Origin of the sequence: Amycolatopsis orientalis (assembly GCF_000943515.2) — a bacterium.
Lineage (GTDB): Bacteria > Actinomycetota > Actinomycetes > Mycobacteriales > Pseudonocardiaceae > Amycolatopsis > Amycolatopsis orientalis.
In genome coordinates this window covers 4623330-4854015 of record NZ_CP016174.1, presented here as the reverse complement: position 1 = coordinate 4854015, position 230686 = coordinate 4623330, and the positions used below count along the sequence as shown (strand labels likewise).

At 69.0% G+C, this 230686-nt stretch carries 198 protein-coding genes and 5 pseudogenes (2 of these 203 only partly in view); 97 read left to right on the top strand and 106 right to left on the bottom strand.

Features of this window, described 5'->3' with window-relative positions; genetic code table 11:
• A protein-coding gene (locus SD37_RS21240) for a class I SAM-dependent methyltransferase (RefSeq protein WP_044851897.1) crosses the window boundary here: on the bottom strand, positions 1-129 show its start. It extends 612 nt beyond the left edge of the window; 129 of the gene's 741 nt are visible here — the first part of the coding sequence; its start codon is at positions 127-129; the stop codon falls past the left edge of the window.
• A gap of 113 nt (positions 130-242) precedes the next feature.
• Here SD37_RS21240 and SD37_RS21235 point away from each other — a divergent pair, with 113 nt between their 5' ends.
• Positions 243-815, top strand: coding sequence for a TetR/AcrR family transcriptional regulator (locus tag SD37_RS21235; protein ID WP_044851898.1), 573 nt, complete (start codon positions 243-245; stop codon positions 813-815).
• A gap of 43 nt (positions 816-858) precedes the next feature.
• Here the strand turns inward: SD37_RS21235 and SD37_RS21230 are convergent, their stop codons facing one another.
• The 4 genes from SD37_RS21230 to SD37_RS21215 all read right to left on the bottom strand — a co-directional run bounded on the left by SD37_RS21230 (position 859) and on the right by SD37_RS21215 (position 4379).
• Positions 859-1692, bottom strand: coding sequence for a bifunctional 5,10-methylenetetrahydrofolate dehydrogenase/5,10-methenyltetrahydrofolate cyclohydrolase (locus SD37_RS21230; protein WP_044851899.1), 834 nt, complete (start codon positions 1690-1692; stop codon positions 859-861).
• Complete coding sequence (locus SD37_RS21225; RefSeq protein WP_044851900.1) at positions 1689-2312, bottom strand: cyclodeaminase/cyclohydrolase family protein; 624 nt, start codon at positions 2310-2312, stop codon at positions 1689-1691. The genes SD37_RS21230 and SD37_RS21225 overlap by 4 nt, the downstream gene beginning before the upstream one ends.
• A gap of 181 nt (positions 2313-2493) precedes the next feature.
• On the bottom strand, positions 2494-3324 hold the full coding sequence (locus SD37_RS21220; protein ID WP_044851901.1) for a peptidoglycan-binding domain-containing protein: 831 nt from the start codon (positions 3322-3324) through the stop codon (positions 2494-2496).
• Between the two features lie 80 nt (positions 3325-3404).
• Positions 3405-4379 (bottom strand): tetratricopeptide repeat protein, encoded by a 975-nt coding sequence (locus SD37_RS21215; RefSeq protein WP_145926686.1) that lies wholly within the window; start codon positions 4377-4379, stop codon positions 3405-3407.
• Between the two features lie 261 nt (positions 4380-4640).
• Between SD37_RS21215 and SD37_RS21210 the strand changes: the two genes are divergently transcribed.
• The 4 genes from SD37_RS21210 (at position 4641) to SD37_RS21195 (ending at position 10733) form a co-directional block, all read left to right on the top strand.
• Positions 4641-5045 (top strand): hypothetical protein, encoded by a 405-nt coding sequence (locus SD37_RS21210; protein WP_236725067.1) that lies wholly within the window; start codon positions 4641-4643, stop codon positions 5043-5045.
• Between the two features lie 93 nt (positions 5046-5138).
• The gene (locus SD37_RS21205) at positions 5139-7502 is read left to right on the top strand and encodes an ATP-binding protein (RefSeq protein ID WP_145926685.1); all 2364 of its coding nucleotides are present in this window, start codon (positions 5139-5141) and stop codon (positions 7500-7502) included.
• A gap of 124 nt (positions 7503-7626) precedes the next feature.
• Entirely contained in the window at positions 7627-9963 is a 2337-nt protein-coding gene (locus SD37_RS21200) for a chitobiase/beta-hexosaminidase C-terminal domain-containing protein (protein WP_044851904.1), read from the top strand.
• 329 nt (positions 9964-10292) lie between these two features.
• Complete coding sequence (locus SD37_RS21195; RefSeq protein WP_044851905.1) at positions 10293-10733, top strand: DUF4383 domain-containing protein; 441 nt, start codon at positions 10293-10295, stop codon at positions 10731-10733.
• Positions 10734-10740: 7 nt separating this feature from the next.
• Here the strand turns inward: SD37_RS21195 and SD37_RS21190 are convergent, their stop codons facing one another.
• The 13 genes from SD37_RS21190 to SD37_RS21135 form a co-directional block, all read right to left on the bottom strand.
• Positions 10741-11754 carry a YihY/virulence factor BrkB family protein gene (locus tag SD37_RS21190; protein WP_044851906.1) on the bottom strand — a complete coding sequence of 338 codons (1014 nt, stop codon included), beginning with the start codon at positions 11752-11754 and terminating at the stop codon, positions 10741-10743.
• A 28-nt stretch (positions 11755-11782) separates the two neighbouring features.
• Entirely contained in the window at positions 11783-11992 is a 210-nt protein-coding gene (locus tag SD37_RS21185) for a putative acetyltransferase (protein ID WP_044851907.1), read from the bottom strand.
• Positions 11989-12228: a glutaredoxin family protein gene (locus tag SD37_RS21180; RefSeq protein WP_044851908.1), complete on the bottom strand. Its 240-nt coding sequence runs from the start codon at positions 12226-12228 to the stop codon at positions 11989-11991. Before SD37_RS21180 ends, SD37_RS21185 begins: the two co-directional genes overlap by 4 nt.
• A gap of 3 nt (positions 12229-12231) precedes the next feature.
• Positions 12232-15120 carry a helix-turn-helix transcriptional regulator gene (locus SD37_RS21175; RefSeq protein WP_044851909.1) on the bottom strand — a complete coding sequence of 963 codons (2889 nt, stop codon included), beginning with the start codon at positions 15118-15120 and terminating at the stop codon, positions 12232-12234.
• Between the two features lie 89 nt (positions 15121-15209).
• Complete coding sequence (locus tag SD37_RS21170; RefSeq protein WP_044851910.1) at positions 15210-15404, bottom strand: hypothetical protein; 195 nt, start codon at positions 15402-15404, stop codon at positions 15210-15212.
• Between the two features lie 13 nt (positions 15405-15417).
• Positions 15418-18297 (bottom strand): type 2 lanthipeptide synthetase LanM family protein, encoded by a 2880-nt coding sequence (locus tag SD37_RS21165; protein WP_236725066.1) that lies wholly within the window; start codon positions 18295-18297, stop codon positions 15418-15420.
• Positions 18298-18683: 386 nt separating this feature from the next.
• Positions 18684-18830, bottom strand: coding sequence for a hypothetical protein (locus SD37_RS43205; protein WP_167369599.1), 147 nt, complete (start codon positions 18828-18830; stop codon positions 18684-18686).
• Positions 18827-22978: a caspase family protein gene (locus tag SD37_RS21160; protein ID WP_044851911.1), complete on the bottom strand. Its 4152-nt coding sequence runs from the start codon at positions 22976-22978 to the stop codon at positions 18827-18829. Before SD37_RS21160 ends, SD37_RS43205 begins: the two co-directional genes overlap by 4 nt.
• Positions 22975-23853 carry a hypothetical protein gene (locus SD37_RS21155; protein ID WP_044851912.1) on the bottom strand — a complete coding sequence of 293 codons (879 nt, stop codon included), beginning with the start codon at positions 23851-23853 and terminating at the stop codon, positions 22975-22977. The genes SD37_RS21160 and SD37_RS21155 overlap by 4 nt, the downstream gene beginning before the upstream one ends.
• A 118-nt stretch (positions 23854-23971) precedes the next feature.
• Positions 23972-25222: a barstar family protein gene (locus SD37_RS21150; RefSeq protein ID WP_236725065.1), complete on the bottom strand. Its 1251-nt coding sequence runs from the start codon at positions 25220-25222 to the stop codon at positions 23972-23974.
• A 100-nt stretch (positions 25223-25322) separates the two neighbouring features.
• The gene (locus SD37_RS21145; protein ID WP_065912912.1) at positions 25323-26612 is read right to left on the bottom strand and encodes an NAD(P)/FAD-dependent oxidoreductase; all 1290 of its coding nucleotides are present in this window, start codon (positions 26610-26612) and stop codon (positions 25323-25325) included.
• A complete protein-coding gene (locus SD37_RS21140; protein ID WP_044856616.1) occupies positions 26602-27456 on the bottom strand; it encodes an alpha/beta hydrolase in 855 nt (284 codons plus the stop codon). The genes SD37_RS21145 and SD37_RS21140 overlap by 11 nt, the downstream gene beginning before the upstream one ends.
• Entirely contained in the window at positions 27453-28679 is a 1227-nt protein-coding gene (locus tag SD37_RS21135) for a metal-dependent hydrolase family protein (RefSeq protein ID WP_044856615.1), read from the bottom strand. Before SD37_RS21135 ends, SD37_RS21140 begins: the two co-directional genes overlap by 4 nt.
• Before the next feature lie 94 nt (positions 28680-28773).
• Between SD37_RS21135 and SD37_RS21130 the strand changes: the two genes are divergently transcribed.
• Positions 28774-29370, top strand: a complete 597-nt coding sequence (locus SD37_RS21130; RefSeq protein WP_044856614.1) for a TetR/AcrR family transcriptional regulator — start codon at positions 28774-28776, stop codon at positions 29368-29370.
• Between the two features lie 216 nt (positions 29371-29586).
• Positions 29587-29997: a hypothetical protein gene (locus SD37_RS21125; RefSeq protein WP_065912911.1), complete on the top strand. Its 411-nt coding sequence runs from the start codon at positions 29587-29589 to the stop codon at positions 29995-29997.
• 764 nt (positions 29998-30761) lie between these two features.
• On the opposite strand, the gene SD37_RS21120 is transcribed toward SD37_RS21125, so the two are convergent.
• The 3 genes from SD37_RS21120 to SD37_RS43200 form a co-directional block, all read right to left on the bottom strand.
• Positions 30762-31313 carry a dihydrofolate reductase family protein gene (locus SD37_RS21120; RefSeq protein ID WP_044856612.1) on the bottom strand — a complete coding sequence of 184 codons (552 nt, stop codon included), beginning with the start codon at positions 31311-31313 and terminating at the stop codon, positions 30762-30764.
• Positions 31314-31550: 237 nt separating this feature from the next.
• Positions 31551-31757 carry a hypothetical protein gene (locus SD37_RS21115; RefSeq protein WP_044856611.1) on the bottom strand — a complete coding sequence of 69 codons (207 nt, stop codon included), beginning with the start codon at positions 31755-31757 and terminating at the stop codon, positions 31551-31553.
• A gap of 15 nt (positions 31758-31772) precedes the next feature.
• On the bottom strand, positions 31773-31928 hold the full coding sequence (locus SD37_RS43200; protein ID WP_167369654.1) for a hypothetical protein: 156 nt from the start codon (positions 31926-31928) through the stop codon (positions 31773-31775).
• Between the two features lie 378 nt (positions 31929-32306).
• On the opposite strand from SD37_RS43200, the gene SD37_RS21110 reads away from it, so the two are divergent.
• Genes SD37_RS21110 through SD37_RS21100 form a run of 3 tightly spaced genes read left to right on the top strand, consistent with a single transcriptional unit; the run spans position 32307 to position 34664 of the window.
• Positions 32307-32702 (top strand): hypothetical protein, encoded by a 396-nt coding sequence (locus tag SD37_RS21110; RefSeq protein ID WP_145926684.1) that lies wholly within the window; start codon positions 32307-32309, stop codon positions 32700-32702.
• Positions 32703-32721: 19 nt separating this feature from the next.
• The gene (locus SD37_RS21105) at positions 32722-34002 is read left to right on the top strand and encodes a sensor histidine kinase (protein WP_083255028.1); all 1281 of its coding nucleotides are present in this window, start codon (positions 32722-32724) and stop codon (positions 34000-34002) included.
• Complete coding sequence (locus SD37_RS21100) at positions 33999-34664, top strand: response regulator (RefSeq protein ID WP_174567845.1); 666 nt, start codon at positions 33999-34001, stop codon at positions 34662-34664. Before SD37_RS21105 ends, SD37_RS21100 begins: the two co-directional genes overlap by 4 nt.
• 37 nt (positions 34665-34701) lie before the next feature.
• On the opposite strand, the gene SD37_RS21095 is transcribed toward SD37_RS21100, so the two are convergent.
• Positions 34702-35835: a peptidoglycan-binding protein gene (locus tag SD37_RS21095; protein ID WP_044856608.1), complete on the bottom strand. Its 1134-nt coding sequence runs from the start codon at positions 35833-35835 to the stop codon at positions 34702-34704.
• 31 nt (positions 35836-35866) lie between these two features.
• Positions 35867-36865, bottom strand: coding sequence for a peptidoglycan-binding domain-containing protein (locus SD37_RS21090; RefSeq protein WP_052675172.1), 999 nt, complete (start codon positions 36863-36865; stop codon positions 35867-35869).
• 336 nt (positions 36866-37201) lie between these two features.
• Between SD37_RS21090 and SD37_RS21085 the strand changes: the two genes are divergently transcribed.
• Positions 37202-38164, top strand: a complete 963-nt coding sequence (locus SD37_RS21085; protein WP_044856607.1) for an ArsR/SmtB family transcription factor — start codon at positions 37202-37204, stop codon at positions 38162-38164.
• Between the two features lie 50 nt (positions 38165-38214).
• Here SD37_RS21085 and SD37_RS21080 read toward each other — a convergent pair whose 3' ends face one another.
• The 3 genes from SD37_RS21080 to SD37_RS21070 form a co-directional block, all read right to left on the bottom strand.
• Complete coding sequence (locus tag SD37_RS21080) at positions 38215-39747, bottom strand: alkaline phosphatase D family protein (RefSeq protein WP_044856606.1); 1533 nt, start codon at positions 39745-39747, stop codon at positions 38215-38217.
• Positions 39748-39757: 10 nt separating this feature from the next.
• Entirely contained in the window at positions 39758-41359 is a 1602-nt protein-coding gene (locus SD37_RS21075) for an FG-GAP repeat protein (protein WP_044856605.1), read from the bottom strand.
• 74 nt (positions 41360-41433) lie between these two features.
• Positions 41434-43131: a glycoside hydrolase domain-containing protein gene (locus SD37_RS21070; RefSeq protein WP_065912910.1), complete on the bottom strand. Its 1698-nt coding sequence runs from the start codon at positions 43129-43131 to the stop codon at positions 41434-41436.
• 144 nt (positions 43132-43275) lie between these two features.
• On the opposite strand from SD37_RS21070, the gene SD37_RS21065 reads away from it, so the two are divergent.
• Positions 43276-44193, top strand: coding sequence for a peptidoglycan-binding protein (locus SD37_RS21065; protein WP_052675171.1), 918 nt, complete (start codon positions 43276-43278; stop codon positions 44191-44193).
• 26 nt (positions 44194-44219) lie between these two features.
• Complete coding sequence (locus SD37_RS21060; RefSeq protein WP_052675170.1) at positions 44220-45191, top strand: penicillin-insensitive murein endopeptidase; 972 nt, start codon at positions 44220-44222, stop codon at positions 45189-45191.
• A gap of 147 nt (positions 45192-45338) precedes the next feature.
• Here the strand turns inward: SD37_RS21060 and SD37_RS21055 are convergent, their stop codons facing one another.
• Positions 45339-45956: an SMI1/KNR4 family protein gene (locus SD37_RS21055; RefSeq protein ID WP_044856602.1), complete on the bottom strand. Its 618-nt coding sequence runs from the start codon at positions 45954-45956 to the stop codon at positions 45339-45341.
• A gap of 250 nt (positions 45957-46206) precedes the next feature.
• The gene (locus SD37_RS21050; protein ID WP_044856601.1) at positions 46207-46581 is read right to left on the bottom strand and encodes a YybH family protein; all 375 of its coding nucleotides are present in this window, start codon (positions 46579-46581) and stop codon (positions 46207-46209) included.
• A gap of 85 nt (positions 46582-46666) precedes the next feature.
• On the opposite strand from SD37_RS21050, the gene SD37_RS21045 reads away from it, so the two are divergent.
• The 5 genes from SD37_RS21045 (at position 46667) to SD37_RS21025 (ending at position 50972) form a co-directional block, all read left to right on the top strand.
• Positions 46667-47293, top strand: a complete 627-nt coding sequence (locus SD37_RS21045) for a TetR/AcrR family transcriptional regulator (protein ID WP_201788840.1) — start codon at positions 46667-46669, stop codon at positions 47291-47293.
• Between the two features lie 97 nt (positions 47294-47390).
• Complete coding sequence (locus SD37_RS21040; protein WP_044856599.1) at positions 47391-48713, top strand: M20/M25/M40 family metallo-hydrolase; 1323 nt, start codon at positions 47391-47393, stop codon at positions 48711-48713.
• The gene (locus SD37_RS21035) at positions 48713-49591 is read left to right on the top strand and encodes an alpha/beta fold hydrolase (RefSeq protein WP_044856598.1); all 879 of its coding nucleotides are present in this window, start codon (positions 48713-48715) and stop codon (positions 49589-49591) included. The genes SD37_RS21040 and SD37_RS21035 overlap by 1 nt, the downstream gene beginning before the upstream one ends.
• Positions 49592-49631: 40 nt before the next feature.
• Positions 49632-50228: a winged helix-turn-helix domain-containing protein gene (locus SD37_RS21030; RefSeq protein ID WP_044856597.1), complete on the top strand. Its 597-nt coding sequence runs from the start codon at positions 49632-49634 to the stop codon at positions 50226-50228.
• Entirely contained in the window at positions 50229-50972 is a 744-nt protein-coding gene (locus SD37_RS21025; RefSeq protein WP_044856596.1) for an SRPBCC family protein, read from the top strand.
• Here SD37_RS21025 and SD37_RS21020 read toward each other — a convergent pair.
• The 3 genes from SD37_RS21020 to SD37_RS21010 form a co-directional block, all read right to left on the bottom strand.
• Positions 50965-51186, bottom strand: coding sequence for a DUF5703 family protein (locus tag SD37_RS21020; protein ID WP_037311913.1), 222 nt, complete (start codon positions 51184-51186; stop codon positions 50965-50967). The two genes, SD37_RS21025 and SD37_RS21020, sit on opposite strands and share 8 nt — an antisense overlap.
• Positions 51183-52196 carry a YncE family protein gene (locus SD37_RS21015; RefSeq protein WP_044856595.1) on the bottom strand — a complete coding sequence of 338 codons (1014 nt, stop codon included), beginning with the start codon at positions 52194-52196 and terminating at the stop codon, positions 51183-51185. Before SD37_RS21015 ends, SD37_RS21020 begins: the two co-directional genes overlap by 4 nt.
• Positions 52197-52309: 113 nt before the next feature.
• Positions 52310-53275: an aldo/keto reductase gene (locus SD37_RS21010; protein WP_037311917.1), complete on the bottom strand. Its 966-nt coding sequence runs from the start codon at positions 53273-53275 to the stop codon at positions 52310-52312.
• Positions 53276-53412: 137 nt separating this feature from the next.
• Here SD37_RS21010 and SD37_RS21005 point away from each other — a divergent pair, with 137 nt between their 5' ends.
• The 4 genes from SD37_RS21005 to SD37_RS20990 all read left to right on the top strand — a co-directional run bounded on the left by SD37_RS21005 (position 53413) and on the right by SD37_RS20990 (position 58261).
• Positions 53413-54459: an LLM class F420-dependent oxidoreductase gene (locus tag SD37_RS21005; RefSeq protein WP_065912909.1), complete on the top strand. Its 1047-nt coding sequence runs from the start codon at positions 53413-53415 to the stop codon at positions 54457-54459.
• Positions 54459-55298 carry an undecaprenyl-diphosphate phosphatase gene (locus SD37_RS21000; RefSeq protein ID WP_037311927.1) on the top strand — a complete coding sequence of 280 codons (840 nt, stop codon included), beginning with the start codon at positions 54459-54461 and terminating at the stop codon, positions 55296-55298. Before SD37_RS21005 ends, SD37_RS21000 begins: the two co-directional genes overlap by 1 nt.
• Positions 55299-55404: 106 nt before the next feature.
• Positions 55405-56115 carry a histidine phosphatase family protein gene (locus tag SD37_RS20995; protein WP_044856625.1) on the top strand — a complete coding sequence of 237 codons (711 nt, stop codon included), beginning with the start codon at positions 55405-55407 and terminating at the stop codon, positions 56113-56115.
• A 103-nt stretch (positions 56116-56218) separates the two neighbouring features.
• Positions 56219-58261, top strand: coding sequence for a M3 family metallopeptidase (locus tag SD37_RS20990; protein WP_044856592.1), 2043 nt, complete (start codon positions 56219-56221; stop codon positions 58259-58261).
• Between the two features lie 305 nt (positions 58262-58566).
• On the opposite strand, the gene SD37_RS20985 is transcribed toward SD37_RS20990, so the two are convergent.
• Entirely contained in the window at positions 58567-59739 is a 1173-nt protein-coding gene (locus SD37_RS20985) for an aminotransferase class V-fold PLP-dependent enzyme (RefSeq protein WP_236725064.1), read from the bottom strand.
• A gap of 58 nt (positions 59740-59797) precedes the next feature.
• Here SD37_RS20985 and SD37_RS20980 point away from each other — a divergent pair, with 58 nt between their 5' ends.
• Complete coding sequence (locus tag SD37_RS20980) at positions 59798-61180, top strand: aminotransferase-like domain-containing protein (RefSeq protein WP_044856590.1); 1383 nt, start codon at positions 59798-59800, stop codon at positions 61178-61180.
• A gap of 18 nt (positions 61181-61198) precedes the next feature.
• On the opposite strand, the gene SD37_RS20975 is transcribed toward SD37_RS20980, so the two are convergent.
• Both SD37_RS20975 and SD37_RS20970 read right to left on the bottom strand, forming a co-directional pair.
• A complete protein-coding gene (locus SD37_RS20975; protein ID WP_044856589.1) occupies positions 61199-61825 on the bottom strand; it encodes a hypothetical protein in 627 nt (208 codons plus the stop codon).
• 70 nt (positions 61826-61895) lie between these two features.
• Entirely contained in the window at positions 61896-63695 is a 1800-nt protein-coding gene (locus tag SD37_RS20970; protein ID WP_044856588.1) for a right-handed parallel beta-helix repeat-containing protein, read from the bottom strand.
• Positions 63696-63784: 89 nt separating this feature from the next.
• Here SD37_RS20970 and SD37_RS20965 point away from each other — a divergent pair, with 89 nt between their 5' ends.
• Positions 63785-64654, top strand: coding sequence for a TetR/AcrR family transcriptional regulator (locus SD37_RS20965; protein WP_044856587.1), 870 nt, complete (start codon positions 63785-63787; stop codon positions 64652-64654).
• Positions 64655-64767: 113 nt separating this feature from the next.
• On the top strand, positions 64768-65901 hold the full coding sequence (locus tag SD37_RS20960) for an SWIM zinc finger family protein (protein ID WP_044856586.1): 1134 nt from the start codon (positions 64768-64770) through the stop codon (positions 65899-65901).
• On the opposite strand, the gene SD37_RS20955 is transcribed toward SD37_RS20960, so the two are convergent.
• Together SD37_RS20955 and SD37_RS20950 are read right to left on the bottom strand one after the other, a co-directional pair.
• Positions 65884-68331, bottom strand: a complete 2448-nt coding sequence (locus SD37_RS20955; protein WP_065912907.1) for a DUF6493 family protein — start codon at positions 68329-68331, stop codon at positions 65884-65886. The two genes, SD37_RS20960 and SD37_RS20955, sit on opposite strands and share 18 nt — an antisense overlap.
• 65 nt (positions 68332-68396) lie before the next feature.
• Positions 68397-69233, bottom strand: a complete 837-nt coding sequence (locus tag SD37_RS20950; protein ID WP_052675169.1) for an NAD(P)-dependent oxidoreductase — start codon at positions 69231-69233, stop codon at positions 68397-68399.
• Positions 69234-69288: 55 nt separating this feature from the next.
• On the opposite strand from SD37_RS20950, the gene SD37_RS20945 reads away from it, so the two are divergent.
• Together SD37_RS20945 and SD37_RS20940 are read left to right on the top strand one after the other, a co-directional pair.
• Entirely contained in the window at positions 69289-69648 is a 360-nt protein-coding gene (locus SD37_RS20945; RefSeq protein ID WP_065912906.1) for a MerR family transcriptional regulator, read from the top strand.
• Between the two features lies 1 nt (position 69649).
• Positions 69650-70093, top strand: a complete 444-nt coding sequence (locus SD37_RS20940; protein WP_044856582.1) for a hypothetical protein — start codon at positions 69650-69652, stop codon at positions 70091-70093.
• Positions 70094-70153: 60 nt separating this feature from the next.
• Here SD37_RS20940 and SD37_RS20935 read toward each other — a convergent pair whose 3' ends face one another.
• Entirely contained in the window at positions 70154-71143 is a 990-nt protein-coding gene (locus SD37_RS20935) for a malate dehydrogenase (protein WP_044856581.1), read from the bottom strand.
• 44 nt (positions 71144-71187) lie between these two features.
• Positions 71188-71676, bottom strand: a complete 489-nt coding sequence (locus SD37_RS20930) for a MarR family winged helix-turn-helix transcriptional regulator (RefSeq protein ID WP_044856624.1) — start codon at positions 71674-71676, stop codon at positions 71188-71190.
• 90 nt (positions 71677-71766) lie between these two features.
• Here SD37_RS20930 and SD37_RS20925 point away from each other — a divergent pair, with 90 nt between their 5' ends.
• The 4 genes from SD37_RS20925 to SD37_RS20910 all read left to right on the top strand — a co-directional run bounded on the left by SD37_RS20925 (position 71767) and on the right by SD37_RS20910 (position 74774).
• Complete coding sequence (locus tag SD37_RS20925) at positions 71767-72177, top strand: nuclear transport factor 2 family protein (protein WP_044856580.1); 411 nt, start codon at positions 71767-71769, stop codon at positions 72175-72177.
• Positions 72178-72188: 11 nt separating this feature from the next.
• Positions 72189-73052, top strand: coding sequence for an LLM class F420-dependent oxidoreductase (locus SD37_RS20920; RefSeq protein WP_044856579.1), 864 nt, complete (start codon positions 72189-72191; stop codon positions 73050-73052).
• 254 nt (positions 73053-73306) lie between these two features.
• Entirely contained in the window at positions 73307-73948 is a 642-nt protein-coding gene (locus SD37_RS20915; RefSeq protein WP_044856578.1) for a DUF4360 domain-containing protein, read from the top strand.
• Between the two features lie 181 nt (positions 73949-74129).
• Positions 74130-74774: a DUF4360 domain-containing protein gene (locus SD37_RS20910; RefSeq protein ID WP_044856577.1), complete on the top strand. Its 645-nt coding sequence runs from the start codon at positions 74130-74132 to the stop codon at positions 74772-74774.
• 44 nt (positions 74775-74818) lie between these two features.
• Here the strand turns inward: SD37_RS20910 and SD37_RS20905 are convergent, their stop codons facing one another.
• The 4 genes from SD37_RS20905 to SD37_RS20890 are packed head-to-tail and all read right to left on the bottom strand — an operon-like array spanning position 74819 to position 81731.
• Positions 74819-76906, bottom strand: a complete 2088-nt coding sequence (locus SD37_RS20905; protein ID WP_145926682.1) for an FUSC family protein — start codon at positions 76904-76906, stop codon at positions 74819-74821.
• Positions 76903-79989, bottom strand: a complete 3087-nt coding sequence (locus SD37_RS20900) for a GH92 family glycosyl hydrolase (protein ID WP_145926681.1) — start codon at positions 79987-79989, stop codon at positions 76903-76905. The genes SD37_RS20905 and SD37_RS20900 overlap by 4 nt, the downstream gene beginning before the upstream one ends.
• 55 nt (positions 79990-80044) lie before the next feature.
• Positions 80045-80803: an SDR family oxidoreductase gene (locus tag SD37_RS20895; RefSeq protein ID WP_044856575.1), complete on the bottom strand. Its 759-nt coding sequence runs from the start codon at positions 80801-80803 to the stop codon at positions 80045-80047.
• A 31-nt stretch (positions 80804-80834) separates the two neighbouring features.
• Positions 80835-81731 (bottom strand): RNA polymerase sigma-70 factor, encoded by an 897-nt coding sequence (locus tag SD37_RS20890; protein WP_044856574.1) that lies wholly within the window; start codon positions 81729-81731, stop codon positions 80835-80837.
• A 243-nt stretch (positions 81732-81974) separates the two neighbouring features.
• Between SD37_RS20890 and SD37_RS20885 the strand changes: the two genes are divergently transcribed.
• Together SD37_RS20885 and SD37_RS20880 are read left to right on the top strand one after the other, a co-directional pair.
• Positions 81975-84767, top strand: a complete 2793-nt coding sequence (locus tag SD37_RS20885) for a M36 family metallopeptidase (protein WP_044856573.1) — start codon at positions 81975-81977, stop codon at positions 84765-84767.
• Positions 84768-84933: 166 nt separating this feature from the next.
• Positions 84934-86340, top strand: a complete 1407-nt coding sequence (locus tag SD37_RS20880) for an MFS transporter (protein WP_044856622.1) — start codon at positions 84934-84936, stop codon at positions 86338-86340.
• 100 nt (positions 86341-86440) lie between these two features.
• On the opposite strand, the gene SD37_RS20875 is transcribed toward SD37_RS20880, so the two are convergent.
• Positions 86441-90733 carry a GH92 family glycosyl hydrolase gene (locus SD37_RS20875; RefSeq protein WP_044856572.1) on the bottom strand — a complete coding sequence of 1431 codons (4293 nt, stop codon included), beginning with the start codon at positions 90731-90733 and terminating at the stop codon, positions 86441-86443.
• 227 nt (positions 90734-90960) lie between these two features.
• Here SD37_RS20875 and SD37_RS20870 point away from each other — a divergent pair, with 227 nt between their 5' ends.
• On the top strand, positions 90961-92604 hold the full coding sequence (locus SD37_RS20870; protein ID WP_044856571.1) for a tannase/feruloyl esterase family alpha/beta hydrolase: 1644 nt from the start codon (positions 90961-90963) through the stop codon (positions 92602-92604).
• Between the two features lie 93 nt (positions 92605-92697).
• Here SD37_RS20870 and SD37_RS20865 read toward each other — a convergent pair whose 3' ends face one another.
• The 4 genes from SD37_RS20865 to SD37_RS20850 all read right to left on the bottom strand — a co-directional run bounded on the left by SD37_RS20865 (position 92698) and on the right by SD37_RS20850 (position 99953).
• Complete coding sequence (locus SD37_RS20865; protein WP_065912905.1) at positions 92698-93363, bottom strand: ABC transporter ATP-binding protein; 666 nt, start codon at positions 93361-93363, stop codon at positions 92698-92700.
• A complete protein-coding gene (locus SD37_RS20860; protein ID WP_044856569.1) occupies positions 93360-94052 on the bottom strand; it encodes an ABC transporter ATP-binding protein in 693 nt (230 codons plus the stop codon). The genes SD37_RS20865 and SD37_RS20860 overlap by 4 nt, the downstream gene beginning before the upstream one ends.
• Positions 94045-96618 (bottom strand): FtsX-like permease family protein, encoded by a 2574-nt coding sequence (locus tag SD37_RS20855; RefSeq protein ID WP_083255026.1) that lies wholly within the window; start codon positions 96616-96618, stop codon positions 94045-94047. Before SD37_RS20855 ends, SD37_RS20860 begins: the two co-directional genes overlap by 8 nt.
• A 146-nt stretch (positions 96619-96764) precedes the next feature.
• Complete coding sequence (locus SD37_RS20850; RefSeq protein WP_044856567.1) at positions 96765-99953, bottom strand: AfsR/SARP family transcriptional regulator; 3189 nt, start codon at positions 99951-99953, stop codon at positions 96765-96767.
• A 95-nt stretch (positions 99954-100048) separates the two neighbouring features.
• On the opposite strand from SD37_RS20850, the gene SD37_RS20845 reads away from it, so the two are divergent.
• Entirely contained in the window at positions 100049-100924 is an 876-nt protein-coding gene (locus tag SD37_RS20845; protein ID WP_044856566.1) for an NAD(P)-dependent oxidoreductase, read from the top strand.
• Between the two features lie 10 nt (positions 100925-100934).
• A complete protein-coding gene (locus SD37_RS20840; protein WP_044856565.1) occupies positions 100935-101789 on the top strand; it encodes an NAD(P)-dependent oxidoreductase in 855 nt (284 codons plus the stop codon).
• Positions 101790-102304: 515 nt separating this feature from the next.
• On the opposite strand, the gene SD37_RS20835 is transcribed toward SD37_RS20840, so the two are convergent.
• A complete protein-coding gene (locus tag SD37_RS20835) occupies positions 102305-103189 on the bottom strand; it encodes a LysR family transcriptional regulator (protein ID WP_044856564.1) in 885 nt (294 codons plus the stop codon).
• Positions 103190-103268: 79 nt separating this feature from the next.
• Here SD37_RS20835 and SD37_RS20830 point away from each other — a divergent pair, with 79 nt between their 5' ends.
• From SD37_RS20830 to SD37_RS20820, 3 genes are read left to right on the top strand one after another with little or no spacing between them, the layout of a single operon-like run.
• Positions 103269-104171, top strand: coding sequence for an EamA family transporter (locus SD37_RS20830; protein WP_236725063.1), 903 nt, complete (start codon positions 103269-103271; stop codon positions 104169-104171).
• Entirely contained in the window at positions 104168-104788 is a 621-nt protein-coding gene (locus SD37_RS20825) for an NAD(P)-dependent oxidoreductase (RefSeq protein WP_044856563.1), read from the top strand. The genes SD37_RS20830 and SD37_RS20825 overlap by 4 nt, the downstream gene beginning before the upstream one ends.
• Before the next feature lie 33 nt (positions 104789-104821).
• On the top strand, positions 104822-105379 hold the full coding sequence (locus tag SD37_RS20820; RefSeq protein ID WP_236725062.1) for a hypothetical protein: 558 nt from the start codon (positions 104822-104824) through the stop codon (positions 105377-105379).
• A 1-nt stretch (position 105380) separates the two neighbouring features.
• Here SD37_RS20820 and SD37_RS20815 read toward each other — a convergent pair whose 3' ends face one another.
• Complete coding sequence (locus SD37_RS20815) at positions 105381-105629, bottom strand: hypothetical protein (protein ID WP_236725061.1); 249 nt, start codon at positions 105627-105629, stop codon at positions 105381-105383.
• A 61-nt stretch (positions 105630-105690) separates the two neighbouring features.
• Here SD37_RS20815 and SD37_RS20810 point away from each other — a divergent pair, with 61 nt between their 5' ends.
• Both SD37_RS20810 and rraA read left to right on the top strand, forming a co-directional pair.
• Entirely contained in the window at positions 105691-106290 is a 600-nt protein-coding gene (locus tag SD37_RS20810; protein ID WP_065912904.1) for a TetR/AcrR family transcriptional regulator, read from the top strand.
• Positions 106291-106337: 47 nt separating this feature from the next.
• Positions 106338-106823 (top strand): ribonuclease E activity regulator RraA, encoded by a 486-nt coding sequence (gene rraA / locus SD37_RS20805; protein ID WP_044856619.1) that lies wholly within the window; start codon positions 106338-106340, stop codon positions 106821-106823.
• On the opposite strand, the gene SD37_RS20800 is transcribed toward rraA, so the two are convergent.
• Genes SD37_RS20800 through SD37_RS20790 form a run of 3 tightly spaced genes read right to left on the bottom strand, consistent with a single transcriptional unit; the run spans position 106813 to position 111382 of the window.
• Complete coding sequence (locus SD37_RS20800; RefSeq protein WP_044856560.1) at positions 106813-108060, bottom strand: SGNH/GDSL hydrolase family protein; 1248 nt, start codon at positions 108058-108060, stop codon at positions 106813-106815. The two genes, rraA and SD37_RS20800, sit on opposite strands and share 11 nt — an antisense overlap.
• Positions 108057-110351, bottom strand: coding sequence for a beta-xylosidase/alpha-l-arabinosidase (locus SD37_RS20795; protein WP_044856559.1), 2295 nt, complete (start codon positions 110349-110351; stop codon positions 108057-108059). Before SD37_RS20795 ends, SD37_RS20800 begins: the two co-directional genes overlap by 4 nt.
• Positions 110348-111382, bottom strand: coding sequence for a LacI family DNA-binding transcriptional regulator (locus SD37_RS20790; protein WP_044856558.1), 1035 nt, complete (start codon positions 111380-111382; stop codon positions 110348-110350). Before SD37_RS20790 ends, SD37_RS20795 begins: the two co-directional genes overlap by 4 nt.
• A gap of 133 nt (positions 111383-111515) precedes the next feature.
• On the opposite strand from SD37_RS20790, the gene SD37_RS20785 reads away from it, so the two are divergent.
• The 4 genes from SD37_RS20785 to SD37_RS20770 are packed head-to-tail and all read left to right on the top strand — an operon-like array spanning position 111516 to position 117623.
• A complete protein-coding gene (locus SD37_RS20785) occupies positions 111516-112808 on the top strand; it encodes an ABC transporter substrate-binding protein (protein WP_065912903.1) in 1293 nt (430 codons plus the stop codon).
• Positions 112805-113770, top strand: coding sequence for a carbohydrate ABC transporter permease (locus SD37_RS20780; protein ID WP_037312046.1), 966 nt, complete (start codon positions 112805-112807; stop codon positions 113768-113770). The genes SD37_RS20785 and SD37_RS20780 overlap by 4 nt, the downstream gene beginning before the upstream one ends.
• A complete protein-coding gene (locus tag SD37_RS20775; protein WP_044856556.1) occupies positions 113770-114588 on the top strand; it encodes a carbohydrate ABC transporter permease in 819 nt (272 codons plus the stop codon). Before SD37_RS20780 ends, SD37_RS20775 begins: the two co-directional genes overlap by 1 nt.
• Positions 114589-114605: 17 nt before the next feature.
• Positions 114606-117623, top strand: coding sequence for a glycosyl hydrolase 115 family protein (locus tag SD37_RS20770; RefSeq protein WP_044856555.1), 3018 nt, complete (start codon positions 114606-114608; stop codon positions 117621-117623).
• Here SD37_RS20770 and SD37_RS20765 read toward each other — a convergent pair.
• Positions 117584-118633 carry a LacI family DNA-binding transcriptional regulator gene (locus tag SD37_RS20765; protein WP_044856554.1) on the bottom strand — a complete coding sequence of 350 codons (1050 nt, stop codon included), beginning with the start codon at positions 118631-118633 and terminating at the stop codon, positions 117584-117586. The genes SD37_RS20770 and SD37_RS20765 overlap by 40 nt on opposite strands.
• Before the next feature lie 38 nt (positions 118634-118671).
• Here SD37_RS20765 and SD37_RS20760 point away from each other — a divergent pair, with 38 nt between their 5' ends.
• Entirely contained in the window at positions 118672-119688 is a 1017-nt protein-coding gene (locus tag SD37_RS20760; protein WP_044856553.1) for an endo-1,4-beta-xylanase, read from the top strand.
• 153 nt (positions 119689-119841) lie between these two features.
• Here the strand turns inward: SD37_RS20760 and SD37_RS20755 are convergent, their stop codons facing one another.
• The 3 genes from SD37_RS20755 to cmtR are packed head-to-tail and all read right to left on the bottom strand — an operon-like array spanning position 119842 to position 121470.
• Positions 119842-120453: a class I SAM-dependent methyltransferase gene (locus SD37_RS20755; protein ID WP_044856552.1), complete on the bottom strand. Its 612-nt coding sequence runs from the start codon at positions 120451-120453 to the stop codon at positions 119842-119844.
• 10 nt (positions 120454-120463) lie between these two features.
• On the bottom strand, positions 120464-121132 hold the full coding sequence (locus tag SD37_RS20750) for a cation efflux transmembrane domain-containing protein (protein ID WP_044856551.1): 669 nt from the start codon (positions 121130-121132) through the stop codon (positions 120464-120466).
• Positions 121129-121470 carry a Cd(II)/Pb(II)-sensing metalloregulatory transcriptional regulator CmtR gene (gene cmtR / locus SD37_RS20745; RefSeq protein ID WP_037312067.1) on the bottom strand — a complete coding sequence of 114 codons (342 nt, stop codon included), beginning with the start codon at positions 121468-121470 and terminating at the stop codon, positions 121129-121131. Before cmtR ends, SD37_RS20750 begins: the two co-directional genes overlap by 4 nt.
• A gap of 496 nt (positions 121471-121966) precedes the next feature.
• On the opposite strand from cmtR, the gene SD37_RS20740 reads away from it, so the two are divergent.
• From SD37_RS20740 to SD37_RS20725, 4 genes are read left to right on the top strand one after another with little or no spacing between them, the layout of a single operon-like run.
• Positions 121967-123388: a family 2B encapsulin nanocompartment shell protein gene (locus SD37_RS20740; protein WP_044856550.1), complete on the top strand. Its 1422-nt coding sequence runs from the start codon at positions 121967-121969 to the stop codon at positions 123386-123388.
• Positions 123385-124773 carry a family 2B encapsulin nanocompartment shell protein gene (locus SD37_RS20735; protein WP_044856549.1) on the top strand — a complete coding sequence of 463 codons (1389 nt, stop codon included), beginning with the start codon at positions 123385-123387 and terminating at the stop codon, positions 124771-124773. Before SD37_RS20740 ends, SD37_RS20735 begins: the two co-directional genes overlap by 4 nt.
• Positions 124774-124826: 53 nt before the next feature.
• Complete coding sequence (locus SD37_RS20730) at positions 124827-125690, top strand: geranyl diphosphate 2-C-methyltransferase (protein ID WP_044856548.1); 864 nt, start codon at positions 124827-124829, stop codon at positions 125688-125690.
• A 29-nt stretch (positions 125691-125719) separates the two neighbouring features.
• Positions 125720-126859, top strand: coding sequence for a family 2 encapsulin nanocompartment cargo protein terpene cyclase (locus SD37_RS20725; RefSeq protein WP_044856547.1), 1140 nt, complete (start codon positions 125720-125722; stop codon positions 126857-126859).
• On the opposite strand, the gene ligA is transcribed toward SD37_RS20725, so the two are convergent.
• The 3 genes from ligA to SD37_RS20710 all read right to left on the bottom strand — a co-directional run bounded on the left by ligA (position 126856) and on the right by SD37_RS20710 (position 130938).
• On the bottom strand, positions 126856-128847 hold the full coding sequence (ligA, locus tag SD37_RS20720) for an NAD-dependent DNA ligase LigA (protein ID WP_044856546.1): 1992 nt from the start codon (positions 128845-128847) through the stop codon (positions 126856-126858). The genes SD37_RS20725 and ligA overlap by 4 nt on opposite strands.
• Positions 128848-128901: 54 nt before the next feature.
• On the bottom strand, positions 128902-129999 hold the full coding sequence (locus SD37_RS20715) for a calcium:cation antiporter (protein WP_044856545.1): 1098 nt from the start codon (positions 129997-129999) through the stop codon (positions 128902-128904).
• A gap of 402 nt (positions 130000-130401) precedes the next feature.
• Positions 130402-130938 carry a TetR/AcrR family transcriptional regulator gene (locus SD37_RS20710; protein WP_044856544.1) on the bottom strand — a complete coding sequence of 179 codons (537 nt, stop codon included), beginning with the start codon at positions 130936-130938 and terminating at the stop codon, positions 130402-130404.
• Positions 130939-131016: 78 nt separating this feature from the next.
• Between SD37_RS20710 and SD37_RS20705 the strand changes: the two genes are divergently transcribed.
• The gene (locus tag SD37_RS20705) at positions 131017-132468 is read left to right on the top strand and encodes an aldehyde dehydrogenase (protein WP_044856543.1); all 1452 of its coding nucleotides are present in this window, start codon (positions 131017-131019) and stop codon (positions 132466-132468) included.
• Position 132469: 1 nt separating this feature from the next.
• Here SD37_RS20705 and SD37_RS20700 read toward each other — a convergent pair whose 3' ends face one another.
• Complete coding sequence (locus SD37_RS20700; protein ID WP_044856542.1) at positions 132470-132721, bottom strand: hypothetical protein; 252 nt, start codon at positions 132719-132721, stop codon at positions 132470-132472.
• Positions 132722-133073: 352 nt separating this feature from the next.
• Here SD37_RS20700 and SD37_RS20695 point away from each other — a divergent pair, with 352 nt between their 5' ends.
• Entirely contained in the window at positions 133074-133571 is a 498-nt protein-coding gene (locus SD37_RS20695) for a hypothetical protein (RefSeq protein ID WP_236725438.1), read from the top strand.
• A 39-nt stretch (positions 133572-133610) separates the two neighbouring features.
• Here SD37_RS20695 and SD37_RS20690 read toward each other — a convergent pair.
• A pseudogene (locus SD37_RS20690) lies at positions 133611-134753 on the bottom strand (transcription termination factor Rho, short form); the annotation flags it as partial.
• Between the two features lie 345 nt (positions 134754-135098).
• Here SD37_RS20690 and SD37_RS20685 point away from each other — a divergent pair.
• Entirely contained in the window at positions 135099-135536 is a 438-nt protein-coding gene (locus tag SD37_RS20685; RefSeq protein ID WP_044856539.1) for a PPOX class F420-dependent oxidoreductase, read from the top strand.
• Positions 135537-135554: 18 nt separating this feature from the next.
• Here SD37_RS20685 and SD37_RS20680 read toward each other — a convergent pair whose 3' ends face one another.
• Positions 135555-136520, bottom strand: coding sequence for a GlxA family transcriptional regulator (locus SD37_RS20680; RefSeq protein ID WP_044856538.1), 966 nt, complete (start codon positions 136518-136520; stop codon positions 135555-135557).
• Positions 136521-136593: 73 nt separating this feature from the next.
• On the opposite strand from SD37_RS20680, the gene SD37_RS20675 reads away from it, so the two are divergent.
• Entirely contained in the window at positions 136594-137418 is an 825-nt protein-coding gene (locus SD37_RS20675) for a dienelactone hydrolase family protein (RefSeq protein ID WP_044856537.1), read from the top strand.
• 218 nt (positions 137419-137636) lie between these two features.
• On the opposite strand, the gene SD37_RS20670 is transcribed toward SD37_RS20675, so the two are convergent.
• Positions 137637-138410, bottom strand: a complete 774-nt coding sequence (locus SD37_RS20670) for a FadR/GntR family transcriptional regulator (protein WP_167369653.1) — start codon at positions 138408-138410, stop codon at positions 137637-137639.
• 325 nt (positions 138411-138735) lie between these two features.
• Here SD37_RS20670 and SD37_RS20665 point away from each other — a divergent pair, with 325 nt between their 5' ends.
• Genes SD37_RS20665 through SD37_RS20645 form a run of 5 tightly spaced genes read left to right on the top strand, consistent with a single transcriptional unit; the run spans position 138736 to position 146276 of the window.
• Positions 138736-140100, top strand: coding sequence for an ABC transporter substrate-binding protein (locus SD37_RS20665; RefSeq protein ID WP_044856617.1), 1365 nt, complete (start codon positions 138736-138738; stop codon positions 140098-140100).
• Positions 140097-140978, top strand: a complete 882-nt coding sequence (locus tag SD37_RS20660) for a carbohydrate ABC transporter permease (protein WP_065912902.1) — start codon at positions 140097-140099, stop codon at positions 140976-140978. The genes SD37_RS20665 and SD37_RS20660 overlap by 4 nt, the downstream gene beginning before the upstream one ends.
• A complete protein-coding gene (locus tag SD37_RS20655) occupies positions 140968-141909 on the top strand; it encodes a carbohydrate ABC transporter permease (protein ID WP_044856535.1) in 942 nt (313 codons plus the stop codon). The genes SD37_RS20660 and SD37_RS20655 overlap by 11 nt, the downstream gene beginning before the upstream one ends.
• A 32-nt stretch (positions 141910-141941) precedes the next feature.
• Positions 141942-143882, top strand: coding sequence for a DUF8034 domain-containing protein (locus tag SD37_RS20650; RefSeq protein WP_044856534.1), 1941 nt, complete (start codon positions 141942-141944; stop codon positions 143880-143882).
• A gap of 6 nt (positions 143883-143888) precedes the next feature.
• Entirely contained in the window at positions 143889-146276 is a 2388-nt protein-coding gene (locus SD37_RS20645) for a ricin-type beta-trefoil lectin domain protein (protein ID WP_145926680.1), read from the top strand.
• Between the two features lie 49 nt (positions 146277-146325).
• On the opposite strand, the gene SD37_RS20640 is transcribed toward SD37_RS20645, so the two are convergent.
• From SD37_RS20640 to SD37_RS20605, 8 genes are all read right to left on the bottom strand, one after another.
• Positions 146326-147516: an IS30 family transposase gene (locus tag SD37_RS20640; protein ID WP_044852078.1), complete on the bottom strand. Its 1191-nt coding sequence runs from the start codon at positions 147514-147516 to the stop codon at positions 146326-146328.
• A 75-nt stretch (positions 147517-147591) separates the two neighbouring features.
• Positions 147592-149556: a vanadium-dependent haloperoxidase gene (locus SD37_RS20635; RefSeq protein WP_052675052.1), complete on the bottom strand. Its 1965-nt coding sequence runs from the start codon at positions 149554-149556 to the stop codon at positions 147592-147594.
• Positions 149557-149781: 225 nt separating this feature from the next.
• A complete protein-coding gene (locus SD37_RS20630) occupies positions 149782-151080 on the bottom strand; it encodes a ricin-type beta-trefoil lectin domain protein (RefSeq protein ID WP_083255024.1) in 1299 nt (432 codons plus the stop codon).
• 270 nt (positions 151081-151350) lie between these two features.
• Positions 151351-152649 (bottom strand): ricin-type beta-trefoil lectin domain protein, encoded by a 1299-nt coding sequence (locus SD37_RS20625; RefSeq protein ID WP_044853422.1) that lies wholly within the window; start codon positions 152647-152649, stop codon positions 151351-151353.
• A 38-nt stretch (positions 152650-152687) separates the two neighbouring features.
• Positions 152688-154667 carry an alpha-L-fucosidase gene (locus tag SD37_RS20620; protein ID WP_044853421.1) on the bottom strand — a complete coding sequence of 660 codons (1980 nt, stop codon included), beginning with the start codon at positions 154665-154667 and terminating at the stop codon, positions 152688-152690.
• An 18-nt stretch (positions 154668-154685) separates the two neighbouring features.
• On the bottom strand, positions 154686-156332 hold the full coding sequence (locus tag SD37_RS20615) for a glycoside hydrolase family 27 protein (protein ID WP_044853420.1): 1647 nt from the start codon (positions 156330-156332) through the stop codon (positions 154686-154688).
• Between the two features lie 50 nt (positions 156333-156382).
• Complete coding sequence (locus tag SD37_RS20610; RefSeq protein ID WP_044853419.1) at positions 156383-157849, bottom strand: glycoside hydrolase family 10 protein; 1467 nt, start codon at positions 157847-157849, stop codon at positions 156383-156385.
• 456 nt (positions 157850-158305) lie between these two features.
• Positions 158306-161182 carry a glycoside hydrolase family 9 protein gene (locus SD37_RS20605; protein ID WP_044853418.1) on the bottom strand — a complete coding sequence of 959 codons (2877 nt, stop codon included), beginning with the start codon at positions 161180-161182 and terminating at the stop codon, positions 158306-158308.
• A gap of 441 nt (positions 161183-161623) precedes the next feature.
• Between SD37_RS20605 and SD37_RS20600 the strand changes: the two genes are divergently transcribed.
• The 5 genes from SD37_RS20600 to SD37_RS20580 all read left to right on the top strand — a co-directional run bounded on the left by SD37_RS20600 (position 161624) and on the right by SD37_RS20580 (position 166106).
• The gene (locus SD37_RS20600; protein ID WP_236725437.1) at positions 161624-162655 is read left to right on the top strand and encodes a glycoside hydrolase family 43 protein; all 1032 of its coding nucleotides are present in this window, start codon (positions 161624-161626) and stop codon (positions 162653-162655) included.
• A gap of 35 nt (positions 162656-162690) precedes the next feature.
• Positions 162691-163899 (top strand): MFS transporter, encoded by a 1209-nt coding sequence (locus SD37_RS20595; protein ID WP_472239676.1) that lies wholly within the window; start codon positions 162691-162693, stop codon positions 163897-163899.
• Positions 163900-164032: 133 nt separating this feature from the next.
• Positions 164033-164737 (top strand): ABC transporter ATP-binding protein, encoded by a 705-nt coding sequence (locus tag SD37_RS20590; RefSeq protein ID WP_044853416.1) that lies wholly within the window; start codon positions 164033-164035, stop codon positions 164735-164737.
• On the top strand, positions 164734-165471 hold the full coding sequence (locus tag SD37_RS20585; protein ID WP_044853415.1) for an ABC transporter permease: 738 nt from the start codon (positions 164734-164736) through the stop codon (positions 165469-165471). Before SD37_RS20590 ends, SD37_RS20585 begins: the two co-directional genes overlap by 4 nt.
• Positions 165468-166106 (top strand): membrane protein, encoded by a 639-nt coding sequence (locus SD37_RS20580; RefSeq protein WP_044853414.1) that lies wholly within the window; start codon positions 165468-165470, stop codon positions 166104-166106. The genes SD37_RS20585 and SD37_RS20580 overlap by 4 nt, the downstream gene beginning before the upstream one ends.
• A gap of 9 nt (positions 166107-166115) precedes the next feature.
• On the opposite strand, the gene SD37_RS20575 is transcribed toward SD37_RS20580, so the two are convergent.
• A complete protein-coding gene (locus tag SD37_RS20575; protein WP_044853413.1) occupies positions 166116-166796 on the bottom strand; it encodes a response regulator in 681 nt (226 codons plus the stop codon).
• Positions 166790-167647 carry a sensor histidine kinase gene (locus SD37_RS20570; RefSeq protein WP_044853412.1) on the bottom strand — a complete coding sequence of 286 codons (858 nt, stop codon included), beginning with the start codon at positions 167645-167647 and terminating at the stop codon, positions 166790-166792. Before SD37_RS20570 ends, SD37_RS20575 begins: the two co-directional genes overlap by 7 nt.
• Before the next feature lie 114 nt (positions 167648-167761).
• Here SD37_RS20570 and SD37_RS20565 point away from each other — a divergent pair, with 114 nt between their 5' ends.
• Entirely contained in the window at positions 167762-168316 is a 555-nt protein-coding gene (locus tag SD37_RS20565; RefSeq protein WP_044853411.1) for a hemerythrin domain-containing protein, read from the top strand.
• A gap of 36 nt (positions 168317-168352) precedes the next feature.
• Here SD37_RS20565 and SD37_RS20560 read toward each other — a convergent pair whose 3' ends face one another.
• A complete protein-coding gene (locus SD37_RS20560; RefSeq protein ID WP_044853410.1) occupies positions 168353-168604 on the bottom strand; it encodes a hypothetical protein in 252 nt (83 codons plus the stop codon).
• Positions 168605-168817: 213 nt separating this feature from the next.
• On the opposite strand from SD37_RS20560, the gene SD37_RS20555 reads away from it, so the two are divergent.
• Complete coding sequence (locus SD37_RS20555) at positions 168818-169030, top strand: DUF3072 domain-containing protein (protein ID WP_044853409.1); 213 nt, start codon at positions 168818-168820, stop codon at positions 169028-169030.
• Between the two features lie 171 nt (positions 169031-169201).
• Here the strand turns inward: SD37_RS20555 and SD37_RS42090 are convergent.
• Together SD37_RS42090 and SD37_RS42735 are read right to left on the bottom strand one after the other, a co-directional pair.
• A pseudogene (locus SD37_RS42090) lies at positions 169202-169534 on the bottom strand (response regulator); the annotation flags it as partial.
• On the bottom strand, positions 169479-169658 hold the full coding sequence (locus SD37_RS42735; RefSeq protein WP_174567844.1) for a sensor histidine kinase: 180 nt from the start codon (positions 169656-169658) through the stop codon (positions 169479-169481). The pseudogene SD37_RS42090 and the gene SD37_RS42735, both read right to left, overlap by 56 nt.
• 18 nt (positions 169659-169676) lie before the next feature.
• Between SD37_RS42735 and SD37_RS42085 the strand changes: the two are divergent.
• Positions 169677-170127: pseudogene (locus SD37_RS42085) on the top strand (error-prone DNA polymerase); the annotation flags it as partial.
• 266 nt (positions 170128-170393) lie between these two features.
• Here the strand turns inward: SD37_RS42085 and SD37_RS20545 are convergent.
• Positions 170394-172481, bottom strand: a complete 2088-nt coding sequence (locus SD37_RS20545; protein ID WP_236725436.1) for a hypothetical protein — start codon at positions 172479-172481, stop codon at positions 170394-170396.
• A 389-nt stretch (positions 172482-172870) separates the two neighbouring features.
• Here SD37_RS20545 and SD37_RS20540 point away from each other — a divergent pair.
• Positions 172871-173338, top strand: a pseudogene (locus SD37_RS20540) (RICIN domain-containing protein); the annotation flags it as partial.
• Positions 173339-174301: 963 nt separating this feature from the next.
• A complete protein-coding gene (locus SD37_RS20535) occupies positions 174302-176524 on the top strand; it encodes an Orn/Lys/Arg family decarboxylase (RefSeq protein WP_236725435.1) in 2223 nt (740 codons plus the stop codon).
• Positions 176525-176664: 140 nt separating this feature from the next.
• On the opposite strand, the gene SD37_RS20530 is transcribed toward SD37_RS20535, so the two are convergent.
• The 4 genes from SD37_RS20530 to SD37_RS20515 all read right to left on the bottom strand — a co-directional run bounded on the left by SD37_RS20530 (position 176665) and on the right by SD37_RS20515 (position 181012).
• Positions 176665-176988 carry a hypothetical protein gene (locus SD37_RS20530; RefSeq protein ID WP_065912899.1) on the bottom strand — a complete coding sequence of 108 codons (324 nt, stop codon included), beginning with the start codon at positions 176986-176988 and terminating at the stop codon, positions 176665-176667.
• A gap of 558 nt (positions 176989-177546) precedes the next feature.
• On the bottom strand, positions 177547-178752 hold the full coding sequence (locus SD37_RS20525) for an FAD-dependent monooxygenase (protein ID WP_044853405.1): 1206 nt from the start codon (positions 178750-178752) through the stop codon (positions 177547-177549).
• 71 nt (positions 178753-178823) lie between these two features.
• Positions 178824-180347, bottom strand: coding sequence for an MFS transporter (locus SD37_RS20520; RefSeq protein WP_236725434.1), 1524 nt, complete (start codon positions 180345-180347; stop codon positions 178824-178826).
• A 128-nt stretch (positions 180348-180475) separates the two neighbouring features.
• Complete coding sequence (locus SD37_RS20515) at positions 180476-181012, bottom strand: MarR family winged helix-turn-helix transcriptional regulator (protein ID WP_236725433.1); 537 nt, start codon at positions 181010-181012, stop codon at positions 180476-180478.
• A 1315-nt stretch (positions 181013-182327) separates the two neighbouring features.
• On the opposite strand from SD37_RS20515, the gene SD37_RS44195 reads away from it, so the two are divergent.
• A complete protein-coding gene (locus tag SD37_RS44195) occupies positions 182328-183275 on the top strand; it encodes a cold-shock protein (protein ID WP_044853404.1) in 948 nt (315 codons plus the stop codon).
• A gap of 223 nt (positions 183276-183498) precedes the next feature.
• Here SD37_RS44195 and SD37_RS42080 read toward each other — a convergent pair.
• Positions 183499-184310, bottom strand: a pseudogene (locus tag SD37_RS42080) (IS5 family transposase); the annotation flags it as partial.
• A gap of 312 nt (positions 184311-184622) precedes the next feature.
• Here SD37_RS42080 and SD37_RS20495 point away from each other — a divergent pair.
• The 4 genes from SD37_RS20495 to SD37_RS20480 all read left to right on the top strand — a co-directional run bounded on the left by SD37_RS20495 (position 184623) and on the right by SD37_RS20480 (position 187595).
• The gene (locus tag SD37_RS20495; protein ID WP_145926676.1) at positions 184623-185057 is read left to right on the top strand and encodes a hypothetical protein; all 435 of its coding nucleotides are present in this window, start codon (positions 184623-184625) and stop codon (positions 185055-185057) included.
• 149 nt (positions 185058-185206) lie between these two features.
• Positions 185207-185476, top strand: a complete 270-nt coding sequence (locus tag SD37_RS20490; protein WP_044853401.1) for a hypothetical protein — start codon at positions 185207-185209, stop codon at positions 185474-185476.
• Entirely contained in the window at positions 185469-186443 is a 975-nt protein-coding gene (locus SD37_RS20485; RefSeq protein WP_044853400.1) for an MvdC/MvdD family ATP grasp protein, read from the top strand. Before SD37_RS20490 ends, SD37_RS20485 begins: the two co-directional genes overlap by 8 nt.
• A 3-nt stretch (positions 186444-186446) precedes the next feature.
• Positions 186447-187595 carry a methyltransferase domain-containing protein gene (locus SD37_RS20480; protein WP_044853399.1) on the top strand — a complete coding sequence of 383 codons (1149 nt, stop codon included), beginning with the start codon at positions 186447-186449 and terminating at the stop codon, positions 187593-187595.
• A gap of 1297 nt (positions 187596-188892) precedes the next feature.
• Here SD37_RS20480 and SD37_RS20475 read toward each other — a convergent pair.
• Entirely contained in the window at positions 188893-189198 is a 306-nt protein-coding gene (locus tag SD37_RS20475; RefSeq protein WP_145926675.1) for a hypothetical protein, read from the bottom strand.
• A gap of 255 nt (positions 189199-189453) precedes the next feature.
• Between SD37_RS20475 and SD37_RS20470 the strand changes: the two genes are divergently transcribed.
• Positions 189454-189714, top strand: coding sequence for a DUF1883 domain-containing protein (locus tag SD37_RS20470; protein ID WP_044853397.1), 261 nt, complete (start codon positions 189454-189456; stop codon positions 189712-189714).
• Positions 189715-190081: 367 nt separating this feature from the next.
• Here the strand turns inward: SD37_RS20470 and SD37_RS20465 are convergent, their stop codons facing one another.
• Entirely contained in the window at positions 190082-191470 is a 1389-nt protein-coding gene (locus tag SD37_RS20465; protein WP_044853396.1) for a KamA family radical SAM protein, read from the bottom strand.
• Between the two features lie 142 nt (positions 191471-191612).
• Here SD37_RS20465 and SD37_RS20460 point away from each other — a divergent pair, with 142 nt between their 5' ends.
• The 3 genes from SD37_RS20460 to SD37_RS20450 are packed head-to-tail and all read left to right on the top strand — an operon-like array spanning position 191613 to position 195619.
• Complete coding sequence (locus SD37_RS20460) at positions 191613-193223, top strand: amidohydrolase (protein WP_044853395.1); 1611 nt, start codon at positions 191613-191615, stop codon at positions 193221-193223.
• A gap of 9 nt (positions 193224-193232) precedes the next feature.
• Positions 193233-194825, top strand: coding sequence for an apolipoprotein N-acyltransferase (gene lnt, locus SD37_RS20455; protein WP_044853394.1), 1593 nt, complete (start codon positions 193233-193235; stop codon positions 194823-194825).
• Positions 194826-194851: 26 nt separating this feature from the next.
• Positions 194852-195619 carry a polyprenol monophosphomannose synthase gene (locus SD37_RS20450; protein ID WP_044853393.1) on the top strand — a complete coding sequence of 256 codons (768 nt, stop codon included), beginning with the start codon at positions 194852-194854 and terminating at the stop codon, positions 195617-195619.
• On the opposite strand, the gene SD37_RS20445 is transcribed toward SD37_RS20450, so the two are convergent.
• Positions 195606-196370, bottom strand: a complete 765-nt coding sequence (locus tag SD37_RS20445; RefSeq protein ID WP_044853392.1) for a DeoR/GlpR family DNA-binding transcription regulator — start codon at positions 196368-196370, stop codon at positions 195606-195608. The genes SD37_RS20450 and SD37_RS20445 overlap by 14 nt on opposite strands.
• Positions 196371-196421: 51 nt before the next feature.
• Between SD37_RS20445 and SD37_RS20440 the strand changes: the two genes are divergently transcribed.
• A complete protein-coding gene (locus SD37_RS20440) occupies positions 196422-196796 on the top strand; it encodes a DUF4406 domain-containing protein (RefSeq protein WP_236725432.1) in 375 nt (124 codons plus the stop codon).
• On the opposite strand, the gene SD37_RS20435 is transcribed toward SD37_RS20440, so the two are convergent.
• A complete protein-coding gene (locus SD37_RS20435) occupies positions 196793-197677 on the bottom strand; it encodes a LysR family transcriptional regulator (protein ID WP_044853390.1) in 885 nt (294 codons plus the stop codon). The genes SD37_RS20440 and SD37_RS20435 overlap by 4 nt on opposite strands.
• Before the next feature lie 73 nt (positions 197678-197750).
• On the opposite strand from SD37_RS20435, the gene dapA reads away from it, so the two are divergent.
• Complete coding sequence (dapA, locus tag SD37_RS20430; RefSeq protein WP_044853389.1) at positions 197751-198662, top strand: 4-hydroxy-tetrahydrodipicolinate synthase; 912 nt, start codon at positions 197751-197753, stop codon at positions 198660-198662.
• 176 nt (positions 198663-198838) lie between these two features.
• Here dapA and SD37_RS20425 read toward each other — a convergent pair whose 3' ends face one another.
• The 3 genes from SD37_RS20425 to SD37_RS20415 form a co-directional block, all read right to left on the bottom strand.
• On the bottom strand, positions 198839-199186 hold the full coding sequence (locus tag SD37_RS20425) for an RNA polymerase-binding protein RbpA (protein ID WP_005151365.1): 348 nt from the start codon (positions 199184-199186) through the stop codon (positions 198839-198841).
• 226 nt (positions 199187-199412) lie between these two features.
• Entirely contained in the window at positions 199413-200171 is a 759-nt protein-coding gene (locus SD37_RS20420) for a thymidine kinase (RefSeq protein ID WP_044853388.1), read from the bottom strand.
• Between the two features lie 30 nt (positions 200172-200201).
• A complete protein-coding gene (locus SD37_RS20415; protein ID WP_044853387.1) occupies positions 200202-201602 on the bottom strand; it encodes an MFS transporter in 1401 nt (466 codons plus the stop codon).
• Positions 201603-201872: 270 nt separating this feature from the next.
• On the opposite strand from SD37_RS20415, the gene SD37_RS20410 reads away from it, so the two are divergent.
• A complete protein-coding gene (locus SD37_RS20410) occupies positions 201873-202547 on the top strand; it encodes a transglycosylase family protein (RefSeq protein WP_044853386.1) in 675 nt (224 codons plus the stop codon).
• Between the two features lie 60 nt (positions 202548-202607).
• On the opposite strand, the gene SD37_RS20405 is transcribed toward SD37_RS20410, so the two are convergent.
• Positions 202608-203387, bottom strand: a complete 780-nt coding sequence (locus tag SD37_RS20405; RefSeq protein ID WP_065912897.1) for a glycerophosphodiester phosphodiesterase family protein — start codon at positions 203385-203387, stop codon at positions 202608-202610.
• Between the two features lie 66 nt (positions 203388-203453).
• Between SD37_RS20405 and SD37_RS20400 the strand changes: the two genes are divergently transcribed.
• Positions 203454-203837, top strand: a complete 384-nt coding sequence (locus SD37_RS20400; protein WP_044853384.1) for a hypothetical protein — start codon at positions 203454-203456, stop codon at positions 203835-203837.
• Between the two features lies 1 nt (position 203838).
• On the opposite strand, the gene SD37_RS20395 is transcribed toward SD37_RS20400, so the two are convergent.
• Entirely contained in the window at positions 203839-204819 is a 981-nt protein-coding gene (locus tag SD37_RS20395) for a tyrosine-type recombinase/integrase (RefSeq protein ID WP_044853383.1), read from the bottom strand.
• 635 nt (positions 204820-205454) lie between these two features.
• Between SD37_RS20395 and SD37_RS20390 the strand changes: the two genes are divergently transcribed.
• Both SD37_RS20390 and SD37_RS20385 read left to right on the top strand, forming a co-directional pair.
• Positions 205455-205787 (top strand): VOC family protein, encoded by a 333-nt coding sequence (locus SD37_RS20390; RefSeq protein ID WP_256376588.1) that lies wholly within the window; start codon positions 205455-205457, stop codon positions 205785-205787.
• Between the two features lie 51 nt (positions 205788-205838).
• Positions 205839-206678 carry a class I SAM-dependent methyltransferase gene (locus tag SD37_RS20385; RefSeq protein WP_044853382.1) on the top strand — a complete coding sequence of 280 codons (840 nt, stop codon included), beginning with the start codon at positions 205839-205841 and terminating at the stop codon, positions 206676-206678.
• Here SD37_RS20385 and SD37_RS20380 read toward each other — a convergent pair whose 3' ends face one another.
• From SD37_RS20380 to SD37_RS20365, 4 genes are read right to left on the bottom strand one after another with little or no spacing between them, the layout of a single operon-like run.
• Positions 206679-207320: a class I SAM-dependent DNA methyltransferase gene (locus SD37_RS20380; protein WP_044853381.1), complete on the bottom strand. Its 642-nt coding sequence runs from the start codon at positions 207318-207320 to the stop codon at positions 206679-206681.
• Between the two features lie 10 nt (positions 207321-207330).
• On the bottom strand, positions 207331-208089 hold the full coding sequence (locus tag SD37_RS20375) for a putative protein N(5)-glutamine methyltransferase (protein ID WP_044853380.1): 759 nt from the start codon (positions 208087-208089) through the stop codon (positions 207331-207333).
• Complete coding sequence (locus SD37_RS20370) at positions 208086-208853, bottom strand: NAD(P)-binding domain-containing protein (RefSeq protein ID WP_044853379.1); 768 nt, start codon at positions 208851-208853, stop codon at positions 208086-208088. Before SD37_RS20370 ends, SD37_RS20375 begins: the two co-directional genes overlap by 4 nt.
• A gap of 12 nt (positions 208854-208865) precedes the next feature.
• Positions 208866-209381, bottom strand: a complete 516-nt coding sequence (locus tag SD37_RS20365) for a DinB family protein (protein ID WP_044853378.1) — start codon at positions 209379-209381, stop codon at positions 208866-208868.
• Positions 209382-209525: 144 nt separating this feature from the next.
• On the opposite strand from SD37_RS20365, the gene SD37_RS20360 reads away from it, so the two are divergent.
• From SD37_RS20360 to SD37_RS20335, 6 genes are all read left to right on the top strand, one after another.
• Entirely contained in the window at positions 209526-210059 is a 534-nt protein-coding gene (locus tag SD37_RS20360; RefSeq protein WP_044853377.1) for an RNA polymerase sigma factor, read from the top strand.
• A 36-nt stretch (positions 210060-210095) separates the two neighbouring features.
• On the top strand, positions 210096-210554 hold the full coding sequence (locus SD37_RS20355; RefSeq protein ID WP_044853376.1) for a peroxiredoxin family protein: 459 nt from the start codon (positions 210096-210098) through the stop codon (positions 210552-210554).
• A gap of 32 nt (positions 210555-210586) precedes the next feature.
• Entirely contained in the window at positions 210587-211192 is a 606-nt protein-coding gene (locus tag SD37_RS20350) for a TetR/AcrR family transcriptional regulator (RefSeq protein ID WP_044853375.1), read from the top strand.
• On the top strand, positions 211176-212795 hold the full coding sequence (locus SD37_RS20345) for an acyl-CoA dehydrogenase family protein (RefSeq protein ID WP_044853374.1): 1620 nt from the start codon (positions 211176-211178) through the stop codon (positions 212793-212795). Before SD37_RS20350 ends, SD37_RS20345 begins: the two co-directional genes overlap by 17 nt.
• A 447-nt stretch (positions 212796-213242) precedes the next feature.
• A complete protein-coding gene (locus tag SD37_RS20340) occupies positions 213243-213674 on the top strand; it encodes a hypothetical protein (RefSeq protein ID WP_052675049.1) in 432 nt (143 codons plus the stop codon).
• Positions 213675-213711: 37 nt separating this feature from the next.
• Positions 213712-214359, top strand: a complete 648-nt coding sequence (locus tag SD37_RS20335) for a DUF4865 family protein (RefSeq protein WP_044853494.1) — start codon at positions 213712-213714, stop codon at positions 214357-214359.
• Here SD37_RS20335 and SD37_RS20330 read toward each other — a convergent pair.
• Together SD37_RS20330 and SD37_RS20325 are read right to left on the bottom strand one after the other, a co-directional pair.
• Positions 214296-215456 carry an SWIM zinc finger family protein gene (locus SD37_RS20330; protein WP_044853373.1) on the bottom strand — a complete coding sequence of 387 codons (1161 nt, stop codon included), beginning with the start codon at positions 215454-215456 and terminating at the stop codon, positions 214296-214298. The two genes, SD37_RS20335 and SD37_RS20330, sit on opposite strands and share 64 nt — an antisense overlap.
• Positions 215453-218170, bottom strand: coding sequence for a DEAD/DEAH box helicase (locus tag SD37_RS20325; RefSeq protein ID WP_044853372.1), 2718 nt, complete (start codon positions 218168-218170; stop codon positions 215453-215455). Before SD37_RS20325 ends, SD37_RS20330 begins: the two co-directional genes overlap by 4 nt.
• A gap of 70 nt (positions 218171-218240) precedes the next feature.
• Between SD37_RS20325 and SD37_RS20320 the strand changes: the two genes are divergently transcribed.
• A complete protein-coding gene (locus tag SD37_RS20320; protein WP_044853371.1) occupies positions 218241-219035 on the top strand; it encodes a TetR/AcrR family transcriptional regulator in 795 nt (264 codons plus the stop codon).
• Between the two features lie 6 nt (positions 219036-219041).
• Here SD37_RS20320 and SD37_RS20315 read toward each other — a convergent pair whose 3' ends face one another.
• The 5 genes from SD37_RS20315 to SD37_RS20295 are packed head-to-tail and all read right to left on the bottom strand — an operon-like array spanning position 219042 to position 222609.
• Positions 219042-219296, bottom strand: coding sequence for a hypothetical protein (locus tag SD37_RS20315; protein WP_044853370.1), 255 nt, complete (start codon positions 219294-219296; stop codon positions 219042-219044).
• 23 nt (positions 219297-219319) lie between these two features.
• The gene (locus SD37_RS20310; protein WP_044853369.1) at positions 219320-219865 is read right to left on the bottom strand and encodes a hypothetical protein; all 546 of its coding nucleotides are present in this window, start codon (positions 219863-219865) and stop codon (positions 219320-219322) included.
• On the bottom strand, positions 219852-221249 hold the full coding sequence (locus SD37_RS20305; protein WP_044853368.1) for a WXG100 family type VII secretion target: 1398 nt from the start codon (positions 221247-221249) through the stop codon (positions 219852-219854). Before SD37_RS20305 ends, SD37_RS20310 begins: the two co-directional genes overlap by 14 nt.
• Positions 221246-221533, bottom strand: coding sequence for a hypothetical protein (locus SD37_RS20300; protein WP_044853367.1), 288 nt, complete (start codon positions 221531-221533; stop codon positions 221246-221248). Before SD37_RS20300 ends, SD37_RS20305 begins: the two co-directional genes overlap by 4 nt.
• A gap of 38 nt (positions 221534-221571) precedes the next feature.
• The gene (locus SD37_RS20295) at positions 221572-222609 is read right to left on the bottom strand and encodes a hypothetical protein (RefSeq protein ID WP_044853366.1); all 1038 of its coding nucleotides are present in this window, start codon (positions 222607-222609) and stop codon (positions 221572-221574) included.
• Between the two features lie 83 nt (positions 222610-222692).
• Between SD37_RS20295 and SD37_RS20290 the strand changes: the two genes are divergently transcribed.
• From SD37_RS20290 to SD37_RS43830, 4 genes are all read left to right on the top strand, one after another.
• Positions 222693-223826 (top strand): glycosyltransferase, encoded by a 1134-nt coding sequence (locus SD37_RS20290; RefSeq protein WP_044853365.1) that lies wholly within the window; start codon positions 222693-222695, stop codon positions 223824-223826.
• Complete coding sequence (locus SD37_RS20285) at positions 223823-225058, top strand: RNA polymerase sigma factor (protein ID WP_044853364.1); 1236 nt, start codon at positions 223823-223825, stop codon at positions 225056-225058. Before SD37_RS20290 ends, SD37_RS20285 begins: the two co-directional genes overlap by 4 nt.
• A gap of 74 nt (positions 225059-225132) precedes the next feature.
• Positions 225133-225435 (top strand): alpha/beta fold hydrolase, encoded by a 303-nt coding sequence (locus tag SD37_RS43835; RefSeq protein WP_236725431.1) that lies wholly within the window; start codon positions 225133-225135, stop codon positions 225433-225435.
• 19 nt (positions 225436-225454) lie between these two features.
• Positions 225455-225781, top strand: coding sequence for a hypothetical protein (locus SD37_RS43830; RefSeq protein ID WP_236725430.1), 327 nt, complete (start codon positions 225455-225457; stop codon positions 225779-225781).
• Positions 225782-225861: 80 nt separating this feature from the next.
• Here SD37_RS43830 and SD37_RS20275 read toward each other — a convergent pair whose 3' ends face one another.
• Both SD37_RS20275 and SD37_RS20270 read right to left on the bottom strand, forming a co-directional pair.
• On the bottom strand, positions 225862-226353 hold the full coding sequence (locus SD37_RS20275) for an anthrone oxygenase family protein (RefSeq protein ID WP_083255021.1): 492 nt from the start codon (positions 226351-226353) through the stop codon (positions 225862-225864).
• A 32-nt stretch (positions 226354-226385) separates the two neighbouring features.
• The gene (locus SD37_RS20270; protein WP_044853363.1) at positions 226386-227213 is read right to left on the bottom strand and encodes a Rossmann-fold NAD(P)-binding domain-containing protein; all 828 of its coding nucleotides are present in this window, start codon (positions 227211-227213) and stop codon (positions 226386-226388) included.
• An 82-nt stretch (positions 227214-227295) separates the two neighbouring features.
• On the opposite strand from SD37_RS20270, the gene SD37_RS20265 reads away from it, so the two are divergent.
• The gene (locus SD37_RS20265; protein ID WP_044853362.1) at positions 227296-228234 is read left to right on the top strand and encodes an AraC family transcriptional regulator; all 939 of its coding nucleotides are present in this window, start codon (positions 227296-227298) and stop codon (positions 228232-228234) included.
• Here the strand turns inward: SD37_RS20265 and SD37_RS20260 are convergent.
• Positions 228213-229166 (bottom strand): helix-turn-helix transcriptional regulator, encoded by a 954-nt coding sequence (locus SD37_RS20260; protein WP_044853361.1) that lies wholly within the window; start codon positions 229164-229166, stop codon positions 228213-228215. The two genes, SD37_RS20265 and SD37_RS20260, sit on opposite strands and share 22 nt — an antisense overlap.
• 181 nt (positions 229167-229347) lie before the next feature.
• On the opposite strand from SD37_RS20260, the gene SD37_RS20255 reads away from it, so the two are divergent.
• Entirely contained in the window at positions 229348-229986 is a 639-nt protein-coding gene (locus tag SD37_RS20255) for an SDR family NAD(P)-dependent oxidoreductase (protein WP_044853360.1), read from the top strand.
• A gap of 6 nt (positions 229987-229992) precedes the next feature.
• Here SD37_RS20255 and SD37_RS20250 read toward each other — a convergent pair whose 3' ends face one another.
• On the bottom strand, positions 229993-230686 hold the 3' portion of the coding sequence (locus SD37_RS20250) for a pentapeptide repeat-containing protein (protein ID WP_044853359.1). 110 nt of this gene lie beyond the right edge of the window; only the last 694 of its 804 coding nucleotides appear in the window; its start codon lies off the right edge, out of view; the stop codon is at positions 229993-229995.

Here is a 230686-nt window from a genome sequence, read left to right as displayed (position 1 = left end):
CTGGCGGGCTTCGATCCCGGTTCCGGCACCGACGTCGAGGATCTCGCGGCCGGGGGCGGCGGCGATGAGGTGATCGACGAGTCGCGGGGGATAGGCGGGCCTGGTCCGGTCGTAGCGCTCGACGTCCACGCCGAAGGATTCCGCGGCCTGTCGATAGCGATGAGGCTCTTGTCCGGAGGGTAGAGTGGGCATGCGCCCACCTTAAGTGGGCACTTGCCCACTCGTCAACGCAAGGGAGCCGTATGCCGACCGGGGTAGCCCTGCGCGCCGTCCGCGCGCAGTTGTTCGACGCCGCCGAACGGGTCCTGCTCCGGGATGGGCCGAGCGGCCTCACCAGTCGTGCCGTGACCACGGAGGCGGACTGCGCGAAAGGCGTGCTCCACCGGCACTTCGATGACTTCGACGGGTTCCTCGCCGAATTCGTGCTGGACCGGATCGAGAAACTCGACGAGCAGGGCCTCCAGGAGGCCGTCGGTACCGGGACGGTCGTGGACAACCTCACCTCGGCACTCGCCGCGGTGTTCGCGTCGGTCGCGGTCGCGATCGTCCCGCTCGTGATCTTCCGCGACGAGCTTCGCGCCCGGTTGCGCCGTGAGTGGCCGGCCGGGGTTCCGGTGCTGACCCAGGCCGCGGTCATGATCGCCGCCTACCTGGAGGCGGAGCGCGAACAGGGCAGGATCGCCGGGAACGCCGACGTCGAGACCTTGGCGGCGACGCTGATCGGTGCCACACACCTGCTCTACGCGGACCGAACGGCACCCGCACCGGAGACGGCGCAGGTGCGGAAGGTCGTGGAAACGGTCATCGGGACGTGAAAGGCGGCGAGTCCTCAGTGGACTCGCCGCCTTTCTCAGCGGATCAGGACTGCGCGGCGGTGACGGTGTGCCGCAGCAGCAACGAGGTCGTGACCGGGCCGACGCCACCGGGGACCGGCGTGATCGAACCCGCGATCTCCTCGACCGCGGCTTGGTCGACGTCACCTACGAGCCCGCCTTCAGGAGTCGGGTTCGTGCCGACGTCGATCACCACGGCGCCGGGCTTGACGTGGTCCGCGCCGATGAAGTGCGCGCGGCCGACCGCCACGACCAGGACGTCCGCGGTCTTGGTGACCGCCGCGAGGTCCTTGGTGCGGGAGTGACAGACGGTCACCGTCGCGTTCTCGCCGAGCAGCAGGAGCGCGGCGGGCTTGCCGACCACGGTCGAGCGGCCCACGACGGCGACCTGGGCGCCGGACAGGGCGACCTGCTCGCGCTTCAGGATCTCAAGCACCGCGGCGGCGGTGGCGGGGGCGTAGGTGGGCAGGCCGGCGGTGAGGCGGCCGAGGCTGACCGGGTTGGCGCCGTCGACGTCCTTGCGCGGGTCGATATGCGCGCCGACGTCGTCGAGCGTCACGCCTTCGGGCAGCGGGGTCTGGCAGATGATGCCGTGCACCGACGGGTCCGCGGACAGCTTGTCGAGTTCGCGGGTGACGTCCTCGCCGGTCGGCTTCTCCAGCTGGACCACGCGGCAGTCGACGCCGACCTTCTTCGCGGCACGCTCGATGGAGCGCACGTACCAGGCGGTGGCGTCGTCGTCGGTCGGCACGAGCACGGCCAGCGTCGGCGCGGTGCCCGACTCGCGCAGTTTGGCGGCGGTCTCGGTGACCTCGGCGGTGATGGCGGCGGCGATCGCGCGCCCGTCGATCAGCGTCATCGGGCGATCCTCTCGCGGACCTGGGCGACGAGCGCGTCGGCGCGGCCGATGGCGGGCGTGTACTCGGCGAGGCGGGCCTCGGTCTCCTTGCGCAGCTGCTCGTCGGACATCGACGCGAGGTTGACCTCGACGTTGACCACACCCGATTCGAGCGCCGACCTGGCGGAGGAGGCCGCGACCGCGATGTCGGAGATGACGTTGGTGTTGGCGCCTTCGAGGATCGAGGCGGCGACGTCGATGACCTCGGCGGCGAGGGCGGCCGTCCGCAGGGGGACGTCGGCGGCGCCGACCAGGGCGGCCTGGATCGCGGCGCTGCGGGCCTGCTTCTCCTCGTCGGTGGCCTTCGGGAGCTTGTATGCGGAGACCACCGCGTCGAACGCGTCGGCGTCGTCGGCGGCGAGGCCGAGCGCGCGCGTCCGGAGGTCTTCGGCCTTGCCGAGCGCCTCGGTCATGGTGGCTTCGTGCTCGGCGTACTTCGGCTTGCCGATGGTCAGGTTGCACACCATGGAGACGAGGGCGGCGCCCACCGCGGCGTTCATCGCGGCCGCCGCGCCACCGCCGGGTGTCGAGGCCTTCGAAGCCAGCTCGTCGAGCCACTGACCGACCGGTTGAGCCTCCACGCGATGTTCCCTTCCCGCTGGTTTTGCCGTCGCGCCGAAGCCTACCTGGGGGTTCCTGGACGGCCCGAAGGCCACCTGGGGCCGATCAGGTGCCGGTGAAGCCTCGTGAGTGGTAATGACGGTTCTAACCGTCATTACCACTCACGAGGCTTAGGGACTGGCCTCCGCAGAGGGCGGGCGCTTACGAGCGCTGGTATTCCTCCCACGTGAGCTTCGGCGTGACGGCGGGGCCGTCGTCGGCGCCCCGCCCGGCGAGGCCGTTGTAGCCGAGGTAGTAGTCACCGGCCTGGTGCTGCGCGGCGGACGACAGATCCGGATCGGACAGCGCGATGGCGTGGATGTGGTAGGCGAAGCCCTGGTCCGGAGTCCGGACCCAGGCCGCGAAGCCCACCTGACGCAGCTTCCGCGCGACGTCGGTCCGTGTCGTCGAGGACATCCCCTCGACGCCGATGTCGAGCGCGCCGCCGCCGTCGTGTGTGCCCGCCGAAGCACCGACGCCACCGGGGTTGTACGAGCCTTGAGTGACGGTGAGCTGCCTGCCGAGCAGGCCCTCGGCCTTCACCAGCATCGCCTTGGTCCGCGTGTTCATCGTTTCGCCGTGGTAGGTCAGGCGGCTACCCGCCGAAACCACCGCGGTGACGGTGTACCGGCCCTCGCCCAGCTTCTCGAGCGAAGTCTTGCCCGGCAGGCCGGAGGCGTCGAGCCCGGTGTACCCCAGCGACTTCTGGTAGCTGGAGTACGCGGTGATCGTCGAGGTGCCGAAGTGGCCGTCGACGTATTGCTGGTCGAGCAGTCCCTTGGCCGCGAGCGCCTGCTCGACGAGCAGCACGCTGTCCTTGGCGCCCGGCGTCAGGGCGCTGTCGGCCCGGCGTGGATCGATCTGCGCGGCCTTGAGTACCGCCTCCATGTTGGCCGTTGGCAACACCGCCGCGGTCATTTCGGCGCTGGCCGGTGCGGCCACGCCGAAGGAGAGCGCGGTCGCTGTCGCGAGCACGGCTACCTTGGTCAACAATTCCTGCCTCCTGAACGCACCGAAGTTGGTCCGGGCAGCATGAGCAGCGGGAATACAAGGGCCGTACAAACGAATCGTCTTCAGGTCCCGGTCCGGCCGGTGACGAACGAGGCCACCGCTTCCGACAAGGTCCGGCAATCGGGATCATCGGGATGTTTGGCCGCCTCCTGCACGAGGGGGCGCAGCCGGTCTTTCGTGCGCACCGATTCCAACGTTTCGGCGCCCTCGATCGCTTGGACGCCGACAGCGAGCGCCTGGTCGCCGTCCCCGTCGAGAACGTGATCCGTGGCCAGCATGGCCAGGCACAGTGAACGACTTCGCGCCATGTCCGGGCCGTAGCCGCGGACGGCGTCGGCGAGTGCGGAGATGGCGAGGCCGATATGACGTCCGCCCTTGTGCAAGGCCAGATCGGTGTGGACAGAACCCGCCATCGCGGAAACATCGATCTCGGTGAAGAACCTCGCCCAATCGGGTGGTTCACCTTCATCCTTTTCGGCGAATTCTTCACCCGCTCGCTCCATCAGGCCGACGGCCAGGTTGGCGTCGCCTTTCTTGGCGTAGGCCCAGCCTTGGTTCGCGCTCAGGATGCTCGCGGCGAGTTTCGAACCGGCACGCCTCGCGGCGAGCCTGCCCAGTTCGAACTGGGTGAGGGCTTCGTCCGTGGCTCCGTAATGCAGATGGATCCGGCCGCGCCGGTAATGGATGTTCGCGGTCAGATCGGCGTCTTCGGCGGCGGCGGCGAGTTCCAGCGCGACGTCGAGATGATGCTGTGCCGCACCGGCGTGACCGCTGTCGAAACAGGTCCACGCGGCGAGGTTGTGCAAATCGGCCAAGGCGGAGAACAGCCTGGCCCGCACCGGTTCGGAGATCGACATCGCGAGCATCCGGTGGCCGCGATGGATCCGCACCACGACGGCGTCGCGGCACAGCCCGCCCCCGCACTGGTAATCGACGGCACGGAGGGCCTTCGTCTGCGTTTCCAGTGCTTCGACGTCATGGTTTCCTACCCGTTCCGGGGTGGGATAGTGGTGAATGGTGGCTTCAGGATCTGTCATGGTCATTAATCCCTGACGTAACCCCAGCGCGATTTTCCTGGTCTCAAAGCGTAACCCGGCCCACGGGCCGCCGCGACCGTTTCACCCCGAACGTCAACGCGCACTCAGGTATGAAGACAGGTAGTTGTACGGGTGTCGTCCGCGCGGGAACAGGCGCAACCTGATATGACTTCCAGTGGATGCCGAAAGGTCGAGACCCACATGGTGCTACGTACTTCACCGCCTTCGCGAGCCCGTCTCCGGCTGGTCTCTTCGGAGGATGTGCGTACGAGGCCCAGGGCGGGTGGCCGGCTGGATCGGTACGGCGAGATCGCCGACCGGCGGTTGGCCGCGATCCTCGCCGCCGAGGACGTCGCGGAGGAACACGGGCTGAGCGCGCATGTGCGCACCACCTGTTACGTGCACCGTTGCTGGGTGCACCAGTGCATCTCCGATCCGTTGCACGTCCTGGTCGTCACCGGGCACCGCTGGTGCCGCCGCTGCGACCGCACGGTCGACGTCGAGATCGACGAGACCTTCCCGGGATCGGTGGAACTCTATTGCGACGGCTGCGGTGTCCCGCCGGACACGGTCGCGAACCGTGAGGTGCTCTTCGCCTGCCGGACCAGCCTCATGGCCATGCACGGAGGCGAGGCATCGACGCTGTACGTGGTGCCGGACAGTTAAAGGCCGGATCGGGAAAGCCCGGACTGGGCTGACCGAGCGAACGCGTCCCCCGCGTCGTTGACCGCCGCTCACGGGTCTCCGTACGGTTCAGGGGTGGGTACCGCGGCCGTAGCAGGCCGGCCGGGCAATCTCCCCGCCGGGACCACGAGCTTCGTGGGGCGCAAGAAGGATGTCGCCGAAGTCAAAAGACTGCTGTCCAAGGCAAGGCTGGTGACCTTGACCGGGGTCGGCGGCGTCGGCAAGACGCGGCTGGCGCTGCATACCGCCGCCGACCTGCGCCGCGCGTTCCCCGACGGCGCCTGGCTCGTCGAACTCGCGGATCTCTCCGACGCGGCTCTGCTGGCGCATACGGTGCTGGAGGCGCTGGGCGTCCGCGACGACACGGGCCGTGACCAGGCGGACGTGCTCGCGGATCACCTGCGCGAGCGCCGGATCCTGGTGATCCTGGACAACTGCGAGCATCTGATCGACGCCTGCGCGGCCACGGCCGACAGGCTGCTGAAAGCGTCGCCGGGACTCCGCTTCCTCACCACCAGCAGGGAAAGGCTCGGGATCCAGGGGGAGCATCTGTGGCAGGTCGCCCCCCTGCCGCTGCCCGACCCGCTACAGGCACTGCCGCCGGACGGTTGGCGTGGCTATCCCGCGATGACGTTGTTCGCCGAGCGCGCGGCCGCCATCGAGCCGGCATTCGCCGTGACCGCCGGAAACCAGGACCTGATCGCGAGGATGTGCCGGACGCTCGCGGGGATCCCGCTGGCGATCGAGCTGGCCGCCGTCCGCGTCAGGGTGCTGCCGCTCGATGAGCTGGCGACCCGGCTCGACGACAGTTTTCACCTGTTGGCCAAGGGAGAACGCGGTGGCCTGCCCCGGCACCAGACCCTGCTGGCCGCGGTGGAATGGAGTCACGACCTGTGCGGAGCCGCCGAGCGGATCCTCTGGGCGCGGGCGTCGGTGTTCGGCGGCGGATTCGGCTTGGACGCGGCCGAATCCGTGTGCGCGGGGGACGGGCTGCCCGCTCGGTCGGTGCTCGGGCAGCTGGCCGGGCTGGTGGACAAATCGGTCCTGCTCTGCGAACGGGACGGTGACCGGGCGAGGTATCGGCTACTGGAGCCGCTCCGGCAGTTCGGCAGGCGGAAACTCCACGGTATGGGTGACGAGGACGCGGTTCTGCGCCGTCATCGGGACTACTACCTCGCACTGGCCGAGCGAAGCGAGCGGGAGTGGTTCGGGCCGAAGCAGGCGGAGATCTTCGTGCGGACCAAACTCGAGCACTCGAACCTGCGTGCCGCGCTCGACTATTGCCTCGCCACGCCGTCCGAAGGCAGGGCCGGGCTGAAGCTCGCGGCCACGTTGTGGTTCTACTGGGCGGGTTGCGGTGTGCTGGGGGAGGGGCGGCACTGGCTCGACCACGCGCTCGAAACCGTCCCCGATGGCGGTGAAGATCGGTTGAAAGCCTTGTGGGTCAACGGATACGTCTCGACGCTGCAGGGTGACGTCCCGCGGGCGATGACCTTGCTGGGGGAGTGCCGTACGGAATCGGGCAGGGCGGGCGACGAGGCGGCGCTCGCCTACGCGATCCACCGGCTGGGCTGCAACGCGCTGGTCGGTGACGACGTCGGCTACGCGAAGGACCTGTTCGAGGACGCCAGGATCCGCTATCGGCGGCTGGGCGAGATGAACGGCAACGTGATGCTGGCCGGGATCGAGATGGCGATCGCGGCGATCTTCCTCGGCGAACTGGAAGAGGCCGCCGCGTTGTGCGAAGAGGCACGCGCGGTCGGTGCCGCCCACGGCGAGGAATGGGCCTACGCCTACGCGATCTACGTTCTGGCCCTGGTGGCGCTGAACCGCGGCGAGCTCGACCTGGCGACCGGCTACGCGCGCAACTGCCTGCGGATCAAGCGTACGTTCAACGACCTGCTGGGCATGGTGCTCTCGATTGAGGTGCTCGCGTGGATCGAGTCCTCACTCCGGCACTGGGAGCGGGCGGCGACGCTGCTCGGCTGCGCGCGGCGGATCTGGCGGTCGGTCGGCTATCCGATGTTCGGCTCGAAGTACTTCGGCGCCCCGCACGGTGACTGCGAGGCGCGGACCCGCGAGGCGCTCGGTGACAGGCGGTACGCGGAGTTGTCGAGACATGGGAGTGAGCTGAGCTTGGAGGAGGCCGTCGCCTTCGCGCTCGACGAGACCGAGGGCGCGGAGAGCGGTCCCGCCGCCGAGGTCGAGACGGTGCTCACCGAGCGGGAACACGAGGTCGCGGTCCTGATCACCGACGGGCTGTCCAACCGGGAGATCGCCGATCGGCTGGTGATCTCCCGCCGCACCGCCGAGGGACACGTCCAGCGCATCCTGCGCAAGCTGAACTTCGATTCCCGTGCGCAGATCGCGGCCTGGGTGACCCAGACGGCGGTGCGGACCGAGCGCAACGGCGGCATCCGGCGACGCCGTCCGGAGTAGTCAGTGGTTTGGACCATCACTGTTACCGAAGCGTGATCTGGACGGATCGCGCCGCCGGTTACTTTGTTGTGGCGCGCAACGAATTGCTTCGCCCGTGGATTTCCAATGCCGGAGGTGTCACGACGTGAACCGGATCTTTGTGCAGCCCAGACGGCGGAAAGGGGTCCGGGGTGCGCTCGCCCTCGGCCTCGCCGCGCTCCTGATCGCCACCGGCCTCGGTGAGGCCACCGCCTCCGCGGCGGAGGACTACAGCCAGAGCGCGGTGGCGGTGAACGCGACGCAGGCGCAGTTCTCCTTCACCCCGGTGACGACCGCGCGGTACGTCGACATCCACTACACCGGTGTGCCCGGGGTGGGGCAGCAGAACGTTCGCATGACCGAGAGCGGCGGCACCTGGCGGCACACCGTCGGCTCGCTCAGCACCGGCACGGTGCTCGACTACTGGTTCACCTACGAGAAGAACGGGCCGCAGTACGACACCCCGCACTTCGGCTACACCCACGCTGGCGGCGGCACGACCGTCGCCTCGCCGACGTTCGACCCACCGGCGGGCAGCTATCCGAGCGCCCGTTCGGTGACGTTGTCGACCGCGACCGCCGGCGCGACCATCCGGTACACAGTGGACGGTTCGACGCCGACCGCGTCGTCCACTTTGTACACCGGGCCTATCACGGTCTCGGCGTCCTCGACGGTTTCCGCGATCGCGCTGAAATCGGGTTCGGCGAACTCGCCGGTGGCGTCGGCGAGCTACACGATCGGATCGACGCAGGCGACCTGCCCGGTGCAGGCCGACGTGCCGAACTTCGGGCCGAACGTACGGATCTTCGACCCCGGCATGTCCGCGTCGTCGATCCAGACCCGGCTGGACGCGGACTTCGCCGCGCAGAAGGACACCTTGACCGCGCAGTTCACCGAACGCCGGTACGCGCACTTGTTCAAACCCGGCGTGTACAGCGGGATCCACGACGACGTCGGCTACTACACCTCTGTCGCGGGCCTCGGGCAGAACCCGGGCGACGTCGTGATCAACGGCGACGTGACGGTCGACGCGTTCAACGAGTCGGACCAGGGCCACGCGCTGCAGAACTTCTGGCGCTCGGCGGAGAACCTCGCGATCGTCCCGAGCAGCGGGTCGAACCGCTGGGCGGTCGCGCAGGCCGCGCCGTTCCGCCGGATGGACATCCGCGGCGGGTTGCAGCTGTACCCGGCCAGCTACGGGTTCGCCAGCGGTGGCTACACCGCCGACACCAAGGTCTCCGGGCAGGCCGCGTCGGTCTCGCAGCAGCAGTGGTACACCCGTGACAGCAGCTACGGCAGCTGGAACGGCGGGGTGTGGAACATGGTCTTCTCCGGGACGAACGGCGCTCCGGCGAACACCTTCCCGAACCCGCCGGAGACGACACTTTCCGCCACGCCCGTGTCGCGCGACGTCCCGTATCTGTACCTCGACGGCTCCGGCAAGTACCGCGTGTTCCTGCCTTCGTTGCGCACCAACGCTTCCGGGCCGAGCTGGGCCAACGGCAGCACGCCGGGCAGCTCGCTGCCGATGAGCCAGTTCTACGTCGTGAAGGCGGGGGACACCGCGTCGTCGATCAACACGGCGCTTTCCCAGGGCTGCAACCTGTTCTTCACCCCCGGCGTCTACCACCTCGACCAGACGCTGAACGTGAGCAGGGCCAACACGGTCGTGCTCGGCATCGGCTACCCGACGCTGGTGCCGGACAACGGCGTCGACGCGATGCGGGTCGCCGACGTGGACGGCGTCCGGCTCAAGGGCCTGCTGTTCGACGCGGGCACGACCAAGTCGCAGGCGCTGCTGACGGTGGGCCAGTCGGGCTCGTCGGCCGTTCACTCGGCCAACCCGACGACGCTGCAGGACGTGTTCTTCCGGATCGGCGGTCAGATCGCGGGGAAGGCGGCGAACAGCCTGATCGTCAACAGCCGGGACACGATCATCGACCACATCTGGGCGTGGCGGGCCGACCACGGCAACGCGGGGACCTACGGGTGGACGGTCAACACCGGCGACACCGGCGTGGTCGTCAACGGCGACAACGTGCTGGCGACCGGCCTGTTCGTCGAGCACTACCAGAAGTACCAGGTGATCTGGAACGGCCAGAACGGCAGGACGATCTTCTTCCAGAACGAGATCCCCTACGACGTCCCGGATCAGGCCGGGTGGCGGAGTCCCAACGGGCTCAACGGATACGCCGCCTACAAGGTCGGGGACGCCGTGACCACCCATGAGGCGTGGGGCCTGGGCAGCTACTGCTTCTTCAACGACAACCCGTCGGTGAACCTGTATCACGCGTTCGAGGTGCCGAACCGCTCCGGCGTCCGGTTCCACAACCTGGTGACGGTTTCGCTGAACTACAAGGGCACCATCACCCACGTGATCAACGACGCGGGGGCGGTGACCCCGCCGGGGACGACACCGAGCAACCTGGTCAGTTACCCGTAATCCCTGCGGTCTCGTGGCTGGGGGTGAAGGCCTCCTTGAGGGACTCTGGGTCCCTCAAGGAGGCCTTCACGGCTCGGACCATCGCTACCAGGCTCAGCGGTAGCGCGTGAAGGTCCCCTTCGCTCGGCTCAGCCGAGGAAACTCGACCTTCACACCTTCCCCGGTACCCGTAAGCCCGGCGGTCTCGTGAGTGGTAATGACGGTTAGAACCGTCATTACCACTCACGAGGGGCCGAGCCGCTGGGCTGATCCGGTGGTCGTCGTGTGACCGGCCGTGGCCGGGGTACCCGCAGCGGGTTCAGCTCCCTACGGGTATCGGAGGCAACGACATGAGCGCATCACCGACCAAGGTCACGCGTTCGCCGCGCCAGCTCTTCGCGGCGGTAGTCGGCTTGGTGTTCCTGCTCGTCGGCGTGCTCGGCTTCATCCCCGGTGTCACCACGAACTACGACCAGCTGGGCGGCGCGGGCCACGAATCGGGCGCCCTGCTGCTCGGCGTGTTCCAGGTTTCGATCCTGCACAACCTCGTCCACGTCGCGTTCGGGCTCGCGGGCCTGGCGATGGCGCGGACGGCGGGTTCGGCCAAGGGCTTCCTCGTCGGCGGCGGGGTGATCTACCTGGTCCTGTGGCTGTACGGCCTGCTGATCGACCACGGATCGACGGCGAACTTCGTCCCGGTCAACGGCGCCGACAACTGGCTGCACCTCGTTCTCGGACTCGGCATGGTCGCCTTGGGCGTCATCCCCGTCTCGAGTGCTCGCAGCGCATAGAGGTCGCTTACTCACCCCGGCGCGCCTGGGCTTCGGCGGTTTCCTCCTCGTCCATCGCCCGGGTGTCCCGGGGTGGGAGGAAAGGCTCGTCCGCGGCGGGGTGGCCCGCGGCCTGTTCCTTGCCGCGGGCCAGTTCGGCGTCGAGTTCGGCGCCGAGGAGGACGGCGATGTTCGAGATCCACAGCCAGATCAGGAAAACGATCACCCCGGCCAGTGAGCCGTAGATCTTGTTGTACGACCCGAAGTTGCTCACGTAGACGGCGAAGCCGGCGGTCGCCGCCGCCCAGAGCAGCACCGCGACCACACCGCCCGGCGTCATCCAGCGGAACCGCGGCTGCCGGACGTTGGGGCCCGCCCAGTAGAGCACCGCGAACGCCAGCGCGGCCAGTAGGGCGATCACGGGCCATTTCGCGATGTCCCAGACGAGGACGCCGGTCGAGCCCAGGCCCACCAGGTCACCGAGGTACCGGGCGACCCCGCCGGTCGCGACGACCCCGACGGCGCAGAGCGCGAGGATGACCAGGAGCGCGATGGTCAGGCCCAGCCGCAGAGGCCAGGTCTTCCAGATCGGACGGCCCTCCGGCATCGAGTAGATGACGTTGGAGGCGCGCATGAACGCGCCGATGTAGCCCGACGCCGACCACAGCGCGCCCAGCACACCGAAAATGGCGGCCGGACCGGCCAGCCCGCCCGATCCGGACAGTTCCCGGATCGCGCCGAGCAGGATGTCCCTGCCTTGGCCGGGGGCGATCTGCCCGGCGCTGTCGAGCAGTGTCTGCGTGGCCGACGGTCCCATCAAACCCAGGATCGCGGTGAGCACCAGCAGTCCGGGGAAGAGCGAAAGGACGCCGTAGTAGGTCAGCGCGGCAGCCCAGTCCAGCTGGTCGTCGCGGTTGAACTGGACGACGGTCCGCTTGAGCACGGCCCACCACGATCGCCGTGGCAGGTCTGTCGGGCCTTCGGGCTCGGTGGAGTGCTTCGAGGGAGCCAAGGTGACCTCCAGGAGGGGATCCCTTGGCATACCCCGGAAGGCGGCCGCGAAACGGCGTTCAGGCCGGGCGGGGCCGCGTCGGCGGTGGCGGGACGGTCTTCGCCAGGACGATGTCCGCCAGCCGGATCGTCGCGAGACCGCGTTTGGTCTCCACGGTGCATTCCGCGTCGTCACGCGACCGCAGGTAACCGAGCGCGTCGGTGAAGCCGCCTTCGATCCGGTACCGCACGACGACCCTCGTGCCGACCGGGAGGTCCGGGAGGGTCATCGGTCCAGATGCGCGGTGAGCTCGTCGTCGCTCGGCTCGACCAGATGGGTGCCGTCCGGCCAGACGATGGTCGGGATCCGCCGCTCACCGTTCTGCAACGCCCGCACCGCCTCCTCGGCGCCGGAGTCCGCTTCGACGTCGATGTAGTCGTACTCGACACCCTTGGCGTCCAGCAGGGCGCGGCTGCGTTTCACGTCGGGGCACCAGCCGGCGCCGTACACGGTGAGGTCACTCATGGCTCACAGCATGCCAGGTCGTGGTGCGGCGGCGTGTTCGGCGAGGGCCGAACGGTCGGCGAGGCCGGTCTTGGTGAGCAGGCTCGCGACATGTTTCTCGACCGTTCTGGGGGAGATGTGCAGCCGGGCACCGATGTCCTTGTTGCCCATCCGCTCCGCGAGCAGCACCAGCACCTCGTACTCGCGCACGGTGACACCGGACGCGCGCAGGTCGCCGGGCACCCGGTCGACTCCGGCGCGGCGCTGCCGCACCGGCGCGCCGAGCTTGCGGAGCAGGCTCCGGCAGGCACCCGCGACGGCCTGGATGTCCCTGCCGTGGAAGTACTCCTCGGCCTCCGTGAGCCAGCCCGCCGGATCGCCCCAGCCGTCGGCGGCGGCGGGTTCGGCGATCAGGCGGAGTCCGAGATGCCGGGCCAGGGGATAGGGCGCCGACGTCTCCAGCGCGGCGGCCACGGCCCGTTCGGCTTCCGCCGCTTCGCCCCGCCTGCCGTGCTCGACGGCGCGCGCGAGTTCCACGAACTGCCGGTTCCACCGCATCCCGCTCACCGCGGATCCGGCCTCGGGGCAGGCGGCGCCGCCCAGGGTGTCGAGGAGCGTCCTGAGCCCGTGCTGGCCGGCCAGGTGGAACCGGCTCGGCCGCCGCTCCTCCAGTGCGGTCACCTGCCCGAGTTCCCGGCGTACCCGGTCGAAGTCCTCCTCCAGCAGCGAGCAGAACACCCGGGCCAGCCCGATGCTCAGCACCATCTCCTGCGCGTTCTCGCCGCCGCTCTCCCGGAAGTCCTCGAGCGCCTGCTCCATCGCCTGCCGGTCGGCCCGGTGCCCGGCCGACATCGCCCTGGTCATATGCGCGTACTGGAGTAACGCGGTCAACCGGAGCCTGCCGAGCACGGCGAGGTTCTCCTCCAGCAGGGCGTGCGCGGTTTCGAAGTCGCAGCGCAGGATCGCGTGCATGGTGCGCACGGAATCGACCGCGCAGTGCAGGGTGATCGACCCGGTCCGCTGGGCGTCGGCGCGGGCGAGCAGCAGGGTCTGCTCGTCGCCGGTCATCAGCACACGATGTCCGCCGAGCCGGACCAGCGCCTGGGTGCGGAGATGGTGGAGGTGGTTGTCTTCGGCGGTCCGCCGCGCGAGTTGCATGTAGTGCTCGGACTCGGTGAGATCCCGCGACAGCGCCAGCATCCCGAGCACCTGCAGTGCCTGGCAGACGACGAACGGTTGCCCGGTCTCCTCGGCCACCCGCCACGCCTGCCGCGCGAGCCGCTCCGCCGTGCCGGTCTTGCCCGGCACATCCAGCCAGAGATTCGCTTCGACGGCGTCGAGCGCGGCCTGCTGGGCCGGCGAGATCGCCGAGCCGAGCGGAGCGCGGGCGCGTTCGATCTGGCCGAGGCATTCGTCGTGCCGTCCGGCGATGTAGGCGGCCCAGGCCAGCTGGGTGTGCAGGGTGGCCGCGCGTTCGAGTGTCCCGATCTCACCGAATCCGGCGGAGAGCGCGACGGCGCGGTCGAACTGGCCGGTCTGCCCCAGCGCGTACAGCAGGGTCTCCAGCACCGCGGCCCGCTCACCCGCGTCAGCCCCGGAGAGCAGGTCGACGGCCTTGGTGAGCATGGTGACCGCGGAGTCCGCGGCCCCGGCGTCGAGGGCTCGGCGACCGGTTTCGGCGAACTGCCGTCCCGCCGCTCGCTCGTCGAGCGCGGTCAGCCGCAGCGACGCGACGAGCGCGCACAGGTCGCCCGGCAGGCCGGGATACAGCTTCTCGACGGCGTCGGCTGCCTGGCGGGCGAGCGCCGCCTTCCGTGCCGGGGACTGGCGCTCCAGCAACGCCTCCGCGGTCAGCGGATGCCGGAAGGCGTACCAGCCCGGTGTCGTCTCGTCGGTGGTCACCAGGTTCGCCGAGACCGCGGCGCTCAGGTGGTTGTGCAGGGTCCGGTCGTTCATGCCGGTGACCGTCTGCACCACCGACAGCGGGAACCGGCGCCCGAGGATCGCGGCGACCGACAGCAGTTCGCCCGCCTGCTCGCCGAGTTGCTCCATCCGGACGCCGATGCTGGTGACGAGTGCGGCGGGTACGCGGGCGCGGAGTTCGCCGATCACGCGCCAGCCGTCACGGCTCTCGACCAGCAGACCGTCGTTCACCATGCCGTGGAGGAGTTCCTCGACGATGAACGGCAGGCCCGCGCTGTTGCGCCACAGCAGTTCCGCCGCCGGGGCGGGCAGCTTCCCCGGCTCGGTCTCCAGACAGGCCGCGGCGAGCGCGCGGGTGTCGGGAAGGCTGAGCCTGCCGAGTTCGAGGACGGCGCAACTCATCCGCTGCGCCCCGGAGGTCGCGAGCCGGAGCGCGTCGGAAGGCTCGTTGCGGAGCGTGCCGACGAACAGGGTCTGCGCCCCGGCCAGGTTGTCGACGAGGTATTCGAGGATGAACAGCGTTTCGGCGTCGGCGTCCTGGAGGTCGTCGAGGACCAGGAGCGCGCCGCGGTCGCGGCTGGTGACCGCGAGCAGCCGGTAGACCGCCTCGGCGAGCACCATGAGCGAGCCCGATTCGCGCGGCCGGTCGCCTTGGCTCCAGTCGGGGACGAGCTGGGCGAGTACGGGGACGAACGGGTCGAGTTCGGCCGCCTCCGGCGGGCCGCCGCCGCGGAAATGCGAGAGCAGCGCCTGGGTCAGCGGCCGGAACGGGACGAGCGGGCCGATCGAGCTGGCCCTGCCCTGCAGGACCGGGATGTCCGCGGAGACGGCTCGGGAAGCGGCTTCGATGGCCAGCCGGGACTTGCCGATCCCGCCTTCGCCCACGAGGAAGATCGCGCCGCCGCGGCCGGCGATGGCGCGATCGAGAGCTCCGGAGAGCTCGGCCAGTTCGGCGTCGCGGCCGATCACCCTCGACGAACGGATCCCCACCGCCGTGACTATAGCGAGCGGATTCCCGTGCTACGGCGAAGAGTTGATCACGAAGGCGGGCGGCGCGAGCCCGCCTTCGTGAGCCTCAATCAGATCCAGCCGCCGGCGAAGACGCTGACGACGGACGGCGAACCGGGGTCGCTGGAAAGGGTGGCGAGCGGGTTGGCGCTCAGCCTCGGCTTTCCGCCCGCCAGCGCGTGGTTGCGCGAACCGACCTCGAGGGCGCGCGGCAGGTTCACGGCGCCGAGGGCGTCTTCGATGGCGGGCAGATCTCTTTCGTACATTCGGTTCTTCTCCTCATACTCGGTTGACCGGCGGAACGACGGTGGCCGCGGGATGCGGCCGGTCGGGGCGGAGCAGGAGCGCGGACGGGACCCGGTCGCCGAAGCCCAGCCTCAGCAGGCTGTAGCCGATGCCCGCCAGACCGCTCAGCAGCCCTGGCGCGGGGACCGCGCCGGGGGTCCCGCAGCGCGCGCCGCGCTGGTCGATCGCGGCGAGCAGATGACCGGTCCGGCGGCGTGCCGCGGCGGCGGCGCCAGTGTGCCCGTTCTCGGCGAGTACGCACAACACCTCGGTCACCCCGGTTTCGCCGTGGCACAGGCTGAGATCCTTCAAAGGTGCCCCTTCGGACAGCCGTTTGACGGTCCGGTCCAGTTCCAGGGCGTGGGCGGGCCCGGGCAGCCGGGCGGCCACGCCGAGCGCGGCGCCCGCGAGGCCGTCGCACCAGCCGCCGGTGCTTTCCGCCCGATCATCGGCCTTTCCGGGCGGTTCTTCGCCGTTCCGGTCGTGTGCCCGCAGCACCCAGTCGATCCCGGCGGAACCGCGCGCGAAACCTGTCCTTTGTGGACGCTCGCGGTCGAGCAGCTGTTCGGTATAGCGGTCCGCCCGTGCCAGTGCGGCGTCCAGTCCTGTTTGGACATACACCGAGCGCATCGAGGCGACCCCGCCCGCGAGTCCGGTCGTGAACCCGGACGGCGTCTCGGGGCCGGCCTCGGGCATCAGGTCGACGGCCTGTTCGATGAGATCCCCGGCGGGAAGCCCGACCAGCGTGCTGAGCCGGGCGATCGTGTACGCGACGCCGCCGAGTCCGAGCAGACCGCCGCAGCCGGCAGTGGCGGCCAGTCCGGGGTCGGCCCGGAGGGTGGCGAAGAGGCCGGGAAGCGGTGTGATCGCGTACGCGGCGAGGTCCCGGTAGCGCGCGATCCCGGTCAGCTCGGCGAGCTGGGCGAGGAACAACGCGACACCGCAGTAGCCCTCACCGAGTCCGGCGCCCATCGGCAGCACGGTCCAGTACCGGTCGTCGACGAGTTCGAGGCCGAGCCAGTTGGAGCGGCGTTCGTCGGAGAAGGCGTTGGCGACGATGTGGTCGGCGATACCGCACGCGGTGACCAGCAGCCGTTCCGCGGCGGGCGCCTGGTTCGGCACCGCCGTTTCCGCGGTCTCGCCACCGCCGTGGTGGCCGTCGGCCGCCGTGCTGATGGCGAGGGTGGCCGAGATGAGCCATTCCTGGTCACGCTGGTCGAGCGGATCCATGTCGGCGACCTTCGCCAGCACGGTGTCCAGCGACGGCCGGTCCACCACGCCTTCGACGCTGTCGCCGCGCGAATCCAGCAGCGACGTCGAACCGGGGTTCGAGGTGAACATCGGGATGTCCCCGGCCCACAGGTCGTCCCGTTCGTGCGGCACGAGCCTGCGCAGCTTCTCCTCGCCCGCCGAATCCTCTTCGAGCAGGTCGAACGCGCGGTCGCGGTCGGCGGCGTCGCGCAGGAGGTCCGGATGGGTGGTCTCGTCCAGCAGGCGGAAGTAGAAGTTCGTCGGCCGGATGAGGACCCGGATGGGATCCTCGGCGCACCGCCTGAGGTGCTCGGTGATCTCGGCCCGCGCGGTGGAGATCGCGTCGTAGCCGAGCCGGAAACCGGCCAGGAGGGCCGCGCTGTGCTCGGCGGGACTGACGTCACGGCCGTCGATACGCGGGAGATTGCTCCCACCGGCGAGTTCTCCCGGCACGCGGACCAGCCGCATGCGGTCGGTGCCGGCATCGGCCCAGTCGATCCGGTCGGTGGGCAGCCTGCCGCCGCGGCCGGCGAGCCCGGAGATGTCGACGGCGCCGTGCTCACCGGCGAAGAGCTGGGGGAGCAGCAGCGTGCGCTGGACGGATCGCGCCAGCATGGCCGCCGCCGGATCGCCGTCCGCCGCTTCGGGCGGGGACGGCTGGAACAGCGTCTCGATGTCGATCAGCACCGGCTGGTCGCCGTCGGCGATGATGTTCTCGTAATGGACGTCGGTGGCGTCGAGCGCGTGCAGCAGCGCCAGCAGGATGCCCTGGCGGCGGTAGAACCGGTCGACGTCGGCGATGTCGGCGCACGGCCGGTGTTCGACGAACCGCAGCCAGCCGTAGCCGTCACGCAGGAGCGCGTCGGCGGTCCGCAGCTCGAGGCCGGGAAGCCTTTTGTTGAGCCGCTCGACGACGTCGGTGAACCGTCCGTGCAGGATCAGCGGCCGGGGTTTGTAGATCACCTTGGTGCCGCTGGAGAACCGGAGCAGCCGGACCGAACGCCCCCGCGCGTGCGAGTCCCCGATCTCGCCCGCCAGTTCGACGAGCGTGCCGAGTTCGCCGTCCGCGACCGAGCCAGGCAGGGCGCCGGCGTCGGCGGCGAAGCGGGTCAGCGTCTCGGCGTTCGCCTCGGCGGCGTGGAGGCAAGCCTGGGCGAGGAGCCGGGTCAGCACCGGGTATTCGGTGAACAACCGGACGAGCCCGGACGGCGTCGACTGCTGGCGCACGAAGTCCGCGAAGCGCTCTTCAGGCGTCTCACCCCGGAGAGTCCCGGCCTTGCGGGCCCGATGGAGTTCGAGGACCAGCGTGCGGACCGAGAGCTTGAGCAGATGCCGGCCGAGCTGAGCGGCGAAACCCGCGCGAAGCGCGCCGACGTCCGCGCCGGGGAGATCGCTGGGGACCGCCTCGCGGCACGCGGCGTCGACGAAGGACCTGAAGACCCCGGCGAAGTCGACCCGCCAATCACCGACTGGGGGCCGCCGCGGCAGAGGCGCGGTGACAGCGTGTTCGGCGAAGTCCGCCCATGCGGGCTTGTCCGCTTTCCGTTCGCGCGGGGTCTGGCCGTGCACCCACCACTTCAGCGGCAGGGACGTCGCCGGTAGCTGGGGCGTCACGTCGTTCATGCTGTCAGCCGGGCGGGGTGCCGCACATGGGTGCGGAACCCCCACATTCAGCGCACGCACGAAGATGCCCGGAGAGTGACGACCGTGCCCTGAGGGCTTGGCCGGGTTTCTCAGTGCGTGACGGTCCCTTTCCCTCACCTGTGGGAAGCGGTCGTGAGCAGACGATCGACCTGGGCTGGACTGGCTGACGGAAACCAGGCCGCGACCAGCGATCCGCTGGAAATTGCCCCTTATGGATGATCCTGGGGCCCGATTTACCCCTCTTGTCCGCATTCTCAAGTGCGAGGCCCGGGCATCGGTGAGGGAATTGGGACACTCAACGTCCTGATTTCTTCATGGACAACGCGGCCTCTTCACCGTCGACGACGACGGTGCCGCGTGGTGACTCAGATGGGTTCGGGCGCGCGACTCGGATCCCGTTCGGGCACGTTCGCTTCGACGCGCTCCATCAGCAGCGCGAACGACATGACCAGCAGCGGGATAACCAGCACCATCCACATGATCTCCTGGTACCCCGATCGGCCGCCGGTCATTCGTTTCCCTGCTCTAGCACCACGAGATCGGCCCCCATGGCCACGGCGAGGCATCCGTTCCGGACGAAGTGCCGTACCGCGTTCACCGGGCCGGGGAAGTCGAACACGGCCAGCTCCGTGCCGGTGCCCATGTCCCACAGTCGCACCGTGTCATCGCTTCCCAGGGTGACGACCGCCGTCCTGCCCTTGATCACCGAGCACCCCACCTGGCGTATCCGCCCGACGTGGCCGCGCATCGTGGCGCGGTGCTCGTCGTGGGTCAGATCCCAGATCCGGACGGTGCTGTCGTGGCAGGCGAGCACGAGGACCGGATCGCCGCCTGCCGGGGCATGAACGGCCAGTGCGTGCGCCGGCGGAGCGGCCAGCTTCTTCCGGGCCGGATTTGTCAGGTCCCAGAGGCCGGTGCTGTTGTCGCGCCGGTTGTTGACGACGGCCACCGGGACTCCGCCGATCGTGGTGGTGGCGATGGCGCCCCCGCCGGACGAATCCGTCAAGGTGGCGAGCGGATCGCCGGTGGCCAGACTCCACATCCGCACCGGACCGAAATGCCCGCCGGCCAGCAGTACGGGTTCGCCCCCGACGGTCGACGTCGCGACGGTGCGCACCGCCCCCTCGTGCCCGCCGAGAGTCCAGATGTGCTCACCTGTGGCGAGATCCCACACCCGGATCGTGCGATCACTGCCGGCGGTGATCGCCTTGGGCTTGCCGTACACCTCGGCACAGGTGACGAGGTGTACGAGCCCGGAGTGGCCGTACAGGGTGTAACGCGCTTCGCCGGTGTCGAGATCCCACACGCCGACCGTGCCGTCCGACGCTCCGGTGACGGCCAGGGAACGGCCGTCGAGGACGGTGGTGGCCACGTCGTTGAGGGCCACCTCCTGGCCGTCCAGGACCACGCGTGTCTCGCCGGTCGTCACGTCCCACACCCGGGCGGTGCGATCTTCGCTGACACTGACCAGCACGGCACGCCCCGAAAGGACGGCTCCGCCGATGGCCGTGATTTCGGCCATGTGGCCGGGCGCGGGGAAACCCACGGCCGCCGCCGAGGTGAAGTCCCAGCTGCGAAGGGTCCCATCGCCGCTGGCGGTCACCGCGAAGGGACGCCCGTCCACGTCCACACAGCCGACCGCGCTGACCCAGCTTCGGTGTCCGGGGAGAGTCGTGCGCACTTCGCCGCTCGAGAGGTCGCGAACACGGACCGTTCCCCGGTCGTCGCCGAGAACGGCGACCGGAAGACCGGCCGCGGTCGTGCAGGTGACGGCGTTGATCCAGCCTTCCCCGAGACCCATCTCCCGGCGGACGGCGCCGGTGCGGAGCTCCCAGACCTTGGTCGAGTCGCCGACCGTCACCACCACCGGCTCACCGTCGAGTTCCGCGAGATCGACGTCCACCACCCGCCGGTGGGGACCGATGAGCCGCAGTGCGCCGTCGGTGAGATCCCAGACCTGGATCACGTCGTCGCTACCGATGGCGGCGGCGGTCGGACGATCACCGACCGTCCGGCACACCACCGCTGTGATCCGCCCTCGGCGTGCGTTGAGCACGCTCTGCTCAAGGGTGACGAGGTCCCGGACGAGCAGAGTGCCGTTTTCGCCGCCGGTGACCGTGATGGGATGGCCGCGAAGAGTCCCGCAGGCCACGGCGTGCACCGGGCCGGGGCCGCCGGGTGATTCGGTGTGGGTGCCGGTGACGAGGTCCCACAGCCACAATGTCCCCGCGCCGTCGACGACGACGGCCAGCGGCCGGCCGTCGACCATGGCGCAAGCGACAGGGTCCGCCAAGTCCGCTTCGAGGGTGGCGGCGGGGAGGCCGGTCGTCAGATCCCAGGCGCGTACCGTGCGATCCGCTCCGGTGGTGACGGCCATGGCGTGGCCGGACGTCGTCGTACACGCCATCGACACGATGCTTCCGCCGCCCGAGATGTCCGTGCTCAAGGCAAGGCTGTTCTGCCGCCCGGTCGCCCAGCGCGTGACCCACGTCAGGTTCCGCGAGAGGGCACGGTGCAGGTCCGTGGCGTCCAGGCGCGCGGCGTCCATGGCGAGAATCTGCCGCCGACGCTGAGGGGACAGACGACGATGAGTGGCCGCGGACGCGCGATAGATCGCCCCACCGAGTTGGGCGGGTACGTCGTGCAAGGCGGACAGGAGGCTGTCGGGGTCGGCGTGCACGAGGAAGTCCGCGTCGGCGAGCAAGCGGTCGAGCACGGTGCCCGCGGCGGCGTGGGTGGCCAGATGACGGCGGAGATACGGAGGTGCGAGCGTCCAGTCGCGGTGTCCGGACCGGTCGGCGGGAACCAGGTCGAGGAGCGCGAAGGTAATCGTCCGGTGAGAGTCCGCGTCCGGGAACGAACGGCGGAGATAGTCGGCCACCGTCTCGTGGAACAGCCGGTAGACCGGGCCATCCGCCGAGGGGTGTTCCACGAGGTATTCACTCGCCGTTTCCAGCAGCCAGAACACGTCTTCGGCGGTGCATTCCCTGCCGGAAAGCGCGGTGGCCAGTGCGGGCCACACGATCGACCGGGGCAGGCCCGAACCTCGCGCGTACGCGAGTGGCCGCAGCAGGCGTTCCACCTTCATCCGCTGGTCGCCGTACCGGGAGAAATAGGTGGAGTAGGCCTGGTTGATGTCGTTCGGCAGCCGATCCTTCCAGCCCGGTTCCGCGGTGCCGACGGTGAGCTGGCCCTTGACGACGGCACTCGCCGTCACCTGGGCGTAGAGGAACATGTGACGGGCCTTCTCGGCGATCACTTCGCCGAGCGCCGCGGCTTCGTCCGGGCGGCCACGATACGGGGAGAGACTGTGCGGGTCGTGGGCGTCGAGGAGGACGTCCGAGGCATAACGGGCGATGTCGGCGGTGGCGAGATGGCCGGGCTCGTCCAGATCGATCACCGCTGTCCCGGGGCCGAGTTCGGGGAGGAGGGGGCGGCGCGAGCCGATCACGAGCCGGAGTCCGGGAAGCGTCGTGAACGGCCGCAGCAGCCGGGCGAACCGCGCGGCTTCCGCGGATTCGTCCAAGCCGTCGATGATCAGCAGCAACGGGGTTTCGCGCCGGTTCAGCACGAGCTGGAGTTCGCTGTCCGTCGCTTGTGGACGCCCGAGCACTGCGGACAGTTCGGCGAAGACGTCGTCCGCGTGCGCGTGCAGTGCCAGAACGTCCATGGCGAGGCGGGGTTCCGGCTGCTGCCGGAGGTGGTGGCGAGCCGGGTGGCTCGGGTCGGTGAGCAGGAGCAGCCTGCCCAGGAGGGCGGTCTTGCCCGAACCGGGATCGCCGACGACGACCCGGGCACGACGGTCGTGTGTGCTGGAGCGCAGCCAGGAGACGAGTTCGTCGAGTGCCGTCGTGCGTGCGGTGAAATGGTCTCCCGGGTCGGTCACGTCGCGTACGCCGCGGCCTGACGTGCCGAAGCGTGCGTTGTCGAGCCGGTGCAACTCGGCGATGCGGGCGTGATCGAGGGCTTCACCGCCGTTCGCGGCGTGGAAGAACGGGCTGGTGCCCGGATTGTCGACGGTGGAATACGTGGCGTGCTGCCGTCGGCCCTGCGCGGAGAAGTAGGCGTTGATCCGCTGGACGATCTCTTCGACACCGGGAGTACGGCCGAGCGACATCAAGGCGTGTTCGAGCGCGTCGACGAACACGTTGTCTTCGGCTGTTTCCTTGCTGCGCGCCGCTGTCAGTGTCCAGCGGCCCACCGGCTTCGGCTGTGTGTTCGCCAGATCCGCCGCCATGGCGGCGACCTCGCCGCCGCCGGCTCCCGCGTAGCAGGTGTCGAGCACGACGAGCAGATGTCTGAAGGCGTGGCCGACCAGCGATCTCGCCAGCTCCTCACTGGGCAGGGCCGTCGTCCACCGCCCTGGCTCGTAGTCGGCGCAGAGCAGGTGGTGCCGCTCGGAGTTCTTCTCGGCGTGGCCTGCGAAATAGACCACCACGATGTCTTCGGCATCCAGTCGTGCTTCGTGAGCCCAGGTTTCGATCCGGTGGGGGATCTCCCGGCCGGGCACGGACGCCAGATCGGGAAGGACCTCTCGGTACCCGAGGTCGGCGAACAGCCGGCGGACGCGGTCGGCGTCGCCGGGAGCGCCCGGCAGGTTCGTTATCCCGCTGTCCCGGTAGACGCCGACGCCGAGCGCGATCAAGAAGCGACGGCTCATGATTCATCGCCGTTCACGACGCCACGGGCGATCGCGCGTCCGGTCGTGGGCGCGGTCAAATACCGGAGCAGGTCGTGCATGCGGACGCCGTTGGTGATCGTTTCGTCTCGCACGTTCGGGAAGCGGCCCGCCAGACCGCTCGGCAGCGCGACGACATCCCCTCGGTCGGCGACGTTCGTCCAGCGACGCACGCTGCCCGGCCACTGGCCGACCTGTCCGATCGGTGCCGGGTCGAGTCGGTCGAACACCACCGAGCGCAGGCCGAGAGGAGAGCCGAGCGTCACCAGATCGGTGACCGGCAGGCTCCGATCGGCGCACAACGTTTCGTAGGCCACGACCGAACCGAGGGAGTGCGCGACCAGCACCCGCGTGTCCGGACCGATCGCGGCGGCGACCCGGGCGCGCACGGCTTCGCGCAGCGGCCGTTCGGTCAGGTAGCGGCGGACTTGCTTGAGAGCGAAGATCAGCAACCGATCGGACACCGAGGCGAAGAACCGTGACCCGCTGAGGGCGTCCAACCTCGCCCGGACCGCGCGGGACGACAGCGCGCGGGAGACCGCGAACCCGACGGCGCCACGGCTTCCCGCCGGGTCCGCGACATCGGGGTCGACCGCGACCGCCCCTGCCCACCAGGAATCGAGCAAGTCGGCTTCCAGCCCCTCGACGTCATGCTCGTCCCAGGGCGGCAGGTGCCACGACCGGACGCCGGGTGGGAAGAACAGGTCGCCATAGAACGCGCAGGCCACATCGACGTCCAGAGCCACCTCGCCGCCCAGCCGGATGCCGTCCCGTAGCGCGGGAGCGACCTCACGGCACATCAGTTCCGGTCCGCGGAACTCCTGACCGACCCCGTGAACGACGACCACCTGCGCCACCAGCCGCCTCCGGAAGGTCGATTGTGACCAGCGAAGCGAATAATACTGTGGCGGTACGGGACACCTGGCTCGAAAACAGTCTCAAAGAAGGCCATCTCCCGAAAACGCCGGCGCGGGCTCAGCGTAAATCGACCTCGATCCGGTGCTCCCTGAGCATGTCCAGGAGGTACTCGAAGGTGATCGCCGGCCCTAGCCGACGCCGGTCGTAGCCGGCGACCAGGTGGTCGCGGGCGACGGCCGAGTCATGCCACGCCAGGTGAAACGGCGGCCGCGCACCGAATTTTCCACGGAGGCAGTCTTCAAGGGCGTCGAGGTTCCAGCCGAAGTAGCCGCCTGGGCCGTTGATCGCCTCGCCGATCGCGCAGTAGAACCCTTCGACGTCGGTCACGAAGCGGCCGTCGAGATCGTAAGTGGTGCCGGGTTGTCCGTCGGGGGCACTGAGCCTGTGACCGAGCGCCACCCCGGCCCACTGATGCCGCAGCTCCCGGTCATAGCCTGCCCACAGGTTCCGCCGGGACGGCCGCCCGGTACGCCAATGCTCCAGAATCTCGGGGATTCCCGTCGGCAACGGCTCCCGCGTACCCAGATCGACGGTCACGTCCAGCAGCCCCTCGCCGAGCCGCGACGGACCGGCGGCGTTGACCGTTCCGGACACCGCGGCGCCGATCAGCTGGGCGGTGGAACCATCGTCGGCGACCGCGTGGATCTCGCCGCTGATCAGACGACGGCGCAGGTTTGCCTTGCTCGACTGTCCCGACACCTCAAGCGCGGCCAGTAACGCCGGCTCCGGCCGGCAACCGAGGAGCTTGACTTGCAGCACCGGTGTCGTGGCCTGTTCGCGGAACACACCAGTGACGTCCCCGCAGGTTCCGCAAGCCACCCCGTCCTCGCCCAGGAGGACGAATTCGTCGACATCGCCGGGGCGTACCACCGCATCCGTGCGGTCCATGAGCCAGACGAACCCGGCGAGATCGACGTCGACCGTTCCCGGCATCGTGGTGCTCGGCCGCCGCGCGTGGACGACGACATCGCACAGATCCTCGCCCCACCGGTACGGTGGCGCGCCAGGCGCTGTCAGCGAGATGTTGCCGAGCCAGGCCCGGTCGGTACCGAGTGCCTCGGCGGGAAGCCGGTCGAGGAGGTGGGCGAGTGCGCCGGCCGGGGTGCAACCGACGAGCGTGAACCGTTCCCGCGGACGGGGTGGCAGGTCGGCGAACAAACCTTCGATGTCCGCGCACAGCGCCAACGGGGCGTCGTCGGAGGAATCATCGAAGCCGATGCTGCCCGAGAGCAGCCAGCGTGGGCCGACCGGATGTTCCCAGGTCCATCGCCGCTTTTCCTGCTGAAGACCGCCATCGGGGTTGACCACCCTCGCGACACTACCTGCGGGGAGAGCAGCGATGGCGTGATGGAAGGATTCGCTGAGCATCGCGGCATGACTGGATGTTCGTGCGTCACACCGGCCCGGCTCAGCCGAGCACCGTGCCCGAGTTCGCGGTGTTCCGGTCGCGCTTACGGGAGAACGCACCCAGGTCGATTTCCAGGCCGGTGCGCGGGGCACGGAACCGGACGGGGGTCGCGTCGTGGTCGGCTCCGTTCTCCACCTGGTCGATCAGCTCCGTCATCAGCTGCCCCACGACCGGCGCGTTCTTGAACTGGTTGCCGCTCGTTCCGATCGCGAGGTAGAAGCCCTGGAGATCGGTGCGGTCGTAGATCGGAGTCCAATCGTCGGCGACGTCGTAGACGCCCACCACGCCGCGCGCCCGGTTGGGCACCGCCAGATCGGGCAGTCGCCGCGCGGCCCGCGTCACCTGAGCCTCGAAGACCGCGGCCGTCGGGTGGATGTCGACGGCGTCCGGGTCGTCGGTCCACTGCAGCGGATCACACTCCGGTTCCGTTCCGCCGACGAGCAGGCCCCCTCCCGCTTCACCGCGGAAATAGGTGCCCAGATCCATGTCCGCCACCACGGGCCCTCCGTAGCCCTCCGGGACCGGCACGTGCGCCACTTCCTGCCTCATCGGCCGCACCCCGACCGTGAAATCGGAACCCACGCCGGCCAGCCGGTTCACCGCGCCCGACCACGGACCGGCCGCGTTGACCACGACGGCACAGGGAATCCGGGTGCCGTCCGACAGCCGCACCGACGTCACACGCCCGTCTGCCTTCTCCACTCCTGTCACCGCGCTGCGGAAGCGGAACTCCGCCCCACCCGCCGAGGCCGCGGAGGCGAGGTTCACGGCGGCGAGGCCCGGATCTGAGACGTAACCGGCGTCCGGGGTGTACACACCACCGAGCGAGTGTTTCGCGTCTTCCCAGAATTCCTCGTCGTCGAGCCGCTTCGGCGGCCAATAGCGGCCGGCGTCGATACCTGGGACGCGCTCGGCCAAGGTCGCGCTGTCCCATTCCTCGTAGGGAACACCGATCTCGTCGAACAACGGAAGCCACGACGTACGCGGAGCCGCCTCGACGTCCAGCATGACCAGCCCACTCTTGCGGAACATCGCGAGGTCGCCGACATCGTGCCCGAGGTGGCCTGCCCAGTCGAGCCAGCCGAAATGCGCCTCCCAGGCCGTCGCCACCCCGGCGGTGGTGGAGAAGTTGAACCGGACGATCGCACTCGATGCCGAGGTCGACCCCTGTCCGGCTCCTGGGGCCCGATCGAGCACGATCACCTGGTGCCCCGCCCGCGCGAGCTCAAGGGCGATCGACGAACCGATCACCCCTGCCCCGATCACGACCACATCGGCACTACCGGGCACGGCAGGTCCTGAGGTAGCTGAGGAACGATGCCTGCAGGCCGGTCACATGCGTTTCGCGCAGGACCGCGCTGGTGATGGCTCCGCCGAGTGAGCCGAGGCGGTGCAGGACGGTGGCTGTGTTCTTCGTGAGGTTTTGGTAGATGGCCAGGTCTCCGAGCAACTCTTGCTCGTTGAGGGTCACGTGGAGCTTGGCAGCGGGCTGGGTGTCTCCCATTTCTTGGAGCTGGGCGAAGATCTGACTGTCTTCGCTGGCGACGCCGGGGCTGCCCGCTCCGATGCTTTCGAAGAGGGTGTTGCCGGTGAGCCATGTGTAGAGGCTGAACAGGCCGCCGTAGGAGTAGCCGAAAAGGCCGTGACCGCTCGTGGCGGTGCCGTAGTCGCGTTCGATCCGCGGGTGCAGTTCCGCGGTGAGGAAGTTCAGGAACGCGTCGGCGTGGGTGTCGCGCAGTTCGTCGAGGTAGGCGTCGGATTCCTCGCGTGTCCTCGCACCCGCTTGAACTCCCATCTCCACGGCGTCGACGAGTTCCTTGGCGATGGGCTCGCCGGGTGGCACGAGGTCTCGGTTGCGTAGCCGATCCCAGTGCTGGGCTTCTTCGCCCGCGTAGCCGATGCTGACCTGGATGTAGGGCTGGATCCGCTGCATGGGGTCCGCCTGGGTGATGATGAGCGGAGCCGTCAGGCCCACAGCCCAGTTGCCGTCGAGCACATACACGGCAGGCGTTCGCGTCGTGGCGGGGTCGTAGCCCGGTGGTGTGGTGACCCAGATGCCGTAGTCGTGCCCTCCGCTGGAGCGCATCTCGAAGTAGTCGGTGTCGGCGAGGCAGCCGTGCCACATGGTGCTCATCGGAGGTCCTTCACGATTCGGCCGGCCTTGAGAACGAGGACGGCATTGGCGGGATCAGCGAACAGCTCCGGGTCTTCGACCGGGTTGCCGTTCCACAACACGAGGTCGGCCTGTGCGCCGGGAGCGATGACCCCGACTTGGCCGGACAGGCCGAGAATCTCGGCGTTGGTCTTGGTGGCCGCCACGAGAGCTTCCATCGGTGTCTCGAGTTCTGCGCGCAACCTGAGTTCTTCGCCTCGACGGTGCTGAGCCGGGCCGATGAGGTCGGAGCCCAGCCCGATCCGTACTCCGGCCTCCTTGGCGACGGCGAGCGCCTCGGTCATCCGCTCGCGGACACCCAGTACACGATCGCGGGTCGATTCGCCGAGGCCGGCTCCGGCGGTGTCGTGCAGGAGTTGTTCGACGACGGCGAACGTGGGCACGAGGGCGACGTCGCGAGCGACCATCAGGGCGGCCGTGGACTCGTCGAGGTCGGTGCCGTGTTCGACACAGCGCGCCCCGGCCTCGACCGCGTTCCGGATGCCGTCGTTGTTGTGGGCGTGAACCGTCACGTAGGTGCCCCGTGCCGCGGCTTCCTGGACAGCGACGGCGATCTCCTCGACGGTGAACTGGGTGTCGGTCAGCCGGTCGTGAGCGCCGACCACTCCGCCGGTCACGCAGAGCTTCAGGAAGGAGGCTCCGCGACGAAAGGCTTCGCGCACGTTGGCTCGCAGCTCATCCGCGTTGCCCGACATCATCGACAGGGCGCACAGCCCCGGAACGTGATGGCTGCTCCACAGCTCGGTGGGTTCCCAGTCGGCCCCGTAGTAGCCGTGCCCACCGGTCTGGCACTGAACCGGTCCGCACGACAGGACGCGCGGCCCCCTGACCTTGCCCTTCGCGATCGTGGTGACGAGGCCGCCGTCGACCCCACCGGTGTCCCGGACGGTGGTGAAGCCGGCATCGAGCGCCGCGCCGGCCGTGGCGAAGATGTCCGCCGCGATCTCCGCGGCACTGATCTGAAACGAGAACTGTGGCTGGATCGGACTCGACAAACCCAAGTGGACGTGGGCGTCGATGAGGCCGGGCGTCATCGTGAGGCCTCCGGCCTCGATGCGCTCGCCGCGTGCACCGGAGGCACCGACCTGGGTGATCTGCCCGTCTTCAAGGGTGACGTCGACGTCGACTGGTTCGCGACCCGACCCGTCGACGACCGTCGCGCCGACCACCTGAAGACGTCCCACGAGTCGTTCCCTCCACCGTCGCGAGCCGGCTGCGACCATGTGCGAAGCACCAGGGCACCATCAGCCGTTCTTTTCCAATGGATAAACTGTGGGAGTGATCTTGTCAAGCGCGGAACGCAAGGGCGACGCACGCGAGCGTCTCCTGGCTCGGCTTCTCGACGCCTTCGACGAGGACCTTCCCGCGCCGGAGGTGTCGCTTCGTGAGATCGCCGCCCGGACCGGGACCAGCCACGCCCTCCTGCGATACCACTTCGGGTCACTCCCGGGCGTGTTGGCGGCCATGCTCACGGCACAGCGATCCCGGGACAACGAGGCGCTTTTCGAGGCCGCGCGGTACGGCACCTTCGACGATCTCGTCGTGGCGATCTGGCAGACCTACACCCGGCCGGAGCAGCTGTCGCGTGTCCGCGGCTTCTTTCACGTCGTAGGACTCGCCGCGTACAGCCCACAGGACTTTCGTGAGTTCATCGACTCCCTCGACGACCTGACCACGATGCTGGCCTCGCTCGCGGAACGCGAAGGGGCCGATGCCAAAGAAGCGCTGACCCTGGCCTCCGTCACCATCGCCGCGATGCGTGGCTTGCTCCTCCAGGAGATCCTGACTCCTGGAGGAGCCTCGGAGGACGCGGTCGCCTTGATTTTGCGTATGAGCAAGGACCGATCCGTTCCACGGACACGCCCCGGGCTTTGAGCAGGTAGTCGCCTTTCGCCACAACCTGAGCTTTCTCGACGCCTACCTCCCGAACGATGTCGGCGCCCGCTTCAACAGCATCGCCGTCTTCCGTGGGGTTCTCGCAGCTTGCGTTCGCCGCGCGATCGTGTGACCGCACTGTGCAGACCGTTGATTTGAGCGAAAGCTGCTCACCGTGCGACGCGTGCGGACATACTCCGCAGTGTGGATCTCTTCATGTTCTTCACGGCCGTGGTCATGGCCGTCCTTGTCGGCGTGTCGCTGCTGGTGGCGTTCATCAGGAAAGGTTCGGTGGCCACCGTCGCGATGACCGCTCGGCGAATCAAGCTGCACACGGCGGCGCCGCCGGAGATGGTCTATACCTGGCTCACCCAGTACTGCCCGACCGGGTATTCGGTCGAGGATCACGATGCCACCCGCGGCATCGTGATCCTGTCGTCCCGACCGACGGCCTTCACCTGGGGCTTCTTCTATCCGGCTGTCATCCACGCGGAGGGCGCCGGGACGCGCGTGGACGTCGGGATCAAGTCGAAGCTGATCCAGTACGGGCCGTTGGTCACGCGAGCGCACGGGAAACTCGCGCACGCACTGGCCGGTCTGACCCAAGGCCACATCGAAGGCGGCTGACGGAAACGATGCAAAGGATCGGCCCGCCGGGTCGTCGCGGAGGGGCTGCCGTGGCTGGGGCACGCAGAGCGGTCGCCGCCGCTTCGGCCGAGTTCGGTCGGTATTCGCTCACGGCATCGGATATGTCCGGGTGGTGTCCATGGACACGGTCATGACGTAGCGATGGCGGAGGCGAAACTCGATCGCCATGGCACGTGCCCCGACATACGATCGCGAAGAGCCCGCCCAAGACGTACCTACCCGGTAAGGGTACGTCCTGCCCGTCGCATGGTGAGGGTGGTAGCCCGTTCGAGCCGGGCCGGGTCCGGGGAACTCACGCCTCGACGGGAGGTGTCGGGGTTCCCACCAATGCGTTCATCGGCATGGGCGCGGGTCGGTCGTCCTGACGGAAACCGGCCTCGACCCCGGTGTCCACAAGAGACACCTTTCCGGATACATTTGTCCAACTTGAGCAGTTCGCGTGGTTTCGGGATGGGGTCGTGAGTGATAAGTAGCGTTCTAACGCTCTTTATCACTCACGACCCCCTTCGGAACCGTACTTCTAGGCATCGAGCCGTTGGTAACTATCCCTTGTGGACAGACATGGGGCGCGCGGGCCGAACAGACGTTCACGAGGTCAGTCAGCCGCTCCTCGGCATGAGGGGACGTTTGATGCCGTCGCGGGCCCTGGCCGCTATCGTGTTGATTCGTCGAAATCCGGCGAAGCCGCCAGCCGAGCGATCCCTGAATCGACTCATCACAGCCGGCGGTCTCCGTCACGCCGGTCAGCGGCGGACGCGGTAGCGGATGTGGGTGGCCTGCGGGGTGTCTATGACGCGAATGATGTCCAGGGTCACGAGCGAGGGCAGCAGGTCGAAGAGCCGGCGGCCGGCCCCGAGCAGCACCGGGATGTGATGGATCTGCACCTCGTCGAGCACCCCTGCCTCGATCGCGCGCTGCGCGACGTATCCGCCGCGTACCTGGACGTCCCGGTCCCCGGCGGCGGCCTTCGCCTGTGCCATGGCGCTTTCGATTCCGTCGGTCACGTAGGTCACCAACGGGTAGTTCCATCGGGCGGCCGGGCCCGGCCGCCGGTGGCTGGGTACGAAGATCGGGGCGCCGTTGTGGTCACCGCCCCAGTGGTCCATGAGTTCGGCGGTCCGCCGCCCCGCGAGGACGGCACCGGCGGCGTTCCACTCGGCTTCGAATTGTCCGGCGGGCCCGCCGGCAGCGAACCAGTCGTGGAGCAGCTCGCCGTTCTCCCCGCCGAGGAAGTCGTGGGGATCGGCGATGTACCCGTCGAGTGACATCGACATGTCAAGGATGGATGTGGACACTTCGGCCTCCTGTGGTCTCAAGACAGCGGGTCATCGGTGGGCGCCATCTGTCCAGGCGTCGAACGGCCGATGCCGGATTCGACACGGCTCGCCAGGAATCTTGGACCGATTTCTCGCGCTGGATGAAGGTCATCATCCCAAGCAAGCCCGGGAGACGGCCGGTGCCGGCCATCTCCCGGGCTTTATGCCCGATTGACGCTGCTCGACGTTCGAGGTCGGCGTTGTGGGCGGAACAGCTCAGTCCTGCAGGCGACCGCGCAGCCGAGTGTGCACGGCGGCGGCGAACGCGTGCGGGTCGTCCGACGGATCGCCCGGGATGTCGACAGGGGTCACGGTCTGGCCTTCCTGGGCCTGGACTCCCGTCTGGGCGGTTTCGTCCTCGGCGGGGACGCTGAACCCGAGCACATTGCCCTGGGCGTCATGGACGATGTCGATTCTGGCCATGGTCAATCCCTCCTATTACCGGCTGGGGGCCGTGACGGCGGTGGGCTGGTAATAGACGTAGTCGGATCCATTGTTGCGCAGATGAACCCACAGCGTGTTGTTCTTCGCCCACTCCTCGACGATCTGGATCGAGCCGTCGGCGGGGGACCAGGCGGTGGGGACGATGCTCATCCTCGACCAGTGTCCCCCATCGAAATTCCAGGTGAACCATCTCCACTCTTCCTGGCCGGGAGCCAACGCGATGACTCCCCACTGAGTGAAATCGACTTGTACGGCCATGGACTGATCCCTTCCGTGCCTTGGCGATGAACGTTGCGACTGCCCTCGATACCGACGATCGCAAAGACCGGTGATGCGCGTCCACGGCCATCGGGCACCCGTGGGGGCAGGAGGATTTGCCCACGAAGGACCCCGCCGCCTGCCGACCCCGGTGCCTTGACGCGCCGACGATCTCCTGCCACTCTGGGTGTGACAAATGGCGTAGATATGTCACAGGCATGAGTCCGTGTCGATACGCCTGACGCGAACTCGATCACTGAGGGGATCACGATGAGACGTTCTTTGACCGTATTCGTCATTGCGTTGCTCGGTCTGATCGGAGGCGGCTTCGCGGCGAACGTGGCCAACGCGAGCGGATTCGGCGAGATATGCAACAACTGGAGTGGCTGTGCCGCCGCGGACATGTCCTTCTCGAACCGTTCGGCCACGATCCAAGGATACGTTTTCGACGACAAGAATGAAGGATCGACGACTGTCATGTTCGAGTTCTACGCGGGAGGTGACATATACAGCACGCAGACTCGGACCGCGAACAGGGAAAAGCGTTCGTTCAATTTCACCGAGGCGGGGCCGGTGGGCGGATTCGACTTCATTCGCGCCTGGCTGATTTGGAACAGCGGCAGTGGTAGCTACAAATGGCTCGGTGATCACCGGAATCGGGGGTGACACGTCAAGCCCTGCTTGGATGAACAGGTGTCCAGCGGTGCGGTCGCGTCGAGCGGAAGTCAACCTGTGCGGTAGGGATGTCGTCCTGGAGCCGGACGCGCCTCGGACATTTCGACGGCTATCGTTCCGTGTGCGCCCACCGACCTGGTTGAGAAAGATCGCCCCCGAAGTGGCCGACGCGCTACTCGCCGTGTTCATGATCGGGTTCACGGTCGAGGCAGGCTCCGCCGTCGACCTTCCGGGGTTCAGGCCGTTCGACGCGACCGGTGCTGTGCTGAGTGTGCTGGTCAACGCGCCGCTGGCGGTTCGGCGCCGGGCGCCGCTCACCGTCTTCGTCCTGTTGCTGGCCGGGTGGGCCGGTTATCTGATCCCCGGGTACTGGCCGGGCGTCAGCGCGCTGGCACTGCTGCTCGGCCTGTACACCGTCGCCGCGCACCGGTCCCTCCAGGTGACGACGGTGTGCGCCGTGGCCACGCTGGCGGCCGAGACTTACGCGGCCTGTCACTCGCAGCTGATCGGCTCGACGTGGACGGCGGTGTTCCAGAGCATGCTGCTGACCGGCGTCGCGTGGGGTTTCGGCGCCAACGCGGGGCGCCTTGCCCAGCGCAACGGCCAGCTGCGGGTGCTGACCGGGCAGCTGCGCCGCGAGCAGGAAGACCGGGCGCGGCGGGCCGTGACCGAGGAGCGGGTCCGCACCGCGCGCGAGCTGCATGACGTGGTGGCGCACCACATGTCGGTCATCGCGGTGCAGGCGGAAATGGCGCGATACGTGTTCGAGTCGGATCCAGCGGCCAGCCGGACGGCGCTGGACGTCATCGGCCGCACCAGCAGCGAGGGCTTGGACGAACTGCGGCGCATGCTGACGGTGTTGCGGTCCGGCGAGGACGACGACACCTACGTACCCGCTCCCGGGTTGGAGGGCCTGGAGGAACTGGCGGCGAGAGTCGGTGCCGCCGGCGTGCACGTCGAGATCTCCGTGCGGGGGAAGGTGCGCTCGCTGCCGGATGGGGTGGGACTCTGCGTCTATCGGGTCGTGCAGGAGGCGCTGACCAACGTGGTCAAGCATGCCCGTCCGGCCAGGGCGTGGGTGTCGCTGGCCTACGGCGCGGAGGAAGTGTCGGTCCGGATCGCCGACGATGGCCGCTCCGAACGGTTCCAGGAGAGCGCCGGACACGGCATGATCGGCATGCGCGAGCGCGCCGAGCTGTACGGGGGGACACTCGTGGCAGGCGCGGGCGCGGAAGGGGGTTTCGTGGTGACGCTGGTGCTTCCGCTGGCGGCTGGGGGAGTCGGTTCATGATCGAAGTGCTGGTCGTCGACGACCAGGATCTGGTCCGTGCCGGATTCGTCGCGCTGTTGCGGGTCGCGCCCGGCATCACGGTCGTCGGTGAGGCCGCCGACGGACAGGAGGCGGTGGACCTGGCGGCACGGCTGCGGCCCGACGTCGTCTTGATGGACATCCGGATGCCGGGGACGAACGGGGTGGTCGCGACCGAACGCATCCTCGCCGCGGAAAGCGACCGCCCGACACGTGTGCTGGTGCTGACGACCTTCGACCTGGACGAGTACGTGTACGCGGCGTTGCGCGCGGGGGCTTCGGGCTTCCTGTTCAAGGACGTCCGCGCGGAACGGCTGGTCGCCGCGATCCACACCATCGCGGCGGGGGAGCAGCTGTTCGCCCCGTCCGTCACGCGGCGGCTGATCGAGGCCTACACGAACCGGCCGGACCGGCCCGCCGCGGCTCGCGGACCCGGGCTGGACTGCCTCACCGCAAGGGAGACCGAGGTGCTGCGCCTGGTCGGCAAGGGGATGACCAACGGCGGTATCGCCGGCGAGCTGGTGGTGAGCGAGTCCACGGTGAAGACGCACGTGAACCGCGCGATGACGAAACTCGGTCTCTCCAGCCGCGCGCAGATCGTCGCACTGGCCTACGAGTCCGGTCTCGTCACGCCCGGCGCCTGAGGCTTCCGGAAGGCGAACCCGGAAGCCTCAGGACAGTTCATCGCCCGGCTTGCAGGGCCCGCCAGGTGTTCGCGCCGGCTATCCCGTCGGCGTCGAGCCCCCGGGAGGCTTGGTAGCCCTTGACGGCCGTGGTGGTCTTCGCGCCGAATTTGCCGTCGACGGTCAGATTCGCGGCCGTGGCGGCGTTGAGCGACCGTTGCAGCCGGAAGACGGCTTCACCGGACGAGCCGTCCTGAAGCTGCGGGGTGGTGCCGCGGGCCAGCAGCGCCGTCCAGGTGTGCGAGTCCACCGAGCCCGCTTCCGCGAGGCCCACCTGCGCCTGGAACCGCTTCACCGCGGCCACGGTCGCCGGATCCAGGACACCGCTGGGGTCACCGGCACCCGTGTCCTGCCCGGCGGCGCGGAGCAGGCATTGCGCCGTCTTCACCTCGGGCCGGGTGACGCCGGGCTCGAGCCGTGGATAGGGGCCGTCGACGCCGACGTTCGCGCAACCGCGGGAGCGGGACACCAGCTCGGTCGCGGCTCGCTTGCCCTCGGTGGCCGCGTCGGCGGCGTCGTGGATGGGCGACGCCTTGACCCCGGGGAAGACGATGTAGTCGACGACCCTGCCGGACACCCCGCCCGAACGCGGGTCGGGATTGATGCCGAGCGCCTTGGCCAGCGCGTAGGAGCCCTCGCCGATCGCGCCCGCCGGGCCGACGTCGCCCACGACGGCATAGGCGACCCTGCCCTGGTAGACGACCGCGGCGACGGTGCCACCGGTGATGCCGGAGCGGGCGTAACTCCAGGTCGAGCTGATCCCGGGGACCACGATGTAGGGCAGTTTCTCGGCGTTGAGCGGTTTGCCGTCCGGCTGTGACCACGCGGTCTGCCCCTGCCAGGAGGGATCGGTCGAAGCGTTGCACTTCTCGGTGCGCTGCCCGTCGCAGTCGACCGTCATCCCGGACCGCCAGTGCACCGCGCCGCCGGTCGCGCAGACGGGAACCGTGCGCGTGCCGCCGCTGCGCTCGGCGTACTTCCCGGCGGACACCTGCTGCGCGCAGTTCGCGACCACCGCGCTCAACTCGGCGCCGGTCGGATCAGCGGCCGCGGCCGCGCTCGCCTGGTTCGCCGTCGCGAGGCCGCCGAGGACCAGCATGGCCATTCCCGCTATCGCCGTCTTCAGCCGCATCGCACGCCTCTTCTCTGTCCACAGTGGAGTTTCATTTGCCTGCCTGCAACGCCGCCCAGGTCTTCGCGCCGACGATCCCGTCGGAGGTGAGGCCTTGTGCGCTCTGGTACCGCTTCACCGCGGCGGTGGTGTTCGGCCCGAACCGGCCGTCGTGTTCGAGACCCGCGTCGAGGGCGGCGTTGAGCGCGCGCTGGAGGCGCAGCACCGCGTCTCCGGAGGCACCGTCCTGAACCTGCGGCGTCGTGCCCCTGGCCAGCAAAGCCGTCCACGTGTGCGAGTCCACCTTGCCGAGGGAGGGGAGGCCGACGCTCGCCTGGAACTGTTTCGCGGCCTCGGCGGTCGTCGCGTCGAAGGTGCCGGTGGGGCCGTTCGCCCCGGTCGGGAATCCGGCACCGGTGAGCAGGCACTGCGCGGCTTTGACCAGGTCGCCGGTCGCGGCCGGGGCGAGTTCGGGATAGCGCGGGTGGTCCAGGCTCACCGCCGCGCAGGTCTTGGCGTCGCCTTCGACGACATTGCGGTACCGGATCGCGGTGAACCCCGCCGTCCGCTCGGCCGACCACGTGCGCTGTGACGCGACCGTCCCGGAGCGGTACTCCTCCCACACCACCGCCTGGGTCTTCGCGGCGTCCGCCCACCGGATGAACAGCGCCATGTGCTGGTGGGCGCTGGAATGCACCCACAGGCTGTCGCCAGGCAAGAGGTTCTTCTTGTCGATCCGGGTGGCGACCTGCATGATGTCGCCCGTCCAGCGCGCGGTCTTCAGCCCCCAGGCCATCGACACGTAGCCGGAACAGTCCTGCCGATAGGTGCCGTACTGATTGGTGTGCTTCGCGTCCTGGCTGTAGGGCACACGCTCGTCGATCCAGCTCTTCGCTCTGGTCAGGATGTCTTCGCGGGTCAGTTTGAGATCGGCGGCGGGATGCCCGGCGGACTGGAGATCCGGTTCCGCGTTGGCGAGCCGGGGTATCGGCTGGAGGAGTCCACAAAGGACCAAGACGGCGGCGAGGACGCTCGCGGCTGTGGTTCGCATGGGCTCAGCATCGGAGTACGCGGCGGGGAGTGGCAAAGGTTTTCGCCCACCCCAAAGGGTGCTGAACCACCACACGCGCGCGCTCCCACGCGTTTCGTCCTCTGCCGAAGCAGGGTCAACCCTGGCGGTAGGCGAGCCAGTCCTGCGCGGTATTTGTGCCTTCGACGGTGTCGGGGGAGGCCGCGGATCCCCTAACATCGGGCGTCGCAAAGGGGGTCTGCCAGGCGCCGTGGTTCCATCCGTCGCCTGCCGGCATGAAGGTTCGTTTCAGGGGGATGTCATGTCGTATGTGCTTGTTTTCGATGACCAGGAGCGCGGTTCCCGTGGGGGACGGCCGTGCTGAGGATTCATTTCACGCCCGAAGATCTGGCCAGGACCCGGATCAGCGCGGCACCGCAGCCGATGTGGGAGATCCTGCTCAGCATGTACCGGCTGCGAGGCCGCGAAGGCGGGGTCATCTTCGAAGAATGGCGAAGATCGGTGGCGCGGGCGGCACACGTCACCACCCGGCCGCTGGCCGACCTCGCCGCCCACTCCGGCTACGCGGTCGATTTCCTCACCCCGACCCTGCGGGACCTCTCGCTGGCGGAAGGGCTCGAAGCGCTGCGTCGCACCCCGAAGAAACGGCTTCGGGCCGATCTGGCCGTCCTCGCCGGGAGCCGACAGCTCCCTTCGTGGACCGTGGGTCTCGCCGAGGGGAGACCGGAGACGCTCACCCGGCTCGCCGACTCGGTCGAGCGGTACTTCACGGCCTGCCTCGCGCCGTACTGGGTGCGGGTGTGCGGCCGGGTCGAGCAGGAACGGGCCAGACAGGTGAAGACGATGACCGAGGAGGGGTGCGAGGCGCTGCTCGCCCGGGTGCATCCGACGGCGCGGTGGAACTATCCCGTGCTGGAACTGGATTATCCGGTCGAGCACGAACTGCGCCTGAACGGGCGGGGGCTGTGTCTCGCGCCGTCCTTCTTCTGCTGGGGGCTGCCGACGACCTTTTTGGACGGTGAGCTGGAACCGACCCTGGTGTACCCGATCGAGCACAAGGTGGGCTGGTCGGGCGACGGGACGACGCACCGGCCGCTGACATCCCTGCTCGGCCGGACACGGGCCCGGGTCCTCGAGACCATTGGGGAGCGCCCCGGCACGACCACCGAAGTGGCTTCCCGCACGAAGACCAGTCTCCCGACGGCGAGCCAGCAGGCCGCCACGTTGCGCGCGGCCGGGTTGATCACCAGCAGCCAGAACGGCCAGTCCGTGCTGCATTCGATCACCCCGCTCGGGCTCGCGCTCCTGGCGGAAGGCTGAGCGTCCGGGGCCCGGTCGCGAGAGCTTCGCTGCCGGGCCCCGGACTCCGGTCACGGCGTCTGCAGGCCCGGACGGCCTTCCTCGATCACATACGAGCGCAGAGTCGTCCCGGCTTCACCGCGGATGGTGACCTTTTTGACGGCCCGGAAGTCGACGTCCATCTTGGTCTGGCTCAGCTTCGCGCGGACGTAACCCCGGTGCTGGGAGTAGAACTTCAGGTGCGGGTTGTACTCCTGGCCGGGGACGACCTTGGGGTCGGGGTCCACGCCGTCGCCGCCGGAGGAGACGGAACTGGTGACCAGTTCGGTCCCGACCACCGGGGAGCCCGGATTGGTGTAGTCCACCTTGAGTTCGTTCGCCCAGGCGCGGTGCACGTCCCCAGTGAGGACCACCGGGTTGCGGACACCGCGCTGGACCCAGCCCTTCTGGATGCGGTCACGGGAAGCGGGGTAGCCGTCCCAGCCGTCCATTCCGGACGCGCCGTTCCCGTCCACCCGCCGGGCGAAGAAGACCTGCTGGCCGATCACGTCCCACGTTCCCTGCCGCTGGGAGAACCCGTCGAGCAGCCAGTTCTCCTGCGCGATGCCGGGCAGGCTCCGCGACGGATCGCCGGCCTCCGGGCAGTACTTCCAGCCGTCGCCGCACGCCTGATCGCTCCGGTACTGGCGGGTGTCGAGCATGTGGAAGGTGGCCAGCTTGCCCCAGCGCACGCGCCGGTACAGCTGGATCTTGTCCCCGTTCGGTTTTGCCCCGCCCCGGAGTGGCATGTTCTCGTAGTACGCCTTGTAGGCGTCCGCGCGGCGCTTGGCCCAGCCGTCCGGCAGAGGGGGTTTGTCGTTGTCCCGGTTGCCCGCGGCGTAGTTGTTCTCGACCTCGTGATCGTCCGGCACGACCAGCCAGGGGGCGACGGCGTGCGCGGCCTGGAGGTCGGCGTCCATTTTGTACTCCGCGTACCGCTGCCGGTAGTGGGCGAGCTTGGTGAGTTCCGCCTTGTTCTCGTGGTAGCGAGGGCGTTTCCCGTCCACCTTGTTGCTGGTTTCGTAGATGTAGTCACCGAGGTGCAGGATCAGGCCGGGCCGGTCCTCCGCCATGCGGCGATACACGGTGTAGTAGCCGTCTTCGTAGTGCGCGCACGAGGTGAAGGCCATCAACAGGTCGCGCCCGAACGTGTCGAACGCGGGAGCGGTGCGGGTGCGGCCGACGGGCGAGATATGCCCCGCGGCGCGGAACCGGTAGTAGTACTCGTAGTCCGGCTGCAGCCCATTGACCTCGACGTGCACCGAGTGCGCGTCCGCGTACACGGCGGTGAACTGGCCCTTCTTGACCACGTTCGCGAACTTGTCGTCGGTCGCGACCTCCCAGTCCACCGCGGTCGACGTGGTCGGCATCCCACCGTTGCCGTCCTTCATCGGGTCCGGCGCCAGCCTGGTCCACAGCACGACACCGTCGGGCAACGGGTCGCCCGAAGCGACGCCGAGCTTGAACGGGTAGGGCAGCGCGGCGCTCGCCCGGCCGCCCAGTGCCACCGCCCCCACGGTGACCGCGGTACCGAAGACGAACGTCCGTCGGTTGAACTTGCTCATTTCCCCATCCCTACTTAGGTGTTTCCAGGTTGTCGTCCAGTACCGCGGAGTTGCCCGCGAACGGCGCCCCTGGGCCGAAAGCGGTCTGCGTGCCGATCTGGGCGCGGCCGAGCTTGCGGGCCGCGGTCACCGTGAGCGCGTTGCCCCTCAGCCCGGTGTTCAGCACGAACATCGCTCCGGTCTGCGGGCTGCCGTCCTCCCACGGGGCCGAGACGGTCAGTTCCGGTTTGCCGTCCCCGGTGATGTCGAGAATCCGCAGGCCGTACCCGAAACCCTCGCCCGCGGCCGCGACGGCGTTCACCGGCGCGGTGTTCTCACCGACCGCGGTGGCGGGGAAGGACGACAACCCGGTCGCGCCGCCGCGCAGCAAGCACAGCGCTCCGGTGCGGTTGTCCTCCTTGAGCACTCCGACGGCCAGGTCGTCGAAGGTGTCGCCGTCGAGGTCGCCGACGGCGAGGGAACCGCCGAACTGGTCGTTCGCCTCGGGGCTGCCCGGGATCGCGTCACCGGACTGGTCGATCACCTCGACCGCGGTGGTCAGCCCGGCGTTGCCGCCCCGCACGGAGACGAGCGCCCCGGACCCGGCCGGGCCGCCGCGACGGCGGTCGGCCTGGATGACCAGATCGGCGTTGGCGCCGCCGTGGAACCGGCCGATGACCGCGCCCCGCCATTTCCCCTGGGTGGCCGCGTTGCCCACGCTGACGTACGAGGACGCCTTGGCCGACAGCCCGCTCGCCGAGCCGTGCAGCAGGTGGACCGAGCCCCACGCGTCGGCGGTCCCGGTGATCACCTCACCGGCCGAGACGACGGCGAGGTCGTCCCGTTTGTCGCCGGTGACGTCCCCGGCGGCGAGCGCCCAGCCCATCAGGTCGCCCGCCTCGGCCGCCCCGGCCAGATCCGGATCGTCCTGGTTGAACGCGATCGCGTTCCGAGCGGTGAGCCCGGCGCTCCCGCCGTAGAGGATCCACACGGCGCCCGCGCGTGCCTTCGTCTCGATCGCTTCCCCTGGTGACCCGATGCCGAGGTCGGCGTAGCCGTCCCCGTTGAAGTCGCCGGTGGCCAGACCGGCGCCGAACAGGTCGCCTGCCTCCATCACCCCCGGAACGTCCGCGGTGTCCTGGTTGATCGTCCCGAGCGCGCCGGGAAGGGCACGCAGATAGGGCGCGGTGCGCTGGCCGTAGAGGACGCTGACCGTACCGGCGTTCGCCAGGCCGTTGACCGACTCTCCCGGGTTGCCGATCGCGACGTCGGCCAGCCCGTCCCGGTTGAAGTCGCCGGTCGCGAGGGCGGCACCGAATTTGTCGGAGGCTTCCATGCCCAGCCCGACACCGGCGGTGTTCTGGTTGACCAGCGCGGAAGGGGCGCTGGGCAGGGTGGCCCCGCCGGGCAGAACCTGCACGGAGCCGCCGAGGTCGTTGGGCTTGAGGGAGGTGTCGCCGCTGTAGGTCAGCCGCGCTCCCGTGGACAGCACGAGGTCGGCGACGCCGTCCCCGTTCACGTCCGTCTGCGGGGTGGCCGCGAGTGCCGCGGGCATCGGTGCGGCGGCCACCGGGGACGTCACGAAGGTCAGGGCGGCCGCGGCCGCCAGTACGGGAAACCATTTTTTCGCCACGCTGGACGACGGTAGGAAGCGGGAACGAGGGTGGACAATCGTTTTCGGCTGGGTGAAAAGGTCCGCCACGGTGCTCACCGACCCGCCTGCAACGCGGCCCAGGTGGCCTGGCCGACCACGCCGTCCACATCCAGTCGGCGGGCGCTCTGGTAGTCGCGGACCGCCTTTTCGGTGTTCGGCCCGAACGTGCCGTCGATGGCGAGGGTTTTGCCGGACGCGGCGGTGAGGGCGCGTTGCAGCCGGTTCACCGCGGCTCCGGTGGCACCCTGCCGCAGGGTGGGAGTGTCCCCTGTGGACAATAACGCGGTCCAGGTGCGCGCCTCGATCTCGCCGGTCGCGGCGAGTCCGTGGGCCTGCTGGAACGCCTTCGTGGCGGACACCGTGGGCTCGTCGAAAGTCCCGGTCGGCCGCCCCTTGGCGGCCAGCAGGCATTGCGCCGCCTTGACCAGGTTCCCGGTCGCGCCAGAGGCGATTCTCGGATAGGCGGCGAAGTCGAGGCTCACCGTGTCGCACGGCAGCGTCGTGCGCGGCCCGACGTCGAGATAGTCGCGGTCGATACCGGAAATCCGTACACCGCCCCAGGTTTCCGCGACCTCACCGGCGTACTGGTGGATCCGCTGGTGGTTCGCCCAGTACGTGCTCGGTGCGTAGGAGCCGGTGTCGGCATCGGCCTTGTCGTTCCACCAGGCGAACCAGATGTGGTCCGGCCGGGTGTAGGAGGTGTTCGTGTAGGCGCTCGCCAGATCCTTGATCCCGGAGCCGGCGCTCGTGTAGACGCCGGAAAGCCAGCCCTTCGCGTGGAGCGCTTCGGTCCAGCCGCTGACGTAGGACAGCACGCCGGCCTTGCACGCCGCCGTCGACGAGTAGCCTTCGATGTCGCTGTAGATCACGCTGCCCGCGCCGAAGCCGAGCGCGGTGTTGGCCGTGATCGCGCTCGCCGCCGCGTCGCGGCCCTGTTGCCGCGCGACCGAGGGATCGCTGGACATCTTCAGCCGATAGTCGGTGCACGGCGCCTGCCTGCCGACGTCGGTGAGGATGAAGCGCCAGCCGTGGGCGGCCTGGTTCGCGACCCACGCCGGGGTGAGATGGGGTTGCGCGCAGGCACGCAGGCCACCGCTCGAGTAGATGCCGACGGCGCGATACGGGGAGGCACGCCAAGCGTCCATCGTGGCCTGTGCCGGGGCGGCACAGGCTTCGAATCCCTTGCCCTGGAAGCTTCCCGGGGCCACGATCGGCGCCGCTGCGGCCGCCTTCGCCGGTCTGGCAGGCAGGACGGCACGCGCGCCGCCCGGGACCAGACGTGCTCCGTTCAGCGCCGCCCGCACGGTCTGTTCGGTCGCGGCGGTATGTCCCGCGGTGACCAGGACACCGGCATCGGGAACAGCGACCCGGATCGTCTGCTCGCTGGACGGCGTCCCGGTTGGTGGGGTGGCCGTCCCCGGCGGCGCGGTCACCACGCCATCGGGTACCTGCTCGGGCGTCAGCTCCGCGAGCGGTTCGATCACCAGACCCGCGGTGCGGTCGACGATTTTCGCCGGGCAGTCCGGTTCTTCGGTCTGGTGTCCCAAGTAGACGGTCATGCTGTCGAACCGGACGCAGGCGCTCGGCGTGGTGGCCAGATCGACCCCCCGCCAGCCGGCGGGGACGTCGAGCTGATAGCCGTGGTAGGTGACGGTGCGCGAGCCCGTGTCCGCGACGGCGGCCGGGGTGGTCGCGGCCGTCAGCAGCGCGAAGGCGATCGCGGTGGCGCTTGCGCGCCAGGTGGGTTTCATCGGTTCTCCTCCCGGAATCGAGGCGGGAGGTTATCGGCGCGCGACGAAGGGCCGGAAGCGTTTTGGTGCCCGTGGAAAGGCTTCCAGCGCAAGGAATCCGCGTTCTACGGTTCCGGCTCCGTACCTGGACGAGTAAGGAGTGCCATGCGGCGCCTACTGATTCTTCTCGCCACCGTCGTGGCCATGGTGATGATCGGCGCGGGATCCGCACACGCGGCGCCCGCCCCGGCGTGGCCGTTGGTCGGCGGTGATTCCACCGGCCCGGAGGTGACGTCGGCGCAGTACCTGCTCCGGCAGCGCGGCGCGCAGATCGACGCCGACGGCATCGTCGGCCCGAAGACCCAAGCGGCGGTGAAAGCGTTCCAGACCGCCCAGGGGCTGACAGCCGACGGCATCGTGGGTCCCAAGACCTGGGGCAAACTGGTGATGAACCTCGACAGCGGAGCGACCGGCGAGGCGGTGAAGGGCGCGCAACACCAGCTGGTGCGCCACGGTTACCAGGTCAAACCGGACGGAACGTTCGCGGCGAGCACCGCGAGCGCGGTGACCGCCTTCAAGACCAAGCACGGCCTCCCCGCGACGTCGCTCATCGACGCCACCACGTGGCAGTGGCTCATCGGCGGGACCCCGTCCGTCGCGGGCTGGTCGCTACCCCTCTCGCGCGCCACCCTGCCGCGCAGTGAGTACGACGATCCGCATCACGACTACCCGGCGATCGATCTGCCGGTCGGCACCGGCACCCGGGCCCTCGCGGTCACCGCGGGCACGGTGGCGCTGGTCAACGACAGCACCTGCGGCAGGGGCGTGGTGCTGAGCGCGAACGGGGCCCGGTTCGTCTACTGTCACTTCTCCCAGCACGCCGTGGCGTCCGGGGCGACGGTCCAGGCAGGCCAGCTCATCGGCTACACGGGGAACACCGGGAACTCGACGGGGCCGCACCTGCACTTCGGCGTCAAGATCGGCTCGACCAGTCACTGCCCGCAGCGGTTGCTGCTGGCGATCTACGACGGCGTCGCCCCTCCCGCGCCGTCGAGCCTGCCCACCTCGGGCTGTTCGTACTGAAACCGCTGCGAAACCCGGAGAATCCCATGCGCAGATTAGCGGCGGCACTCGCCGTCCTGGTGCTGTCGGCCGGTACGGCGGCCCTCACCGTGGCACCGGCCCACGCCTACGGCAACGCCTTCTTCCACACTCAGAGCAGCGGAAACCGAGGCGTGGAGGTGCTCGCGATACAGCATCTCCTCGCCCAGCACGGGCACGCGGTCCCCGCCACCGGCGTGTTCGATTCCGCCACGGTCGCGGCCGTGCGCGCGTTCCAGGCCGCCGAAGCCCTCGGGGTGGACGGGATCGCGGGACCGAAGACCTGGGCCGCCCTGGCCCCGACGGTCCGGGCGGGCGACAGCGGCGAGGCGGTCAAAGCACTTCAGCTGGAACTGAACGCCAAACGCAGGCTGAGCCTGCCGGTCAGCGGGCGGTTCGACGCGGCGACGACCACGGCGGTCCGCGGCTTCCAGGAGCACGCGGGCATCGCGGTGGACGGGATCGCCGGGCCTGCCACGTGGAAGAACCTCGTGTGGCACCACGACTATCCCGACTTCGGCCAAGGCCTGTGCGATCAGGACCCCGACGGGAACGGGGCGGCGGCCAACTGGGGGACCGGTGCCGCGGTGGCGCAGCTCGAACAGGCGGCGAAGACGTTCTCGGCCACGGGCCGCGGGAAAGTCCCGATGGGCGACTTCGGTTTCGAACACGGCGGTGCGATCCCCGGCCACGGCAGTCACCGGGTGGGGCTCGACGTCGACCTGTGGCCGGTGCGGACCGACGGCGCGCAGTGCGGTGGGGGCAGGATCACCTGGCGATCGTCCACCTACGACCGGGCGGCGACGCGCGACCTGGTCAAGGCGATCCGGGCGGCCGCGCCCGGACACGTGAAGCTCGTCTTCTTCAACGATCCCACGCTGATCGACGAAGGCCTCACGACCAGCTATCCGAATCACGACAACCATCTGCACGTCCGCTATTGCGAAGCGGTCCATCCGAACAACCTGTATGCCTGCTGAGACAGGCCACGGGAGGGGTCTGGCCCACGACGTCCCTGTCGTGGCTCGGGGCTGAAGGGCGCTTTCCCCGCATCGCATGCGGGGAAAGCGCCCTTCGTCGCGTGAGATGAGGGGAAGGGCCCCTTCAATCACACACCCGGTACTGGGTCAGGGCCAGGTCAGCTCGCCGTCGGTGATGACGGGATGCCGTTCGCGATACGGCGGTTCACGGTCGTGCAAGTAGTCGTCGAGGCGCTCGGCGATCTCGTCGAGGATCTCGGTCACGCTCGCCCACTCGGACCGGTAGATCCCTTCGCTGGCGTACCACTCCATGACACAGCCGTGGTCTTCACCCGGCCGGAGATCGACGCACAGCAGGCCTCCGTCGATCGCCCGGCCGATGGGGAGAACCCCGGTACAGAACGGAAATCCATCCTGACCGGCCTCTTTGCGGTGTGCTCCTTCGGGAGTGCAGCAGCCCGGGTCGGGGTACCGCGACTGCCTGACGTACTCGTCCTCGGCCCGCTTCACCGGCAGGGGCAGATAGTTCTTCGGGACGAGATACCCGGATCGGTTCCCACTGCCATGATCACGCCCGTCGTCGACGCCGTCCATGACGGCCCACCAGTCGGCCAGTTCGGGCGGTACTTCCAGACCGACCCGATCCCGCAGGTGTTCGAGGTCCGCGGCCGGTGCCGGGGGCCGGATCTCCCGCGCGGTGGCGGGTGCGTGTTCGGACAGCAAGGCCACGATCCGCTGCCAGGTCCGTGCCACCGAGGTGCACATCAGGGCCCCCTTCTTCCCGGTGAACCGCTCTAGCGAGCTGAAAATACCGGGAGTACTCCCGTTCGGCGGGACCACCTCGCCAAACAACACAAACTACCCACGTCGCACACTTGTCTTCAGAGAAGTGTCTCTTATGGACACTCGGAGCCGCCGCTCGGCTACTTCCGCGCCATCAAGCGGGAATTCGACCACGAACTACCACGAAGGACGACCCTGCCGCCGTTCCCCGTCATGCCCAGTCGACGTCAGGTCACTTGATGGGCGTGGTCTGGACCGAGGCGATCAACCACTTCTGGTCTTGGCGGGCGAGCACGAACGTGACGGCGCCTTTGTCGGGCAGGGGAGCGTTCGGTTCCGTCCGTTCGTCCGAGACATGCTTGGTCGCGGTGACCACGGCGGCGTCCGGCTGTACCAGCCACGCGTCCTCGATCTCGATTCTGGTCCGCACCTGAGCCAGCTGGGAGGACATCGCCTGGTGGTAGGCGGCACGGACGGTCTCGCGGCCGTGCAGCCTGCGGCCGGCGATGTTGACCAGGTTGACGTCCTCGGTGAGCAGGGCGGCGAAGCCGTCCGGGTCATTCTGCAGCCGGTCGCTGTCCAGTACGACCTGCTTGACGTCCTTCATGTTCGAGTCCCTTCGTAACGGAGTATTTCGCTCCGTTAGCGTATGACCGGAGCGTTTCGCTCCGCAAGGAGCTATGATCCAAGTCATGCCCAGGCAAGCGGAAGCCGAACGCAACGACCGCGCGCTGCTCGAAGCGGCGCGCGAAGTCGTGGCCGTCGATGGCGCGCACACCTCCGTCGCGTCGATCGCGGCACGTGCGGGCGTCGGCATCGGCAGCCTGTACCGCCGGTACCGGTCGAAGACGGAGCTGTTCCAGCACCTGGTGGAGATCGCGCTCGACCAATGGACCGAGATCGCCGAGCAGGGGATGGCTCACGACGACCCCTGGGACGGGCTCGTGCACTACATCAGCAGCGCGGTCGGCATCGGCTCGCTGGCGCCGTTGGCCGGGATGGTCACCATCACCGAAGAGATGGCGGAGAAGAACGCCCGATCCGACAAGGCTTTCGCCGCGCTGATCGCCAAAGCGCGTGACGCGGGTGTGCTGCACGCCGACGTCACCGCGGTCGACGTGTTGCTGCTCGTCGAACAGCTCGGCAAGTCGCCGCTGATCGAGCAACTCCAGCGCCAGGGCAGGGAAGACCTGCTGGAAGCGGCTCGCAACGCCCGGCGACGGGTGATCTCCATCGCCTTGGCCGGACTGCGCCCGAGCGACCATCCGCTGCCGGGAACGCCACCGAGCATGGACCTGTTCAGCGAACGCTGGTCGTAGGACGTGTTTCGGAGGCAACGCCACTTGGGTCCGCTCGATCCCGCCGGTGCGACGGTGGTGTCGGGTCGGCGGGCTCCGGCAATGGTAGGAATGCCTGGTGACCGAACCGAATCTGATCGAAGCAGCCGCCGAAGAGGCAGTCACCCTCACCAGTGAACTGATCCGTATCGACACGACCAACACGGGTGACCCCGACACGCTCGTCGGCGAGCGCGCCGCGGCCGAGTACGTGGCCGAGAAGCTCACCGACGCGGGCTACGAGATCACCTATGTCGAGTCCGGCGGCAAGAACCGGCACAACGTGATCGTCCGGCTGGCGGGCGCCGATCCGTCGCGTGGCGGGCTCCTGATCCACGGTCATCTCGACGCCGTCCCCGCCGACGCCTCGGAGTGGTCGGTCCACCCGTTCTCCGGCGCGGTCCAGGACGACTACGTCTGGGGCCGCGGTGCTGTCGACATGAAGGACATGTGCGGAATGGCGCTCGCGCTGGCCCGCCACTACAAGATCAACGGCATCGTGCCGCCGCGCGACCTCGTGTTCGCGTTCCTCGCCGACGAGGAGGCCGGCGGCAAGTACGGCGCGCAGTGGCTGGTCGAGAACCGGCCCGAGCTGTTCGAGGGCGTCACCGAAGCGATCAGCGAGGTCGGCGGTTTCTCGATCACGCTGAAGGACAACGTCCGCGCGTACCTGATCGAGACGGCGGAAAAGGGCATCCGCTGGATGAAGCTGCGGGTGCGCGGCACCGCGGGTCACGGCTCGATGATCCACCGCGACAACGCCGTCACCAAGCTCTCCGAGGCCGTCGCCCGCCTAGGCAACCACCGGTTCCCGCTCGTCATGACCGACTCCGTCCGCGAGTTCCTGGACGGCGTCGCCGAGATCACCGGCTGGGACTTCCCGGAGGACGACATCGAGGGGTCCGTCGCCAAACTCGGCAACATCTCCCGGATGATCGGCGCGACCCTGCGCGACACGGCTAACCCGACGATGCTCACCGCCGGGTACAAGTCGAACGTCATCCCGTCGGTCGCGGAAGCCTCGGTCGACTGCCGGATCCTTCCCGGCCGCCTCGAAGCGTTCAACGCCGAGCTGGAGGAGATCCTCGGCCCGGACATCGAGAAGGAGTGGATGGAGCTGCCGCCGGTCGAGACGACCTTCGACGGCGCGCTCGTCGACGCGATGACCGCCGCGGTCCTCGCCGAGGACCCGGGCGCCCGCACGCTCCCGTACATGCTTTCCGGTGGCACGGACGCGAAGTCGTTCCAGTCACTCGGGATCCGGAACTTCGGTTTCGCCCCGCTGCAGCTGCCCGCCGACCTCGACTTCTCGGCGCTGTTCCACGGGGTCGACGAGCGCGTCCCGGTCGACGCGCTGAAGTTCGGGGTGCGCGTACTCGACCGCTTCCTGCGCTCAGCCTGATGCCCGGTCTGCTGGCCGCCGACGGAACACCCCTGCATTTCGAAAGCTGGGGTGCTTCGTCGGCGCCGGTGACCGTGGTACTCCTCCACGGCTACGCCCTCGACAGGCGGAGCTGGCGCGCCATCGCCCCGGTGCTGGCCGAAGCCGCCGAGGAGCCGATCTCGGTGCTGGCCTACGACCAGCGAGGCCACGGCGAATCCGGTGACGTCCGGCCCGCGTCGGCGACCATGGGACACCTCGCCGACGACCTCGCCGAGGTCATGGAGAAGGTGGTCCCGGACGGCCGGGTCGTCCTGGTCGGCCACGACATGGGCGGTCTCGCGATTCTCTCGCTCGCTCAGCGGCACCCGGACGTCTTCGCGGCGCGGGTGGCGGGGATCGGCCTGCTCGCCATGTCGGCGGGCGGCGTCACCCCGGACGCGATCTGGCCGAACGCGCTCGGGAAACTCGGCCGGGACCTGGAGATGGTCTTCGGGACGAAGCTGATCGGCCTGGTGCGGGAACATACGAGCAAAGCCGTGACCGCCGGGTTGCGGTGGTGGCTCTTCGGCGACGATCCGGTGCCCGGCGACGTCGAGCTGACCGTGCGGATGATCCGCGGCAACTGGCCGCATACCGTCTCGGCGTTCCGTCCGGCGCTGGACGCCTACACGCGGGAATCGGCGTTGTCGCAGGTCGGCGCCGTGCCGGTGACGGCGATCGTGGGGGAGCGCGACAAACTGGTGCCCACGGCCGACGTCGAGGAGCTGGCGGACGCGGTGGAGAACGGCACGGCCGTGGTCCTGCCCGGGGTCGGGCATGTCGTCCCGCTGGAAGCGGCCCCGCAGGTGGTACCGCGCCTCCTCGCCCTGGCGACGAAAGCCCGCCGACAAATCTAGATTCCTTGACAAGTTCTCTTTTCGGTGGGACCTTCGTGCCATGTTCTCCGTTGCGGTGATCGAGGACGCGGAGGCGGCCGAAGTGTCGCTGGATCCGGTCCGGGCCCGGCTGCTGGCCGAACTCGCCGAACCGGCGTCGGCCACGATGCTGGCCGGGCGGGTCGACCTGCCGAGACAGAAGGTCAACTATCACCTCCGCGCGCTGGAGAAGCACGGGCTCGTCGAGCTCGTCGAAGAGCGGCGCAAGGGCAACGTCACCGAACGCATGATGCGGGCGACGGCGTCGTCCTACGTGATCTCGCCGACCGCGTTGTCCGCGGTGCAGCCCGATCCGGCCCAGTCGCCGGACCGGCTGTCCGCGCGCTGGCTGCTCGCGGTCGCGGGGAGACTCGTCCGCGACGTCGGCCTGCTGATCACCGGTTCGGCCAAGGCGCGGAAACGGGTCGCGACCTTCGCGATCGACGGCGAGGTGCGGTTCTCCTCCGCCGCCGACAGGGCCGCCTTCGCCGAAGAACTCACCGTCGCGATCACGAACCTGGTGAGCAAGTACCACGACGAAGGCGCCGAACAGGGGCGCGACCACCGGATCGTCGTCGCCGTCCACCCGAGCGTCAAAACCGAGCCCGAGGAGCGCTGAATGGGCCACGAATTCGAGCTCAGCGACCGTGCCGAGGTCGACGCGACGCCGGAACAGGTCTGGGAGGCCATCGCCACCGGACCGGGGATCACGTCGTGGTTCATGGGGCGCAACGAGGTCGACGGCGGCGTCGGCGGCACCGTGAAGACCGCTTTCGGTGATTTCGAACCCTCGTCCGCGATCACCTCGTGGGACCCGTTGGAGCGGTTGGTCTACGGGACGGAGCCCGCGCCGGACGGGCGATTCGTCGCCTACGAGTTCCTCATCGAGGCCCGCTCGGGCGGCAGTACGGTGCTCCGGACCGTGACGAGCGGATTCCTGCCCGGCGACGACTGGGAGGACGAGTTCGAGGCGATGACCAGCGGCACCGAGCTGTTCTTCCGCACGTTGGTCGAGTACCTGAACACCTTCGCGGGATGGAAAGCCGTGCCGCTGACCGTGTTCGGACCGCCGATCGGGGACTGGGACCGCGCGTGGCTCACCCTCGGCCGGGAACTCGGGCTGGCCGGACGGCCGGGAACGGGGGACCGGGTCCGCCTGTCCACCGGATCGATGTCCACTGTGGACGGCGAGGTCTATCTGGCGAACGCGCAGGCCGTGGGGATCAGGACCGCGGACGCGCTCCTCCGGTTCGTGCGCGGTTTCCAGGGGCCGATGGTCGCGATGCATCACCTGTTCGGCGACGTCGATCCCGCGAAACAGGACGCGCTGTGGTCGGACTGGCTCGCCCGGGTGTTCAGGTGATGAGGCCGGGCAGGGGATTGGCGGTGCGCTTGCGGCGCAACCACACCCTTCGCGTCCCATCGGAGTAGAGCCGGACGGTCGAGAGTTCCCAGCCGGCGAACTCGGCGTGGATCGACAGCTGCGTCGCCGCCGCCCGCCGGGAAACACCGGGAGGCAACTGCAGCCGCCGGTACTCCCAATCCCCTTCGACCACCGCCTCGTCCACAACTGTCATGGCGTGATCACCTGGATCCCTTCTCCGATGGCCGAGCCGACGACCACCCGGCCGCCCTGCTCGTCGACGGTGACCGAATCTGGCTGCCGCACGGTGGGGAACCGGTGCTTCTCGATCGGTTCGCCGCCGCGGACGTCGAAGCCGACGACCTCGTTGCGTTCGGTGAGGGTGACCCAGACGAGGTCTCGGGTTCGGTCGTAGGCGATGCCGTACGCCCCGCCGGGGACCGGGTAGCGCTGGCGCAGCAGCAACGGCGTCGTGGAGAACGCTAGCAGCGCGCCCGCCCGCGCGTCGGTGACGAAGACGCGCCCGAAGTCGTCGGTGACGGCGTTGGCGGCGCCGTCGCCCGCCCGCAGGCCCTCGCCGATCTTGCCCTCGGCGAGGTTCACCGAGAACAGGGCGGTGCGCAGCCTGTCCAGGACGACCACGCCGTCACCGGTGTTCAGCACGTCGTCGGCGCTGTAGATCTGGCCGGTGATGGTCTTCGGGCCCGCGTTCTGGGTCAGCACCTCGACGGCCTTGCGATCCCGGACCGAGACCAGCGTCGCGTCGCCGTCGGCGAGACCGGCCGACGGCTGCCCCGCGACGGGGACCGTCTCGAGCGCGCCGCCGGGAAGGGACACCTTCGCCAGCACGCTCTTGTCCGGGACGCTGGCGATCACCTGGGAATTCGAGACCGTGAGCCGCTCCGCCGGGCCGGGAAGGGGCACCGTGGTCTTGGGGGCGTCGAGGGCCGCGAGGTCGTAGATGCGCAGCGATGGCGGCTCCGAGACGGCGACGACGAGCGTCTTGCTGGCCGCGTCGGTGGCCAGCGCCTTCACCCCGGGCCCGGCGAACACCGAGCCGGCGGGCTTGGCCGCCACGGCGGGGGAGACCGCCGCGGTGACCGCGACGGGGTTCTGCACGATCTGCAGGGTGTCGTTGGGCGTGTCGTCCGTACCGCAGGACGAGAGCACCAGGACACCGGCGAGCGGGATCGCGATCCGGGAAACGGCGGACAGCCGACCCACCTTGGTGCCTCCACCTGCTACTCGTCGAACGGACTTGTCCAGCATCCCCCACCGAACCCGCCGCGTCACGCCTGCGTCACTCAACAGTCACCTAAACCACTCACTGAGACGGCTCACAGGCCGCGTTCCGGGTAGCCGACCTCGATCGCGCTGACGTCGTCGAGCGCGGACCGGATGGCGGGCGGGAGCGTGATCTCCTCGGCCGTGAGCGACCCGGTCAGCTGACCGGTGTCACGGGCTCCGACCACGGGCGCGACCACCCCGGGCCGGTCGCGGACCCAGGCCAGCGCGACGGCCAGCGGTGAGGTGCCGAGGCCGTCGGCGGCGGTCGCGACCGCCTGCACGATCCTGGCGGCGCGATCGGTCCGGTGATGTTCGACATAGCCCGCGAAAACACTCGAAGCACCGCGCGAATCGGCGGGCGTCCCGGTGCGGTACTTGCCGGTGAGCACGCCCCGGCCGAGCGGCGCCCAGGGCAGGATCCCGATGCCGTGGTGCTCCGCCGCCGGGACGACCTCGCGGTCGATGCCGCGCTCCAGCAGCGAGTACTCGACCTGCGTCGAGACCAGCGGGGCGACGGCGGAACTGCGGCTCGCGGCCGTCGCCAGCTGCCAGCCGGAGTAGTTGGAGACGCCGACGTAGCGGGCCTTGCCGCTGGTGACGGCGTAGTCGAGGGCGGCGAGGGTCTCGTCGACCGGCACGGTGGTGTCCCAGGCGTGCAGCTGCCAGAGGTCGATGTGATCGGTGCCGAGGCGGCGCAGCGAGCCTTCGAGCGCGCTCAGCAGGGCCCCGCGGGAAGCGCCGCCGCCGAACGGGCCGTCGGTGCGGCGGGCCACGGCCTTCGTGGCGAGCACGATGTCGTCGCGCGGGACGAGGTCGCCGAGCAGTGCGCCGAGGACGCGTTCGCTCTCGCCCTCGCTGTAGATGTCGGCGGTGTCGACCAGGGTGCCCCCGGCGTCGACGAACGCGACCAGCTGGCTGGCCGCCTCCTCCGAGTCGGTGTCGCCACCCCACGTCATGGTCCCGAGGGCCATCCGCGAGACCCGCAGTCCCGACCGGCCGAGCTGTCGCTTTTCCACGACGGGCGAGCCTAGCCGGAAGGCAAGTGCGGGACACGGAGCAGGTGAGCGTGTCGTGATCGAGTACCACCGGCCGGGTCACCGGGGTGTCAACACCCTGAACGGAGGAGTGACGTTCCGCTGGATACATTCACGCCGTGCGACTCGGACTGAATTTGGGCTATTGGGGCGCGGGGAACGACGCGGCCAACCTGGCATTGGCGAAGAAGGCGGACGAACTGGACTACGCGGTCGTCTGGGCCGCGGAGGCGTACGGCTCGGACGCGCCGACGGTGCTGGCTTGGGGGGCGGCGCAGACCTCGCGGATCGACGTGGGCAGCGCGGTGCTGCAGATCCCGGCGCGGACACCGGCGATGACCGCGATGACCGCCGCGACCCTCGACACGCTGTCGGGCGGGCGCTTCCGCCTCGGCCTCGGCGTCTCGGGCCCGCAGGTCTCCGAAGGCTGGCACGGCGTGAAGTTCGCGTCACCGCTCGGCCGCACACGCGAGTACGTCGAGATCGTCCGCAAGGCGCTGGGCCGCCAGCGGGTCAAGTACGACGGCGACCACTTCCAGCTGCCGCTGCCCGGCGGACCCGGCAAGGCGCTGACGCTGACCGTGCACCCGGTGCGCGAAGAGATCCCGGTGTACCTGGCCGCCATCGGCCCGAAGAACCTCGAACTGACCGGCGAGATCGCGAACGGCTGGCTGCCGGTGTTCTTCTCGCCCGAACACGCCGGTGAGCAGCTCAAGCTGATCAGGGCGGGTGCGGAGAAGGCCGGACGGTCCCTCGACGGCTTCGACGTCGTCCCCACCGTCCCCCTGGTGGTCGGCGACGACTGGAAGGCCTGCGCCGACGCGGTCCGCGGGTACGCGGCGCTGTACATCGGCGGGATGGGCAGCCGGGAGAAGAACTTCTACAACCAGCTCGCCTGCCGGATGGGCTTCGAGCGCGAAGCGGCGGACGTCCAGCAGAAGTACCTCGGCAAGGACTACGCGGGCGCCATGGCCGCCGTCCCGCTGGAGTTCATCGACGCGACGTCGCTGCTGGGACCGAAGGAGCGCATCGCCGACCGGATGCGGGCCTTCGCCGAGGCGGGCGCCACGACGCTGACCGTCGCGCCCTCCATGCCGGACCCCGAGAGCTCCGCACGCGCGCTCGAGATCGCCGCCGAGGCGATCGACCTGGCCGGTGTCGCCTGATGGGATGGTTCGAAGCACTGGTCCTCGGCCTCGTCCAGGGCCTGACGGAGTTCTTGCCGATCTCCTCCAGCGCGCACCTGCGGATCACCGCCGCCCTCGCGGGCTGGGACGACCCGGGCGCCGCGTTCACCGCGGTGACCCAGATCGGCACCGAACTCGCGGTCATCCTGTACTTCTCGAGCAAGATCGGGAAGATCCTCCGCGCGTGGTTCTTCTCGATCTACAAGAAGGACTGGCGGCAGGACCCCGACGCCCGGCTGGGCTGGCTGATCATCGTCGGCTCGCTGCCGATCGTCGTGCTGGGCCTGCTGCTGCAGGACGCGATCGACGAGACCTTCCGTGACCTGCGGATCACCGCGACCACCCTGATCGTGTTCGGCCTGATCCTCCTGGTGGCCGACCGCATCGGGAAGCAGGAGCGGACGCTCGACCACCTGACCGTGCCGCACGGTCTCGGCTTCGGTTTCGCGCAGGCGCTGGCGCTGATCCCGGGTGTCTCGCGCTCCGGCGGCACGACCAGCGCCGGGCTGCTGCTCGGTTACACCCGGGCGGAGGCGGCGGAGTATTCGTTCCTCCTGGCGCTGCCGGCGGTGTTCGGCTCGGGGCTGTACAAGCTGACCGATATCGGCAAGGACGGCGCCCCGGCGCAATGGGGCCCGACGATCCTGGCGACGCTGGTCGCGTTCGGCGTCGGCTACGCCGTCATCGCCTGGCTGATGTCCTACATCAAGACGAAGAGCTTCGTGCCGTTCGTGATCTACCGGCTCGTGCTCGGTGCCCTGCTGTTCGTGCTGATCTTCACCGGTGTCCTGGACCCGCAGGAGGGTCCGCACCTGTAGCTCCCTAGCGTTTCGTCCTCTGGACGCGTTCCTTGCGCGCGCAACCACCGCATCCAGAGGACGAAACGCGGGAGTCCGGCAAAGCACGGCACGTAGGGTGGGCCACGTGAGTACTGTGATCCTTCTGCGCCACGGCAAGTCCACGGCGAACGGCTCGGGCGTCCTCGCCGGGCGCACGCCCAAGGTCGGCCTGGACGACACCGGCCGGGCGCAGGCGGCCGCGCTGGTCGAGCGCCTGGCTCCGGTCCCGCTCGCCGAGCTGGTGGTCTCGCCGATGCTCCGCTGCCGCCAGACGGTCGCGAAGCTGGCCGAAGCCCGCGGTCTGGACAAGGTCAAAGAGCCCGGTTTGTCCGAAGTGGACTACGGCGAGTGGACCGGTCGCGCGCTCAAGGATCTGTTCAAGGAACCCCTCTGGCGGGTCGTGCAGGCGCATCCGTCGGCCGCGGTCTTCCCCGGTGGCGAAGGACTGGCCGAGATGCAGGCCCGTTCGGTCGCGGCCGTCCGTGCGCACGACGCCCGGATCACCGCGAAGCACGGCGAGAACGCGGTGTGGCTCTTATGCAGCCATGGCGATGTGATCAAGGCGATCCTCGCCGACGCGCTCGGTCAGCATCTCGATTCGTTCCAGCGGATCGTCGTCGACCCGGCCTCGGTTTCGGTCGTCCGCTACACCGAGACTCGTCCGTTCGTGTTGCGCGTCAACGACAACGGCGGTGACCTGGCCGGGATCGCCCCACCGGCCCCCAAAACCAAAGCCAAGCGCGGCAAGGGAAAGCAGAGTTCGGACGCCGTGGTGGGCGGGACCACCGGAGCGTGACCATCGCCGACGGTGGCGTCACCGCCACGGACGGCATCCACCGGCCCCTCGCTGCCCGTAAGGTGGCCAGACCAGCAGATTCGACGACCCGGGAGCAACACCGATGATTTCGCAGGACAACCCGTTCGCCGCGCCGAGTGAGCTGCCCTACGCCCTTCCGCCGTTCGACCGGATCGCCGACGAGCATTTCCTGCCCGCCTTCGAGGCAGGACTGGCCGAGCACGCCGCGGAGATCGACGAGATCGCCGGTTCCGCCGAACCGCCGACCTTCGAGAACACCATCGTCGCGCTGGAGAAGTCCGGCAGGCTGCTGTCCCGCGTCTCCAGCGTGTTCTTCAACCTCGCCGGATCGAACGCGAACGACGAGATCCAGCGCGTGCAGGCCGAGATGGCACCGCGGCTGGCCGCGCACGCCGACGCCATCAACCTCAACCCGGCGTTGTTCGCCCGGATCAACACGCTGTTCGAGCGCAAGGACGAACTCGGCCTCGATACCGAGTCGCTGCGGCTGCTGGAGCGGCACCACACCGACGTCCGCCGCGCCGGCGCCGGGCTTCCCGAGGCCGACCAGAAGCGGCTGCGCGAGCTGAACGAGCAGATCTCGACGCTGTCGACCCGGTTCCAGCAGAACCTGCTCAAGGACACCAACGAACTCGCCGTGGTCGTCGACGACGTCAAGGAACTCGCCGGGCTCACCGAGGACGCCATCGCCACCGCTGCCGAGACAGCCGGTGAGGAGGGCAAGTACGTCCTCAAGCTGACCCTGCCGACCGCGCAGGCCGCGCTGGCCTCGCTGGAGGATCGCGCACTGCGCGAGCGGATCTTCACCGCGTCGGTGTCGCGCGGCAACCGGGGCAACGAGTTCGACAACAACCAGATCGTGGCCGAACTGGTCCGGCTGCGCGCCGAGCGGGCCGCCGTGCTCGGCTTCCCCGACCACGCTTCGTACGTCATCGAGGACGAGACGGCGAAGACCGCGGAGGCCGCAGTCGGCCTGCTGGAACGTCTGGCGCCGGTCGCGGTCGCCAACGCCAAGGCGGAAGCCGAAGAACTCCAGCGTTACCTCGAAGCCGACATTCCCGGCGCGATCCTGCGGCCGTGGGACTGGGCCTTCTACGCCGAACGCGTCCGCAAGGACCGGTTCGAGGTCGACACCGCGGCGCTGCGCCCGTACTTCGAGCTGAACCGGGTCCTGACCGACGGCGTCTTCTTCGCCGCGTCCAAGCTGTACGGCCTGAGCTTCACCGAGCGGGAAGACCTGCCGAAGTACCACCCTGAGGTCCGGATCTTCGAGGTCTTCGACGCCGACGGCGCCGAACTCGGCCTGTTCCTGATGGACTACTACGCCCGTGACTCGAAGCGCGGCGGTGCCTGGATGAACAACTTCGTCGACCAGACGAAACTCCTGGGCACGAAGACGGTCGTGGTCAACGTCCTCAACGTGGCCAAGCCGCCGGCGGGGGAGCCGACTCTGCTGACCTTCGACGAGGTCGTCACCGCCTTCCACGAGTTCGGGCACGCCCTGCACTCGCTGCTTTCGGACGTCGAGTACCCGATGTTCTCCGGCACCAACGTCCCGCGCGACTTCGTCGAGTACCCCTCGCAGGTCAACGAGATGTGGATGCTGTGGCCCGAGGTGCTGGCCAACTACGCCAAGCACCACGTCACCGGTGAGCCGCTGCCGCAGGAGCAGATCGACAAGCTCCTGGCGTCCCAGCAGTACGGCGAGGGGTTCTCCACGACCGAGTACCTCGCCGCGTCCCTTTTGGACCAGGCGTGGCACGCGCTCGGCACCGAGGACACCATCGACGACGTCCAGCGGTTCGAGGCCGAAGCGCTGACGAAGGCCGGAGTCGCGCTGGAAGCCGTGCCGCCGCGGTACCGCACCACCTACTTCGCGCATATCTTCAGCGGGGGCTACAGCGCCGGGTACTACTCCTACATCTGGAGTGAGGTCCTCGACGCCGACACCGTCCAGTGGTTCCGCGAGAACGGCGGGCTCACCAGGGAGAACGGCGACCACTTCCGCCGTGAACTGCTCGGGCGGGGCGGCAGCGTCGACCCGATGGCGGCGTTCCGCGCGTTCCGCGGCCGCGACCCGGAGATCGAGCCGCTGCTCAAGCGCCGCGGTCTCGGCGGGGCCTGACACCGGCCGTGGCCTCGTGAGTGGTAATGACGGTTAGAACCGTCATTACCACTCACGAGGCGTGCCCCACCATGCCATTGCGATTGCTCGCCTCTGCGGTACGTGAAGGACTCCTGCCTACCTTCAAGGTCGGGGCCTCGGCAAAGTCGCAGAGTTCGTGCCGCACAACCGGGTGTGACCCGCGTCGATGAAGGAATTGGGACACTCAACGTCCCAATTCCTTCATCGACGGCTGCACCCTTGGCCCTGACGCGACGTGCCATCCCTGCCCGGACACCCCCAGTGCCCAGGCAGGGAAACCGCGGTCAGGCGTGCTGACCGGCGAGTTCGGCGACCGCCGCGGCCACGTCGTCCACCTCCTGTTCGGTGTTGTAGTAGTGCGGGCTCAGCCGCAGGCACCAGTCGACGTCCTTGTCCCCGAAGTCGAACTGCGCGAACTCCCGGTAGCTGAGCGCCGAGTTGATCCGCCGGGCGTCCATCGCCTCCTTGAACGGGACGGCCGCCCAGCCCTTGATCGAGAACGTCACCAGCGCGCCCAGCCGAGGGCCGCGGTCGAGCACCTCGACGCCCGGAAGGACGGCGAGCCCGTCACGCAGCCTCGCGGCGAGCGCGGGGGTGCGCCGGGAGATCGCCTCCAGGCCGACCTCCCGGGCATAACGGGCCGCCCGCGCACAGCCGAGCACCGTGGCGTACGGGAATTCCCACTCCTCGAACCGGCTCGCCGACTCCGCGGGGTCGTAGTGCCCCGGCGCGGACCAGCGGGCGCCGTGCATGTCGATGAACAGCGGCTCGTGTCCGGCGTCGAGGAAGCGGTCGGAGACGAACAGGAATCCCGAGCCGCGAGGACCGCGCAGGAATTTGCGGCAGGTCGAGGTGAGCAGGTCGGCCCCGATCTCCTCGACGTCGACGGGGTACTGACCGACCGACTGACAGGCGTCGACGAGGTACAGCAGGCCCAGTTCGCGGCAGTGCCGACCGATCTCGGCGACCGGCTGGACCAGTCCCGAATTGGTCGGGATATGCGTGGCCGCGACCAGTTTCGGCCTCCGGGCGCGCATCAGGGCGGCCATGGCCTCGACGTCGACACCGCCCTCCGGCCTGTCCGGTGCGTGCACGATCTCGACGCCGAACCGCTTCCGCAGCGACAGGAACGCGATCTGGTTGGAGATGAAGTCGTTGCGGGTGGTGAGGACGACGTCGCCGGGTTCGAACCGGATCGAGGACAGCGCCGTGGAGTAGGCGTGGGTGGCGCTGGCCGCGAAGGCGATGTTGCGCGGCCGCGCGTTGATGAGTGCCGCGATCTCGCGGTAGAACCCCGCGACCTCGCCGGATCTGGCGGCGGCTGCCTCGTAGCCACCGATCTCGGCTTCGAGGTTCAGGTGGTCGAGCATCGTGCTCAGGACCGGCTTCGCCAGGAGTCCGCAGCCCGCGTTGTTGAAATGGACGACGTTCTCGCTGCCCGGGGTGTCTGCTCGCAACGCCCGGATGTCCAGTAGTGATTCCGCCCGGTTCCCAGTAGCACTATCATGTTCCTTCATGTCCGACAGTAGCACTTCCACCTTGGCGGCTCAGCTGCGTTCGCTGGTCCGCGCGGCGGCGCCGGGGGACCGGTTGCCCAGCAGTCGCGAGCTGATCGAGCGCTACCGGGTCGGCCCGGTGACGGTCTCGCGCGCGATCGCCCTGCTGGCCGCGGAAGGCGCCGTCGTGACCCGCCCCGGTAGCGGGACCTACGTGGCGGCGAAGCCGAGGACGGCCGGAGAACCGGTCGACACGGCCTGGCAGACCGTCGCGCTGACCGATCGCAGCGTCGACACCCGGTCCCTCACCGGGACCTCGGGACCGCCACCGGACGGCGCGATCCTGCTCGACGGCGGCTATCCGCACCGATCACTGCAGGCCACCCGGTTCCTGAGCGCGGCACTCGCGCGGGCAGGCCGCCGCCCGGACGCCTGGGATCGCGCGCCCGCCGCCGGGCTCGCCGCGCTGCGGGCGGTGTTCGCGGGCCCGGCCGGCGCGTCACCGGACGACGTGCTGATCACCGCCGGCGGCCAGAGCGGGCTCTCCATGGCGTTCCGGGCGATCGCGGCACCCGGCAGCCCGGTGCTCGTCGAATCACCGACGTACCCCGGTGCGCTGGCCGCCGCGCGAGCGGCCGGACTCCGCCCGGTGCCGGTCCCGATCGACGACGACGGCGTCCGCCCCGACCTGCTGGCCGAGGCGTTCGCCATGACCGGGGCCCGGCTCTTCTGCTGCCAGCCCACTTTTCACAACCCGACCGGGACGGTGCTGGCGGCCGGGCGCCGCGCCCAGGTCCTCGACGTGGCGCGTGCGGCGGGCGCGTTCGTACTGGAGGACGACTTCGCCCGGTATCTCTCGCACGGGGCCACGGCACCGCGTCCGCTGATCGCTGATGACCGTGACGGCACCGTCGTCCACCTGACCTCGGTGACCAAAGCGGCCGCACCGAGTCTGCGGATCGGCGCGCTGATCGCCCGCGGTCCGGTCCTCGACCGGATGAAGGCGATCCGGCGGGTCGACGACTTCTTCGTCTCGCGCCCGCTGCAAGAGGCGGCCCTCGAACTGCTCAGCGCGCCGTCCTGGGAACGGCACGTGCGGAAACTGGGCGCGGAACTACGGGAAAGATGCGGGAAGGCGGCCGCGGCGCTGGCGGGGGAGTGTCCTGAGTGGACTGTCACGCGGCTGCCCGAAGGCGGACTGCATCTATGGGTACGGCTACCGGTGGGGAGCGACCCGAACACCCTCGCCCGTGCGGCGCGGGAGCGGGGAGTCGTGGTCGGGGCAGGGGAGCGGTTCTTCGCCACCGAGCCGTCCGGACCGTTCCTCAGACTCGGCTTCGCCGCCGCCGCCGACATCGCCGAACTCACCGAAGGGATCCGGCGGCTCAACCAAAGTGTATAACGACCTATACGGCGCGACTCACGCCAAAATCGCGTCCAGGAGAAGGTAAACACCACCGCCGAGGACGACGCCGACACCCAGGCCGGCGGTGACCTCGGCTTTGGTGTGGTCGCCGAGTTCGACGCGGGACCAGCAGACCCAGCCGACGCCGAGGAAGACCAGCGCCGACCAGGGGCCGTAGACGCGGATCAGCATCACGGCCGCGCCCGCCGCCACCATCGCGTGCATCGAGATCTTGAACTCGAGCCCGAAGGTGATCGCGAGCGCGGCGACCAGGCAGACGAGTTCGGCGGCCGCGAGCGCGATCATCTCGTGCGGGGCGCCACCGGCGATCAGGACGGCGAACCCGGCGGTCAGCGAACCGATGCAGACCGCGAACGGGACGAGCCGCCCGGCTCGATCGGTGACGTGGTGGCTGTCCCATTTGCCTTTCCGGGCGCCACGCACGATCACGGCCATCGGGATGAGGGAGCCGGTGACGCCGACGATCAGGCCCCAGAGCACCGTCTCGCCGACGTGGTGACCGGTGACCTGCCACGCGACGATCAGGGGCAGGCCGAGCACCCAGACCCAGGGGGCGAGCACCTCGGTCGCGATCCGCGCGAGGCGGCGGGTCCCGGGGGCTTCCGTGGACTGGGTCGGCATGGCGTGCGGTCTCCTCGGGAATCGTGGCCGTGGTGGCTCCTGCCGGACTCGCGCCCGGCAGGAGCGGTGATCATCGTTGCAGACCCCGGCGTCCCGCCCTCGCGAGGATGTCGGCGGCCGCCGGATCGGCCTGGGCGGCGTCGTCGAAGTTCTCCTTGGGCAGCACGGTGTTCCCGGCCACGATCACCGTCTCGGGCGGGGTGTCGTGACCGTCGGGCAGGACATCCCAGAAGTTGCCCGCGAAGACGACGTTCTCCATCGGCGGGCCCACTTGGAGCACGATCGGGGTGTCGGCCCGGTGGACGATGTTGCCGAGAACGGTGATCCACGCCGCGCCGTAGTCGGCGTAGAGGCCGAAGTTGTACGAGGTGAGGACGTCGCGGATCACGTTGCCGCGGACCATCGCCCCGCCGGCGAACGACGAGCCCTGCGGGGCCGAGAGGTAGATCCCGCCGCCGTCCATCAGCTTCCCCATGCTGCGTTCGACGAGGTTCGAGAGCACCTGGGTGCCCTTGGCCCGCTCGCCGCCGGTGATCACGATGCCGTTGTGCGGGACATCGTGGATCTCGTTGTGCGCCACGGTCGTCTCCGCGGACTCGACGACGAGGACGGCGGGCGAGCCGCGGTACTCGGTGCCGATGTGGTGGACGAGGTTGTCCTCGACGGAGACCCGGGTGCTCGTGTGGACCGCGATCCCGCTGCCGGAGATCTCGTCGAACGTGTTCGCCCGGATCGCGACATCGGTGCTGTCCTCGATCAGGAGTGCTCCGGCGCCGAGTCTGGTGAAACGGTTGCCCTCCATGGTGATCCGGCTGGCCGACGTGAGGCTGACGTTGGCTGGTAGCTGGACCGGCTCAGACGGCACATGGACATAGCCCACGTCCGCGCCGAGGTCGATCTTCTGGAAACCGCCCCGCTCGTGGCGGGCGTTGCCGTGATAGTGGAGGTAGCCGCCGGTGCGGGTGGGGCCCGACCAGGCCGCGTCGGTGAGGGTGAAGCCGCGCACCACGAGGTCGTGCACGCCTCGGCCGCTGATGAGCGTTTCGAGTACGGGGGCGACGACGCTCGTCTCGCCGATCGCCTCGCCGGGGCGCGGACGGTAGTGCAGGACGTGGCCGTCGGAATCGGTGCGGCTGACGGCGAAGGTGCCCGGTTCGGTCAGGAAGGCCACGTTGTTCTCGAGTACGGAAGGGGAGGCGAGACCGTCCCAGCTGCCGTCTCCGCCGGCGCCGTGCCATTGGGCGTCGTAGAGGGACTTGGCGTTGTCGAAGGCGGGCTGAGCCATGGTGATGGTGGTCGAGGAGTCGTCGCCGGAGATCGACGCGACCGCGAGCCGGGCTTCCGACCACGGGTAGACGCCGGGGTAGACGAACTCCAGCCCGGACGGGTCCGGCCACGACTGAGGCTCTACGCTGTCTGTGACGTAACCGGTGGCTATTTTCGTCACGGCTCCCGGTAAGCCGTTCGTTCGAGCCGCCCGTGCCGCAGGATGGCCGTCGACAGTGAGCCGTCGAGGCGTCAGGTCGCCGATCGGCGCCGTCCAGACGCCGTCGTCGCCTTCCGTCCAGCCGGTGATCTCGCGGCCGCCGCTCAGTTCGACCTTCGCCTGCTCGGGTGTTCCGTAGCCTTGCGCCTGGTAGATCACGCGGAAACCGTGCATACCGGAATCGCCGGCCTCGCCCTCGAAAACGAGGGGTTCTTCGAGGTGGTGGACGCCTGCCGTGAAGGTGACGATGATGTCGCCGGTCATTCCGGCGGTGGCGGCGCGGACGGCTTCGCGTGCCGCGTTCGGGGTGGCGAAGGGCTGGTCGGCGGTACCGGGCCAGTCGTCCTTGCCGTCAGGGGAGACGAAGAACCTGATTTCAGGCATGCTGAAGCGCTCCTGTCACGCGGTTTATGGGATATACTGGAGTTTATTACCTAAACACGTACGAGTGAGCAGCGTCAAGGGAGTAGCCGGTGACGGAAGAGGACGCGCAGCCCGATCCTGAGCGCGCGATCGAGTTGCTCTGGGGTGCGTCCGAGCCGGAGCGGCCCGGGTTGAGCCTCGGGCGGATCGTCGCGGCGGCCGTCGAAGTCGCGGACGCCGAAGGACTCGCGGCGCTGTCCATGCGCAAGGTCGCGGAACGGTTCGGTACCACCACCATGTCGCTGTACCGGTACGTTCCCGGCAAGGCGGAACTGGTGGAACTCATGCGTGACGCCGTGTACGGCGAGTTCCCGGTGCGGCCCGCGGACGGACTCGGCTGGCGAGAGGGCCTCGAACGGTGGGCCCGGCGGGCATGGGAGAGATACCGCCACCATCCGTGGCTGGTCCACAGTGCCGGAACCCGCCGTCTGCCGGGCCCGAACATCATGGCCGGGTACGACCACGCCCTGGATGTGGCCGCGCGGAGCGGTCTCGCGCCGGCGCAGGTGATCGCGGTGGTGAACCTGGTGGGCGGGTTCGTCGAGTCCGTCGCGCGGCAGGCGGGGGAGACCGCGGAACTTCAGCGGCGCACGGGCGTGTCCCACGAGCGCTGGTGGAGTGAACGCGAGTCCCTCTTCGAGCGGCTGGACGCCTATCCGGCCCTGGAGAGGTTGTGGAAGGAGGGTGGGATGGACGCCCCGCTCGATCCCTTCGAATTCGGGCTGCAGCGCACCCTCGACGGCGTCCAGGCGCTCGTCGACGGGCAGGGGAGTGAGGTTATCCGTGACGAAAACAGGGGAGGGGAGTGCGCCGCGTGCGGCAAGCCCTTGGACGGGGGAGGACGGGGCAGGCCACGGGCCTACTGTTCGAGGGCCTGCCAGCAGCGCGCCTACCGCCGACGCCAGGCTCATGTGGACTGACGTCGGTTTTGTTAAGTGTATAACGACCTATTCAGCCGGGCGACATACAAGATCAAATTAAGACAGCAGGAAAACCCGCAAAGACTGTCGGGGGTCCTGGCTAGGGTGGCCTGGTGATCACCGAGGTCTTGCTGGAGCAGGTCGAGGAGAGCCTTCGGACGCCGGTGCTCTTCGAGGGTTTCCTCGAAGCGGGGGCGCAGGCGGCTCAGGCGCTGCTGGTGCTGGGGAAGGTCGCCCGCACGCGGTTCTGGATGCCGCCGTCCATGGTGAATCGGCTCATCGCCGAATCCGATCCGGTCTTCACCGCAGACCGGACGACACTGCGCGCGGAAGCTTTTTCGCCGTGCTGCGGTGTGTACGCCAGACTCGATCTGCCGGAGGTGGGCGGTCTCGGCGAAGGCTGTACCAACGTCGATCTGTCCGAGGCGACGCGGACCGTCCTGGCCGGGGTCGTGGCGCAGGATCCGTTGCACCTGACCGTTCGCGGCGAGGGGATCCGGCTCCGCACGCTGGACGGGCAGAACGACGAGTCCGTGGTGCCGCTGCCGGATCGCTGGGTGTCGGGCTTCGCCGAGGTCGCCGCCGTCACGGCGGGCGCGGTGAAGAAGGCCGAGCTGGACAAGCTGGAGGCACGGAACTTCCTGCGGCGGCTTCCGGTCGCCGTCGGCAGGTCGTGGGCGGTCGCGTCCGGTCGCGGGCTTCGGTTGACGTCACGGTCGGGCGGGGACTCGATCCCGGCCGGCGGGCTCCATCGGCTGCGGGTGGTCGAGCCGCTCATCCGGTTCGTCCAGGGCTTGACCGTCCACACGCGACCGGACAGCGAGGTCGCGACCTGGGTGCTCCAGCTGGAACGCGCGCGACTCGCCGTGACGCTGTCGCCGGAGCCGTCCCGTGGCTTCTCGGGCGAGGGCGGCTGGCTGAACGCGCTGGCCGGAGGGCTCGAAGCGCCGGAGCCGGTGGCAGGTCGCGCCGGCCATGACGTCGTCGACGGCAGGTGGTTTCCGCGTGAGCTTCCGAGCGGGAGCGCTCCGGCGAACGGGCGGCTGGCGAAGGCGCGTGAACTCGTCGCGGCCGGAGCCGTCCGGCTGCTGCCCGACGGTGGCTACGAGATCACGCGCGGCGGCTCGGTGCAGCGCGTCCGGCTGATGCCTGCCGGGTGCACGTGTGCCTGGTGGGCCAAGCATCAGGAGACTCGTGGACCGTGTTCGCATGTCTTGGCGGCCCGGATTTCAGCGGCTGAGTCGTGAGGCGGCCTTCGCGGCTTTTGAACTGCCTTTGAATCCCGCCAGCCAGTCCTTCGTTTCGGCGCTGATCGTGCCCGCGCCGCGGTCCACGAGGTCCGCGGCGAGTTCCAGCAGCGCGAAGATGCCGCGGTGGGTGGGTTCCAGCTTCGGAAGCAATGTGTCCAGTGTGGACAGGATCGCGCTCGGATGGTCGTTAGCGATGATCAAAAGCCGGGGAGCCAGTCTCGTCGGGACGAGGTGAGAGCCGAGTGCACCCAATGCCTCGCCGAGTGCGCGGGGGCCGAGCAGGCGCCGGTCGAAGAGGGTCAGCGCGGCGTCCGTGCCGAGCTGGACGGCGGTGGGGCGTTTCAGCGCGAGGGTGGTGGCGATGAGCATCGTGCCAGGGAACCCTGGGACCGAGGGGCTGTCGAGGAACGGGGGCAGCGCGGCTTTCTCCACGGGGTAGCCGACTTCGAAGTCGTTGAAGAACAGGTCCCCGGCGACGGCGGCTTCCAGGTGGTCACGGTCGTAGGGCGAGAAGACCGCTTCGTGGCAATCGGTGAAGCCGAGCCATTCGGGGGGTGGGCCGTCGAAGAGCATGCCCAGCCAAGGGGTCTTCGGTGGGACCGGATCCGGGTTTCGTTCGATCGCCAGTGAGTCGATGCCGTATTCGCCGAGGCCGACCTTGGCCGTCCAGGTGATCGGCGGTCCGGGTTCGCCGCGCAGTGCCGCGGCGGGGTCGGCGGATTCGGGGTGCCGGGCGCGGGCGGCGGCGAGGGCAGTCCAGCCGGTGTCTTCGATGGCCGGTCCGCCGAGGGCGTAGCGGATGGTGTCGGCGTGCGGGCCGGTGAGTGCCGAGGCGAGTGCGAGGGCTTCGGGCCGGGTGTCGGGGGCGAGTCTGAGTAGCGCGTCGACGACGTCGTCCTTGGCCGCGTCGGGGTGTTCGAGCATGCGGGAGACGAAGACGACAGGGTCGAGCCAGCCGCCTTGGTGGGTGGCGGCGGAGACGGGTACGGCGGTGCCGTCGAGCAGCGCGGTGACCCGGTGGTGGAGTGGGCGGCGCCAGCCGCCGACCTGGGGTGGGCGGGTGACGTCGCGGCCCGCGAGGCCGAGGACGAGGGTGGCGATCAGTTTCGGTACGGCCGGGCCGTATTTCTCGCCCGCTATCTTGGTGGCGCGTTTCACCAGGGGTTTGAGGGCGTCTTGGAGTTCGCCGGCGACCCGGTGGGCGCCGTCGAGGGCGGCGAGGAGGAGGTCGGCCTGGTCGGGGTCGGCGAGGAGGGAGGAGAGGGCTTCCGCGACCGCGGCCGGGGTGTCGGGGATGTCGAGGGGGATGGTCAGCATCCGGCGCTGGTGCCATGGCGGGCGTACGGGTTCGGGGTACTCGGCGGGGTCGACGGTGGGTGTCGTGTCCGGGGTGACGCCGAGTCTGGTGGTGGCGAGGGTGCGGACGTCGGACGCTTCGTGGGTGAGTGCGGCTTCGAAGACTTCGTTGGCGAGGTCGGTCAGTTCGGGGCGCCGGTCGGCGATGCGTCCGGCGAGTTTGAGGGCGAGTTTGGCGGTGGCGGCGCCGCGTCCGGCCGCGGCCGCGGGGAGGTGCTGGAGTGCGACTTCGTCGTCGAGTGTGCCTTGTTTGTCCACTAGGGACAGTGCTTTGACGGCGAAGGAGACGGTGCGGGGGAGGCTGCTTCCGCAGAGCCGGGCGTAGCGGGTTTGGGCCGCTGTGCGCTCGTCCGGTGTGGGGGTGAGGGCTTCGTGAAGTGCGGCGTACCACTGGGCGCGGAAGGCGGCGAAGTCGCGGGCGAGGACGTCGAGGGTGAGGTCGAGGAGCCTGGTGCGGTCGAGTTCGCCGGTCTTGGTCAGTTCGAGCAGCGCGGTGGACCATTTGTCCTCGTCGCGGACGTACTTGTCGAAGGCCGCGAAGCTGGTGTCCCCGGTGCCTTCGACCGTGAGCAGTTCCCAGAGTTCGGTGAGGGCTCCGGGTTCGGTCCGGAGGCGTTCGGTGAGGGGTTTGCCGCCGAAGCGGCCGGCCCAGCGGAACCAGCCCGCGTAATAGTCGGGTGTCCGGATGGGTTCGAGGTCGCCGTCGCGGACCATGCGGCGGATGGCTTCCCAGGCGGTCTGGTGCCGGATCAGGCGGAGGGCCATCGTCTTGCGTTCGGCGAGGGGCCGGTCCTGCAGGACGCGTTCGAGGATCGTGGGTGAGGCGATCCAGAGTTTGCCGAGGAGGGGGTCGGCGGCGGGGAGGGTGGCCCAGAGGGCGGTCGCGGCTTGCTGGCCTTTGAGCGGGTTTCGGGCGCCGTAGGTGTCGGGTTCGATCTCGGTGAACTCGCTGCTGTCCTTGAACGCGGCCAGGAGTTCGGGGATCAGGGCTTTCCGCTCGGCGCGGGAGAGCGCGAGGGTCCGGGTGAGGACTTCCGACGGCTGGCCGGTGAGGAGCGCGTTCAAGTGCACGGCCCCATTGTGTCGTGAGTGGTAATGACGGTTCTAACCCTCATTACCACTCACGAGGGGTGGGGTCAGAGGGTGGCGAGTCTGCCGAAGCCGTCGGAGCCGTGGCCGGTGTCGATCGCTCGCTGCACGTGGGCGCGGGCGGCGGTGAGGACGCCGTTGTCGAGGTCGCGGGCCCGGACGGTGTCGAGGATGTGGTCCATCGTCGCCGCGGTGGAGGCGAGTGTGCCGTAGTCGCCGGGGTAGCGGTCGGTGGAGACCTGGTCGGCGAGGAGGTCGATCATGTCCGGGAAGAAGCCGAGGAGTGCTTTGGCGTGTGTGGCGATGTCGGTGGCGTCGATGTTCTCCGCTTTGGCGAGGGCGAGCATGTGGATCACGCCGCTCATGGAGGTCCAGAGCATGTCCTGCAGGGAGGCGTCAAACGCGGCGGCCCGGCCGGGATCGTCGCCGACGTGCTGCATGTTCTCGCCGAGTGCGGTGAGGGTGTCCCGGTGTTTCCGGTAGACGTCGGCGGGGCCGCTGTAGAAGAAGGACGCGTCCGGGCCGCCGATCGCGCCGGTGGTCGCCATGATCACGCCGTCGAGGTAGTCGATGCCGTGTCCGGCCGCCCAGTCCGCCATGGTGAGGGCTTGTCGTGGTGATCCGCCGGTGAGGTTCACCAGGGTGCGTCCGGTGAGCGCGTCGGTGTCGAGGACCGAGCGGGCGGCGGTGTAGTCGCGGACGCAGACGACGACGAGCGGGCTGGCCGCGATGGCTTCGGCGGCGGTCGGGGCGGTGGTGACGGCGAGGCCGTTTTCCTTGCCAGGGGTGCGGTTCCACACGGTGGTGGGGTGGTCGGCGGCGGCGAACGCGGCGGCGAGGGCGTGTCCCATGGGGCCGAGTCCGAGGACGGTCACGGTGGTCATGGCGGCTAAGCTAAACCTTGACATTGACGTCAGAGTCAAGTCGTGGGGGTGGGGGATGAGGATCGGGGAACTCGCGCGGCGGACGGGGGTCAGCGAGCGTGCGTTGCGGTACTACGAGGAGCAGGGGCTGCTGACGCCGCTGCGGCGGCCGAGTGGGTATCGCGTGTACGGCGACGCGGATGTGGCGGCGGTGCGGCGGATCAGGATCCTGCTCGGGGCGGGGCTGAACACCGCGCAGATCCTGGAGATCCTGCCGTGCATCGTCGACGAGGACGGCTGGCTGACGCCGGATTGCCCGGAGCTGACCGAGGCATTGCGGCAGCAGCGTGCGCGGATCGACGAGGCGATCGGTGAGCTGGAGGCCACGCGCGCGAACCTCGACACGATCATCGGTGCGGAACGGCGGGGGGGCTGAGATGCCGACGATCACGGGTACGCCGGTTCCGGGTGCGATCCGGGTGTCGCGGGCGTTGCTGATCGCGGTGGCGGTGAGTCATCTGGTGGTGCCGCTGGTGTTGTGGGCCAACGAGAACGCGTTGCGTACGCAGATCGCGACCCGGTATCCGGGGTTCGGTCAGGCCGAGGTCGAGCGGTCCGCCGCGGTCGCGATCGAGTCGGGGGCGGTGTTCCACGGGATCCTGCTGGTGTTGTGTGTGGTTCCGGCGTGGAAGCTCGCGACCGGGCAGCGGTGGACGCGGCGGTTGACCACGGCCACCCAGCTGTTGTCGCTGGTGTTGAGCGTGTTCTCGTGGACGTCTTCGCCGATGTTCCACGCGGTGATCCCGGTGGTCGGTCTCGCCCAGGTCGTACTGGTCGTGTTGTTGTGGGTGCCCCGGCCGTCGCGGGAGTTCTTCGCCTGACAACGGAAAAGGCGGCCGTGCCCCGGGGACACGGCCGCCTTTTCCGTCGGTGGTTCAGGCTCAGATGAGGCCGAGCTTCTTGACCGCGTCGCGCTCTTCGGCCAGCTCGTTGACCGAGGCGTCGATGCGGGCGCGCGAGAAGTCGTCGATCTCCAGGCCCTGGACGATCTTGTACTCGCCGTTCGCGGCGGTGACCGGGAACGAGGAGATCAGGCCTTCCGGGACGCCGTAGGAGCCGTCGGACACGACCGCCGCCGAGGTCCAGTCACCCTCGGGGGTGCCGTTGACCCAGGTGTGAACGTGGTCGATCGCCGCGGAGGCGGCCGACGCGGCGGAGGACAGGCCGCGGGCTTCGATGATCGCCGCGCCGCGCTTGGCGACGGTGGGGATGAAGTCGTCGGCCAGCCACTGCTGGTCGGTGAGCACCTCGGTCGCGGGCTTGCCGGACACCTCGGCGTGCGCGATCGACGGGTACTGGGTCGCGGAGTGGTTACCCCAGATCGCGACCTTCTTCAGCTCGGTCACCGGTACGCCCAGCTTCTTGGACAGCTGCGCGAGGGCGCGGTTGTGGTCGAGGCGGGTCATCGCGGTGAAGCGCTCGGCCGGGACGTCGGGCGCGTGCGCCTGGGCGATGAGGGCGTTGGTGTTGGCGGGGTTGCCGACCACGAGGACCTTGATGTCGTCGGCCGCGCCGGCGTTGATGGCCTCGCCCTGCGGCTTGAAGATGCCACCGTTGGCCTCGAGCAGGTCGCCGCGCTCCATGCCCTTGGCACGGGGGCGGGCGCCGACGAGGAGGGCGACGTTCGCGCTCGCGAAGGCCTGCTTCGCGTCGTCGAAGATGTCGATGCCCGCGAGCAGCGGGAACGCGCCGTCTTCGAGTTCCATCGCGGTGCCCTCAGCCGCCTTGACCGCCTGCGGGATCTCCAGGAGCCGCAGTTTCACCGGGGTGTCTTGGCCGAGCAGCTGACCGGACGCGATGCGGAAGAGCAGCGCGTAGCCGATCTGGCCGGCCGCACCGGTGACGGTGACGTTGACAGGGGCTTGGGTCATTGCGGTTCTCCAGCTTGAGGCGACATCGACTTTGTACCGCGATGCTAGTCCTGTCCTGTGTCGCCGTTCGGGTGCGTCCAGTCACTGTTTTCTTGATCGATGCCGCCACCGGTCACGTTCGCGGCGAGTCGCGACAGCAGGCCGGCCAGTGTGGTGATCTCTTCGGCGCTGAATCCGGCTCGGAGCCGTTTGTCGTGGGCGATCGCGGCTTTGGCCAGGCGGTGGAAGACGGTTTCACCCTCGTCGGTGAGTTCGACGACATGGATCCGCCGGTTGTCCGGATCACGTCGCCGGGTGATCAGTCCTGTGTTCTCCATCGCGTTCAGGTGGTGGGTGAGGGTGGCGCCCTGGATGCCGACCGCGGCCGCGAGTTCTCGCTGGTTGGCGACGCGCCGGGTTTTGAGCGTGATGAGGATCTGCCAGACGGGCTGGGAGCCGCCTTCGGTGGCCAGGGCCTGGTCGAAGGCGCGCCCGACGGTCTTGGCGGTCTTGGCGAGGACGACGCCGATGGGTGCCGCGGTCGGTTTCTGCACGTCCCGCAGCATAGACCATGAATCTAAGGGTTTGACATCAAATCGTTCGATATCTAACGTTAGCGATATCGAACGAACGGAGGAAATCCCATGCGCGGTACAGAGAAAGAGATCCGCGACCTCGGGGCCCGCTGGGCCGACGCCGAGGTGCGCGGCGATACCGAAGCACTCGACGCGATGACCACGCCCGACTTCACCCTGGTGGGGCCGCTGGGCTTCGTACTCGGCAAACCGCGGTGGCTGGAGCGTTATCGCGACGGCGACCTGGTCACCGAGAAACTCGGCTGGACCGAGGTGGAGGTCCGCGACTACGGCGCCGCCGCCGTGTCCGTCGGAGTACACGCCCAGGAGGGCACACATCAGGGGCACCGCGTCGACGGCCGGTTCCGCGTCACCCATGTGTTCGTGCGCGACGGCGACCGCTGGCTCATCGCGGGCATCCACCTGAGCCCGATCGGCGGCCCACCGGCCTTCACGCGTCCCGAAGCCCCGGGAAGATGAGAGGGAACGTCATGCGTATCAGCGTCAGCATCACCGACTTCTCCTGGCCCGGCGGGCAGGCCGGGCTGGTCGACGGGCTCACCGCGGTCGCCGCTGCCGCCGACGAGGGCGGCCTGGACACTTTGTGGGTGGCGGACCATCTGCTGCAGACGGCGCCCGGCAGCGCTCCGGACTCGGAGATGCTGGAGGCGTACACGACCCTGGGGTATCTCGCCTCGGCGACATCCCGGATCCGGCTCGGCACGATGGTCAGCGCCGCGACCTTCCGCGCCCCGGCCCTGCTGGTGAAGGCGGTCACCACCCTGGACGTCCTCTCACGGGGCCGGGCCTGGCTGGGGATCGGCGCGGGTTACCAGGAGGACGAGGCCCGCGCGATGGGTCTGTCGCTGCCGCCGGTCGCCGAACGGTTCGAACGGCTGGAGGAGACGCTCCAGATCGCCGGCCGCATGTGGGACGGCGACACCTCGGCGTTCACCGGGCGCCACTACCGGCTGGAGCGCCCGGTCGGCAACCCTCCGCCGGTGCGACGGCCGAAGGTGCTCATCGGCGGGACCGGGCCGAACAAGACCCTGCGGCTCGTCGCCCGGTACGCCGACGCGTGCAACCTCTTCGACGTCCCGGACGGTGGCGCGACCGTACGCGGGCATCTGGACGTCCTCGCCCGGCACTGCGCGGATCTCGGACGGCCCATCGGGGAGATCGAGAAGACCATCGCGACCCGCCTGGCGCCGGGGGAGTCCTCAGTGGACTTCGCCCGCCGGTGCGAGGAGTTCGCGTCCTGGGGAATCGACCACGCGGTGGTGATCACCGCGGGCCCGTGGCGGCCGGATGCGGTGGCGGTGCTCGCCGAAGCCACGAGCCTCGCCGCCGCCTGATCGCGGTTGTCTTGGTGGAATCGTCAACGCCAGTTCGGCGGCCGCCTTTTCATATCGTGCGAACCGAATGGTGTTTTCCGGGGCGGCCGGTGTTTCCGGTCGCCCCGGAAAACGGTTACAGGCCATAAAACAATTTCATGAACCGATTGCCGGGACTGCTTCGTCCGATCGGCGGGCGGCGCCGTGAAGATCGTTTCGCTAACATGAGTCCGCCCAGTTCCCCGCCCCCGTGTGGAAGTTTTGGGAAGGACCCCATGCTCAATGCAGTAGTGGCCGCCGTGTCACTTTTCTCGTCGATAATAACACCGAACAGCTGGTCGCCGCCGCCGGGACCGCCGCCGGACCGCGTCGTCATCGACGTGGTCACCGTCAATGGCTCCGGCTGTCCGCCGGGTTCGTCGGCCATCGCCGTCGCCAGGGACAACAGTTCCTTCACCGTGACCTACAGCGAATACACCGCCCAGGTCGGTGTCGGCGCGAAACCGACCGACATCCGGAAGAACTGTCAGCTGAATCTCAACATCCACGTGCCGCAGGGATTCACCTACGGTATCGCGAGCGCCGATTACCGCGGTTTCGCCTCGCTCGAATCCGGCGCCAAGGGACTGCAGCGGGCGAATTACTACTTCCAAGGCAATTCGCCGACCGCGCACGTGAGTCACCCGCTCAACGGCCCCTTGTCGGACAACTGGCAATTCCGTGACGAGGCCGAAGGCGGCGTCATCGTCTACAAGCCGTGCGGCGAAGACCGAAATCTCAACGTGAACACGGAACTGCGGGTCGCCGCGGGCAGCTCGGATCCGAAGAAGACCACCAGTTTCATCACGATGGATTCGACCGACGGAGCGGTCAAGACCACCTACCACTTCTCGTGGAAGACCTGCCCGACCTCCTGACATCGCCAGGGTGACGGCCTGCTTCCCGCCTGGAAGAAGGCCGTCCCACCCGTGTCCGGTCCAGGGTCTTGGCCGTGCTGGACCAGGACGTCGCCGCTCGCTCGGCGGCCGGGAAAAGATCGTGAAGCTACCCTTGAATTCGCCCAGTTCCCCGCCGTGTGGAAGTTTTGGGAAGGATCCCATGCTCAATGCGCTGGTTGCTGCCGTAACGCTTTTCTCCTCGGTTGTCACACCGAATGGCTGGGTGCCGCCGCCCGCTCCGGCCGACAAGATAATCATCGATGTCGTGACCGTCAACGGGACCGGCTGCAGACCGGGTACCGCGGCTGTTTCCGTATCACCGGACAACACCGCGTTCACGGTCACCTACAGCGAATACACCGCCCAGGTCGGCGTCGGCGCGAAACCGACCGATCTGCGCAAGAACTGCCAGCTGAACCTCTATGTCCACGTGCCGCAGGGATTCACCTACGGTATCGCGAGCGCCGATTACCGCGGCTTCGCCTCATTGGCCGCGGGCGCCACCGGACTGGAACGGGCGAACTATTACTTCCAAGGCAATTCGCCGACATCCTACGTCAACCACAACCTGAAAGGCCCGGTCGAGGACAACTGGCAGTTCACCGACGAAATCGAAGTCGGCGCGATCGTCTACAAGCCCTGCGGTGAGGACCGGAACTTCAACATCAACACGGAATTGCGGGCCGCGGTCGGCACTTCCGATCCGAAGAAGACCACCAGTTTCGTCACCATGGACTCCACCGACGGCGCCATCAAGACCACCTACCACTTCTCCTGGAAACCCTGTCCCAAACCGAAGAACTGATCCGGTGCGGCGGCGGCCTTCTTCGAACCCGGCGAAGAAGGCCGTCAGCCTTTCCCCGACGGCGCTGGATCGGTGGCCTCCACCCCGAACGCGCGGCCCAGCGCGATCACCGTCTCGTCGAGATGCCCGAGACTGGTGAGCACCGACCGCGCCTGCGGATCGTCGATCCGGTCCGCCACCGGCGTGCCGTCGTCCCGGACCAGCGTCCCGTGCCCGGACCCGCCGGGAGCGCCGATCGCCTTCCCCAGCATGGCGATGTTCCCCCGGATCCGCCCGGTGAACAGCAGCAGCCGATCCGCCTCGTTCACCAGCAGCCCCGCCTGCGACCGCGCCGCGACATGCCGGGCGCGGAAGGCGATCGTCTCCACCGTCGTCAGCACATGCCAGCCGTAGTCACGGCGGCTGCTGAGGTTCACCGGATGGGTGAGCGGCTCGATCGTCGTGCGCACCTTGTCCACCGCCCTGTCCAGGTCACGCGACTTCTCGATGACACTCACGTTCTCCGCGCCGGACAACAGCCCCGCGGCCTTCGCCACGAACTCGTCCAGTTCGTCCAGCAACGACGAGACGTCGTCCAGCATCACCGCACGGGTGCGCACCGGCACGATCACCACCGCCGCCAGCACCCCGGCCGCCGCGCCCACCGCGGTCTCGGCGACCCGGATCCACAGCACCTCCAGGCTGAACGTCCCCAGCAGGCTGTAGAGCAGACCCAGCATGCTGGTGATGAAGAACGCCATGATCACCTGCGACACGCGCGCCATGTAGACCATGCCGAACACGCACACCAGGATCAGCGCCAGCGTCGCCGGCACACTGCCCGACACCAGCAGCGTCAGCACGAGCCCGCCGACGATGCCGATCAGCGTGCCGCCGAGCCGCCGGACGCCCTTCACGAACGTCGCACCCGCCGTCGACGAGCCGATGAACACCACGAACACCGTCAGGACCGCCCAGTACCACCGCTGGCTCGACACCAGCTCCCCGCCGAGGACGGCGAGCCCGCCGCCCACCACGGCCTGGATGGCGCTGCGGGTCTGGTTGTCGTAGGCGAACGCCGCCGACTTCCCCTCGTCGGGGTCTTCGGGATCGTCGGCGGTGTCGGACACGTCGTGTTCGGCGACCCGCTGCGCCCGTACGTCGGCCAGCGCGAGTTCGGCGATGGCCCGGCGGACCCCGTCACCCGGTGCGGCGTGCTCGTCGATCCGGCTGCCTTCCACCAGCATCCTGCTGAACTCTTCGGTCTCGCTGATCAGCGGCAGCTCCCGCGGGTCACGTTCGATCAGCGAGCGGAACCGCCGCAGCCGCGCGATCAGATCGTCCCGGACGTCCTCGCCGAGTTCCTCCGCGCAGGTGCGCTGCACGGTGATCGTCAGCCACTGCACCGCCAGCTCGACCTCGATCGCGCGGCGGCGGAGCCGGTTCGCCGAGTCCGCCCCCGCCACCTCGGGCGCGGTGTCCTCGATGAGCAGGACCGATTCGTGCAGCCGGGAGTTGGCGGTGCGGAGCCGTTTGCGGGTGCGCTCGCTGCCACCGACCGCGAGGTAGTCCTCGGCCGCCCGCACCACCGCCGCGAGCCGCGCCCGGAACGCCCGCCGGATCCGCAGGAACTCCGCGTCGGTACGCCTGCGCAGCAGGACGAACCGGACCACCGCGTTGGCCGCGATCCCGATCGTCAGCGCCAGCAGCAGCGCCGGGACCTGCTTCAGATGCGTCTGCAGGAACATCGCGAAGAAGAACAGGAAGAACGACAGCGATCCCAGCGCGATCCCGCGCGAGCCGAAGCGCTGCGCGTAGACCGCGACGAAGATCAGCAGCACGAACACGACGCTGTCCAGTGGCGGCACCGCCGAACCCACACTCGCCGCGGTGAGCGACCCCGCGCCGAGCAGCAACCCCAGCACCAAGGTCACCGCCTGCTGTCCAGGGGTGGCGTCGTTGACGGTGAAGGCGGACGTCATCGCGGCGATCGCGGCGACGAGCGTGACCGTGAGCGGCTGGTGGAACGGCAGGATGGCCAGTACGGCGACGACGATGCTGAGCACGGCCGAGAAACCGAGCCGGAGCCGGACCAGGCCGGGATCGGAGGCGACCAGACGATCGGTCGTGGCCTGGGTGATGCGGGAGATCATCGGGCGAGCAGCTCTCCTTGGGCGAGGGTGACCCGCCGGGCGGTGGACGAGGTGACACGAAGACGGTAACGGGCGTGCCTCGCAGGCTCCGCGAGGGCGAACGGCCGCGTCTGACGGCGCCAGCGGAACGTCTCACCCTCACGCTGGTCCAGCAGCACCCAGTGCTCGCCGTCGTCGGACCCTTCCAGCACCCACGACCGCGGATCACCCCGGCGGCTTCCCGAGGTCAGCGTGTACATCACCACCTCACGGGAACCGTCCTCGACCGGGAAGTCGATGACGAGCCCGCGTGCCGGGAAGGTGACCTCGGTCTTGGTGGTGTCGTCGAACAGGGCACCGGCTCCCGCGGTGATGTCGGTGAGCGGGCGCGGATCGGCCGGGACGGCGGGGGACCGGCCCCACTCCGACGGCTGTTCGCCCATCGTGAACTCCAGCACCGCGCCCCCGGCCAGCAGCGCGTGCGGGAGGGTGGTGCTCTCGTGCGGGCGTCCGTCGATCGTCAGCCCGTGGACGTACACGGTGTCCTCGGTGTTGCCGGGCGCCTTGACGACCAGGTCCTTCCCGTTCTCCAGATGGACGGTCGCCTTCGTGAACAGCGGCGAGCCGATCGTGTACTCGGGGCTGCCCATGGCCAGCGGGTAGAACCCGAGCGCGCCGAAGACGTACCAGGCGGACATCTCGCCGTTGTCCTCGTCACCCGGATAGCCCTGGCCGAGGTCGCCGCCGACGTAGAGCCGCCGCAGGACCTCGCGCACGATCCGCTGGGTCTTCGACGGCGCGCCGGCGTGGTTGTAGATCCAGGGAATGTGGTGCGACGGCTGGTTGGAATGCCCGTACTGGCCCATCCGGACGTCGCGGGCCTCGGTCATCTCGTGGATCAGCCCACCGTAGGAACCCGGTTTGCGGCCGGTCTCCGGTGTCGCGAAGAAGGTGTCCAGTTTGGACTCGAGCGCTTCGGTGCCGCCGTGCAGCGCGGCGAGCCCGGCGCCGTCGTGGGGGACGGAGAAGGCGGTGTTCCACGAGTTCGTCTCGGTGAAGTCGCCGCCCCACGCCTCCGGGTCGTACCCCTCGGCGGCGAAGTGACGGCTGCCGTCGCGGTTACGGCCCTGGAAGAAGCCGATCAGGTGATCGAAGTGGTTGGCGTACTGCTGTGAACGCTGCCGGAAGTACGCGGCGTCGTCGGGGCGGCCGAGTGCTTCGGCGAGATTGGCCAGGCCGAAGTCGTTGACGCAACCCTCCAGTGTCCAGGACAGGCCCTCATGGACCGACGTCGGCGTGAACCCGAGGAAGATCGACTCGTGCAGGCCCTTCCGGCCGACGTGCCGCCCGCGCGGGGTCACCGTCGCGTTCTTCAGCGCCGCCTCGTAGGCGGCCTCGACGTCGAATCCCCGCACCCCCTTGAGATACGCGTCGGCGAACGCGACGTCGGAACTGGTGCCGGTCATGAGATCGGCGTAACCGGGGGAGGACCACCGCGAGATCCAGCCGCCCTCGCGGTACTGCTGGACGAAACCGTCGATCATCCGCCCACACCGGCCGGGCGTGAGCAGGGCGTACGCCGGCCACGTGGTGCGGTAGGTGTCCCAGAAGCCGTTGTTGACGTACATCTCGCCGTCGACGATCTTCGCGCCTGTCCTGGTGCGGGTGCTCGGCCGCAACCGGCGGATGACCGGGCTCGCGTGGCGAACGCCCTTCGGCGTGTCCTCGTGCGCGGAGTTCGGATACAGGAAGAGCCGGTAGAGGTTGGAGTAGAACGTGTTCCGCTGATCCTCGGTCGCGCCCTCGATCTCGACGCGGCCCAGTACCTCGGCCCACCGCGCGCGGGCCCGCTCCCGGACCTGTTCGAAGGTCGTTCCCGGGGGGATCTCCAGGTCGAGGTTCCGCTTCGCCTGCGCGAGGCTGATCAGCGACGTCGCGATCCGCATTGTCACCTCACCCGCGGCGAACTCCAGGAACCCGGTCACCGTCCGCCACAACGGGCGGCGGATCTTCCCGCCGCGCTCGGCCGGGACGTCGAACTCGGCGTGCACGAACATCCGCCGCGCACCGGCCGACAGCCGGCTGCGGACCCACGTATGCCCCGTCATCACGCCGTTCGCCGCGTCGAGCCGCAGCCCGCCCCGGTTGCGGGCGTTGTCGAACAGCAGCCAGCCGCGCTCGCCTGGGAAGGTGAACCGCAGGATCGCCGCGTGATCCGACGGCGCGAGGTCGGCGGTGACGCCGTTGGCGAACCGGACACCGTAGTGATGCGGCCGGTCGATCTCGTCCTCATGGGAGAACGCCAGCGCGCGCCGGGCCCGGTCCGGTTCGACCGCGCCGATCCCCGGCATCACCTGGAAGGTGTGCCGGTCGCCCATCCACGGGCTCGGCTGATGCGACAACGCGAACGCCTGCAGGGCCGGGCGGTTCGCGGCGTCGTTGTGCCGGTGGTAGCTGTAGAGCCAGTTGGTGACGCCCGCGTCGGTGACCGGGGTCCAGAAGTTGAAGCCGTGCGGCACGGCCGTGGCGGGGGAGTTGTTGCCCCGCGAGAACTTGTCGCTGGAATGCGTGCCGCGGGTGGTGCGGACGTGCTCGACCGGTTCCCGGATCGCGACCGCGCGCTCGGCGATCCGGACGTCGTCCAGCCAGCCCGCGCTTCCGCCGCCGTCCGGGGGTTCGCCGATCAGGACGATCCGGGTGATCCGCCGTCCGGCGAAGCCCCCGAGGCGGCGGCGCACCAGGTTCCATTGATCGACGTACAGCGTCTTGTCCAGGCCCTGCGCGGTGGCGCTGAACCCGGCGGCCGTCCCGTCGGCGAACTCGACGTCCAGCGTTACGAACGTGCTGCGGTAACTGGGGACGGCGTCGGGCTCGGCCTCGGGAAAGACCACATAGGACAGTTCGGTGTCGGCGGTGACCTCGACGTCCACCTCGAACAACGTCGCCCGGACGGTGCCCTCGAAGCGGAGGGCCCGCGCGCCGGTGAACCCGACACCCGGTTTCGCCGTCGGTGACGACCGCGGTCCGGTGCCCACACGCAGAGCCGGATCCACCGGCTGCGGATCACCCGCTTCGAAGGAGGAGAAGAACCCGGTGATCATCACCAGGCCACCGTAACTCGCCCACGGGAGCACGGCTCGGCGTGCCGCATCCAGAGGACTAAACGCGGGTCTCCAGGAATTCCTCGAACGTGCCCACGCCGGTCGCGTTCCCCGGCGTCAGGTTGCCGCCCGCCCGGAACGCCCGGGACGCCTTGCCCGGTAGCCACAGCGGCACGATCGGCTTCCGCCGCCCCACCGAACGCTGGTAGGCCCGGGCCAGGTCGCGGGCGGTCCGCACCTCCGGGCCGCCCAGATCCGGCACCCGCCCCGACGGCTCACCGCACGCCAGCGCGACCAGCCTCGCCGCGACGTCGCCGGTGCTGACCGGCTGGAACCGGAACCCGGACGGCATGAACGTCACCGGCAGCCACCGCTGCACCGCCGACGCCCGCGCGACGAGTTCGTGGAACTGCGTCGCGCGCAGCACCGTCCACGGCAGACCGGACTCCTCGATCACCTTCTCCGAGGCCAGCTTCTCGTCGTAGTAGAAGAACCGGATCACGTCGATGCCGACGATCGAGATGTACACCAGATGCGGGCTCCCGGCCCGCCGCGCCGCCTCCACCAGGTTCCGCGTGACCTGTTCGTCCCCGCGACCCAGCGTCGACGCGCAATGGACGATCGCCGACACCCCGTCGACAGCCTCGGCGAGGCCTTCGCCGGTCCGCAGATCACACCGGGCCCATTCATGGGACACCTCGGGCGGACGCGGCCGACGGCTCATGACCCGGACCGCCACGCCGTCGTCCAGCAGCAGCCGCACCACCTCGCGGCCCAGATCGCCGGTCCCGCCGGTCACCAGAATCGGTTTCGCCACCTTGGTCCTCCGTTCTCGAGAGCTTCCGCCCTCAAGAACCGGCGGGCCACCCGGAATGTGACAGCTGCCGGGAGAGGAATGTGAGTTTGTCCGGATTCACGACCGTGCGGAGCCCGGCGATCCGGCCGTCCACCACCTCGAACCCGAGGATGCCGTACACAGCGCCGCCCGCCGTCCCGATCACCGCGGGACCGCCGTTGACCTCGCCGATCTCGATCGACACACCGGCCGCCCAGGTGAACATCCCGGCGAACAGGCGCGCGACCTTCGCCGCGCCGTGCACTGGACGCCGGGCCGCGGTGACCTTGCCGCCGCCGTCCGACCACGCCGTGACGTCGGCGGTGAGCAGCCGCTCCAGCCCGGTCAGGTCGCCGTTCCCGGCCGCGGCCAGGAAGCTCTCGACGAGCTTCTCGACCTCGTGCGGGTCCGGGGCCCGCCGCTCGTGCGGCCGGGCGAGATCCCGCCGGGCCCGGCTGTGCAGCTGACGCGAGTTGACCTCGGAGATGTCGAGGATCGCGGCGATCTCGCGATGGCTGTAGGCGAAGGCCTCCTTCAGCACGAACACCGCCCGCTCGACCGGGCTGAGCTGCTCCAGCAGCACCAGCATCGCCAACGACACCGAATCCCGCTGCTCCGCGGTCTCCAGCGGACCGAGCACGTCGTCGGAGGTCAGCACGGGTTCGGGCAGCCACGGCCCCACATACCGCTCGCGCTGCGCCCTCGCCGAGGTCAGCCGGTTCAAGCAGAGATTGGTGACCACCTTCGCCAGCCACGCCCTCGGCGACGCGATCGACTCGTGCTCGGCGCCCGCCCACCGCAGGTAGGCGTCCTGGACGGCGTCCTCCGCCTCCGCCGCCGAACCGAGGAGCCGGTACGCGAGCCCGAACATGACCGGCCGCAGCCGCTCGAATTCCGTGACCTGGTCCATCAACACTCCCGAGGGCCCACGGAAGCCTCGTCGATGACGAAACCGTCGATCTTCAAGCCGCTTCCACCCCGATTCCCCTCAGGCACGCGAGCACCCCTACGAATCCAGCCGAGTCCACTGTGGACGCCACCGCGTCCGGGTACCGCTCACCGGGATGGTCCGTACCTGATCGGCGCTGACGCCCACCATGATCGTATCGGTACGAAGGGAACGTCCACGTCACCACCAAGAGAGGGGTCTGGAGTGACGTCACGTTCGTCGCGTTCGCGTGCCTCGTTGTGCGCCGCGACCGCGATCACCCTGTTAGCGCTGATCACGGCGCCCGAAGCCGGTGCGGCACCGGCGTCTGGCGCCGCCCAGTCCACACCGTCCGTACCGGACAGGTCCGGAAAGGACGTCGATGTCCGTGACACGGCGAGAACCAGCCCGCGCGTCCTCGGCGCTCGATCCCGGCTCGCGGCGTCACGGGCGAACTCGGTCGCGAAGGCCCGTGCGGAACTGGGGAACCAGGCCCTGCTTGACTTCGACGAGCTGACCGGCACCCCCCGCGTCCTCGCCCGCACCGACGGGTTCCTCACCGGACCGAGCGGGAAACCGCCGCGCGACATCGTGCTGGACTACCTGCGCGAACGGGAAGGACTCGTCGGCCTCAGCGCGGACGACACCGCGAAACTGAACCTCCGCAAGGACTACGTCGACGTCGAAGGCACGCACCATCTGTCGTTCACCCAGGACGTCGGCGGGATCCCGGTGTTCGGCAACGGGCTGAAGGCGCACGTCACCAAGGACGGCAGGCTGATCCAGCTGGACGGCTCGCCCGTGCGTGGCCTCCCCGCCTCACTGGGCGCGGCCACCCTGGCGGCACCCGGCCCGGACGCCAAGCAGGTCGGCTTCCTCACCGCGGACGGGATCCGGCCAGCCTGGTACACGCTGGCCAAACCCTCCGTCGGCAAGATGTTCCAGGAGGTGACCGACGCCGCGACCGGCGCGCTGCTGTACCGCAAGAACCTGGTGAACCACGCCAATGACGCCGACGGCGCCAAGGGCCTCGCCTGGGAGGCAAGCCCCGGCCCGCAGAAGCAGGTGAACCTGACCCAGCGGGGCTGGCTGCCCGCCGACGCCAAGACCCTCGACGGCAACGTCGCGCACGTCGCCGCCGACGTCAACGGCGACCTGCAGTTCCAGCCGCAAGAAGAGGTCGGGCCCAACACCGACGGCACCTTCCGCTACCGGTTCACCGACTTCAACGCCGTCGTCGGCCCGCCGTGCTCGGTGAGCAGGCCGTGTTCGTGGGACCCCAAGACCCCCGGATCGTGGGCGAAGAACCGCGAACAGAACGCCGTCCAGGCACTGGCCTACGTCGGCAGCTTCCACGACCACCTGGCCTCGTTCCCGATCGGGTTCACCCGCGCGGCGGGCAACTTCGAGAAGGTCGACGGCGACGCCGTTCAGGTCCACACCCTGCTCGGCGCGCAGGAACCGGGCTACTACGACAACGCGTTCATGGGCACCCCGCCCGACGGGCAGGCCCCGACCATGGGGATGTTCCTGTTCCACGACCCCAGGGACCCGGGTGACCCGTTCCTCGCGGCGAACTCCGCGGACGACGCCACGATCATCCACCACGAGTACACCCACGGCCTGTCCAACCGGCTCGTCGTCGACGCACAGGGAAACTCCACCCTGAACACCCTGCAGTCCGGCGCGATGGGCGAGGCCTGGAGCGACTGGTACGCCTTCGACTACCTCGCCGGCCGGAACGCGGTCAAGGACACCCCGGCCCCCGGTGAACTCCTCGGCGGCGACTACGTCAGCAACGGCAAACCCCTCGCCCGCACCCAGCCGCTGGACTGCCCGGTCGGCGCGGGCGCGCCGCAATGCCCCGGCACCCCCGGCGCGGGTCCCGGCGGCTACACCTACGGCGACCTCGGTCGGATCATCGGCGCCCCGGAGGTCCACGCCGACGGCGAGATCTGGGCGAGCACCCTGTGGGACGTCCGCTCGGCACTCGGCGTGCAGCTGACGCGGGCACTGGTCACCCGCGCGATGGAGCTTTCCCCCGCGTCGCCGTCGTTCCTGGATATGCGGAACGCGATCCTGCAGGCCGACACGGTGATCAACGGCGGCCGCGCGCACGCCAAGCTGTGGAAGGCCTTCGCCGCCCGCGGCATGGGCTACTTCGCCGCGTCGATCACCGGCGCCGACACCGCGCCGGCGGAGGACTTCTCCACGCCGCCGCCCGCGGGAACCCCGACCGGGACCGTGACCGGCAAGGTCACCAACCGCGACGACGGCACCCCGATCGCCGGTGTCGCCATCCGGTTCGGCGGCCACGACTCCGGTTTCGGCGGCTCGCTGTCCGCGGTCACCGACGCCACCGGCGCCTACACCATCCCCTCGGTGCTACCCGGCACGTATCCGAAGGTCTACGCCTCCGGCGGCGCCGCGGACCCCGAGATCCGCGCGGTCTCGGTGCGCTCCGGTACCACCAAGGTCGACTGGGCGCTGCGGCTCAACTGGGCCTCCAGCGGCGCCGGTGCCGGCGTGACCGCGTTCAACGGTGAGGACTTCACCCAGTACGGCTGCGGGCCCGGCGACCTGACGAAGTCGTCCGTACTCGGCGGTGGCGGCTGGTCGACCGACAAGACCGTCCGGCCCGACGGCACGATCGAGACGCGGTTCGTCACGATCAAGCTCGGCAAGGCGGTCAACGTCAGCGCCATCGAGATCGACCCGTCCAACACCTGCGGCGACGACCCGCCCGCCGCGGCCAAGGACGTCACCGTCGAAACCTCGGTGGACGGCACGAACTGGGTCAAGGCGGGCAGCGGCGACTTCAAGCCCGCCGACCTGAACAAGCTCACCGCGCTCCAGCTCGCCCCGGGCAGCGCGACCGGGGTGCTGTTCGTGCGGCTGACCGTTTCGTCCAACCAGCTGGCGTTCTACCCGGACAAGGCCTGCTCGCCGCAGCCCACCACGGCCGGATGCCTGTACCTGGACGTACGGAACCTCGCGGTGCGGGGAGCGCCCGCGTGACGTGACGCAGGTGCCTCGTGAGTGGTAGTGACGGTTCTAACCGTCATTACCACTCACGAGTGGCCTAAGATCGCGGGTATCGGGGTAGAAACGTGCTCTCCGGACAGCACGCGCACACACGGTCTCGCATGAACCGTCACTCCTTCTTCGCGAAGGAGTTGTGCCGTTGCGTACCCATGTTCATCCCCGATCCCTGACCGAGGCGTGGCCTGCCCTGACCGGGCTCTCGGCCGTGTTCCTGTTCGAGATGCTCGACAACTCGATCCTCACCGTCGCGTTGCCGACCATCGGCCGCGAACTCTCCGCCTCGACGACCACCCTGCAATGGGTGACCGGCGTGTATTCCGTCGTGTTCGGCGGGCTGATGCCCGCCGCCGGAGCGGTGGCCGACAGGCTGGGCAGGCGCAAGGTCATGCTCACCGGACTCGTGCTGCTCGGCATCGCCAGCCTCGCCACGATGGCCGTCACCGCCGCGTGGCAGCTCATCGCCGTCCGGGCCCTCATGGGGGTCGCCGCCGCGATGACGACACCCGGATCGCTCGCGCTCGCGTTCCGCCTGTTCGACGAGGACGGCCTCCGCGTACGCGCGACCACCCTGATCTCGACCGTGGGCCTGGTCGGCCTCGCCGTCGGCCCCACCGCCGGCGGACTCGTGCTCGGCTTCGCGCCGTGGCAAGCGCTGCTGCTGATCAACGTGCCGGTCGCGACGTTGGCGTTCCTCGGCATCCGAGCGGGCATCCCCGCCGACGACCCCGCCGACCTGCACCGCGACCGGATCGACGTCGCGGGCGCCCTCCTGGGAACCGCGACGATCGTCCTGACGCTTCTCGCCCCCACGCAGTTCGTCGAAGCGGGCATCGCCTCGGCCCTGCCCTGGGTCACCACCGCGGCCGCGCTCGTCGCCGGAACCTGCTTCGTCCTCCGCGAAAAGACGGCGCGGAATCCCCTGATCGACCTGAAACTCCTCGCCGAACCGCTCGTGTCCAGCGGGCTGGCGCTGAAGGCCGCGGCCGGATCGGCGACCGCCGGGCTGAGCTACCTCGTGACGCTGCACCTCCAGTTCGGCCTCGGCTGGGCGCCCGCGCGAGCAGCGCTCGGGATGCTGCCCCAGGTCGTCGTCCTCATCGCCGGCGGCGCCCTCATCACCCCGCTGATCACCCGCGCCGGGTTCACCAAGGCCGCCTGGCTCGGCGCCGCCGCCGTCGTGTGCGGACTCGCCGTCTACACCGCGTTCGGCAGGCTCGGCTACGTCTGGATCGCCGTCGCGCTCGCCCTCGTCGCGGCGGGTATGCGCGTGGTCGGCGTCGTCGCCGGCACCAATGTCATGCGGGGACTGCCTTCGAACCGGACCACCATCGGGGCCGCGCTCGCCGACACCGCCGGCGAAGTCGCCACCGGAATCGGCCTCGCGCTGAGCGGCACGATCCTGGCGCTGGTGTACCCCGGCGCGCTGACGGCCGCGCGGGAGTCGGCCGACTTCCAGGAGGCGATCACCTACGCCGGGCTCGCCCTCACGTTGTTGTCCGCCGCGCTGGTCGGAGTCGGCATCCGCCGCGGCCGCCGTCCCGAATAGCGGGCAGGGGCTGAAGGACGCTTTCCCCGCATCACATGCGCTGAAGGGCCCTTTCCCCGCATGCGATGCGGGGAAAGGGCCCTTCAGCTCTACCGGGGGACTACAGCTTCGCGCACTGCCCGGCGGCCGGGCCGCGGACGGTGTTCTGCAGGTCGTAGTCCGTCGGAGCGGGGGAGTTGGCCGCGCACGCCAGAGGTCCGCCGATCGTGCTGGAGGTCAGCACCGGCCCCTTGTTGCCCGTCAACGCCACCGGCCCGCCGATCTCGGTCAGCTCGATCGACACCGGCCCGGTCGCCCCGGTGATCGCCACCGGACCGCCCACCTTCGTCCGGTCCAGCACGATCTGCGCCGCACCGTTCGCGGTCAGCGGACCGGAGATCGACCCGCCGCGCACGATCAGGCTCGCGCCCGGCGCCACCGACACCGGACCGGACACCGTCGCACCGTCCACACAGGTCACCCCGCTCTGGACGGTCAGCGGGCCCTTGCGCTCGCCGGTGACGGTCTGCGTGCACGCCGCGTCGGGCTTGCCCAGGACCTCGAACTCCGACAGCGACGCCTCCCCGCCCGTGGTCGCGGTGACCTCGAGCCGGTAGTACGCGTAGTGCGCGGGGTTCGCGATCTTGAACGCCCTCGTCTGCTGCCGCCACGCGAACTTCTGGTCGGCCCGCTGATCCGCGACCGCCCACGTCTTCCCGTCATAGGAACCCTTCAGCACCCAGCTCTTCGCGTCGCCCGCGCCCTTCCCGGAAGTCAGCGTGTAGTAGGAACCCGCCTCCTTCGTCGAAGGCACCTGGTACTGGATCGGCGCCGTGACCTTCGCCTCGGTCCGCGACGTGTTGTCGAAGAACGCCGCGTCCGCACCGGAGACCGGCTTGGTCAGGTCGTGCACCGGCGTCGGCACCGCCTCGCCCTTGGTGATCGACTTCGGCGCGTCGTCCGGGCCGGTACCCCACGACGAGGGGTTCGGGCCCATGTCGAAGTCGAGCGTGCCACCGTTCGCGATCGCCGCATGCGCCAGCGACGTCGAGGTCTGCGCCTTGCCGTTCACCTTCAGGCCCTGCACGTAGACGTTCTTCGCGCTGTTCTTCGGCGCGTTGACCACGATCTTCTTGCCGCCGGGCAGGTTCACGGTCGCCTTGGTGAACAGCGGCGAGCCGATCGCGTAGTCCGAGCTGCCGACCTGCAGCGGGTAGAAGCCCAGCATGCCGAACAGCCACCACGCCGACTGCTCGCCGTTGTCCTCGTCACCGCCGTAGCCCTGGCCCAGCTCACTGCCGACGTACAGCCGGGACAGCGCCTCGCGGACCTTCGCCTGCGTCTTCGACGGCTGACCCGCGTAGTCGTACATGTAGAGCGTGTGGTGCGCGGCCTGGTTGGAATGCGCGTACATCCCCATCCGGACGTCCCGCGCCTCGGTCATCTCGTGGATGACCCCGGGATACGTGCCGAACTTGAGCCCCTGCTCGGGCTTGGCGAAGAATTCGTCCAATTTGGACGCCAGCCCCGCCTTGCCGCCGTAGAGGTTCGCCAGGCCCTGTCCGTCCTGCGGAACGGAGAACCGCATGCCGTACGCGTTGGTCTCGGTGTAGTCGATACCCCAGACCTCCGGGTCGAACTGCTCCTTGCCCCGGGTGAACTTGCCCGCCGCGTCACGGCCCTGGAAGAAGCCCACACTCGGGTCGAACACGTTCACGTACTGCGTGGCCCGCTCGGTGAAGTACCCGTAGTTGTCCAGGTACTCCTGTTTGCGCGGGTCGTTGGCCGGAGCCTCGTCGTAGAGCTTCTTCGACATGTTGGCGATCGCGTTGTCGTTGACGTAGCCCTCGATCGCCCACGAGAACCCGTGATCCGCGGTGTTCGGCGCGTACCCGAGGAACGTGCCCTCGTCGATGCCCTTCCGGCCGACCGCGCCGTTGGGCGGGGTCACCGTGGCGTTCTTGATGGCGGAGTCGTACGCCGACTGGACGTCGAATCCCTTGACGCCCTTGAGATAAGCGTCCGCGAACGCGGCGTCCGAACTCGTGCCGGTCATCAGGTCCGCGTAACCGGGGGAGGACCAGCGCGAGATCCAGCCGCCGTCACGGTACTGCTGGACGAAACCGTCGACCAGCTTCCCGGTGGTGTCCGGGCTGAGCAGCGAATACGCCGACCACACCGTGCGATAGGTGTCCCAGAACCCGTTGTTGACGTAGAACTCGCCGTCGACCAGTTTCGCGCCGGTCTGGGTCGGGGTGTCCTGGCCGGTCTTCGGCGACACCGGGCTCGCGTACTTCTTCACCGGTTTCTCGACCGTGCCGACGTTCTCGAAACCCGAGTTCGGGTAGAGGAAGAGCCGGTACAGGTTGGAGTACAGCGTGATCAGCTGATCCTTCGACGCGCCTTCGACCTCGATGATCTTGAGCTTCTCGTCCCACGCCTTCTGCGCGGCGTCGCTCACCGACTCGAGGGTCGCGTTCGGGGCGACTTCCTGCTCCAGGTTCTTCTTCGCCTGCTCGACGCTGATCAGCGACGTCGCGATCCGCATGTTCACCGTCTTGTCGGCACCCGCGTCGAACCGCAGATAGCCGAGGACGTTGTCCCGCTTCTGGTCACCGGAACCCGTCGACAGCTTCGAACCGGCGGTCACCGGCTTGTCGAAGGTGGCGTAGACGAACATCCGCGACGCGCCCGCCGACAGTCCACTGCGGACATCGCTGTACCCGGTGATGGACCGGCCCGCCGGGTCGAGGGTGAGCCCGCCGTTGTTGTTGACGTTGTCGAAGATCAGGTTCGAATCCGCACCGGGGAACTTGAACCGGTACAGCGCCGCGTGATCGGTCGGCGCGACCTCCGCCTTGATCCCGTTCTCGAAGTCGACGCCGTAGTAGTGCGCCCGCGCCGTCTCGTTCGAGTGCTTGAACGGCAGCTTCCGCGCCTCACGGTCGGGATTCGGCACCCCGGTCGCGGTCGAGGGCAGGAACTGGAACGTCTGCCGGTCGGCCATCCACGGGCTCGGCGCGTGGCTCGCGGAGAACGCCTGCAGCGCCGGGAGGTTCTGCTCGTTGTTGCGCGAGTGGTAGGAGTACATCCAGCTCAACGTGCCCGCGTCGGTCGTGGGGATCCAGAAGTTGAACCCGTGCGGCACCGCGGTCGCGGGCATGTTGTTGCCCCGCGAGAACGATCCGTTCGACAGCGAACCGCGCGTGGTCAGCACGTTGTCGGACGGGCGCAGGCTCGCCGGCGGCGTCGGGGTCGCCGAGACCTTGATGTCGTCCAGCCAGCCCTGCAGCGAACCCGGCCCGTCGGCGTTGTCGTAGCCGACGAGGATCCTGTCGATCGTCTTGCCCTTCGCGACCACGCCGATCTGCGAGCGCACCAGGTTCCACTGGTTGGTGTAGAGCACCTTGCTCGCGCCCTGACCCTGCGGCGAAAGCCCGAAGCCGTACTGGTCGACGGCGCCGAGCTGGCTCAGGTACGTGCCGTCAGTGAACGCCAGGTCCACCGCGACGTTCGTGCTCGGGTACTTCAGGTCGCCGCGGATGAACTCCGGCTGCACCTTGTACGACAGCTCCGAGGTCGCCGCCACCGGGATGTCGACGTCGAAGATCTTGTTGTAGGACCAGCCGTGCCCCTGCGCCTTGTGGCTGCCGGAGTAACGGAACGCGCGCAGGCCGGTGAAGCCGACCCGGTTCTTGCTGGTGTACCCGCTGCCCGGGCCGCTGTCGGCGAAGCTGCGCATGTTCGGCAGCGCCGGGGGTGCCGGGTCGTCGTTGGCCAGCAGCAGCTCCGAAAGCTGCATGATCGGGCCGCCGTTGTTCTTGGTGACGTCGAGCCGGAAGTACCTGTACGCGGCACTCGCGGCCGCGAGGCGGTACTCCTTCGTCTGGAACGGCTCGCTGAACTTCTGTCCGGTCTGCTTGTCCAGATCGGTCCAGGACTTTCCGTCGGCGGAACCCTGAAGCGTCCAGTCCTGCGGGTTGCGGTTGTCGAAGTCGTTCGCCGAGGACAGCGCGTACCGCGTGATCGACGTCGGCTCCGACAGCGTGATCTGCGCCCAGCCGGTCGGGGTCCAGGCCAGCCACTTGGTGTCGGTCGAACCGTCCACCAGGTTCGACACGCCTTCGTTCGGGGTGTTCTCGCTGTTGGCCGACGTTTCGGTCACCTTGCCGCGGATGTCACCGGGGATGGTGGTGGCGTTCGCGCCGTCGACGCCGAACGCCTTCGGCTTGCCCGACGGATCGACGTCGACGGTGTCGCTCCACGTCGGCTGCGGTTCACCCGGTTCGAAGGAGGAGTAGAAGTCCGGTGGGATCTCCTCGGCCGCGGCGGTGGCGGGCAGGGCCACCAGCCCGGACGCCACGACCGTGGCACTCAGAAGGCTGCAGACCCAAGGTCTGACGCTTCGGGGCATCGTTGCACCAATGCTTTCTCGCGGGGGCATGCGGGGCGCCGCACAGGTGGGGGACCGGTGGCGCCCAGAGAGAAAAACTCGGGTGTGACATCGATGTCAAGACACCCGGACAAACCTGACCCGAACTGGACAACCTCCGATGTCGGCGAAACCTGGTGGACAACCCGCCGGGGCCGGGCCAGGGTGAATGGGCAACTGAAGCCGATCCGGGAAACTGGGGTGGGGAAATGCGGCGGTTGTCCATGCTCGGCGTGGCAGCGCTCATCACGGCAGGCTCGATACTCACAGCTCCGGCGGCCACCGCCGGCGAAACGACGTTCCGCCCGGTGCGCACCTGCGCCGATCTGGTGCGGACCTACGATCTCCCCGGCGCGGTCACGCACGTCGAGACCGCGACCGTGGTACCGGCGACGGCCACCGAACCGGAGAACTGCGACGTCCGCGGCCATGTCGAACCGGCGGTGCGGTTCCAGCTGCGGCTGCCGACCAAGACCTACGCGGGCCGCTATCTGCAGTTCGGCTGCGGCGGCTTCTGCGGCATGGTCAACACCCCGCCGTTCGCCGACTGCGGCCTTCCGCACGGTGGCGACGTCGCGGTCGCGGCCACCGACGACGGTCACGTCGGCAAGACCCCGTCGGTGTTCGATGACGGCAAGTGGGCCGAGAACGACCAGGCCGCCCGCGACGACTTCGCGTTCCGCGCGCCGCACGTGGTCTCGAAGGCGTCCAAACGCGTGATCGCGGCCTTCTACGGCGCCCCGCCGAAGAAGGCCTACTTCAGCGGCTGCTCCGACGGCGGCCGCGAAGCACTGCTGCTGGCGCAGCGCTACCCGCACGACTTCGACGGCATCGTCGCCGGCGCACCCGCCGGGTACTGGGGCCCGCTGCTCGGCGTCTACCAGACCTGGCTGGCCAGGGTGAACACCGGCGCCGACGGCAAGCCGATCCTGACCGCCGACAAGCTCCCGGCGCTGCACACCGCCGCGGTGTCCTCTTGCGACAGGTCTGACGGACTCACCGACGGCGCCATCGACGACCCGCGGACCTGCCGCTTCGACCCGGCCGCGATCGCCTGCCCGCCGGGCACCGACAACGCAGGCTGCCTCACTCCGGCCCAGGTCGAGGCGACGAAGAAGATCTACGCGCCGCCGACCGACGAACACGGCCGCAAGCTGTACCCCGGCGGCCAGACGGTCGGCTCCGAACTCTCCTGGTACGGCTGGATCATCCCGGCACCGGAGTTCGGCGGCGTCCCCGTCGCGCAGGCACTCGCCGACAACTACCTGAAGTACATGGCCTACCCGATCGGGACGCCGCATTCGTCGGTCGAGAAATTCGCCTTCACCGCCCGCGAATTCGACCGGCTGACCCCGGAAGGCGTCCGCTCCAACGCGATGTCGCCGGATCTCGGCGAATTCCGGCGTTCCGGCGGGAAACTCGTGATCTGGCACGGCTGGGCGGATCAGGCGATCCCGGCGGCCGGGAGCGTCGACTACTACCAGCGTCTCGCGCGTGCCAACGGCGGTCTCGCCGCTACGAGTAATTGGGCGCGGCTGTTCATGGTGCCCGGCCTCTACCACTGCGCGACCGGCGACAAGCTGACCGAGTACGACCCGCTGAAGGAACTGGTCTCCTGGGTCGAGCGCGGCGCGGCTCCGGACCGGACGATCGCCACCGGTCGCGGCGCCGACGGCAAGGTCTTCCGCACCCGGCCGGTGTTCCCGTACCCGCTGCAGGCCAAGTACGACGGCACCGGAAGCGTCGACGACGCGGCGAACTTCGTGCCTGTCCCGCCGTCGCGGCCTTCGCACGACGTCGTGAACTGGGCGGGGAACGATCTCTACGGCAAGGCGGGTCCGGTCGCTCCCTGAGGTGCTGGGTCGCGCTTGTGTCATGAGGGGTCCCCATAGGACGAAATTTGTCCTATGGGGACCCCTCATGACACTTACGGGACCGGAGCGCCGCTACGAGAGGACACCGTCCAGCAGGCGCACCCGCCGATCCGCGATGGCGTGCACGTCGTCGTCGTGCGTCGCCACGATGACCGCCGCGCCCTCCTCGGCGCAGCGCCGCAGCAGCCGGAGCACCCGCGGGGTGCTTCCCGCGTCCAGGTGCGCCGTCGGCTCGTCGGGCAGCAGAACCCGCGGCCGCCCGCTCACCGCCCTGGCGAGCGCCACCCGCTGCTGCTGCCCGAACGAGACTTCGAGCGGATAGCGGTCGCCGAGATCACCGATCCCGAGTTCCTCCAGCAGCTCCGAAACCCTCGTGTGGATGGCCTTCGCACTGGGCTTGGGGATGTCGGACCGGAGCCGCAGCGGCAGCGCCACGTTCTCCGCGATGGTCAGTTCGTTGGCGAGGCCGAGCGCCTGGGGCAGGACGGCGCAGGTGTGCCATGGCGGCGCGCCCGCTATCGGAACGCCGTCCAGCAGGACACTGCCGGAATCGGGCGAGTCGAAGCCGCACAGCAGGGCCAGCAGCGCGCTTTTGCCGGAACCCGACCGGCCGGAGACGGTGATCAGCTCGCCAGGGGCCACGCTCAGTTCGAGTCCGCGCAGGACTTCGACGTCCCCGCTGGGATGGGGGAACCGGCGGCGCAACCCGACGGCCTCGAGGGCGGGTTCCGCCGTCATGGCACGACCTCCCGTTCTTCGACGTCCACCAGGTTGCCCTTGTGCATCCGCGCGACCCGGCTGCCGAGTTCGATGAGCCGGTCGTCGTGCGAGGCGACGATGACGGCGAAATCCTGATCCGCCAGGTATTTCAGCGTGTCGAGCACCAGATCCGCCGACCCTTCGTCCAGCTGGGACGTCGGCTCGTCGGCGAGGACGACGGTCGACCGCCTGGCCAGCGTGCAGCCGAACGCTAGCCGCTGCTGCTGCCCGCCCGACAGCGCCGAGATCCGCCAGCCGCCGGTCCCGCCCAGTCCCAGCTGTTCGAGGATGTCGTCCGGCAGGCATTCCGTCCCGGCCGATTCCGCGGCCGCGCGGAGATTGTCGGCGACGCTCAGATACGCCAGCAGGTTGTCGGTCGGGTTCTGGAACACCAGGCCCAGGTGATCCCGCCGCAGCACCCGCCGGTCACGGTGGCGCAGCTTGCCGGTTTCGGTTCCCTGGAAGGAGATCGTGCCCCGTGCGGGCTGCTCGAACAGGCCGAGTGTCCGCAGCAGCGTGGACTTCCCCGAGCCGGACGGTCCCGCCAGCACGGTGATGCCGCGCGCGGGGATGTCGATGGTGACGTCGTCGACACCGGTGACGGTGCCCGCCGGCGTCTGGTAGTCGACGCCGATCCCGCTCAGCCGGAAGATCGGTTTCTCAGGCACGGATCAGCTCCGCGGTCCGGGCGGTGCGCACCGAGCGCATCGCGATCCAGCCGGCCAGCGCCACCACGAGCACACCGACGGCCAGCACGGTCAGGGCGAACGGGGTCGGGTTGGGCAGCGCCGACCGCGGCGCGAGGAACGTCGCGGGATCGAAACGTGGCACCGAAAGACCCGCGACCGAGACACCGCACGCGACGCCGATGACCACGGCGAGCCCGCTGAGCGCGCCCAGTTCCATCAGATGACTCGCCAGCAGGGCACGCGGCCGCATCCCCATCCGCAGCACCAGCGCCCCGGCGAGGGCGTTCTGGCGCCGGCGGACTTCGACCGCGACCAGCAACGACAGGACCGCCACCACCCCGAGTACGGCGCCGAGCAAGGCCATGAACGAGAACGTCCACGAGACGACGTAGAACGGGAGGGCGTCGAGCGCGGACTCGCGCGTGATGCGGTTGGGCTGCGTGATCCCGGCGGCGGTCAGCGCCTCGGTCAACCGCGCCACCGGCGAACCGGACAGCAGGCTCCACTTGGGCACGGCGCTCAACTGCGCCGCGCTGAGCGATTCCCGCGAGATCACGTACCCGGCCTTGGTGCCGATGATGGGGAACATCGGCAGCTCGCCGACCGTCCTGGCGTCGCCGAGCCCGGCCGGAAGGGCCGGATTCCGGGCGGCGCCTTCGCCGATCCGGATCGCCGCGACCCCGGTGCCCGGAGCCGACAGCAGGCCAAGGAGCCTGTCGACCTCGTCACTGGAGAGCGGACCGAGTGCCGCACCCTGCCGGAACGTCCGCGGATCCACGATCAGCACCACACTGCCCGTGCCGGTCAATTCGCCGACCACCGTGCTGGTTCCGCTGATCTCCGGCGGCAGGGGGGTCTTGCCGGTACCGATGACGCTTTCGGTGTCCACCCGGGTTTCCGCGCCGACGAAGATCGCCGACTTGGTGTGCAGCGCCTCCTCCTGCCCGCGGGCGATACCGATCCCGGTCGCCAGCGTGCCGATGGCCAGCGTCCCGATCACGAGTACGCCGGTGACCGGCGCACGGGCGCTGGCGAGCCGCCGGATCGCCAGTTGCAACGCGGGCCGCGACCACAGCCGCGCGCGATGCGAGGCGTGCAGCGCGAGCCACGCCAGGCGGGCGGCCAGGAGGCCGACGGTGAGCACGACGAACACCGGGTAGGTGAGGGCGAGCGGGTCGACCTGGGGGAGCGGGTTGCCGATCCGGGACCCGTTGCCGTAGTCGACGAGCCGGTCCCAGCCGAGCAGCGCCATCCCGGCGGTAAGCAGTTCCCACGGGAAGATCGCCAGGAGCCTGACTCCCTTGCGGCGTCCGGACCGGACCCGGCCCAGTTCGAACTCCCGGTGCGTGCGGACGGCGATCACACCGGCCAGCAGCGCGAGCGAGGCGAGCAGGATCACCGTCGCGACGAGCGAGCCCACCAGCTGCGCGCCACCGTCCGGTTCGCCTGGTGGTCCGTAAACGCCGAGGAGCAGCCACGCGAGCACCGCCCCCGCCACCCCACCGACGACGATCGGCAACCCGAGTTCGGCGACCGCGAGCAGGCCCAGCGCCACCGGTCCGCTGCCCCGGGCCGAGAGAAGCCTGAGCTGCGCGTGACGACGCTGATGCCATTGCAGCGCGACGGTGCCGATCCCGGCGCAGCCGACCAGGACGCTGATCGCCGCGAGCGGCAGGATCGAGACGAGGACGTTCGACTCGGCCTGATTGCTGATGACCACGGACCGCTCGAACGGCAGCGAGCCGACGATCGCGTCGCCCAGACCGCGGGCACCGAGATCCGCCTGCACGTCGGCGATCAGCGCCTTGGACCGTTCGAGCAGGTCTTCGGCTTCGCTGAGCGTCTTCGGCGGCGTCTCGTAGAACGACAGGTACAGCGTCTTGATCACGGGCAGGCCCACGGTGCGGACGGCATCGTCGAAGGTCTTGGCGTCGGTGGCGAACATGACCGAGTCGACGGGGTCGTTGGCGAGACGGTCGACCACGGCGTTCCGCTGCTGGGAGCACCACCAGCGCGGCGCCGGATCGGGCAGGTCGCGGTACAGCCCGGTCACCGGGGGAAGCGCGGCGCCCTGGAACTTCGGCGTGGTGCCGACGCCGATCCCCTGCGCGCCGGCGACGACGGTACCGAGCCACAGCCCCGGGTCACGCGATCCGCCCGCCAGATCCAGGTGGTCCAATCCGGCCCGGTCCCGATAACCCAGGGTGACCTTGTAATTCGGATCACCGTTGAATTCGGTGCCGCGGATCAGATGCGTATAGCGCGAAGTGACCGGAGCGCCGAAACCGTGTGCCGGGGCATGCCGCTGGACGGCGGCGATCACTTCGGGAGCGGCACCGACGGGAACGTTCCCCTTGCTGAAGACCGGGCCGTAGCTGTCCGGGCAGGCGATCCCGGACTGGTACGTGACGGCCGCGCCGCCCGCCGCGGAGGCCTGCAACACGGCGGCGGTGCCCAGGAAACAAGCCAGTAACGCGGTGACCGCGGCGATGATCAGAGTCAGCGGACTGGTCAACGCCGCCCGCGGAGCCGCTCGCCATGGCATTGTCACCCTGGGCCCGCCGGGAGCCCCCCACCTCACCCGCATGGATACGCACGCTACCGGTCAGGGCGGTTCGGCGACAGAAAGAAATCACCGTTTGTTGCCGACGTGAAGTAAGGCTTGGTCCATTGTGGTGACTCAGTGCCCGCTTACTGACTGTCAGTCACCAATTCGTCGACTGTCGCCGTCGCTCCCTTCGCTCTCTCCTCCGAGAATGCGTTTTCTCCGAGGGCCGCGCTGACGACATCGGAGATCCGGTCGACGTCGCCGCGTTCGCCTTTCGCCAGGGGAGCGCCCACGGATTCCCGGGCAGCCGAGGCGGCGCCCAGGAGTCTCGCGGCCAGCTGGTACTCGCCCGCAGCCGCCTCCGCCCCGGCCAGGCCCTCCAGACCCAGCGCGATCGCGCGGGGATCCTCGCTGTGGCGGGCGATCGCGAGACCGTCCAGCTGGAGCCGTTTCGCGCGTGCCGCGTCGCCGCGCTGCTCGGCGATGAAACCGAGTTCGGCCAGCACCAGGGTGCTGCCCGCTTCGGAGTCCACCCGGCGATGCCAGTCCAGAATGGACAACAGCCGCTGCTCGGCCTCGTCGAACAGCCCCTGGCGGCGCGCGCCGAGCGCGAGCCCGGTTTCGGCGTAGACCTCGCCGGGTTTGAAGCTGTGCTCGACGGCCAAGTCCTTGGCTCGCTGGTGGAACTCCTTCGCACCCTCGAAGTCACCGGTGAGCAGCGCTGTCCGGCCGAGCCAGGACAGCTTGTAGGCGACCTCCGGCCACAACTCCAGCTCCTGCGCGCGGCGAAGGCTTTCCCGGTGGACACGCGCGGCGTGGTCGTAGTCCCCGGCGATCGCGGCGAGCATGCCGATGACGAACGACGCCTGCAGCCAGCCCCAGCGTTCACCCAGGTCGTCGAAGATCCCGGCGCTCTGCGCGGCGATCCGGCCTCCACCGGTGAGGTCACCTCCCGCGATCAGATGGCTCGCCCTGTCGCTCAGCGCGGCCGCCGCGCTCCAGTCGTCGCCGACCTCTCGGGCCGTCTCCAGCGCGCCGAGCGTGAGTTTCTCCGCCCGGCACAGATCGCCGACGGTGGACCAGGCATAGCCGAGGAACCACAGTGTCCGGGCCCGCGCGACGGGATCGGCGATGCCCCACGCGGCTTCCTCCGCGGCGTCCTCGGTGCAGGTGCCGTCGAGAATCGCGATACCGGCGCACCAGCCCAGTGCCCGCGCGCGTTCGTCACCGGTCTCGACGCCCGTGTCGAGTACCAGGTTCAGGGAGCGCCGGGCCTCCGTGAGCCGCCCTCGGAGGTACCAGAACCAGGTCGTCGCGTTCACCAGCCGCAGCGCGAGCCGGTATTCGCCTTGCCGCAGCAGGGTTTCCAGCGCGCGCCGGGTGTTGGCGCCCTCGGCGTCGAACCTGTCGAGCCAGCGCCGCTGGTCCTTGCCGCGCAGTCCCGCGTCGCCGCGTTCGGCCAGCTCGACGTGGAAACGGGCGTGCCGCAAGGACAGCTCGTCGGGTTCGCCCGCACGCTCGGCGTGTTCCCAGGCGTAGGCCGAGATCGACTCCAGCAGCCGGAACCGCGGTTCGCCGTTCCTGCCCGGCCTGCTGACCACCAGCGACCGGTCGACGAGCCGGGACAGCAGGTCGAGGACGTCACCGGGGGCGATCTCACCACCGGCACAGACCGCCTCGGCGGCGTCGAGACCGCAGCCTTCGGCGTGGACGGCGAGCCGGCGCAGCACGATCCGCTCCGGTTCGCTCAGCAGGCTCCAGCTCCAGTCGATCATCGCGCGGAGGGTCTGCTGACGGCGCGGCCCGCCCCGCCTGCCCGAGGACAGCAGGGCGAACCGGTCGTCGAGGCGGGTGAGGAGTTCGTGCACGCCGAGGGTCCGGACCCGGGTGGCGGCGAGTTCGAGAGCCAGCGGGATCCCGTCGAGCGTGCGGCAGATCCGGGCGACCACGGCGGCGTTCTCCGCGTCGAGCGCGAACCCCGGGGCGGCCGCCCCGGCGCGGGCGACGAACAGCCGGACGGCACTCGATTCCCGCACGACGGCGAAATCGGCCTGCTCGGGCAGATCGAGTGGCGGCACCGCCCACACCGTCTCCCCGGGCAGCCCGAGCGGTTCCTGGCTGGTGGCGAGTACCCGCAGGCGGGGCGCCGCCGCCAGCAGCCGCTCCACCAACGCGGCGACGGGCTCGACGACCTGCTCGCAGTTGTCCAGGACGAGCAGGATCTCCTTGTCGCGCAAGGCATCGGACAGCGACCCCGAGAGGGTCTTCCCCGAGGTGGCCTCCTCGTGGAGTTCCAGCGCCGCCGTGAGCACGACGGCGACGAGGTCCTCCGGTGGGCAGGTGGGGCACTCGACGTTGTCCAGACCGGCCAGCTCCACCAGCCAGACGCCATCGGCCATCGCGAGCCTCGACGCGGCCTCGATGGCGAGCCGGGTCTTCCCGACCCCGCCCGGGCCGGTGAGGGTGACCAGCCGCGTGTCGGTGACCAGTGCGCCGACCTCCTTGACCGCCGTCGTCCGGCCGACCAGTTCGGTCAGCGACTCCGGCAGGTTCCCGCGCACCCTCTCGGCGGTACGGACGGGTTCGAGTTCGGGACTCCTGGTGAGGATCGCCTGATGCAGGGCCGCCAGTTCCGGCCCCGGTTCGAGACCGGACTCGTCTCGCAGGCGGGTCCGCAACGCGGTGTACGTCTCGAGCGCCTCGGTGTGCCGCCCGGCGGCGTACAACACGCGCATCAGCAGGCCGCGTAGCCGCTCACGGAGCGGATGCCGTGCGACGAGGGCGGCCAGTTCCCCGGTGAGAACGTCGTGTTCGCCGAGCGCCAGCCGGGCTTCGGCGCGTTCCTCTTCGGCGAGCAGCCGTTCCTCCTCCAGCCGCTGTGCCGAGGCCACCGCGAACGGTTCGTCCTCGAAACCGGCGTACGCGGGACCTCGCCACAACGCCAGCGCGTCCGCCAGCAACGCGGCACGCGCGCGAGGATCGACGGCGTCACGGGCGCGGGCGGTGAGGGCTCGGAACCGGTGGACGTCCAGATCGCCCTCCTTGACGGCGAGGACGTATCCGGCGGGTTGATGGGTGACGAGGTCCCGCGCGCCCGGCTCGGCTCGTTCGAGGGCGCGGCGCAGCTGGGACACCTTGGTCTGCAACGTGTTGCCGGGGTTGCCCGGCGGATGCTCGCCCCAGAGGTCGTCGGCCAGCGACGACACCGAGGCGGCGCGGCCCTCCCGGCTCAGCAGCGAGGCGAGCAGCAGCCGGACCTTGGCCTCGGGCACGACGACGGACTCGCCCGGGGTCGTCCACACGGCGAGGGGTCCCAGCACTCCGAAACGCACGGAACCGACGTTAGCGCGGACCACCGACAAGACCGTGCGCGAAGCCGTGCGTGGACCCGCAGCGATCCGTGCGCGGGCGGCGTCACGGTGGACCCATGACCGAACACGGAAAGACCCCGGTGACCGTACTGGGGCTTGGCGCGATGGGAACCGCGCTCGTAGAGGCACTGCTGGCCGCGGGACATCCGGTCACCGCGTGGAACCGGACCCCCGGCCGCGCCGAGGGCGTGGCGGCGAAGGGAGCTTCGGTCGCTTCGACCGTGTCCGAGGCTCTCGCGGCGAACAAGATCGTGATCGCCTGCCTGCTCGACTACGACTCGGTGCACGAGGTCCTCGACCCGGTCGCGGCCGGACTCGAAGGACGGCAGCTGATCAACCTGACCAACGGCACCCCGGGCCAGGCGCGCGAGATGAGCGCGTGGGCCGGACAACTGGGCGCGGAGTACCTGGACGGCGGGATCATGGCCATCCCGCCGATGATCGGCACGCCCGCGGCGTTCATCTTCTACAGCGGCTCGGGCAGCGTTCTCGCCCACGCACGCAGCGCGCTCGACACCTTCGGCGGCGTCAAGTACCTCGGCGTCGACCCCGGCCTTGCGCCCCTGCACGACATCGCGCTGCTCAGCGGGATGTACGGCAACTTCATGGGCGTCATCCAGGCATTCGCCCTGGTCGGCTCCGCCGGGGTCAAGGCGAGGGAGTTCGCTCCGCTCCTTCGCGACTGGCTCGCGGCGATGGGCGGATTCCTGGACCGCGCGGCCGAGCAGATCGACGACGGCGACTACGTGACAGGCGTCGTCTCGAACATCGCGATGCAGGCCGGGGCCTACCCGAACCTGCTGAAGGCCGCCGAGGAACAGGGCATCAGCGCCGAACTGCTCACGCCGCTCCAGCCACTGATGGACAAGCGGGTCGCGGCCGGACACGGCGCCGAGGACCTGATCGGCGTCATCGAACTCCTGAAGAAGTAAGGAAAACACAATGATCACACTGATCGGGCTCGGCCCGATGGGACAGGCCATGGTCCGGGTTCTCCTGGAGAACGGCCACGGAGTGACCGTCTGGAACCGCACCGCCGCCCGCGCGGACGACGTCGTCGCGGCCGGTGCCGTGCGGGCCGAAACGCCCGCCGACGCGGTGTCGGCGTCGGAACTGGTGCTGCTGAGCCTCACCGACTACGCGGCGATGTACGACATCCTCGGCAAGGCCGAGGACGCGTTGGCGGGCAAGGTGATCGTCAACCTCAGCTCGGACACCCCGGAGAAGACCCGCGAAGCCGCCGACTGGGTCAAAGCCCGTGGCGGGCGGTTCATCGCGGGCGGCGTGATGGTGCCCGCGCCGCTGGTCGGCAAGGAGGAGGCGTACGTCTTCTACAGCGGCCCGCAGGAGGTGTTCGAAAAGCACCGCGACACCCTGGCGCTGATCGGGCGGGCGGACTTCCTCGGCGAGGACGTCCGGCTGGCGCAGCTGTTCTATCAGGCGCAGCTGGACATCTTCCTGACCTCGCTTTCGGTGTTCCTGCACGCGAGCGCTCTCGTCCGCTCGGCGGGGGAGCCGGTCGCGAAGTTCGTCCCCTACGCCAAGGACAACTTCGGGATGCTGGCCTACTACCTGGAGGACGCCGCCAAGCAGGTCGAGGAGGGCGAGCACCCCGGCGACGAGGCCAACGTGACGATGATGGGCGCGACCGCCGACCACATCGTCCAGGCGAGCCGGGACGCCGGGATCGACGTCGCCCTGCCGGAGGCGATCAAGTCGCACTACGACCGGGCGATCGCCGCCGGACACGGGCGCAGCTCGTGGACCAGCCTCTACGAGATCATCAAGAAGGACTGAGGCTTCCGGTCTCGTGAGTGGTAATGACGGTTCTAACCGTCATTACCACTCACGAGGCTTGACCGGCTCGAAGCCGGTGTCTTGGGCAAGGTGTGAAGGACCCTTCACTACTTTCAGGGTCAGGGTCCCGGCAAAGTCGGCATCTTGCTGGTCAGGCACCTCTTCGTCATGGCGCAGGCAGACGACGATGTAGGAATTGGGACGTTGAGTGTCCCAATTCCTACATCGTCGCGGGGTGCGCCGGTCGCGTAGCTTGATCAACAGAGGGCGAGGACCTGTCCCGGAGCTCGGTACATCCCTGAGTGTGGAGGATGTGGGACGTTCAACGTCCCACATCCTCCACACTCGAGCCCCGCAGGCGCCGGCGATGCCCCATCCGAACCACCAGGAACAACGCTGCCCAGCAGCTCTGCGACTCTGCCGAGACCCTGACTTTCAGGGTAGGGAAGGAGGCCTTCACGGACCGGGCTTGGGATCAACCGCCGTCGACGTAGGTACCTAAGACACGGTTTGTTCTAACCGTCATTACCACTCACGACACCCAGTACCTCCAGAAAGGCTTTCGCCGCGGGGGTGACCGTGAAGCGGTTCCAGACGAGGTGCTCGATCCGCGCGGGCCCGTCCTTCACCGGCACGGTGACCACGCCGGTCAGGTTCGGCACGTACTTCGACGGCAGCATCGCCACACCGAGTTCCTGACGGATGAGCCGCGCCATGAAATCGGCGGCCGTCACCTCGAAGGCCACCTCCCGGGTCAGCCCCGCGGCGGCGAAGGCCTGATCGGTCTGGGCCCGCCCCGCCGACCTCGTCGGGAAGTCCACGAACACCTCCGATGAAAGCCGGTTCAAGTCCACTTCGGACTCGACGGCGAGTGGATGCCCGGGCGCCACCACGGCGACGAGATCGTCCCGGCCGAGTTCGCAGGTGGCGACGCCGTCCGGCCGGTCCGACACCGGGAGGCCGAGGAAGGCGACCTCGATCGCGCTGTCCTTGACCTGCTCCACCAGTTCCCCGCTCGCGCCGACCCGCAGCCCGATCCTCACGTGCGGATACCGCCGGTGGAACGTCTTGAGCGCGGCCGGGACGTCGACCGCCGCGACGGTCGGGATGATGCCGACGGTGAGCCGCCCCCGGACCTCACCGACGGCCGCGGCCACCTCCGCGCCCGCCCGCTCGGCGGCGTCGAGACATTGCCGGGCCGCGGGCAGGAACGCCTCGCCCGCGGCGGTGAGCCGCACCCGGCGGCTCGTGCGCTCGAACAGGCGCGCGCCGAGTTCCCGCTCCAGCCGCGCGATCTGGTGGCTCAGCGCCGACTGCACGACGAGGCAGCGTTCCGCGGCGCGCGTGAAGCTGTTCGTCTCCGCCACCGCCACGACGTACCGCATCTGCTGGAGTTCCATGGATCCATCTTGAATCACGATGGATCAAGTGACAAACATGTGTTGGACTCATAGATCGTCCGGGTCGAAGCTGGGAAGCGTGAAAACGCAGACGACCTCCCCGCTCGCCGCCGGGCTCACCGGCACCGCGATGACCGCCTTCGCTCCCATGGTCTGGGGAACGACCTATGTGGTCACCACCGAACTCCTCCCGCCGGGTCACCCGCTGTTCGCCGGTCTCATGCGCGCCCTGCCCGCCGGGCTGATCGCGCTGGCCCTCACCCGCACCCTCCCGCGCGGCAGCTGGTGGCTGAAGGCCGCGGCACTGGGCGTACTCAACATCGGGATGTTCTTCCCCCTGCTGTTCGTCGCCGCCGAACGGCTGCCCGGCGGAGTCGCGGCCACCCTCGGCGCGGCCCAGCCGCTCCTCGTCGCGGTCCTCGCGGTGGCCGTCCTGCGGCAGAGCCCGTCCGCGTGGCGGTTCGCCTGGGGAATCGTCGGGATCGTGGGCGTCGGGCTGGTGGTGATCGGCCCCGCCGCGGGCTTCGACGTCGTCGGCGTCCTCGCCGGACTCGGGGGCGCCGCGACCATGGCGCTCGGCGTCACCCTCACCAAACGGTGGGGCCGCCCGGCGGACGTCGGCCCGACGGCGTTCGCTTCCTGGCAGCTCACCGCGGGCGGACTGTTCCTGGTGCCGGTGACCTTCCTGTTCGAAGGCGCACCGCCCGCCATCGACCTGGACGCGGCACTCGGCTACCTCTGGCTCGGCCTGATCGGCGGCCTGCTCGCGTACGTCCTGTGGTTCCGGGGCATCACCTCACTGCCGGTCACCTCTGTCGCCGTCCTCGGCCTGCTCTCGCCGATGGTCGCCGCACTGCTCGGTGCCGCACTGCTCGGCCAGTCGCTCGGCGCCGTCCAGCTCGTCGGCTTCGCCCTCGCCCTGGCCTCGATCGTGGCGGGCCAGATCACCCCGAAGACCAAGCAGGAAGCCGTCGCCCGATGAAGATCACCGTTGTCGGAGCGTCGGGCATGGCCGGCTCCCGCGTTGTCACCGAGGCCCTCGTCCGCGGTCACCACGTCACCGCCGTGTTCCGCGGTGACCCGCCCGAAGCGCCGCACCCGGACGTCGACGTCGTGCGCGGCGACGCCACCGACATCGACCACATGAGGGGAGTCTTCGCCGGCACCGACGCCATCGTCAGCGCCACAAGACCCGCTCCCGGCGCGGAAGACACCGTGGCGGCCACCATCTCGGCCCTGCTCGACGCCGCGGGCGGTACCCGTGTCCTGGTCATCGGCGGTGCCGGACCACTGCGCTCGCCCTCCGGCGGACTCGTCATCGACGACCCGGCCTTCGTGCCGCCGGAATGGCGGACCATCGCCTCGGCCAGCACGACACAGTTGCGGGCATGCGAGGCCCACCCTGGCGACTGGGTGTACCTGAGTCCGCCCGCGATACTCGAACCCGGCCCCCGGACCGGTTCCTATCGACGTGGGACGACCACGATCCTGACCGCGGCCGACGGCTCGTCCCGGATCTCCGCCGAAGACCTGGCGATCGCCGTCGTGGACGAGCTGGAGCGGCCGCGGCGCGAAAAGCATTTCACCGTCGGCTACTGAGGCAACCCGATCGCGGGATCGAGCGTGCTCTCCATGACGACTTGGGGAGATTCGATGCAGAAGTATCCGTTGAACGAAGGCGAAGTCCTGCTGTGGAGCGGTTCGCCCCAGCGGCGGCAGAAGTGGTTTCCGGAGCACACGGTGATGGTGCTGTTGTTCTTGGTCGTCCCCGCGGGCGTCGCCCTGGAGGTGATCTTCCTCGACATCGGCACGTCGGCGCTGATGTTCGTCGGGCTGCTGCTCGCCGTCTTCTTCGTGCTGTACCAGCGACTGCTCGACCGCCGTTCCCGGGCAGGGGTCACGACGTACGTGGTCACGAATCAGCGGATCGTCTTCGCCGCGAACTGGCTGAACGGCTCGGAGTACCGGTGGGTCTGGCTCAACCGGCTCCTGTTGGAACCTCAAGTGCGTGCCGACGAGACGGGCGTCGGCACGATCGTGTTCGGAAGCCGCTGGAGCCGGGCGCGAGCTCATGAGAACGAACTCCGTGGCGCATGGGCGCCGCCGGCACTGGAGATGTACCAGGTCGCCGACGCCCGGCGAGTCGCCGATCTCATCGCCAACGCACGGGCGCAGCTGATCGCCGTGTGACTCAGGCGCCGCGACCGTCTCGCCACCGCAGTTCGGGCGGGTCGCCGGGGGAGGGCGTCTCGGGACTCCGCTCGGCCTCGATCTGGATCTCGATGTTGGTCTTGTGCGCGATCGGGTCCCAGATCTCCTCGATCGGCGCCAGCAAGGACTGGCTGACCCCTGCCCGGCGCGCACGTGCGGCGTACCACGCGAATCCGGCCAGGAAGAGCGGCAGGCTGAGAAACGCGGCCAAGGGGGCCAGGAAGTCCATGCGGTCGACGATACAGTAACATCGTGTTTCCAGAAACGTACTGTTACTGAATTGGCGGACGATGACCAGGCTGACCCGGGCCGAGCAGCAGCGACGCACCCACGAGCACCTGCTCGACGCCGGACGGCAGGTGTTCCTCCGGCGCGGATTCCTGGGTGCGACGGTCGAGGAGATCGCCGCCGACGCCGGTTACACCCGCGGCGCCGTCTACAAACACTTCGGTGGCAAGGAAGGGTTGTGGCTGGCGATCATCGAAGCCAACGCCGAAACCCATCTCCAAGGACTGCGGGAAACCCTCGCCAAGGCCGCCACCCGCGACGACGTGATCGCGGCGCTGGCGCCCGTCGACGTGGCGGACAAGGACGCGGCCAAATGGAGCGCGGCCGCCGCGGAAGTGCTCGCCGCGACGTCGCAGCAACCCGAGAACGCCGCCCTGATCGCCGCCATCCAACGCCGCCACGACGACGAGGTCGTCGCCCTGCTCGACGAGCATTCGCAACGTCTGGGCCTCGAACCCGCGATGCCGCTGCACCAGGCGGTCGTCATGCTGGGCGCCGTCGGCATCGGTCTGGCCCTGCGCCAGCCCGTCGCCCCGGCGGCCGACCCCGCCGCCATCCTCAGCCACGTGCTGGACACGGTGTTCCCGCCGCCGTCCACGTGACCGCGCACACGGCACCGGACGGCCGGATGCACCTACACTCGGTCGCCGTGATCGATTCCTTCACCACCGCCGACCTCGTCGACGAACACGGCGACCGGCTCCGCGTCTGCGACACCCAGTTCCGCCAGTTCGGCGGGCACCGGACGTTCTCCGGCCCGATCTGGACCGTCTCCTGCCACGAGGACAACGGCCTGGTCAAGAAGCTGCTGGCCACCCCCGGCGAGGGCCGCGTCCTGGTGGTCGACGGCGGCGGTTCACTGCACAGCGCGCTCACCGGCGACATGATCGCGAAGTCCGCCGTCGACAACGGCTGGGCGGGCGTGGTCGTCAACGGCGCGGTCCGCGACAGCGCCGAACTGGCCCGCCTCCCGCTCGGCGTGAAGGCCCTCGGCACCAACCCGCGCAAGAGCTCCAAAGCGGGCGCCGGCGCTGTCGACGTGCCGGTCGGCTTCGGGGGAGTGACCTTCACTCCCGGCGACACGCTCTATTCCGACGACGACGGCGTCGTGGTCCTCCCCGCGGTCACCGCCTGAACAGGTTCGCCGGGACACTCTCGGCCAGCGCCCGGTATCCGGCCGGGCTCAAGTGCAAGTGGTCGCCGACGTCGTAGGCGGGCAGCAGCCGGGACGGGGCCTGAGGATCACGGGCGACCCGGTCGAAATCCAGTACGGCGTCGAACCGGCCGCTCGTGCGGATCCAGGTGTTGACCGTCTGCCGCGTGGCTTCGCGATCCGGGGAGTCGTAGCCGGAATTGCCGCCGAACGGTGTCAAAGTGGCGCCGTAGACGCGGATCCCGTGCGCTTGCGCCCGGACGACGATCTGGTCGTAGGCGTCGATCAGCTCGCCGGCCACCCGCCGTTGCGCCTCGGGGGTCGCGGCCGCGGTGCCGATGTCGTTGACGCCCTCGAACACCACCAGCCACGAAACCCCGCTCTGTGCCAGGACATCCCGGTCGAGGCGGGACAGCAGATTCGGGCCGAGCCCGTCCGCGAGCACGCGGTTGCCGCCGGCGGCCTGGTTCAACACCGCGACGCCGGGCAACCCCAGCCGGTCCGGCCAGCGGTCGTTCCCGTTGGTGGTCGAACCCCGGCCGTCGGTCAGCGAGTCGCCGACGATGGCCGCGGCCTCCGTCCTCTTCGGACCGAACACCTCGGCGCCGCTGAGGAAGTACCAATGGTCGATCGGCGTCGAGCCGGTCAGCGTCGCGTCCGAGACGTGGTCACCCGCGACCAGATACGAAGTCGTGCGGGAACCCGGGTGCGACGTGATCGCGGTCGACGCCTGCCCCGCGGCGAAGTAGGCCGTCACAGTCACGTTCTCCTGAGCACGGACGGAGAAGTCCAGCGGATCGGAGACGACCAGGGCACCGGCCGGGACGATGGCGCCGGGTTTGCCCCGGAAGGTCACCGGCCGCGCGCTGCCCGGCTCGATCCCGGCGACACCCGCCTTTCCGCCGAGAGGAGTCGCGACCGACACCGACGTGATCGGCAGTGGCGCGCCACCGAAGGCGTTGGAGAAGCGCAACCGGATCCGGTCACCGCCCACCGAGAAACGCACGGTCTGCCGAAGGGTCGTGTCCGGCAGTACGACGCCGTTCCGGATGAACTCCGCGGGCGGCATGTTGCCGGGTTCGGTGAGCTGCGGCATCGCGGTCCAGGTGTGCACCCAGTGCCGGGCGACCTCCCGGGCCTGCTGCTGGCCGGACGCGGGGGCACTGGCGGTCACCAAGGCCAGTACCGCGAGCAGGCTGACGAGCCAGTTGCGTCTCATGCGAAATCCGGGGCGAGTACCCGGTCGAAGCCGACCTCGCGGCGCGGACCGGTCAGCATGCAGGGGAGGGTCGTGACGATCCGCGCGCTCGACGTCCCGACCCGGAGTTCGACGTCGCCGGGTTCGACGATCCGCTTGCCCGCGCGTCCGGTGTAGGACGTCAGGTCGGCATGCAGCCCGATCTCGACGACCTCGGTCGCACCGGGCGCCAGGTCGACCCGTTTCGCCGCGATCAGCTGCTGGACCGGACGGGCGACCTCGGCCACCGGATCGTGCAGGTAGATCTGGACGACTTCGGTCGTGGCCCGGTCGGAGTCGTTGCCGAGCGTCACCCGGACCCGGCAGTGGCCGTCCGTCGGCCACGACGGATCCGACACCGTGACCTCGTCCCAGCGGACGTCGGCGTAGGAAAGCCCGTGCCCGAACGGGAACAGCGGCGTCGGGTCGACCGTGCTGACCTCGCTGCGCAGCCCGAGCGGCGCCGTGAGATACGTCGACGGCTGGGCGGCCTTCTCTCCGGGGAACCCGACCGGGAGCCTGCCGGACGGGTTGACCCGTCCACTGAGGACACCCGACAGCGCGACAGCGCCCTCTTCGCCGGCATAGAAACCGCAGACGATCGCGGCGAGCCGGTCGGCCTGGCGTGACAGCTCGTACGGCCGTCCACAAAGGAGGACCAGGATCACCGGCCTCCCGGTCGAGAGCAAGGCTTCGAGAAGTTCTTCCTGCCGCCCCGGGAGCTTGAGATCCGAGACGTCACAGCCCTCGCCCGAAGTGCCGTTGCCGAACAGGCCGGCGCGATCACCGAGCACCGCGACACAGACTTCCGCGTCCTTGGCCGCGGCGACGGCGGCGGCGATCTCGCTGTCCTCGCCGCCGACCACCGGGCAGCCGAGAGCGTAGGTGGCTTCGTGGTCCTCGCTGAGGGCTTCGAGCACGGTCGGGACCGATACCCCGAACGGCACCTCCGGATGGTGCACGCCGACATGCATCGGGAACGAGTAGCAGCCGAGCATCGCGCCGGGCTCGTGTGCCCGCGGCCCGACCACGGCGATCCGCTTGCCGGGGGACAGCGGCAGAACGCCGTCGTTGCGTAGCAGCACGATCGAGCGTTCGGCGATTTCCCTCGCCAGTGAACGGGATTCCGCGTCGTCTAGGTCGATCTCCTCCGGTACCTCCGGCGCCCAGTCCTCGTCCAGCAGGCCGAGTTCGCATTTCTGCCGCAGCACTCGTTCGAGGGCGCGGTCGACGACGGCGGCGTCGACCGCGCCCTGTTCCACCGCGGCGAGCAGTGGCTCGCCGTAGCAGTCCACTGTGGGCAGTTCCACGTCGATCCCGGCGGCCAGCGCCTGCGCGGCGGCCTCACCACGGTCGGCGGCGACGCCGTGCAGTTTGTACAGGAACGACACGGAGAAGTAGTCCGCGACCACGGTTCCCTCGAAACCGTAGGTGTCGCGCAGCAGCTCGGTGAGCAACGCGTGATCCCCGGCGGCCGGAACGCCGTCGTTGTCGGTGTAGGCGTTCATCACCGAGCGGGCGCCGGCGCGCAGCGCCATTTCGAACGGCGGCAGCAGGACATCGGCCAGTTCCCTCGGCCCGACCGACACCGGGGCGAGGTTGCGGCCCGCGCGTGAAGCCGAGTAACCGGCGAAATGCTTCAGCGTCGCGATCACACCGGCGGATTCGAGGCCCGCCACGTAGGCGGCGCCGATCGTGCCGACCAGATACGGGTCCTCGCCGATGGTCTCCTCGACGCGTCCCCAGCGCAGGTCACGGGCGACGTCGAGCACCGGCGCGAGTGCCTGGTGCACCCCCAGACGGCGCATCGTGTCACCGATCCGCGCTCCCATCCGGTGCACGAGCTCCGGATCGAAACTCGCGCCCCAGCACAGCGGTGACGGGTAGACCGTCGCCTGCCAGGCGGCGAGCCCGGTGAGCGTTTCCTCGTGGACCAGCGCCGGAATGCCGAACCGGCCGCTCCCGACGATCTCCCGCTGGGTGCGGGCCAGGCTGCGCGCACCGATCACCGGATCGACCGGCCGGGTGCCGTACACCCTGGTCAGCTGGCCGATACCGTGCCGCACCAGGTCGTCCCAATCCAGCGCCGCCTCGGCGAAATCGTGCTGGTGCGGGGCCATCTCGCCGCCGGAGTCGATGCCGACCCAGACGCCGTAGAGCTGAGCGAGCTTCTCCCGCAAGCTCATCCGGTCCAGCAACGCGCGGACGCGATCAGCGGGGTCCGCGGTGGTGTCCTGCCAGGGCTGGGGTGACGCGCTGGGCTGCGTGGTCAAGGCCGTCCGCCCTTCGTCGAAGTGTCCAGGGCGCGCGTCGAACGGCGCACCACGAGACCGGTGGAAAGAGTGATGTGGGTTTCCTGCACGGATTCTCCGCCGATCAGGGAGATCAGGAGTGTGATGGCGCGGTGGCCCATCTCGCGGATGGGCTGGTCCACCGTGGTCAGTGGCGGGGTGCACAGCGCGGACTCGGGGACGTTGTCGAAACCGACCACCGAAAGGTCGTCGGGTACGCACAGCCCCAGTTCCTCGGCCGCGCCGACGGTCGCGATCGCCGAGATGTCGTTGGCGGCGAACACCGCCGTCGGCCGGTCCGCGCTGGTCAGCAGTTCGTGCGCGGACCGCGCGGAGACCTCCGGATCGTAGGCGCCGAGCCGGATCAGGTCCTCGTCGATCGGCACCCCGGCCGCCGTGAGCGCCCGCAGATAACCGGTCTTGCGCAGTTCGGCCGATTCGAGATCCGGCCGTCCGGCGAGGAAACCGATCCGACGGTGGCCCAGCTCCAGCAGATGCTCGGTCGCCAGCTGCGCGCCCCGGAGATTGTCGGAATCGATGGTCGGCACCGTGGACGGGCCGGTGTGCGGATCGACGGCGACCACCGGGGTCCCGGGGACGGCCTCCAGCGAGGCCACCGGCGTGACCAGCACCGCGCCGTCGACCAGCGTGCCGGAAAGCCTTGAGAGATAACGCTTCTCCCAGCCCGACGGTTCACCGGTGCGGCCGCCCGCCGAGTACACGACGAGTTCGTAGCCGGTGCCGCGGATGGCGTCCGCCGCGCCCTTGAGCAATTCGGTGGAGAACGGTTCGAGGTCGGCGACCAGGATCCCGATCACGTTCGTCTTGTGATTGCGCAGGCTCTGGGCGACCAGACTCGCCTCGTAGCCGAGTTCGTCGATCACCGCGCGGACCTTCGCCAGGGTCGTCGCGGCGACGCCGTAGCGGTCGTTGATCACTTTGGACACCGTGGCCACGGAGACGCCGGCACGAGCCGCGACGTCACGGATCGTGACCCTCGAACTGGGCTGCATGGGCTCAGACTAGCCATGGAAAACGTTATCGACAACGATTGACATAGGAATTTCAGGCGCGCAAACTCATCGCCAGTCCGGGCGCAGTCACGCCCCGTCCTACTCGGCCGAAGTCGTCAGGAGTGGACTCACCATGTTTTCGAACCGCCGAATCCCCGCCGCCGCCGCGCTCGCGGCGGCCGTCTCGCTCGCGCTCACCGGTTGCTCTGGGGGCGCCGACAGCCCGGCGGAGCCCAGCGGGCCGGTCACCCTCACCTGGTGGCACAACGGCACCACCGACCCGATCAAATCGATCTGGGCCCAGGTCGTCGCCGACTATCAGAAGGCGCATCCCGAGGTGACGATCAAGGGGCAGCCGCTGCAGAACGAGGAGTTCACCACCAAGGTCCCGCTCGCCCTGCAGTCGAACGAGCCACCGGACGTCTACCAGTCCTGGGGCGGCGGCGAACTGGCGTCACAGGCCACCTCGGGCAAGGTCGCCGACCTGACCGACGCGACCAAGGGCTGGCTCTCCTCGGTGGGCAAGCTCGCCGAGAGCTGGCAGGTCGACGGCAAGCAGTACGGCGTCCCGTGGGAGCAGCACTTCGTCGGTTTCTGGTACCGCAAAGACCTTTTCGCGCAAGCGGGCGTCACGGCGCCGCCGTCCACAATGGACGAGTTCAACGCCGCCGTCGCCAAGCTCAAGCAGGCGGGCATCACGCCGATCGCGGTCGGGGGCAAGGACCGCTGGCCGGACGCGTTCTACTGGAACTACTTCGCGCTGCGCGCCTGCTCGGCCGACACGCTGAAGCAGTCGGTCAAGGCGGTGAAACTCGAGGATCCGTGCTGGACCAAGGCCGGCCGCGACCTGCAGGCCTTCCTGGCCACCCAGCCGTTCCAGCCCGGTTTCACCGGCACCCCCGCCCAACAGGGCGCCGGCAGCTCGGCCGGGCTGGTGGCCAACGGCAAGGCGGCGATGGAACTGCAGGGTGACTGGGAACCCGGCACGATGTCGTCGCTCACCGAGGACAAGGACCTCGACTCGAAGGTGGGCTGGTTCCCGTTCCCGTCGGTCCCTGGCGGAGCCGGTGACCCGGCCGCGGTACTCGGCGGTGGCGACGGTTTCTCCTGCACCACCCGCGCGGTCAAGGCGTGCGCCGATTTCCTGCAGTCCCTCGGCAGCGAGCCGGTGCAGAACCAGCTCGCGGCCAAGGGGGCCGGGCTGCCGATGAACGCGTCGGCGGCGAAATCCCTCAAAACCGAGTCGCTCAAGACCGTTTTCGACTACGGGCAGAAGGCGCCATACCTGCAGATGTACTTCGACAAGGCGTTCCCGACCGCCGTGGGGGCCGCGCTCAACGACGCCGTCGCCGACTTCTTCGCCGGGCAGGGCACCCCGGAGGGCATCGTCGAAGCGGTGAACAAGGCCGCGGCGGGCGACAAGTGACGACGACGGCCACGCGGGTGCGGGCGGCGGCGCGGCCGTCCGCACCCGCCGCCAGGGTCCGGCGGCCGGGGACACGCAAGAAACTGGAACTCGCGCTCCTGCTGGGGCCGGCGCTCGTTCTGTTCGCCGGATTCGTGCTGGTACCGATCGGGATCGCCGCGTTCTACAGCCTCTACGAGTGGAACGGCTTCGGCCCGCTGGACGACTTCGTCGGTTTCGACAACTACGTCGACGCCCTGTCCGGCTCGGTGTTCCAGGGCGCCATCGGGCACAACCTGATCATCGCGGGCCTGTCCCTGGTGATCCAGCTGCCGCTGTCCATCGGGCTCGCGATGCTGCTCAACCGCAAGCTGCGCGGCCGCGCGGTCCTCCGCGCGCTGGTGTTCGCGCCCTACGTCCTGTCGGAGGCGATCACCGCGGTGATCTGGCTGCTGATGCTGCAGCCGGACGGCTTCGTGGACCGGATGTTGCGCGGGATCGGTCTCGGCGGCCTGGTCCAGCACTGGCTCGCCGACCCGGGGATCGTGCTCTACACCCTGTTCGCGGTGATCACCTGGAAGTACATCGGGTTCGGCATCATCCTGCTGCTGGCCGGGCTTCAGGGCGTGCCTGCCGAGCTGCGGGAAGCGGCCGCGCTCGACGGCGCGTCGGCGTGGCAGACCACCCGGCACGTGGTGCTGCCCCTGCTCGGGCCGACCATCCGGATCTGGGTGTTCCTGTCGGTGATCGGCTCACTGCAGCTGTTCGACCTGGTGTGGATCATGACCCTCGGTGGTCCGGCGAACTCGTCGGCCACCATGGCGACCTACCTGGTCGACCACGGGTTCAAACGGTACGAGTTCGGGTTCGGCAGCGCCGTCGCGGTGATCCTGTTCGTGATCTGTTTCGTGTTCGCGCTGCTGTACCAGCGCTTCGCCCTCCGCCGGGACACCGACGGGGCACTGACCAGGATGGTGAGCTGATGCGCCGGGCCGGGACACCGATCGGTTATGTCGCCGCGATCGCCGTCCTCGGGATCACCGTGGTTCCGTTGCTGTTCGTGGTACTGGGCGGATTCCGCACCACCGCCCAGATCAACGCCTCTCCCGCCGGCCTTCCCGGTCCTTGGGTGTGGGACAACTACGCGTCACTCCTCGGCTCTTCCGCGTTCTGGACGTTCCTGGGCAACAGCGCGCTGATCGCGGTGATCGCCACGCTCTTGACCGTCGCCTTGGGATCCATGGCCGCCTATGCCCTGTCCCGCTACGACTTCAAGGGCCGCGAGGGTTTCTACACGCTGTTCACCCTCGGCCTGCTGTTCCCGCTCGGGGTGGCGACCCTGCCGCTGTACCTGTGGCTGCGACAGCTGGGGATGCTGGAGAGCTTCTGGGGCGTGGCGATCCCCGAGGCGGCGTTCTCGCTGCCGGTCACCATCGTCATCCTGCGGCCGTTCATGCGGGCGATCCCCGGGGAGATCGAGGACGCCGCCGTCCTCGACGGCACGAGCAGGCTCGGTTTCTTCTGGCGGATCCTGCTGCCGCTGTCCGTCCCCGCGCTGACCACCGTCGCCGTGCTCGCGTTCGTGACCAGCTGGAACTTCTACCTGCTGCCGTTGCTGGTCTTCAACGACCCCGCCAACTTCACGCTGCCCCTCGGCGTGGCGACGTTCCAATCCCAGTACTCCCAGGACACCGCGCGCGTACTCGCGTTCACCGCGCTGTCGATGATCCCCGCGCTCGCGTTCTTCGTACTCGCCGAACGGCGCATCGTCGGCGGGCTGACCGGCGCCGTGAAGGGCTGACTTTCAGGAGGTCAAGGATGACGTCCGACGAGCAAGCCGTGCACCGCAGGGATTTCCTGCGGCTGCTGGCCATGCTGGGCGCCGGAGCCACACTCACTCCCGGAGTCGCGGAGGCGGCGCCCGAAAAGGGCGGGTTCCCGCTGGTGGCCAGGGGCAAGGCCGCGACGCTGGTGGTGAGTTCCGGCGACAAGCCGGGGGTCCGCCGCGTGGCGGGCGATCTGCGGGACGATATCGAACGGGTCACCGGGATCCGGCCGGAGCTGGTGTTCGACCGGCCGCCGGAGAGCGGGCCCGTCGTGCTGATCGGCACGATCGGGCACAGTCCGCTGGTCGACGACCTCGTGGCCGCGCGGAAGCTGGACGTCGCCGGCATCGCGGGGAAGTGGGAGACGTCGCTGAGCCAGGTCGTCGACGGCAGGCTGGTCCTCACCGGCAGCGACCAGCGCGGCGTCATCTACGGCGTCTACGAGGTGTCCCGGCGGATCGGGGTCTCGCCCTGGTACTGGTGGGACGACGTGCCGGTGCCGGCCGCCGACGAGCTTTTCGTGTCCGGGGCCCGGTTCAGCCTCGGGACACCGCACGTGAAGTACCGCGGCTTCTTCATCAACGACGAGAACCCCGCCCTCGGCACCTGGGCTCCGGCCCACTTCGGCCCGGGTCACGCGCCCGGCTTCCCCAACGGGTTCACCAGCGCGTTCTACGCGAAGGTGTTCGAAACCTTGTTGCGGCTCAGAGGGAATTACCTCTGGCCCGCGGTATGGGGGCGGGCGTTCGCCGAGGACGATCCGCTCAACCACGCCACGGCCAAGGAGTACGGCGTGGTCATGGGCACCTCCCACGAGGCGCCCATGATGCGCGGGATCGAGGAATGGAACCGGCACGCTTCCCCAGGGCGTGACCCGTACGGCGGAACGGGGGAGTGGAGCTTCCGCCGCAACGCCGAAGCCGTCAAGGCCTATTGGGCCGACGGGATCCGGCGCATGGTCCGCGAGGACTTCGAAGGCGTGGTGACCCTCGGGATGCGCGGCAACGGCGACGTCAGCCTGCCCGACGGCGACGGGATCGAGCTGATGCGGGAGATCCTGGCCGCCGAACGGGAGATCCTCGCCCGCGAAACCGGCCGCGACCCGGCGACGGTGCCCCAGGTCTGGACGCTCTACAAGGAGGTCCTGCGGTACTGGGAGAAGGGCCTGCGGCCACCGGACGACGTCATCGTCGTGTTCACCGACGACAACTGGGGCAACATCCGCAAGCACCCCGACCCGGCGCTGCCGCGGCATCCCGGCGGATACGGTCTCTACTACCACTTCGACTACGTCGGCGGCGGCCGCAACTACAAGTGGGTCGACACGAACCTGTTGCCGAACGTCTGGGAGCAGCTGCACCAGGCCGTCGCCTACGGGACCGACCGGCTGTGGGTGGTCAACGCCGGGGACATGAAGGGCAACGAGCTACCGCTGCAGTTCTTCCTCGACTACGCCTGGGATCCCTCGGCCTGGCCGCTCGAGCGACTGTCCACTTGGGAGCGTGGCTTCGCCGAGACGAACTTCGGCCGGGGCACGGCGGCGGCGATCGCCGAGGTCCTGCACACCTACGGTCGGCTGCAGTCCCGCCGCAAACCCGAGCTGCTCAACCGCCGGATCACCCCGGGAACACCGATCGTGTACGACGATCAGGCGACGCCGTTCAGTCTCGTGAACTACCGCGAGCTGGATGTCGTCACCGAAGAATGGCGGCAGCTAAGCGCGAAGGCCGAGAAGATCTCGGCCCGCCTGCCCGAGACCTACCGCGACGCCTACTACGAACTCGTGCTCTACGCGGTCAAGGCGTCGGCCAACCTCTACGCGCTGCGGCAGGCCGAGTTCACCAACCTGCTGTACGCGGCGCAAGGCCGGGCCTCGGCCAACGCCCTCGCCGCGGCCACCGAAGCCCGGTTCGCCGACGATCTCGCGTTGGCGGAGAAGTTCAACACCGGGATCGCGGGCGGGAAATGGCGCGGCTTCCAGACCCAGCCCCATATCGGTTATGGCGATGTCGCCCGCTACGGTCCGAACGCGCCCTGGCAGCAACCGGAGAAGGACAACGTCGCCCTGCCGGACGAGATCTTCCCCGCCGTGCGGCGGATCGCGGTGCCGGAGCCCGCCGAACTGGGCGTCGCGATCGACGGCTCCGAGCAGTGGTGGCCCGCGGCCCCCGGCACCCCGGTGCTTCCCGAGTTCAGCCCGTTCCAGAGCGCTCCTGGTCAGTACGTCGACGTCTTCAACCGGGGGCGGACGCCGTTCCGCTGCACGGTGACCGCCGACGTCCCCTGGGTGCGGACCGAACCGCGCGGCGGCCGGGTGGACGAACAACTCCGGGTCGCCGTGAGTGTTGACTGGAGCCGCGCTCCCCGAGGGACGATCAGGGTGCCGCTCACCGTGTCGGGCGCCGGGCGTGAGGTCCGTGTCGAGGCGGTCGTCCGCAATCCGGAGCTGCCCGCCTCGTGGCGGCGCGGGTTCATCGAGGCCGGGGGATACGTGTCGATGGAGGCCGAGCACTGCACGGCGAACCTCGGGACGGCCGGGGTGTCCTGGCGGCATATCCCGGATATCGGCCGCACCGGCGGTGGGATGACGCCTTTCCCGGTGACGTCGGCGAGCCAGGCACCGGGCGCCGGACCGCGTCTGGAGTACCGGCTGACCCTGTTCACCCCGGGAACCGTGACCGTCTGGGCGTATCTGTCGCCGAGGAGCAATGTGCTGGCCGGTGACGGCCTGCGCTACGCGGTGTCGTTCGACGACGCGGACCCGCAGGTCGTGAACATCACCAAGGCGACCGGTGCCGACGACATGACCATGAACCGCCAGTGGGAATGGACCACCTCCGACAACGTGAACCTGACCTCGACCCGGCACGCGCTCGGCACGCCGGGGCCGCACGTGCTGAAGTTCTGGATGGTGGACCCGGCGGTCGTGGTGCAGAAGCTGGTGGTCGACACCGGCGGGCTCCGGCCCAGCTACCTCGGGCCGCCGGAGAGCGTCCGGCTGGGCAGATGACCGGCGGGTGGCGCGGTGCTGTCGCGGACCACGAGGCTGGTGGCGAGTTCGATGCGGTGGCTGTCCGGGACCCGGCCCTGTGCCAGCGAAATGGCGAGCCGCGCCCCGGCGGCCGCCATCTGCCGCAGCGGCTGGCGGATCGTGGTCAGTTCCGGGGTCAGCCAGCCCGCGAGCGGCAGATCGTCGAAGCCGATCACACTCAAGTCCTGCGGGATGCGCAGGCCGGCGTCACGGGCGGCCTCGTAGACGCCGAGCGCCTGCAGGTCGCTGCCGGCGAACACGGCGGTCGGCCGGTCGGGCAGGGCGAGCAGTGAGGTCAGCTGCCGGTAGCCGGAGCGCGGATGGAAATCGCCGCGGCGCACCAGGGCCGGGTCGAAGGCCTGACCGGCGCCCTCCAGCGCGGTGCGGTAGCCGTCCATCCTGGCGCGGCTGCACAGAACCCCGTCGGGGCCGCCGATCACCGCGATCCGCCGGTGGCCGAGGTCGAGCAGATGCCGGGTGGCGGTCAGCCCGCCCTGCCGGTTGGTGGCACCGACCGAAGGCGTCTCCGGTCCGGGCTGCCCGGCCGGGTCGATCACCACCAGCGGGATGTCACGGGCCCGCAGTTTCGCCAGCTGCCCGGCGGTGAGGTCGGAGCAGACCGAAACGATGCCGACCGGGCGGCGGGTGAGCACGCTTTCCAGCCAGTCGTGCGCGGGGGTGTGGCGGCCCGACGATTCCGCGAGGACGACCGACATCCCGTTCTCGCGGGCGACGCTCTCCACACCGCGAATGATTTCCAGCGCCCAGGTGCTTTCGATTTCGTGGAACATCAGTTCCAGCAGGCGCGACCGCTGCGATCTTTGGTCGGCGCGTCGCCGATAGCCGAATTTACGGATCAATTCCTCCACCCTGGCCCGGGTTTTGTCGGCGACGTCGGGGTGGCCGTTGACGACCTTGGAAACGGTCGGCACGGACACGCCTGCTTCGGCGGCTATCCGGCTGATGGTGATCCGAGGTTCCGTTGACATGTCAAGGATTCTACGTCGGATCAACGAAAAGGAGCCCCATGAAGAACAAGATCTCCGCGAGACGGGCTGTCGCGCTTTTGGTCGCCGTCGCGGGTATTTCGGTGGTGAACTCGATCCCGGCTTCGGCCGCCGTCCCGTTGAAGGCCATCACGAATCGCCACGTCGGCAGCGCGGTCGCGGCGAATCACCTCGCCAATGAAGCCGATTACCGGTCCGTGCTCACCCGTGAATTCGACAACGTCACCCCGGAGAACGAGATGAAATGGGGTGTCGTCGAGGCGGAGCGCGGCCGGTACGACTGGTCCGGCGCCGACGCGATCGTCGGCTACGCCCAGCGGACCGGAAAGACCGTCCGCGGGCACACCCTCGTCTGGCACAGCCAGCTGCCGGACTGGGTGGACGATCTCCCCGCCGGTGAACTGCGCTCGGTGACGCGGCGGCACATCGCCACCGAAATGGGCCGGTACAGGGGCAAGATCCGGGCGTGGGACGTGGTGAACGAGATGTTCAACGACGACGGCACCCGCCGCGCGTCGGTGTTCCAGCAGAAACTCGGTGACGGCTACGTCGCCGACGCCTTCCGCTGGGCCCGTGCGGCGGATCCGTCGGCCAAGCTGTACATCAACGACTACAACACCGAAGGGCTCAACGCGAAGAGCGACGCCCTGTACAACCTGGTCCGGACGCTGAAACGGCAGGGCGTGCCGATCGACGGCGTCGGTTTCCAAGGCCATCTGGCCATTCAGTACGGCTTCCCCGCCGGTTATCAGGCGAACCTAGCCCGCTTCGCCGCGCTGGGCGTCGAGGTCGCGATCACCGAGGCCGACGTCCGCATCCCGTTGCCCGCCGATCCCGCCAAGCTGGACACGCAGGCGAACTACTTCAAGCAACTGTGGGACGGCTGCCACGCCGTGCGGCCGTGCGTGGAGTTCACGACCTGGGGCTTCACCGACCGCCATTCGTGGGTGCCGGACACGTTCCCCGGTGAGGGCGCGGCGTGCCTGTTCGACACGAACCTCCGGCCCAAACCCGCCTACACCCGCATCAACCCCTGAGGTGCCTCAAGGCTCGTGAGTGGTAATGACGGTTCTGGCCGACCGTGTCTCGAGTATCTACGTGGGCGGCGGTTTGATCCCAAGCCCGGTCCGTGAAGGACTCCTTGAGGGACTCTGGGTCCCTCAAGGAGTCCTTCACGCGGCACAACGCGGTCACTTGCGGGCGACGAGCCGTTCCACCAGCCCGAGTTTGAACCGCTCCCGCGATTCGACGGTCAGGCCGAGGGCGTCGATCTTCTCCGATGGGCGCCGCAGGAAGTGCTCGCCCGCCATCGGCACGGTGACCTTCTCGGTGAGCCATTGCAGGCCGCGGACGGCGCGCGACGAACTCGCGATGTGGTCGAGCAGGATGAGCCGTCCGCCGGACCGGAGGACCCGGCCCATCTCCCGCAACGCCTTGCCGTCGTCGGGGATGGCGCAGAGGCCGAGCGTGCAGACCACGGTGTCGAACGAACCGGCGTCGAACGGCAGGTCATGGGCGTCTGCCCGGCGCAGGGTCGCCGGATGACCGAGACGTTCGGCGCGGTCGCGGGCGATGGCGAGCATGCCGTCACTGAGGTCGATGCCGGTGAGGGTGACGTCCTCGGGATAGAGCGGCAGGTTCAGGCCGGTGCCGACGGCGACTTCCAGCACCTCGCCCTCGGCCCGGCCACAGGCCCATGTCCGTGAATCGCCGAACAGCTTCCGGTCGAGGAACCGCATTTCCCGGTCGTAGTTCCGGGATTTGCCGTCCCAGTAGCGGTTCCACCGCGCGGGCCGGGTCATGGCGTTCCTTTCAGCAGCAGTGCTCTCCGCGCCAGGCCTCGCGGCCCTCCTTGACGGCGACAGCGGCGATGACGAGCGCGACCAGCGGATCGGCCCAGTACCAGCCGAAGAGGCTGTTGAGCAGCAACCCGACGAGCAGCACACCGGAGAGGTACGTGCAGAGCAAGGTCTGTTTGGAGTCCGCGACGGCGCTCGTGGAGCCGAGTTCACGGCCGGCGCGGCGCTGGGCGTAGGACAGGAACGGCATCACCAGCAGCGAGACCGCGGCCAGCACGATGCCGACCGTCGAATGTTCGGCGGCGTCGGCGCCGAACAGACTGCGTACGGATTCGACGGTGACATAGGCGGCCAGCGCGAAGAAGGACACCGCGATGACCTTGAGCGCCGTGCGTTCGCGGGCTTCGGGCTCGTTGCCGGAGAACTGCCAGGCGACCGCCGTGGCGGAGGCGACTTCGATGACCGAGTCCAGGCCGAAGCCGATCAGCGCGGTCGAGGAGGCGAGGCTGCCGGCGGAAATGGCGACGATCGCCTCGATGACGTTGTAGGTGATCGTCGTGGCGACCAGCAGGCGGACCCGGCGCGACAGCAGGGTGCGGCGATCCGGGTCCACTGTGGACGCCGGGGTGCAGCAGCCGTCCGCGCAGTCGCTGGTTTCGAGAGGCAATGCGCGTTCGGTCATCGGAGAACCCGAAGGCTGACGTCGTCGTCCACACAGGGCTCGGCCGTGTCGACGGCGAGCACGACCTTCACCAGTTCACGGAGCGCGCGGGCCAGATGCGCGTCGGCCAGCGCGTAGCGGACCTGCCGTCCTTCGTAGGTGGCCACGACCAGTCCGCAGCCGCGCAGGCACGCGAGGTGGTTGGACACGTTGGAGCGGCTCAGCCCCAGTTGTCCGGCCAGTTGTCCGGGGTAGCTCACACCGTCGAGCAACGCGACCAGGATCTTGCACCGGTTCGGGTCGGCGAGGGCACGGCCCAGCCGGGCGAGCGCGGCACCCTGGGTTTCACACGTCAGCACGGCCAGAACAGTACAGCGTGCACTGATAGGTCAGCAAGCGCTGAACAATGATCGGCGTGTACCGGATCGATGGAGCCGCCTCGGGGTGACTGACCCGACGGAGTGTCCGAACGCGACCCTCTGTTTCGTCGCTGTCTGTCAAGTCGCAGCCGGACACGCGCCGAGAGGTGACCCGAAAGAGATCGTCCGCCCCACTCAAACGGCCGCACGACTGACACCGCCGGGAGTTCCGCGGCGGTGCCGCATGACACCTGAGAACAATCTCTGGGCCAAGTGCGTGAGCCATTTCGATGGGCGAGTGACGTTTCCAAAAGATTTCGCGACAATGGTCTATTCGGCATTCGGGTGGCCTTTTCTCATTACCCGAAAGTGCGCTTGTGCAGGCAAAGCACCTTGCTATGTTGATCCAGCGGGGCCGTCACCTCGGGGAATAACCGGCACACCGCGGTTTGTGGATCTTGTTTGTTCACATGACTATCGAAGGGTGGACCTTGCTGTGACCGTGACCGAATCGGACACTTCCGCCGAAGGTGTCCAGGGGGCGGGAAATCCGCAGCTGAGTTTGGGCCGGGCCGCCGCGCGCAATCTGGCGACCACGACCAAATCCGTTCCGCAGATGCAGGGCATTTCGTCCCGGTGGCTGTTGAAGATGCTCGAATGGGTTCAGGTCAACGGTGGCGCCTACCGGGTCAACCGGCGGCTCAATTACGCGGTCGGCGACGGACGGGTGACCTTCTCGAAGACCGGGTCCGAGGTGAGTGTGATCCCGGCGGAGCTGGGGGAGCTGAAACCCCTCAAGGGTTACGACGACGAAGAAGTGCTCGCCGAACTCGCCCGCCGGTTCGAGCAGCAGGAAGTGGCGGCCGGCGACGTGCTCGTCGAATTCGGGCACCGTGCCGACCGCGTCTACCTCATCGCACACGGCAAGATCACCAAGACCGGCCCCGGTCCTTACGGCGACGAGACCGCGCTGGGCGTGGTCAAGGACGGCGACTACTTCGGCGCGCAGGCACTCGTCGACAGCGACGGCATCTGGGAGTTCACCGCCAAGGCGGTCACCGCCGGCACCGTGCTGACGCTGACCCGCCAGGCCTTCGAGCGGATCCTGGAGCAGTCCGAATCGCTGCAGGCGCAGATCGAGCAGGCGTCGCGGGACACCGGGCGCGCCAACGACTTCGGCGAGGCCGAGATCGACATCTCCTCCGGCCACGACGGGGAGCCACTGCTGCCGGGTACGTTCGTCGACTACGAGACCTCGCCGCGTGAATACGAACTGAGCGTCGCCCAGACCGTGCTGCGGGTCCACAGTCGCGTCTCCGACCTCTACAACCAGCCGATGGACCAGACCGAGCAACAGCTCCGCCTGACCATCGAGGCGCTGCGTGAGCGGCAAGAGCACGAAATGATCAACAACCCGGACTTCGGCCTGCTCAACAACGCCGACTTCGCCCAGCGGGTCACGACCCGCACCGGTCCGCCCACCCCGGACGACTTCGACGAGCTGCTCTCCTTGGTGTGGAAGGAACCCGGCTTCTTCCTCGCGCATCCGCGCACGATCGCCGCGTTCAGCCGCGAGTGCAGCAAACGCGGGATCTACCCGACCGGCACCGACCTCGGCGGGCACAAGGTGCCGTCCTGGCGCGGAATCCCGATCCTGCCGTGCAACAAGATCCCGGTCAGCCAGAGCAACACCAGTTCCGTGCTGCTGATGCGCACCGGTGAGAAGAACCAGGGCGTCGTCGGCCTGCGTCAGCTCGGCCTGCCCGACGAGTACGAGCCGGGGCTGAACGTCCGCTTCATGGGGATCTCGGAGCAGGCCATCATCTCCTACCTCGTCAGCACGTACTACTCCGCCGCGGTACTCGTGCCGGACGCGCTGGCCGTACTCGAAGCCGCCGAACTCGGCCACGAAGGATGACCGCCACGACGCCGGAGGCCGACCGGCGGCTCAGTCTCGGCCCCGCCGCCGCGCGGAACCTGGCGACGACCACCAAGACCCGGCCGCAGATGCAGAGCATCACGCCGCGGTGGCTGCTCAAGATGCTGCCCTGGGTCGAGGCGTCCGGTGGCACCTTCCGGGTCAACCGGCGCCTGACCTACGCCATCGGCGACGGGCGGGTCAGCTTCACGAACGTCGGCACCGAAGTCAGGGTCGTCCCGCAGGAACTCGCGGAATTGGCGCTGCTGCGCGGTTTCGACGACGAGGACACCCTCACCGCGCTCGCCGACCGGTTCGTACAGCACGAATACCGGCCCGGCGAGACGATCGTCGGCCACGGCACCCCACTTGACGAGGTCGTGCTGATCGCGCACGGCAAGGTCGCCAAGGTGGCGCCGGGCGCGTACGGCGGCGAGGCGGCCATCGGCAGCATGGCCGACGGTGACCATTTCGGCGAGGAGATGCTCGCCGGGATCGACCGGAACTGGCCGTACACCGTCAAGGCGGTCACCCCGGTGACCGTGCTGACCTTGCGCGCCGACGACTTCGCCGACCTCAACGGCCGTTCCGAGGCGATGCGCAGTCATGTGCAGGGCATGCTGGCGCGCGGTACCCAACCCCAGAACGCCAAGGGGGAAGCTGAGATCGGGATGTCGTCCGGGCACGACGGCGAGCCGCCGCTGCCGGGCACGTTCGTCGACTACGAGACCTCGCCGCGCGAGTACGACCTGGCCGTGGCCCAGACGGCGCTGCGGGTGCACACGCGGGTGACCGATCTCTACAACGGGCCGATGGATCAGTTCGACGAGCAACTCCGGCTGACCGTGGCGGCGCTGAGGGAACGGCAGGAGTACGACCTGATCAACAACCGCGAGTTCGGGCTGCTGCACAACGCCGACCTCAAATCGCGGTTCCAGACCCGGTCCGGTCCGCCGACACCCGACGACATGGACGAACTCGTCAGCCGCCGCCGCAAGACGAAGTTCTTCCTCGCCCATCCGCGCGCGATCGCCGCGTTCGGCCGGGAGTGCACGCGCCGCGGCCTGTACCCCGAGGGCACCACGGTCGACGGCAAGGTCGTCGCCGCGTGGCGCGGGGTGCCGCTGCTGCCCTGCGACAAGATCCCGGTCACCGAAGCGGGTACGACGTCGATCCTCGCCATGCGGACCGGCCTGGAGGACAACGGCGTGATCGGGCTGCATCAGACCGGCCTGCCCGACGAGTACGAGCCGGGGCTGAACGTGCGGTTCGACGGCATCTCCGAACAGGCCGTGGCCTCCTACCTGGTCAGTACCTACTACTCGGCCGCCGTCCTGGTGCCGGACGCGCTCGGCGTCCTCGAGAACGTCGAGATCGCGCGTTGACCCCTCGATCCGCAACGACACCGAACATCAACGCTTCAGAGAGGAACACCCACGTGACCATCGCCCGTACCCCCGCTCCCGCCAAGGTGCTGCGCACCGAGTACCAGAAGTCGGTGGCCTCGTACTGGAACAAGGAGAAGGACCCGGTCAACCTGCGGCTGGGCGACGTGGACGGGCTCTACCACCACCACTACGGGATCGGCGAGGTCGATTGGTCGGTGCTGGAAGGGCCGGAGGAGACCCGCGACGAGCGGATCATCGCCGAGATGCACCGCCTGGAGACCGCGCAGGCGGACGTCCTGCTCGATCACCTCGGCGACGTCAAACCGGACGACCACCTCCTCGACGCCGGCTGCGGGCGCGGCGGGTCCAGCATCATGGCGAACGCGCGCTTCGGCTGCCACGTCGACGGGATCTCGATCTCGGAGAAGCAGGTCGAGTTCGCCAATCACCAGGCGGACCTCCGCGGGGTCTCCGACCGGGTGCGCTACCACTTCCGCAACATGCTCGACACCGGCTTCGAAACCGGCTCGCGCAAGGCGATCTGGAACAACGAGAGCACCATGTACGTCGATCTCCACGAGCTGTTCGCCGAACACGCGCGGCAGCTGGAGTTCGGCGGTCGCTACGTCACCATCACCGGGTGCTACAACGACGTGACCGGCGGGCGGTCCAAGGCCGTCGCGCAGATCGACCAGCATTACACCTGCAACATCCATCCGCGCAGTGAGTACTTCAAGGCGATGACGGCGAACGGTCTGGTGCCTATCTCGGTGGTGGACCTGACGGCGGACACGATCCCGTACTGGGAGCTGCGCGAGAAGTCCTCGGTGGCCACCGGGATCGAGGGGCCGTTCCTCGACGCCTACCGCGAAGGCAGCTTCCACTACCTGCTCATCGCCGCGGACCGGATCTGATCCCTGCCTAGACCATCGGAGTGACTGCGATGACGGAACAAGGCGCTCTGGCCACCCTGCTGGCCGGGCCGAGCGGGCTGGGGACGTCCGCCGCGCGTCTGGCGGCCCGCCTCGCACGTACCCCGGCGGCGGTGGAGACACCGCCGCCGGGGCCCGAGGCCGGGCTCGATCCCGGATACGCGTATCGCCCGTGGGGTGACGGGTCGGCGCCGCCGTTGTACTGCCCGGTCACCGAACGGATCAACGATCCGCTCGCGGAGGAGGTCGACAGGCGCCTGGTGCTGTGGGCATCCGAATGCGGTTTCGGCGAGGAGGAGTGCGAGCAGATCGGGAAGGCGGGTTTCGGCAGGCTGGTCATGCTCGCCCACCCCGACTGCGAGGATCCCGACAGGCTGCTGATCTCCGCGCGGCTCAACGCCGCCTGGTGGGCGGCCGACGATCTCTACGCCGACGACACCTCGCTCGGCGCTGTTCCGGCGGAGCTGCCGCCGAAGCTCGCGCTGGCGATGGCCGCCATGGATCCGGTGCCGTCGCTGGGTGAATTCAGCCGCGATCTCGACGAAACACTGCGGAACGACCGGGTTCTGGTGGCGCTGAACTCGGGGACGGACTTCCTGCGGCGGGCCGGGACGGCCGCGCAAGTTCAGCGTGTCTGCTATTCGACCTTCGCGATGTTCGTGAGCTGGACGGCCTACGCGGCATGGCGCCACAGCGGGAAATACCCGCCGGCGTGGGAGTACCTCGCGGCCCGGCAGCACGACAGTTTCTACACGTCGATGACCTTGATCGACGTCCTCGGCGGCTACGAACTGACGTCGAACCTCTATTACGACCCGCGGGTGCGTGAGGCGGCGATCCAGGCGGGCACCGCGTCCGTGCTCGTCAACGACGTGCACTCGGTCACCAAGGATCTGGAGGACGAGTCGCCGCCCTGCAACGCTGTCCTGCTCATCGCCGACGACCGGAAGTGCTCGATCGAGGAGGCCACGGCGATCACCGTCGAACTGCACAACGACGTCGTCCGGGACTTCCAGGCCGCGCACGAGAAGTTGAGTGGGGTGCCTTCCCCCGAACTGCAACGGTTCCTGCGTGGCTTGCGGGGTTGGATGGGTGGCGGGTTCGAATGGCACTCGACGAGTCCGCGCTACCGCACGAAACCCGGCGTTTAGACGACGCCTGCCTCGATCAGCTGCTGCCAGATCACGCCCTGGTCCACGACCTCGACTTCGAGCTTCTCGGCCTTGGTGAGCTTGCTCGCGCCGACATCGGCACCGGTGATGAGCATGTCCGTGTTCGCCGAAACCGACGACGCAGTGGTCGCGCCCGCCTTCTCGCACAACCGCTGGAAGGTCGGGCGCGGCACCTTCTCCCCGGAACGGGGATCGCTGATCGAGCCGGTGACCACGACCGTCTTGCCCTCCAACGGCGCGCCGGCCACGACGACCGGCGGAAGGTCCTCCTCGCGCACGTCCAGCGAAACCCCGACCTCCCGCAGCCGCTCGAGTTCGGGTTTGAGCCGGGTGAGGTGCTCGATCAGCGAGGCGGCCACCTTGGGGCCGATGTCCTCGACGGCCACCAGTCCTTCTTCGCCCGCCTCGGCGACCGCTTCGAGCGAACCGAAACCCGCGCGGCACAGCCGGGCCGCCGTACCTTCGGACGCCATCGGGATCGCCAGCCCGATCAGCGCCCGGCGCAGGCCGACGGCACGGCTCGCGTCGATCGACTCGATCATGCGGGTGGCGGAGACTTCACCGATGCGGTCGAACTCCAGCAGCTTCTCTTTCGTGAGCCGGTAGAAGTCCGACGGGTGTTCGAGGATCCCGGCCTCGGCGAGCCGCTCGATCCAGACCCCGCCGATCGCGTCGATGTCCGCCGCGGCCCGCGAAGCCCAGTGGATGAGCCGCCGCACCGTCTGGGCGGGGCAGGCGACGTTGGTGCAGAACAGTTCCCGGCTGTTGCCCTGTTCGGTCAACGGCTCTTCGCAGGACGGGCACACCGACGGCGGCACGATCTCGCGTTCCTCGCCGGTGCGCTTGGCGGCGTCCAGGACACCCGCGACGAACGGGATGACGTCACCGGCGCGGCGCACCAGCACGGTGTCGCCGATCTTGATCCCGCGGGCGCGGATGACCTCCTGGTTGGCCAGTGTCGCGCGGGTGACGGTGGTGCCGCCGACGAACACCGGCTCCAGCCACGCGACGGGGGCGATCTTGCCGGTCTTGCCGACGTCCCAGACCACGTCGACGAGCAAGGTGGTCTTCTCCTCGGCGGCGAACTTGAACGCCAGCGCGCCGCGGGGTGAGCTCGACCTGGTCCCGGCGGCGGCGTAGGCATCGCGATCCGCGAGGCGCAGAACGGCGCCGTCGAGGTCGTAATCGAGTTCGTTGCGTTGCTGCTCGATGGTCGTGATGACGGCTTGCGCGGCTTCGGCGTCCTCGCAGTGGCGCATGTCGGCGGCGGTGAACCCGAGCGTCCGCAGGGCGCCGTCGAGGTCGGTTTCCGCGCTGTCGGGTTCGGTGGTCAGGTCGAAGGCGAAGAACCGCAGCCGTCGTTCGGCGACGGTGGCCGGATCCTTGGCGCGCAGGGTGCCCGCGGCGGCGTTGCGCGGATTGATCAGCGGTTTGTCGGGATGCACCTTGTTGTAGGCGGCGAAGGTGGAGCGCAGCATGACCGCCTCGCCCCGCACCTCGACCCGCCCCGGTGCCTCGACCTGCTCCGGGACGCCGTCGGTCAGCGCCCGCACCAGCATGGTCACGTCGTCACCGGTGGTCCCGTCGCCGCGGGTCACCGCCCGCGCGAGCCGCCCGTTCTCGTAGACCAGCGCCAGCGACAGCCCGTCCAGCTTCGGCATGACCACCACGGACTGGCCGGGGAAGCGGGCGAAGAACGCCGCGACCTGCTCGGGTTTGGTCGCCTTCTCCAGCGACAGCATCGGACGCGAGTGCCGGATGGGCGCGTGCAGCACGGCGGGCGCGCCGACCTGGTCGAGCGGATTCGGATCCGGGGTCAGCTCGGGGTTGGCCTCGATGAGCCCACGCAGCTCGTCTTCGATCGCGTCGTAGTCGGCGTCGGCCACCTTCGGCGAGCCCCGGTAGTAGGCGTCGCGAAGGACGACGATCTGATCGGCGAGTTCCTGGATGCGGTCCCGAGCGTTCACGAGGCAGAGATTACCCGTGACCACCGACAGAACATTGTCCGAAGAGGACTCGTGTCACGGGTTGACGGCGAGCACCAGGAACGAGGCCAGCAGCACCAGGTGCACGCCGCCCTGCAGCCGGGTCGCGCGGCCGGGGACCACGGTGAGCACGCTGACCGCGATCGTCAGCGCGAGCAGCACGATGTGGGTCGCGCCCAGGCCCAGCAGCAGGGGCCCGTCCAGCCAGATCGACGCCAGCGCGATGGTCGGGATGGTGAGCCCGATACTCGCGATCGCCGAACCGTAGGCGAGGTTGAGGCTGGTCTGCATCCGGTCGCGCCGCGCGGCCCGCGTCGCGGCCAGGGTTTCGGGCAGCAGCACCAGCAGCGCGATCACGACACCGACGAACGACTGCGGGAAGCCCGCCGCGCGGACCCCCGCTTCGATCGCGGGTGATTCGACCTTCGCCAGGCCGACCACGGCGACCAGCGCGACGAGGAGCAGTCCGAGGCTGGTCAGCGCCGCCTTGTCGGTGGGTGGCTCGGCGTGCTCTTCCTCCTTGACGGCGCCGTCGTTGTCGACCGGCAGGAAGAAGTCGCGGTGGCGCACGGTCTGGGTGAGCACGAAGAGGCCGTAGAGAAGCAACGACGCGATCGCCGCGAAGGTGAGCTGCGTGCTGCTGAAGGCGGGGCCGGGTGTGCTGAAGGTGAACGTCGGCAGCACGAGGGTCACCGACGCGAGCGTGGCGACCGTGGCGAGCGCGCCGCCGCTGCCTTCGGGGTTGAAGTGCGTTTCACCGTAGCGGCGGGCTCCGACCATGAGCGAGATGCCCACGATGCCGTTCGTGGTGATCATCACCGCGGCGAACACCGTGTCGCGGGCCAGCGTTCCGGCCTCGGGTCCGCCGGAGGACATCATCGTGACGATCAGCGCGACCTCGATGACGGTGACCGCGATGGCCAGCACCAATGAGCCGAAGGGCTCCCCGACCCGGTGCGCGACCACTTCGGCGTGATGCACCGCGGCCAGCACCGTGGCGCCGAGGGCGAGCGCGACGACGGCCACCGGGACCGGCCCCAGGTCACGGCCCCAGCTCAGCGCCAGCACCACTATGGCGAGGATCGGCGTGGCGGTGGTCCAGGAGACGGGGAATCGTCCGGTGGTGGCGGCCATGAGGTCACCTTCGCATACCGTGCGTGACCTCGCCGCTCCGCGAAGCGCATGGGTGACGAAGTTCTAGCCGCGGATCCCGAGCCGGTCCAGTCTCGTGAGTGGTAATGACGGTTCTAACGAACTCTCGCTTAGGTACCTACTCGTAGCCTGCGGCTTTGCTCGCGGAAGGTGTGAAGGTCGAGTTTCCTCGGCTGAGCCGAGGGAAGGGGGCCTTCACGCGCTACCGCTGTGACTGGTGGTGCCGTTGAGCCTGGTGGTGATGGTCCGAGCAGGGTGGGGGGAACTTTGAGGGACTCTGGGTCCCTCAAGGAGTCCTTCACGGACAGCCGCCAACAGCCCCCGATAGGTACCTGAAAACCCTTGGCTTAGAACCGTTATTACCACTCACGAGGCGGCAACGGCCTAGCGGACGCCGACTCCGTCCAGGAAGGTGCTGACGAGCAGGTCGGCGGCGCGCGGGGCGGGCAGGTCCTCCCGTGAGGCGAGATGCAGGAGCTGGATCAGCAGACGGCTCGCCCAGCCGTCCGGGACGTCCGCACGGAGGAATTCTTCGTCGGTGGCCCGCCGAAGAAAGGCGTCCACCTCGGCGGTAAGCCGCGCACGACGGTCCTGAATGGACGGTTCGGTGCGCATCCTGGTCAGTTCGACGGGCCAGGTGCGGTTGACCTCGATGATGCCTTCGGCGTAGCGGTGCAGCGCCACGGGAACCGCGGATTCGGTGAGCCGGGCGGCGCGGACGACCTCTTCGACCGCGGTCAGCCGCGAGTCGTAGATGGCCGTCAGGAGGTCTTCGCGGGAGGCGAAACGCCGGTAGACGGTTCGCCGGTCGACGCCGGCTTCGGCGGCGATCGCGCTGATGCTGGTCGCCGGGTCGCGCGCCAGCATCGCCGCGCCCGTGGTCAGGACAGCTTCGAGATTCCGCGCCGCATCAGCTCTCATCGTCGGGAATGTATCACACGACTGTGTCGTTAACTGCCGTAAGTGCTACATTGATGTGACAGTTAAGGAGGCGGAACGGTGATCACGAAGGACAAGCTCTTCATCGGAGGCGAGTGGACGACGCCGAGCGACCCGGCGCGATTGGACATCGTGTCCCCGCACGACCAGTCGGTTCTGGGGCGCGTCGTCCAGGCCCTTCCCGCTGATGTCGACCGCGCCGTCGCCGCGGCCAGGGCCGCCTTCGACGAAGGACCGTGGCCGAAGACCTCGCCGAAGGAACGGATAGCGGTTCTCAGGCGCCTGAACGCGCTGAGGGAGGCCCGCGCAGACGAGATCGCCGAGCTGATCTCGGCCGAGAACGGCTCCGCGCTCTGGTTCACACGGGCGGGTCAGCCCGGGGTGGGCCGCTTGGCCGTCTCGTATCTGAAGGCGGCCGAAGAACTCGGGTGGGAGGAGACGCTCACGCCGTCGGACCCCTCCGCGCCGTTCCGCTCGATCGTGCGCCGGGAGCCGATCGGGGTGGTCGCCGCGATCATCCCGTGGAATTCACCGTTCTCGGCGTCGATGGCCAAGATCGTCCCGGCCCTGCTCGCGGGGAACACGGTCGTTCTCAAGGTTTCGCCGGAGAACTCGCTCAGCATGAGCCTGCTCGCGGACCTGCTGGCGGAGGCCGGGCTGCCGTCCGGGGTGATCAGCGTGCTGCCCGCCGATCGGGAGACCAGCGAATACCTGGTGAAACACCCCGGCGTCGACAAGATCGCGTTCACCGGTTCGACCGCGGCGGGCCGCCGGATCGCGTCGCTGGCCGGCGAGCGACTCAAGCGGGTCAGCCTGGAACTGGGCGGCAAATCCGCGGCCGTGATCCTGCCGGACGCCGTCCTCGACGACGTGATCGCCGGGCTGAAGTTCGGGTCGCTGCTCAACAACGGCGAGGCGTGCATCGCGCAGACGCGGATCCTCGCGCCGCGCGGCCGGTACGCCGAGGTCGTCGCCGCGCTCAAGGAGATGATGGAGTCCCTGGTCGTCGGAGACCCGGCCGACGAGAAGACCTTCATCGGCCCGATGGTCCGGCCCGGCCAGCAGCAGCGGGTGCGCGACTACATCGAGATCGGCATCGCCGAAGGCGCGCGGCTGGTCACCGGTGGTCCCGAAGTCCCGGTCGGCCTGGACAAGGGCAACTACGTCACCCCGACCTTGTTCGCCGACGTCGAGAGCACGATGCGGATCGCCCAGGAGGAGATCTTCGGGCCGGTGCTGGTCGTCCTGCCGTACGACGACGAGGACGACGCCGTCCGCATCGCCAACGACTCGGAATACGGCCTCTCCGGCGGTGTCTGGTCTGCCGACGAAGAGCACGCTCTCGCCGTCGCCCGGCGGATGCGGACCGGAACGGTCACCGTCAACGGGGCACCGATCGGCTTCGACGGCCCGTTCGGGGGGTTCAAGGCCAGCGGCGTCGGCCGGGAATACGGTGCCGCCGGGCTCGCTCAGTACGTCGAGCTCAAGACCGTGACCGTGCCGGTGCGGTGACTCACGAGACGCGGGCGCCGGGGATCCGGACCGTGATCCGCTGATCCGCGGCCACGATCCGCTGAAGCCGGAAACGGCAGAGGGTGTGGAACATTTCGCCCAGCTCCTCGGGGTCGATACGCCCCTCGAGGTCACGCCTGCTCGCGTTGAGCACCCGGCTGATCAACGCCGCGGGCACGCGGCCGCCGAACTCGCCCATCAGCCAGACGCCGATTTCGCCGATCTCGTCCGTGATCGTGCCCTGCGCGGTCATCAGCCTGACCCCTCTGCGTCGGAGTGTCGCCGGGTTTGCCCCGGCGCCACTCCGACGTGCCATGGCGGACCCCATGACGGGAAACCCGCGAGATTGCTCTGGTCGGCGCAATCGGCCGGTGTCAGGAGGGTTCGATGTCCACGTTCCGTGTTCGCCCGGAGCGGTAGCGTGACGGCGTGGTGGCCAGAGGTCGGTTGCACGGAATCGTGCAGCGACCCTGAGCGATCTCCGGGGAAACCCCGATGTGATCGACTTCGGCGTGTGTCAACCTCGGTAGTGACCATTGTGGACAGTGGGAGAGGAGAGTACACGCGTAGTGGCCCCATCAAGGGATGAAGAAACCGCGCAGTGGGTGGCGGAATTGACGGAGTTGGCCGAGCTGTACCGGTCGGCGGAGGCCGACGGTTCGGCGGAGGCGGTGTCCCACGCCGGGTGGCATGCCGGAGCGCTGCTCGGGACGACCGCCGCGAACGGACGGTTGCTGGCCTACAAGGACTCGGGTCCCGAGGCGGAGTGCGTTTTCCGGGCGGGGGAGCGCACGCTGTTCAACATCATGAGCGGCGGATACGGGAGCGACACCAGCGAGCGAGGGTTCGCGGTGTGGAGTTCGCGGCCGGGTGTGCTCGGGGCGGTCGACGCCGGGGTGAGCCGGCTGGAGGTGGCCGACGCGGACGGTGTCGTCGTCCCGGCCGACATCGTGGCGCACACCTTCGCCGTGGATGTGGACCTGGGTCCGGCGCCCCAGACCGTCGACGAGGTGTTCGCTCCCTGGGAGCCGCCGGAACTGACGGTCCGGGTGTACGGCGAGGGCGATGTGCTGCGGTACGAGGGACCGCTGCTGCTCACCTGAGCGACCGGCCTCCCGGTCTCGTGAGTGGTAATGACGGTTCTAACCGTCATTACCACTCACGACCGACTGTGGCGTGGTCCTGGTCAGCTGGGCGAGGAACTCGGCGTTGGTCGGCGTGGCACGCAGTCCATTGAGGACCATGTCGATGGCCTGCTGGGGGTCCCGCCGGTGCAGGGCACGGCGCAACGCGCCGGTGGCCGCCAGCTCCGCGGGCGAGCACAACAGTGCCTCCTTGCGGGTGCCGGTCTTGCCCACGTCGACGGCGGGGTGGATCCGTTTGGTCGCGATCGACCGGTCGAGTGCCAGTTCGGCGTTGCTGGTTCCCTTGTATTCCTCGAAGATCAGCGTGTCACCGAGCGAACCGGTGTCGACGAGGGTGGTGGCGAAGATGGTCAAGGAACCGCCGTTCTCGATCGCCCGTGCGGCGCCGAGGAATCGCTTCGGCGGGGTGAGGGCGGCGGAATCGATGCCGCCGGAGAGGATGCGCCCGGAGGTGGGCGCGCCCAGGTTGTAGGCGCGGCCGAGCCGGGTCAGCGAATCCAGCATCACCACCACGTCGCGGCCCATCTCCACCAGGCGTTTGGCGCGTTCGATGGCCAGCTCCGCGAGCGCGATGTGCTCGCCGGGCGGGCGGTCGAACGTGGCGGCGACGATCTCACCGGGTACGGCGCGGGCGAAGTCGGTGACCTCTTCCGGGCGCTCGCCGACGAGGACGAGCATGAGGTGGCATTCCGGGTGGTTCTTGCTGATCCCGTGCGCGATCGCTTGCAGCACCGAGGTCTTGCCCGCCTTTGGAGGCGCGACGATCAAGGCTCGCTGCCCCTTGCCCACCGGCATGAGCAGATCGATCACGCGGGTGGTCAGGCCGTGTTGCTCGGTCTCCAGCCGCAGACGCCGGTGCGGATAGAGGGGGACAAGGTCGGAGAACGCGGGCCGGGTGGCGGTTTGCCGAGGGGGCAGTCCGTTGACGGCGTCGACCTCGGCCAGGGAAGGGGATTTCCGGCCCTGACCGGCGGGCTGCACGCGTCCGGTGACGAGGTCTCCGCGACGGAGATGGTGCTTGCGCACCAAGGGAAGCGGGACGTGGACGTCGTCCGGCCCCGGCAGGTAGCCGTCGAGCCGGACGAACGCGCGGTTGTCCACGATGTCGAGGATCCCGGTGACCGGCCGGTCCCCGTCGTCCTGATGTGCGTCATAGGAAGAATCGTTGCTGTACATAGGAAAATCTTTCTGGGTAGGTGATCGGCGTGGTGCCGCGGCAAGGCGTGCACAGGCCGTGTGGTGAGACCCCGTTCGTGCTGGGAACGGCTTTTCAGAGAAGCCGTTCGCCGTCGAAACGATGAAGGGTCGGAAGGCGCTCGCGGGGGACATGGTCCGGAACCCGGAAGCGTGAGACGCAGTGAGAATAGCAGTGAGGTGATCCGGCCGGCAACCACACGCACTGGCCGCCGTCTGCCGCCCAGGTGACATCCCCTGCCCGCCCGCGCGACAATCGTCGTCCTGACCACGACTTCGCTGGAGGGCCACGTGGCCGAGTTGAGCGAGCAGGTCCGCGACCGCATCGCGGCACCGAATTTCTGGCATCTGGCCACGGTGAACCCGGACGGTTCGCCTCAGGTGTCGCCCATGTGGATCGATCTCGAAGGCGACCACATCGTGTTCAACACCGCCGTCGGCCGCGTCAAGGAAGAGAACCTGCGGCTGAATCCCCGTGTTTCGCTGTCCTGTGTGGACACGGAGAATCCGTACGACCGGGTCGTCGTCCAGGGCCGGGTCGTCGAGTTCGTCGAGGGCGACGAGGCGGAGCGCTCGATGGACAGGCTCGCGAAGAAATACGTCGGGACCGACCGTTTCGAATGGCGGATCCCCGGGGAGCGGCGGGTGAAGATCCTCGTCGAGCCGACCCGCGTTCGCCATGTCGTCGGAGTCGAGCCCTTCCGGCGTGGGATCCTGCCCGGCTCTTGAGTTCTCGGTGCACCAGGATCAAGGCGCGCCGCGCCGGAAGGCGGCGCGGTAGTCCCTCGGGCGTCGTCCGGTGTGCTTGGTGAAGAGGGCGGCGAAGGTCCCGGGGTCCCGGTAGCCGACCGCGGTGCAGATTCCGGCGACCGTGCGGTCCGTCGTCTCGAGAAGGTGGCGGGCGCGCCGGACCCGTGAGGACTGGAGGTACTCGAGCGGGCTCTGGCCGGTCTCCTCCGCGAAGCGCCGCAGCAACGTCCGCGTGCTGACGTTGAAGGTGTCGGCCAGGGCGGCGAGGTCGTAGCGGGCGGCCAGGTTCTGGTCGAGCCTCCGCATGACCCGGCGGGAGAATTCGTTCCCGGGCAGGGGAAGGAGCCGCGCGTCCACGTAGGGGGCCTGGGACGATCGCGCGTCGTCGACCAGTGCCACCCGCGCCGTCCTTCGTGCCACTTCAGCGCCGCTGTGCTCGCGGATCAGTTCGAGCGCGAAGTCGTACATGGCGCTGAAGGCCGCCGTCGTCGTGATTCCCTTGTCGGTGACGACAAGGTGCTCGGGCCGGACATCGGCCGAGGGGCATCGTCGAGCCAGTTCGTCGGCGAAGAGCCAGGAAGTGGTGGCGCGCCGGCGATCGAGCAGTCCTGCCTCGGCGAGCAGGAACGCGCCGACACAGATCGAGACGACGGCGTTGCCCGTCGCGGCGTGGGTCCGGATCGCCGCGACCTCCCTGGCCAGGCCCCTGATCTTCGCTTCGAGGTCGAGGCCAGGTACCAGCTCGAATCCCGGCACGACCAGGACGTCGACCTCACGCAACGGCGAGACGGTCAGCGCCACGCCACCGGACGCGACGACTCGGCGGCGATGCGAGACGACAGCCACGTCGTATTCGGCGTCGCCGGAGCCCGCGATGTGGGTGGCCATGGTGAGGAGATCGGGGACGCCGAACACCTCGGACGCGAAACAGCCCGGATAAGCCAGGACGCCGACTCGCAGCATGTGGCGAGATTACCCCCAGATCTGGCGATCCGGCCTCTCGCTGGTAACGGGTCCACCGGTCCAGGCTGTCGGCATGCGCGAACGACTCGACGATGCGATCACCGACTTCTCCCGCCGCCGGGTGGAGGTGGACGGGGTGCCGAAGACGGTGTACGTCTCGGGTTCCGGTCCCGCTGTGGTGCTGATGCCCGAGATGCCCGGTATCAGTCCCGACGTCCTCCGGTTCGCGCGGTGGGTGCGAAACGCGGGACTCACCGTCTACGTCCCTTCGCTTTTCGGCACCGACGGGGCGTACCCCTCGGCCGAAGACGGCGAGAAGGTGGCCCGCCGCGCTTGTGTGAGTGCCGAGTTCCGGGCGTTCGCCGGCGGCGGCACCAGCCCCGTCACGACCTGGCTGCGCGGACTCGCCCGGCTCGCCCACGCCGAATGCGGCGGTCCGGGAGTCGGCGCGATCGGCCTGTGCTTCACCGGGAACTTCGCCCTCACCATGACCCTCGAACCCGCCGTCATCGCGCCCGTGGTCAACCATCCGTCGTTGCCGCTGGACGATCCGGGCGGGCTCGAAATCGGTGGCGAGGACGCGCTCGCGGTCCGGGACCGCATCCAGCGCGACGGGCTGAAAGTGCTCGCGTACCGCTTCGAAGGCGACCGCTGGTGCACCGGCCGTCGCTTCGCCGCCTACCAGGCGCTCCTTGGAGACGCCTTCGACGGCCGGGTCCTGCCGGACAGTGCCGCGAACACCGACCCGCCCCCGTTCTTCCGTGAGGTGGTCGGCACCCCGCACAGCGTCGTCACCGCCCATCTCGTCGACGCCGAGGGGCATCCCACGCTGCGCGCGAGAGACGAGATCCTCACCTTCCTGACCGACCGCCTGACTCCCACGCCTCGTGAGTCGTAATGACGGTTCTAACGAACTCTTTCTTGGTTACCTGCTCGTGGCCTGCGGTTTTGCCGGCGTACTGAGGAAGGTGTGAAGATCGAGTTTCCTCGGCTGAGCCGAGGGAAGGGGGCCTTCACGCGCTATCGCTGTGACTGGTGGTGTCACTGAGCCTGGTGGCGATTGGCTCTAACGACACTTACCACTGACGAGGCTTGACCGGCTCGGGAATCGCGCGGTCAGCCGAAGACCCGGCGCTGGATCTCCCGGCGGTAGTCCTCGAGGGTGTTGTCCAAATGGACCGCGGTGGCGTGCGCCGCCGCTTCCGGGTCGCCGTCCCGGATCGCGCGGAAGATGGCCGCGTGTTCTTCGATGGCCTCCGCGGCGTGACCGCCGACGGTGCCGTGCAGGCCGATGATGCTGCTCTGGTGTTGCAGGCGGCGGGCCTCACGCACGGCGGCGACCAGGAAGTCGTTGTGTGAAGCCGCGGCGATCCCGAGATGGAAGTCGTCGTCGCCACGTTCGAAGACCGCGGTCTGACTGCTCAGGTGTCCTTCTTTGCACGTCTCGGCCGCCGCTTCGATGGCGCGGAGTTCGGTGGGGGTCGCGCGGGTCGCGGCGAGCCTGCTGGCCGAGGTCTCCTGCACCCGGCGGAACTCGAACAGCATGTAGACGTGGTCGAGGTCGGTGGGCAGGAAGAACCCGCCCCACCGGGCCGAGCCGAGCATCCCGTCGTCGTCCGCGACGTAGAGCCCGCGCCCCTTCTGGGCCTTGACCCGTCCGATCGCCGAGAGGATCTTGATCGCCTCCCGCACGACGGTGCGGCTGGAACCCAGCTGCGTGGCCAGGTCGTTCTCGGTGGGCATCCGGTCGCCCGGCCGCAGGCGCAATTCGCCGATCAGCTGGAGGATCCGCTCCGCCACCAGTTCGTAGCCGGGCTTGTACGAACCGGTGTCCTGATCTCTCGTGGACGCGCCGGTACCGGCCGGAAGGGACGCACTGTCCACCCGCATGCCTCCTACAGTGTGGGACCACCGGGAAGAGCGTGTGTCATCCGTCGGTCCAGGGACCCTGCCTCCGAGGTCTCCAGCTTACGCGCCGATCGGGCCCATCCGGCTGGGAAGATCGGGGGATTGATCAGGCTTATCTCTTGACTCCGGGGATATCGACCCGCTGTTATGTGTGATCTAAGCAGCTCGACCGACCTCAGATCACCCTTGTAGCGCCACTGGGGGCGCCTGGTCTGGTGTTTTTCGTCTCCGAATGAGTCAGACACATTCTGGAAGCTTCGCCCGCGATGTACCGGTCGGCGGGCACCACAACGTAGTGGAGTCGCTCATGACAGCGAAGCTCGACCCTGACGGCGGAACCACTCCACGCACCGGTCCCCGGCGGACCGCGTTGCTGGCAGGCGTCGTCGCGCTCCTCCTGGCCGCGGTGACCGCTTGCGGCGACGGCGGGCCCGCGAACGCCCAGAACGAGTTCAAGCCGGTGGAACAGAAGGGCGGCACGCTGACGGTATGGGTGGATTCGACCCGCCTCGCCGCCGCGCAGCTGTACCAGAAGCAGAACCCGTCCGTGCCCATGAACATCATCACCTACGACGGCGACGCCAACGGTTCAAACTACCTGCAGACGAAGGTGAGCCTGTTCAACCGGACGGGTAACGGCTGGCCGGACGTCGTCTTCAGCTCGCAGAACAACGAGACCACCTGGGCCGTGCCCGCGAAGTTCACCGCGCCGCTGAACAAGGGCTTGATCCCCAAGGACCTTCTCGACGGCTGGGCACCCGGCGCCAACGACCCGTGCCTGGTGGACGGCACGCTTTACTGCCTGCGCAACGATCTTTCGCAGACGGTGCTCTGGTACGACGCCACCCTGATGAAGGAGTGGGGCTATCAGGTCCCCGCCACCTGGGAGCAGTACGAGGCTCTCGCCAAGAGGGTCGCCGCGGAGCACCCCGGTTATCTGGCCGGTTCCGTCGGCGACGCGTTCACCCCGGAGATCTACCTGTGGGCGGGCAAATGCGGCGCCAACCAGATCACCGGGCCCAAGGCCGTCACCGTGAACACGACCAGTCCCGAGTGCACCCGGATGGCGTCGCTGCTCGACACGCTGATCAAGAACGGCACCCTGACCACCAGCGGCGTGTTCAGTTCGGACTTCGGGAAGAACCACGCGGGCAAGATCCTCATGATGCCCGGCCCGGCGTGGTTCGGCGGCTCGGTGTTCCGGGAGACGTTGAAGGTTCCGGCGGGCCGGATCGGGGTCGCCCCGATGCCGCAGTGGTCCGGTGACACCAGTCCTTCGGTCGGCAACGTCGGTGGTGGTACGTGGCTGCTGTCCGCGCACAGCGCCAATCTGAAGGCCGCCGGCGACTTCCTGACCTGGGTGACCACCTCGGACGACTACCAGGGCAAGCTCGCCCCGGGCTATCCGGCGTACGGGCCCGCGGCCAAGACATGGCTGGCGAACCAGGCATCCTCCGGGTACTACGCCAACGACATCGCCGCGCCCTTGCAGGCCGCGGCGGGTCAGGTGTGGCCGGGGTGGGGCTACGGACAGTTCAGCCAGGAGGCGATCTGGGCCGCGACGGTCACTCCTGGCCTGAACGAGGGCAAGACCATCGTGTCGATGCTCCCGGAGTGGCAGACCGCGATCGCGAACCACGCGCGGTCCGACGGCTACCAAGTCGGCCCATGACGCCGGCCACGCGGGTGCGGTGGCGTGGCCGCGCCGGACACGTTTTCGTCGCGCCCTATGTGGTGCTGCTGATCGCGTTCGGTGTCGTGCCGACCGGGTACGCGTTCTCCTTCGCCTTCACCGATGACACTGACACCTTCGTCGGGCTCGCGAACTTCGCCGCCGCCGCGAGCGACTTCCGGTTCGTCTCGGCCGTCGGGCACGTCCTGCTGTACCTGGTCTTCTGGCTGGTCGCGCTGGTGGTCTTCGTGGTCGGGCTCGCGCTGTTGCTGCACCGCGTCACGGCTCGCGCCGTCGGCGGATCGTTGCGGTTCCTGTACTACATTCCCGGCGCACTGGCCGGGGCGGCGAGCGTGCTGGTCTGGCTGTTCATGCTCGATCCGGCGGTGAGCCCGGTCGGCTTCCTGTTGCGGGCGTTCGGTTTCGACACCTTCGGCCAAGTGGTCGCGCCGGGACCCCTGCCGGTCCTGTTCACCTTGATCGCGTTCTGGACCGGCGCGGGTGGCTGGATCGTGGTGCTGCACGGGGCGTTGAACAACATCTCCCCGGACCTCATCGAGGCGGCGCGGATCGACGGCGCGGGAGCCTGGCGTACCGCGTGGCACATCCAGCTTCCGTTGCTGCGCAAGTGGATCGTCTACATGGTGATCCTCGCCTTCGCCGGCGGGACCCAGCTCTTCGTCGAGCCGCAGCTGTTGTCACAGGCGAGTGTCGGGGTGGCGGGCCGGGACTTCTCGCTCAACCAGCTCTCCTACGACTTCGCCTTCCAGAACGGCAACGTCAACACCGCCGCCGCGATCTCGGTCGAGCTGCTGCTGGTCGGGATCGTCGCCGCGGCCCTGTTCGTCGTGCGATCGGGGTTCTTCGATGCCGAGTGACACCCGGTCCGCCCCGGCCGTCACGGTCGCCTCTCCCTCGCGGCCCGAGCGCCTCCGGCCCGCGAGATCACGCCGTCCGCCGTCGAATCCACTGTCCACAGTGGTCCTCGTGCTCTTCCTGCTGTTCTTCACGCTCCCGGTGCTCTGGCTGGGGCTGGCCGCCACGAAGACCGACGACCAGCTCGTACGCGACCATCCGCTCTCCTTCGGCTCGTGGCAGGCGCTGCGCGCCAACTGGGAAACCCTGACGGCCTTCGGGGACGACGCGATCTTCCAATGGCTGGGCAACTCGGCGCTGTACTCGTTCCTCGCCCTCGCCATCACGCTGTGCGTGGCGATCCCGGCGGGCTACGCGCTCGCCAAGACCGAGTTCCGCGGTCGCCGGATCCTGCTGGTGGTCACCCTCGTGGTGATGCTCATGCCCAACGCGACCCTGGTCGTGCCGCTCTTCCTCGAACTCAACGCGGTCGGCCTGATCGGCTCGATGTGGTCGATCGTCCTGCCGTACTCGTTCTACCCGTTCGGCGTGTACCTGGCCTACATCTTCTTCAGCACCGCGGTGCCCGGGGAACTCCTGGACGCCGCCCGGCTCGACGGTTGCTCGGAGTTCGGCGTGTTCCGCCGTGTCGCCCTGCCGCTGGCCGTCCCGGTGGTCGCCCTGGTCGGGTTCTTCAGCTTCGTGACCAACTGGACCAACTACTTCCTGCCCTACGTCCTGCTGCCCGCGAGCGACCGGTTCCCGGTCCAGGTCGGGCTGGGGGAGTTGCTCAACAACGTCCCCCAGTTCAACCCGACCGTCGGCGAACTGGCGGTCCAGCGCCCGCAACTGGCGCTGGCGACGTTGCTGGCGATCACCCCGGTACTCGTCATCTTCCTTTTCTCCCAACGGTTCCTCGTCGCCGGGATGCTCGCCGGCGCGACCAAGGAGTGACCGGCGCGCCCACTGGAACGGAGAGCTCACGGATGTATCCCGTCATCACCGCCTCAGTGCCCCTGCTCGAACCGCCGAACTGGGCGATCGCGCAACGCGAACTGTTCGCTCTGCTCGACCACGCCTGGCGCCGGTTCGAGCACGACTTCACCGGCCCGGACGGGCAGCTGCGCTACCACTCCGGGCTCACCTCACGCGACGGCGTGGACGACTTCTACGAAACGTTCTTCAACTGGCCACAGCTCTACCTGCTCGGTGGGGCTGACGAACTGCTGTCCGCCTCCGAATGGCACTGGGAGGGGGTGACCCGGCAGCTCGCCGGACTCGGCATGCTCCAAGACGAGTACGAGCGCGGCTACGACTGGTTCCACCAAGGCGAGAGCCTGCAGTTGTTCTACTTCCTGTGCATGGCCGCGCCCGATCGCTGGGCGGAGCGCGCCCTGCGTTTCGCGGAGCTTTACGTCGATCCGGCGTACGGCAACTACGACCCCGGCCGGCGGATCATCCGCCGTCCGCACAACGGCAGCGATCCCTCGCGGGAGGGGTTGTTCGACGGCGGGTCCTATCCCTGGCTTCCCGAGGAAGCCCGCATGTACGGCTTCCCGTTGGACTGGGTGCTGCCACCCGGCGCCGACGAACCGGAGCGCGACCGTGACCCACGGCTGGGCGAACAGATGCACCGGCGGATGGCCGTCGGGGACACCGCGGTCAACCTGGCCGCGTCCGGGCTCGTCCTCAACGCGCTGATCCTGTCCGGGAAGGAGCGCTATCGGGACTGGATCGTCGAGTACGTGGGCGCCTGGCGGAAGCGTGCCGCCGCGAACGGTGGCATCCTGCCCGACAATGTCGCCCCGGACGGCACGGTCGGCGGGCTGCTGGAAGGCCGCTGGTACGGCGGGCATTACGGCTGGTCCTGGCCGCACGGCTGGTACAGCGTCGGGCAGGCCGCGACAATCGCGGCGCTGGCGGCGGTCACGGCGACCGGCGACGAGTCCTTTCTCGACCTGGTGCGCCCCGCCCTCGACGAGGTCATCTCCCACGGCAAGATCATGGCGTTCACCGACGCGGACTCCAGCCTCCAATCCCGCTGGGTCGCCCAGCTCGGCGAAGACGTGCACGCGCTCACCCTGCACGTCCCGCTGCGGTATGCCGACCGGGGATGGTTCGACTACAACCCGATGCTGATGGCGGTCCCCACCGCTCTGTGGCATCACACCGCCGCTCCGGCCGACCGGGACCGCATCGACCGGCTGCGCGCGGCCGACAGCCACGACTGGCGGACCGTGCGGGCGTTCCGCAGCAAGGAAGAGGCCGGGCATGAGGAGCCCTGGCTGGCCTTCCTCGCCGGGGACAACCCCGAGTACCCGGAGCGGATCCTGGCGGCCGCGCAAGCTCAGGTGCGCCATCGGCTGGCCAGGATGGAGCGGTACCGGGACCGAGAAGTGTCCGAAGAGGACATCCACTTGTGGCAGCAGTCCAATCCGGTCGTCACCGAGGCTCTGGTCCAGCTCACCTGGGGTGGCCCCCAGGTCATCTACAACGGGGGCCTGCAGCAGGCACGCGTGCGTTACTACGACGCCCAGGCCAGGCGGCCCGGCCTGCCGCCCTCGGTCGCGGCGCTCGTCTCCGCCATCGAACCGGAGGCGACCACGGTCGAGCTGGTCAATCTCGACCCGGAAGCCTCCCGTTCCGTCATCGTGCAGGCCGGAGCGTTCGCCGAGCACACGATCCGCTCCGTGCGGCACACCGTCTGCACGGACCCGTCCTGGATCGGTGGCCTGTACGACTACGGCCACCGTGAGCCGGTGGTGACCTCGGCGAGCACGCAGGCCGACGGGCCATGGCTCGAAGTGGACCTTCCGCCCTCCAGCCGGATCGGCCTCACCCTGCGCCTGGATCTGCACGACCGGCCACCGTCCTACCGGACGCCCTTCGATCGACCGAGTCACCAGCCCCGCACTCCGGAAAGGTGAAAGACGATGCATCCCCGCAGCAGATCGATGATCGCCGCGCTCGCCACGGCGGCCACGGCCCTCACCGGGCCACTACTCACCGCCACTCCCGCGTTCGGCGCCGAGCCCGCGACCGTGCGGATCGTCGTCGCCCCGAACGGAGACGACCGCGCCGCGGGCTCCGCCGACCGGCCGGTCGCGACGCTGGCGAAGGCGCAGGAACTGGCCCGTGCGGCCGTCGGCGAGACCGACGTGGTCGTGGAACTGGCCGACGGCGTCCACCGGCTGGCCGAACCGCTGAAGTTCACCAGCGCCGACTCGGGCCGTAACGGGCACAAGGTCACCTGGCAGGCCTCGCCGGGCGCGACGCCGAGGGTGTCGGGCGGTCAGCCGGTGACCGGCTGGACGCAGCACGACGCGGGCGCGAACATCTGGGTCGCGCCGGTACCCCAGGGTGCCGACTCCCGCCAGCTCTATGTGGACGGAACGCTGGCACCGCGCGCCTCGATCGCCATCTCGCGCAACGACGTGCAGATCACCGCGCGGGGGATGACCATCACCAACCCCGCGCTCAACTACCTCGCCACGCTGCCGCAGCAGAACCGGATCGAGCTGGAGAGCCTGAACTCGTTCACCGACCGGTTCTCGCCCGTGCAGAGCATCAGCGGCACCACCGTCACCATGCAGCAGCCCGCCTGGAACAACAACAACTGGGGCTACGACACCCTCGCCAAACCGTTCGCCGGTGGCGGCCTGACGCTGCACAATTCCTACTCGTTCCTGAAGAACGCCGGACAGTGGTATCTCGATCCCCAGGCCGGACGGCTCTACTACAAGGCGGCCGCCGGTCAGTCGCCCGTCGGCCGCGACATCGTGCTGCCGCGCCTGACCTCACTGGTCCAGATGAGCGGCACCCTCGCGAACCCGATCCGCGACGTCACCGTGCGGGACATGGTCTTCGAGCACACCACGTGGCTCCAACCGGGGACCTCGGCCGGCTACGCCAACCAGCAGAGCGGCACGTTCATCGCGACCGCGCACCAGATGCCCGGCGACTTCCTGACCTCGTGTCAGTCGGGCTGCCGCCTGTTCGAGGGCGCGCGCAACAACTGGGGCCAGATGCCCGCCGCCGTCCAGGTCTCGGCCGCCACCGGCATCACCTTCACCAACAACACCTTCCGCCACCTCGGCCAGGTGGGGCTGGGAATCGGCAATGACGCGAACGCGAACCAGTCGGGTGTCGGCCTCGGCGCGTCCAACATCACCGTGACGCAGAACAGCTTCACGAATCTCTCCGGAGGCGGGATCGTCGTCGGCGGGGTCCGGCCGGACGCGCACCACCCGTCCCAGCCCGCGATGGTCACCAAGGACATCACGATCAAGAACAACCTGGTGACCGACGTCGCCAAGGACTACAAGGACATGGCGGGCATCCTGTCCACCTACGTCACGCGCGCCGTCATCGAGCACAACGAGGTGTCCAACCTGGCCTACGACGGCATCGACGTCGGCTGGGGCTGGGGCGCCAACGACCCCGGCGGCAGCCAGGACTACCGCAACCGCGGCCTGTACGACTTCCAGCCGGTCTACACCACTCCGACGACACTGCGCGAGACCATCGTGCGGTACAACGTCGTCCACGGCACCAAGAAGTCCCTGCACGACGGCGGCAGCCTCTACAACCTGTCCGCCAATCCCGGGGGCTCGATCGACCACAACCTCGTCTACGACAACCGGAGCACGGTCGGTCTCTACCTGGACGAAGGCTCACGGTACGTCTCCGTGGCGCAGAACGTGGTCATCGACAGCGGCGTCTGGGCCTTCACCAACGCCGGTTCGACCAACAACACCAGCGACAGCGTCTTCGCCGAAAACTGGTACAACACCGGCGCGACCAGGGTGGTCACCGGGCCTCCGCACAACAATGTCCTCAGAGGGAACGTCCAGGTGACCGGGGTCTGGCCCGCGGGAGCGCGGCAGGTCATGGCCCAGGCCGGTATCGAACCCGCGCTGCGGCCCGGCGTCGGCGACGTCCTCGCCTTGGCCGCGGGTAAATGCCTGGACGTCAGCGGCGGCAGTACCGCGGCGGGGACGCAGCTGCAGATCTGGGGCTGTACCGGCGGGACGAACCAGACCTGGACACGGACCGCGTCGGGGCAGCTGACCGTCTACAGCGGTGGTGACACCAGGTGCGCGACCGCCCTCAACGGCCAGACCGCCCCCGGTACGGCGGTCGTGATCGCCCAGTGCACCGGTGGGGCGAATCAGCAGTGGCGGTTCGACGCCAACGGCTCGGTCGCCGGTGCGCAGTCCGGGCTCTGCCTCGACGTCACCGGGGCCGCCACCGCCAACGGCGCCAAGGTCGTGCTCTGGACCTGTCACGGCGGCGCCAACCAGCAGTGGAACCTGTCCTGACCGCGACCCGGGTGCCCAGGTAGTCGTGAGTGGTAATGACGGGGTGGATTCACGCGATCGTCGCAACGTGCTCGTATGAGGACAGTAGCTTGTTGAGTCGTTCGGCTGGGGTGTCCCAGTCGAGGGTTTTGCGGGGGCGGCCGTTGAGTTCGGCGGCCACCCTCGCGAGGTCTTCGGGGGTATGTGTGGCGAGGTCGGTGCCTTTGGGGAAGTACTGGCGGAGCAGTCCGTTGGTGTTCTCGTTGGAGCCGCGTTGCCAGGGTGCGTGTGGGTCGCAGAAGTAGATGTCGAGGTCGGTGGCGAGGGTGATCTGGGCGTGCTGGGCCATTTCGGTGCCTTGGTCCCAGGCCAGTGACCGGCGTAGCTCGGCGGGCAGCCGCTGGATTGTCTTGATCATCTCCTCGGCGACGGTAGCGGCGTCTTTCCCGCCGGGCAGGTGCAGCAGCAGGCAGAACCTGGTCGAGCGTTCGACCAGGGTCCCGATCGCCGAACGATTGTCCTTGCCCATGATCAAATCGCCTTCCCAATGCCCCGGGATCGCCCGGTCCGCGGCTTCGGCGGGGCGTTCGGAGATCGGGACCATCCCGGCGATCTTGCCCTGGCGGGTCCGGCGCCCGTCAGGCATCCGCCGCGGTCGGCGGATCGCTCGCCCGGTCCGCAGACACTGCGCCAGCTCACGCCGCAGCGCGCCTCGTCCTTGGACGTAGATGGCCTGGTAGATCGTCTCGTGACTCACGTGCATCCTCGGCTGGTCGGGAAAGTCCCGGACCAGCCTGGCAGTGATCTGTTCCGGCGACCATCGTGCCCGCAGATCCGCCTGGACCCTGTCCCGTAGCACCGGGTCGGCGGCCAGCTTCGCCGGTTTCGGTCGTGTCGCCCGCTCCTCGGCCGCGCGCTGAGCCGAACTGGCCCGATAGCCCTGCCCGGTGCTGTTGCGGTCCAGTTCCCGCCCGATCGTGGAGCGATCCCGGCCCAGCCGGCGCGCGATCTCCGCTTTCGGCACCCGCTGGGCCCACAGGATCATGATCTCCTCCCGCTCGGCCAGCGAGAGATAGCGGCCCGATCCAGACTTCGGCGCATTACTGATCACGCCGCCAGCCTCGTCGAACAACCGTCTCCCACTGGCCCGCGACACGCCCACGGCCACCGCTGCCCGCTCCACCGACAACCCGGCCCGGACCCCATCCCAAAACCCCGCCCGCACATCCCGCAGCAACCAACGACGACGAAACCCAGCCATCACAACACCTCCACATCAGATGTTGCGACGACCACTAGAACCCAAGCGGTTCTAACCGTCATTACCACTCACGAGTCAGCCGGCCACGCGGAAGATGGCGACGTCGTCCACGGTGACGGTGAGCGGCGCGTTGGTGGCCGAGCCGGACAGGGTGGTGAGCAGGCCCGCGTTTCCCGCGCCCTGAAGTGCGGGGGTCTGGTCCGTCACGGTGGCCTGCCAGCCCGGTTCGGTGGTCCCGTTCGCCCACACCTTGGCGCGCAGGGTGGTCGGCGAGGTACCGGTGGCCTGGAGCCTGATCCGCAGCACGCTGCCGGGCTGGTAGGTGAGCCCGGTGATCTGCTGATCGGTGGTGAGCGGTGTCTCCGTGCCCGCCCCGTCCGAGCGGCGGAGTCCGAGCCGGACCGTGCCGTCCGGGCGCAGGATGATCGTCGCCCGATAGGTGCCGGCGTCGTTCACCTTCCGTCCCACCGCCGAGACGTAGGCGCCGTTGCCGGTGGTGACCTTGTCGATGCTGATCTTGGTGGTGAAGTCGGTGTCGGTCGAGCGGATCCGGTTCAGGTACGCGCTGCGGCCCGCGCCGGCCGCGGGCATCGTGATCCGGGCCGCGCCGCCGCGCACCGCGTAGTCGCCGGCGGGTCCGCCGACCCACCAATCGCCACCGGCCTCCGCCGTGCCGAATCCGGCGGTCACCGTCCGCGCGAACGAGTCCAGACCGAGCGTCGCGTCCGTGCCGAGGAAGTTCCGCGTCACCCACTCGGCGATCCTGTCGCCGGTGGGCAACGAGTACTCGCCGTCGAACCGGTAATGGACGCCCAGCCACACCCGGCTGAGCTGGTTCTCCCTGGCCGCGTCGCTGAAGGTGCCGAACGACCGGGTGACGCCCTGGGCGAACGGGTCTTCCGTGGTCGCCGTCCAGCTGAAGTTGTCGGTGCCGACGTAGCGCTTCATGACCCCGGCCCAGGCGCCGGCGAAGGTGGCGTGGCCCGAGATGAACGCGGGGAACGGCGGCGAGAAGGTGGTGCCGTCGGTCCGGCGTGACTCGGGTTGCCAGGTCGGATCGGGGTTGGTCGGGGCCAGTTTGATCGCGGTCTCCGGACGCCAGAGGTCGATGTCCGTCCGGAATTTCGCGTCCCAGGCGGCGATCGCGGCGTCGGCGAGGGCGAGGGACACCAGGGCGAACAACCTGGCGTTGGCGAACTGGTCCTGCCCCGGCAGGAGCCGCGCGATGATCGCGGTGTGCTGCAGCAGCTGGCCCGGTGGCTTGTAGGTGCCGTCGAGATCGTTGGCCCAGAAGTGCGCGGCCTGGGTCTTGTCCGCGCCGCGCGAAGGTGAGTTCAGCCTGCCGACGTCGCGGACCTCGGCCACGTGTGCCTGGTAGGTCGGGGAGGCGAGCAGCTCGCCGATGTCTTGCGCCCCCTCGGGGCGTGAGGGGCGGAAGTGGTTCGGTGTGTCCATGGTGAACGGCCGGACCAGACCCCAGTTCGGGTTGAGCGCGTCGCCGGAGCCGGTGGGCCGCCAGTCGCCCGGCCTGGTGCCCGGCGTGTAGGGGACGGTTTCGTCCGAGCGGTCGTTCGCCCTGGTCACGGCCATGACGGCCGCGGTCCGGTCGCCGATCGCGGCACCGTGGTCCCGCTGCTCCTGGGTGACGCTGTCGGGAATCGTCGACTGCGCCGTCGCCAGCTTCGCGGCGAAATCGACCGGGCCGGTGGGGTAGAGGCCGGTGAGGATCTTGTAGGCGGCGCGGTCGATGGCGCTGCTCGGATCGGGAGCGGCACCGGACGGCACGGGCACCCGCGTCAGATACGGCTGCCCGAGGCAACCGCCGGCGGTCGCGCACCGCGCCGAGTTGGCACCGTCGTAGATGGCGCCGTGCATCATCGCCGCCGATCTGGACAGCCGGGTCGGCGACGCACTCTCACCGGTCTGGTGCCGGAAGACGTCGAGCAACACCTCGTTCCAGTACAACACGTGGTCGATGCTCGGCGCCGCCACATCGCGCGGAGTCGCGTTCGCCGCGGCGAGCGGAGCGGAAACGCTCATGAGCAGGGCAAGACAGAAAAACACCGTGACGCGACGCATCGTCGGCGAACCCCCTGAAGGCCAGCGCGTGTCCCCCGGCACCACACGACCGAAACAGTCAGTACCCACCGTGGCCGACCGGATACTCACCGGCAAGAGCCGAACAGCCGACGGCCCTGCGTCCGTTCGCCGTGAAGACGGCGGCCCCGGTGTGCACCGGGGCCGCCGCCTACCCTCCCCACCCGGTCAGGCTTTGGCCCAGCGCTGGTCGGCACTGCCGTCGCAGGTCGCCACGGTCACGGCCGAGCCGTTGGCGGTACCGGCGGTGTCGAGACACAGTCCGGTCTGGACACCGGTGATCGTGCCGTTGTCGTTGACGTTCCATTGCTGGTTCGCGCCGCCGTGGCAGTCCCAGATCTGCACCCGGGTGCCGGAGGTGGCGTTGGCCGGGACGTCCAGGCATTTGCCCAGCACCTGCAGGGTCTGGCCGCTGCGGGTGAACTGCTGGTTGGCACTGGTGTGGCAGTCCCAGACGATCATCTGCGTGTCGTTGCCCGAGGTGGCGCCGGTGACGTCCAGGCAGCGGCCGGCGGACTCGCTGCGCAACCGGTACGTCGGCGTCGGGGTGGGCGTGTCCCCGGTGAAGAACTTCCACACCTCGGTCTTGACCCAGCTCCGGGCGCCGCTCTCACAACCGGCGCATCCGTCGACGGGACCTTGCTGGTGACCTCCGTCGAAGGCGGCCCAGGCGACCGGGTACCCGGCTCGGCAGCCGGAGTAGTAGGTGGTGATGTGGGTCCGGCTGCCCGAGGACGGCTCGGGCGGGTTCTGCGGGGTGCAGCCGTTGTTCCTGACGAACCTGTCCCGCAGCCCACGTCCGGCGCCGATGTTGTCCCCGACGCCGTGGATCCCCAGGTACGCGAACGGCTGGGTGCCGCCGCTGCAGCCGCTGATCGCGCCGGGAGCGGCGATGGCCGCGACCGCGCGGAAGGTCGTCGGCCTGGCGCAGGCGAGTGCGTAACTCATCGCGCCGCCGTAGCTGAAGCCCAGCGAGAAGCGCTGTGCGGTGTCGACGCAGAGGTCGCTCTCGATCCGCCTGATCATGTCGTCGGTGAAGGTCACGTCCTCTCCGCCGGAGTTGGCCCAGCCGTTGCCGATGCCCTGGGGTGCGACGAAGATCGCGGTGTTGTTCGCCAGCCGCCGCAGTCCGTAATGGGCGTAGACGTCGCCGTCACTGCCGCCCGAGGCGACCTGCTCCGCGGTACCGCCCCACCAGTGGAACCCGAAGATCAACCGGTGCTGGCGGGTGTTGTCGTAGCTGTCGGGGATGCTCAGGATGAAACTGCGGTTCTTGCCGTTGCTTTGGATGGTGTGCGTGCCGCTCCGCAACGTGGGGGCCTTGCCGCAGCCGGCGGACGCGGCAAGAGTGCCGGCGTCCGCGGCCACAGGGGCTTCCCTGGCCTCTGCCACGGTGGCATTGACCAGAGCGAGCGCGAGGGCGGCGATCGGCGCCCACCACCGGCCTGGACTGCGCCTCTGTTTCATGTGCGTGCTCCTGTACTTCCTGTACTGAAGGGGGTGGCCGTGCCGGAGTGAAGGGGGCGCCTTGATGAGGCAGGACGCCCCACGACTGTCCATAAGGGACAGTCTCCGCGAATCGGTGTCCGATCGATGCCTGTTTGTGCAGTCCTGAACGAGGTCGTGAGTGACAAAGAGGGTTAGAACGCTGTTTGCCACTCACGACCCCTCGCGAGATCGCGCCCGGCTTCTGTCACCCAGTCCGGCCCCGCACCGGGACACGACATGTTTGCCAAACTAGGCTTTGGCCCACCGTTGGTTGGCGCCGGTCCCGCAGGTCGCCACGTTCACGACCGAACCGTTGCCGGTCCCGCCCGCGACCTCGAGACACAGTCCACTTTGGACCGCGCTGATCGTGCCGTTGGTGTTGACGTTCCATTGCTGGTTCGCGCCGCCGTGGCAGTCCCAGATCTGCACCCGGGTGCCGGAGGTGGCGTTCGTCGGTACGTCGAGGCATTTACCCAGCACCTGCAGAGCCTGGTTATTCTGGCTGAACTGCTGGTTGGCGCCGGTGTGGCAGTCCCAGACGATCATCTGGGAGCCGTTCGCCGAGTTCGCGCCGTTGACGTCGAGGCATCGGCCGGCCGACTCGCCCCGAAGCCGGAACGTCGTCGGGGTCGGCGTCGTGCCTCCGGTGAAGAACTTCCACACCTCCGCCGAAGTCCAGGTGCGCCAGCCGTCGCCGCCACTGTCGATGGGACCGGGCGTGTGACCGCCGTCGAAGGCCGCCCAGACGACCGGATAACCGGCGCGGCATCCCGAGTAGGTGGTGATGATGTGGGTCCGGCTGCCCGCCGCGGGTTCCCGTGGGCTCTGCGGGGTGCAGCCGTTGTTCCTGACGAACGTGTCCCGAAGCCCGCGGCCGAGGGAGATGTTGAGCACCGAGTCGGAGACCCCGTGGATCCCCATGTACGCGATGGGCTGGGTGCCACCGGCGCATCCGCTCAGCTGCGCGCCGGAGTAGACCGCCACCGCGCGGAACATGGGTGCCCTGGCACAGGCGATCGCGTAGCTCATGCCGCCGCCGTAGCTGAAGCCCAGCGCGAAACGTTGTGCCGTGTCGACGCAGAGGTCGTTCTCGATCAGCTTGATCAGGTCGTCGGTGAGGGTCACGTCCTCTCCGCCGGAGTTGGCCCAGCCGTTGCCGAAGCCTTGCGGCGCGACGAAGATCGCGCTGTTCTCCGCCAGTCTCCGCTGGCCGTAGTAGGACCAGTTGTAGCCGTCGGTTCCGCCCGAGTCGACGTCGTTGGCGGTCCCGCCCCGCCAGTGGTAACCGAAGATCAACCGGTACTGGCGGGTGTTGGAGTAGTTGTCGGGAAGCCGCAGGATGAAGTTGCGGGTCTTGCCGCTGCTCTGGATCGTCTGGGGACCACTGCGCAGCGTGGGCGACTTGCCGCAGCCGGCGGACGCGGCGAGGGTGCCGGGATCGGCAGGCGGCGCAGGGGCGGCGGCCGCCGCGGTGGAACCGGCGAGGACCAGGGCGGCGGTGACGATCGGTGTCCACCACCAGCGGCGTGGACGGGCTCGTTTCCTCATGGGTGTGCTCCTGTTCTGTACTGGGTTACCGGGCCAGGTCAGACGGCGGCGATGGCCCAGTGGTTGTTGGCGCTGCTGTTCGGTGCCCACATCGCCACGCCGGAGCCCGCGGTGGAATCGCCGAGACTGTCGAGCGCGGTACCCGTGCCGCGGTTGATCACCTGGTGGCGGCCGCCGCCGACACCGTTGAGGCGCCACTGCTGGTTGGCTCCGCCGTTCCAGGCCGCCTGCTGACAGGCGGCGCCGTTGGCGCTGTTGCCCCAGCTGTCGGCGACCATCCCGTTGGTACGGTTGACGATGCGGTACCACTCGCCGCCCAGCGGCACCAGCTGCCACTGCAGGTTGGCGCTGCCGTCCCAGTTCCATTGCTTCAGCCGCGATCCCGAGGCGACGTTCCCGCCGCTGTCCAGGGCGAGTCCGGTGGCGGCGTTGGTGATCCGCGACCAGCCGGTGGGGACGGGCGCGGCACCCAGCGCGGGGATCTGACCGGCGAAGGTCAGCTTGACCACGTACGCGGGGGCGGCGAAGGGCGCTGCCGCCGACGGCATCGCAATGTGCAGTCCCGAGCCGTTCTGGTTACGGGTGGGCAGGTCGACGTACGTCCCGGCCGTGGAGCCGAGCAGCCGCACGGAAGCCAGCGAGCCGAGGTCGATCCGGCCGGAGTCGAGAGTGGTGATGCTCAGGGTGCTGCCGGGCCAGCCCATCACGGTGGCGTACAGCACCGTGTTGTCCTTGCTGCGGGTGAACCGGATGTCGCGGTTGGTGCCTTCCCTCGGCTGGACGAAGGAACCGCCGCCCATCTGGGTGGGGCCCTCGCCGTAGGCCGTCCAGGCCCGGGTGGCGTAGACGGATTCGCCGAACCGTTTGAGGTAGTCCCCGATGCCCAGCAGGATCGCGCGCTGGCCGCCGGGGATGGTCCCGTCCGCCATCGGCGCGATGTTCAGCAACATGTTGCCGTTCTTGCTGACCCTGTCGAGCAGCGAGTGCAGCATGGCGTTGAGCGAGTAGTAGCCGATGCCGACGGTGTAACACCAGCTGGAGCTGGAGATGCTGTCATCGGTCAGCCAGAAGGGTTGCTGGATGCCCGCGGGGCCGCCGCGTTCGAAGTCGAACACCGAACCGCGGTTGTTCAGGCCGTCCTTGTAGGTGCTGACCACGTCCTTGTTCCACGCGACCGCCCGGTTGAAGTAGTACGCGAGGAAGTTCAGCCGCTGCGCCTCGTCGACCTGGGGGAGGTTGAAGTCCTGCCAGACGATGTCGGGCTGGTAGCCGTCGATGACCTCTTTGAGCTTCTCGAACCACAGCTGGTTCTCCGGCGCCCTGCCGAGCTGGCCGTACAGCTTGCGCAGGCCCGGATCCGATTGCGCCGGGACCCGGTCGTAGAAACCGGTGAAGTTGTACGCGTGGTGCAGGGACACCACGAACTTCAGCCCCTTGGCCCGGATCGCGGCGGCATGGAGCCCCACCAGGTCCAGTTTGGGGCCGGTGCGTACCGAGTTCCATTCGTTGACGGCGCTGTTCCACATCGAGTAGCCGTCGTGGTGCTCGGCGACCGGTCCGGCGAATTTGGCACCGGCGTCGGCGAACAGCTGTGCCCATTCGCCGGGGTCGAAATCGCCGCCCGCGGATTTCAGTCGCGGTGCGAACTGCACCCAGTTCCCGGCCTTGTCCCGCGCTCCGTTGATGAAGTTGTGGTACGGCCACGCCGACGGATCCCCGTAGGTGGCGATGTGATGGCGGTTCTCGTTGGAGCCGCCGATGTACATGTTGCGCGGATACCATTCGTTGCCGAACGCCGGGACGCTGAACACTCCCCAGTGGAAGTAGATGCCGAATTTGGCGTCCTGGAACCACTCGGGCGCGGGCGGATGCTGGTCGACCGACGGCCACGTCGGCGTGTAGCTGCTCGGTCCTTCGGTGGCCCACACCGTTCCGGCTCGCAGGAGCCCGGCGGCGGCGGTGAATCCACTCAGGGCGAGCACCCGGCGACGGGTGAACCGGCTTGAGGACAAGGACATGGCACGACCCCCTTCGGCTCAGGCGCGAGCCCATTTCTGGTTGGCTTGGCCGTTGCAGGTCCAGAGGACCAGTCGGCTCCCGTTGGCGGTGGCGGCCTGGTTGACGTCCAGGCAGAGTCCGGAGTGGACGTTGGTGATGGACCCGTCGGCGTTCTGGGTCCACTTCTGATTGGCCTGGCCGTTGCAGGACCAGGTGAGGACTCGCGTGCCGTTGGCGGTGCCCTGGTTCTCGGCGTCCAGGCACTTGTCGCCGAAGACCCGGATCTCGCCACCCGCCCACGTCGTCCACGACTGGCTCGCCGCGGTGTGGCAGTCCCAGATCACCGCGGCCGCCCCTGGCGCGGTCGAGCCGCCGTTCACGTCCAGGCACCGGCCCGAGCCGGTACCGCGCAGCCTGGCTGTCGTGGCGGCCACCGGGTTGCCGCCGGTGACCCGGTACGCGGCGACGCCGTGCGCCGGGACGGTGGCGGAGATCTGCTCGCCGCTGGTCGACGTGGCGCCGGTCCACAGGTCGGTCAGCGTGAACGATCCGCCGGACAACCCGAGCTGCGCCGCCGTGGTGGTGACCGTGCCCGCCCCGCCGCCGCGGTTGAACAGGCCGACGGCGACCGAGCCGTCCGACAGCGGTTTGGCGAAGACCTCCGTGGTGCCGTCGTCCCGCACCCGGCGGCCACCCGCGCCGAGCTTGTCCTGGTTCACCGCCAGCAGCCGCGGGTTGCGCAGGATCGCGCTGACGTCGGCGGACATGGTGCGGATGTCGTTGCCCGCCATCAGCGGTGCGGCCATCAGTGCCCAGAGCGCGAAATGCGCCCGCGACTCGGTCAGGGTCAGGCCCGGACGCCCGACCACCAGCATGTCCGGGTCGTTCCAGTGGCCGGGCCCGGCCTGCGCGGCCAGGGGAGCGTTGATGTCGACGACGTTGCCGACGCCCATCGGATAGCTGTTGGTGTTGCCGTTCTGCCAGATGTCGAGCAGGTCTTCGGTGGTACGCCACAGATCGGCGACCTCGCCCCAGTTGTACTTGTCACCGGTGATGGCGTGGAAGCTGTTGGGGTTGATGCTGTAGACGATCGGCCTGCCGGTGGCCCGGATCGCGTCGCGCATCACGCTGAAGCGGGCGACCTGCTCGTCCCGCGTGCCGTTGGGGGAGCACCAGTCGTACTTCAGGTAGTCCACTCCCCAGGAGGCGAAGGTGCGGGCGTCCTGCACCTCATGCCCCTGGCTGCCCGTGGAGCCCGGATGGTTGCCGACGCGCTGGGCGCAGGTGCGCTCGGTCGGTACCTGGTAGATCCCGAACTTCAGGCCGCGGCCGTGGATGTAATCGCCGAGGGCCTTCATGCCGCTGGGGAACTTCGTCGGGTGGGCCCGCAGAGTGCCCTGCGCGTCGCGCTGCGGGTCGAACCAGCAGTCGTCGACCACCACGTACTGGTAGCCCGCGTCCCGCATCCCTGAAGAGACCATCGCGTCCGCCGCCTGGCGGACCGCGGCCTCGGTGACGCCGCAGCCGAAACTGTTCCAGCTGTTCCAGCCCAGCGGGGGAGTGACCGCCGGGCTGCCCGGCGCGGCGACGGCGACCTGAGGGGCGGGTGCGACCGTGAACAGGGACAGCGCCGCGGCCGCGGTCGCCAGCAGGGCGACCAATCGTCGACGTGATCGAGTGAGCATCCTTGCTCCTTCGGTGATGTGCGGGGTTCGGCCGTTTCGAGTAGTCGCCGTCAGGCCCGCTGGAGTTGGAAGCGCTGATTGGCGTTGCCGGTGAACGTCCACTGCGAGATGCGGGCGCCGTCGGCGGTGGAGGCCTCCCACACGTCCAGTGCCAGACCGCTCTGGCGGTTGATCAGGCTGATCACGCCGTTGCCGTGATCGGTGGCCTGCCATTGCTGGCTCGCGGTGTTCGCGTCCGGCTGCTGTGCGACGTCCGCGCCGCTGCCCGAACCGGACACCTGAAGCACGAGGCCGCTGTGCCGCGCCCTGATCCGGTAGTAGCCGCCGCCGGAGTCGAGGAAGTCGAACTGCTGATTGGTCCCGCCGGTGACCGTCCACTGCCGCAGCGTGCTGCCGGCGGTGGTGGACGAGTTGGTGATCTCGGCGCTTTTACCGCTGTGCTGGGCCACCAGCCGGTACTGGACACCGACCTGGATCGGGCTCCCCGTGGTCGTGCCGTTCAGCGTGGTGAGCACCGCGTCGTAAGCGGGCTTCTTGGTGCCACCGCGGTCGAACAACAGCGGGTTCTCACTGGCGCGCCAGGAGTCGCTGTCCCGGATTCCCCAGGTGGTGATCCCGGTGCAGCGCGGCACGTTCAGGCAGGCCCGGACGGTGTTGGCGTACGCGCTCGCCGGCGCCTGGGCGATGTCGAGTTCGGTGATCTGCACGTCGACGCCGAGTGCGGCGAGGTTGGCCAGGGTGGTCTGGAAGGTGGCGGGCGAGCCGCCGCTGCCGAAGTGCGCCTGCAGGCCGACACAGTCGATCGGGACGCCGCGGGACCTGAAGTCGCGCACCAGGTTGTAGACACCCTGTGTCTTGGCGGCGTTCCAGTCCTCGATGTTGTAGTCGTTGTAGCAGAGCTTGGCGGCGGGATCCGCCGCGCGGGCGGCGCGGAACGCCTCCTCGAGGAACCCGGTGCCGAGGACGTCGCGGAACACCGACGACCGAAGCTGGCCGCTGCCACCGTCGGCGAAGGCCTCGTTGACGACGTCCCACGCGTAGATCTGGCCGCGATACCGGCCCATGACGCCGTTGATGTGGTTGTTCATCACCGCGCGCAACGTGTTCGCGTCCCGGATTCCGCTCACCCAGCCGGGTAGCTGCTGATGCCACACGAGGGTGTGCCCACGGAGTTGTTTGTTCTGACTACGGGCGTGGTTGGCGACCCGGTCGGCTCCGCCGAAGGTGAAGTTGTCGCGGGACGGCTCGGTGGCGTCCCATTTCATCTCGTTCTCGGGAGTGATCGAGCTGAACTCCCGATTGAGAATGGTGGTGTACTGCGCGTCGCCCAGTCTTCCCGCGGCCACCGCGGTGCCGAAGTACCGGCCGGACTGGACCGCCGCGGCGCCAAGGGTCCCAGCCGCGGCGTCGGCGGCGGCCGGTACGAGCGTGATCGCGCTGGTCGCGGCGAGCGAGGCGATCGCCCAGCGGAGCAAGGGCCGTCTCCGCCGTCGGGGGGACCGGAGCTGCGAGTTCATACTTCCTCCTTCGTCGTTGAAGGCATCCGCGTGGTGCTGAGAGCGCTCCCAGAGCAGGGTGGGGAAAGCCCAGGAGGTGGATGGGGTGGCGGGGCCAGTGCCCTCGAATCGCCGGGTCTCGTTGACCTGACTGGGTTTACCGGTCCGCCGGGTGGACCATCACGTCCAGGTGCGGGCGGTGGAGAATGGGGTGAGCGCGTTCCGCGGTTGAACCATGAGGACTCCCGAGTGGGGTCGAACCGGTTCGATCAGTTCGTAACCGTACGCGATCCGTTGTGTACAGCGCAATGCTTCAGTCTTATCTCGGGTAATGGATCAGTCTTATCGCGTGGAAACGGGTTCGCCCGTGGAAAATTCGTGAACGCACGATAGCGGTTGGTCTTCGAAGCCCAGCGGACTTCGAAGACCAACCGCTCGATCGATGAGGCCGCCGTCGTCGTTCCGGCGCCTCCCGGATCAGCCCCTCGTGCAGGCCTGCCCGTTGATCGTGAAGCCGGCCGGTTCCGGATGCGGCGGGGACGACGAGGCGTTGAATCCGATCTGGACCGAACCGCCTGCCGGTACGCGGCTGTTCCACGACAACGGCGTCGCGGTCACCGCGGAACCGTTCTGGATCCAGGTCGCCGACCATCCCTGGGTGATCTTTTGGTTGCCCGGCCACGTGAATCCGAGTGTCCACGTGCTCCAGTCGACGCCGCCGGTGTTGGTGATGGTGACGTACCCGGACACCCCGGTGGCCCACCCGCTCGCCTGATAGGTGATCTTGCAGGAGGTCTGGGCGTCCGATGTGGTGGTCACCGAGACCGCGCCCGACAGCGCGGACTTGAGGTCCGCCCCGTTACGGGCCCGCACGGCGAACCGGTACGCGGTGTTCGGCCGCAGGCCGGTCACTGTCGCCGACGTACCGGTGACGGTGGCGACGACCCGCTGAGTGTCACCTTCGATCGAGATGACGTCGTAGTTCTTGACGCCGCTCTCCGGGTCGCTCGCCGCCGTCCAGGTCAGCGTCACGCCGGTGCCCGTGACGCCGGACGCCACCGGGGTGCCCGGCGTGGTCGGGACGGTGGCGTCGGCCGAGCCCGACTTTTCCGCGGCCCAGTTGGCGATCCAGGCCAGTGCCGAGTTCCAGTTGACCGCGACCTCGTTGAGCGAGTACGCCTCGATGTGGTCCACAAAGCACTTCTGCGGTTTGCAGCCCTGGAGCCGTCGTTCCGCGACGGGGTCCTGCAGTCCGCTGTTCGGACCGCCGGAGAGCACCCCTGGCGGGGCGATCGGCAGGGTCGGATCGAGCTGGTTGGCCCAGTGCCGGTGGTGGACGTTGCGGACCGGCTGCCCGCCGTACCCGCTGACGTAGGAGTAGCTCACGGGGTTGCGGCCCAGCAGATAGTGCATTGCCTCGAACACGCCCTCGCGGTACTTGGCCGCGCCGGTGAAGTCGTAGGCGAGTGCGAGTACCGAGGCGTTGTTGGCGACCAGGCCGTTCGAGCCCCAGACGTAGCTGCCGTCGACCTCGCGGTACGGCGCGGGATAGCCGAGCGTCGCCATCTGGTTCAGGTGCTTGTCCGCCGTGGCCACGAACGCCGTCTTGATCGCCGCGACGTCCGCCGACGGCAGACCGTTGGGCACCAGCGCCAGCGTGATGTCACCCAGGGTGCCGGTGGAGCCCCAGTCGTAGCCTCGGTCGCTGATCGACTGTCCCTTGTAGAGGGTCGATCCGGTGACGTCGGCGCGATAGGACGCCTCGCCGGTCGTGGCGAACATCTCCGCGGCGGCCCAGTAGAACTCGTCGGTCAGGGTGCTGTCGGAGTACGCGCCGCCGCCGGTGCTGTCGTTGGGGTCGGCGATCTTGTTCGGGTTCGCTTTCGCCGCCGCGTACGCCTTCTTCGCCGCGGCGAGCGTCTTGGTCGAGAAGGCCGGATCGATGGTCTTCCAGATGCGGGACGCCTGCGCCGCGACGGCGGCCATGTTCAGCGACGCCGCGGTGCTGGTGGCCGACAGCCTGCGGGCCTGGGCGTCCTGGTGCGGGAGGGTGGGCAGGGCGGTCCAGTTCGCGTCGTGGATCTTGTGGTGCACCATGCCGTCGGGCGCCTGCATCTTCAGCAGGAACTCGACCTCCCAGCGGGCCTCGTCGAGGACGTCGGGCACGCCGTTGGCCTTTTCCGGGATGGCGAGTTTGCCGTCACCGAGCGCGGCGGCGTCGCCGATCAGCTTGGCGCGCTCGTAGGTGTTGAGCACCTGCCACGCCGAGATGCCGCCGTTGACGACGTACTTGCCATGGTCGCCCGCGTCGTACCAGCCGCCGCGCACGTCCAGGGTGTACCCGCAGTTCAGGTCGGACCGGCAGGGCACGTTGGCGTCGCCCTGGTTGGGCGCGACGTTGAGATGGCCCGCGGGCCGGGTGTAGGCCGCGCCGACGTCCTGCGCGCCGATCTCGATCCCGCTGCGCTGGTGGTGGAAGAACGCCAGCGAGTCGTAGCGCAGTTTCTTGAGCGGGTCGGCGGAGATGGCGAACGGGAAGCTGCTGTCCGAGCCGACGGTCAGGGTGTACCCGGTGCCCGCGGTGTCGTAGGCCGAGAAGTCGATCAGATGCACCGGATCGCCGGACAGCGCGTCTACGCCCTTCGGCGTGGTGCGTCCGGTGGCGACCGTCGTGCCCGCGGAGTTCTTCAGCGTCCAGGTCTGCGCGGTGGTCGCGTCGGATACGAGAGTGGCGTGTTTCGGCAGGCCAGGCACGTACGCGACCTGGTCCACCTGGACCTTCTTCGTCGGAGCGGCCGGACCGCCGGGCGGGATCACGCCACCGACCAGCGAGACGTTGTCCACGCAGATGGTGTTGTTCGCCGCGAGGCCACCGACCTGGAAGGTGATCTGCCCGCTGCCGGAGTCCGGGAAGTCCAGCCCGGAGGTGAAGGTGAAGGTGTACTTCTGTTTGCTGGTGGTCAGCTGGACCTCTTGCCGGGCGATGCCCCGGTACGGGCTGACCCCTTCACCGGCGTTGGCGGCGACGAGCTGGGGTGTGGTGGCGTAGGCGTCGAAGGACATCGTGTACTGCTGCCCGGCTTCGAACGGTACCCCGTTCTGGCCGATCAGGGCGTCCCACGGGTTCGTCGTGCCGCCGGTGACCGCGGCGCACAGCTCACCGTTGGTGACGCGGTTGGTCACCCCGGCACTGGCCCACCAGGGGTCGGCGGCGCCCGTGGCGAAGCTGCCGTTGAGGATCCGTTCGTAGCCGGCGGCCTGGGCCGTTCCGGTGGTGAGCGCGGCCGCGAGAGTGACGAAGGCGAGCGCGGCGGTGGCGTGGCGATATCGGCGGGGAGGGGAAAACGATCTCATCGGGTGGGTCTCCTCCGTCTGCTCTGACGGTTGACACAGCTGCCTGGGAGCGCTCCCAGCGAGAGTAGGGGCCCCGCCTCCCGATCGCAAGAGTGAGCCTGCTCGTCACGCGGGGTGACGGACCGGCGTTTAGTCGACTGACCGCGCTCCCTTGCCCCGGGCGGTCGCCGCACGAAGTACGGAAAGCGGTTTCCCAAAGCGTGGCGCAGGCCCGGAACACTCTGGACGGCAAGGTGATCCGCCTTCCGTCAACGGGAAAGTCCTTGACGTTGTTGGAAACGGACCAATATCGTCATCCCCGTCACGTGCCGGTTCCATGCGACGGCCGGGAACATTCCTCTGTGGACCTTGCGGAATGATCTTGTGTCCACAATGGACACAGTCGGCGATGTCGGTCATCGGTGTGGAGCGGATCGGTGCCCGAGCGAGGAGGACGCGGCTGTGCGCGTGTTTCGGATCATGGCCGCGGTGCTGCTGGTCGTCTGCGGGCTGCTGCCCCCGGCTGGGCCTGCCAGTGCCGCGTCGCACCGGTACGCCGGGTATCTGTTCGTCTCCTTCACCGGTGAGAACACCGCGGACGGGGAGCAGGTCCACTTCGGGCTGAGCCAGGGCAACGACCCGCTGCGATGGCGTGAGCTGGGCGGCTGGGCGCCGGTGCTGAGATCGACACTCGGCACCAAGGGGATCCGGGACCCGTTCGTCATCCGGTCGCCGCGCGGTGACCGGTTCTACCTGATCGCGACGGATCTGCGGATGTACGGCCGCGACGATTGGGACCAGACCACGCGCCACGGCAGCCGGTCGATGGTGGTGTGGGAGTCGAAGGATCTCCTGCGGTGGAGCGAGCCGCGGCTGGTCCAGGTGGCGCCGGAGACCGCGGGCAACGTGTGGGCACCGGAGGCCTTCTACGACCCGGCGCGGGGCGCTTATGTGGTGTTCTGGGCGTCCACGCTCTATCCGGCCGACGATCCCGGCCACACCACGAAGTCCCACAACCGGATGCTGTACGCCACCACCAAGGACTTCCGCACGTTCAGCGAGCCGAAGACCTGGTTCGACCCGGGGCATTCGGTGATCGACTCCACGGTGGTCGAGCACGACGGCGTCTACCACCGGTTCTCCCAGGATGATCGGGGCGTCGGCGGCGGTGGCTCCACGCCGTGCGGGCGGTACATCACCCAGGAGAAATCCACGACGCTCACCAGCCCCGGGTACTCGCTGGTGAAGGAGTGCGTCGGCAAGGACGCGATCGTCGGTGGCGAGGGCCCGCTGGTCTTCCGGTCGAACACCGAGAAGCGGTGGTATCTGTTCATCGACGAGTACGGCGGCCGCGGCTACCGGCCGTTCGAGACCACCGACCTGGACTCCGGCGACTGGCGGCCGGTGGCGGACGCGCAGCTGCCGGGCAAGCCCCGGCACGGCACCGTCCTGCCGGTGACGCGGGCCGAGTACAACCGGCTGGCCAGGATCTGAGGCCGCCGTCGACACCTTGCGAAGGGACCCACCGCGTGCCGATACTGGCCACTCCGGCCCGCATTCCCGCTTCTGAGTACTCCAAGCGCCGCCGGGCGTTCGCGATCGGCGCCCTCGCCCTCGGCGCGTTCGGCATCGGCCTGACCGAGTTCGTCGTGGTCGGTCTGCTCGGACCGCTCGGCGAAGACCTCGACGTGTCCATTCCCACCGCCGGTCTGCTGGTCACCGGCTACGCGGCGGCGGTGGCGATCGGCGCTCCGATCATGACCGCCGCGGGCACCAGGCTGCCGCGCAAGACGATGCTCGTCGCGCTGATGAGTCTCTTCATCGCCGGGAACGTGCTCGCCGCCGTCGCGCCCGGATACGGCGTGCTCATGACCGGCCGGGTCGTCACGGCCCTCTGCCACGGCGCCTTCATGGGCATCGGCCCGGTCATGGCGGCGAGTCTCGTCGCCCCGGAGCGGCGTTCCCGCGCCATCGCGCTGATGATGACGGGGCTGACGTTGTCGACGGTGGTCGGCGTCCCGTTCGGGACGGCGCTGGGCCAGCAGCTCGGGTGGCGGTCGGCGTTCTGGGCCATCGCCCTGATCGGGGCGATGGCGCTGGCCTCGATCGTGGCCTTCGTGCCGTCGCGACCGAACGACCCGGGCACCGGGCTCCGCGGCGAGCTGGCCGTGTTCCGCCGCCTCCGGGTATGGCTGGTGCTGACGACGACGATGCTCGGCTGGGGCGCGGCCTATGCCGCGATCACCTTCCTGGAGCCGATCCTGACGCGGGTCGCCGGTTTCGACGCCTCGACGGTGCCGTGGTTGCTGTTGCTCTTCGGCGCGGGGCTGACCGGCGGGAACCTGCTGGGTGGCAGGCTCGCCGACCGGGCGCTCATGCCCACGTTCTACGGCACCATCGTCGCGGCGGTCGTCGCGCTGGTGGTTTTCGCCTTCGCGGTGCACCAGCAGGTGTCGGCGGTGCTCATGGTGTTCGTGCTGGGAGCCGCCGGTTTCGCGATGGTCCCGGTGTTCCAGACCCGCATGATGGACGCCGCCAAGGACGCGCCGTCGCTCGCCTCCTCGTCGAACGCTTCGGCGTTCAACGTCGGCATCGCCCTCTCGGCCTGGCTCGGCGGGATGGCGATCGACGGCGGGGTCGGATTGATCGCGCCGGTGTGGATCGGCGTGGCACTGGGCGTCGCCGCGCTCGGCGTCGCCCTGGTCTCCGGCGCCATCGAACGCCGCGACACTCACTGAAATAACGGATAGCGCTGTAGGACCCAGGTCCTACAGCCGCCGGACAGGATCGGTCCCCGGCCCGACGCGAGCGAGTGCCCCGCTGGAATTGACTGGTGGGCACCATGATCGCGCTCGACGGGAAGAAGGCCTGATGCTCAAGTTCGACCGGCTCACCAAGCGAAGGGGAGCGGCGACGATCCTTTCCGACGTCAGTTTCGAGGTACGGCCCGGCAGGGTGACCGGCTTCCTCGGTCCCAACGGCGCTGGGAAGTCCTCGACGCTGCGGATCCTGCTCGGACTCGACCGTCCCACCTCGGGGACCGCGCTGATCGACGGCGTGCCGTTCGCCGGGCTGCGGGATCCCCTGCGCAAGGTCGGTGCCGTACTCGACGGCTCGGGGGCGCATCGCGCGCGCACCGGCCGGGCACATCTGAAATGGGTGGCCGCGGCGGGCGGTGTCCCGCGCGGCAGGGGGGACGAGGTGCTGGCTGAGGTCGGTTTGGCCGCGGCCGCGGGCAAACGCGTCCGCGGCTATTCGCTGGGGATGGGGCGACGGCTGGCGCTGGCGGCGGCGCTGCTCGGCGACCCGGAGGTGCTGGTGCTCGACGAGCCGGTCAACGGTCTCGACCCCGAAGGCATCCGCTGGATCCGCGGTCTTGTCCGGGAGCGGGCCGCGGCCGGGCACACCGTCCTGTTGTCGAGCCATCTCATGGGCGAACTGGCGGAGACGGTCGACGACGTCGTGGTGATCGCCGGCGGCCGGATCGTCGCGCAGGGAACGCTCGCCGAGGTCGTCGACGGGCACCGGAACCTGGAGGACGCCTTCTTCGCGCTCACCAAGGAGGCCGCGCGATGAGGGCCTATCGGGGCGAGCTGCGGAAGCTGACCTCTTTGCCGTCTGTGTGGGCGGCGGTCGCGGTCGGTGTGCTGGTTCCGGCCGCCCTCACGTTCCTCAACGCGAAGTCGGCGATCGCGGCCAACCGTGGCGGCAACGTGGACCTGGGGTTCCAGGAACTCGCCTTCGGGGTGGTGGGCGCGGTCATCTTGGGTGTCGTCGCGGTGAGCAGTGAATACACCACGGAGGGGGAAAGCGCGGGCGGCGGACGTCAGATCACCACGAGCCTCACGGTGGTGCCGTCCCGGCGGCGGCTGATGATCGCGAAGCTGGCCGCGGTGATCACCACGGTCGCCGTGCTGGCGACCGTGTCCTCGGCCGTCACGCTGACGAATGTCGAGGCGTTGCTCGGCGACGGAGCGGGCACGAGTGGCCTCGTCCGCCTGCCCGGTGTCGTCCTGTACTGGGTACTGACGGCCCTGCTCGCGTTCGGCGTGACCTTGCTGACGCGCAACGGCATCCTGCCGCTCACCGTGCTGATCCTGAACACGTCGGTGGTCACGGTCACCTACCTGCTCACGAAACTCACGCCGCTGGCCGTGTTCTTCCCCGACCTGGCGGGGGTCCGCCTGTTCATCAGGCAGGTGGATCTGCCTGTGCGGCTCTCGCCGGTCGCCGGCGGCCTGGTGATGACGGCGTGGGTCGCCGCGCTGCTCACCGCGGGCTTCCTCGTCTTCACCAGGAGGGACGCATGACGGGCAGCCGGGCGATCCGCGCCGAGACGCTCAAAGTGCTCAGCCTTCCGGCGACGTATTTCACCCTGCTGACCACGCTCGGCGTTTCTGCGGCCCTCGCGATCGCGTTGACGTCCTCGGGACAGGAGGGGAACACGGGCCTCTCACTCGTCCGCTACACCCAGGCGGGGTTCATCGTTCTCGGCGTCGTCACCGCGACTTCGGAGTACAGCGGCGGCCAGATCCACGTGACGCTCACCGCCATGCCACGCCGGATCGCCTTGCAGCTGGCCAAAATGGCCGCACTCCTGATCGTCGCCGTGCCCGCGGCGACGATCACCGTGCTGGTCGGGGCCGCGGTGACCAGGGCGCCCTGGTCCGCCGCGGTGGGAGCGAGTGCCTATCTCGCGCTGACCGCGGTGATCGCCGCCGCGGTCGCGACGATCCTGCGGCGCAGTGTCCCGGCGGTGGCCGGACTGCTCGGGTACTACTTCATCGCGGGCCCGCTGCTGCACGGCCGGGCGACGTTCGCGAGCTACCTGCCGGACACCGCGGGCCACGACCTGGGGGCACTCGGCGGTTCGGCCGTCGTACTGGGGTGGGTGCTCGTCGCGGTGGCGATTTCCACGGCGTCGTTCCACAGACGGGACGCTTGACCGCGCGCCTCAGGTTCGCGGGACCACCAGTCCCAGGTCGTACGCCGTGATCACCAGCTGTGCGCGGTCGCGGGCGGCGAGCTTGCTCAGCAGCCGGCTGATGTGTGTTTTCACCGTCTTGATGGAGATGGTCAGCGTCTCGGCGATCTCGGTGTTGGACAACCCGCGGCCGACCAGCGTGAGGATCTCGATCTCGCGCTGGGTCAGTTCGGCGGGCCGTCGTGGGCTCCGGTGCGGCGGCGTCGTGACGTAGTGCTCGATCAACCGGGTGAGGATGGCGGGGGCGAACAGGGATTCGCCGGCGTGCGTCCGGCGGACGGCGGCGATGAGCGCGTCGGGTTCGGTGTCCTTGAGCAGGAATCCGCTCGCCCCGGCACGGAGCGCGCCGTAGACGTACTCGTCCAGTTCGAACATGCTCAGCACGAGGATCCTGGTCCCGGCCAGGTCGGGGCAGGCACTGATCTCCTTGGTCGCCACGATCCCGTCCTGGCCGGGCATGCGGATGTCCATCAGCACGATGTCCGGGCTCAGCCGTCGCGCCATCTCCACCGCCTGGATCCCGTCCTCGGCCTGTCCGACGACGACCAGGTCCGGCGAGGTGTCGATGATGATCGCCAGGCTGTGCCGCAACAGTCGTTGGTCGTCGGCGAGCAGGACCCGGATCGGGGGCTGTTCGGGATTGGTCACCATGCTCCGTCGGGTAGCCGTGCGATGAGCTGGAAGCCGGTTCCGGCCGGAGCCGCTCGCAGTTCGCCGCCGAGGACGCCGACCCGCTCTCGGAGACCCGCCAGGCCGTGCCCGGCGCCGCGGGATGGCGACCAGTCGCCTCGCGGCCCGTCATCCTCGACCGTCACGACGATCGCGTCGCCATCCCGCCGCAGATCGACCCGAGTGAGCGTCGGCCCGGCGTACCGGGCGGTGTTCGCGACGGCTTCGCGGACTATCTCGCACACGGTGGCTTGCACCCCAGGGGAAACGTCACCGAGTTCGCCGACGGTCAGCTGAGGTTCGAGCCCCAGCGGACGTGTGGCCTCGACGATGGCCGGAAGATCCGACAGGTTCCGCACGGGCCGCAAAGGCGCGCCGCGCTCGTCGGTGTCGCGGAGCACGGCCAGCATCCGCCGGAGTTCGGTGACCGCGTCCCGGCTCGCCTGTTCGATGTCGATCAGCGCCTGCTCGCGCTCCGCTTCCCGAACGTCCCCACGTACCCGCCTGGCCGCGCTGGCTCGCAGCGTGATGACGCCGAGGCCGTGGGAGACGATGTCGTGGAGTTCCCTGGCGATCCGAAGCCGCTCATGGTGCGTGGCGTGCTCGGCCGCCCAGGTGGTGAGGCGTGCTTCGTAGTCGAGACGCCGCTGGCGGGCGCGGATCAGCGTCCACGTCGTCACCCCGATGGCCGTGGCCACGACGAGAACCGGCACGATGACCGCCCCGGGTCCGTCCGCGCCGACGGCGAGCAGCGCGAACGCGGCCACGACCAGCACCGCACAGGCGACCAGCCACGCGCGCGATCGCCATACGGGGCGGTCCGGCGGTGTCATCGCCGTCCATCGTATTACCGGCCTGGTCCACTGCCGCGGTGGTGACCGGCAAGCGCCGTCCGTAGCGGGCGCTCGAGTTGCAGGGCAACTGCCGCAAGGGAATCATCGAAAAATATGACTGCCGTGAAGATTCCCCGTCCCGTCGCCGGCGACGTCGTCGACCTGATCCTGGACGACCACCGTCTGTTCGAGCAGCTCCTACGGGATCTGCGGGACGCGACCGCGGACCGCGAAGGGGCCCGAGCCGCACTGTCGGCGGCGTTGATCGCGCACGGCGAAGCCGAAGAGCAGGATGTCTACCCGGCCCTGCGGCGCAAGGACGCCATCGACAAGCATGAGCAGGAACACGGCGAGGAAGAACACGCCGAGGGCAACCAGGCGCTGTTGGACCTGCTGGAATGCAAAGGCACCGACACACAGAAGTTCGATGACGCGGTCGAGAAGCTGGCCGAGGCGTTGATGCACCACATCGGCGAGGAAGAGCAGACGATCCTCAACCCCGCGCGCACTGACGTGAGCGAGAAGGTCCGGCAGGACCTGGGCACAACCTGGGCCACCCGCCGTAACGCGCTGCTCGACCAGGACTGCGGTTCGATCGAGTTCGTCAAGAAGGTCGTGGCCCGAGCCGAGAAGAAGGGCTTGCTGTCCTCTGAGGACGACAAGTCTTGAGGCAGGTCCCCTGACCGAAGGCGGCAGGTCGTGGCGTCAGCGGACTCTGGTCTTGCGGCGTCGCTTCCGCCATTGACCCAGGCGATGCGCGACGGACGCCAATCCCCGTTTGCGGGCGACCACGACGATCGGTGCGGAGAAGCGGTCTTGTGTCCCGGGCCTCCGGCCCGCCGCCGCGTGGAACTCGGCGAGGCCGGCGACGAAGGTGTCGACGTCGCCGCCTCGATCCGGGTGGTGCTGGCGGACGAACGCCAGATAGGCCGCGCGGCTCGCGGGATCGTCCTTCATGGTGCTCCCTCGCGTCGCTCGGCCCGTCTCCAGTTACCCGGTATCCGTTATCCCAGGCTCCAGCGTACGTGTCGGACGAACTTGTCGAGGGGCAAGCGCCCGGTCAGGGTGTGCGATCTGGCCGTGATGGCCACGCCGTGTCATCGGGAGGTGTTGCTTCCCTCCTGACCGGGTAGTCGCTGGATGAACGGGTGCCCAGCCGAAGGACGTCAGATGAGTGACAACACACAGCCGAGCGACACTCCGAGCCCGGAGAAACCCCGAGAAGACTGGGCCACCGGCGACGAGCCCATGACGGGGCCCCAGCGTTCCTACTTGGGCACTCTCGCCCAGGAAGCGGGCGAGACGATCCCGGAGACCTTGACCAAAGCGGAAGCGTCGGAGCTGATCGACCGGCTCCAGAACCAGACCGGACGCGGGCGGTGACGCGCCGCGAGTCATCGCCGGAATCGTGCCGCGCGGCGACGATCGAGTTCGTCGGCGAGTTCCGCGTTGGTCGATCCACGGGAGAGACCGCGCAACACCTCCGTTTCGCGCGGCGTGGACGAACAACTCCGGGGCGCTGTCTTTGAGGACGAAGCCGACGGCTCCGGCTTGCAGGGCACCGAAGAGGTATTCGTCGAGGTCGAAGGTGGTCACTGCGACGACCGCCGGTTCCGGTTCGAGTTCGCGCAGTCGTTCGATGGCGCCGATGCCGTCCATTCCGGGCATGCGGATGTCGGTGAGCACCACATCGGGCCGCCGATAGCGGGCAAGGGTGAGCAGGTCGGTCCCGTCGACGGCCGCGCCGATCACCTCGATACCGGGCTCTCCGGCCAGCGGCAACCGCAGGCCGTCCCTGGCCGCGTCTGGTCGTCGGCGACGATCACCTTGATCACGAGCCGTCTCCGTCCAGCGGGATCGTCGCCCGTACTCGCCATCCCCGGCCATCGCGCGGACCGGCGCTCACGCTGCCGCCGAGTAGCCGCGCCCGTTCTCGCATGCCACGTATTCCATTGCCCTCCTCGGACTCCGTACCGCCCTGGCCGTCATCTTCCACGGTCGCTGTCAGCATCCGGTTCGCCGTCGCGGTCCGGATCGCGGCTCGCTGTGCCGACGCGTGGCGGGCGACGTTGCTGAGCGCCCGGCGGCGGGGATGCAGTTCCTGCGGTCGGGGGAGGAGATGGCAGAGATCTTCGCCGCTGTCCGGGTGCGGTGCAGCGGGCGGCGTTGCTGGGGGTGGAGTGCGCGGTCGGCCTCACTTTGGTCGCGCCGGAGCGGAAGCGCCGAGGGCCTACGCGCAGCTGGACTACGAACTCGACGTGATCACCGAGCTGGGGTTCCCCGGGTTTTTCCTGATCGTGTGGGACATCGTGCGGTTCGCGCGCGAAGCCGGGATCCTGTGCCAGGGCCGGGGGGGGGCGGCGGCGAACTCCGCGGTGTGTTTCGCGTTGCGGATCACCAGCGTCGACGCCGTCCGCTACGGGCTGTTGTTCGAACGGTTCCTCGCACCGGAACGTGACGGCTACCCGGACATCGACGTCTTCACCGGACTGACATCGAGATGACAGATCCCTGTTCAGCAAGTGCATCGTGTCCGCCCCCCTCTCCCGAGTCGAATTCTCAGCCAGCTTGTTGGCCTGATGGAATGCCAACGCACGCCCAGCGGCATGAGAGTGCGTTGGACACCGTTATTCGTGGAACAGAGATGGCGCCGGATGACGGGCGTGTGGAAACAGAGACACTCGACGTCCTTGTTTCCACACACCCGACCTCTCAAATTCTGTGTAAGAGCGGGGCGCAACCGGTGTCAGCGGAGCCGGTAAGCGTGAGTGATGCTCTGGATCGTGGTGTTCCCGTCGGCATCGGCGGCTTTCGCACGCAGGGAGACAGATCCGGTCGCCGGGTGGTGGAGCTCGGCGTTGTACCGGCCGCCCTGCCCGCTCACCTTCGCGGCCCGCCAGGTGATGCCACCGTCGTAGGACGCTTCGACCTGAAGGCCGGTGATCGCGGCGGGACCGTCCTGCCGGGACACGGTGACCGGGACGGTGAAGCTACCGCCGCCCGGCGCACTATTGGCAAGATCCACCGCCGGGGTGTACCGCACCTCCAGCAGCGGCAGCGCCCGGCTCGGCCCCTGAACGTACCCGCTGCGGAAGGTCCATTCGGCGGAAACCTTGGTGGACAACGGTGCCCAGGGTTCGTCGCGCTCTGCCTCCGTGGTCAGCCGGTAACCGGCCTCCTCGGACGGCGCCACGAATACCGCGCGCCCGGGAGTCGCCTGACTGCCGAAAAGGCGGCCTTCGCGGTAGAGCGCGGTGCTGCCACGGTCACCCGGCGCGTCCAAGTCCGCGGTTCCGGTGTGCCCGGCACCATCTGAGAACAACGGGATGCTGATGTCGATCTCCTGCGTGGCGCGTCCGGCCCAGGGCTTGTCGGCCGGATAGTCGCGCTTGCCGCGGAAGCCGGGGCCGGTGACCGCGCCGTTCCAGGCCAGCCGGTAGCTTTTGCCCGCCGCGAAGAGTTCCTCACCCCGGAGATCGCCGCCGACGCTCGGAGTTTGGCTCACCAGCGCGTTGAGGAAGGCCCAGGTTCCCGGCGTGTAGTACTCCTGGCGTTCCGCTCGAACGAGCCCCGGTGTTCCATAGCCCAGCCGGGACATTCCCAGACGTACCCCTGCCACCCTGTGGATCGCGTGCATCTGGGGCGGGGACTCCGCCGAGTAGCCGTGGAAAGCCATGGTCACCGCCGCGAGCTCGGACTTGCGCACCGAGTGCTCGAGTTGCGCCGGGACCCGCCCGGTGGCCGGAAAGGACAATTCATAGGCGTCCCGGATCTCCTGACGGGCGCTCACCGTCGCGGTGCTGCCACCGGCCCGGGCTGACGCGGCGAACCGCTCGGCGTTCGCGCCGCCGATCTGGAGGGTCGGCAGTACCAGTGCCTCGGCGGCCTTGGAGCCGGTCAGTTGACCGGACGGTTTCCCGGCGGTCGCCGCGGCCGCGATCCGGCTGCCCGGCTGCCCCGACAGCTCCGTGCCCTGGCGCACCGCGTCGGCAGGGCGTAACCATGCGGCCACCATCGCGCCGCCGTGCTCGTGCACCGTGGCGACCCGTTCCGCCAGAGTCTCCAGGGTGGTGTCCGAGGGCAGTTCGAGCACCACCAGCCGATCGCGCACCTCGACTCCGGCCAAGTCTTCCTGGCGACCCGCGCCGCCGAACGCCAGCGCGGGCGTCCATGACCCCACCGGCAGGGGTGCGCCGACCGCCGCAACGGGGACGGGGAAACGCTTCGGCTGTTCGCCGAACAGTTCCAGCCGCGGTTGTTCCAGGCGGTGGCTGGCGCCGAAGTAGAAGGCGGTCGACGAGGTGCCCGGCAGCGTACCGGCGAACATCTCCTGGAAACGCTGTTCGAACGGGAACACCACGGACTGCGTCCGGTCGGCGCCCACGCGCACGCCCATCTCGACCAGCGAGCTGCCCCCGGTCACCTCTGGCTGATCGACGTTCGCGGTGACCTTCGCGGTCTGGCGGGTGTCCAGGGTGACGGTGGTGTCGCGCGTCAGGTTGAGCTCCGGGTGGGCCATCGCGGCCATCGAGGGATCCAGCCCAGGGCGCGGCGTGATCAGGCTGCCCACCAGCGCGTAACGGTCGGCGGGCAGCCGCAGGGTGGTCCCGGCGGGTACGTCGCGTACACGGCCGCCATCGCTGAGGCCGATCACGTCGAACGTCGCGCGAGAGCTCGCGGTCGCCACGGCGCCGTTGCGGTCGATCATGCGCAGCGTCAGCTGGTAGCCCGCGGCCGCCACCGCCTGTACGCCCGATACCGCCAGCAGCCCTGATATCAGCGCCGTACTCAGTAGAACAGCTCGCCGGAAATGCGTGCTTGCCCGATTCATCAACTGCCTCTCGCTCGATGAGTGGACCATGTGACTCGTATCCGCTCGCGGGCGGATACGAGTTCACGCGGTCTCGGCATATCGAGTTCTCACCCCCCGCCGCGAGTCCTGGGCCGATCATCCCGACACCCTCATCCGCCACGAACTCGTTTACCGGCGGACCGTCGAGAGCCGGATGACGTCCGATATTCGGCATGAGCGTGCGTTGTATCCGGGATCAGCTTCTTGACGGCCGGGGCGGTGGAGAGCATGCCGCAGGTGATCGATCAGCACGTGAGCCTTTTCATCAGGCCCCGCGGTGGGCCGTTGGAGTGAACTCACCGGCGCCGTGACATCTCGCCGTCCTGCCACCCGAACCAGGTCGACCAACCTCGACCCGGAAGGAGCAGGACATGCGTCTGCTTACGCGAATTCTGCCGATCGTGGCCGCCATCGGTCTGGTACCGGTGGCACCCGCACAAGCCGCAGTGCCGCCGTTCATCTACGACTTCACCCGCGCCTAGCTCAGCAACCCGCAGACCAGCCTGGTGTTCGACGTCCCCGACGCGAGCACCGAGAGGATGGCGCCCATCCGCACGTGGTCGTTCCACGGCGAGCGGAACCAGCAATGGGAGATCAAGCGGGTTGGCGAGTACTACACGATCAGTGCGCGGCATAGCGGCATGTGCCTCGACGTCATCAACGGCTACCCGGCCAACGGCACCCGCGTGCAGCAGTGGCCCTGCTACGGCGGCGATGCGCAGCTGTGGAAGGCCGAGGTGCACGCCGTCGACCGGTACGGCTACAGCACCTTCCGCCTGGTCGACCAGGGCAGCGGCAAGTGCCTGGAAATCCCTGGGGGCTTGCAGCCGCACGGGGCCGCGTCGCGAAGATCTTCGCCGCTCCCCGAAGACAGTGCCCGGAACCTCCTACTCTGGCTCGCATGAACAGGCTGCGGTCGCAGTGGCTTTCTAGTCGCATGTTGACCGATAGGTGACGCAGAGAGAATGCGCTTCCAGAGCCATCGGGGCAAGCCGGCAAAGACGTCATTGTCGAGTTCGAGAGTTTCGCTGTTCATCGCGGTGAGAACGATAATCCGCGCCCCTGCTTCCCGCGCCCATCGGCAGGGTCGCTCCGCTTCTGCGTCGGCTGGCTCGGGTGAGGCTAGCGGTTTTTGTGTGAAACTGGCCTTCCTTGCCCCAGAATGGTGCCTTCGCGGCCTCAGCCGACGGCCGGACGCGGTGCCGTCGTTCTCAAAGTTGCCCGTCGTGCGCCGATCATCTCGTGGAGCGTGGCGTCGCTGAACAGCGACAGCTCCCACGTCAACTCCAACGGCCCGCGGGGCAGCTGACAAACACGATCTTCACACGGTTGCCGAGCACGGACGCAACGCTTTACAAAGGCTGCGTGCCTTGCTCGCCATACAGCCAGAACCTTACGACCCCGCGTGAGGCCAAGGCATACAGCCCGGACTGCTCCAGTTCGCCATCCCCGCCCACGCCCTCACCGGACAACCCGCCGTACTCCAGCGGCTCCGCGAACTACCCGTCGGCGACACCCGAATCCGCCTGGCCCTGACCGACGTCCTCGACGGCCATATCCCCCTCCAGGCCATGTCACTCTTGCGCACAGCCCGATCGCTCGTATGGCGGCTCAGGGACGGGGAAGAGGTGACAACCGCGCGGGTGTTGATCCATTCGGGGCGAATTCCTTACGCGTTCGCGGCATCGACAGATAGGCCATTCGGCCCAAGACTGCTTGAATAGCCCTGTCGCCTGGCGGAATGAGTCGACGTGTCTCGCTCAACGGTATTGGTAGCGCTGGATCGCCCTTCGAATGGCGCGGTGACACGCGATCAGCTGGACCGGATCTGCGCCTGCCTGAGCGACGAGGGGCACGCGGTCGCGTGGGCGGACACGGCCGAGGACGCGCTGGCATTGACGCAAAGCCGGGCGGATCTCTCGGCGGCGTTGGTGTCGTGGGACCTCGATACGCCGGAGACCGTGCTGAAGGCGCTCATGGGGAGGTTCACCAAGCTTCCGGTCTTCCTGGTGACCACGGCGACCTCGGTCGACGATCTCCCGTTGTGGGTTTCGGAGGTGGTGTCCGGCTACGTCTGGCTGCTGGAGGACACGCCGGCGTTCATCGCCGGCCGGATCGGGGTCGCCGCCCAGAGGTACCTCGACGGTGTGCTTCCGCCGTTCTTCCGGGAGCTGCTCCGGTTCGAGGACACGCACGAGTACTCATGGCACACCCCGGCGCACGCGGGTGGCGTGGCGTTCCTGAAATCACCGGTCGGCAGGGCGTTCTTCGACTACTACGGCGAACGGTTGTTCCGCACCGATCTGTCGATCTCCGTAGCCGAACTCGGGTCGCTGTTCGAACACAGCGGCCCGATCGGCGAGGCCGAGCGCAACGCCGCGCGGATCTTCGGCGCGGACTTGACGTACTTCGTGCTGCACGGAGATTCCACCGCGGACCGGATCGCCTGCCACGCCAGCATCGCCGCCGACGAGCTGGTGCTTGTCGACCGCAACTGCCACAAAGCCATCTACCATGGCTTGACACTCACCGGAGGCAGACCGGTCTACCTCGTGCCCACACGCAACGGTTACGGACTCATGGGACCGATCCCGCCGTCGGTCATGGCAGCCGAAGCGGTGGCGGCCCAGATCCGGCGCAGCCCGTTCACCGAGGGGGCCGCCGGCGCGGAACCCGTGTACGCGGTGATCACCAACTCGACCTACGACGGATTGTGTTACGACGCCGTCCGCGTCGCCGAGTTGCTCGGCGCTTCCGTGCCGCGGCTGCACTTGGACGAAGCGTGGTTCGCCTACGCCCGGTTCAATCCGCTTTACGCCCGCCGCTATGGCATGTCCGTCGACGCCGACGCGCTGACCGACGACGTGCGACCGACGATCTTCTCCACCCAGTCGACACACAAGCTGCTCGCCGCCATGTCGCAGAGCTCGATGGTGCACGTCAAGAACTCGCCGAGATCACCGGTCGAGCACCGGCAGTTCAACGAGACGTTCATGATGCACGCCACCACCTCGCCGATGTATCCCATGATCGCCGGACTCGACGTGGCCGCCGCCATGATGGACGGCGCGGGTGGCCGGTGGCTCACCGACGAGGCGATCACCGAGGCCATCCGGTTCCGCCAGGCGGTGGCCCGGCTCGGCGCGCGCATCCGCGAGGCCGGTGACCGGCCCGGCTGGTTCTTCGGCACCTGGCAGCCGACTGAGGTCACCGATCCCGCCACCGGGCGGCTGCACGCCTTCGCCGACGCCCCGCTCGAGCTGCTGCGCACCGTGCCCGGCTGCTGGACGCTGGCTCCCGGCGCGCACTGGCATGGCTTTGAAGGCATGGAGGACGGCTACTGCCTGCTCGATCCCATCAAGGTGTCGATCACCTGCCCGGGTGTGGACGCGCGGGGCAACGTCTCCGAGATGGGCATCCCGGCCCGTATTCTCACGATGTACCTGGAGGCACGTGGGATCGTCGTGGAGAAGACCGACGCGTACACCTGCCTGATCCTGTTCTCGATGGGCATCACCAAGGGCAAGTGGGGCACCCTGCTCGACGCGCTGCTGGACTTCAAGAGTCTGTACGACTCGGAGGCGACCGTCACCGACGTCCTGCCGGGCCTCGTGAAAGCCCATCCCGACCGGTACCGGCACCTCACGCTGTCCGGGCTCTGCGCACAGATGCACACCCAGCTCAGCAAGAGCGAGCTGACCGCGTTGCTCGACGAGGCGTTCACGCATCCGACCCCGGCCGTCCTCACTCCGGCGCAGACCTACCAACGCCTCATTCGCGGTGGAACGGAACCGGTCCGTCTCGCCGACATCGCCGGACGTACCGTCGCGACGCAGGTCGTCACCACCCCGCCGGGAATCCCGGTGCTCATGCCCGGTGAGAGCACCGGCGACGCGGACGGTCCCGTGTTGCGTTATCTGCGCGCGCTGGAAACGTTCGACCGGGAATTCCCCGGTTTCCCCAGTGAGACCCATGGTGTCAGCCGGGAGCTCGCGGGAAGCTACTGGATCACCTGCCTGCGGTGACCACACCGGTGATACCTGGTGTCGTGTAGTCCGTCTTGCCAAAACCACTGGATCCACAGCGGACGCAAGACAACAGGATCACGCGAGACCAGGCCGCTTGTTTCGCTGCGCATCGACGTCGTTCCAGGCGGAACGGCCCTTCAGGTCGAGTGCGGAGACTTCCGGTCAGTCGAAGCGAGCGCGCGCCGTCTGATGCGTGTACAGGCGATCCAAGCGCTGATCAGTCCGGCCGGAACCAGGACCAACTCCCACACGAGAATCTCTCCCAGGGTGGAACCGTCGCGTCTTTCCGCCATCCACCAGGCGATTGCGGCAAAGATCAGCCCTGAGGCGAAGGTACTGAGTACTCGATGCTTCCCCGCCCAGGCGTCCACCTTCGCCGATCGTTCGGCATCCAGCCGTGCAGCGCGCCGAGAACGAACCTTGATCGCGAGTTCGCGGCCGATCCAGGAACCCAACCCCATGAACCACCATTCCTTGTCGTGACAGCCGCGCTGCGGCTTGGCAACCCCCGAGTGAAAGTCATGACGTCCCCTGGCTGGTCCCCGCCCTGCCACTCCGGAAAACGGTGTCGCGCACCCTTCCGCTCGGTGACCTACCGTGCCTTGCCACCCGACCCGCGGACGACCCGGCAGTATCGAAATGATGCCGTCGAACTGGCGAAGCTCCGGCGCGTCCTGGTGCGCCCGGACCACGCTGGATTGTGACGACATATTCCCCTCCCGGTCGCCGACGTCTTTAGTGATCACCCGCGCAAGGACCTTGTCTGAGATGCCGCCTGGGAACGTCCTCGGCGGTCTGGACGGATGGTTTTAGTTGTGCCATCGGTCGGGGTCGGTGCCGGGCAGGACGTGCCGGATGCCGCCGCGCGGGTCGGGGACATTGCCCTTGTAGGTTGATTCGGCGGGCGACGGGGCGCCTGCCGAGGGGAGACACATCGGTGACGTGGCGCAGTCTGTTGTGCAACCGGTATCTCTGGTGGGGGTGTGGCGTCGTCCTGTACGGGGTGGGTCGTGCGCTGCTCAGGGCGGGGTCGGCTGGGTGTGGGGGTAGGTGGGGAGGTCGATGGCGTCTGAGGGTGGGTTGGTGAATCGGGTGGCGAGGCGGCTGATTTTGGGGTTGGTGGCGAGGCTTGCGATGGTGTTGAGGAGCCGGATGCCGGTGCGGGTTTTCGGGGAGGCCAGCCGGGGTGCGATCCAGGGGACTTTCTGTGCTTGTGCGACGTAGGGCCGCATGATGGTTTCGTAGGCGTGGAAGGCGTCGTGGTGGTCGGTGTGCCGGCTGAGTTCGCCGGCGAGGACGTAGGCGCCGACGAGGGCGAGGCTGGTGCCCATGCCGCTGAGTGGGGAGGCGCAATAGGCGGCGTCGCCGACGGCCGCGATGCGGCCGCGTGACCAGTGCTTGAGGTGCATCTGGCCGATGGATTCGAAGTAGAAGTCCGGGGAATCGGCCATGGTGTCGAGCACGCGTGGGGTTTCCCAACCGGCGTCGGCGTAGTGGCGGCGCAGGAAGTCCTGCTGTGCAAGGGGTTGCAGCCGTTCGAGCCCGGGTTGCGGGTACAGGAAGGATAGTGAGGCGCGGGTGGTGCCTTGGTTGTCGGGGCGCAGGAGGACGACGCGGCGGCCGGGGGCGTTGTACCAGCGGGCCCAGCGGCCGTCGGACTCGGCGCGGGGAATGGTGAAGTAGGCGGTGTACAGGCCGAACGAGCGGGTGCGGGCGAGGTCGGCGAAGACGAGGTCCCGGGTGCGGGACCGGAAACCGTCGGCGAGGACGACCAGGTCGAAGCGCCGGTCCGTGCCGTTGCGGAAGGTGACGTCCACGCCGTCGCCGGTGTCGGCCAGCCCGGTGATCTCGTCGCCGAAGACGTAGTCGACGTCGTCTCGGGTGCGCCGGTGAAGCAGGCCGGCGAGTTCACCGCGCAGGAGTTCCAGTTCGGTGACGAACCCGTCGCCGTCCAGGGAATCGGTGTCGAACGACGCACGGATCCGGTTGCGATCGTCGACGAAATGCATTCCCTCCTCGTGGGTGACGCGGTCGCGGACGGCCTGCTCGAGACCCATCCGTTCGATGACGGTGCGGCCGGCACCGCGCAGGTCGACGGTCTGCCCGCCAGGGCGTAGCTCCGGCGCACGTTCGATCACGGTCGCGGTCATGCCGTGCTGGTGAAGCCAGTAGGCCAGGGCGGGGCCGGCGATGCTGGCGCCGGAGATCAGGATGGTGCGGGACATGGGGTGTCCTCCTCACGCAGTGGTGCTGGGGTGCCTGATCGTGGGCACCGGGGTGTGGTGTCCGGTGCCGATCAACGAGAGCCGTCGGCGGTCTGGGAGGCCGGCGCGGCGCTCGCCAGCGTGGTGTCCGCGTCCACGATGTCCGCCGGTCTCGTGGTGTCGGTATCGGCGGCGAGGTCCGCGTCGTCGGGTCGGGCGCGACGGGGGAACAGCGGTGAGATGAGCAGGAACAGTCCGATGACGATCGCCTGGACCACGAGGGCGTCGCGGAAGCTCTCGGTCACCGCGCCGCTGAGGGCGCCGGCGAAGAACACGGTGCTGAACACCGCGACACCGACCGAGCCGCCGATGGACTGGACCGCGGACAGGACGCCGGAGGCGGAGCCGACCTCGTCGTCGTCGACGGCGCCGAGCACGGTGTTGAACACCGCGGCGATCACGATGCCCGCGCCGATGCCGGCGACGGCGCTGCCGGGCACGATCCGCCAGATCGTGAAACCGGTGGTGTCGGCCAGTGCGAGCCACAGCCAGGCGACACCGGCGAACTGGACGATGGCCCCGGCCTGCAACACCCGGCGGCCGAGCTTCGCCGCGAGCAGCCCGCCGCTGATCCCGCCGCCGACCGCGGTGCCCAGCGCGACCGGCAGATTGCCCAGCCCGGCCTGCCCGGCGGTGAAACCCTGGCCGATCTGCAGGAAGAACGTGAGCACCAGCTGGGTGCCGATCAAGCCGCCGAAGAACAACGCGACCGCGACCAGTCCGACGGTGAACGCGGGTTTGCCGAACAGGGCCGGGGTGACCAGCGGGTCGCGGTCCAGGCGCACGACCCGGCGCTGCCGCAGCGCGAATCCGACATAGCCGAGCGCGGCGGCGGACAGCGAAAGCCACGTCCACAACGGCCATCCCGCGGCCTGCCCCTCGTTGAGCGGAAGGACCAGCAGCGCGGACGCGGCGGCGACAAGCACGGCTCCGACGATGTCCACGCGCAGCGTCCTGGTTCCGCTGTCGCGGGGCACCAGCCGCCAGGCGAACACCAGTGCGACTAGACCGATCGGGACGTTGACGAGGAACACCAGCCGCCAGCCGAGGCCGAACAGGTCCCCGTCGACCAGGGCGCCACCTACGACCGGGCCCAGGACACCGCCGAGTCCCAGCACCGGTCCGAAGACGGCGAGGGCCTTGGTGAGATCGCGGGGTGCCAGGTTGTCGCGCAGGATGCCGAGGCCCTGCGGCAGCATCATCGCCCCCGCCACGCCCTGGGCCAGCCGGAAGGTGATCAGCGTTTCGATGTTCGGCGCGATCGCGCACAGCAGCGACGCGACGGTGAAGGCCACAAGTCCGAACAGGAACATCGGACGGCGGCCGTAGCGGTCACCGAGCCGTCCGCCGAGCACGAGGCCCGCGCCGAGGGTCAGGGCGTAGCCGCCGATGACCCACTGCAGCCCGACCGGGCTTGATCCCAGGGACTGCTCCAGTGAGGGTCCTGCCACGTTGACGATCGTCGAGTCGAGCAGGTCCATCAACTCGACGACGAGCACCGTGGCCAGCAGCCACCACACCGCCCGCGGCGACATCTTCTTCTCGGGTACGGACATGATTTTCTCCGGATTCTGGTGGTAGTGCCCGTTTTCAGGGCGCGTTCGTACGCCGGAGGACATCCGTGCGGAACGAATGCGCCCCCGATGGGTGGGTGTGGTGGGCTTGCCTGCCGCGGTGAGAAGAGTCAGCGGCGGGGGAAGGAGTCCGCCGTGTCCGTGTAGATCTGCACGACACCGGTCAAAAAGGCCTCCACGACATCCCGGTCGCGGGGGGCCAGCGCTTCGACGAGGCCTTCCACGCCGCGCAGCAGCGGATGCAGGTGCCCGACGAGCCGGTCCATCGACTCCGTGACCGGCTCGACCAGTATCTTGCGGCGATCGGTGGCGTGCGGGCGGCGGACGACGTGCCCGGCCTTCTCGAGCCGGTCCACGATGTGCGTGCTCGCTGCGGTCGAGACCCGAAGCCTGTCCGCGAGTTCTTTGGCGGTCAGCGGGCCGTCGGTGGTGAGGTGCTCCATCGCCGCCAGGTCCGTGGCGTTGATCCCCAGAGCGACGCTCAGACCCTGTTCGACCAGCCGCGTCAGCGTCCCTACCTCTTGCAGGCGTTCCATCACCGCGTTCCCCACACCGGGGGACTCGACCGGCCGCCGACCAGACAGGTGGTCCGGCCTGGTGGCGAGCGGCATGTCGGCGCGACGAGAGCCGTGAGTTGAGGAGGTCATGACAGTAGACTACTAGATAAGTAACTAACTAGCTTAGTTAAATTGTGTGACGGTTGCCATCAGGCCAAGGTCTTCCCCTGCAGCTGCCTCACTCCTGGCGTCTGGTCCTCATGGCGACCATGAGCACGGCCGGGCTCATCCCGGCCGGCCCCAGATCTGGCCTACCCTGCGATTCCGCGACCTTCGCACTTTGATCGCCTTCTACGAAACGGCATGTCGTGGTCGGTGATGAGCTAGTGCCAGTACAGGTCATCGAGTAGGACGGGCATGTCGTCGCCGGGGACCGGTGCAGCGCGATGGCGAGTTGATCACTGGTCAGGGAGACGACGTCGACGATGACCGGGATGCCGTGGTCGGTGTCCTGTCCGTCCGGTGATTCCGCGGTGTCGTTGACGGGACGCTGTCGGTCGGGCGTGGATGCTCTCCTGGTGGGTGGAGCGTGCAGATCAAGTAGGCCGAGTGAGCTCCGCTTCCACCTCCGGGTAGCGGAAGTTTCATGTTTCCGGGTCGTCCCGGAGGACCCGGAACCGGGCGAAATCGAATGTCCGCGTCGTGCTCAATCAGGACACGTTGTATGGCCGGTTCATAGGTAACCAGGTGCGGGACGGGAGCGGGACACGGCACGACGAAGCACTTGATTCTTTGGCCCCCACAACATATGGGTGATACCCGCAGGTATCACCCACGCCGCCCTGCCTCAGCGCGGCGCCGACCGGGGTCGAACCGCAGGCCAGCACCCAACTCAGGCGGCGAACAACTACTGTAGGTAATCGACGGCGGGTACCGCTGTCGAGGTGCGGAGCGCATAAAAACTATACACTTTTCCTTGATGAAACGAATACGGTGGTCGGCGTACGACTTGCATCAGAACCACGCATTTTTCATCGTGAGCGGCTTCGCGGTGTCGAGTGGCAGAAAACCTCGCCGATGCCCCCTTGTGGCCTCACATGAAGAATGCGACGAGAAAGGTCGGGGTACGCCTGGATGGCATGCCGCCGAGCGACTCGCTCCGGTTTGACCTCCGGGTCACCGCACTGTCCACTGTGGAACTTCTGGGCCTTTTGAGGCCCGGTAGCAACCGGTTCTGACCAGCACAAACAGCCCGTCCTGCAGAGGGGGCGTTCAAAGCTCGGTCAGCGGTTCCCTGAAATTCGACACAGCCTTTAGACCTGGTCTCAAGGCTCGGTGTGTCGCTAGGTGAACCAACGGCCCGCCCCTGGCCCCGCACCGCCCGCCTGTGGGCCCGGCCCGACGGACCGGAGGTCTGTCAGGGAGACTGGGGGCCAGTGCCCGCCCTCTCGACCTGGAGCCTTTTATGCCGCAAGGGACCGTCCGTTGGTTCGACGCCGAACGGGGTTTCGGCTTCCTCGCACCCGAGGACGACTCGCCGGACGTGTTCGTGCACGCCTCCGAGATCGTCGGGGACGGCGGCGCGAGAGTGCTCCGCGAGGGTCAGGCCGTCGTGTTCGAGGTCGGTGAGAACGACCGCGGGCCCCAGGCGCTGCGCGTTCGCGTCACCGCCGATGCGGCCACCGGCAGCGTCGTGGGCCTGCTCGGCACCGTCACCTGGTACGAGCCGGGCAAGGGGTACGGCTTCGCGTCGCCGGACGGCGGCGGCACCGACGTCTTCGTGCACAGCTCCGCCATCGTGACCGGCGGCGTGGTCACCGAGGGGCAGCGGGTGGCCTTCCTGGTCGTCGAAGGCGAGCGCGGCCCGCAGGCCGAGCACGTGATCCCGCTGGGAGCAGGGGCCGGCTCGCCCGCTGCGGCCGGTATCGCGGACGGTGCCGACGGCACGGTGGCCTGGTACGACGAGGACAAGGGCTTCGGCTTCATCAACCCCGACTCCGGCGCCGAGGACGTCTTCGTTCACGCGCGGGCCCTGGCCGAGGGGCTGACGTGGCTCGCGGAGGGCGACCGCGTCGCCTACGAGGTGGTTAGTGGAGACAAGGGCCCGCAGGCCCGCGACGTGCACCTGGTCCGGGGCGCCGAGCCCCAGGCGGCGCCGCAGCGGTCGGCGCCGGCCGCGGCCGCAGGGCCGGCGGCGCGGGACGTGCCCGTACGAGGCGGCGAGGGCGTCGTCGCGCGCTACGACGGCGACCGCGGCTTCGGCTTCATCACCCCGGACGCAGGCGGCGACGATCTCTTCGCCCACGTGTCCGTGATCATGGGGTCGGAGCCGCTGCAGAAGGGTGACCGGGTCCGGTACACGGTGCGTCAGAGCGACCGGGGCCCGCAGGCCGACCGCATCGAGCGCCTCTGAAGAGGCGGCCCCACCGATGGCTGATCACTTCCCGACGAGAGTGCTCGTTCATCCCCGTCGATGGTGCCGTCAGCAACGCGGCTGCAGCCTCCTCCAGGAGATCGATCTCCCTCGTGGTGACGGGGGCCCCCTGTCGACCCGATGACCTGCTCCGCGCTCAGAAGCTCACCCCCACCCAACGACACAGAGCTACCGATGTATCCCATACGAGTGAATGGATGCGTTAGACCTGGTCGCAGAGCTCGATCTTCATGAGTCGGCGGACGTTGATCACGGTGCGGGCCAGCGTGAGTAGCGCCAGCGTGGTGCGTTCGGTCCGGTCGTAGCGCAGCCCGAGGCGTTTGAACCGCAGCAGCCAGGAGATGGTGCGTTCGACGACCCAGCGGACCCGGCCGAGGCGGGATTTGCCCTCAATCCCGCGCCGGGCGATACGGACCTTGATACTGCGGCGGGTCAGGTTGCGGCGGTAGTCGTAGCCCTTGTCGGCGTGCAGCTTGTCCGGTCGGCATCGTGGCCGGCCCGCCCGGCCGTGGTGGCCGCGCACGGTCGGGTTCGTGTCCAGCAGCGGCTCGAACAGCATGCTGTCGTTGGTGTTTGCCGCCGACAACATGATGTGCAGCGGTAGCCCGTTCGCGTCGCACAGAACGTGGTACTTGGAGCCGGCTTTACCCCGGTCAGTGGGGCTGCGGCCGGTCAGCTCGCCCCCTTTTCGACCGCACCGATACCGCGTCGAGCTCGTCGATGTCGGACAGCTCGTCGAGCACGAGCTGGTGCAGCCGGTCCCACACGCCGGCGTCCTGCCACTCACGTAACCGCCGCCACGCGGTGTGCCCGGACCCGCATCCGAGCTGCTCGGGTAGGTCTCGCCAGCGGCAGCCGGTGTCGAGCACGAACAAGATCCCCTCTGGTGCGGCACGGTCATCGATCCGGGGCCGCCCACCCGGACCGCGCGGCGCTGGTCGGGACGGGATCAGGGGGTTCGATCAGCTCCCAGAGCCGGTCTTCGACCCGCCGCTGCTGCGTCGTCTTCGCCACGACTGCCCACGATTGACGACCAGGACCGGCAGGTTACGCAGTGACACACCCTTAAGTTTTGAGACCAGGTCTTTGTACCGATCGGGAAACGCCTGTTTGATCGCGCGTAGTTTGGCCGCTGGCCACGGTGTCACTCGATGAAAGACACGTCGTGGCGGGCAGAGGAGGCGGCTTCGGAAGGGGTTAGTTCCGAATCGAGCGGTGGCGGAACAACGGCTGACATGGCAGTAGGTCACATCGTCGCGCTGGCCCGGCATGATGAGCAGCCCGCGCCCGCAATCGAGCGACGGTGCATCGTGGAAGGCTTGCGTGATGAGCGACGACAACGGGGAGAGGGCGCGCGGTGAGTGGCCTGCAGTGGCTGCGCCGCCGGGCATGCGGGCCAGGTTCGAGGACGACCCTCACAAGCCAGGTGTGACGACCCCGATCTATGCCTTCAGCAATGAGGGGCATCCGCTGGTGCTCGGCCCCGGCGGCACACGGCTGGTGCGGCCGGAGATGGCAGGGGTCAAGCTGCCCTACGCCGGAATTGACGTGCAGTTCGGCCCGCCGTTGGCCGGGCCGTTCACATCGGCTCCGGCGGGCTTGGTGGCGGTGTTCGACGATGGGCGCGAGCGGCCGGTGCTGTTCTACGATGTGCACGGCCGCGCGGTGTTGATGGATCCAGACGACGTTACGTGCGATCTGGTGCTGGCCGAGACCATTCCCGACCTGAAGCGGGTCGATTTCCGACCGGCGCCCGCCTAGCCTGCTGCGGCTCCTGCGCTGTGGCTGCGGCCGCGCCGACGTGACCAGGAGGTTCGCTCGGACGGATCTTGCCCAGATGCCTGGGCCTGAGCAGGGTTGACAACGGCCAATGCCACCGCACACCCCCCAGTCGGGAGGCCGAGATCAGCATGTCCCAGTTCGACACCGCATCCGTAGGCGCCGGTGATCCGCTGATGCCGACGGTCCAGCGGTTCCCGGTCAACGCGGGCGCCCGGCCGCTCAGCGATGAAAATCCCAGCACCGTCCGCCCGTTCATCCTGCGAGGTGTGCACGCACGCCGGATCACGGTGCGGCCGGAAGCCAAGCATCGCACCACAGCTCACGACACGCTGCATCCCCGCCAGTGCAATGAGGACGGCAAGATGATCGACGACTCTTACACCACCCCGGATGACTGAGCATCGCGATCCGCTGGTCCTGGTCGTCGGTATCCGTGAGGACTGGTCGGCCGCTGCGGTCGGCCGGGAGCTCGACGCCCGCGGCGTTCGCCGCCACGTGGTCAACGTCGGCGACTTCCCGCTCAGCCTCTCCCTCGGCGCCGAGTTGACCCCGGAAGCCGAGGGCTGGCGCGGCTCCCTGCTCACTGCCGAGCATGACGTCCCGCTGCACGAGGTCACTGCGGTCTACTACGGCAAGCCGACCGAACCGGTGATGCCGGCCGGGATGTCCGGTCCCGAGCTGCGGTTCTCCCGGGCGCAGGCTCGGGTCGGGCTCGGTGGCGTGCTGGCGAGCCTGCCGGTGCGCTGGATCTCGCACCCTTCGGCGCTGGCCGACGCCGCGTACAAGCCTCGGCAGCTGGCCACGCTGGGTCAGGCCGGCCTGACCGTGCCGCCGACGCTGATCACCAACGACGCTGACGCCGTCCGCGAGTTCGCGGAGAGGTTCGGGGAGCTGATAGTCAAGCCGCTGGCCGAGCCGGTGGTCTACGAGTCCGGCGGCGAAGCCCTGGTCTACACCCGCCGTCTTGGCCGCAACGAACTCGGCTCACTAGACGGTATCGAGGTGACGGCGCACCTCGTTCAGCAGTGGCAGCCGAAGTGGTTCGAGGCCCGCGTGACCGCGGTCGGTGACCGGCTTTTCCCGGTGGCGATCCACGCCAGCAGTGAGAAGGCGCTGGTAGATTGGCGCTCGGACTACGACGCCTTGACGTATGAGGTGATCGACGTCCCTGACCACGTCCGGGCGGGGATCATCCGGTACCTGGACGCGGCGGGGCTGGCGTTCAGCGCGTTCGACTTCGTCGTCGGACCTGACAGGACGTGGACCTGTCTCGAAGCGAACGCGGTTGCTGCCTGGGGCTGGTTGGCCGAAGAATGCGACTTGCCGATCGCCGCGGCGATCGCCGAAGCCTTGATCGAGGAGTAGACCGTGGACGCCCTGGACACCGCCACCTGGGAAACCCGGGCGGCCGCCCTCGCTGCCGAGCTGACTGCCGAGGGTGTCCTAGCCGACCCGGCGTGGCGCGACGCGTTCGCCGCGACGCCCCGGCACCTGTTCGTCCCGCACATCCTTAACGGTCCCGCCTCGCTGAGCGCCGGTGATCCAGGCTGGCTGGACGCGGTCTACGCCAACGAATCCCTGGCCACCCAGACACGACCTGCCAGTGACGACACGACCGGGCGGGAGATCGCCAGCTCGTCCTCGAGCAAGCCGGCGGTCATGGCGGTGATGCTGGAGCGGCTCGCCGCCGAACCTGGACACCAGGTGCTGGAGATCGGCACTGGCACCGGCTACAACGCCGCCCTGTTGTCGCATCGCCTTGGCGCGGACAACGTCTTCTCCGTCGACCTCGACCCCAAGCTGGTTGACACCGCCCAAGAACACCTCATTGCCGCCGGCTACCGCCCGCACCTGGCCGCAGGCGACGGGTTCGCGGGCTGGCCGGGCGAGATGACGTTCGACCGGATCATCGCGACCTGCGCGGTCACCGCGATCCCGCCGGCCTGGATCAATCAGCTTGCCGACGGCGGCCGGATCATCGCCCCCCTCGACGCCGGCGCCGCTGGGCCGCTGCTCGTGCTCGACAAGACCGCCGACGACGAAGTCAGCGGCCGCATCGACCCGTTCCCCGTGCTGTTCATGCCGATGCGTACCGACGTCACCAGCCCGTTCGCCCCCGGCCAGAGCCCGTCGGCGGATGCGGCCGGGATGCCGCACTACGGCACCACCGCTGTGGACCCCGCCGCGCTCTTGGAATGGCCCGATCTGGCGTTGTTCCTCTGGCTGCACGCGCCTGGCCTTCGGCTCGGCGGCAGCGTCGAACACGGCGTCGTCGTCGCCGAGCGCGGTCCCGCCCGCGCCGAAGTCGACCTGGCGCCCCTCGCTGAAGGCACGTGGGCGGTCCGACAGTCCGGGCCCTACCGGCTGTGGGACACCGTGGAGCACGCCGTCGCCATGTTCGACACCCTCGACAAACCGGACGCCACCCGGCTCGGTGTCACCGCGCTGAACGTCCCCGGCAAACAGTTCATCTGGCTCGACGACCCCGATAGCGACCACAGTTGGCCGCTGGCCTGACGGTCGGCGTTGTCAGGCCAAGACCTGGTCTAGCAGGCGTTCTTGCGCGCCGGGGCCGACCCGCACCACGATGTGGAACGTCGTAGCCGTGATCGCCGTCTTGACCGCGGGCGCTGTGATCGTGCTGTGGGTGGCCAGCCACCGGCCCCAATCTCGTCAAGGCCCGGCTCACCCTGCGGTAGTGCTCCGCGCGGAGACGGTGTTGCTCCGCTACGTGCCCAGGCGCTCGACTGGATCGCCAGTGAGCTGCACTCTCCCTGTGCATGCAGTGCTGAAGGGCGATGCGCCCACCAACGCGTAACAGCATCGGGTCGACGTGCGACTCGCACCCTAATGAAGGCGTACATTCTCGCAGGTGTCACGGTACTGCTGGCTGGCTGCTCGGATGGGCGCGCTGCAGACCCCGTCTCGCCTGTATCAAGCGCTGCGCCGATGATGGTGACACTCAACGTCGGCGGGTTCGGCGGCGAACACGTGTCGTACACCGACCCCTCAGTACCTGGCGGAGTCGGATCGGAGACCCTGCCGAACTCGCGCACACCGTTCTCTAGGAAGATCGTCGTGCCGAAGGGCTCTACTGTTGCTATCACCTGGTCTGGAACCGCGGATGCTGTGCTTATCCGGTGTACTGTCACCGATGAGACCGACCGCCTGGTCCTGGTTGAAGGCAAAGAGAACTGCAGTTACGTCGCGAACTAGGAACTGTCCCAGCCCGTTCGTGTACTCGCAGAAAGCAAACTGCCACAACGCGAGTTGGGAACGCTCAGGTTGTTACGAGTGCGCACTTATCGACCCAAAAGGTGAGGTCGAGCTGGGTGCGCAGATCGACACTCCCGTATGTAGTTCAGTGCAGGTACTTCACCACTAGTTCTCCATTCACGGGGCGTCGTGACCGTGTCGACGAGGCGGCTTGCGCGAGAAGAGAACGTTCGGTCCAATGGAGAGGGTCGAGATCTCCGAGACATAGGTCAAGTAGAGTGGATGCGCCGGGGTCGTCGAGGACGGTGTTGAGTCGTCGGCCGTCAAAGGATGCAGAAACGGCGGCATCGCCTGCGCGCGGTGGATCCCGTTGTTGAGGGACAGGGAGCCGTCGTCGCCGTGGCCGGGCACGATAGGTTGCTGGAAAAGGCTGCGCAGCGCAGCGAGTGTCCAGAAAATGGCTCACTTCTGGTGACTCATCCCCACCCGTCAACCGGTACGGCGAGCAAGCTCGTGCGACGGCCTCCCGCGCTTCCATGGCGCCGGGGCCAGGCTCAAGCTCTTTGTCGAAGTGTTCAGCGATCTTCGCGGCGCGTGCTTAGCCAGTTAGTGGGTTTCCGGAGTCGTCGTAGACGATGAAGCTCCCTGACGCGAAGTGGCAATATTCGCCGACGGTGTGACTGAAGGCGACGATGTAGTCCGGGTCGTAGGCGCGGCACGCTCGCAGCAAGATCGGGTCGACAACGCCGGCTCGGTGTGGAACAAGGGCGAAACCAGCTCCGCCCCAGATCTTTCCGGCGAGGAAGAGGGCGCGACGGGCCCAGTGGGACCAGTTGTCGCCCCCGTCGAACACGATCGCCACCCGGGCGGGGCGCAGACCACGATTGATCACCGAGTACTTCATCGGCGACGCGTCGCTAACAGTCATGTCGCGACAGACGGGTACAAGATCGGAGTTGTTACAGGCTGCGCCTGGTGACCGCTGGCGATCCGCTTCTGCAGACTGATCTGCCGATTGCTCATGTCGGGCCGTCGATTGCGACCGCCTGGCTCCCGGTGACGGTATCAGGGACCTAGGGCCCGCAGAGTGGCCAGAGAAACCAGCCCAGATGCCGCGTCGGGTGTTCCGTAGCTGGTCGATCTCCGCTACACCAGTGGTGTGGAACACCTCTGGTACGAGATCGGGTCGTGTGCGGGCGGCGCTCAGTTCGAGTTGGAGCTGCGTGGCTCAGCCGCGAGGGTCTGCCTGATGGACGCCGACAATTATCAGGCTTACCTCGACGGTGACGAGTACGTGATGTACGGCGGCTTCTGGGAATCAAGTCCTCTCACCCTAGAAATCCCTCACGACGAGTACTGGTACCTGGTCATCGACAGCTACCCCGGCCGGATCAGGTACTCGATCGATGGACCGTACTAGCGCGGGGAACTGATCACTCACAGTAACAGATGGTAATTCATTTCACGGATGAAAATTTAGATGTCGCAAATGTGATATCCACATGCACAACGGATTCGATTCAGATTAAAGACATTCCTAATTCTTCGCGAACTGATGGGTTCTCGGATACTCCCAGCTGCGCCGGAACGCGAACTGGGTGCCCCGGCAGATGTTGCCGCACTCTGCCAACTGTTGCACCGAGGTGCGACCCAGGGCGGCTCAGCGTCCTACCCCTGGGTCGTACCTGGGCCGTATCAGGACCGGTCGCATCCGGCCTTAATCGGTCCTGATCAGTCTCCTGAACTGGACTTTTCGGATCAGAGAATCATGTGCGTACTTGTAGTAGTTAGCGCGGTTGGTCGCGCCACCAGCGCTGCCCGGCTTCGGGCAGTGTGGAGATCGGGTCGTAGTACGGGTAGCGGCGCTGCAAGGCTTCCGGGTCTTCGTGCTCGATCCCGGTCCGGTAGTTCTTGGTCCAGTAGGAAATGCCCAGCTCGCGGTCGTATTCGGCGAGCTGGTGCACCCAGCGCTTCCCGACGTAGGGGACGTCGCAGACGATGCGTGGGGTGGCGTAGCCGGGCAGGTACCCCATGATCGCGTGCTGGAGTTCCTGCGCCTCGTGCACGGAAACCCGCCAGTGCTCGGCGTTCGGGATCATGTCGCACATGTAGAAGTAGTACGGCAGGATGTTCGCCTCGCCCTGCAGCGCGAAGCACAGGTCCAGCAGATCGGCCGGGGTCGCGTTGACGCCCTTCATCAGCACGCCCTGGTTGCGCACGTCGCGGACGCCGACGTCGAGCGCGGTCCTGGCGGCTTCCGCGACCAGCGGGGTGACCGACTGGGCGTGGTTGACGTGGGTGTGGATCGCGAGGTTGACGCCGCGGCGCTGCGCGGTGCCGGCGACGCGTTCGAGGCCTTCGACGACCTTGGGCTGGATCCAGTGCTGCGGCAGGGCGGCGAGCGCCTTGGTCGCGAGCCGGATGTCGCGGACGGTGTCGATGTCCATCAGCCGCATGAGGAACGACTCCAGCTGCGGCCACGGCACGTTGGCGACGTCGCCGCCGGAGACCACCACGTCGCGCACGCCGGGGGTCTTCTTCAGGTACGCGATCATCGCGTCCTGGCGGTCGACCGGCTTGAGTGAGAGCTTGTGCTTCTCGATCTGCTCGGTCGAGTTGCCGACCAGGTCCATCCGGGTGCAGTGCCCGCAGTACTGGGGGCAGGTGGAGATCATCTCGGCGAGGACCTTGGTGGGGTAGCGGTGCGTCAGCCCCTCCACCACCCACATCTCGGCCTCGTGCAGTGAGTCCCGCTCGGAGTGCGGGTGGCTCGGCCATTCGGTGTCGCGGTCGCTGCGCACCGGGAGCATGTAGCGCCGGATGGGGTCGGCGTACCAGGCCTCGGTGACCTTCGCCGGATCGGTGCCCGCGTTGGGCGCGATCGTGTTGATCATCTGCGGCGGCAGCAGCATCGACATCGTGGCCATCTCGCGCTGGTCGGCGAGCATGTCCTCGTAGAAGCGCTCCTCGAGCAGGTCGCCCATCAGCGCGCGCAGCTGCTTGGCGTTGCGGATGCAATGCACCCGCTGCCACTGCGCGTCACGCCACTCGGCCTCGGTCACGTCGTGCCAGCCGGGGAAGCGGCGCCAGTCGGGTTCGATCAGTTCGACTCGGGTGTAGTCGTAGGGCTGATCGTAGGCGGCCACCGGCGAGGTTGGTTCCTGGATCGCAGTCACTTGTACTCCTCGTCGTCGGAAACGCGTGAAAATATCCTGTCACATCGTTCGGGGGACGTAAATATTCCTGTCCTGCGTGGTGTGTCCGACAGAGCCCGCCCCGCTGGTCACGCGCTCACCCGCACGCTGCAAACTCGGAAGGGTGACCAACGCGCGAACCACGCTCCTGCTCGGCGGGCGCATCTACAGCCCGTCCGCTCCCGACGCCACCGCCATGGCGGTCACGGACGGCACCGTGGTCTGGGTGGGACAGGACGGCCCGGCCAAGGCACTGCACCCCGACGCCGAGGTGGTCGACCTCGACGGTGCCTTCGTCGCCCCCGCCTTCGTCGACGCGCACGTCCACGCCACCGCGACCGGCCTGCACCTCACCGGTGTGAACCTCGCCGGCATCCGGAGCGCGGCCGAACTCCTGTCCGCGGTCCGTGCCGCGGTCCGGCCCGGCCAGGTGCTCGTCGCACACGGCTGGGACGAGTCCCGCTGGACCGAGGGCAGGCTGCCCGGCCGCGCGGAGATCGACGCGGCCGCGAACGGGACGCCGGTCTACCTGAGCCGCGTCGACGTCCATTCCGCGCTCGTCTCCAGCGCGCTCGTCGCCCTGGCGCCCGGAGTGCACGACGCGGCGGGCTGGTCGGCCGACGGGCCGCTGACCCGCGACGCCCACCACCGTGTCCGCGCCGCGATGCGCGAGGCGATCACCCCCGCCCAGCGACGCGAGGCCCAGCGCGCCTTCCTCGCCGAAGCCGCAGCGCGCGGAGTCGTCAGCGTCCACGAGTGCGCCGGCCCGGACATCTCCGGCGCCGAAGACCTCACCGACCTGCTCGCGCTCGCCGCCGGACCGGGACTGCCGGAGGTCGTCGGCTACTGGGGCGAACACGGCGGAGTCGACCGTGCCCGTGCGCTGGGTGCCAGGGGAGTGGCGGGAGACCTGTTCGTCGACGGCGCCCTCGGCTCCCGCACCGCCGCCCTGCACGAGCCGTACGCCGACGCGCCCGGCACCTCCGGGACGCTCTACCTCGACGCCCCCGCCATCGCCGACCACATCGCCGCCTGCACCGAAGCGGGGCTGCAGGCCGGGTTCCACGTCATCGGCGACGCCGCCGTCGCGGAGGTCGTCGAAGGATTCCGCCTCGCGGAGAAGACCGTCGGGCAGCGGGCGCTGGCCGCCCGGCACCACCGGCTCGAGCACGTCGAGATGATCGACGCCGGCCAGGCACGGGCGCTCGCGAGCTGGGGCGTGGTCGCCTCGGTCCAGCCGGGATTCGACGCGGAATGGGGCGGCGCGCACGGCATGTACACCGACCGTCTCGGCGGCGAACGGGCCGCGAAGCTCAATCCCTTCTCCGCCATGGCCGCCGAAGGGCTCCTGCTCGCCTTCGGCTCCGACGCGCCCGTCACGCCGGTCGATCCGTGGGCCGCCGTCCGAGCCGGGACCTACCACCGCACTCCGGGGTCGGGACTGTCCGCTCGGGCGTCCTTCACCGCCCACACCCGCGCCGGGCACCGCGCCGCCGGGGTCAACGACGGCGTCACCGGCAGCCTGGTCCCCGGCGCTCCCGCGCATTACGCGGTCTGGGAGGCCACGGACCTGGTCGTCGCGACACCGGACTCGCGGGTGCAGCGCTGGTCGACCGACCCGCGGGCGGGCGTGCCCCCGCTGCCGAACCTCGAAGAAGGCGCCCCGCTGCCCCGGTGCCTGCGCACGGTCCGCGACGGCCAGGTCATCCACGACGCGTTCACCCGCACGGCCTAGGGTTCAGGAGTGTCCTCGACCGTGACCGATCCGGACCCCGAAGCGGCGCCCCGGAAGCGGTTCTCCCGCGCCTGGCTCCTGCGTTTCCTTGTCGCGGCGGCGTCGGGGTTCATCCTGTACCTGAGTTTCGCGCCGCGTCCCCTGTGGTGGCTGGCGCCGCTGGCGTTCACCGGTTTCGCGCTGGTGGTGCACGGACGCCGGTTCCGCGGCGCGTTCGGCTACGCGTTCGTGTTCGGGGTGGCGTTCTTCCTGCCGCTGCTGACCTGGCTGCTGGACTTCCTCGGCCCGGGCTTCGGGCCGTGGCCATGGCTCGGGCTGGCGATGGCGCTGTCGGTGTACCTCGGTTTCGGCGGGGCGTTCGCCACCGTGGTGTGGCGGCTGCCGCTCGGACCGCTGTGGGCGGCGCTGGTGATCATCGCGATGGAGACCCCGCGCACATGGTTCCCGTTCGGCGGGTTCCCGTGGGGACGGGTGGCGTTCAGCCAGCCCGAAGGCGCCTTCGTGTCACTGGCGTCTGTCGGCGGCGCTCCGCTGGTCGGTCTCGCCGTCGTGCTCACCGGCTTCGGCCTCGCCGCGCTGTGCCTGCGGCTGAAAGGCGCCGATCCGCGCCGTTCGCTGGTGGCCGCGTCGGTGCTGACGCTGGTGCCGGTGGTGGCGGGCCTGGCGGTGTGGCCGACGATCGGAACCGAGGCCCAGGACGGCGAACTCACCATCGCCACGGTGCAGGGCAACGCCCCCGACATCGGCCTCGCGCTGGAGGGCCGCCGCGACGAACTCCGGAACAACCACCTCGCCGAGAGCGCCCGGCTGCTCGAACGGCTCAAGGCGAGCAACACCAGGATCGATCTGCTGATCTGGCCCGAGACCGCGATGGCGATGCGCACCGGTGACGCCGGCGTCGACCGGATGGTGCGGGACTACGGCACCCAGGCGATCATCGGCGCGCTCGTCCGATTGCCGGACGGCACCGCGCAGAACTCCGCGCTCGTCTGGGACCCGGTCACCGGTCCTGGCCAGCGCTACGCCAAGCAGCAGCTGGTGCCGTTCGGCGAGTACGTCCCCGCCCGTGAGCTCGCGAAGCTGGTGACGCCGTTCGTCGACAGCGTCGCGAACATGACCCCGGGTGACGGCGCCAACGCCGCCCTGTCGGTCGCGGGCACCAAGGTCGGCGTCTTCATCTGCTACGAGACCGCGTTCGACTACCCGGCCAGGGAATCGGTCTCCGACGGTGCCGAACTGCTCGTCGTGCCGACCAACAACGCCTGGTACGGACCGGGGGAGATGAGCTACCAGCAGCTGGCGATGTCGCGGCTGCGGGCGGTCGAGCACGGTCGCTCCGTGATCGTCTCCGCCACCAGCGGAGTCAGCGCGATCGTCGCGCCTGACGGTTCGATCATGGCCTCTACCAGCCTGTTCACCGCAGACTCCCTGGTGGGGCGCGTCCCGCTGAGGCAGCAGACTACGCTGTCGGATCTACTCGGTGTGACGACGGAGTACGGACTGCTGGCCCTGGCGGTCGCCGGGGTTACCGGCGGGTTCGTACTCCGTTTTCGCACCCGGCGCGCGAGCGTCGCCAAGGCAACGAGGGAAGCGGCGGGCTGACCCGCCGGAACACGGAGGAAAGACGGATGGCGCAGGCGCCACGGGGGGACCAGGGAATCGACCCGGTGCTGGTGGTGATCCCGACGTACAACGAGCGGGAGAACATCGGCCCGATCCTGGAACGCCTGCTCAAGGCACTCCCGGACGTGCACGCCCTCGTCGTCGACGACGGCAGCCCGGACGGCACCGGGGACGTGGCCGACGAGCTCGCGAAGGCCGACGAGCGGATCCAGGTCATGCACCGGACCGAGAAGGCCGGTCTGGGCGCCGCGTACGTCGCGGGATTCCGCTGGGGGCTCTCCCGGGAGTACGCCACCATCGTCGAGATGGACGCCGACGGTTCGCACGCGCCGGAGGATCTGCCGCGGGTGCTGGCGGCACTGGAGGACGCGGACCTGTCCATCGGCTCCCGCTACGTTCCCGGGGGCAGCACGGTGAACTGGCCGTTCCAGCGCAAGGCGCTCTCGTGGGTGGCGAACTTCTACGCGAGGATCGCGCTCGGCACGAAGATCAACGACATCACCGCGGGGTTCCGCGCGTACCGCCGCACGGTGCTGGAGAAGCTCCCGCTCGACGAGATCGCCTCGCGCGGCTACTGCTTCCAGATCGACCTGGCGTTCCGCACGGCCCTCGCCGGATTCGAGGTCGTCGAGGTGCCGATCACCTTCACCGAACGCGAGGTCGGCCAGTCGAAGATGAGCGGCTCGGTCGTGCGCGAGGCGATCGTCCTGGTCGGGCTGTGGGGGCTCAAGCGTCGCTGGCAGCAGCTTCGCGGGCTGGTCAAGAAGGGCTGACGCCCAGCACGCTCACGCCGAGTTTCCCCAGTTCCTGCACCGTCGGTTCGTCCGGCGCCGCGTCGGTGATCACGCCCGCGACGTCGGACAGGGGAAGCACGGTGAACGGCGAGGCCGCGCCGATCTTCTCGGAGCTGGCCAGCACGTAGGTGTCGGCGGCGCGTTTGGCGAGGGTGCGCTTCATCGCGGCCTCGTCCGAGTCGCCGGTGGTGAGCCCGGTCTCCGGATGCACACCGGTGACGCCGAGGAAGAACAGATCGGCGTTGATCCCCTCGGCGGCCTCCGCCGCGGCCGCGCCACACGTGACGGCGGAGTGTTTGAAGAGCCGTCCGCCGATCAGGAACACCTCGACCTTCGGATGCGTGACGAGCGCGGCGGCGACCGTGGGGCTGTGTGTGACGATGGTCGCTTCGAGGTCCACGGGGAGGGCCTTCGCGAGCGCGAGCGCCGTCGTGCCGCCGTCGAGGATGACGGTCGACCCCAGCCGAATCAACGCTGCTGCACGTTTCGCGATCCGCTCCTTGCCCGCGACGCTGACCGCCATCCGGGTCGCGTAGTCCGCGGTGGCGGGGGAGACCGGCAAGGCTCCGCCGTAGACCCGTTGGCAGAGCCCGGCGTCCGCGAGATCTCGCAGGTCACGGCGGATACTGTCTTCTGAAACGCCGAGTTCAGCGGCGAGGTCCTTGGCCACGATCCGGCCTTCGGTCTTCAGGCGTTCGATCAACAGGTCGCGTCGTTGCGCAGCCAGCATGTGCACGTTCCTCCTTGTTCTTGCCGATTGTTGCACACTAAGCTCCGCCGCATGAGCAAACCTCTGATGATCCTCATCGCCGGACCGTTCCGTTCCGGCACCGGCGACGACCCCGAACTGCTCGCCCGCAACCTCGCCCGGCTCGAAGAGGCCGCCTGGCCGATCTTCCGCAGCGGGCACGTGCCGATGATCGGCGAATGGGTCGCGCTCCCCGTCCTGCGCGGCGCCGGCGGGAAGACCGTGGCCGACCCGGTCGCCAAGGAGGTCATGTACCCCACGGCCGACCGGCTGCTGCACCACTGCGACGCCGTCCTGCGGCTGCCCGGGGAATCGACCGGCGCCGACCAGGACGTCGCCATCGCGCTGTCCCGCGGGCTGGCCGTGTATCACCGCGTCGAGGACATCCCCGGGTACCAGGCCGCCTAGAGTTCCGCCAGCACGGCCCGGATCGCCGGGCTGGCTTCGGCGCTGCGGCGCCACGCCGCGTGCACCTCGCGCGTCGGCGGGCGCCGCAACGGCCGGGCCACGAGCCCCTCGCTCAGGGGCGGACGCGCCAGGCGCGGGATCAGCGCGAGGACCTCGCCCGAAGCGACCAGCGACAGCTGCGTGGAGAAGTCGTCCACCAGATGCCGCACGTCGGGCTCCTCGCCCAGACCGGCGAACAGGCGCCGGAACCACTGGTGGCACACCGTGCCGGGCGGGCTGGTCACCCACGCGAACCCCGCCAGGTCACCGCCGTCCAAGGGCGGCTCGACGGCGGCCAGCGGATGGGTCCTGGCCATGACGACGTCCCCGAGGTCGGTGTGCACCAGCCGCCGGGACAGGGCGGGGGACAGCGGGACGGGCAGGCCGTCGGCGTCGTGCAGGAGCGCGAGATCGGCGGTGCCGGCGCCGACACTGTGCAGTGCCTGATCGGGATCCTGCTCGGTGATGTGCAGCCGGAGGTCCGGGTGGCGTTCCAGCAGCCGTGGATGGACCGGCGCGAGCAGCCCGCGGATGGCGGTCGAGAACGCGGCGACCCGAAGTACGCCGCGGGGCGCGCCTTCCGCCACCGACTGGGCGGCTTCTGCACAGCGCTCGAGCGCCTGGAACACCTCCAGCGAGGAATCGACCACAGCCTGCCCGGCCGGAGTGAGCACCACACCGCGTCCCGACGGCGCCAGCACCGGCAACCCGATCTGGCGTTCCAGCCGCTTGATCTGCTGTGACACCGCCGAGGCCGTGAAGCCCAGCTCGTCGGCCGCCTTGGCCAGTGTCCCGAGCGCGGCCACCGACCGCAGCGCCCGCAGGGCTCCCACCTCGATCATGAAGCCAGGCTACGCAATACCGGCAAAAAAGCATCGCTGGACCGTAGCTATCGGCGCCGACAGGATCGAGCGCATGACCGAAACGCTCTTCGGCTCCAACCTCGTCGCCATGGTCACCCCGATGGAACCCGGCGGTGCGCTCAGCGAGCCAGGCCTCGCCGGTCTGGTCGACCATCTGCTGGCCACCGGATGCGACGGCATCGTCGTCGGCGGCACCACCGGTGAGTCACCCACCCTCACCGACCTCGAAGCCGCCCGGCTCGTCCGCACCGTGGCGACCCGAGCTGGGAGCCGCGCACGCGTGATCGCGGGTGTCGGCACCTACGACACCACCGCCTGCGTCCGCCGAGCCCACGAAGCCCAGGCGGCCGGGGCCGACGCGCTCCTGCTCGTCTGCCCGTACTACTCCAAGCCGACACAGGCCGGGATCGTCGCGCACTGCCTGGCCGTGGCCGACGCCACCGAACTGCCCGTCATGCTCTACGACGTCCCCGCCCGCACCGGGACGGCCATGGAAGCGGCCACGCTGATCGAACTCGCCCGCCACCCCAGGATCCGGGCGGTGAAGGACGCCAAGGGGGACCTGTTCGAAGCGATGTCCGTCATGGCCCGGTGCCCGCTGGCCTACTACTGCGGTATCGACGAACTGAACCTGCCCTACCTCGCCGCCGGGGCCACCGGCCTGGTCAGCGTCGTGGGCAACGTCTTCGCCGACCGCAACGCCGAGCTGATCGGCGCCGTACGCGGGGGAGACCTCGACACCGCGCGAGCGGTCAACGCCGCCCTTCAGCCGCTCACGGAGGCCGTCATGCGCACCTCACAGGGGGCGATCATGGCCAAGGCGGCACTGGCCGAACTCGGCGTCATCCCGTACGCGACGGTCCGGTCACCGTTGCTCGAATCACCACCCGAGCACCTGCGGCGGCTTCGTGCCGCCCTGGCACCTCTCCGTGCCGGGGCTCTCGTGGGCAGCCTCGGTCCGTGAAGGCCTCCTTGAGGGACTCTGGGTCCCTCAAGGAGGCCTTCACGGACCGGGCAAGGTGTGAAGGTGGCGCTGATGCAGCCTGGTCCCGGCAGTCCCTGGACACGGCGAAGCCCCCGCGGAGGGAGGTCGCGGGGGCTTCGCCGGTTCGTGGTGGGGCTAGCTACTTGTGCCGTGCGTCAGGCGGACCGGGTGGTCCTGCGTCCCTTCAGCTCGGCGAGACGTTCGTTGAGCAGATCTTCGAGCTCCGGAATCGAGCGGCGCTCCAGGAGCATGTCCCAGTGCGTCCTCGGGGGCTTGACCTTCTTCTGCTCCGGCTGCCCGCCGTCCACGATCTCGGACTCGCTGCCGTGCAGCCTGCACTCCCACACCGAGGGGATCTCGGCGTCGTCGGAGAAGGGCACCTCGAACTCGTGGTTCTTGGGGCAGGCGTAGCGCACGGTGCGCCGAGGCGCGAGGTCGTGGTTGCGGTCGGTCTCGTAGCTGACCGCTCCCAGCCGGCTTCCACGGAGAACACGGTCGGCCATGATGGGGGTCCTTTCAGTCAGCTCCGGGTGGAGCCAGGGTGATGCTCACCCTATGCAACGACGATGAGGGCCAGAGGATTCCCTGGACAGCATGTCCTTGCTCACGATGAGCTGTGTCACCCGGTGGCAACAGCTTCTCCTAGTAGGAGTGATTTCGCGCTCTGGCGTGACGTCAATACGGCCATCTTGGTGCGGATATCCCCCAGATGGGCTAGTAGTACGCCTGTCACGTCAACCGTAACTGACCGTGTTGGGCCGAGGTGGGGCCCAGGTCGCCCAGGCGGAAGTGCCGACGGCACAATACCTGATAACGCACTGTATTCGTTTCAGCCTCAGAACGTGATGTCGATGAAGATTCAACTACAGACTGTTCGGTATCCGCCACCACAACGGTGTCCCCGGCACGCAACACCTCGCCGTCGGAGACCCGCGCGTTGAACCGTCCCGTCTGCCCGCACCAGCACAACACCTCGACCTGAACCGGCTGCAACTCGTCCGCCAACTCGAACAGCCGAGCCGCACCCGGGAACAACATGCTCCGGAAATCCGTCGCGATACCGAAGCAGTACACGTCGATCTGGACGTCATCGGCCAGTTCAGCCAGCTGATCCACCTGATCAGGCGACAAGAACTGCGCTTCGTCGACGATCAAGTAGTCCACGTGCCGCCCCGCCGCCCACTGCTCACGTACCAGCAACCGCAGATCGGTCTCGTTCCCCACCTCGGTCGCCTTGCGCGTCAACCCGATCCGGCTGGTGATCTGCGGCTCACCGGATCGGTCATGCCGCACCAGCACCATCCCGCGACGACCCTGCCGCGCGTGGTTGTGGTCGATCTGCAACGCCAGCGTCGACTTCCCGCAGTCCATCGGCCCGTAACAGAACTTCAGCTTCCCGACGACCGGCACACCCCGCCGTGAACCCGCCACCGGCACCGACGACAACGCGTCCGTGGGGTCCGGGCCACTCTCCTTCAGTACGGTCACGACGCCCGACCCTATCGGCACGCTCCCGCCTCACAGCACCGCCGGTGGTCGGTTGCCCGCCGCCTCGATCGCCCGGCGCACCGGAACCAGCCACACGAACACGAAACCGAGCACGAAGAAGATCACCAGCGCGATGATCGCGTACCGGAACGACCCGGTGATCTGCCCGACCGCCGCGAACAACAGGGGACCGAGCCACGACGTCCCCCGCTCACCCACGACGTACAACGAGAAGTACTGCGCGTCCTTCCCTTCCGGGATCATCTGCCCGAACAACGAACGCGACAACGCGTTCGTTCCACCGAGCACCAGCCCGATCCCGACAGCCACCGCGTAGAACTGCAGCGGCTCACCGGCCTCGATGAAGTACGCGAAGCACAGCACGACCACCCACGCCACCAGACTGCCCAAGATCGTCTTCTTCGCCCCGAACCGCGCCGCGATCGCCCCATGGATCATCGCGCCGGCGTAGGCGAGGAACTGGATCACCAGGATCGTGACGATCAGCACCTGGGTGCTGTACTTCAGCTCGTCCTTGCCGTACTGCGCCGACACCGCCACCACCGTCGTGATCCCGTCGGTGAAGATCAGATAACTCCCGAGGAACGCCAGCGTCAGCGGATACGCCCTCGCCTCCTTGATCGTCTGCTTCAGCTCCTTGAACCCGGCAGTCAGCACCGACAGACCACGTTCGCCCGTCTTCGGCACATGCGTCCGGGGGAGCGCCCGCACCGCGGGGATGGTGAACACCGCCCACCAGATCCCCGACGTCAGGAAGCAGATCTGGATCGCCAGCCCCTCGCTCACCCCGAAGAACTCATGCCCCATGAAGAACCCCAGCTGCAACGCCAGCGCCAGCCCGCCACCGAGATACCCGAACGCCCACCCCTTCGACGACACCGAGTCCCGCTCGTCCGGCTCCGCGATGTCCACCAGGAACGAGTAGTAGACGACCAGCGCACCGCCGTAACCGATGTTGGCCAGGATGAACGTCCAGACCCCGACCTCCCAGTTCGTGCCCGCGATGAAGAACATCAGCGCCGACGACACCGCGCCCAGGAACGCGAAACCGCCCAGGATCCGCCGCTTGTGCCTGCTCCGGTCCGCGATCGCACCGGCGATCGGCAGCACCAGCACCTGCGTCACCGTCGCGATCGACAGCAGATACCCCCACAGCGAACCCGCCGGGAACTGCAGCCCGAACAACGAGACATCGCAGTTCTGCAGCGTGCTCGAAGCACCACTCGAATCGGTGCACCGCCTGTCCCCGTTAAGGGTGAAATTCGTCTTCGCGTCCGCGGACGCCACCTCGCTCAAATAGAGCGCTCCGAAGACGGTGATGACCGACGAATAGAACGGCGAATTGGCCCAGTCGTAGAGGTACCAAGCCCGCCACACCCGCTTGCGTTCACGGGTCACGGCCACCGTCATGCACTGCTCCTGAAGTCGAGAACGTCGAGGTCAGCGGGAGACTACTGGTCATCACGCCCACCTGTCCGGCACGAGTCCGGACCGTGTTCGGATCGACGTCCGCCACGTCCCCGCGGACACGCTTTCCGACCATCGTCGGCGTGTCGCTGACATGATCCGCGTGTGTTTCATGTGAGGCTGGTGGGCGAGCTGTGACTCTTGTGAAGAATGTGTCCGGTATTTACTGTTCCGCTCATGAGGACCCATCGCCTTCGCACAGCACACCGCGTAGTGGCGAGAACGCTCCTGCTCGCGCTCACCGTCACGGGCCTGCAGATCGCCACCACCGGATCCGCCGCCGCGGACCCCCACGGCTCCCACTGGGCCAAACTCCGCATGTGTGAATCGAGCGGGCGCTACAACATCAACACCGGCAACGGCTACTACGGCGCCTACCAGTTCGACCTGCCCACTTGGCGCAGCGTCGGCGGCCAGGGGAGGCCCGACCAGGCCAGCCCCCGCGAACAGGACTACCGGGCCCTCTACCTCTACCGCATGCGCGGCTGGCAACCCTGGGAATGCGCCGGCAAACTCGGCTTCCGCAACGACGCCGACGCCCGCAGCAAACGCGTCCCGTCCTATGAGGACTCCGCCTACATCGGCGGGGGAGGACAACCCGCCCCGCCACCTCCGCCCAAACCGAAGCCGACGCCGCCCGCTCCGCCCGGCGGACCCCAACCGGCCTGGCCCGGCGTCGTCTACGCCTACGGCGACTGCGCACAACCCCTGGTCGCCTTCCAGCTGAGGATGAACGCCTTCGGCTACGGCTTCACCGGAACCGGCTGCTACTACGAGAAAACCCGCGAAGCCGTCCTCGCCCTCCAACGAGCCAACGGCATCAACGACTCAGGCCGACTCGGACCCAAGACCTGGGACGCCGCCTGGAACGGCAAACCACCCCGGTGACCACGCGTTCAGTCCTCTGGATGCGCCTTCGAAACGCATCCAGAGGACTGAACGCGGAAGTCAGGACGGCCAGGAACCCCGCTCACGAAGCACCTCACGCAGCAGATCCGGCCGATCCGTCACGATCCCGTGCACCCCCAGATCCAGCAGCAACCGCATCTCCGCCGGATCGTCCACCGTCCACGTGTGCACCTCGAACCCCCCCCGCGTCGCCTGCCGCAGGAACGCCCGGTCCACCACCTTCAACCGCCCCTGCCGCACCGGCACCTGCGCCATCGCACCCCGCGACAACGCCCGCAACGAGATCAGCGGCAAGAACCCGTTCGCCCACATCACCGCCACCGAACGCGGCCCCATCGCCGTCACCAGCTTCGGCCCCGCCAGCTTCCGGATCCGCGCCAACCGCGCGTCCGAGAACGACGCCGCCGCGACCCGGTCGTGCGCCCCCGTCCGCTCGATCGTCCGCACGAAGGGCGCCACCGCCTCGTTCGACTTCACATCGATGTTGAACCGCGCCTCCGGCAGCTCCTCCAGCACATCCTCCAGCCGCGACAGCGGCACACGGCCACCGATCTTGACGTTCCGCAGCTGCGCCCACGTCTGCCGGGAGATCAACCCCGCACCATCGGTCGTCCGGTCCAGCGACTCGTCGTGGTGCACGACCACCACACCGTCCGACGTCGCGTGCACGTCCGTCTCCAGATAGCGGTAGCCCTCCGTCACCGCCTGCCGGAAGGCCGGCAGCGAGTTCTCCAGTCCTTCGAGGTCACCGAGGTGCCAGCCCCGATGGGCGAAGGCACGCGGGAGCGGGTCGGCGAGGTACGGAAACAGTGTCGGCACCCCACTAGTGTGCACTTCGGCCGTGGCCCCGGCATGATCGTCCGATGGCCAGCTAGGGTCTGATCCGTGAGGGAAGTGGCCGAACACCCGAAGACGTCCGCCGAAGAGGTGTCCGAGCTACGCCGGGCGGGCGCACCCAAGCACTGCGGATGGTGCGGCCGGCGACTCGAACAAGGCGGCAACGTCGGCAGGCGCCGCCGTTACTGTGGGCAATCCTGTCGCCAACGCGCCTACGAACGCCGCACCGCCCTCCAGCGCAGCGGCCTCCCCGAAGACGCCGTCGTCCTCTCCGACACCGAGATCGCCACCCTGCAGGATCGCCTCTTCCAACTTCGCTGCGCCGCCGAAGACATCGTCACCGCGGCCGACGACGGAGCGACCCTGTCCGAGCTACGCGGCCTGGCCGACGAAATCGCCCAGGCCGCCAAAGACCTCGAACAGCTCCGCTGACCTACACGATCCCGTCCAGCGCCCGATAAGTCCGGTTGCTCGCGACCGCCGCCCGCTGCTCCCGCCCCGTCGCCTCGATGTAGTTCTGACTGGTCGCCAGGCTCGCGTGCCCCAGCAGCGCCATGATCTCCGACGCCGTCGCGCCGTCCTCGGCCAGCCGTGTCGCGAAGGTGTGCCGCAACGCGTGGAGGTTCGCCCCGACCGGCACGCGGTCGTGCAGCCCCGCCCACCGATAACAGGATTTGACGAGGTACTCCAGCGCACCGCGGCCGATCGGTTCGCCCGCGCGATCCCGGAGGAGGGGAGTGGAGGGTCCGAACCGCTGATGCGCGAAACGCCGTCGGCAGGACGCCAGGTACTCCTCGATGATCTTCTCCATGATCGGCTGCACCGGGATCGATCGATCCCGGCTTCCCTTACCGTGGACGTGCAACCGCATCTCGCCATGACGCCCGACCAGCGACCGCGCCGTCAGCGCCCGCATCTCCGCCGCGCGCAGCCCGGCGACCAGGCCGAGCGCGATCACCAGGACGTCCCGCTCCGGCCACGGATCCCGCGTCCGACGCGAACCATCGGCGGCCGCCGCGAGCAACTGCTCCGGGGTTTCCTCACCCCGCAACGGTTTCGGCGTCAACGGCGGCGCCTTCGGCCGGGCGACCGCGCCCATCGGGTTGCCCGCGAGCAGCCCGTCGGACACGCAGAAGGTGAGGAACTGGTTCCAGGTCGACCACGCGCGCAGCACCGAACTCTTGGCGTGAGTGTCCGCGAAGGCACCGAAGGCGTTCCGGAGCGCTTGCGCCGTGAGCATCTCGACGGTGAGTTCGTCAGGGGAGAGGTCCAGCTCGCGGAGCAGGAGAGCGGTGATGCCGGCGAGGTCGCGGCGGTAGGCGTCGGTCGTGTGAGGAGAATCCTTACGGGGACGACGTGCGGCGAAAAAGGCTTGCTGTGCCTCGGAAACCCTCATGAGCATCTTGTACCGCATGGCACCGACAGTCTTACACTGGGTTATATTCCGTTTCATGCATAATAGTGATTATGCATGAAACGGAGTGACGGCTCCGGGAACCCCTTGCGGGGGATCCTGGCGCGCTCGGCACCTTCCGGAGTGTCATGAGGGGTCCCCATGAGACGTTTTTTGTCCTATGGGGACCCCTCATGACACTCCGGGCGACGTTGGACACCCTGAGCGACAGGTCCGGCCGAGCCGACCTGGCCGGACACCCGAAGTCCTCAGGACGGATCGCGATCTTGCGCCTGCCCGACTTTTGGACCCGAGATGCCCCGTCTAATTCGTCACAGTGACGTATTTAGGGTGGGTGATCGGACATCGCTTCAGCGACTTTCGGGGGTGACTCTGGGCCTGCCTGGCACATCAGGTGCTGTCCAGCGCTTCAGGAGATGAAGGGGACCATGGCCGCGTCTGACGCGACGAAGGGCGCTCTCGCTGCGTGACCTGCGCGGAAAGGCCCCTTCGGCTCACGTCAGAGACCCCTCTCAGGGCTCGTTATCCAGGTTCTCCAAAGTGCCGATAATGTACATTATGTCAAGTAAGGTCTGTGAAGCCCTCCCTTGCGCAGCGGACGAGGATCTCGGCGCCAATACCTGTCACAGGATGTCGTGTACGACGGGAACGCACGACAGGCGATGGAGTTCTATCGGGAGGTGTTCGGCGGCAAGCTGGAGATCGGCACGATCGCGGATTTCGGTTCGCCGGACTCACCCCATGCCGACAAGGTCAGGCACGCCCGGCTCGACACCCCGTACGGACACACGCTGATGGCTTGCGACGCTGACGGTCAAGTCGAAGACGTGCCTCACTCCCCTGGGAACAACGTCGCGGTCTACGTCGGCGGCACCGTGACCTTGGCTCTGCAGAAGCAGGGGTGGGGTAACGAGGCCGGCGCGCTCGTGGACAAGTTCGGGATCACCTGGATGATCAACATCACTTGATGTGGTCGCGCTAAGGTCTTCCCCGGCAAATCGAACTGGGGGTGGCCGAAAATGTCCGAAAGCACCGCTGTGCGTGTCGACCCGTCCAACGAGCGGATGTTGGAGGCGTGGAACGGTGACGACGGCGCGCTGTGGGCGAAGCGTGCGCAACGCTTCAATGACGGTGTCGCCGCTTATCGCGACACGTTCTTCTCCGCGGCCGATATCCAGCCGGTCGACAGGGTCCTCGATGTCGGCTGTGGTGCCGGTGAGACGACCCGTGACGCGGCGCGCCGGGCCTCGCGAGGTTCGGCGTACGGCGTGGACCTGTCCGGTGAGATGCTCGCCGTCGCTCGTGGGCTGGCTGAACGGGAACGTCTGCCCAACGTCTCGTTCGAGCAGGCGGACGCACAGGTCCATCCGTTTCCCGAGGCGGGCTTCGACGTCGTGATCAGCAGGCACGGCTCGATGTTCTTCGGTACTCCCCTGGCCGCGTTCGCCAATCTCGCCCGGGCGACCCGGCCTGGTGGACGTCTCGTGTTGCTGACGTGGCAGCCGTTTCGGCTCAACGAGTGGATCACCACGTTCCGGACGATCTTCGCGGCCGGTCGTGAGGTGCCGACCGGGGATCTCGCGCTCAGTGATCCGCGTGCGACCGAGGAACTGCTGACGTCCGCCGGGTACGCCGACGTCCGGTGCACGGCGGTGAGCAAGCCGATGTACTTCGGTGAGGACGTCGACGATGCGGCGGAGTTCATCGTCGAGCAGCACGGCGGGCGGTTGCGCGAGCTGGACGAGGCCGCGCGGGCGAAGGCTGTCGAGACGTTGCGTGCCGATCTCGCCGAGCACCAGACCGGCCGAGGCGTGGTGTACGACTCGGCGGCCTGGCTCATCGAGGCCCGGCGGCCTTGATCACGGCTTGCGGGCGATCAGGTAGGCCTGCGGCGTGTACTCGAATTCCTCGGACGGTTCGCGGACCAGCTGGGAGATCGGAGTGAATCCCGCCTCCCCCAGCTGGTCCGCGATCTTCTCCGGTGCCAGCCGGTAGGCGTCGCAGGAGATGTCGTGCCCATACGCGTGCTCGATGTGGCGCACCTCGTCGCCGACCTGGAACGCCAGCAGCAGGTGCCCGCCCGGGACGAGGATGCGGTGGAAGTCGGCGAAGATCTCCGGTAGCCGCTCGCGTGGGGTGTGGATGATCGAGTACCAGGCGACGACGCCGGCCAGCGTGGCGTCCTCAATGGACAATCCGGGCATCTCCCCGATCTGGAAGTCCAGGTGCGGGTACGACTTCCGGGCGACGGAGATCATCTCCGGTGAGAGGTCGACGCCGTGGATGTCGAGTCCGAGGCCGTGGAGGTGCTGGGTGATGCGGCCGGGGCCGCAGCCGATCTCGGCGACTCGTCCGCCGCCCGCGGTTTGGACGAGTTCCGCGTACGCGCCGAGCATGGCGCGGTCCCAGGTGGATCCGGCGAGGTGGTCGCGGAGGATTTCGGCGTAGTCGGCCGCGACCGTGTCGTAGGCGGTGCGGGTGCGGGTGAGGTAGTCGGTCACGGCGGAGACCCTATCCCCTGACTCCGACGACAATCGTCGCGTAGAGGTCGTCGTCGGTGATCACTTCGGGGGTAAATCCGTTGTGTGCCATGGCTTTCGCGGTGTTGTCGGCTTGGCTCTCCCCTGTTTCGATCAGGAGGTGGCCGCCGGGGGCGAGCCATTGTGGAGCTTCGGCGGCGACGCGGCGGTGGACGTCGACGCCGTCTTGTCCGCCGTCGAGGGCGACGCGGGGTTCGTGGTCGCGGGCTTCGGGCGGCATCATCGCGATGGCGTCGGTCGGGACGTAGGGGGCGTTGACGACGAGGAGGTCGACGCGGCCGCGCAGTGACTCCGGCAGGGGTGTGTAGAGGTCGCCTTCGAAGACCTCTCCCCCGGCGTCGGCGACGTTGGCTCGGGCGCAGCGGACGGCGGCTGGTTCGATGTCGGCGGCGTAGAGCCGGATTTCGCCGAGTTCGGCCGCGATGGCCGCGCCGAGTGCTCCTGTTCCGCAGCAGAGGTCGAGGACGACGGCGCCCGGCTCGGCCAGGGTGAGGGCGTGCCGGACGAGGAGTTCGGATCGTTGCCTTGGTACGAAGACGCCGGGTTCGACGACGATGCGGAGGCCGCGGAATTCGGCCCAGCCGAGGATGACTTCGAGGGGTTCGCCGTCGATGCGTCGTTCGACCATGGTGTCGAGTTCGGCGGGCGTGCGGGCTTCGGCGCTGAGGAGGCGGGCCTCGTCTTCGGCGAAGACGCAGCCGGCCGCGCGGAGCCTGGCGACGATCGTCATCGGTCCCGCAGTCTGGTGAGGATCCCGTCGAGGGCGTGCCGGACGGTGTCGGGGACGCCGTTGGTGCGCAGGTCGGTGAGGAGTTGTTCGTTGAGCCCGCCGGGGGTCATGTGCTTGCCGGTGAGGGCTTCGAGGGAGCCGGGCTGCTGGAGCAGGGATTGGCCGAGCTGGCCGAAGATGTGGCTGGTGAAGGTGGTGGCGATGGTGTCGTCGAGCCCTTGGTCGGTCATCCAGGCGGCGATGGTGCCGAGGTAGTCGAGGTGGGCGGCGAAGGTGGCCGTGGCGGCGCTGAAGATGTCGAGGTCTTCTTCGGCGTCGGGGACGACGCTGCCGCCGATGCTGTCGAAGAGGGCTCGGGCTTCGGTGTTGTCGGGGTACATGGCGGTGAGGCTTTGGCGGCGGGCGGCCGGGGGTAGCGGGATGCTGCGGACGACGTCTCGTGCCGGGGTGGCCCAGTCGCGCAGCCGGGCGAGGGGGACGCCGGCGAGGGCGCTGATCAGGACATGGTCTGGCCGGAAGGTGAGGTCTCGGAGGACTTCCTCGGCGATCGGCGGGCGGACGGCGAGGACGATCGTCGTGGCGCTGTCGAGGACGGCTTGGTTGCTGTCGCGGACGTGGACGTTCGGGAAGCGGGCCGAGAGTTCCTGTCCGACGCTGCGGCTTCGGGGTGAGAGGAAGATCGTGGGTGGGTCGGTGATGTCTTTGCTGAGGCCTTCGACGATGGCGGCGGTGATCTCGCCCGCGCCGACGAATCCGTAGTGCATGGTCGCTCTCCTCTAGGCCCCGGTGGTGCCGTCGATACGTTCACGGATGAGGTCGGCGTGGCCGTTGTGGCGGGCGTATTCGCCGATCATGTGGACGTAGAGCATGCGGAGCGAGAAGGGGTTTCCGCCGACGTCGAAGGTGTCGTCGAGGGATCCTTTGGCGGCGGCTTCGTCGGCGAGGCGGATTTCCTCGAGGAGGGTGTTGTAGGCCTCTTCGGCTTTGGTTGCGTCGAGGACTTCGAAGTCGTGGTCCTTGCCGAGGGCGGGGTCGTAGAGGGGGCCGATGTCCTGTGCGGTGTACCGCAGGCGGAACCAGATGCGTTCGACCTTGGCGAGGTGGCGGATGAGGCCGAGGAGGGTGAGGTTGGAGGGCGGGACCGAAGCCTGCGCGAGTTGTTCGCCGGTGAGGCCGGAGAGCTTGGAGAGGAAGGTGCTGCGGTGCCAGTCCAGCAGGCTGGGCAGGAGGATGCGTTCGTCGGCGGCGGTGTCGCCGGACGGACGGGTCACCCCGGGGGCGGTCCATGTCATAGCGGCGATCATGCCATCGGGTGACGTGGGATTCGTGGTGTGCCTGCCGGGGTGATCGGTGTCACGTGGGACGGGCTGAATCCTTTCGTGGGGTGCGTGGCTCTTGTAAGGGCCGGGACAAGCTCGGCGCGGGAGGAGGTTGTCGTGGAGGCCGATTGGCCGCGGGACTCGTTGATCGTGGCGGCGCAGGGCGGGGACGCGTCCGCCATCGCCGCCTTGGTCTCGGGTTCCCATCCGCATGTGCAGCGGTTCGCGCGGTCGCTGTGCGCGTCGCCGGAGGACGCGGAGGATTCGGCGCAGGAGGCGCTGGTCATCCTGTACCGGAAGATCGGCACGCTGCGGGCCACCGGTGCGCTGGCGTCGTGGATGTTCCGGATCGTGCGCAACGAATGTCTCCGGCGGGCGCGCCGGGCGTGGCGTGGTGACGATCTGGCGGATTCCGTCGTGGTGGGGTCGGCCGAAGAGGACGCCTTGGATCGGCTGGAGGCGCAACGGGTAGCGGCGGCGATCGCCGAGTTGCCCGCTGATCAGCGTCGCGTCTTGATCATGCGTGACATCCAGGGTCATTCGGGCCGGGCCGTCGCCGACGCGCTCGGTCTGAGCACGGCCGCGATGAAGTCCCGGCTGCATCGCGCCAGGGCGACGGTGCGGGCTCTTCTCGACGTTCCTGCTTCCTGATCTTCGTTCCCCCCTTTTTTCTCTTGAGGAGTTTTCATGCTCGAAATCGGTTCGACGGTTCCCGAGGTCGTTCTGGAGGACACGTCCGGGCAGGTCGTGCGGCTTTCGGATCACCGAGGCAAGGACAACGTGCTGATCTATTTCATGCGGTCGACCACGTGCCCGGTCTGCAACAGTCACGTGAAGGATCTCGTGGGGCGGGCCGAGGAGCTGGCCGCCGCGGAGGTGCGGGTGCTGGTCGCCGTTCCCGAGGGCCGGGCGGAGGCCAAGGCGTGGCGGGCGAAGCGTGGGGTGCCGTTCCGGGTGGTGACCGGTCGTGGTGGTACGCCGCACGAGGCGTTCGGGCTGGGGAAGAAGCTGCTGCAGCAGTCGGGCAGCGTGCTGATCGACCGGGACGGGGTGGTCCGGCATGCCCATGCGGCGACCATGCCGACCGGTGCTTATGACCGGAAGGGCATCGCCAGGGCGGTGGAGGGGCTTGCCAGGGTGGGTTGACTGAAGGTGTGAATCGGTGCTTCACTTCTTGGGTGCCGTATCGCCGTACACCGAAGGTCCAGGAGCGCCTGGACGCGCAGCGTGACGCCGTCCTCGCCGCCGCCATGGAGCAGCTGGCCGAGCGTGGCTACGCGGGCTGTTCGGTGTCGGCGGTCGCGGAGCGGGCCGGGGTGGCGGTCGGGAGCGTGTACCGCCACTTCCCCACCAAGGCCGCGCTGGTGGTGGAGCTGTTCCGCAAGGTCGTCACGCGTGAGGTCGAGGCGGTGCGCGCGGTGTCGGAGCGGCCGGGCACGCCTGCCGAGCGGGTCGTGGCGGTCTTCGACACCTTCGCGAGCCGCGCGCTGAAGACCCCGCGGATGGCGTACGCGCTGCTGGCCGAGCCTGTCGACGCGCCGATCGAGGCCGAGCGGCTGGTGTTCCGGCGCGCGTTCCGCGATGTGGTGGCCCAGCACGTGTCCGACGGCGTCCGTTCCGGGGTGCTGCCCGCCCAGGATGCCGAGGTCACCGCGGCGGCGCTGGTCGGTGCCGCGGCCGAGGTGCTGATCGGTCCGTTGACCACCGGCAGTGCGGACGAGGTGTCCGGGCTGCGCACTTTCGTCCTGCGTTCTTTGGGAGGTTCCGATGCCGGTCACTCATGAGGTCACCAACCAGGTGCCGCCGCTGGTGGAGTACGACGTCGCCGCGGATCCGGCGCTGCTGGAGGGGCTGGAACGGGCGGGCGCGGGCTGGGCGGTGGCCGAGGTGCACGCGCTCGGCAGGCTGGCCGGGAGTGAGCAGGTGCAGGAGTGGGGCAGGCTGGTCAACGAGAACGAGCCGGTGCTGCGGACGCACGACCGGGTCGGGAACCGGATCGACGAGGTCGAGTTCCACCCGCACTGGCACGACTTGATGGACGTCGCGGTGTCCCACGGGCTGCACGCGGCGCCGTGGCGGGATTCCCGTCCGGGCGCGCACGCGGCGCGGGCGGCGAAGATGTACGTCTGGGGTCAGGTCGACGCGGGGCATACGTGCCCGATTTCGATGACGTACGCGGCGATTCCGGCGTTGCGGTTCAATGCGGAGCTGTCGGCGCGGTACGAGCCGTTGCTGGCGTCGACGGAGTACGACTTCGGGCTGCGTGAGCCGAGCACGAAGCGCGGGCTGATCGCCGGGATGTCGATGACGGAGAAGCAGGGCGGCTCCGACGTCCGGGCGAACACGACCACGGCGCGGCCGCTCGGGGACGGCAGCTACGTGATCGTCGGGCACAAGTGGTTCACCTCGGCGCCGATGTCGGACATGTTCCTGACGCTGGCGCAGGCGCCGGGCGGGCTGTCGTGTTTCCTGCTCCCCCGTGTCCTGCCGGACGGCTCGCGCAACGGGATCCGGTTGCAGCGGCTGAAGGACAAGCTGGGCAATCGCTCCAACGCGTCGTCGGAGATCGAGTACGACGACGCGATCGGCTGGCTGGTCGGTGAGGAGGGCCGCGGGGTGCGCACCATCATCGAGATGGTGAACAACACGCGGCTCGACTGCGCGGTCGGGAGCGCGTCGGGGATGCGGTACGGCGCCGTGCGGGCGGTCCATCACGCGCGGCATCGCCGGGCGTTCGGGGCGAATCTGGTGGATCAGCCGCTGATGGGGAATGTGCTGGCGGATCTGGTGGTGGAGTCCGAGGCGGCGACGACGGTGGGGATGCGGCTGGCGGCGGCCACCGACCGGCAGGATGACGAGCAGGAGCAGGCGTTCCGGCGGCTGGGCCTGGCGGTGACCAAGTACTGGGTCTGCAAGCGTGGTCCGTCGCACGCGGTGGAGGCGCTGGAGTGCCTGGGTGGCAACGGCTACGTCGAGGAGTCAGGGATGCCCCGGCTCTACCGTGAGGCGCCGCTGATGTCGATCTGGGAAGGTTCGGGCAACGTCGCGGCGCTGGACGCACTGCGGGCGATGGCGAAGCAGCCGGAGTCGGTGGCGGCGTACTTCACGGAGGTCGAGCAGGCGGCCGGTGCCGACGCGCGCCTGGACGACGCGGTGGGCAGGCTGCGCAAGGAGCTGTCCGATCTGTCGGACATCGAGTACCGGGCGCGACGGCTGGTGGAGTCGATGGCGCTGGTGTTGCAGGGTTCGTTGCTGGTGCGGCACGGTGCGCCGGCGGTGGCCGACGCGTTCTGCGCGTCACGGCTGGGTGGCGACTGGGGTGTCGCGTTCGGGACGCTTCCGTCCGGTGTGGACACCCGGGCGATCGTCGCCCGCGCCGAGGTCTGAGTCCGGCGCTGTCGTGAGTGGTAATGACGGTTAGAACCAAGGGTGTCTAGTACCTACCGGGGGTAGGTTCGTCGACGGCTGGCCGTGAAGGACTCCTTCACGGCCAGCTCGGACCATCGCTAACAGGCTCAGTGGCACCACCGGCCACAGTGGTAGCGCGTGAAGGCCCCCATGCCTCGGCTCAGCCGAGGAAACTCGACCTTCACACCTTCACCGCGAGCAAAGCCGCAGACCTACGAGCAGGTACCCGAGTGAGGGTTGGTGAGAACCCTCATTGCCACTCACGACCCCACCTGGTGAGCCGAACGCTCAGTGCCCGGGTGACCACGTGCCGCTGAGGTCCGGCCGGTTCCGCCGGCCGGACGGCCGCCGAGCACTGCGAATGGCCGCGGGATTGCGGAATTCGGGTGCATGCAAGGGCTCCCGCGTCGGCTACGTTCGTCGGTCATGGTCGATCGCCGAAGATGCCTGGTCCTGGTTCCCCTGGCGCTGTTCGCCGCCGGTTGCGCGACGGCCGCCCCGACGCCGATCTTCGCGGCGGCGAGTTCGGGGCCTTCCGCGGAGAGCGCGCCGATGCTGGGGGCGGCGGCCCCGTCCGGCGCGCCGTTCGTCGCCGCGGACGGACGGGATCTGCGGGCCTGCGCCGACGGTGAGTGCGAGGTGCTGGTGCGCAACGGCGATCAGATCCCCAACGACGGCGGCGCGGGGCCGCTCGCGGTCGCGATCCAGGCCGGGAAGGTGGGGCTCGCCCCGGCGTCGGGTGGGATGGGTGCGGCGGTGTCCGGCCCGGCCGGGATGGCCCACCAGATCAACCGCCAGGTGATCGTCGTCGTCGCGGTACAGGGCAACGAGGGAATCCTCCGGCTCCGCAAGAAATAGCGACCGGCCGCACTCTGTACCTACTAGTATGTACGGCATGCATGCGATGCAGTACGAGATCACCCTCCCCGCCGACTACGACATGGGCGTCATCCGCGAACGCGTCGCCACCCGCGGCCATCTGCTCGACGACTTCGGCGGCCTGGGGCTGAAGGTGTACGGGATCCGGGAGCGCGGCGTCGACGGCTCGACACTGAACCAGTACTCCCCCTTCTACCTGTGGCACGACGAAGCCGGGATGAACGCCTTCCTGTTCGGCGGGCCGTTCACCGGCATCATCGAGTCGTTCGGGCGTCCCGCGGTGCAGCACTGGACCGTCCTCGGGTTCGAGGAAGGACCCGCGTTCGGCACCGCTCCCCTGGCGGCGGGCAAGCACGTCACGACGATCCCCGCCGAGGCCGATCCGGTCGTCTTCCTGGGCGAGGCCCTTGACGGGCTTCTCGAGCACCTGGGGCAGGACGGCGCGCATTCGGGGGCGCTGGCCGTCGATCCGCGGACCTGGCAGGTGGTGCGCTACAGCCTGTGGCGTGACCAGGCGCCGGAGTCCGACGAGGTCCGGTACCGGATCCTCCACCTGTCCTCGCCGCGGCTGGGCGAGCTGCGGCGAGGACGGCAGTGGGATCAGCCCAGCAGCGCGGCGAGCAGCACCCCGGGGTCGGCTTCGGGCGTCCCGGCGGGCCACTGATCCCGGTACGGGTACCAGAGGCCGTCCTTGCCCAGCCGTATCTCCACGCCCGTCCCGCGGACGGCGCAGTGGTTGCGTTCGACGTCGAGACCCTGGCCGGGATCGTCCACCACCTCGGCGAAGGCCGCCCTGGCCCGGCCGATCGCCTGGGGCGGCGGGGTCCAGGCGGTTTCCAGCACGTCGAGACCGGCTCGGCCGCCGTGCCGCCAGGCGAGCACCGCGCGGTCGAAGTCCTCACCACCCTCGGCCGGGCGCAGCCGTCCGGCGCTCTCCGGCCGGGTGGCGGCGAGGCGGACGGCGTCCTGTTTACGGGTGAGCTTCGGCTGGGACGCCAGCAGCGCACCGGCCATCTGGGCGGCGTTGGCCACCAGCAGGGCGAAGGTCTCCGCGGGGATGCCGGGTGCGGCGGGCACTGTCGGGCCCGCTGACGGCACGAACTCGGCGACGTCGGGCAGCGGGCCCGGTTCGTCGGCGTAGGCGCGCTCCGGGGAGGTGTCGTCGTCCCCGGTCCGCACGAACCGAGGCGCGTTGCGCCGCTGCAGCTCGTCGAGGAGTTCCCGCTCCCCCTTGCCCCGCATCAGCAACAGCACGAAGGGATCGGCGTCGAGCAGCCAGGAGACCTGGAACGACAGCGCCGCCGCGTGACGGCACGGCAGTTCCCAGCCGGGGCAGTCGCAGTCCGGGTCGAGGTCCCCGATGCCGGGCAGCAGGTGCACCCCGGCGTCGTCCGCGGCCTCGACGAGGTCGTGCGGCATGTCCCGGTCCAGCAGCGCGGCGAGGTGCCCGGCCCGCGAGGCGACGCGATCGAGGAAGTGCTCCCATTCGGACTCGGTCAGCTCCGCGAGCCGGACCTCGGTGCGGTACTGGCCTTCCTGGTCGTCGACCACGGCGGCGATCCGGCCGGGGCTGACCGTGATCGGCCCGACCCGGCCGGCCGCGGCGTACTTGCGGCCCTGTTTGAGCTGCCGCAGGTCCAGCGCGGTGTCCTCCATCGCGCTGATCCACGCGCGGCCCCACCACGAGCGGGCGAACTGGCCGCGGCCACCTTGGGCGCCGAACGCGGGGAAGCCGCGGACGCGGTCGTCGGGGGTGCTCATCGGCGGCTCCTCAGCTCGACCAGTTCGGCCAGTTCCGTGTCGGTCAGTTCGGTCAGGGCGGCCTCGCCGCCGGCGAGCACCGCGTCGGCCAGCGCGCGTTTCTCCCGCAGCATCGCCGCGATCCGGTCCTCGACCGTGCCCTCGGCGATGAGCCGGTGCACCTGTACCGGCCGGGTCTGCCCGATCCGGTAGGCGCGGTCGGTGGCCTGGTCCTCCACCGCCGGGTTCCACCAGCGGTCGTAGTGCACGACGTGATCGGCGCGGGTCAGGTTGAGCCCGGTCCCGGCCGCCTTGAGCGACAGCAGGAACACCGGCACCTCACCGGCCTGGAACCGGCGCACCAGCTCCTCGCGTTTAGGCACCGGGGTGCCGCCGTGCAGGAGCTGCGTGCCGATCCCGCGGGCGGCGAGATGCCGTTCCAGCAGCCGCGCCATGGCGACGTACTGGGTGAACACCAGCACCGCGCCGTCCTCGGCGATGATCGTGCCGAGGAGTTCGTCGAGCAGTTCGAGCTTGCCGGACCGGCCGTCCAGCACCGCGTCCGCCGGTTCCTTCAGGTACTGCGCGGGATGGTTGCAGATCTGCTTGAGCCCGGTGAGCAGCTTGACGATCCGGCCGCGGCGCGCGATGCCCTCACTGGCGGAGATCTCGGCCATCAGTTCGCGCACCGTCGCCTCGTACAGCGCCGCCTGCTCGGCGGTGAGCGTCACCGGCCGGTCGGTTTCGGTCTTGGCCGGCAGTTCCGGCGCGATTCCCGGATCGGATTTGCGCCGCCGCAGCAGGAAGGGGCGGACCAGCCGGGAAAGCCGCTCCGCGGCCTCGGGGTCCTTTCCGGACTCGACCGGTTTCGCCCACACCCGGCGGAAGTCGGCCATCGTGCCGAGGAGACCGGGAGTGGTCCAGTCGAGGATCGCCCACAGTTCGGCGAGGTTGTTCTCCACCGGCGTGCCCGTCAGCGCCACCCTGGCCGACGACGTCAGCGTCCGCAGCGCCTTCGCCGTGCCGGAGCGGTGGTTCTTGACGTGCTGGGCCTCGTCGGCGACCAGCAGTCCCCAGTGGACGGCGCCCAGCGGGCCCGGGTCCACGCGCAGCGTGCCGTAGGTGGTGAGCACGAAACCGTTGCCGAGTTCCTCGAGCGAGCGTTCCGTGCCGTGGAACCGTCGCACCGGGACGCCGGGGGCGAACCGGGTGATCTCGCGTTCCCAGTTGCCCAGCAGGGACGCCGGGCAGACGACCAGCGTCGGGCCGTCCGCGCGCTGCAGATGCAACGAGATCAGCGTGATCGTCTTGCCGAGACCCATGTCGTCGGCGAGGCAGCCGCCGAGCCCGATCGAGGTCATCGCGGTGAGCCACTGCAGGCCGCGCAGCTGGTAGTCGCGCAGGGTCGCGGCCAGGCCCCGCGGCGGGGCCTGCGGTTCGGGCGGGGCGAGCAGCCGTTCCCGCAGCGCGGCGAGCCAGCCGTCGGTGAGGACGTCGACGCGTTCGCCGTCGATCTCGGCCGTCCCGCTCAGCGCGGCGCCGAGTGCGTCGATGGGGGTCAGCGGTTTCAGGGTCCGGTCCCGCGCCTTCGCCGCCAGCGCCGGGTCGACGAGCACCCACTGATCACGCAGCCGCACCACGGGACGGTGGGCCTCGGCCAGCGCGTCCATCTCGGCCGCGGTGAGCGCGGCACCGCCGAGCGCGAGCTGCCAGTCGAACTCCAGCAGCTTCCCGCCCGCGAAGAACGACGGGAGGTCGTCGGGAGGCGCGTCACCGCCGCCGACGACGGCCTTCGCGCTCAGGTCTCGGGCGAGCACTGCGGGCCAGTGGACCTCGATACCCGCGGTGGCCAGCAGGGGCGCGCCGGTGGTGAGGAGTTCGGTGACGTCGGAGTCGGCGAGCCCGACCTCGTCCGGGACCGCCGCGTTGAGCAGCGGTTCCAGCGGCGGCCACACCTGGGCCGCGCGGCGCAGCGCCAGCATCACGTCGATCCGGGCCCGCGGGCCGAACCTGTCGTCGCCCGCCCACAGCGCGGCGGCGTCGCCCACCACGCCCGGATCGGCGAGGTTGTGCACCTGGACGACCCCGCGGAAGCGCCCGTCGGCGAAGTCGTCGCCGGGCATCTCGACGCGCAGCGAGACCCGGACGCCGGAGTCCAGCCCGGCCGCGACCTCGGCCGCCCAGTCCCGCAGCTCCGGGACCCGATGCGACGGCGGGGCGGCGAAGGCCTTGACGCCGGTCGCCTGCGCGGCCGCGGGTGTCCGGGGCAGGGTGTCGGCGACCGCGTCCAGGAACGCGCGCAGCAGCGGATACCTCGCCGGGAGGAGGTTTCCCTCCCTGGGGAGCGCCCGGGCCCGGGGTGGCATCGCCTCGGCGAGCCGGTGCAGCCACGCGGCTTCGGCGGCCTCCAGCGGCCCGGCCCGCCAGGCGTCCACGTCGGACTCGGTGAGTCCGGGCAGCAGGCGGCCCGCCTCTGCGAGCTTGAGCGCCGCCGTGGCCGCCATGCTCCAGAAGCGCGCGGAGGGATCGGCACTGGCCTGCAGCCGCAGGAGGGCGGGAAGTGCCTCGGCCATCGGAAGCCGGACGCAGGGCACTGTCCTGAGCTCGGGGAGGGCGACCGTCACCTCCCCGGTCCCCGGCCGGTCACCGTCGGCGTTCCAGAAGACGAATCCGCTGGTCCGAGCCGGGTTCTTCGGTTCGAACACGACACTGTCGAAACCGTCGTGAGACGTCACTCAACCCCAATCTCTGTACGGTGTACAGTTCAGGATAACACAAACTCCGTACACCGTAGAGAGAACAGAGATGACGTACGCGGACTACACCGGCACGGGCGATCCACGGCGGACCATCGAACTGCTCTGGGGCGTGCGGGACAAACCCCGGCGTGGCCCCAAGCCGAAGCTGACCGTCGAGGAGATCGTCACCGCGGCGATCGAACTCGCCGACTCCGAGGGGATCGCCGCGCTGTCGGTCCGGCGGGGCGCGGAACGGCTCGGCGTTTCCCCCATGTCCCTCTACACCTACATCCCCAGCCGCGCCGAGCTGCTCGACCTGATGATGGACCGGGTGCACGGCGAGCTGACCGATCCGCCACCGAGCCACGACTGGCGGGTGACGATGACGATCCTCGCCGAGGACGCCTGGGAGATGTACCACCGGCATCCGTGGATGCTCCAGCTCATCACCAGCCGTCTCCCCCTCGGCCCGAACACCTTCGCCAAGCACGAACGCGAGCTGGGCGCCATCGACGCGATCGGGCTCACCGACCTGGAGATGGACGCCGTGGTCGCGATGGTCAACGGATACGTCCAGGGCATCGCGCGGGGCTCGGTCGAGTCGGCGAGTCTCGTGCGCCGGTCCGGGATGACGGACATGGAGTGGTGGACGGCCAGCGCCCCCGTGCTCGCGGAGATCCCGGAGGCCGACGCGGGCCTGTTCCCGCTGGCGGCGCGGATCGGCCAGGCGGCCGGGGAGGCACACGGTGCGGCGAGCGCGCCGCTGTACACCTTCCGGTTCGGCCTGGCACGGATCCTCGACGGCGTGGAGCAGCTGGTGAACGGGGCAGCACGCGGGGCGGAGCGGGAACTGCCCTCCTGAGCCGGGTCACCTGCCGCGGCGTCGCAGTGCGCGGTAGAGCAGCCACAGCGCCAGCGCGACCGGCGTCAGGACCGCCGTGAACAGGATCCCCGCGAACATCCCGTAGCCGTGCGGATCGGAGGCCGAGCCGATCGCGCTGAGCACCACGCGGCCGACGAGCAGCACGATCACCGCGGCGACGCAGGCGAACGCGCCGAGCACGACGCGCCGGAACACCGTCCGCGAGGTACTCGTGCGGCCGGTGTCGTCTGGCGTGTCCATGGGCGGCTCCGCTGGTGGCGACGTCACTCCGGATCGGGAGTGCAGACGGTCAGGAACGACTTCCGGTTCTCGCGCTGGACGTCGGCCGCGTCCAGCCAGCCGCTCCGGCCGAACAGGTAGCTCCCGGCCGGGTGCCGGGCCGACTCGCGCAGCACCTGGGCGACGTCGGCCTTGGCACCGTACGCTTTCGGGCCGTCGACGGCGACGCTGACCGAGCCTGCCTTGGTCCAGTCGTACTCCGCGGGCAGCGGTGTCCGGACCTGGAGGCCACCGGTGTCCACAGAGGATTCCCCGGCCGTTGTCAGCAGGTCCAGGCGCTCGACCCGCACCCCCGGCCGCGGCGCGGTCCACACCTGCTCGGTGCTCTCCTTGGTGCCGGAGTCGAAGGTCAGCCTCAGGCCGGTGACGCCCTCGCACGGGGTGCCCGTCCACAGTTTCAGGACACCGTCGTCGGCGCGGAACCCGGCCTCCGGCGGCAGCGACGGCGCGAACTGCGCCTTGGTGTCACACGCCCCCGTCACCACCGCCACGAGCAAGGCGGCACAGGCGACCCTTTTAATAGCCGCCATCGGACAGTCCCGCGTCTTCCTCGGTTTCGTTGCCGCCGGTGACCTGCTCCCACGCATAGGAGGCGAGGAACCCCGTGTAGCCCTCGCGGCCCCATTGCTGGGAATGGCGCTCTTCGTGGTGCAGCAGCCGGTCCATGTCGAGCGAGCCCTGGGACGCGCCGTTGTCGCCCTCGTACCAGGCGTGGCCCGACTTGGCGACCTCGCGAAGCTGCTGCGCCGGATCCTTCGGGTCGTCGATGTTCAGCATGAACGTGTCGCCCCAGGTGGTGCCGCCGCGCTGGCTGAACTGGTCCTGGACGAGATTTCCGCCGAGCCCCATCATCATGCCGTTCGGCGTGGTCACCAGCCGCCCGCCGTTGCCGTGCACGAAACCCACGTCGTCGTCGTAGCTCCAGGAGTTCTCCCGCTGCCGGTCGGTGATCCGCCGCAGCTCCTCGGATCCGTACGGCGTCGACGCGAAGTCGGTCTTTTCGCCTTCGGTGCCGTAGTCGGTGCCCGCGTTCAGGACGTAGGTCATCCGGACCGCCTTGGCGGCGTCCTCCCCGCTGATGTCGGTCGGCATCAGGAAGTACGACTTGAAGGTCCCGTCGCCGTCCTCGTCCTCGCGGATCTCTTCCATGCCGTCGAGGACCTTGAAGTCCTCCGGCGTGATGTCGTGTTCGTCGGCGATCTTCTTGATGGTGTCGATCGAGACGCCCCGGCGTACGGCGTTCTCCAGCCATTGCCGGTAGTGACCGGACGCGGGCGGCCCGCTCAGCAGACCCGCGTCGCGCAGGGCCTGCTCCATCTCGACCACCTGGGCGTCGATCTCCCCGCCCTTCCTGGCGCCGGCCAGGGTGGTCGCTCCGTGGTCGCTGATCTCCCCGTCCCGCGCGAGCCGCATCACCCGGGCGAGGGTGGCGTCGATGCTGTTCGCCGCGGTGAGGATCGCCTTGGTTTCCTGTTCCAGCTGCTTCCTGATGGTTTCGCGGTGCCGCCGGGACTCGGCGTACTCCTCGGCCTCGAACCGGGACTTCGGCGGTGGGTCGGCGGGTTTGTCGTCCACGATCGCGCCGTCGGCGGCGATGCGGAACTGGTAGGTGCCGGCGAGGGAGTCGTTGTTGGCGACCCTGGTCTTCAGTGCGGACACGTCGTCCGACGCGTTCTGCAGGGCGCTTTCGACGGCGGAGAGTCCCGCGATCAGGGTCTCGGCGTTGTTCCGTGTCTCGCCCAGCGAATCGCGGGCGCGCTCGCCCGCCGGGCCGTGCCAGTCGGGCAGTTTCCTGGCGTCGTCGAGTTCGTCCTGCAGCCCGAGGAGTTTGTCCCGCCGCCCACCCAGGTTGGTGGCCGTCGCGTCGAGCGCTTCGGCGTCCCATGTGCGGACGTCGTGGTAGCCGACCGTCATCGTCCGAACGCCTCCTCCGCGGACTTCTCGCTTTCGGAATAGGCCTTCGCGGCCGTCGTGATCGATTCGCTCCAGCGGTCGATCTCGCCGGCCCACCCCTTCGCGCGCTCGGTGAACGTGGAGGCCAGCGTGGGCGCGCTCTTCGCGGCCTCGCCACCGGGTAACGCCGTCGCGATCGCGTCCAGGCCGGCGCCCGGTTCCACGGCTCTGGCCTGATCCGCCGCGGAGCCCGCCGCCTTGGCCGCGTTCCGCAGCTGACCGATCTCGACCTCGTACCCGCTCACAGCCCCTGACCCCCAACCCTGGATAGGTCAGCGGCACTCTACGGGAGCTCGGGAGTCTCCACAGGCGATTCGGGCGAAGGGGCGGTCGCTTCCTCGGCGACCGGAGGGCGGGCGAGTTCGGCCAGCTGACGGACGACGTCGTCGTAGCGTGCCTGGTCGGCGGCGGCACGGGCCTGTGCCCGCTCCAGTTCCTCGGCCAGCGCGGTCGCCCGGGCTTCGGCGAGGCTGCGGGCGGTGTGCTCCCGCGCCAGCTCGGCGCGGACCCCCTCCAGATCGCCTCGGAGCGCGGCGGATTCCGCCCGTGCCGCGGCACAGTCCTTTTCGGACACGGTCGCCCTGGCCTTCGCCTCGTCGAGCCGGTCCAGCAAGGCTTCGAGTTCGGCCACCGCCCGCGCCAGTGCGGTGTCGCGCTCGCCAAGCTCCGCGGTCAGCCGCGTCTTTTCCGCTCGCACGGCCGCGAAGTCCTCGCGCAGTGTCCGGAGATCGGAGACCAGTGCGTCGCGGGCGCGTTCCGCGGCGACGGTCGCGGCTTCGGCGGCGCCCCGGGCCCGTTCGTGCGCCGCGATCTCGGCCCACGCACGCTGGCGGGTCTCCTCCGCGTCCTTCAAGGCCTGCTCGGCGGTGCGTTCGGCCTTGGCCTTGGCCATCCTGTCGTCGCGGGACGCGGCCAGCGCCGTCGCGCGCGCCGTGTCGGCCTTCGCCGCCGCCTGCTGGGCCTCCTCGGCCTCGCGCCGCGCCGTGGCCGCCTCGGTCTCGGCTTCGGTGACCCGGCCCAAGGCCGCCCCGGCGGCGTCGTCGAACCGCGCGCGCATCGCGTCCAGCGATTCCACCAGCGACGACGCCGCCGGGGTGAACTCGTCGGCGATCCGGCGGACCTCCAGCAGCGGATCGGCCACGCTCGCCACCGCGGCGGCCCGCCGGGCGCGCGACGCCGCGTCTGCGTGCGTCTTACTGCAATAAGCCGAAGGCCGTCCGCCCTTGCGTTTCCCGTCGGCGTCCACCGCGGGCGGTGGCAAAGGATTCTCGCAGCCTTCCAGCGCGCACAGCCGGACCTCGTCGGCGTCCGTATCGATCACCGCCGCAGGGTAGCGCTGCCCGGTGGGGTGGGAAGCGGGGCAACGCCGGGAAAACCGTCGGTCCCGCCGATAGGGTCGTCCACGTGCGTGTCCTGTTCACCTTCGCCGGCGGCAACGGCCACTTCCGGCCGCTCGTCCCGATCGCCCGCGCGCTCGCCGACGCGGGGCACACGATCGCGTTCACCGGCGAGCCGCTGATGGTCCCCGTCGTCGAGGCGGCCGGGTTCACCATGTTCCCGTCGGGCCCGAATCTCGGCAGCGACGGAGAACGCCGCCCATTGCTCCCCGTCGACAGGGACCGCGAGGACGCCGACCTGCGCGACGGTTTCGTCCGCCGTACCGCGCCCCGGCGCGCGGAGGACGTCCTGGCGCTCTGCGACACCTGGGCGCCGGATCTCCTCGTCTGCGACGAAGCGGATCTCGGCCCGATGATCGCCGCGGAAAAGCTCGGTCTCCCCCACGCGACCGTCCTGGTCACCGCGGCGGGCGCCCTCATCCGGCCTGGCCTCGTGGACGACGCGCTCAACGACGTCCGCGCCGTCCACGGGCTTCCCCCGCAACGGAACCTGGAGCCGGCCCACCGCCATCTCGTGCTCTCGCCCTTCCCCGCGAGCTTCCGCGATCCCCGGTTCCCGCTGCCGCCGGCCACGCGGCCCTTCCACACACCGGTTCCCGGCCGCGGTCCGGTGCCGGAGTGGCATGTCGAGGGCCGCCCAGGGCTCTATTTCACCCTCGGCACGATCTTCAACACCGAGTGCGGCGATCTGTTCGCGCGAGTGCTGGCCGGTCTGCGGGAGGTCGACGCGACCTGTGTGGTGACCGTCGGGAACCTCATCGACCCCGCGGAGTTCGGCCGCCAGCCCGAGCACATCCACCTCGCGAACTACCTCCCGCAGGACGACGTCCTCCCGTACTGCGACGCGGTCCTCAACCACGGCGGCTCGGGCAGCCTCCTGGGTGCGATCACCCACGGTCTGCCGATGGTGCTGCTGCCGATGGGCGCCGACCAGCCCCACAACGGCGATCGTGCCGTCGCACTCGGGCTCGGGAAGGTCCTCGACGTCATCGACGCGACACCGGAGGACATCCGTGACGCCGTGTCCTCGGTGCTGCGGGAACCGTCCTACCGGGAGGCGGCCGGGCGGTTGCGGGACGAGGTCACCGCGTACCCGCCGCCGGAGGAGACCGTTCCGCTGCTGGAAGGGCTGCTCCGGTGACCGGCGAACTCGACGCCGCGATCACCAGGGCGTTCCGTGAGGAGTCGGGTCAGGTGATCGCGACCCTGATCCGCGTCACCGGCGACTGGGATCTGGCCGAGGAATGCGTCCAGGAGGCTTTCGCGCTCGCGCTGCGCACCTGGCCCCGCGACGGCATCCCCGCGAAACCCGGCGCCTGGCTCACCACCACCGCCCGCAACCGCGCCACCGACCGGATCCGCCGAGAAGCCGTCGGCGCGGAGAAACTGCGGGAAGCCGCCGACCTGGCCGCCGGCAGCGCCGAGCCGGAGTGGGACGACAGCGGCGTCGGCGACGACCGGCTCCGGCTGATCTTCACCTGCTGCCACCCGGCACTGCCGATGGAAGGCCAGGTCGCGCTCGCACTGCGGACCTTGGCCGGGCTCACCACCGCCGAGATCGCCCGCGCGTTCCTGGTCTCCGAGGCGACGATGTCGCAGCGCCTGGTCCGGGTGAAACGGAAGATCCGCACCGCCGGGATCCCTTACCGCGTCCCGCCCGCCGACCTGCTGCCCGAACGCACCGCCGCCGTACTCGGCATGCTGTACCTGCTGTTCAACGAGGGCTACTCGGCCAGCGCGGGCACCGATCTGCTGCGCCCGGACCTGTCCGCGGAGGCCATCCGGCTCGCCAGGGTCCTCGCCGAACTCATGCCCGGCGAACCGGAGGTCCTCGGGCTTTTGGCGCTGCTTCTCCTGCACGACGCCCGCCGTGCCACCCGCGTCGACGGCGACGGCACGCTCGTCTCGCTCGAGGATCAGGATCGTGGTGGCTGGAACGCCGACGAGATCGCCGAGGGCACCGAACTGCTGGAGACCGCGCTCCGCCGCGGTGTCCCCGGGCAGTATCAGATCCAGGCCGCCATCGCCGCCTGTCACGCGACCGCGGCGCGCGCCGCCGACACCGACTGGGCGCAGATCGCCGCGCTCTACGGGGAACTGCTGCGGTTCGTGCCCTCGCCGGTCGTCGAACTCAACCGGGCGGTGGCCGTCGCGATGGCCGTAGGCCCCGAGGCCGGGCTCGAACTGGTCGACAAGCTCACCGCGGACGGCAGCCTGCCCGGCTACCACCTGCTTCCCGCGACCCGCGCGGACCTGCTCCGGCGGCTCGACCGGTTCGGGGAGGCCGCCGACGCGTACCGCGAAGCGCTGGCGCTCACCGGCACCGACGCCGAGCGCGCCTACCTGGCGGGAAAACTCGCCGAAATCTCCTGACAGCGGGGTGTCGGTCCCCGGCGGGGCCGTTCGTCGATGGGCGACAAGTCCCGAAAGAGGAAGGGGTCATTCCGATGGCCGTACTCGACGTCCCCGGCGCCCGCCTGCACCACACCGTCACCGGCAGCGGTCCCGTTCTGCTGTGCATCCCCGGTGGCGCCGCCGATTCCGGCATGTTCGCCCCGATCGCGGGCCTGCTCGCGGAGCACCACACGGTGATCACCTACGACCCGCGCGGGATCTCCCGCAGCACCCTCGACGATCCCGACGAGGAGCAACGGATCGAGGTCCACGCCGACGACGCGCTCAGGCTGCTCGACAGTGTGCAGACGGAACCGGCGGTGATCTTCGCGTCCAGTGGGGGCTGTCCACCATGAACGGGGCATCGAGGCGGCGATGGCGAGGTTCACGGCCGCTGCCGGTTTCGAGAGGGACGCGGGCGCTCTCCCGACGGAGATGCGGAAGAACATGGAGTTCTTCGTCGTGCACCTGATGAAGATGATCGGGGACTTCACTCCGGACTACGAAGCGCTGAAGGCGTCGGGGACCCGGATCATCGTCGGCGTCGGCAAGGAATCGGCCGGGCAGCCCGCGCACGAGGCCGCGGTGCTCGCCGCCGGCCGTCTCGGCGTGGAGCCGGCCTATTTCCCCGGTGACCACGGCGGTTTCGCCGCCGAGGCCGCGGCGTTCGCTCCGCTGCTCCGGGAGGCTCTCGGCGCTTGAGGCCTGGGGGATGTCATGAGGGGTCCCCATGGGACGAAATTCGTCCTAGGGGGACCCCTCATGACACGCGCGGCGGCGGATCAGGCGCGGGCGTGCACGATCAGCCCGCCCACCAGTGCGCCGAAGCCGCCGATCGCGGCCAGCGTCCGGACCAGGTTCCACCGTTCCCAGACGCCTTCGAACTTCGCCCGCAGCGCCTCGAAGTCGGTGCTGTCGCCGTCGAAACCCGCTTCGAGCGCGTTGTTCAACGGCACGTTGATCGCCATGGTCACGATCAGCATCACCAGCAGCAGGACGAACCCCGCGATGAGCCATGGCAACGCGGATCGCAGCTCCGACCGGAAGTGCAGCGCCGCCGCCACCGCCGCGAGCAGGGGCGCGCCGCCGAAACTCAGCGCGAACCAGCCGTTGAGGATCGCGATGTTGATCTCCCGCATCCCGGTCACATAGGTCCGGGCGTCGGCCCGCCCCAGCCCCGGCATGACCGAGCACGTGTAGGCGTAGAACAAGCCCGCGATCAACCCCGCCGCGATGACGGCCGCGATCAGGATGACCGTGCTCAGCGTCGACACTCCTGTCGCCTCCCTTCCGATTCCCGTTCGTTTCATCGATTCCAGACCCCGGTGGCCGCGGCTTTCGCGGCATAGTCGGAGAAGTCCCTCGCGGGCCTGCCCAGCACCTGTTCTACGTCACCGGTGAGCGAGGCATTCCGGCCGTCGAGGATCCGCGTGAACAGGTCGGTCAGGCCCTCGATCTCCTCCTCCGGCACGCCCTGTTCGGCCGCCCCCGCCGCGAACTCCGCCGCGGAGACCGGAACGTACCGGACATCCCGCCCCGCAGCCTTGCCGATTTCCGCCGCCACGTCCGCGAAACCCAGCAACCGGGGCCCGGTCAGCTCGTACACCCGGCCGTCGTGCCCGTCGGTGGTCAGCGCCGTCACCACGACGTCGACGATGTCCTCGACGTCGATGAACGGCTCGGTCACCTGCCCGGCGGGGAGCACGATCTCACCGGCGAGGACCGGTTCCAGCAGGAAGTGCTCGCTGAAGTTCTGCGCGAACCAGCTGGACCGCACGACCGTCCACTCGGCACCGGACTCGCGCACACCTTCCTCACTGACCACGGCCTCCTCCTCACCGCGGCCGGACAGCAGCACCAGCCGCCGGACGCCGTGGTCCACGGCCAGCTTCGAGAAGTCGCGGATCGCCTCGGCGGCGCCGGGGAAGGCGAGGTCGGGGTAGTAGGTCAGGTAGGCGGCGCCGATGCCGGTGACCGCCGCCGTCCAGGTGGAGCGGTCGTCCCAGTCGAACACCGGGCGCGAGGCCTTCCGGACCTCGATCCCCTGGTCGGTCAGCCGCCGCGCCACCCGGCGCCCGGTCTTGCCCGTCGCACCGAGGACCAGCACCGTCTCGTTGTTCTTCGTCTCTGTCATGCCCTTAGTCAAGCGCCCTGGAATGAGACGCGACATAGTTCAAAGGCTCCATTCCATGTTTCATCGTCTACACTTCGCGGCTATGGACCCTCTCGCCGGACTGCTCGACGGACCTCGCGCCCGCGGCGCGTTCCTGCTGAAATCGGTGATGTCCCCGCCGTGGTCGCTGCGCGTCGAGGACGAGGCGCCGCTGACGGTGATGGCCCAGGTTCGCGGCGACTCCTGGGTCGTGCCCGAGCACGGGGACGCCGTCCGGCTCGGCGCCGGCGACATCGCCATCGCGCGCGGCCCGGACCCGTATCTCGTCGCGGACGATCCGGCCACCCCACCGCAGGCGATGATCCTGCCGGGACAGGAATGCCTGACCCCCGACGGACGCCACCTCACCGAGCTGTCCGACCTCGGCGTCCGCACCTGGGGCAGCGACCCGGACGGCCCCGTCGTCCTGCTGACCGGCACCTATCCGCTGGAGGGCGAGATCAGCAAACGGCTCCTCACCGCGCTGCCGCCGCTGCTGGTCGTGCGGGACGAGGAGTGGGAGAACCCGCTCGTGCCGTTGCTCGCCGGGGAGATCGTCAAGGACTCGCCGGGTCAGGAAGCCGTCCTGGACCGGGTGCTCGATCTGCTGCTGGTCGCCGCGCTGCGGACCTGGTTCGACCGGCCGGGGGCCGCGGCACCGGCCTGGTATCGCGCACATGGCGACCCCGTCGTCGGCCGGGCGCTGAAACTGTTGCAGCACAAGCCTTCCGAGCCGTGGACGGTGGCGAGCCTCGCGGCCGACGCCGGGGTTTCGCGGGCCGCGTTCGCCCGCCGGTTCACCGCCGCGGTCGGCGAACCGCCGATGGCCTACCTCGCGAGCTGGCGCATCGCGCTCGCCGCGGATCTCCTGCGGCAGCACCCCGACGTCACCATCGGCGCGGTCGCGCGGCAGGTCGGCTACGGCAGCTCGTTCGCGCTCAGCACCGCGTTCAAACGCGAACACGGCGTCAGCCCGCAGCACTACCGCACCGGCGTCGCGTAGCGCTCGACCAGTTCCGCGCCGATCCGCGCGAGTTCCTCCTGGACCGACGGCGGGCCCAGCACCTCGATCATCGAGCCCCAGCCCGCGAGTTTCTGGGCGATCATCCACGCCACCGGCGCCGACACCGTCACCCGCACCCGCCCGTCGCCGAGCGTCTCCTCCACCACCGACTGCCGTCCGAAATGGTCCTGGAGGATCGGCAGATGCCGCTGGGCGATGAGCACGGTGGCGTCCAGCCCCGAGCGTCGGCGTTCGACCTGGTCGACCACGCCCTCCCACGCCCGCGACAACTCGAAGTCGTCCGGGCGCGCCGCGGGCAGGTCGCTCACCTCGACGTCGGACATCCGGTCGACACGGAAAGTCCGCTGGCCCTTCTCGGTGCCGGCGACGAGGTACCAGACGTCGTCCTTGTCCACCAGGCCCCATGGATCCACCAGCCGCTCGGCCGGGTCGGCCCCCCTCTTCGCGTAACCGAAGCGGACCTTGCGGCGGCGGACGATCCCGGCCTGCAGCACGGTCAGCGGTGCGGGCCGTTCCTTCTCCCGCTCACCCCAGCGGGACGGATCGATGACGACCGCGTCCGCGGCGGCCTGGGCATCGGCCCGGAAGGTGTCGGGCAGGGCGCGGACCAGTTTCCGCAGCGCGGATCTGACCTCCGGCGAGATCGACGCCGCCGGCCCGGCCAGCAGGAACAACGCCTGCGCCTCCGACGCCGACAGTCCACTGAGGTCCGTCCGCGCGCCGCCGATCAGCGACCAGCCGCCACCTCGGCCCGGTTGCGGGTACACCGGCACACCCGCCGCCGACAGCGCCTCGAGGTCACGCCGGGCCGTGGCGACCGAGATCTCGAGCTCGTCGGCCAGCTCCGAAGCCGTGACCCGGCCCCGCGCCTGCATCAGCAGGAGGGTGGCCACCAGGCGATCAGCGCGCATACACCCCAGTCTGGCAGGTGAACCGCTCACCCGATGCGCACTTTGGGCGCTCTCGCGTTTCGTCCTCTGGATGCGGTAGTTGGCATCGCGAACTACCGCATCCAGAGGACGAAACGCGGCTTGACCTTCACATCGATGTGAGGGCTTACGGTCGGCCGCAACCGACCTCGAAGGAGCACACATGGCAGGCGCAGTGGTCATCGGCGCGGGACCGGGCATCGGACGCTCGGTGGCCCTCCGGTTCGCCCGCGAAGGGCTGCCGATCACCCTCATCGCCCGCACCGAGGCGACGCTCGCCGCGGTGGCCGCGGAAATCGGGACCGCGCTCGCGCTGACCGCCGACGTCACCGACGAGAAATCACTCACGACCGCCCTCGACGCCGCCACCCGCGAACACGGCGAGCCCGACGTCGTGATCTACAACGCCGCCGTCATCCAGGCCGACGCCCCCGGTGAACTCACGGCCGAAGAACACCTCAGGGCCTGGTCGGTCAACGTCGTCGGGGCGATCACCACCGCCGCTCACGTCGCGCCGGGGATGGCCGAACGCGGCTCCGGCACGATCATCATCACCGGCGGGATGCCGGACGCCATACCGGAATACACCAGCCTGTCGCTCGGCAAGGCCGGTGTCCGCGCGCTGGTCTCCCTGCTGGACAAGCGATTCGGGCCCTCGGGGGTGCACGTCGCATCGGTCACCGTCGCCGGCGCCGTCGCGAAGGGGACACCGTTCGACCCGGACGACATCGCCGAGCACTACTGGCGCCTGCACACCCAGCCGCACGACGGCAGGCTGCGGGAGATCGTCCACAAAGGATGAAAACGGCTACCAGTGTGCCGGGTGGGAGAGCGACTCGGGCAGCGTCGTCGTGGCGTCGCCCTTGGCCGCGTCCAACTGGGACTGGATGAGGAAGAGCGCGCCGCGCAGATCCGCACCACGGATGTCGGCGTCGCGCAGGTCCGCCCCGATGACGTCGGCCTCGCGGAGATCTGCGCCGCGCAAGTCCGCGCCGATCAGGTAAGCCCCGCGCAGGAGCGCGCCGCGCAGGTTCGCGCCCTTTAGTTTCGCGCCGATGAGGTCGGCGCCGCGCCGGTCCTTCTTCTTGCCCGGCACCTCGGCGCGGGCGAGCTCGCTCGCGCGCAGCAGCAGGCCGTTCACCTCGCCCCGGTGCGCGTGGACGTCCAGTTTCCGCAGCACGTCGGGTTTCTCCAGCGTCATCCGCTCGGTCCGGTCGATCATCCCGGCCAGGTCGCCGCGGATCGGCGCCGACGTCGGCAGCGCGGCCGCCTCGGTGAGGTAGTAGAGCAGTTCCTGCAGATCCCGCATGACCGGGAACACCGCGAACATCGACCTCGCCGTCTTCGGCGCCTTCCGCCAGTCCTCGCCGTCGAAGGTTACCTGGGAGACCTTCTGGCCCGCGCCGAAGCAGTCGTAGACAGTGCAGCCGGTGAAGCCCGTCTTGCGGAGCTTGTCGTGGATGCCGCACCGGGAGTCCGCGAGCAGGTTCGGGCACGCTTGG

Bases quoted from the DNA above. Each gene is read 5' to 3' on its own strand.
- SD37_RS20905 (WP_145926682.1), bottom strand. From the start codon at position 76,906: ATGATCTCCCGCATCACCCAGGCCACGACCGATCGTCTGGTCGCCTCC.
- SD37_RS20495 (WP_145926676.1), top strand. From the start codon at position 184,623: ATGAGCGACGACAACGGGGAGAGGGCGCGCGGTGAGTGGCCTGCAGTG.
- SD37_RS21165 (WP_236725066.1), bottom strand. From the start codon at position 18,297: ATGAACGACGTGACGCCCCAGCTACCGGCGACGTCCCTGCCGCTGAAG.
- SD37_RS21170 (WP_044851910.1), bottom strand. From the start codon at position 15,404: ATGTACGAAAGAGATCTGCCCGCCATCGAAGACGCCCTCGGCGCCGTG.
- SD37_RS20875 (WP_044856572.1), bottom strand. From the start codon at position 90,733: ATGCCCCGAAGCGTCAGACCTTGGGTCTGCAGCCTTCTGAGTGCCACG.
- SD37_RS20940 (WP_044856582.1), top strand. From the start codon at position 69,650: ATGCCGACGATCACGGGTACGCCGGTTCCGGGTGCGATCCGGGTGTCG.
- SD37_RS20700 (WP_044856542.1), bottom strand. From the start codon at position 132,721: ATGACCGCGCAGGGCACGATCACGGACGAGATCGGCGAAATCGGCGTC.
- SD37_RS20785 (WP_065912903.1), top strand. From the start codon at position 111,516: ATGTTTTCGAACCGCCGAATCCCCGCCGCCGCCGCGCTCGCGGCGGCC.
- SD37_RS21115 (WP_044856611.1), bottom strand. From the start codon at position 31,757: ATGGCCAGAATCGACATCGTCCATGACGCCCAGGGCAATGTGCTCGGG.
- SD37_RS20640 (WP_044852078.1), bottom strand. From the start codon at position 147,516: ATGGCTGGGTTTCGTCGTCGTTGGTTGCTGCGGGATGTGCGGGCGGGG.
- SD37_RS20270 (WP_044853363.1), bottom strand. From the start codon at position 227,213: ATGACAGAGACGAAGAACAACGAGACGGTGCTGGTCCTCGGTGCGACG.
- SD37_RS20630 (WP_083255024.1), bottom strand. From the start codon at position 151,080: ATGAAACAGAGGCGCAGTCCAGGCCGGTGGTGGGCGCCGATCGCCGCC.
- SD37_RS20725 (WP_044856547.1), top strand. From the start codon at position 125,720: ATGACGGAACAAGGCGCTCTGGCCACCCTGCTGGCCGGGCCGAGCGGG.
- SD37_RS20395 (WP_044853383.1), bottom strand. From the start codon at position 204,819: ATGCGGTACAAGATGCTCATGAGGGTTTCCGAGGCACAGCAAGCCTTT.
- SD37_RS44195 (WP_044853404.1), top strand. From the start codon at position 182,328: ATGCCGCAAGGGACCGTCCGTTGGTTCGACGCCGAACGGGGTTTCGGC.
- SD37_RS20610 (WP_044853419.1), bottom strand. From the start codon at position 157,849: ATGAACTCGCAGCTCCGGTCCCCCCGACGGCGGAGACGGCCCTTGCTC.
- SD37_RS20910 (WP_044856577.1), top strand. From the start codon at position 74,130: ATGCTCAATGCGCTGGTTGCTGCCGTAACGCTTTTCTCCTCGGTTGTC.
- SD37_RS20980 (WP_044856590.1), top strand. From the start codon at position 59,798: ATGTCCGACAGTAGCACTTCCACCTTGGCGGCTCAGCTGCGTTCGCTG.
- SD37_RS20770 (WP_044856555.1), top strand. From the start codon at position 114,606: ATGACGTCCGACGAGCAAGCCGTGCACCGCAGGGATTTCCTGCGGCTG.
- SD37_RS20365 (WP_044853378.1), bottom strand. From the start codon at position 209,381: ATGACATGGACCGCCCCCGGGGTGACCCGTCCGTCCGGCGACACCGCC.
- SD37_RS20810 (WP_065912904.1), top strand. From the start codon at position 105,691: ATGACCAGGCTGACCCGGGCCGAGCAGCAGCGACGCACCCACGAGCAC.
- SD37_RS21095 (WP_044856608.1), bottom strand. From the start codon at position 35,835: ATGCGGCTGAAGACGGCGATAGCGGGAATGGCCATGCTGGTCCTCGGC.
- SD37_RS20425 (WP_005151365.1), bottom strand. From the start codon at position 199,186: ATGGCCGACCGTGTTCTCCGTGGAAGCCGGCTGGGAGCGGTCAGCTAC.
- SD37_RS20925 (WP_044856580.1), top strand. From the start codon at position 71,767: ATGCGCGGTACAGAGAAAGAGATCCGCGACCTCGGGGCCCGCTGGGCC.
- SD37_RS21140 (WP_044856616.1), bottom strand. From the start codon at position 27,456: ATGAGCACCATGTGGCACGGCTGCCTCGCCGACACCGACTACTTCGAG.
- SD37_RS20820 (WP_236725062.1), top strand. From the start codon at position 104,822: ATGACGACTTGGGGAGATTCGATGCAGAAGTATCCGTTGAACGAAGGC.
- SD37_RS20750 (WP_044856551.1), bottom strand. From the start codon at position 121,132: ATGACCGAACGCGCATTGCCTCTCGAAACCAGCGACTGCGCGGACGGC.
- SD37_RS20565 (WP_044853411.1), top strand. From the start codon at position 167,762: ATGACTGCCGTGAAGATTCCCCGTCCCGTCGCCGGCGACGTCGTCGAC.
- SD37_RS20515 (WP_236725433.1), bottom strand. From the start codon at position 181,012: ATGACCTCCTCAACTCACGGCTCTCGTCGCGCCGACATGCCGCTCGCC.
- SD37_RS20670 (WP_167369653.1), bottom strand. From the start codon at position 138,410: ATGCGGGTGGACAGTGCGTCCCTTCCGGCCGGTACCGGCGCGTCCACG.
- SD37_RS20530 (WP_065912899.1), bottom strand. From the start codon at position 176,988: ATGGGGTTGGGTTCCTGGATCGGCCGCGAACTCGCGATCAAGGTTCGT.
- SD37_RS20615 (WP_044853420.1), bottom strand. From the start codon at position 156,332: ATGCTCACTCGATCACGTCGACGATTGGTCGCCCTGCTGGCGACCGCG.
- SD37_RS21195 (WP_044851905.1), top strand. From the start codon at position 10,293: ATGAGCGCATCACCGACCAAGGTCACGCGTTCGCCGCGCCAGCTCTTC.
- SD37_RS20755 (WP_044856552.1), bottom strand. From the start codon at position 120,453: ATGACCCGGCCCGCGCGGTGGAACCGCTACTGGGACGGCAAATCCCGG.
- SD37_RS20445 (WP_044853392.1), bottom strand. From the start codon at position 196,370: ATGCTGGCTGCGCAACGACGCGACCTGTTGATCGAACGCCTGAAGACC.
- dapA (WP_044853389.1), top strand. From the start codon at position 197,751: ATGACCGAAACGCTCTTCGGCTCCAACCTCGTCGCCATGGTCACCCCG.
- SD37_RS20575 (WP_044853413.1), bottom strand. From the start codon at position 166,796: ATGGTGACCAATCCCGAACAGCCCCCGATCCGGGTCCTGCTCGCCGAC.
- SD37_RS20435 (WP_044853390.1), bottom strand. From the start codon at position 197,677: ATGATCGAGGTGGGAGCCCTGCGGGCGCTGCGGTCGGTGGCCGCGCTC.
- SD37_RS20675 (WP_044856537.1), top strand. From the start codon at position 136,594: ATGCGCGAACGACTCGACGATGCGATCACCGACTTCTCCCGCCGCCGG.
- SD37_RS21000 (WP_037311927.1), top strand. From the start codon at position 54,459: ATGGGATGGTTCGAAGCACTGGTCCTCGGCCTCGTCCAGGGCCTGACG.
- SD37_RS20815 (WP_236725061.1), bottom strand. From the start codon at position 105,629: ATGGACTTCCTGGCCCCCTTGGCCGCGTTTCTCAGCCTGCCGCTCTTC.
- SD37_RS20560 (WP_044853410.1), bottom strand. From the start codon at position 168,604: ATGAAGGACGATCCCGCGAGCCGCGCGGCCTATCTGGCGTTCGTCCGC.
- SD37_RS20590 (WP_044853416.1), top strand. From the start codon at position 164,033: ATGCTCAAGTTCGACCGGCTCACCAAGCGAAGGGGAGCGGCGACGATC.
- SD37_RS21035 (WP_044856598.1), top strand. From the start codon at position 48,713: ATGCCCGGTCTGCTGGCCGCCGACGGAACACCCCTGCATTTCGAAAGC.
- SD37_RS20665 (WP_044856617.1), top strand. From the start codon at position 138,736: ATGACAGCGAAGCTCGACCCTGACGGCGGAACCACTCCACGCACCGGT.
- SD37_RS20890 (WP_044856574.1), bottom strand. From the start codon at position 81,731: ATGGACCAGGTCACGGAATTCGAGCGGCTGCGGCCGGTCATGTTCGGG.
- SD37_RS21065 (WP_052675171.1), top strand. From the start codon at position 43,276: ATGCGGCGCCTACTGATTCTTCTCGCCACCGTCGTGGCCATGGTGATG.
- SD37_RS20760 (WP_044856553.1), top strand. From the start codon at position 118,672: ATGAAGAACAAGATCTCCGCGAGACGGGCTGTCGCGCTTTTGGTCGCC.
- SD37_RS20945 (WP_065912906.1), top strand. From the start codon at position 69,289: ATGAGGATCGGGGAACTCGCGCGGCGGACGGGGGTCAGCGAGCGTGCG.
- SD37_RS21080 (WP_044856606.1), bottom strand. From the start codon at position 39,747: ATGAGCAAGTTCAACCGACGGACGTTCGTCTTCGGTACCGCGGTCACC.
- SD37_RS20440 (WP_236725432.1), top strand. From the start codon at position 196,422: ATGAGCAAACCTCTGATGATCCTCATCGCCGGACCGTTCCGTTCCGGC.
- SD37_RS43200 (WP_167369654.1), bottom strand. From the start codon at position 31,928: ATGAGCATCGTCCCCACCGCCTGGTCCCCCGCCGACGGCTCGATCCAG.
- SD37_RS21070 (WP_065912910.1), bottom strand. From the start codon at position 43,131: ATGAAACCCACCTGGCGCGCAAGCGCCACCGCGATCGCCTTCGCGCTG.
- SD37_RS20450 (WP_044853393.1), top strand. From the start codon at position 194,852: ATGGCGCAGGCGCCACGGGGGGACCAGGGAATCGACCCGGTGCTGGTG.
- SD37_RS20840 (WP_044856565.1), top strand. From the start codon at position 100,935: ATGATCACACTGATCGGGCTCGGCCCGATGGGACAGGCCATGGTCCGG.
- SD37_RS21045 (WP_201788840.1), top strand. From the start codon at position 46,667: ATGCCCAGGCAAGCGGAAGCCGAACGCAACGACCGCGCGCTGCTCGAA.
- SD37_RS43830 (WP_236725430.1), top strand. From the start codon at position 225,455: ATGGCGAGGTTCACGGCCGCTGCCGGTTTCGAGAGGGACGCGGGCGCT.
- SD37_RS21020 (WP_037311913.1), bottom strand. From the start codon at position 51,186: ATGACAGTTGTGGACGAGGCGGTGGTCGAAGGGGATTGGGAGTACCGG.
- SD37_RS21190 (WP_044851906.1), bottom strand. From the start codon at position 11,754: ATGCCAAGGGATCCCCTCCTGGAGGTCACCTTGGCTCCCTCGAAGCAC.
- SD37_RS21090 (WP_052675172.1), bottom strand. From the start codon at position 36,865: ATGCGAACCACAGCCGCGAGCGTCCTCGCCGCCGTCTTGGTCCTTTGT.
- SD37_RS20935 (WP_044856581.1), bottom strand. From the start codon at position 71,143: ATGACCCAAGCCCCTGTCAACGTCACCGTCACCGGTGCGGCCGGCCAG.
- SD37_RS20315 (WP_044853370.1), bottom strand. From the start codon at position 219,296: ATGGACACGCCAGACGACACCGGCCGCACGAGTACCTCGCGGACGGTG.
- SD37_RS20265 (WP_044853362.1), top strand. From the start codon at position 227,296: ATGGACCCTCTCGCCGGACTGCTCGACGGACCTCGCGCCCGCGGCGCG.
- SD37_RS20585 (WP_044853415.1), top strand. From the start codon at position 164,734: ATGAGGGCCTATCGGGGCGAGCTGCGGAAGCTGACCTCTTTGCCGTCT.
- SD37_RS21105 (WP_083255028.1), top strand. From the start codon at position 32,722: ATGAACAGGTGTCCAGCGGTGCGGTCGCGTCGAGCGGAAGTCAACCTG.
- SD37_RS20835 (WP_044856564.1), bottom strand. From the start codon at position 103,189: ATGGAACTCCAGCAGATGCGGTACGTCGTGGCGGTGGCGGAGACGAAC.
- SD37_RS20620 (WP_044853421.1), bottom strand. From the start codon at position 154,667: ATGTCCTTGTCCTCAAGCCGGTTCACCCGTCGCCGGGTGCTCGCCCTG.
- SD37_RS20475 (WP_145926675.1), bottom strand. From the start codon at position 189,198: ATGAAGTACTCGGTGATCAATCGTGGTCTGCGCCCCGCCCGGGTGGCG.
- SD37_RS21160 (WP_044851911.1), bottom strand. From the start codon at position 22,978: ATGAGCCGTCGCTTCTTGATCGCGCTCGGCGTCGGCGTCTACCGGGAC.
- SD37_RS20415 (WP_044853387.1), bottom strand. From the start codon at position 201,602: ATGACGGTGGCCGTGACCCGTGAACGCAAGCGGGTGTGGCGGGCTTGG.
- SD37_RS20825 (WP_044856563.1), top strand. From the start codon at position 104,168: ATGAAGATCACCGTTGTCGGAGCGTCGGGCATGGCCGGCTCCCGCGTT.
- SD37_RS20520 (WP_236725434.1), bottom strand. From the start codon at position 180,347: ATGTCCGTACCCGAGAAGAAGATGTCGCCGCGGGCGGTGTGGTGGCTG.
- SD37_RS20800 (WP_044856560.1), bottom strand. From the start codon at position 108,060: ATGAGACGCAACTGGCTCGTCAGCCTGCTCGCGGTACTGGCCTTGGTG.
- SD37_RS20650 (WP_044856534.1), top strand. From the start codon at position 141,942: ATGTATCCCGTCATCACCGCCTCAGTGCCCCTGCTCGAACCGCCGAAC.
- SD37_RS20580 (WP_044853414.1), top strand. From the start codon at position 165,468: ATGACGGGCAGCCGGGCGATCCGCGCCGAGACGCTCAAAGTGCTCAGC.
- SD37_RS20555 (WP_044853409.1), top strand. From the start codon at position 168,818: ATGAGTGACAACACACAGCCGAGCGACACTCCGAGCCCGGAGAAACCC.
- SD37_RS20775 (WP_044856556.1), top strand. From the start codon at position 113,770: ATGCGCCGGGCCGGGACACCGATCGGTTATGTCGCCGCGATCGCCGTC.
- SD37_RS20765 (WP_044856554.1), bottom strand. From the start codon at position 118,633: ATGTCAACGGAACCTCGGATCACCATCAGCCGGATAGCCGCCGAAGCA.
- SD37_RS21060 (WP_052675170.1), top strand. From the start codon at position 44,220: ATGCGCAGATTAGCGGCGGCACTCGCCGTCCTGGTGCTGTCGGCCGGT.
- SD37_RS20970 (WP_044856588.1), bottom strand. From the start codon at position 63,695: ATGCCTGAAATCAGGTTCTTCGTCTCCCCTGACGGCAAGGACGACTGG.
- SD37_RS20335 (WP_044853494.1), top strand. From the start codon at position 213,712: ATGCATGCGATGCAGTACGAGATCACCCTCCCCGCCGACTACGACATG.
- SD37_RS20920 (WP_044856579.1), top strand. From the start codon at position 72,189: ATGCGTATCAGCGTCAGCATCACCGACTTCTCCTGGCCCGGCGGGCAG.
- SD37_RS20570 (WP_044853412.1), bottom strand. From the start codon at position 167,647: ATGACACCGCCGGACCGCCCCGTATGGCGATCGCGCGCGTGGCTGGTC.
- SD37_RS20355 (WP_044853376.1), top strand. From the start codon at position 210,096: ATGCTCGAAATCGGTTCGACGGTTCCCGAGGTCGTTCTGGAGGACACG.
- SD37_RS21110 (WP_145926684.1), top strand. From the start codon at position 32,307: ATGAGACGTTCTTTGACCGTATTCGTCATTGCGTTGCTCGGTCTGATC.
- SD37_RS20660 (WP_065912902.1), top strand. From the start codon at position 140,097: ATGACGCCGGCCACGCGGGTGCGGTGGCGTGGCCGCGCCGGACACGTT.
- SD37_RS20375 (WP_044853380.1), bottom strand. From the start codon at position 208,089: ATGACGATCGTCGCCAGGCTCCGCGCGGCCGGCTGCGTCTTCGCCGAA.
- SD37_RS21215 (WP_145926686.1), bottom strand. From the start codon at position 4,379: ATGACAGATCCTGAAGCCACCATTCACCACTATCCCACCCCGGAACGG.
- SD37_RS20490 (WP_044853401.1), top strand. From the start codon at position 185,207: ATGTCCCAGTTCGACACCGCATCCGTAGGCGCCGGTGATCCGCTGATG.
- SD37_RS20710 (WP_044856544.1), bottom strand. From the start codon at position 130,938: ATGAGAGCTGATGCGGCGCGGAATCTCGAAGCTGTCCTGACCACGGGC.
- SD37_RS42735 (WP_174567844.1), bottom strand. From the start codon at position 169,658: ATGCTGACAGCGACCGTGGAAGATGACGGCCAGGGCGGTACGGAGTCC.
- SD37_RS20950 (WP_052675169.1), bottom strand. From the start codon at position 69,233: ATGACCACCGTGACCGTCCTCGGACTCGGCCCCATGGGACACGCCCTC.
- SD37_RS20915 (WP_044856578.1), top strand. From the start codon at position 73,307: ATGCTCAATGCAGTAGTGGCCGCCGTGTCACTTTTCTCGTCGATAATA.
- SD37_RS20255 (WP_044853360.1), top strand. From the start codon at position 229,348: ATGGCAGGCGCAGTGGTCATCGGCGCGGGACCGGGCATCGGACGCTCG.
- SD37_RS21025 (WP_044856596.1), top strand. From the start codon at position 50,229: ATGGGCCACGAATTCGAGCTCAGCGACCGTGCCGAGGTCGACGCGACG.
- SD37_RS20865 (WP_065912905.1), bottom strand. From the start codon at position 93,363: ATGACGGCGGAACCCGCCCTCGAGGCCGTCGGGTTGCGCCGCCGGTTC.
- SD37_RS20485 (WP_044853400.1), top strand. From the start codon at position 185,469: ATGACTGAGCATCGCGATCCGCTGGTCCTGGTCGTCGGTATCCGTGAG.
- SD37_RS20370 (WP_044853379.1), bottom strand. From the start codon at position 208,853: ATGCACTACGGATTCGTCGGCGCGGGCGAGATCACCGCCGCCATCGTC.
- SD37_RS20345 (WP_044853374.1), top strand. From the start codon at position 211,176: ATGCCGGTCACTCATGAGGTCACCAACCAGGTGCCGCCGCTGGTGGAG.
- SD37_RS20845 (WP_044856566.1), top strand. From the start codon at position 100,049: ATGACCGAACACGGAAAGACCCCGGTGACCGTACTGGGGCTTGGCGCG.
- SD37_RS21235 (WP_044851898.1), top strand. From the start codon at position 243: ATGCCGACCGGGGTAGCCCTGCGCGCCGTCCGCGCGCAGTTGTTCGAC.
- SD37_RS21050 (WP_044856601.1), bottom strand. From the start codon at position 46,581: ATGAAGGACGTCAAGCAGGTCGTACTGGACAGCGACCGGCTGCAGAAT.
- SD37_RS20385 (WP_044853382.1), top strand. From the start codon at position 205,839: ATGTCCGAAAGCACCGCTGTGCGTGTCGACCCGTCCAACGAGCGGATG.
- SD37_RS20645 (WP_145926680.1), top strand. From the start codon at position 143,889: ATGCATCCCCGCAGCAGATCGATGATCGCCGCGCTCGCCACGGCGGCC.
- SD37_RS20340 (WP_052675049.1), top strand. From the start codon at position 213,243: ATGGTCGATCGCCGAAGATGCCTGGTCCTGGTTCCCCTGGCGCTGTTC.
- SD37_RS43205 (WP_167369599.1), bottom strand. From the start codon at position 18,830: ATGACCGGCGGCCGATCGGGGTACCAGGAGATCATGTGGATGGTGCTG.
- SD37_RS20735 (WP_044856549.1), top strand. From the start codon at position 123,385: ATGACCGCCACGACGCCGGAGGCCGACCGGCGGCTCAGTCTCGGCCCC.
- SD37_RS20715 (WP_044856545.1), bottom strand. From the start codon at position 129,999: ATGGCCGCCACCACCGGACGATTCCCCGTCTCCTGGACCACCGCCACG.
- SD37_RS20680 (WP_044856538.1), bottom strand. From the start codon at position 136,520: ATGCTGCGAGTCGGCGTCCTGGCTTATCCGGGCTGTTTCGCGTCCGAG.
- SD37_RS20855 (WP_083255026.1), bottom strand. From the start codon at position 96,618: ATGCCATGGCGAGCGGCTCCGCGGGCGGCGTTGACCAGTCCGCTGACT.
- SD37_RS21125 (WP_065912911.1), top strand. From the start codon at position 29,587: ATGTTCTTCACGGCCGTGGTCATGGCCGTCCTTGTCGGCGTGTCGCTG.
- SD37_RS43835 (WP_236725431.1), top strand. From the start codon at position 225,133: ATGGCCGTACTCGACGTCCCCGGCGCCCGCCTGCACCACACCGTCACC.
- SD37_RS21185 (WP_044851907.1), bottom strand. From the start codon at position 11,992: ATGACCCTCCCGGACCTCCCGGTCGGCACGAGGGTCGTCGTGCGGTAC.
- SD37_RS20605 (WP_044853418.1), bottom strand. From the start codon at position 161,182: ATGAGATCGTTTTCCCCTCCCCGCCGATATCGCCACGCCACCGCCGCG.
- SD37_RS20310 (WP_044853369.1), bottom strand. From the start codon at position 219,865: ATGGCGGCTATTAAAAGGGTCGCCTGTGCCGCCTTGCTCGTGGCGGTG.
- SD37_RS21230 (WP_044851899.1), bottom strand. From the start codon at position 1,692: ATGACGCTGATCGACGGGCGCGCGATCGCCGCCGCCATCACCGCCGAG.
- SD37_RS20330 (WP_044853373.1), bottom strand. From the start codon at position 215,456: ATGAGCACCCCCGACGACCGCGTCCGCGGCTTCCCCGCGTTCGGCGCC.
- SD37_RS20525 (WP_044853405.1), bottom strand. From the start codon at position 178,752: ATGTCCCGCACCATCCTGATCTCCGGCGCCAGCATCGCCGGCCCCGCC.
- SD37_RS20305 (WP_044853368.1), bottom strand. From the start codon at position 221,249: ATGACGGTCGGCTACCACGACGTCCGCACATGGGACGCCGAAGCGCTC.
- SD37_RS20790 (WP_044856558.1), bottom strand. From the start codon at position 111,382: ATGCAGCCCAGTTCGAGGGTCACGATCCGTGACGTCGCGGCTCGTGCC.
- SD37_RS20870 (WP_044856571.1), top strand. From the start codon at position 90,961: ATGCGGCGGTTGTCCATGCTCGGCGTGGCAGCGCTCATCACGGCAGGC.
- SD37_RS21180 (WP_044851908.1), bottom strand. From the start codon at position 12,228: ATGAGTGACCTCACCGTGTACGGCGCCGGCTGGTGCCCCGACGTGAAA.
- SD37_RS20260 (WP_044853361.1), bottom strand. From the start codon at position 229,166: ATGCGCGCTGATCGCCTGGTGGCCACCCTCCTGCTGATGCAGGCGCGG.
- SD37_RS21030 (WP_044856597.1), top strand. From the start codon at position 49,632: ATGTTCTCCGTTGCGGTGATCGAGGACGCGGAGGCGGCCGAAGTGTCG.
- SD37_RS21100 (WP_174567845.1), top strand. From the start codon at position 33,999: ATGATCGAAGTGCTGGTCGTCGACGACCAGGATCTGGTCCGTGCCGGA.
- SD37_RS20625 (WP_044853422.1), bottom strand. From the start codon at position 152,649: ATGAGGAAACGAGCCCGTCCACGCCGCTGGTGGTGGACACCGATCGTC.
- SD37_RS20320 (WP_044853371.1), top strand. From the start codon at position 218,241: ATGACGTACGCGGACTACACCGGCACGGGCGATCCACGGCGGACCATC.
- SD37_RS21055 (WP_044856602.1), bottom strand. From the start codon at position 45,956: ATGTGCACCTCGGTGGCACGGACCTGGCAGCGGATCGTGGCCTTGCTG.
- SD37_RS20655 (WP_044856535.1), top strand. From the start codon at position 140,968: ATGCCGAGTGACACCCGGTCCGCCCCGGCCGTCACGGTCGCCTCTCCC.
- SD37_RS20990 (WP_044856592.1), top strand. From the start codon at position 56,219: ATGATTTCGCAGGACAACCCGTTCGCCGCGCCGAGTGAGCTGCCCTAC.
- SD37_RS20635 (WP_052675052.1), bottom strand. From the start codon at position 149,556: ATGAGCGTTTCCGCTCCGCTCGCCGCGGCGAACGCGACTCCGCGCGAT.
- SD37_RS20975 (WP_044856589.1), bottom strand. From the start codon at position 61,825: ATGCCGACCCAGTCCACGGAAGCCCCCGGGACCCGCCGCCTCGCGCGG.